Source organism: Paenibacillus sp. CB74, from assembly GCF_055687625.1.
On record NZ_CM146009.1, the window covers coordinates 6,227,259 to 6,457,944 of the forward strand.

Annotated in this window: 191 protein-coding genes, 13 tRNA genes, 4 rRNA genes, 4 pseudogenes and 2 riboswitches (2 of these 214 only partly in view); of the genes and pseudogenes, 175 read left to right on the forward strand and 37 right to left on the reverse strand. The window is 46.4% G+C overall.

What is annotated here, in order from left to right; translation table 11 throughout:
- The 32 genes and pseudogenes from rplV to ACX9NY_RS27480 all read left to right on the forward strand — a co-directional run.
- Nucleotides 1-310, forward strand: partial view of a 50S ribosomal protein L22 gene (rplV, locus tag ACX9NY_RS27325; RefSeq protein WP_024633583.1) — the 3' portion only. 23 nt of this gene lie to the left of the window's left edge; the window shows 310 of its 333 coding nt (coding positions 24-333); its start codon lies off the left edge, out of view; it ends in the stop codon at nt 308-310.
- Between the two features lie 15 nt (nt 311-325).
- On the forward strand, nt 326-991 hold the full coding sequence (rpsC, locus tag ACX9NY_RS27330) for a 30S ribosomal protein S3 (protein WP_339237997.1): 666 nt from the start codon (nt 326-328) through the stop codon (nt 989-991).
- Nucleotides 992-993: 2 nt separating this feature from the next.
- Nucleotides 994-1,428: a 50S ribosomal protein L16 gene (gene rplP / locus ACX9NY_RS27335; RefSeq protein WP_017692082.1), complete on the forward strand. Its 435-nt coding sequence runs from the start codon at nt 994-996 to the stop codon at nt 1,426-1,428.
- Nucleotides 1,418-1,615 carry a 50S ribosomal protein L29 gene (gene rpmC / locus ACX9NY_RS27340; RefSeq protein WP_017692083.1) on the forward strand — a complete coding sequence of 66 codons (198 nt, stop codon included), beginning with the start codon at nt 1,418-1,420 and terminating at the stop codon, nt 1,613-1,615. The genes rplP and rpmC overlap by 11 nt, the downstream gene beginning before the upstream one ends.
- A gap of 48 nt (nt 1,616-1,663) precedes the next feature.
- Nucleotides 1,664-1,930 (forward strand): 30S ribosomal protein S17, encoded by a 267-nt coding sequence (gene rpsQ / locus ACX9NY_RS27345; RefSeq protein WP_017692084.1) that lies wholly within the window; start codon nt 1,664-1,666, stop codon nt 1,928-1,930.
- A 34-nt stretch (nt 1,931-1,964) separates the two neighbouring features.
- A complete protein-coding gene (rplN, locus tag ACX9NY_RS27350) occupies nt 1,965-2,333 on the forward strand; it encodes a 50S ribosomal protein L14 (RefSeq protein WP_017692085.1) in 369 nt (122 codons plus the stop codon).
- Nucleotides 2,334-2,373: 40 nt separating this feature from the next.
- Nucleotides 2,374-2,727: a 50S ribosomal protein L24 gene (gene rplX / locus ACX9NY_RS27355; RefSeq protein WP_017692086.1), complete on the forward strand. Its 354-nt coding sequence runs from the start codon at nt 2,374-2,376 to the stop codon at nt 2,725-2,727.
- Nucleotides 2,728-2,759: 32 nt separating this feature from the next.
- Nucleotides 2,760-3,302: a 50S ribosomal protein L5 gene (gene rplE / locus ACX9NY_RS27360; protein ID WP_253441169.1), complete on the forward strand. Its 543-nt coding sequence runs from the start codon at nt 2,760-2,762 to the stop codon at nt 3,300-3,302.
- A gap of 73 nt (nt 3,303-3,375) precedes the next feature.
- Nucleotides 3,376-3,561, forward strand: a complete 186-nt coding sequence (locus ACX9NY_RS27365; RefSeq protein ID WP_013312154.1) for a type Z 30S ribosomal protein S14 — start codon at nt 3,376-3,378, stop codon at nt 3,559-3,561.
- A 32-nt stretch (nt 3,562-3,593) separates the two neighbouring features.
- Entirely contained in the window at nt 3,594-3,992 is a 399-nt protein-coding gene (gene rpsH, locus ACX9NY_RS27370) for a 30S ribosomal protein S8 (protein ID WP_017692088.1), read from the forward strand.
- Between the two features lie 30 nt (nt 3,993-4,022).
- Entirely contained in the window at nt 4,023-4,565 is a 543-nt protein-coding gene (rplF, locus tag ACX9NY_RS27375; RefSeq protein ID WP_017692089.1) for a 50S ribosomal protein L6, read from the forward strand.
- A gap of 117 nt (nt 4,566-4,682) precedes the next feature.
- On the forward strand, nt 4,683-5,051 hold the full coding sequence (gene rplR / locus ACX9NY_RS27380; protein ID WP_017692090.1) for a 50S ribosomal protein L18: 369 nt from the start codon (nt 4,683-4,685) through the stop codon (nt 5,049-5,051).
- 27 nt (nt 5,052-5,078) lie between these two features.
- A complete protein-coding gene (gene rpsE / locus ACX9NY_RS27385; protein WP_017692091.1) occupies nt 5,079-5,576 on the forward strand; it encodes a 30S ribosomal protein S5 in 498 nt (165 codons plus the stop codon).
- 13 nt (nt 5,577-5,589) lie between these two features.
- Nucleotides 5,590-5,775 (forward strand): 50S ribosomal protein L30, encoded by a 186-nt coding sequence (gene rpmD / locus ACX9NY_RS27390; RefSeq protein ID WP_017692092.1) that lies wholly within the window; start codon nt 5,590-5,592, stop codon nt 5,773-5,775.
- 43 nt (nt 5,776-5,818) lie between these two features.
- Nucleotides 5,819-6,259 (forward strand): 50S ribosomal protein L15, encoded by a 441-nt coding sequence (gene rplO, locus ACX9NY_RS27395; RefSeq protein ID WP_091020538.1) that lies wholly within the window; start codon nt 5,819-5,821, stop codon nt 6,257-6,259.
- A complete protein-coding gene (secY, locus tag ACX9NY_RS27400; protein WP_339257564.1) occupies nt 6,259-7,557 on the forward strand; it encodes a preprotein translocase subunit SecY in 1,299 nt (432 codons plus the stop codon). The genes rplO and secY overlap by 1 nt, the downstream gene beginning before the upstream one ends.
- Nucleotides 7,558-7,647: 90 nt before the next feature.
- Nucleotides 7,648-8,292 (forward strand): adenylate kinase, encoded by a 645-nt coding sequence (locus ACX9NY_RS27405; RefSeq protein WP_339237992.1) that lies wholly within the window; start codon nt 7,648-7,650, stop codon nt 8,290-8,292.
- A gap of 3 nt (nt 8,293-8,295) precedes the next feature.
- Nucleotides 8,296-9,048 carry a type I methionyl aminopeptidase gene (gene map, locus ACX9NY_RS27410; protein ID WP_036607191.1) on the forward strand — a complete coding sequence of 251 codons (753 nt, stop codon included), beginning with the start codon at nt 8,296-8,298 and terminating at the stop codon, nt 9,046-9,048.
- A gap of 10 nt (nt 9,049-9,058) precedes the next feature.
- Nucleotides 9,059-9,367: a KOW domain-containing RNA-binding protein gene (locus ACX9NY_RS27415; protein ID WP_091039171.1), complete on the forward strand. Its 309-nt coding sequence runs from the start codon at nt 9,059-9,061 to the stop codon at nt 9,365-9,367.
- Between the two features lie 3 nt (nt 9,368-9,370).
- Nucleotides 9,371-9,586 (forward strand): translation initiation factor IF-1, encoded by a 216-nt coding sequence (gene infA, locus ACX9NY_RS27420; protein WP_017692098.1) that lies wholly within the window; start codon nt 9,371-9,373, stop codon nt 9,584-9,586.
- A gap of 152 nt (nt 9,587-9,738) precedes the next feature.
- Nucleotides 9,739-9,852: a 50S ribosomal protein L36 gene (gene rpmJ, locus ACX9NY_RS27425; protein WP_003333770.1), complete on the forward strand. Its 114-nt coding sequence runs from the start codon at nt 9,739-9,741 to the stop codon at nt 9,850-9,852.
- Nucleotides 9,853-9,872: 20 nt separating this feature from the next.
- A complete protein-coding gene (rpsM, locus tag ACX9NY_RS27430) occupies nt 9,873-10,241 on the forward strand; it encodes a 30S ribosomal protein S13 (RefSeq protein WP_062329455.1) in 369 nt (122 codons plus the stop codon).
- A 19-nt stretch (nt 10,242-10,260) separates the two neighbouring features.
- Entirely contained in the window at nt 10,261-10,656 is a 396-nt protein-coding gene (gene rpsK, locus ACX9NY_RS27435) for a 30S ribosomal protein S11 (protein WP_017692100.1), read from the forward strand.
- Between the two features lie 136 nt (nt 10,657-10,792).
- The gene (locus ACX9NY_RS27440; protein ID WP_017692101.1) at nt 10,793-11,737 is read left to right on the forward strand and encodes a DNA-directed RNA polymerase subunit alpha; all 945 of its coding nucleotides are present in this window, start codon (nt 10,793-10,795) and stop codon (nt 11,735-11,737) included.
- 34 nt (nt 11,738-11,771) lie between these two features.
- Nucleotides 11,772-12,137, forward strand: coding sequence for a 50S ribosomal protein L17 (gene rplQ, locus ACX9NY_RS27445; protein WP_017692102.1), 366 nt, complete (start codon nt 11,772-11,774; stop codon nt 12,135-12,137).
- A gap of 159 nt (nt 12,138-12,296) precedes the next feature.
- A complete protein-coding gene (truA, locus tag ACX9NY_RS27450) occupies nt 12,297-13,070 on the forward strand; it encodes a tRNA pseudouridine(38-40) synthase TruA (protein ID WP_339237989.1) in 774 nt (257 codons plus the stop codon).
- A gap of 205 nt (nt 13,071-13,275) precedes the next feature.
- Nucleotides 13,276-13,713 carry a 50S ribosomal protein L13 gene (gene rplM, locus ACX9NY_RS27455; protein WP_024633564.1) on the forward strand — a complete coding sequence of 146 codons (438 nt, stop codon included), beginning with the start codon at nt 13,276-13,278 and terminating at the stop codon, nt 13,711-13,713.
- 19 nt (nt 13,714-13,732) lie between these two features.
- Nucleotides 13,733-14,125: a 30S ribosomal protein S9 gene (rpsI, locus tag ACX9NY_RS27460; RefSeq protein ID WP_017692105.1), complete on the forward strand. Its 393-nt coding sequence runs from the start codon at nt 13,733-13,735 to the stop codon at nt 14,123-14,125.
- Nucleotides 14,126-14,916: 791 nt separating this feature from the next.
- Nucleotides 14,917-15,609: a phosphoadenylyl-sulfate reductase gene (locus tag ACX9NY_RS27465; protein WP_339237987.1), complete on the forward strand. Its 693-nt coding sequence runs from the start codon at nt 14,917-14,919 to the stop codon at nt 15,607-15,609.
- A gap of 193 nt (nt 15,610-15,802) precedes the next feature.
- Nucleotides 15,803-15,964, forward strand: a pseudogene (sat, locus tag ACX9NY_RS27470) (sulfate adenylyltransferase); the annotation flags it as partial.
- Between the two features lie 68 nt (nt 15,965-16,032).
- Nucleotides 16,033-16,788, forward strand: a complete 756-nt coding sequence (gene cwlD / locus ACX9NY_RS27475) for an N-acetylmuramoyl-L-alanine amidase CwlD (RefSeq protein WP_472476190.1) — start codon at nt 16,033-16,035, stop codon at nt 16,786-16,788.
- 79 nt (nt 16,789-16,867) lie between these two features.
- Nucleotides 16,868-17,968 (forward strand): Mrp/NBP35 family ATP-binding protein, encoded by a 1,101-nt coding sequence (locus ACX9NY_RS27480; protein WP_472476192.1) that lies wholly within the window; start codon nt 16,868-16,870, stop codon nt 17,966-17,968.
- Nucleotides 17,969-18,057: 89 nt separating this feature from the next.
- Here the strand turns inward: ACX9NY_RS27480 and gerD are convergent, their stop codons facing one another.
- The gene (gene gerD / locus ACX9NY_RS27485; RefSeq protein WP_339237981.1) at nt 18,058-18,810 is read right to left on the reverse strand and encodes a spore germination lipoprotein GerD; all 753 of its coding nucleotides are present in this window, start codon (nt 18,808-18,810) and stop codon (nt 18,058-18,060) included.
- Between the two features lie 125 nt (nt 18,811-18,935).
- Between gerD and ACX9NY_RS27490 the strand changes: the two genes are divergently transcribed.
- Nucleotides 18,936-19,550, forward strand: a complete 615-nt coding sequence (locus tag ACX9NY_RS27490; RefSeq protein WP_472476194.1) for a KinB-signaling pathway activation protein — start codon at nt 18,936-18,938, stop codon at nt 19,548-19,550.
- Between the two features lie 116 nt (nt 19,551-19,666).
- Here the strand turns inward: ACX9NY_RS27490 and pdaB are convergent, their stop codons facing one another.
- Nucleotides 19,667-20,443 carry a polysaccharide deacetylase family sporulation protein PdaB gene (pdaB, locus tag ACX9NY_RS27495; protein WP_472476196.1) on the reverse strand — a complete coding sequence of 259 codons (777 nt, stop codon included), beginning with the start codon at nt 20,441-20,443 and terminating at the stop codon, nt 19,667-19,669.
- 122 nt (nt 20,444-20,565) lie between these two features.
- On the opposite strand from pdaB, the gene ACX9NY_RS27500 reads away from it, so the two are divergent.
- The 19 genes from ACX9NY_RS27500 (at nt 20,566) to ACX9NY_RS27590 (ending at nt 28,351) form a co-directional block, all read left to right on the forward strand.
- Nucleotides 20,566-21,183, forward strand: coding sequence for a stage II sporulation protein M (locus ACX9NY_RS27500; RefSeq protein ID WP_472476197.1), 618 nt, complete (start codon nt 20,566-20,568; stop codon nt 21,181-21,183).
- Between the two features lie 155 nt (nt 21,184-21,338).
- The gene (locus ACX9NY_RS27505; RefSeq protein ID WP_017692114.1) at nt 21,339-21,569 is read left to right on the forward strand and encodes a hypothetical protein; all 231 of its coding nucleotides are present in this window, start codon (nt 21,339-21,341) and stop codon (nt 21,567-21,569) included.
- A gap of 478 nt (nt 21,570-22,047) precedes the next feature.
- Nucleotides 22,048-23,599, forward strand: a 16S ribosomal RNA gene (locus tag ACX9NY_RS27510).
- A gap of 106 nt (nt 23,600-23,705) precedes the next feature.
- A 5S ribosomal RNA gene (gene rrf / locus ACX9NY_RS27515) occupies nt 23,706-23,822 on the forward strand.
- A gap of 38 nt (nt 23,823-23,860) precedes the next feature.
- A tRNA-Ile gene (locus ACX9NY_RS27520) sits at nt 23,861-23,937 on the forward strand.
- Nucleotides 23,938-23,960: 23 nt separating this feature from the next.
- Nucleotides 23,961-24,036 (forward strand) — tRNA-Ala (locus ACX9NY_RS27525).
- Nucleotides 24,037-24,240: 204 nt separating this feature from the next.
- Nucleotides 24,241-27,165, forward strand: a 23S ribosomal RNA gene (locus ACX9NY_RS27530).
- 76 nt (nt 27,166-27,241) lie between these two features.
- A 5S ribosomal RNA gene (gene rrf / locus ACX9NY_RS27535) occupies nt 27,242-27,358 on the forward strand.
- The 16S, 23S and 5S rRNA genes sit together here with 13 tRNA genes alongside, the layout of an rRNA operon.
- A gap of 84 nt (nt 27,359-27,442) precedes the next feature.
- Nucleotides 27,443-27,518: transfer RNA gene (locus ACX9NY_RS27540), tRNA-Asn, on the forward strand.
- 3 nt (nt 27,519-27,521) lie between these two features.
- Nucleotides 27,522-27,594 (forward strand) — tRNA-Thr (locus ACX9NY_RS27545).
- 10 nt (nt 27,595-27,604) lie between these two features.
- Nucleotides 27,605-27,676 (forward strand) — tRNA-Glu (locus tag ACX9NY_RS27550).
- Between the two features lie 7 nt (nt 27,677-27,683).
- Nucleotides 27,684-27,759 (forward strand) — tRNA-Val (locus ACX9NY_RS27555).
- A gap of 9 nt (nt 27,760-27,768) precedes the next feature.
- A tRNA-Gln gene (locus ACX9NY_RS27560) sits at nt 27,769-27,843 on the forward strand.
- Nucleotides 27,844-27,849: 6 nt separating this feature from the next.
- A tRNA-Lys gene (locus tag ACX9NY_RS27565) sits at nt 27,850-27,925 on the forward strand.
- A 6-nt stretch (nt 27,926-27,931) separates the two neighbouring features.
- Nucleotides 27,932-28,012, forward strand: a tRNA-Leu gene (locus ACX9NY_RS27570).
- A 10-nt stretch (nt 28,013-28,022) separates the two neighbouring features.
- A tRNA-Gly gene (locus tag ACX9NY_RS27575) sits at nt 28,023-28,097 on the forward strand.
- Nucleotides 28,098-28,103: 6 nt separating this feature from the next.
- Nucleotides 28,104-28,180, forward strand: a tRNA-Arg gene (locus tag ACX9NY_RS27580).
- Nucleotides 28,181-28,196: 16 nt separating this feature from the next.
- A tRNA-Pro gene (locus ACX9NY_RS27585) sits at nt 28,197-28,270 on the forward strand.
- 10 nt (nt 28,271-28,280) lie between these two features.
- Nucleotides 28,281-28,351, forward strand: a tRNA-Gly gene (locus tag ACX9NY_RS27590).
- A 207-nt stretch (nt 28,352-28,558) separates the two neighbouring features.
- Here the strand turns inward: ACX9NY_RS27590 and ACX9NY_RS27595 are convergent.
- On the reverse strand, nt 28,559-28,876 hold the full coding sequence (locus tag ACX9NY_RS27595) for a WGxxGxxG family protein (protein ID WP_472476200.1): 318 nt from the start codon (nt 28,874-28,876) through the stop codon (nt 28,559-28,561).
- Nucleotides 28,877-29,454: 578 nt separating this feature from the next.
- Between ACX9NY_RS27595 and ppc the strand changes: the two genes are divergently transcribed.
- The 8 genes from ppc (at nt 29,455) to ACX9NY_RS27635 (ending at nt 41,266) form a co-directional block, all read left to right on the forward strand.
- On the forward strand, nt 29,455-32,247 hold the full coding sequence (gene ppc, locus ACX9NY_RS27600) for a phosphoenolpyruvate carboxylase (RefSeq protein ID WP_472476202.1): 2,793 nt from the start codon (nt 29,455-29,457) through the stop codon (nt 32,245-32,247).
- Between the two features lie 260 nt (nt 32,248-32,507).
- The gene (gene sigW, locus ACX9NY_RS27605; protein ID WP_264933311.1) at nt 32,508-33,074 is read left to right on the forward strand and encodes an RNA polymerase sigma factor SigW; all 567 of its coding nucleotides are present in this window, start codon (nt 32,508-32,510) and stop codon (nt 33,072-33,074) included.
- 136 nt (nt 33,075-33,210) lie between these two features.
- A complete protein-coding gene (locus ACX9NY_RS27610; RefSeq protein WP_339237968.1) occupies nt 33,211-33,825 on the forward strand; it encodes a zf-HC2 domain-containing protein in 615 nt (204 codons plus the stop codon).
- Nucleotides 33,826-34,139: 314 nt separating this feature from the next.
- Nucleotides 34,140-34,976, forward strand: coding sequence for a diadenylate cyclase CdaA (gene cdaA / locus ACX9NY_RS27615; protein ID WP_017692119.1), 837 nt, complete (start codon nt 34,140-34,142; stop codon nt 34,974-34,976).
- Nucleotides 34,969-36,462 (forward strand): CdaR family protein, encoded by a 1,494-nt coding sequence (locus tag ACX9NY_RS27620; protein WP_472476205.1) that lies wholly within the window; start codon nt 34,969-34,971, stop codon nt 36,460-36,462. The genes cdaA and ACX9NY_RS27620 overlap by 8 nt, the downstream gene beginning before the upstream one ends.
- Nucleotides 36,463-36,534: 72 nt before the next feature.
- A complete protein-coding gene (gene glmM / locus ACX9NY_RS27625; protein WP_339237964.1) occupies nt 36,535-37,875 on the forward strand; it encodes a phosphoglucosamine mutase in 1,341 nt (446 codons plus the stop codon).
- A gap of 880 nt (nt 37,876-38,755) precedes the next feature.
- A complete protein-coding gene (gene glmS / locus ACX9NY_RS27630; protein WP_342571125.1) occupies nt 38,756-40,588 on the forward strand; it encodes a glutamine--fructose-6-phosphate transaminase (isomerizing) in 1,833 nt (610 codons plus the stop codon).
- A gap of 165 nt (nt 40,589-40,753) precedes the next feature.
- Nucleotides 40,754-41,266, forward strand: coding sequence for a cysteine hydrolase family protein (locus ACX9NY_RS27635; protein ID WP_472479424.1), 513 nt, complete (start codon nt 40,754-40,756; stop codon nt 41,264-41,266).
- 204 nt (nt 41,267-41,470) lie between these two features.
- Here ACX9NY_RS27635 and ACX9NY_RS27640 read toward each other — a convergent pair whose 3' ends face one another.
- Nucleotides 41,471-42,121 (reverse strand): nitroreductase family protein, encoded by a 651-nt coding sequence (locus ACX9NY_RS27640; protein ID WP_472476207.1) that lies wholly within the window; start codon nt 42,119-42,121, stop codon nt 41,471-41,473.
- A 129-nt stretch (nt 42,122-42,250) separates the two neighbouring features.
- Between ACX9NY_RS27640 and ACX9NY_RS27645 the strand changes: the two genes are divergently transcribed.
- Complete coding sequence (locus ACX9NY_RS27645) at nt 42,251-42,616, forward strand: MerR family transcriptional regulator (protein ID WP_472476209.1); 366 nt, start codon at nt 42,251-42,253, stop codon at nt 42,614-42,616.
- Nucleotides 42,617-42,659: 43 nt separating this feature from the next.
- Here the strand turns inward: ACX9NY_RS27645 and ACX9NY_RS27650 are convergent, their stop codons facing one another.
- Nucleotides 42,660-43,334: a VOC family protein gene (locus tag ACX9NY_RS27650; protein WP_472476211.1), complete on the reverse strand. Its 675-nt coding sequence runs from the start codon at nt 43,332-43,334 to the stop codon at nt 42,660-42,662.
- A gap of 25 nt (nt 43,335-43,359) precedes the next feature.
- On the reverse strand, nt 43,360-44,223 hold the full coding sequence (locus ACX9NY_RS27655; protein ID WP_339257548.1) for a LysR family transcriptional regulator: 864 nt from the start codon (nt 44,221-44,223) through the stop codon (nt 43,360-43,362).
- Nucleotides 44,224-44,408: 185 nt separating this feature from the next.
- On the opposite strand from ACX9NY_RS27655, the gene ACX9NY_RS27660 reads away from it, so the two are divergent.
- A complete protein-coding gene (locus ACX9NY_RS27660) occupies nt 44,409-45,593 on the forward strand; it encodes an MFS transporter (protein WP_472476213.1) in 1,185 nt (394 codons plus the stop codon).
- Between the two features lie 39 nt (nt 45,594-45,632).
- Here ACX9NY_RS27660 and ACX9NY_RS27665 read toward each other — a convergent pair whose 3' ends face one another.
- Nucleotides 45,633-46,664: a helix-turn-helix transcriptional regulator gene (locus ACX9NY_RS27665; RefSeq protein WP_472476215.1), complete on the reverse strand. Its 1,032-nt coding sequence runs from the start codon at nt 46,662-46,664 to the stop codon at nt 45,633-45,635.
- 87 nt (nt 46,665-46,751) lie between these two features.
- Here ACX9NY_RS27665 and ACX9NY_RS27670 point away from each other — a divergent pair, with 87 nt between their 5' ends.
- Nucleotides 46,752-47,195: a VOC family protein gene (locus tag ACX9NY_RS27670; RefSeq protein ID WP_472476216.1), complete on the forward strand. Its 444-nt coding sequence runs from the start codon at nt 46,752-46,754 to the stop codon at nt 47,193-47,195.
- Nucleotides 47,196-47,334: 139 nt separating this feature from the next.
- Here the strand turns inward: ACX9NY_RS27670 and ACX9NY_RS27675 are convergent, their stop codons facing one another.
- Entirely contained in the window at nt 47,335-47,811 is a 477-nt protein-coding gene (locus ACX9NY_RS27675) for a DMT family transporter (RefSeq protein WP_339237946.1), read from the reverse strand.
- A gap of 12 nt (nt 47,812-47,823) precedes the next feature.
- Nucleotides 47,824-48,258: a DMT family transporter gene (locus tag ACX9NY_RS27680; RefSeq protein WP_339237944.1), complete on the reverse strand. Its 435-nt coding sequence runs from the start codon at nt 48,256-48,258 to the stop codon at nt 47,824-47,826.
- A 186-nt stretch (nt 48,259-48,444) separates the two neighbouring features.
- Here ACX9NY_RS27680 and ACX9NY_RS27685 point away from each other — a divergent pair, with 186 nt between their 5' ends.
- The 7 genes and pseudogenes from ACX9NY_RS27685 (at nt 48,445) to mmuM (ending at nt 57,604) form a co-directional block, all read left to right on the forward strand.
- A complete protein-coding gene (locus ACX9NY_RS27685; protein ID WP_339237943.1) occupies nt 48,445-49,281 on the forward strand; it encodes an AraC family transcriptional regulator in 837 nt (278 codons plus the stop codon).
- 440 nt (nt 49,282-49,721) lie between these two features.
- Entirely contained in the window at nt 49,722-50,642 is a 921-nt protein-coding gene (locus ACX9NY_RS27690) for a methyl-accepting chemotaxis protein (protein ID WP_339257540.1), read from the forward strand.
- 215 nt (nt 50,643-50,857) lie between these two features.
- Nucleotides 50,858-52,570, forward strand: a complete 1,713-nt coding sequence (locus ACX9NY_RS27695; protein ID WP_339237939.1) for a spore germination protein — start codon at nt 50,858-50,860, stop codon at nt 52,568-52,570.
- Between the two features lie 40 nt (nt 52,571-52,610).
- Nucleotides 52,611-53,711: a GerAB/ArcD/ProY family transporter gene (locus tag ACX9NY_RS27700; RefSeq protein ID WP_339237937.1), complete on the forward strand. Its 1,101-nt coding sequence runs from the start codon at nt 52,611-52,613 to the stop codon at nt 53,709-53,711.
- Nucleotides 53,708-54,910: a Ger(x)C family spore germination protein gene (locus ACX9NY_RS27705; protein ID WP_339237935.1), complete on the forward strand. Its 1,203-nt coding sequence runs from the start codon at nt 53,708-53,710 to the stop codon at nt 54,908-54,910. Before ACX9NY_RS27700 ends, ACX9NY_RS27705 begins: the two co-directional genes overlap by 4 nt.
- Nucleotides 54,911-54,980: 70 nt before the next feature.
- Nucleotides 54,981-55,083: riboswitch (SAM riboswitch) on the forward strand.
- 90 nt (nt 55,084-55,173) lie between these two features.
- Nucleotides 55,174-56,584: pseudogene (gene mmuP / locus ACX9NY_RS27710) on the forward strand (S-methylmethionine permease); the annotation flags it as partial.
- Nucleotides 56,564-57,604 (forward strand): homocysteine S-methyltransferase, encoded by a 1,041-nt coding sequence (gene mmuM, locus ACX9NY_RS27715; RefSeq protein WP_472479426.1) that lies wholly within the window; start codon nt 56,564-56,566, stop codon nt 57,602-57,604. The pseudogene mmuP and the gene mmuM, both read left to right, overlap by 21 nt.
- Nucleotides 57,605-57,705: 101 nt before the next feature.
- Here mmuM and ACX9NY_RS27720 read toward each other — a convergent pair whose 3' ends face one another.
- From ACX9NY_RS27720 to ACX9NY_RS27740, 5 genes are all read right to left on the reverse strand, one after another.
- On the reverse strand, nt 57,706-60,108 hold the full coding sequence (locus tag ACX9NY_RS27720; protein ID WP_472476220.1) for an ABC transporter permease: 2,403 nt from the start codon (nt 60,106-60,108) through the stop codon (nt 57,706-57,708).
- 3 nt (nt 60,109-60,111) lie between these two features.
- On the reverse strand, nt 60,112-60,870 hold the full coding sequence (locus ACX9NY_RS27725; RefSeq protein ID WP_339237927.1) for an ABC transporter ATP-binding protein: 759 nt from the start codon (nt 60,868-60,870) through the stop codon (nt 60,112-60,114).
- A gap of 146 nt (nt 60,871-61,016) precedes the next feature.
- Nucleotides 61,017-62,459 carry a sensor histidine kinase gene (locus ACX9NY_RS27730; RefSeq protein WP_472476222.1) on the reverse strand — a complete coding sequence of 481 codons (1,443 nt, stop codon included), beginning with the start codon at nt 62,457-62,459 and terminating at the stop codon, nt 61,017-61,019.
- Between the two features lie 20 nt (nt 62,460-62,479).
- A complete protein-coding gene (locus ACX9NY_RS27735) occupies nt 62,480-63,181 on the reverse strand; it encodes a response regulator transcription factor (RefSeq protein ID WP_339305501.1) in 702 nt (233 codons plus the stop codon).
- Nucleotides 63,182-63,407: 226 nt separating this feature from the next.
- Nucleotides 63,408-64,235 carry an AraC family transcriptional regulator gene (locus tag ACX9NY_RS27740; protein ID WP_339305503.1) on the reverse strand — a complete coding sequence of 276 codons (828 nt, stop codon included), beginning with the start codon at nt 64,233-64,235 and terminating at the stop codon, nt 63,408-63,410.
- 197 nt (nt 64,236-64,432) lie between these two features.
- On the opposite strand from ACX9NY_RS27740, the gene ACX9NY_RS27745 reads away from it, so the two are divergent.
- Together ACX9NY_RS27745 and ACX9NY_RS27750 are read left to right on the forward strand one after the other, a co-directional pair.
- Nucleotides 64,433-65,209 (forward strand): sugar phosphate isomerase/epimerase family protein, encoded by a 777-nt coding sequence (locus tag ACX9NY_RS27745; protein WP_472476225.1) that lies wholly within the window; start codon nt 64,433-64,435, stop codon nt 65,207-65,209.
- Between the two features lie 85 nt (nt 65,210-65,294).
- Complete coding sequence (locus tag ACX9NY_RS27750; RefSeq protein WP_472476227.1) at nt 65,295-66,314, forward strand: Gfo/Idh/MocA family protein; 1,020 nt, start codon at nt 65,295-65,297, stop codon at nt 66,312-66,314.
- A gap of 273 nt (nt 66,315-66,587) precedes the next feature.
- On the opposite strand, the gene ACX9NY_RS27755 is transcribed toward ACX9NY_RS27750, so the two are convergent.
- Together ACX9NY_RS27755 and ACX9NY_RS27760 are read right to left on the reverse strand one after the other, a co-directional pair.
- The gene (locus ACX9NY_RS27755) at nt 66,588-67,535 is read right to left on the reverse strand and encodes an aldo/keto reductase (RefSeq protein WP_472476229.1); all 948 of its coding nucleotides are present in this window, start codon (nt 67,533-67,535) and stop codon (nt 66,588-66,590) included.
- A 20-nt stretch (nt 67,536-67,555) separates the two neighbouring features.
- Nucleotides 67,556-68,560 carry a Gfo/Idh/MocA family protein gene (locus ACX9NY_RS27760; protein WP_253441067.1) on the reverse strand — a complete coding sequence of 335 codons (1,005 nt, stop codon included), beginning with the start codon at nt 68,558-68,560 and terminating at the stop codon, nt 67,556-67,558.
- Nucleotides 68,561-68,678: 118 nt separating this feature from the next.
- Between ACX9NY_RS27760 and ACX9NY_RS27765 the strand changes: the two genes are divergently transcribed.
- The 23 genes from ACX9NY_RS27765 (at nt 68,679) to ACX9NY_RS27875 (ending at nt 113,467) form a co-directional block, all read left to right on the forward strand.
- Entirely contained in the window at nt 68,679-69,518 is an 840-nt protein-coding gene (locus ACX9NY_RS27765) for an AraC family transcriptional regulator (protein WP_253441065.1), read from the forward strand.
- A 106-nt stretch (nt 69,519-69,624) separates the two neighbouring features.
- Nucleotides 69,625-70,029, forward strand: coding sequence for an RrF2 family transcriptional regulator (locus ACX9NY_RS27770; protein ID WP_472476232.1), 405 nt, complete (start codon nt 69,625-69,627; stop codon nt 70,027-70,029).
- A gap of 181 nt (nt 70,030-70,210) precedes the next feature.
- Nucleotides 70,211-70,660, forward strand: coding sequence for a nuclear transport factor 2 family protein (locus tag ACX9NY_RS27775; RefSeq protein WP_339237911.1), 450 nt, complete (start codon nt 70,211-70,213; stop codon nt 70,658-70,660).
- Between the two features lie 287 nt (nt 70,661-70,947).
- A complete protein-coding gene (gene loaP, locus ACX9NY_RS27780; protein WP_472476234.1) occupies nt 70,948-71,469 on the forward strand; it encodes an antiterminator LoaP in 522 nt (173 codons plus the stop codon).
- A gap of 297 nt (nt 71,470-71,766) precedes the next feature.
- Nucleotides 71,767-72,762: a 3-oxoacyl-ACP synthase III family protein gene (locus ACX9NY_RS27785; RefSeq protein ID WP_472476236.1), complete on the forward strand. Its 996-nt coding sequence runs from the start codon at nt 71,767-71,769 to the stop codon at nt 72,760-72,762.
- A gap of 16 nt (nt 72,763-72,778) precedes the next feature.
- On the forward strand, nt 72,779-73,495 hold the full coding sequence (locus ACX9NY_RS27790) for a thioesterase II family protein (protein ID WP_472476238.1): 717 nt from the start codon (nt 72,779-72,781) through the stop codon (nt 73,493-73,495).
- A gap of 26 nt (nt 73,496-73,521) precedes the next feature.
- On the forward strand, nt 73,522-74,391 hold the full coding sequence (locus tag ACX9NY_RS27795) for a phosphopantetheine-binding protein (RefSeq protein ID WP_472476240.1): 870 nt from the start codon (nt 73,522-73,524) through the stop codon (nt 74,389-74,391).
- A 4-nt stretch (nt 74,392-74,395) separates the two neighbouring features.
- Entirely contained in the window at nt 74,396-78,202 is a 3,807-nt protein-coding gene (locus tag ACX9NY_RS27800) for a type I polyketide synthase (RefSeq protein WP_472476242.1), read from the forward strand.
- A gap of 19 nt (nt 78,203-78,221) precedes the next feature.
- Nucleotides 78,222-85,928 (forward strand): SDR family NAD(P)-dependent oxidoreductase, encoded by a 7,707-nt coding sequence (locus tag ACX9NY_RS27805; RefSeq protein ID WP_472476244.1) that lies wholly within the window; start codon nt 78,222-78,224, stop codon nt 85,926-85,928.
- Between the two features lie 13 nt (nt 85,929-85,941).
- Nucleotides 85,942-89,970, forward strand: coding sequence for an SDR family NAD(P)-dependent oxidoreductase (locus tag ACX9NY_RS27810; protein WP_472476246.1), 4,029 nt, complete (start codon nt 85,942-85,944; stop codon nt 89,968-89,970).
- Nucleotides 89,971-89,984: 14 nt separating this feature from the next.
- Complete coding sequence (locus ACX9NY_RS27815) at nt 89,985-99,092, forward strand: SDR family NAD(P)-dependent oxidoreductase (protein WP_472476248.1); 9,108 nt, start codon at nt 89,985-89,987, stop codon at nt 99,090-99,092.
- A gap of 48 nt (nt 99,093-99,140) precedes the next feature.
- Nucleotides 99,141-99,986 (forward strand): 3-hydroxyacyl-CoA dehydrogenase family protein, encoded by an 846-nt coding sequence (locus ACX9NY_RS27820; RefSeq protein ID WP_472476250.1) that lies wholly within the window; start codon nt 99,141-99,143, stop codon nt 99,984-99,986.
- An 82-nt stretch (nt 99,987-100,068) separates the two neighbouring features.
- Nucleotides 100,069-100,311, forward strand: coding sequence for an acyl carrier protein (locus ACX9NY_RS27825; protein ID WP_076212934.1), 243 nt, complete (start codon nt 100,069-100,071; stop codon nt 100,309-100,311).
- 80 nt (nt 100,312-100,391) lie between these two features.
- Nucleotides 100,392-101,549: an acyl-CoA dehydrogenase family protein gene (locus ACX9NY_RS27830; RefSeq protein ID WP_472479428.1), complete on the forward strand. Its 1,158-nt coding sequence runs from the start codon at nt 100,392-100,394 to the stop codon at nt 101,547-101,549.
- On the forward strand, nt 101,546-102,571 hold the full coding sequence (locus ACX9NY_RS27835) for an HAD-IIIC family phosphatase (protein ID WP_472476253.1): 1,026 nt from the start codon (nt 101,546-101,548) through the stop codon (nt 102,569-102,571). The genes ACX9NY_RS27830 and ACX9NY_RS27835 overlap by 4 nt, the downstream gene beginning before the upstream one ends.
- A gap of 31 nt (nt 102,572-102,602) precedes the next feature.
- On the forward strand, nt 102,603-103,862 hold the full coding sequence (gene fabD, locus ACX9NY_RS27840) for an ACP S-malonyltransferase (RefSeq protein ID WP_472476255.1): 1,260 nt from the start codon (nt 102,603-102,605) through the stop codon (nt 103,860-103,862).
- An 82-nt stretch (nt 103,863-103,944) separates the two neighbouring features.
- Nucleotides 103,945-107,601: an amino acid adenylation domain-containing protein gene (locus ACX9NY_RS27845; RefSeq protein ID WP_472476257.1), complete on the forward strand. Its 3,657-nt coding sequence runs from the start codon at nt 103,945-103,947 to the stop codon at nt 107,599-107,601.
- Nucleotides 107,602-107,871, forward strand: coding sequence for an acyl carrier protein (locus tag ACX9NY_RS27850; protein ID WP_472476259.1), 270 nt, complete (start codon nt 107,602-107,604; stop codon nt 107,869-107,871). It abuts the gene before it with no gap.
- Entirely contained in the window at nt 107,858-108,331 is a 474-nt protein-coding gene (locus ACX9NY_RS27855) for a hypothetical protein (RefSeq protein WP_472476261.1), read from the forward strand. The genes ACX9NY_RS27850 and ACX9NY_RS27855 overlap by 14 nt, the downstream gene beginning before the upstream one ends.
- A gap of 11 nt (nt 108,332-108,342) precedes the next feature.
- A complete protein-coding gene (locus tag ACX9NY_RS27860) occupies nt 108,343-110,088 on the forward strand; it encodes an ABC transporter ATP-binding protein (protein WP_472476263.1) in 1,746 nt (581 codons plus the stop codon).
- Entirely contained in the window at nt 110,085-111,851 is a 1,767-nt protein-coding gene (locus ACX9NY_RS27865; RefSeq protein WP_472476265.1) for an ABC transporter ATP-binding protein, read from the forward strand. Before ACX9NY_RS27860 ends, ACX9NY_RS27865 begins: the two co-directional genes overlap by 4 nt.
- 33 nt (nt 111,852-111,884) lie before the next feature.
- A complete protein-coding gene (locus tag ACX9NY_RS27870) occupies nt 111,885-112,448 on the forward strand; it encodes a hypothetical protein (protein WP_472476267.1) in 564 nt (187 codons plus the stop codon).
- Nucleotides 112,445-113,467, forward strand: a complete 1,023-nt coding sequence (locus tag ACX9NY_RS27875; RefSeq protein ID WP_472476269.1) for a BtrH N-terminal domain-containing protein — start codon at nt 112,445-112,447, stop codon at nt 113,465-113,467. The genes ACX9NY_RS27870 and ACX9NY_RS27875 overlap by 4 nt, the downstream gene beginning before the upstream one ends.
- An 81-nt stretch (nt 113,468-113,548) precedes the next feature.
- On the opposite strand, the gene ACX9NY_RS27880 is transcribed toward ACX9NY_RS27875, so the two are convergent.
- Nucleotides 113,549-114,916 carry an MFS transporter gene (locus ACX9NY_RS27880; protein ID WP_472476271.1) on the reverse strand — a complete coding sequence of 456 codons (1,368 nt, stop codon included), beginning with the start codon at nt 114,914-114,916 and terminating at the stop codon, nt 113,549-113,551.
- Between the two features lie 205 nt (nt 114,917-115,121).
- On the opposite strand from ACX9NY_RS27880, the gene ACX9NY_RS27885 reads away from it, so the two are divergent.
- The 6 genes from ACX9NY_RS27885 to ACX9NY_RS27910 all read left to right on the forward strand — a co-directional run bounded on the left by ACX9NY_RS27885 (nt 115,122) and on the right by ACX9NY_RS27910 (nt 119,449).
- Complete coding sequence (locus ACX9NY_RS27885; protein WP_339237907.1) at nt 115,122-115,445, forward strand: ArsR/SmtB family transcription factor; 324 nt, start codon at nt 115,122-115,124, stop codon at nt 115,443-115,445.
- Nucleotides 115,446-115,696: 251 nt separating this feature from the next.
- A complete protein-coding gene (locus ACX9NY_RS27890) occupies nt 115,697-115,885 on the forward strand; it encodes a hypothetical protein (RefSeq protein ID WP_076253532.1) in 189 nt (62 codons plus the stop codon).
- Between the two features lie 83 nt (nt 115,886-115,968).
- Complete coding sequence (locus ACX9NY_RS27895) at nt 115,969-116,868, forward strand: helix-turn-helix transcriptional regulator (protein ID WP_472476273.1); 900 nt, start codon at nt 115,969-115,971, stop codon at nt 116,866-116,868.
- 98 nt (nt 116,869-116,966) lie between these two features.
- The gene (locus ACX9NY_RS27900; protein WP_472476275.1) at nt 116,967-117,965 is read left to right on the forward strand and encodes a hypothetical protein; all 999 of its coding nucleotides are present in this window, start codon (nt 116,967-116,969) and stop codon (nt 117,963-117,965) included.
- Between the two features lie 23 nt (nt 117,966-117,988).
- Nucleotides 117,989-119,011, forward strand: coding sequence for a hypothetical protein (locus ACX9NY_RS27905; protein WP_472476277.1), 1,023 nt, complete (start codon nt 117,989-117,991; stop codon nt 119,009-119,011).
- A 249-nt stretch (nt 119,012-119,260) separates the two neighbouring features.
- On the forward strand, nt 119,261-119,449 hold the full coding sequence (locus tag ACX9NY_RS27910; protein ID WP_339257504.1) for an aspartyl-phosphate phosphatase Spo0E family protein: 189 nt from the start codon (nt 119,261-119,263) through the stop codon (nt 119,447-119,449).
- A gap of 64 nt (nt 119,450-119,513) precedes the next feature.
- Here the strand turns inward: ACX9NY_RS27910 and ACX9NY_RS27915 are convergent, their stop codons facing one another.
- Nucleotides 119,514-120,392, reverse strand: a complete 879-nt coding sequence (locus ACX9NY_RS27915) for a carbohydrate ABC transporter permease (RefSeq protein WP_017692164.1) — start codon at nt 120,390-120,392, stop codon at nt 119,514-119,516.
- 34 nt (nt 120,393-120,426) lie between these two features.
- Nucleotides 120,427-121,347: an ABC transporter permease gene (locus ACX9NY_RS27920; protein WP_124118238.1), complete on the reverse strand. Its 921-nt coding sequence runs from the start codon at nt 121,345-121,347 to the stop codon at nt 120,427-120,429.
- Nucleotides 121,348-121,665: 318 nt separating this feature from the next.
- Between ACX9NY_RS27920 and ACX9NY_RS27925 the strand changes: the two genes are divergently transcribed.
- The 4 genes and pseudogenes from ACX9NY_RS27925 (at nt 121,666) to ACX9NY_RS27940 (ending at nt 126,766) form a co-directional block, all read left to right on the forward strand.
- Nucleotides 121,666-123,426 (forward strand): sensor histidine kinase, encoded by a 1,761-nt coding sequence (locus ACX9NY_RS27925; protein WP_339237901.1) that lies wholly within the window; start codon nt 121,666-121,668, stop codon nt 123,424-123,426.
- Nucleotides 123,413-123,688, forward strand: a pseudogene (locus tag ACX9NY_RS27930) (response regulator); the annotation flags it as partial. The gene ACX9NY_RS27925 and the pseudogene ACX9NY_RS27930, both read left to right, overlap by 14 nt.
- A 945-nt stretch (nt 123,689-124,633) precedes the next feature.
- Nucleotides 124,634-124,993: a helix-turn-helix transcriptional regulator gene (locus ACX9NY_RS27935; RefSeq protein ID WP_445252612.1), complete on the forward strand. Its 360-nt coding sequence runs from the start codon at nt 124,634-124,636 to the stop codon at nt 124,991-124,993.
- A 120-nt stretch (nt 124,994-125,113) separates the two neighbouring features.
- Nucleotides 125,114-126,766, forward strand: coding sequence for an extracellular solute-binding protein (locus ACX9NY_RS27940; protein ID WP_472476280.1), 1,653 nt, complete (start codon nt 125,114-125,116; stop codon nt 126,764-126,766).
- Nucleotides 126,767-126,833: 67 nt separating this feature from the next.
- Here ACX9NY_RS27940 and ACX9NY_RS27945 read toward each other — a convergent pair whose 3' ends face one another.
- The gene (locus tag ACX9NY_RS27945) at nt 126,834-127,076 is read right to left on the reverse strand and encodes a DUF7662 domain-containing protein (RefSeq protein WP_339237895.1); all 243 of its coding nucleotides are present in this window, start codon (nt 127,074-127,076) and stop codon (nt 126,834-126,836) included.
- Between the two features lie 331 nt (nt 127,077-127,407).
- On the opposite strand from ACX9NY_RS27945, the gene ACX9NY_RS27950 reads away from it, so the two are divergent.
- From ACX9NY_RS27950 to ACX9NY_RS27960, 3 genes are all read left to right on the forward strand, one after another.
- Complete coding sequence (locus ACX9NY_RS27950; protein ID WP_472476282.1) at nt 127,408-129,123, forward strand: DUF6138 family protein; 1,716 nt, start codon at nt 127,408-127,410, stop codon at nt 129,121-129,123.
- Nucleotides 129,124-129,213: 90 nt separating this feature from the next.
- A complete protein-coding gene (locus ACX9NY_RS27955) occupies nt 129,214-130,266 on the forward strand; it encodes a hypothetical protein (RefSeq protein WP_472476284.1) in 1,053 nt (350 codons plus the stop codon).
- A gap of 2 nt (nt 130,267-130,268) precedes the next feature.
- Nucleotides 130,269-130,658, forward strand: coding sequence for a hypothetical protein (locus ACX9NY_RS27960; RefSeq protein WP_472476286.1), 390 nt, complete (start codon nt 130,269-130,271; stop codon nt 130,656-130,658).
- Between the two features lie 136 nt (nt 130,659-130,794).
- On the opposite strand, the gene ACX9NY_RS27965 is transcribed toward ACX9NY_RS27960, so the two are convergent.
- Together ACX9NY_RS27965 and ACX9NY_RS27970 are read right to left on the reverse strand one after the other, a co-directional pair.
- Nucleotides 130,795-131,904 carry a stalk domain-containing protein gene (locus tag ACX9NY_RS27965; protein WP_472476288.1) on the reverse strand — a complete coding sequence of 370 codons (1,110 nt, stop codon included), beginning with the start codon at nt 131,902-131,904 and terminating at the stop codon, nt 130,795-130,797.
- Nucleotides 131,905-132,104: 200 nt separating this feature from the next.
- Nucleotides 132,105-132,311: a hypothetical protein gene (locus ACX9NY_RS27970; protein ID WP_091019193.1), complete on the reverse strand. Its 207-nt coding sequence runs from the start codon at nt 132,309-132,311 to the stop codon at nt 132,105-132,107.
- Nucleotides 132,312-132,646: 335 nt separating this feature from the next.
- On the opposite strand from ACX9NY_RS27970, the gene ACX9NY_RS27975 reads away from it, so the two are divergent.
- The 10 genes from ACX9NY_RS27975 (at nt 132,647) to ACX9NY_RS28020 (ending at nt 143,409) form a co-directional block, all read left to right on the forward strand.
- Nucleotides 132,647-134,269: a copper amine oxidase N-terminal domain-containing protein gene (locus ACX9NY_RS27975; RefSeq protein ID WP_472479430.1), complete on the forward strand. Its 1,623-nt coding sequence runs from the start codon at nt 132,647-132,649 to the stop codon at nt 134,267-134,269.
- Between the two features lie 191 nt (nt 134,270-134,460).
- Nucleotides 134,461-134,910: a disulfide oxidoreductase gene (locus ACX9NY_RS27980; protein WP_472476290.1), complete on the forward strand. Its 450-nt coding sequence runs from the start codon at nt 134,461-134,463 to the stop codon at nt 134,908-134,910.
- Nucleotides 134,911-134,929: 19 nt separating this feature from the next.
- On the forward strand, nt 134,930-135,373 hold the full coding sequence (locus ACX9NY_RS27985; protein ID WP_472476292.1) for a FixH family protein: 444 nt from the start codon (nt 134,930-134,932) through the stop codon (nt 135,371-135,373).
- A gap of 92 nt (nt 135,374-135,465) precedes the next feature.
- A complete protein-coding gene (locus ACX9NY_RS27990; protein ID WP_339237876.1) occupies nt 135,466-136,446 on the forward strand; it encodes a LacI family DNA-binding transcriptional regulator in 981 nt (326 codons plus the stop codon).
- Nucleotides 136,447-136,606: 160 nt separating this feature from the next.
- Nucleotides 136,607-137,935: an ABC transporter substrate-binding protein gene (locus ACX9NY_RS27995; RefSeq protein ID WP_472476294.1), complete on the forward strand. Its 1,329-nt coding sequence runs from the start codon at nt 136,607-136,609 to the stop codon at nt 137,933-137,935.
- A gap of 152 nt (nt 137,936-138,087) precedes the next feature.
- Complete coding sequence (locus ACX9NY_RS28000) at nt 138,088-138,972, forward strand: carbohydrate ABC transporter permease (protein ID WP_091019202.1); 885 nt, start codon at nt 138,088-138,090, stop codon at nt 138,970-138,972.
- On the forward strand, nt 138,969-139,799 hold the full coding sequence (locus ACX9NY_RS28005; protein ID WP_397384290.1) for a carbohydrate ABC transporter permease: 831 nt from the start codon (nt 138,969-138,971) through the stop codon (nt 139,797-139,799). The genes ACX9NY_RS28000 and ACX9NY_RS28005 overlap by 4 nt, the downstream gene beginning before the upstream one ends.
- 42 nt (nt 139,800-139,841) lie before the next feature.
- Nucleotides 139,842-141,404: a glycoside hydrolase family 32 protein gene (locus tag ACX9NY_RS28010; protein WP_472476296.1), complete on the forward strand. Its 1,563-nt coding sequence runs from the start codon at nt 139,842-139,844 to the stop codon at nt 141,402-141,404.
- Between the two features lie 80 nt (nt 141,405-141,484).
- Nucleotides 141,485-142,981, forward strand: coding sequence for an alpha/beta hydrolase family protein (locus ACX9NY_RS28015; RefSeq protein ID WP_472476298.1), 1,497 nt, complete (start codon nt 141,485-141,487; stop codon nt 142,979-142,981).
- Between the two features lie 26 nt (nt 142,982-143,007).
- Complete coding sequence (locus ACX9NY_RS28020; RefSeq protein ID WP_472476300.1) at nt 143,008-143,409, forward strand: MerR family transcriptional regulator; 402 nt, start codon at nt 143,008-143,010, stop codon at nt 143,407-143,409.
- Nucleotides 143,410-143,499: 90 nt separating this feature from the next.
- On the opposite strand, the gene ACX9NY_RS28025 is transcribed toward ACX9NY_RS28020, so the two are convergent.
- From ACX9NY_RS28025 to ACX9NY_RS28040, 4 genes are all read right to left on the reverse strand, one after another.
- Nucleotides 143,500-144,177, reverse strand: coding sequence for a M14 family metallopeptidase (locus ACX9NY_RS28025; protein WP_339257480.1), 678 nt, complete (start codon nt 144,175-144,177; stop codon nt 143,500-143,502).
- A 96-nt stretch (nt 144,178-144,273) separates the two neighbouring features.
- A complete protein-coding gene (locus tag ACX9NY_RS28030) occupies nt 144,274-145,242 on the reverse strand; it encodes an ABC transporter ATP-binding protein (protein WP_339243212.1) in 969 nt (322 codons plus the stop codon).
- 22 nt (nt 145,243-145,264) lie between these two features.
- Nucleotides 145,265-146,065 (reverse strand): ABC transporter permease, encoded by an 801-nt coding sequence (locus tag ACX9NY_RS28035; protein ID WP_472476302.1) that lies wholly within the window; start codon nt 146,063-146,065, stop codon nt 145,265-145,267.
- Nucleotides 146,062-146,838, reverse strand: coding sequence for an ABC transporter permease (locus tag ACX9NY_RS28040; protein WP_339237861.1), 777 nt, complete (start codon nt 146,836-146,838; stop codon nt 146,062-146,064). Before ACX9NY_RS28040 ends, ACX9NY_RS28035 begins: the two co-directional genes overlap by 4 nt.
- Before the next feature lie 305 nt (nt 146,839-147,143).
- On the opposite strand from ACX9NY_RS28040, the gene ACX9NY_RS28045 reads away from it, so the two are divergent.
- From ACX9NY_RS28045 to ACX9NY_RS28090, 10 genes are all read left to right on the forward strand, one after another.
- Nucleotides 147,144-147,989 carry a DegV family protein gene (locus tag ACX9NY_RS28045; protein WP_339257478.1) on the forward strand — a complete coding sequence of 282 codons (846 nt, stop codon included), beginning with the start codon at nt 147,144-147,146 and terminating at the stop codon, nt 147,987-147,989.
- 213 nt (nt 147,990-148,202) lie between these two features.
- Nucleotides 148,203-148,868 (forward strand): response regulator transcription factor, encoded by a 666-nt coding sequence (locus tag ACX9NY_RS28050; protein WP_445252984.1) that lies wholly within the window; start codon nt 148,203-148,205, stop codon nt 148,866-148,868.
- Nucleotides 148,865-149,797 (forward strand): sensor histidine kinase, encoded by a 933-nt coding sequence (locus ACX9NY_RS28055; protein ID WP_472476305.1) that lies wholly within the window; start codon nt 148,865-148,867, stop codon nt 149,795-149,797. Before ACX9NY_RS28050 ends, ACX9NY_RS28055 begins: the two co-directional genes overlap by 4 nt.
- 126 nt (nt 149,798-149,923) lie before the next feature.
- Nucleotides 149,924-150,847, forward strand: coding sequence for an ABC transporter ATP-binding protein (locus tag ACX9NY_RS28060; protein ID WP_339237853.1), 924 nt, complete (start codon nt 149,924-149,926; stop codon nt 150,845-150,847).
- Nucleotides 150,840-151,538: an ABC transporter permease gene (locus tag ACX9NY_RS28065; protein WP_472476307.1), complete on the forward strand. Its 699-nt coding sequence runs from the start codon at nt 150,840-150,842 to the stop codon at nt 151,536-151,538. Before ACX9NY_RS28060 ends, ACX9NY_RS28065 begins: the two co-directional genes overlap by 8 nt.
- 105 nt (nt 151,539-151,643) lie before the next feature.
- Nucleotides 151,644-152,456: a bifunctional hydroxymethylpyrimidine kinase/phosphomethylpyrimidine kinase gene (thiD, locus tag ACX9NY_RS28070; RefSeq protein WP_278298228.1), complete on the forward strand. Its 813-nt coding sequence runs from the start codon at nt 151,644-151,646 to the stop codon at nt 152,454-152,456.
- Nucleotides 152,457-152,707: 251 nt separating this feature from the next.
- Nucleotides 152,708-153,388 (forward strand): response regulator transcription factor, encoded by a 681-nt coding sequence (locus ACX9NY_RS28075; RefSeq protein WP_472476309.1) that lies wholly within the window; start codon nt 152,708-152,710, stop codon nt 153,386-153,388.
- Nucleotides 153,385-155,133, forward strand: coding sequence for a sensor histidine kinase (locus ACX9NY_RS28080; protein WP_339237846.1), 1,749 nt, complete (start codon nt 153,385-153,387; stop codon nt 155,131-155,133). The genes ACX9NY_RS28075 and ACX9NY_RS28080 overlap by 4 nt, the downstream gene beginning before the upstream one ends.
- A gap of 21 nt (nt 155,134-155,154) precedes the next feature.
- Nucleotides 155,155-155,700, forward strand: a complete 546-nt coding sequence (gene pssA, locus ACX9NY_RS28085) for a CDP-diacylglycerol--serine O-phosphatidyltransferase (RefSeq protein ID WP_253441014.1) — start codon at nt 155,155-155,157, stop codon at nt 155,698-155,700.
- 13 nt (nt 155,701-155,713) lie between these two features.
- Nucleotides 155,714-156,199 carry a DedA family protein gene (locus ACX9NY_RS28090; protein WP_339237841.1) on the forward strand — a complete coding sequence of 162 codons (486 nt, stop codon included), beginning with the start codon at nt 155,714-155,716 and terminating at the stop codon, nt 156,197-156,199.
- A 306-nt stretch (nt 156,200-156,505) separates the two neighbouring features.
- Here ACX9NY_RS28090 and ACX9NY_RS28095 read toward each other — a convergent pair.
- Nucleotides 156,506-156,922 (reverse strand): annotated as a pseudogene (locus ACX9NY_RS28095) (transcriptional regulator); the annotation flags it as partial.
- A 351-nt stretch (nt 156,923-157,273) separates the two neighbouring features.
- Entirely contained in the window at nt 157,274-158,464 is a 1,191-nt protein-coding gene (locus ACX9NY_RS28100; RefSeq protein ID WP_339305591.1) for a cation:proton antiporter, read from the reverse strand.
- A gap of 375 nt (nt 158,465-158,839) precedes the next feature.
- Here ACX9NY_RS28100 and ACX9NY_RS28105 point away from each other — a divergent pair, with 375 nt between their 5' ends.
- The 6 genes from ACX9NY_RS28105 to ACX9NY_RS28130 all read left to right on the forward strand — a co-directional run bounded on the left by ACX9NY_RS28105 (nt 158,840) and on the right by ACX9NY_RS28130 (nt 162,441).
- Nucleotides 158,840-159,412 (forward strand): DUF420 domain-containing protein, encoded by a 573-nt coding sequence (locus tag ACX9NY_RS28105; protein ID WP_017692198.1) that lies wholly within the window; start codon nt 158,840-158,842, stop codon nt 159,410-159,412.
- Nucleotides 159,413-159,475: 63 nt separating this feature from the next.
- Nucleotides 159,476-160,219, forward strand: coding sequence for a 2,3-diphosphoglycerate-dependent phosphoglycerate mutase (gpmA, locus tag ACX9NY_RS28110; RefSeq protein ID WP_339237835.1), 744 nt, complete (start codon nt 159,476-159,478; stop codon nt 160,217-160,219).
- A gap of 154 nt (nt 160,220-160,373) precedes the next feature.
- Nucleotides 160,374-160,544, forward strand: coding sequence for a hypothetical protein (locus ACX9NY_RS28115; RefSeq protein ID WP_339237833.1), 171 nt, complete (start codon nt 160,374-160,376; stop codon nt 160,542-160,544).
- A 181-nt stretch (nt 160,545-160,725) separates the two neighbouring features.
- Nucleotides 160,726-161,634 (forward strand): aldo/keto reductase, encoded by a 909-nt coding sequence (locus ACX9NY_RS28120; protein WP_342571087.1) that lies wholly within the window; start codon nt 160,726-160,728, stop codon nt 161,632-161,634.
- Nucleotides 161,635-161,720: 86 nt separating this feature from the next.
- A complete protein-coding gene (locus ACX9NY_RS28125; protein ID WP_017692202.1) occupies nt 161,721-162,047 on the forward strand; it encodes a thioredoxin family protein in 327 nt (108 codons plus the stop codon).
- Nucleotides 162,048-162,258: 211 nt separating this feature from the next.
- Entirely contained in the window at nt 162,259-162,441 is a 183-nt protein-coding gene (locus tag ACX9NY_RS28130; RefSeq protein ID WP_472476314.1) for a hypothetical protein, read from the forward strand.
- A gap of 284 nt (nt 162,442-162,725) precedes the next feature.
- Here the strand turns inward: ACX9NY_RS28130 and bacA are convergent, their stop codons facing one another.
- Nucleotides 162,726-163,535, reverse strand: a complete 810-nt coding sequence (bacA, locus tag ACX9NY_RS28135) for an undecaprenyl-diphosphate phosphatase (protein WP_421894780.1) — start codon at nt 163,533-163,535, stop codon at nt 162,726-162,728.
- Nucleotides 163,536-163,749: 214 nt separating this feature from the next.
- Between bacA and ACX9NY_RS28140 the strand changes: the two genes are divergently transcribed.
- The 25 genes from ACX9NY_RS28140 to ACX9NY_RS28260 all read left to right on the forward strand — a co-directional run bounded on the left by ACX9NY_RS28140 (nt 163,750) and on the right by ACX9NY_RS28260 (nt 196,545).
- A complete protein-coding gene (locus ACX9NY_RS28140; protein WP_472476316.1) occupies nt 163,750-164,382 on the forward strand; it encodes a TetR/AcrR family transcriptional regulator in 633 nt (210 codons plus the stop codon).
- Nucleotides 164,383-164,540: 158 nt separating this feature from the next.
- On the forward strand, nt 164,541-165,392 hold the full coding sequence (locus ACX9NY_RS28145; RefSeq protein WP_472476318.1) for a substrate-binding periplasmic protein: 852 nt from the start codon (nt 164,541-164,543) through the stop codon (nt 165,390-165,392).
- A 32-nt stretch (nt 165,393-165,424) separates the two neighbouring features.
- Nucleotides 165,425-166,069 (forward strand): amino acid ABC transporter permease, encoded by a 645-nt coding sequence (locus ACX9NY_RS28150; RefSeq protein WP_253441002.1) that lies wholly within the window; start codon nt 165,425-165,427, stop codon nt 166,067-166,069.
- 16 nt (nt 166,070-166,085) lie between these two features.
- Complete coding sequence (locus ACX9NY_RS28155; protein WP_339257462.1) at nt 166,086-166,832, forward strand: amino acid ABC transporter ATP-binding protein; 747 nt, start codon at nt 166,086-166,088, stop codon at nt 166,830-166,832.
- 278 nt (nt 166,833-167,110) lie between these two features.
- Nucleotides 167,111-167,533: an OsmC family protein gene (locus tag ACX9NY_RS28160; RefSeq protein ID WP_017692209.1), complete on the forward strand. Its 423-nt coding sequence runs from the start codon at nt 167,111-167,113 to the stop codon at nt 167,531-167,533.
- Between the two features lie 284 nt (nt 167,534-167,817).
- Nucleotides 167,818-169,608: a sensor histidine kinase gene (locus tag ACX9NY_RS28165; protein WP_339257457.1), complete on the forward strand. Its 1,791-nt coding sequence runs from the start codon at nt 167,818-167,820 to the stop codon at nt 169,606-169,608.
- Nucleotides 169,601-171,199: a response regulator gene (locus ACX9NY_RS28170; RefSeq protein WP_472476321.1), complete on the forward strand. Its 1,599-nt coding sequence runs from the start codon at nt 169,601-169,603 to the stop codon at nt 171,197-171,199. The genes ACX9NY_RS28165 and ACX9NY_RS28170 overlap by 8 nt, the downstream gene beginning before the upstream one ends.
- 174 nt (nt 171,200-171,373) lie before the next feature.
- The gene (locus ACX9NY_RS28175) at nt 171,374-174,283 is read left to right on the forward strand and encodes a glycoside hydrolase family 2 protein (protein ID WP_472476323.1); all 2,910 of its coding nucleotides are present in this window, start codon (nt 171,374-171,376) and stop codon (nt 174,281-174,283) included.
- Nucleotides 174,284-174,560: 277 nt separating this feature from the next.
- A complete protein-coding gene (locus ACX9NY_RS28180) occupies nt 174,561-175,544 on the forward strand; it encodes an ABC transporter permease (RefSeq protein ID WP_339257451.1) in 984 nt (327 codons plus the stop codon).
- A 15-nt stretch (nt 175,545-175,559) separates the two neighbouring features.
- A complete protein-coding gene (locus tag ACX9NY_RS28185) occupies nt 175,560-176,462 on the forward strand; it encodes a carbohydrate ABC transporter permease (RefSeq protein WP_278298248.1) in 903 nt (300 codons plus the stop codon).
- A 187-nt stretch (nt 176,463-176,649) separates the two neighbouring features.
- Nucleotides 176,650-178,338 carry an ABC transporter substrate-binding protein gene (locus ACX9NY_RS28190; RefSeq protein ID WP_339237809.1) on the forward strand — a complete coding sequence of 563 codons (1,689 nt, stop codon included), beginning with the start codon at nt 176,650-176,652 and terminating at the stop codon, nt 178,336-178,338.
- Between the two features lie 375 nt (nt 178,339-178,713).
- A complete protein-coding gene (locus ACX9NY_RS28195; protein ID WP_339237807.1) occupies nt 178,714-180,417 on the forward strand; it encodes an ABC transporter substrate-binding protein in 1,704 nt (567 codons plus the stop codon).
- 323 nt (nt 180,418-180,740) lie between these two features.
- A complete protein-coding gene (locus ACX9NY_RS28200) occupies nt 180,741-182,438 on the forward strand; it encodes an ABC transporter substrate-binding protein (protein ID WP_445252588.1) in 1,698 nt (565 codons plus the stop codon).
- Nucleotides 182,439-182,628: 190 nt separating this feature from the next.
- Nucleotides 182,629-185,013 carry a glycoside hydrolase family 95 protein gene (locus ACX9NY_RS28205; protein ID WP_472476326.1) on the forward strand — a complete coding sequence of 795 codons (2,385 nt, stop codon included), beginning with the start codon at nt 182,629-182,631 and terminating at the stop codon, nt 185,011-185,013.
- 16 nt (nt 185,014-185,029) lie between these two features.
- Nucleotides 185,030-186,376: a GH1 family beta-glucosidase gene (locus tag ACX9NY_RS28210; protein ID WP_339257447.1), complete on the forward strand. Its 1,347-nt coding sequence runs from the start codon at nt 185,030-185,032 to the stop codon at nt 186,374-186,376.
- Nucleotides 186,377-186,749: 373 nt separating this feature from the next.
- Nucleotides 186,750-187,013, forward strand: coding sequence for a hypothetical protein (locus ACX9NY_RS28215; protein WP_091038518.1), 264 nt, complete (start codon nt 186,750-186,752; stop codon nt 187,011-187,013).
- 318 nt (nt 187,014-187,331) lie between these two features.
- Nucleotides 187,332-188,306 carry a ubiquinol oxidase subunit II gene (gene cyoA / locus ACX9NY_RS28220; protein WP_472476329.1) on the forward strand — a complete coding sequence of 325 codons (975 nt, stop codon included), beginning with the start codon at nt 187,332-187,334 and terminating at the stop codon, nt 188,304-188,306.
- Between the two features lie 21 nt (nt 188,307-188,327).
- Nucleotides 188,328-190,298: a cbb3-type cytochrome c oxidase subunit I gene (locus ACX9NY_RS28225; RefSeq protein WP_339305609.1), complete on the forward strand. Its 1,971-nt coding sequence runs from the start codon at nt 188,328-188,330 to the stop codon at nt 190,296-190,298.
- Nucleotides 190,299-190,919 carry a cytochrome o ubiquinol oxidase subunit III gene (gene cyoC, locus ACX9NY_RS28230; RefSeq protein ID WP_278298254.1) on the forward strand — a complete coding sequence of 207 codons (621 nt, stop codon included), beginning with the start codon at nt 190,299-190,301 and terminating at the stop codon, nt 190,917-190,919.
- Nucleotides 190,920-191,249: a cytochrome o ubiquinol oxidase subunit IV gene (gene cyoD, locus ACX9NY_RS28235; RefSeq protein ID WP_091019256.1), complete on the forward strand. Its 330-nt coding sequence runs from the start codon at nt 190,920-190,922 to the stop codon at nt 191,247-191,249. It begins immediately after the preceding gene.
- 214 nt (nt 191,250-191,463) lie between these two features.
- On the forward strand, nt 191,464-192,303 hold the full coding sequence (gene kduI, locus ACX9NY_RS28240; RefSeq protein WP_036606918.1) for a 5-dehydro-4-deoxy-D-glucuronate isomerase: 840 nt from the start codon (nt 191,464-191,466) through the stop codon (nt 192,301-192,303).
- Nucleotides 192,304-192,524: 221 nt separating this feature from the next.
- Nucleotides 192,525-193,283 (forward strand): DeoR/GlpR family DNA-binding transcription regulator, encoded by a 759-nt coding sequence (locus ACX9NY_RS28245; protein ID WP_339237797.1) that lies wholly within the window; start codon nt 192,525-192,527, stop codon nt 193,281-193,283.
- A gap of 77 nt (nt 193,284-193,360) precedes the next feature.
- Nucleotides 193,361-194,113, forward strand: coding sequence for a 2-dehydro-3-deoxy-D-gluconate 5-dehydrogenase KduD (gene kduD / locus ACX9NY_RS28250; protein WP_339237795.1), 753 nt, complete (start codon nt 193,361-193,363; stop codon nt 194,111-194,113).
- Between the two features lie 37 nt (nt 194,114-194,150).
- Nucleotides 194,151-194,996, forward strand: coding sequence for a sugar phosphate isomerase/epimerase family protein (locus ACX9NY_RS28255; RefSeq protein WP_339237793.1), 846 nt, complete (start codon nt 194,151-194,153; stop codon nt 194,994-194,996).
- Nucleotides 194,997-195,237: 241 nt separating this feature from the next.
- Complete coding sequence (locus ACX9NY_RS28260; RefSeq protein ID WP_339257438.1) at nt 195,238-196,545, forward strand: homocysteine synthase; 1,308 nt, start codon at nt 195,238-195,240, stop codon at nt 196,543-196,545.
- Nucleotides 196,546-196,737: 192 nt separating this feature from the next.
- Here ACX9NY_RS28260 and ACX9NY_RS28265 read toward each other — a convergent pair whose 3' ends face one another.
- Entirely contained in the window at nt 196,738-196,890 is a 153-nt protein-coding gene (locus ACX9NY_RS28265; protein WP_472476334.1) for a hypothetical protein, read from the reverse strand.
- Between the two features lie 82 nt (nt 196,891-196,972).
- Between ACX9NY_RS28265 and ACX9NY_RS28270 the strand changes: the two genes are divergently transcribed.
- Together ACX9NY_RS28270 and ACX9NY_RS28275 are read left to right on the forward strand one after the other, a co-directional pair.
- Complete coding sequence (locus ACX9NY_RS28270; protein WP_472476336.1) at nt 196,973-198,988, forward strand: heavy metal translocating P-type ATPase; 2,016 nt, start codon at nt 196,973-196,975, stop codon at nt 198,986-198,988.
- Between the two features lie 142 nt (nt 198,989-199,130).
- Nucleotides 199,131-199,940 (forward strand): alpha/beta fold hydrolase, encoded by an 810-nt coding sequence (locus ACX9NY_RS28275; RefSeq protein WP_472476338.1) that lies wholly within the window; start codon nt 199,131-199,133, stop codon nt 199,938-199,940.
- Between the two features lie 164 nt (nt 199,941-200,104).
- Here the strand turns inward: ACX9NY_RS28275 and ACX9NY_RS28280 are convergent, their stop codons facing one another.
- On the reverse strand, nt 200,105-200,836 hold the full coding sequence (locus tag ACX9NY_RS28280; protein WP_253440965.1) for a ZIP family metal transporter: 732 nt from the start codon (nt 200,834-200,836) through the stop codon (nt 200,105-200,107).
- A 256-nt stretch (nt 200,837-201,092) separates the two neighbouring features.
- Between ACX9NY_RS28280 and trxB the strand changes: the two genes are divergently transcribed.
- From trxB to ACX9NY_RS28295, 3 genes are all read left to right on the forward strand, one after another.
- Complete coding sequence (gene trxB, locus ACX9NY_RS28285; protein WP_105601888.1) at nt 201,093-202,034, forward strand: thioredoxin-disulfide reductase; 942 nt, start codon at nt 201,093-201,095, stop codon at nt 202,032-202,034.
- Between the two features lie 70 nt (nt 202,035-202,104).
- Nucleotides 202,105-202,335, forward strand: coding sequence for a glutaredoxin family protein (locus ACX9NY_RS28290; protein ID WP_339237784.1), 231 nt, complete (start codon nt 202,105-202,107; stop codon nt 202,333-202,335).
- Between the two features lie 774 nt (nt 202,336-203,109).
- A complete protein-coding gene (locus tag ACX9NY_RS28295; RefSeq protein WP_342571076.1) occupies nt 203,110-203,745 on the forward strand; it encodes a hypothetical protein in 636 nt (211 codons plus the stop codon).
- Between the two features lie 350 nt (nt 203,746-204,095).
- Here ACX9NY_RS28295 and ACX9NY_RS28300 read toward each other — a convergent pair whose 3' ends face one another.
- Together ACX9NY_RS28300 and ACX9NY_RS28305 are read right to left on the reverse strand one after the other, a co-directional pair.
- Complete coding sequence (locus tag ACX9NY_RS28300) at nt 204,096-204,293, reverse strand: hypothetical protein (RefSeq protein WP_342571075.1); 198 nt, start codon at nt 204,291-204,293, stop codon at nt 204,096-204,098.
- 147 nt (nt 204,294-204,440) lie between these two features.
- Nucleotides 204,441-205,607, reverse strand: coding sequence for an ROK family transcriptional regulator (locus ACX9NY_RS28305; protein ID WP_339237778.1), 1,167 nt, complete (start codon nt 205,605-205,607; stop codon nt 204,441-204,443).
- Between the two features lie 198 nt (nt 205,608-205,805).
- Here ACX9NY_RS28305 and xylA point away from each other — a divergent pair, with 198 nt between their 5' ends.
- From xylA to ACX9NY_RS28350, 9 genes are all read left to right on the forward strand, one after another.
- Nucleotides 205,806-207,122 (forward strand): xylose isomerase, encoded by a 1,317-nt coding sequence (xylA, locus tag ACX9NY_RS28310; protein ID WP_253440956.1) that lies wholly within the window; start codon nt 205,806-205,808, stop codon nt 207,120-207,122.
- A 432-nt stretch (nt 207,123-207,554) separates the two neighbouring features.
- On the forward strand, nt 207,555-209,048 hold the full coding sequence (gene xylB / locus ACX9NY_RS28315; protein WP_339237774.1) for a xylulokinase: 1,494 nt from the start codon (nt 207,555-207,557) through the stop codon (nt 209,046-209,048).
- A 62-nt stretch (nt 209,049-209,110) separates the two neighbouring features.
- The gene (locus ACX9NY_RS28320) at nt 209,111-209,983 is read left to right on the forward strand and encodes a glycosyltransferase family 2 protein (protein WP_339237772.1); all 873 of its coding nucleotides are present in this window, start codon (nt 209,111-209,113) and stop codon (nt 209,981-209,983) included.
- A gap of 1,109 nt (nt 209,984-211,092) precedes the next feature.
- Nucleotides 211,093-212,163, forward strand: a complete 1,071-nt coding sequence (locus ACX9NY_RS28325; protein WP_445252847.1) for a glycosyltransferase — start codon at nt 211,093-211,095, stop codon at nt 212,161-212,163.
- 248 nt (nt 212,164-212,411) lie between these two features.
- A complete protein-coding gene (locus ACX9NY_RS28330) occupies nt 212,412-213,038 on the forward strand; it encodes a bifunctional 4-hydroxy-2-oxoglutarate aldolase/2-dehydro-3-deoxy-phosphogluconate aldolase (protein ID WP_339237768.1) in 627 nt (208 codons plus the stop codon).
- 166 nt (nt 213,039-213,204) lie between these two features.
- A complete protein-coding gene (locus tag ACX9NY_RS28335) occupies nt 213,205-214,131 on the forward strand; it encodes an alpha/beta hydrolase (protein ID WP_472476343.1) in 927 nt (308 codons plus the stop codon).
- 224 nt (nt 214,132-214,355) lie between these two features.
- Nucleotides 214,356-216,743 carry an S-layer homology domain-containing protein gene (locus ACX9NY_RS28340; RefSeq protein WP_472476344.1) on the forward strand — a complete coding sequence of 796 codons (2,388 nt, stop codon included), beginning with the start codon at nt 214,356-214,358 and terminating at the stop codon, nt 216,741-216,743.
- Nucleotides 216,744-216,941: 198 nt separating this feature from the next.
- Nucleotides 216,942-218,069 (forward strand): transglutaminase domain-containing protein, encoded by a 1,128-nt coding sequence (locus ACX9NY_RS28345; RefSeq protein ID WP_339237762.1) that lies wholly within the window; start codon nt 216,942-216,944, stop codon nt 218,067-218,069.
- A gap of 163 nt (nt 218,070-218,232) precedes the next feature.
- A complete protein-coding gene (locus ACX9NY_RS28350) occupies nt 218,233-222,756 on the forward strand; it encodes a collagen binding domain-containing protein (RefSeq protein WP_472476346.1) in 4,524 nt (1,507 codons plus the stop codon).
- A gap of 140 nt (nt 222,757-222,896) precedes the next feature.
- Here the strand turns inward: ACX9NY_RS28350 and ACX9NY_RS28355 are convergent, their stop codons facing one another.
- From ACX9NY_RS28355 to ACX9NY_RS28365, 3 genes are all read right to left on the reverse strand, one after another.
- Nucleotides 222,897-223,538: a class D sortase gene (locus ACX9NY_RS28355; RefSeq protein WP_472476348.1), complete on the reverse strand. Its 642-nt coding sequence runs from the start codon at nt 223,536-223,538 to the stop codon at nt 222,897-222,899.
- A 232-nt stretch (nt 223,539-223,770) separates the two neighbouring features.
- Complete coding sequence (locus ACX9NY_RS28360) at nt 223,771-225,249, reverse strand: amino acid permease (RefSeq protein ID WP_472476350.1); 1,479 nt, start codon at nt 225,247-225,249, stop codon at nt 223,771-223,773.
- Nucleotides 225,250-225,365: 116 nt separating this feature from the next.
- Nucleotides 225,366-225,581, reverse strand: a riboswitch (Lysine riboswitch).
- Nucleotides 225,582-225,728: 147 nt separating this feature from the next.
- Nucleotides 225,729-226,871 carry a virulence factor gene (locus tag ACX9NY_RS28365; RefSeq protein WP_472476352.1) on the reverse strand — a complete coding sequence of 381 codons (1,143 nt, stop codon included), beginning with the start codon at nt 226,869-226,871 and terminating at the stop codon, nt 225,729-225,731.
- A 242-nt stretch (nt 226,872-227,113) separates the two neighbouring features.
- Between ACX9NY_RS28365 and ACX9NY_RS28370 the strand changes: the two genes are divergently transcribed.
- Nucleotides 227,114-227,533, forward strand: coding sequence for a hypothetical protein (locus ACX9NY_RS28370; RefSeq protein WP_472476354.1), 420 nt, complete (start codon nt 227,114-227,116; stop codon nt 227,531-227,533).
- Nucleotides 227,534-227,581: 48 nt separating this feature from the next.
- Here ACX9NY_RS28370 and ACX9NY_RS28375 read toward each other — a convergent pair whose 3' ends face one another.
- Entirely contained in the window at nt 227,582-228,280 is a 699-nt protein-coding gene (locus ACX9NY_RS28375; RefSeq protein WP_472476356.1) for a response regulator transcription factor, read from the reverse strand.
- Nucleotides 228,281-228,625: 345 nt separating this feature from the next.
- Here ACX9NY_RS28375 and ACX9NY_RS28380 point away from each other — a divergent pair, with 345 nt between their 5' ends.
- On the forward strand, nt 228,626-230,686 hold the 5' portion of the coding sequence (locus ACX9NY_RS28380; protein ID WP_472476358.1) for an ATP-binding protein. Its footprint extends 786 nt past the window's final position; 2,061 of the gene's 2,847 nt are visible here — the first part of the coding sequence; it begins with the start codon at nt 228,626-228,628; its stop codon lies off the right edge, out of view.

A 230,686-nucleotide genomic window follows, 5' to 3' on the forward strand; every position in this document is an offset into this window, starting at 1 on the left:
GTTTATCCGGATTGCTCCTCGTAAAGTTCAACTCGTTGTTGACTTGATTCGCGGCAAGCAAGTAGGTGAGGCGGTTGCCATTCTCCGTCACACTCCGAAATCCGCTTCTCCAATCGTTGAGAAGTTGCTTAACTCCGCTATTGCGAATGCGGAACATAACTATTCTTTGGATGTTAACAACTTGGTTATCTCGCAAGCTTACGTGAACCAAGGACCGACAATGAAACGTTTCCGCCCTCGTGCAATGGGACGTGCAAGTCGTATTAACAAACGTACTAGCCACATTACTTTGGTGGTATCTGAGAAGTAGAAGGAGGGGAAATGTGTGGGCCAAAAGGTAAATCCAGTCGGACTCCGTGTCGGAATTATCCGTGACTGGGAATCTAAGTGGTATGCAGGCAAAGACTTCGGTGATCTTTTGATGGAAGACGTGAAAATTCGTGAATTCCTGAAAAATAAATTGAAAGACTCCGCTTTATCTCGTGTAGAAATTGAGAGAGCGGCTAACCGCGTAAACGTAACGATTCACACTGCTAAACCAGGTATGGTAATTGGTAAAGGTGGTTCGGAAGTTGAAAATCTTCGTAATCAAATTACGAAAATTGCTGGCGGTAAAAAAGTACACATCAACATTTCTGAAATTAAAAACCAAGACTTGGACGCTATTCTTGTAGCTGAAAGCATTGCACAACAATTGGAACGTCGCGTTTCTTTCCGTCGTGCTCTGAAACAAGCGATTCAAAGAACTATGCGCTCCGGTGCTAAAGGTATCAAAACTCAAGTAGGCGGACGTCTTGGCGGTGCTGAGATCGCACGTTCTGAAGGCTACAGCGAAGGAACTGTTCCACTGCACACACTGCGTGCTGACATTGACTATGGTACAGCAGAGGCTCATACTACTTACGGACGTATTGGCGTAAAAGTATGGATCTATCGTGGAGAGGTTCTTCCTACGGCTAAGAAACAAGCTGCTAAGGAAGGAGGCAACTAATCATGTTGGTACCAAAACGCGTAAAACACCGTAAGCAACAACGTGGACATATGAAAGGCCAAGCTAAAGGCGGAACGACTCTGAACTTTGGCGAATACGGTCTGCAAGCTACGGAACCGGCTTGGATTACGAACCGTCAGATCGAAGCGGCTCGTATTGCAATGACTCGTTACATCAAACGTGGTGGTAAAGTTTGGATCAAAATCTTCCCAGACAAACCAATCACTCAAAAGCCTCTCGAGGTTCGGATGGGTAGCGGTAAAGGTAACGTAGAAAAATGGGTTGCAGTAGTGAAACCAGGTAAGATCATGTTTGAACTTGCTGGTGTACCGGAGGAAATTGCACGCGAAGCAATGCGTCTTGCCGCTCACAAACTGCCAATCAAAACGAAGTTCGTGAAACGTGAAGAATTGGGTGGTGAAGCAAATGAAAGCTAGTGAATTTCGCAACCTAACCTCTGCTGAAATCGAGCAAAAGATTGCCGGATTTAAAGAAGAACTCTTTAACCTCCGCTTTCAATTAGCTACCGGTCAGCTGGATAACCCGACTCGCATCCGTGATGTGCGGAAAGAAATAGCTCGTGCTAAAACCATTATCCGTGAGAGAGAATTGGGAATCGGTTAATTAGGGATAGGATGGACAATCCGTCCGTAATCAGGAAGGAGGCCAACAATGAGCGAAGAACGTAACGCACGTAAAGTGCAAACTGGTAAAGTGGTCAGCGATAAAATGGACAAAACAATTGTTGTTGCTGTAGAAACTTACAAAAAACACAACTTGTACCATAAGCGCATTAAGGTTACTAAAAAATTCAAAGCACATGACGAAGAAAACACTGCGAAAATCGGTGACACGGTGAAAATCATGGAGACTCGTCCGCTTTCGAAAGATAAACGCTGGAGACTTACTGAAATCGTAGAAAAAGCGGTTATCATCTAATGCTCAGCAGCACTGCTGAAAGGAGGAATACTAAATGATTCAACCATTTACACGTTTGACTGTGGCTGACAACTCCGGTGCGAAGGAACTGATGTGTATCCGCGTACTCGGCGGTACGGGACGTCGTACAGCTCAAATCGGTGATCTGATCGTTTGTTCTGTTAAACAAGCAACACCAGGCGGCGTTGTCAAAAAAGGTGATGTAGTTAGAGCGGTTGTCGTTCGTACGAAACGTTCTGTACGTCGTAAAGACGGTTCCTACATCGGTTTTGATGAAAATGCAGCGGTTGTTGTAAAAGACGACAGAAGCCCACGTGGAACACGTATTTTCGGACCAGTTGCTCGCGAACTTCGCGATAAAGACTTCATGAAAATCGTTTCCTTGGCTCCAGAAGTAATCTAAAGCTTTAATCTCGTGATGTTAGAAACAGGAGGTGTACGAAATGCCAAGAGTGAAAAAAGTTCTGGAATCCCATAACAACAAACTTCACGTTAAAAAGGAAGATACGGTTATGGTGATCAGCGGTAAAGACAAAGGTAAAAAAGGCCGTGTCATCGCTGCTTATCCTCGTGAGAACCGCGTCCTTGTGGAAGGTGTTAACATGGTGAAAAAACACCAGAAGCCTAACCAGCAAAACCCGCAAGGCGGCATTATCGAGAAGGAAGCTCCGATTCACGTTTCCAACGTAATGCACATCGATCCGAAGAGCGGAAAAGTAACCCGTGTAGGTTACAAAGTTTTGGATAACGGAAAGAAAGTGCGCGTTGCTAAACGTTCCGGAGAAATTATCGACTAATTGAACCGAATGAGAAAGGAGGGCTATGATTCATGGCATCAAGAATGAAAGAACGTTACCTGCAAGAAATCGCTCCTGCTTTGATGCAGAAGTTTAACTATACAACGGTAATGCAAGTGCCGAAAATCGAGAAAATCGTTATCAACATGGGTGTGGGCGACGCTGTCCAAAACTCCAAAGTGTTGGATTCCGCAGTAAACGATTTGCAACTGATCGCAGGTCAAAAACCTGTAATCACTCGTGCAAAAAAATCAATCGCAGGATTCAAACTGCGTGAGAATATGCCTATCGGTGTGAAAGTAACATTGCGCGGCGAGCGTATGTACTTCTTCCTCGATAAACTGTTCAACGTTACGCTTCCTCGTGTCCGCGACTTCCGCGGTGTATCGAGCAAAGCTTTCGACGGACGTGGTAACTACACACTGGGTCTGAAAGAGCAATTGATCTTCCCAGAGATCGAGTATGATAAAGTTGATAAAGTCCGCGGTATGGATATTGTCATCGTAACAACGGCGAAAACAGACGAAGAGTCCCGCGAATTGCTCACGCAAATGGGAATGCCTTTCGTTAAGTAATGTTGGCATAACGTTTCCGGGTGTCTGGAAAGACTCCCTTTTCTCCGAAATTATTTAGGAGGTGTCAGGCTAAGTGGCAAAAACTTCGATGAAAGTTAAACAACAACGTACACCAAAGTTTAAAGTACGTGCATATACACGCTGTGAGCGTTGCGGACGTCCACATTCGGTCCTGCAAAAGTTCAAAATTTGCAGAATTTGCTTCCGTGAATTAGCTTATAAAGGCCAGATCCCTGGCGTGAAAAAAGCAAGCTGGTAAAAAGTCCTGAACGGGAAGGAGGTTAACTCACAATGACTATGTCTGATCCAATTGCAGATATGCTTACTCGTATTCGTAACGCGAACACTGTTCGTCACGAAACGGTAGAAATGCCTGCTTCGACAATGAAAAAACAAATCGCCGATATCCTGAAGCGTGAAGGTTTCATCCGTGATGCTGAAGTTATCGATGATAACAAACAAGGGATTATCCGTGTTTTCCTGAAATACGGTCAAAATAACGAGCGCGTTATCACTGGTCTGAAAAGAATCAGTAAACCTGGTCTTCGTGTTTACACGAAAAGCAATGAAGTACCTCGTGTACTTGGTGGCCTGGGAATCGCGATCATCTCGACATCCAAAGGTATCATGACGGACAAAGAAGCTCGTCAATCGAAATCCGGCGGAGAAGTCGTTTGCTACGTTTGGTAATATAACGTCACAAGATAGGAGGTGCAACATATGTCTCGTATTGGTCGCAAACCAATCACAGTACCAAGTGGTGTAGACATCACCCTGGACAACACCGTTATTACGGTAAAAGGACCAAAAGGAACTTTGACTCGTGAGCTTCATAAAGACATGAAGGTTACAGTTGAAAATAACGAAATCACAGTTGTGCGTCCTTCCGATAACAAAACTCACCGTTCTTTGCACGGCACAACGCGCAGCGTTGTAAACAATATGGTGAGCGGCGTTACTGAAGGATTCGCGAAATCTCTGGAATTGGTTGGGGTCGGATATCGTGCAAGCAAATCCGGAGATAAAATCGTTCTGAACGTTGGTTACTCTCACCCGGTTGAAATTACACCGGAAGCGGGAATTGAATTCGAAGTACCTTCGAATACAAAAATCATCGTTCGCGGAATCGACAAAGAGCGTGTAGGTGCTTACGCTGCTAAAATCCGTTCCGTACGTGAACCTGAGCCATACAAAGGTAAAGGTATTAAATATGAAGGCGAGCGTATCATCCGTAAGGAAGGTAAAGCCGGTAAGAAGAAATAAGATTTCTCTTACCGCCTTTGCGCGGCTTTCGGCTTGCTTGCTTCGTGTGTTTCTAATATACCCCGTGGCTTCTGCTTTGAAGCCAGCGAGGTAACCTGAAAGGAGTGAATCTTTGAGATGATTACGAAACCAGATAAAAATAAGGCTCGTCTGAAAAGACACCTTCGTGTTCGTAAGAAAATCCAAGGAACGGCAGCACGTCCTCGTTTGAACGTATTCCGTTCTGGTAAACATATGTATGCTCAAATCATCGATGATGTTGCTGGTGTAACAATCGCTTCCGCGTCTACCGTAGACAAAGAATTGAGCACTGACATCAAAAATGGTGCATCTGTTGAATCAGCTCGTAAAGTTGGCGAACTCGTTGCTAAACGTGCGAAAGACAAAGGTGTTTCCAACATCGTATTTGACCGTAGCGGATATCTGTACCATGGTCGTATCGCAGCTTTGGCTGAAGCGGCTCGTGAAGCAGGACTTGAGTTTTAAGATATTTTTCAAAAGGAGGTTAACGACTTGCGTGTAGATCCGAATACTTTGGAACTGACTGAAAGAGTTGTAAATATTAATCGCGTAGCTAAAGTAGTAAAAGGCGGACGCCGTTTCAGCTTTAGCGCACTGGTTGTAGTCGGCGACGGCAACGGCTGGGTTGGAGCTGGTATCGGTAAAGCGGGCGAAGTACCTGATGCAATTCGCAAAGGTATTGAAGACGCTAAGAAAAACCTTGTACACGTTCCACTCGTAGGAACATCGATTCCTCACTTGGTAACAGGTAAGTTCGGCGCAGGACGCGTGCTGTTGAAACCAGCATCTGAAGGTACTGGTGTTATCGCTGGTGGTCCTGTACGTGCGGTTCTCGAACTTGCTGGTGTAGGTGACATTTTGACAAAATCTCTGGGTTCTTCGAATTCCATGAACATGGTCAATGCGACTTTGGAAGGTTTGTCCCGTTTGAAGCGTGCTGAAGACGTGGCTAAACTGCGCGGAAAATCCGTCGAAGAGCTTCTGGGTTAAGGAGGGAATTCTCATGGCTAAATTAGAAATTACCCTCGTCCGCAGTTTGATCGGACGTCCGGAGACGCAAAGAACAACTGTGAAAACATTGGGTTTGCGCAAAATCAATAGCAAAGTGGTTCAAAACGATAATCCTGCCATCCGTGGTATGATTAACAAAGTAAGCCACTTGGTTGCTGTTAAAGAAGTAGAAGCTTAAAAACGGGTTAATCCCACAAATCTTTAAGGAGGTGCAACGAACGATGAAGTTACATGAGCTTTCACCATCTCCTGGATCCCGCAAAGAACGTAAACGTGTTGGTCGCGGTCCAAGTAGTGGTACAGGTAAAACATCAGGTCGCGGTCACAAAGGACAAAATTCTCGTTCTGGCGGTGGAGTTCGTCCAGGCTTCGAAGGTGGACAAAATCCATTGTATCGTCGCTTGCCAAAACGTGGTTTTGTAAACCCAACTCGCAAAGAATATGCAGTTGTGAATACTGAAGACCTGAACAGTTTTGCAGCGGGTACTGAAGTAACTCCAGAATTCTTGATGACGAATGGCGTAGTTAAAAACGCTAAATCCGGAATCAAAATTCTGGGTAACGGTGATGTCACTGTGAAGCTGACTGTTAAAGCTAACAAGTTTTCTCAATCTGCTATTGAGAAAATTGAAGCTGCTGGCGGTACAACTGAGGTGATTTAATGTTCAAGACCCTAAAGAATATCTGGCGGGTTGAAGATCTGCGCAAAAGGGTATTATTTACCCTTTTTGTACTGATCATTTACCGCATCGGCTCCTTTGTCCCCGTGCCGGGAGTTAACAAAGATGTGTTCGAAGCGACAAATTCTGCGGGTAAAGAAGTTTTTGGACTTCTCAATACGTTCTCGGGTGGAGCGCTCTTCCAGTTCTCGATATTTGCGCTCGGGATCGTGCCTTACATCACTGCGTCTATCATAGTACAGTTGCTTTCCATGGACGTTATTCCTAAATTAGCGGAGTGGGCAAAGCAAGGTGAACAAGGTAAGAAGAAATCTGCACAGTTGACCCGTTATTTAACCATCGGGCTGGCATTGATTCAAGCGTTTGGTACGTCGATCGGATTCAACCGCTTGTACAATACAGAGATGGTGCCTAACGCTACATTTGCAGATTATATCTTGATCGCGATTGTACTTACGGCCGGTACTTCATTCCTGATGTGGCTTGGTGAGCAAATCACCGAGAAGGGCATAGGAAACGGAATTTCGATCTTGATCTTTGCAGGTATCCTATCTACGGTGCCTAATATTATCAAACAAACGATCGAATCTGACTTCATCCAACCTGACCAACTGTTTATGAATATTCTTAAAGGTGTAATCATCGCAATTGTTATTGTGCTGATCATCATAGGGGTCATTTACATTCAGCAGGCGATTCGGAAAATTCCTGTACAGTACGCTAAACGTGTCGTAGGTAACAAAATGTACGGTGGACAGAATACACATATCCCGCTGAAAATTAATGCAGCAGGTGTTATCCCTGTCATCTTTGCTTCATCGCTGTTGATGTTCCCAACGATCATCGCCAACTTCTGGGCAGATCGCATCTGGGCACAGTGGATCGGACAGAATCTGACTACACACAAACCTCTGGGTATGTTACTGTATGTTGTGATGATCTTCGGTTTCACATTCTTCTATACTTTTGTACAGATGAATCCACAGCAGATGGCTGATAATATGAAAAAGAACGGCGGTTACATCCCAGGCATTCGCCCGGGTAAAGCAACCGAGAAATATCTGACCCGTGTCATGACTCGTTTGACAATGGCCGGAGCCATCTTCTTGGCAGTCATTTCCGTTCTGCCTGTATTCTTAGGGGCACTTTCTGGTTTGCCTCAATCTGCGCAAATTGGAGGAACATCCCTCCTGATCGTTATCGGTGTTGCGCTGGATACGATGAAGCAAATCGAAAGCCAATTGATCAAACGCCACTACAAAGGTTTTATCAATAAATAGGCAATAGGTACCGGTCGAGTGAAGATTTACTTGCCGGCACCTATTGTGCTGTTTGTTGATGTAGGGTAGTCTTGGAGGGAGTGACATAACGTGAACATCCTATTCATGGGCCCTCCTGGGGCAGGAAAAGGAACACAAGCAGACGTCATCGTGAAAGAGTTCGGTATTCCCCATATTTCAACAGGCGATGCATTTCGTCTAGCGATCAAACAGGGAACTCCCATTGGCCTGAAAGCCAAGGAATATATGGATCAAGGATTGCTTGTACCAGATGATGTAACCATTGGCATCGTTGAAGAACGTTTGCAGCAGCCTGACTGCAGAGAAGGTTTCCTCTTGGACGGATTTCCAAGAACCCTGTCACAAGCAGAAGCGCTCGATGGCATTCTGGACCGATTGAACTCAGGTCTCGATCATGTAATCAACCTGAAAGTGGATCGCAACAAATTACTCGCTCGTTTGACGGGTCGTCGGATTTGTAAAAACTGTGGTTCCACTTATCATGTGGTATTCAATCCGCCTAAGCAGGAAGGTATTTGTGATAAATGCGCTGGTGAGTTGTATCAACGCTCTGATGATAATGAAGAGAGTGTAGGTACACGACTGGACGAGTATATCAACAAAACAGCACCACTCCTCACGTTCTATGAGACTAAAGGTCTTCTTCGTCAAGTGAACGGAGAACAGGATATCGATCAAGTTTCTCAAGAAATCGTGTCCTTACTGAGAGGTTAATTGATGATCATTGGTAAGTCCGAAACGGAACTGGGCTTGATGAGGGAAGCAGGGAGAATTGTTGCGGAAACGCATCGTCTCTTGGCAGAGCATATCGCTCCCGGTATTACGACTGGTGAACTTGACCATATGGCTGATCAATATATCCGCAGTCAAGGAGCTGTGCCGTCTTTCAAAGGTTATAACGGTTTCCCTGCCAGTGTGTGCGCTTCAGTAAATGAAGAGTTGGTACATGGATTTCCCGGCAAACGCAAGTTGAACGAGGGCGATATCGTTACGTTTGACATTGGCGCGCAGTACCAGGGGTATCATGGAGATTCCGCCTGGACTTATCCGGTCGGCCGTATTTCCGAAGAAGCCCGTCGTCTTCTGGACGTTACCGAGGCTTCGTTATACGCAGGTCTGGCGCTGGTAAAACCGGACGTTCGCTTGTTTACAATATCTCATGCGATTCAGAAATATATTGAAGATGAAGGGTTCTCAGTTGTTCGTGAATATGTCGGTCACGGCATAGGCGCAGATCTGCACGAAGAACCACAGATTCCGAACTATGGTCTTCCCGATCGGGGACCACGGCTCAAAGCGGGCATGGTGCTGGCCATAGAGCCGATGGTTAACGTAGGAAGACGGTATGTGAAAACGTTGGAAGATAACTGGACTGTCGTCACGGTTGATGGAAAGTTATGTGCCCACTTTGAACACACCGTAGCAGTTACACCAGATGGTATGGAAATTTTCACGAAACTGAATGCGTAGGTGATGAGGCATGAACAGTCAGTCTAATCCGCAGCTCGGTCAACTTGTGAAGATCCGTAAAGGCCGCAATGCGGACCAAGCCGCAGTAATTGTTGCTATAGCGGACAGTAAGTTCGTATATATCGCGGATGGAGACAAACGTAAGTTTGATCAACCCAAGAAGAAGAATCTTCTTCATCTTGAACTCCAGCCCATGATTAGCAGCGAGGTTGTGAACAGTTTAAACGAGAGTGGTCGGGTGACAAATGGAAAGCTCCGCTATGCGGTCCATTCATTTCTGGAATCCACCAACATTCAAGCTGAAGAGAAAGGAGACTGACTAATGGCCAAGGAAGATGTCATTGAAGTGGAAGGTACGGTTCTTGAACCGCTACCGAATGCAACATTCAAGGTTGAGCTTGAGAACGGTCATCAAATTCTCGCTCACGTTTCCGGAAAACTACGGATGCACTTTATTCGTATCCTGACTGGAGACAAAGTAGTTGTTCAGTTGTCGCCTTATGATTTAACAAAAGGTCGCATAACTTACCGTAAATAGTAGTAGACAGTTGCAATGAACTGTGAAGCTTATGAAGCGGGTTTTGCCCGGCAAAACTTGCGAAAGCTTCGAAGCCGGTTTTACAATAGTAGAACAAGGTCAATGCTTACGAAGAGGGTTTTGCTTAGCAAAACTTTGAGGAGGTAATTCACATGAAGGTAAGACCTTCGGTCAAGCCGATTTGCGAAAAATGCAAAGTCATTCGCCGCAAAGGGAATGTTATGGTTATCTGTGAAAATCCGAAACACAAACAAAAACAAGGTTAAAGAAGGGGGTGTAGCGTAAAATGGCACGTATAGCTGGTGTGGATTTGCCACGTGATAAGCGCGTTGAGATCGCCTTGACTTATATTTTCGGAATCGGTAAAACGACTTCCCAGAAAATTCTGAGCACAACAGGCATCAATCCGGACACTCGTGTTCGTGATTTGACGGAAGATGAAGTCAGCAAATTGCGTGAAAGTATCGATAAAGAGGTCAAAGTAGAAGGTGACCTGCGTCGAGAAATCTCTTTGAATATTAAACGTTTGACGGAGATCGGTTGTTACCGTGGAGTTCGTCATCGTCGTGGTCTGCCTGTTCGTGGACAACGTACGAAAACGAATGCTCGTACTCGTAAAGGTCCTCGTCGTACAGTAGCGAACAAGAAGAAATAATAAGGGGGGATAAGAGAAAATGGCTAAACCGAAAAAAGTCGTACGTACTAAACGTCGTGACCGTAAGAATATTGAATCTGGCGTGGCACATATCCGTTCCACTTTCAATAACACTATCGTTACTATTACGGATCCTCACGGAAATGCAATTTCGTGGGCAAGCTCCGGCGGTCTCGGATTCAGAGGTTCCCGTAAATCGACTCCGTTTGCTGCACAAATGGCTGCTGAGACTGCTGCCAAAGCTGCAATGGAACATGGGATGAAAGCCGTTGAGGTTATGGTTAAAGGACCAGGCGCAGGCCGTGAAGCAGCGATCCGCTCTTTGCAAGCTGCTGGTCTTGAAGTTAACCTGATCAAAGACGTAACTCCAGTCCCGCATAACGGATGCCGTCCTCCAAAACGTCGTCGTGTCTAATGAGATTTGCCCCTGCGTGTGGTATATTTCCGGCACAATCTGCTAATAATGGTTGTTTAGGCATACTACTACATGTTTTCGCAAGAGAAGGTAAATGTTTCATAGAGGACCGACGTTTTGAAGGAGGGGTATTGCAGTGATTGAAATCGAAAAGCCGAAAATTGAGACGGTAGACGTCAACGATGATGGCACCTATGGGAAATTCGTAGTAGAACCGCTTGAGCGCGGATATGGTACGACGCTTGGAAACTCGCTTCGCCGAATCTTGCTCTCGTCACTGCCGGGTGCGGCAGTGTCTTCGGTTCAAATCGATGGCGTTCTGCATGAATTTGCTACAGTTCCTGGCGTAATGGAAGATGTTACGGAGGTTATTCTTAACCTGAAAGCTTTGTCGCTTAAGATTCATTCGGATGAGGAGAAAGTGCTCGAGATTGATGCTGAAGGCGAAGGAGCAATTACGGCTGGAGATATCCGTGCTGACTCCGATGTGGAAATCCTTAACCCGGATTTGCACATCGCTACGCTCGGACCAGGTTCGAGACTTCACATGCGTATTTTTGCCAATCGCGGTCGCGGCTACGTCCAGGCAGATCGGAATAAACGCGATGACCAGCCGATCGGCGTCATCCCAGTCGATTCCATCTTCACCCCGATCAGTCGCGTTAACTACGCTGTGGAAAATACGCGTGTCGGTCAAGTGACCAACTATGACAAGCTCACGTTGGAAGTTTGGACTGATGGAAGTATTCGTCCTGAAGAGGCTGTAAGCCTTGGCGCTAAAATTTTGACTGAGCATTTGATGCTCTTCGTGGGTCTTACAGACGAAGCGAAAGATGCAGAGATCATGGTCGAAAAAGAAGAAGACAAAAAAGAAAAAGTACTCGAAATGACGATCGAAGAGCTGGATCTCTCTGTTCGTTCCTACAACTGCCTCAAACGTGCCGGTATTAATACCGTGCAAGAGCTGACTACGAAAACGGAAGAAGACATGATGAAAGTCCGTAACCTCGGACGCAAGTCTTTGGAAGAAGTTCAAGAGAAGCTTGAGGAACTTGGTTTGGGACTCCGTACAGAAGAATAGACAGCCGAGTGCTTGAAGTGAAGGAGGGAAAACAATGGCATACCAAAAGTTGGGCCGTAATTCCAGCGCACGTAAAGCTTTGTTCCGTGACCTGGTAACCGACCTGTTCTTATACGAACGCATTCAGACAACTGAAGCGAAAGCAAAAGAGGTTCGCTCTATTGCTGAAAAACTGATCACTAAAGCGAAAAAGGGAGATCTTCATGCCCGTCGCCAAGTGGCAGCTTATGTTCGCCGCGAAACTATCGATGGTGAGCAAGATGCAATCCAAAAACTGTTTAGCGAATTGTCCGGTCGTTACGCTGAGCGTCCAGGTGGATACACTCGTATCTTGAAACTGGGACCTCGTCGTGGTGACGCAGCGCCAATGGTTTACTTGGAACTGGTAGACCGCGCGTAAAACAGATGAGATGAGGAAAGGGGACAGAATCAACGATTCTGGATTAACCCTTTTTTTCTCTTCATTTCGGAATTCGTGCTGTAATAGAAGCTCCGCAAGGGGCTTCTTTTGCTGTTCGGGATAGGGATATGTATAGTATGGAACAAAGGTGTGGTATTAATGCGGAACTTATGTATGACGTTAACTTATGATGGCACTGCCTATTACGGCTTTCAAGTACAGCCGGGTGGGAATACCATTCAGGATCATCTTGAAGATGCGATTCGTGCTTTAACCGGTGAGAAGGTTAAAATTACAGGTTCAGGCCGAACAGATGCAGGCGTTCACGCTCGCAGACAGATCTTCAATTTTCCTACGGAATCCCAGATCCCGATTGAACGTTGGTGTATTGCGCTCAACTCCAGATTACCCTCCGATATTGTCGTTATTGATGCGATTGAAGTTTCGGCTGATTTTCATTCTCGCTATGCAGCGAAAAAGAAAACATATCGTTACACAGTCAATGCGAATCAGTTTCCGGATGTATTCAACAGAAGACTGCAGTATCATCATCATGCGAAGCTTGATATTACGGCAATGCAGGAGGCCTTACGACATTTCATAGGGACCTATGATTATACCTCTTTTGCTTCACGCAAGTCTCAGAAAGAGAATCATGTCCGTTCGGTATACGAAGCATGGATTGAAGTGGACCGATCAATGTGCAGAGACCATCCGCGTGATCAGGGTGTCATTCACATTTATGTGAGTGGTAACGGCTTTTTGCAGCATATGGTTCGAATCATTGTAGGTACACTGCTGGAGATCGGAGAGGGCAAACGGAAAGCCTCTGATGTACCGAATATGATTGCTGCATGTAATCGATCTGCTGCAGGACCTACTGCAGTTAGCTGCGGTTTAATGCTCTGGGATCTTGAATATACAAAAGATTAAAATTGGTGAGTGAAAAGCTTAATTAACACTTGCGATTTAATCGCCTATCATGTAATATAAAAGTTGTGTTTTCTTAATGGCTTTCCCACAGCCCCAATTAAGAGGTTCACATCAAATTTACAATCCATCAACACCTAAAGTTATAACTTAACGAACGAAGATAAATGAAAATGATGATTTTGAACATTTTAAGGAGGAACTTTTCATGCGTACTACGTACATGGCGAAGCCTAACGAAGTTGAGCGCCAATGGCACATCATTGATGCTGAAGGCAAAACCCTCGGACGTTTGGCGAGCGAAGCAGCTGCTTTGATTCGCGGCAAACACAAGCCACAATTCACTCCACATGTGGACACTGGCGATTTCGTTGTTATCATCAATGCTGAGAAAATCGTATTGACTGGTAAGAAAATGCAAGGTAAAAAATACTACCGTCACTCGATGCACCCAGGTGGTTTGAAAGTAACTACTGCTGAAGAGATGGTTAAAAACAAACCTGAGCGTATGTTGGAATTGGCTGTTCGCGGTATGCTTCCTAAAACTCGCATGGGCGAGAAAATGAAGTTGAGACTTAAAGCGTACAGAGGCACTGAGCATCCACATGCAGCACAAAAACCAGAAGTTTACGAACTTCGCGGTTAATTAAAAGGAGGACAGTTTCATGGCACAAGTACAATACTATGGGACAGGTCGTCGTAAACATTCGGTAGCACGTGTTCGCCTTGTACCGGGTGAAGGACGCATTGTCATCAATAAACGTGATATTAATGAATACTTCGGTTTGGAAACACTCAAACTGATCGTAAAACAACCACTGAACTTGACAGAAACGCTCAACAACTATGACGTTCTTGTTATTGCTCATGGTGGCGGAATCTCCGGTCAAGCCGGCGCAATCCGTCATGGTATCTCCCGCGCTCTGCTCAAAGCAGATCCGGAATACCGTGCATCCCTGAAAAAAGCAGGATTCCTGACTCGTGACCCACGTATGAAAGAGCGTAAAAAATACGGTCTTAAAGCGGCTCGTCGCGCACCTCAGTTCTCCAAACGTTAATATTAAAAGCCTTTGGCCTCGGTCAAAGGCTTTTTTATATCTTCATGAAGATTTCGCATAATATATATATAATTCCGCTTATGCCATAACACTTATATGTGTCCGCATGACTGTTCATTGTCGCATCATATGTGTTAAATATCTTCATTAATGTTCCTTAATACAGTTTTTTCATATCTGAGTTAATACTTCTTATTAAACCTCACTACACCTCATAAATCGTTTATCATGATACGCTATGCTCATTCCCATCGTTTCCCACACGCTCTAAAACAGCTCTTTATAAAATCATCTATTAGGGCTCAAGCCTGCTTTATTGAATGTATTCGGTTTGCTCTTCAAAATTTATTCTTCACTTTAAATTTCATCAGTTTTTCTTATGGAAACCATAAAAGTCTCTCACATATCATATGATATATGTTGTCACGCTGAACTCCTTATAACTTCTTCTTCTCTTTATTTCATGTTAATCGATGATTGATAATCTGATGCTTTTCCTGGTGATATAAACTGTTAAAACTCAGCACCAGCAAAGCATTTCTAGGCTTTGAAATATATTCTAACCAGCCCAATGACTTGGGCCAAGTTCACTTTTTTATCTCATGAACAGAGAAAAGGATAAATTGAACCAAATTATTTGCGATAGCAACGATCAAAAAGAGAAAAAATGATCTATTTTGCCATATGGCAGGCATTGACATCCGCAATGAAAGATTTATACTAAACATAATTCATATTAGATTAGTCGGCTTTAACGTGTATTGAAATGCAGAATGGGGGAAAATACGCAGATGAACTTATTGGAGAAAGAAGAATTAGCACGCACGAAGGCAGAGGAACTGGAGCTTGCCAGTCCAGAGGATATTATTCGGTATGCTATTGAAACATTTCCTAATATCACTTTTGCATGTAGCTTTGGTGCGGAAGATGTTGTACTTGTAGATATGTTGCAGAAGATCAGCCCATCGACAGATATTTTTTATTTGGATACTGATTTCCACTTCAAAGAAACATACGAAACACGGGATAAGATGCAAGAGAATTACAACCTTGAATTTGTACGCGTGTCACCTAAGATTACTCCGGAAGAACAGGCAGCTCAACACGGTGAAGAATTGTGGAAGTCTGATCCAAATGCGTGCTGTAACATTCGCAAAGTTGAACCGTTAACACGAATTCTTTCTCAGTATGATGCATGGATTACAGGTATTCGTAGAGATCAAGCACCAACTCGTGCAAACTCCAAGAAGGTTGAATATGATACTAAATTTGGCCTGATGAAGTTTAATCCGATTGCGCATTGGACCACAGAGGATGTATGGCAATATATTCGTGATAATAACGTTGTGTATAATCCTCTTCATGATCAGAACTACCCGAGTATTGGCTGTGAGCATTGCACACGTCAGGTTATGCCTGGTGAGGACCCTCGTGCTGGACGTTGGTCTGGTAATGATAAAACGGAATGTGGCCTTCATAAATAATAGATACACAAGGAACTGACAAGATGACATCAATTCTGTCACATGGAGGTACGCTGGTTCAGCGTATCGTACAAGGAAAAGAACGGGAGCAATTGTTGGAAGACAGTAGTCGGCTTTCAGACACGTAATCCGGTCCAGCGGGAATCATGAGTACATTCAAAAGAGCGTATGGAGATTGTAGACGCACTAGACATCCAGTAAAACTTGTCCACATGATAAAGAGCACCTCATGACGCTTTCCGGCATCAAAGTACGCGGGTTGCTCCGAGACGGTCAGTGCCCTCCTCCTGAATTTACACGTACTGAGGTAGCTGAGGTGCTGATTGAAGGAATGGCGGAGCAAGTCCCGTCCTAGCGGTATAATTGTCCATCTTGTCCCATATAGATGATTAGAGTCATTTATAGGGACGAGGTGGTTTTTTTATGCGTAAAAATATGGGGAAACACTTTGTAGTCTGGATTAGGTTAAAAACAATCAAAAGGGCCATGCTGAGCCTCTGTCTGCTGGCCATGTTAGTGGCGGTGATGTCTTATGAGCTGCCTTCTGCCAAGACGTCAGGCTACTGGAGTTTACCAATGGCAGGAAAAGTCATTGCTATTGATGCAGGGCACGGAGGTCCAGATGGAGGAGCGGTAAGTAAGCAGGGGGTTATTGAAAAAGATATTAACCTGTCTATCGCCTTGTATGTGAGAGATTATTTGCAGCAGGCAGGGGCCTTGGTGGTTATGACACGAGAGATAGACACGGATTTGGCAGAAGCGGACACCAAGGGGTACTCCAAACGCAAGACGGAAGATCTGAAACAAAGAGTACGGCGGATAGAGGATAAGCAAGCAGATCTCTTTATTAGCATTCACATGAACAGTGTCCCATCCAACCGATGGAGTGGAGCGCAGGTTTTCTATACACCTAACCATCCGGATAACGAAGGTTTGGCTAATCTGCTTCAACAAGAGATGGTTCGTAATCTGGAGAATACAGATCGGATCGCCAAAACGGTAAACACGGTTTACCTGTTACAAGCTCTGAAGATTCCTTCAGCACTGGTAGAAGTGGGCTTCCTTTCTCATCCGGAAGAGGCACGTATGCTTGCTGATGAAGCTTATCAACGCAAGGTAGCTGCATCGATCTATAATGGGATTCTCAGATATTCCTCAGGAGAACGGCCTAAAAGTTAGTCAGAATAAGAAAGGTAATGATATAATTGGTTCAGCATACCTAATTACATGCCAATAGATAAAGCTGAGGTGCTGTCTGATGTTATCAAAAGAACAGATACTTGAACTATTACAGCCATTACAAGAACCACAATTGGGAGTAAGTCTGACCGAACTGGAATGGGTTCGAGATATTATGGTGAAAGAAAATCATGTGGCTCTGACCATAGTGACACTGGAAAATCGACCTGAGGATTCAACAGCCTTGAGTGATGCAGCACGTAATTTGTTGTCCCAGCACGGACTGAGGGATGTACATATTCGCGTACGTGCAGCTTCTGAGCATGATCGTGAGAGCCTGAATATGGGGCAACCTGATAATGAGCCGGATCGGGACGAAGTGCTCGTAAAAGGTCACGCAGCGGGCCTGGATGGACATGAGTTGTTAAGTCCTGAATCAGGGGTTCGTTTTATTGCAGTGGCCAGTGGTAAAGGTGGCGTTGGTAAATCAACGGTGACCGTTAATCTCGCTGCAGCGTTGGCACGTCAAGGCAAGAAAGTAGGCTTGATTGATGCGGATATCTACGGCTTCAGTGTACCTGACATGATGGGGATTGAAGAATATCCGGTCGTTGAAGATGGCATTATCCAACCGGTTGAACGTTTCGGAGTCAAAGTGATGTCCATGGGCTTCTTTATTCGGGAGAACAATCCAGTGATCTGGCGAGGGCCCATGCTCGGCCGGATGTTGCGTCAATTCTTCACTGATGTCCAGTGGGGCGAGTTGGATTATATGTTACTGGATTTGCCACCAGGTACGGGAGATGTGGCTTTGGATGTGCATCAGTTGTTGCCACAGAGCAAGGAAATTATTGTGACCACGCCACATGCAACAGCAGCTTTTGTCGCTGCACGTGCGGGTGCAATGGCCATTCAGACCGATCATGAGTTGCTTGGTGTGGTTGAGAACATGGCTTATTATGAATGTGGCCGTTGCGGCGAGAAGGATTATGTCTTTGGACGTGGAGGCGGGGGAAGACTTGCGGAAAGTCTGCACACAAGCTTGCTTGCCCAGATTCCACTAGGCACGCCGGATAATCATCCTTCTGAGCCTGATTTCTCACCTTCCGTTTACAAAGCAGATTCTCGTATAGGGGTCATCTACGATGAAGTGGCCCGGTCCATTGAATCCCAGTTTTAAGGGTTGGGTGTTATAAATACAAGTAAAGCCTGCGTCCACTTGGATGCAGGCTTTTCAGTATCTGTGGTGCGCAATTAAACACCTACTGTTTAAGAACCTCCGCTGCCCGAATCTCCACTGCTTCCACCATCTCCGCCATCACTACCACCTTGGCCCTGACCGTCTTGCTGTCCGCCTTGCTCTTCCCCCTGTTTTCCGCCACTTTCCACTTTCGGTTGCAACTCTTCCTGTACAACTTTCTTGAGCAAAGTGAGTACTTCCATGCGGAACAATGGGTTTTGCATCACTTCCTGCATGACAGTCATCGTCTGTTTACGGTAATCTGGAGTCTTTGTCATATCCATGAACATTTTGGATACCTCAGGTGACTTCATGATGTCTTCAACAGACTTTTGATATGTGGGATCTTTAATCAATTGCATATGAAGTTGTTTACTTTGTGCGTTGATCACCTTGGCAAATTCCCCCGCAAACTGCGGATCAGTCATGATCTTTTCGAATTCCTTCTTATATTCGGGAGCTGTGATGGTATCTTTTACTGCAATACGTATTTGTTCCGAAGATTGCACAGGCATTAACATTTTCATACCAATGGATCCCGAAGCACCACCTGAACCGCCACCTTCTTCCGAACTGCTGTTTCCGCTGGATGAGCTCTGACCTGTAAGAGCTTCCTCCACTGCTTTCTTGCCTTCGTCACTTTTCAAAATATCTACAACCATTGTTTTCATCTCTTTATAACTGCCCTGAGGAGGCGAAGAACTCTGATCTGAACCGCAGCCGGCAAGCATGACGGATAGCCCCAGTACGACACAGCATAGCTGCCACAAAGGCCGTTTCATGTGTACAATCCCTCCTTGATTAGATACTGGATGTAGTATGTGATGGGAAAGGGTGAAATATGTTGAGCAATGATGGTTTTTTGCTGAGAAGGTTGGTAAAATAAACACTCGGGGGTGGAAAACATTTGAATTTACGTAAATGGTTTTTCCTGTTTTGGACAGCCTTGCTTATTGGGGCAGCGGGAGCATTAGGTACAGGATTGATTATGATGCTGGTGAACGGGGAGAAAACAAATGGATTAAATGATTTTCTTCTGTATCTTTTGATCCTATTTGGATCAGGGGTTATGATCAGCGTGTATTCACAAATGGGTTTCTTTGCATATCTGATATTGAATTACATGGGTAAAGGTGTATTTCCTAAGCGTAGTTGGCAGATCGTGCAGATTGTACTAACGGTTCTAGCGCTGCTTGACGTCATGTTTTTACGCCTGTTTGTTGGCGGAGACCGGGAGCGCATGTCGGATATTGTGTTGGGTATCATTATTTTGGCGGCTGCAATTGTTACCGCTTACGTTAAAGTAAAGCTGACTCATCTCTCCGCGCTTGTACCTACACTGTTCTTCATGATTGCGGTCACCATAGTGGAGACGATTGGCGTATTGCGTATTGATGTGAATGCGGCAACCATATTTATTGTGGTACCCTTGCTCTTATGTAATGCATACCAAATGCTGATATTGCATAGGCTTGTGGATGTAGCAGCGAAGCCCAGCGTAAGTGGAAAGGCAGAACAGTAGAATGAAAGTCGAGCATAAATTTCGTTTAGTATAAAACATACCAAAAAGAGCTAACCTGGTTAGCTCTTTTCAACTTTTAAGCTCGTATAGAGTCTGTAGATCCGGCAATCTGCCAATTACTGACCACTGGCTTGATCACGAACTTCCTTACCTTCCACACTGGAATGGTTAAGCAATTCAGATACAGTTACGAATTCATAGCCCTGATTTTTTAATTTGTCGATAAGGACAGGAAGTGCCTCATGAGTCTGTTTAGAAGAATCGCTTGCATGCAGCAGTACGATGTCCCCTGGATGTGCTTTGCTTACTACGCGATCAACAATGGTCTGTACGCCGGGGTTTTTCCAATCCAAAGAGTCGGTATCCCACTGAACAACCTGATAATTCAGACTATTGGCTACCTGAAGCACTCGCTTGTCAAAGTCCCCGTTGGGCAGACGCAGTAATTTCGGTTCTTTTCCCGTTAAATCGGTTAAAATGCTATGAGCTGTCGAAATTTCTTTGCGAATTTCTTCCTCGGTCAGGCTGCTGTAGTTCTCATGTCTGTGACCATGGCTGCCAATTTCATATCCTGCCTCTTTGATGGCAGTAACAATTTCGGGGTGTGTCTTGCTCCAGGGGGAGGAAAGGAAAAAGGTTGCCTTCTGCACTTTATTCTCCTGAAGAACTTTCAGAATCGGCTCTGTCCGTTTATCTCCCCAGCTAATGTCAAAGGTAAGTGCAATTACCTTCTTCTCGGTTGGAACGCTGTAGACGGCTGATGGTGCTTCCTCCGAGAATACGGAGACATTGCCTCTCTCCAGATAAATAATACCGATCGCAAAGATGGCAGCAACGAGGACAATCAGGTACCGTTTAATCTTTTTGCCGCTAAATACATAGAACGAGTTCATTTCAATAAGCGCCCCTCTCCCATAAGAAATGCTTGTTTACTCTCCAATGTATGCTCGTACTCCCCAGTTATTCGTAACGGCACCTTGTTTGTCCAACATTTTAGATTCTACAGGAGGTTATTATGTTAAAATTCAGTACATTTCTTAGAGATCTTGGTTCCATCCGCAGTGCATTAATCTGGTCCGTGGTATTGTTTGTTGTTGGAATAGGGGCAGGATGGGTCAGCACAGGGCCACTGGAAGAACTGTTGTTGAATCAAATCGGAGGATTACGTGAAGTTAGTGAGCGGCTGGAGCAGGGGGGGAATGTGCAGTGGAACTTCTTCCTGTTTATCTTTTTTAATAATGCAATCAAAAGTGTGCTCGTCATCTACGCTGGTATATTTTTCGGTATTCTGCCGGTCATCTTCCTGCTAATCAATGGGATGGTCCTTGGATTTGTAGTGCACACCACCATGAATTATGGAGCAACTTTCTATGATATTGTGGTTAAAGGCCTGCTTCCGCATGGCATTATTGAGATTCCCGTCATTATTATTGCTTGCGCATTCGGACTGAAGTTTGGTGGTCTGGTTATTAAAAGTCTTGTAGAACTTGGAAGTGACAAACGAAATACGTTGGGTACCCGGTGGAGAGCATTCATGAATAGGACGTTAACGGCATCCTTCTGGGTTGTTATCTTGCTTCTTGTTGCAGCAATCATTGAAAGCACACTTACCTATACTCTGGTGAGGGGTTAAAATTTTGTGATGGTTGGCATTCATAAATTCTCAGAAAGTTGACCATAACAATAAAACGGGTTCCAGCAGCACTCACAAAAGCGAATGCACGGGGTGCTGCATGGAACTTGTGAAAGTGTGTGATAAAGAGGCTATGCACAAAAAGGAGAACTCTAATGCTGGGTATGCTGTTTAACGAGAAGGAATGCAAGGAACTAGACTATGTGCTGCGTAAAGAATTAGATGAGATGCTTTTTGATCTGAGTGATAATCGTCTTGACCAAGAGATTAAATACGCCATTGCGAGCCGATATAAGACTGTGTTCCGCATGTATGCACGATTTGCCCCGCCAAAAGAGTTGTCCAAGTATGCAAGAGGTGGGAAGCTGAAAAAGTCGAAGCCTTAATGCTGCAGCTAGTCATATATTCGATTCACAGTAATTGAAGTGAGGTGCGGCTCTTAATAGCGGGGGCTGTACCTCTGAACCGTGAAAGTGTGAAATTGTTGAGGGGATCATACTTTTTGTCGAAAAAGGGTTGACCTTTCTAAATTCATATGGTAAATTAATTTTCGTTCCTTTTTTAGGAGCGGTTCGCCAAAACAAGCATGAAAATGAAACGATTGAAAATAATCGAAAAATAATGCTTGCAAAGAGAACTTAAACATGATATATTATAAAAGTCGCCGCTGAAACGACGACAACAGGAAAAACAGCACTAAATTGAATGTTTGATCTTTGAAAACTGAACAACGAGTGAGTAAACATTCTGCTTGCAGAATGAATGCGAAAGTTTGAAACAAGCTTTGGCTTGGATCGACTGGAGCACAATTGAGATTTTTAATCTCGTCAGATTCAAAATGAGCTTATCGCTCTTTTCAATACTTTATTGGAGAGTTTGATCCTGGCTCAGGACGAACGCTGGCGGCATGCCTAATACATGCAAGTCGAGCGGACTTGATGAGAAGCTTGCTTCTCTGATGGTTAGCGGCGGACGGGTGAGTAACACGTAGGCAACCTGCCCTCAAGTTTGGGACAACTACCGGAAACGGTAGCTAATACCGAATAGTTGTTTCCTTCGCCTGAAGGAAACTGGAAAGACGGAGCAATCTGTCACTTGGGGATGGGCCTGCGGCGCATTAGCTAGTTGGTGGGGTAACGGCTCACCAAGGCGACGATGCGTAGCCGACCTGAGAGGGTGATCGGCCACACTGGGACTGAGACACGGCCCAGACTCCTACGGGAGGCAGCAGTAGGGAATCTTCCGCAATGGGCGAAAGCCTGACGGAGCAATGCCGCGTGAGTGATGAAGGTTTTCGGATCGTAAAGCTCTGTTGCCAGGGAAGAACGCTTGGGAGAGTAACTGCTCTCAAGGTGACGGTACCTGAGAAGAAAGCCCCGGCTAACTACGTGCCAGCAGCCGCGGTAATACGTAGGGGGCAAGCGTTGTCCGGAATTATTGGGCGTAAAGCGCGCGCAGGCGGTCATTTAAGTCTGGTGTTTAATCCCGGGGCTCAACCCCGGATCGCACTGGAAACTGGGTGGCTTGAGTGCAGAAGAGGAGAGTGGAATTCCACGTGTAGCGGTGAAATGCGTAGATATGTGGAGGAACACCAGTGGCGAAGGCGACTCTCTGGGCTGTAACTGACGCTGAGGCGCGAAAGCGTGGGGAGCAAACAGGATTAGATACCCTGGTAGTCCACGCCGTAAACGATGAGTGCTAGGTGTTAGGGGTTTCGATACCCTTGGTGCCGAAGTTAACACATTAAGCACTCCGCCTGGGGAGTACGGTCGCAAGACTGAAACTCAAAGGAATTGACGGGGACCCGCACAAGCAGTGGAGTATGTGGTTTAATTCGAAGCAACGCGAAGAACCTTACCAGGTCTTGACATCCCTCTGATCGATGCAGAGATGTATCTTTCCTTCGGGACAGAGGAGACAGGTGGTGCATGGTTGTCGTCAGCTCGTGTCGTGAGATGTTGGGTTAAGTCCCGCAACGAGCGCAACCCTTGATCTTAGTTGCCAGCATTTCGGATGGGCACTCTAAGGTGACTGCCGGTGACAAACCGGAGGAAGGTGGGGATGACGTCAAATCATCATGCCCCTTATGACCTGGGCTACACACGTACTACAATGGCCGGTACAACGGGCTGTGAAGCCGCGAGGTGGAACGAATCCTAAAAAGCCGGTCTCAGTTCGGATTGCAGGCTGCAACTCGCCTGCATGAAGTCGGAATTGCTAGTAATCGCGGATCAGCATGCCGCGGTGAATACGTTCCCGGGTCTTGTACACACCGCCCGTCACACCACGAGAGTTTATAACACCCGAAGTCGGTGGGGTAACCGCAAGGAGCCAGCCGCCGAAGGTGGGATAGATGATTGGGGTGAAGTCGTAACAAGGTAGCCGTATCGGAAGGTGCGGCTGGATCACCTCCTTTCTATGGAGAATCGTTTCCTGTAACGGAAACATTCAAATACAAAATCTAGCCAGGTCGGCTAGTTACTCACTCGTTGCTCAGTTTTGAGAGCTCAAACTCTCAAACGTTTGGTGGCGATAGCGAAGGGGTTCCACACGTTCCCATCCCGAACACGACCGTTAAGCCCTTCAGCGTCAATGGTACTTGGACCGCAGGGTCCTGGGAGAGTAGAACGCCGCCAAGCGTAACCCATTCTGGGTTCAAAAAAAGTATATATAATGTGGGCCCTTAGCTCAGTTGGTTAGAGCGCACCTCTGATAAGGGTGAGGCCGGTGGTTCGAGTCCACCAGGGCCCACCATCTATACCTTTAAAACTTTATATGGGGCCATAGCTCAGCTGGGAGAGCGCCTGCCTTGCAAGCAGGAGGTCAGCGGTTCGATCCCGCTTGGCTCCACCAAAAAATGTTTTACAAGTTTGTTCTTTGAAAACTAGATATCGAAACGAAAGTAAATGCGAATTAGAACATTCCTTTTTAGCTGAACTTGTGTTAAACAAGTTTCGATAAAAACGGTAGATTGCTGGAGCGAGTGATCGAAATGGAGCGACTTTTGGATTTGCGCAAGCAAACCAAGCGGAGCGACAGCTCGAACACGAGCGCAATGGTTAAGCTACTAAGAGCACACGGAGGATGCCTAGGCGCTAGGAGCCGATGAAGGACGTGGCGAACAACGAAACTGCCTCGGGGAGCTGTAAGCAAGCTTTGATCCGGGGGTGTCCGAATGGGGAAACCCAGCTGGGGTAATTTCCAGTTACTCACAACTGAATACATAGGTTGTGTAGAGGCATACCAGGGGAACTGAAACATCTAAGTACCCTGAGGAAGAGAAAACAATAGTGATTCCGTCAGTAGCGGCGAGCGAACGCGGAGAAGCCCAAACCAGAGAGCTTGCTCTTTGGGGTTGTGGGACGTCTCACATGGAGTTACAAAGGAACCGGTTAAGCGAAGAGGTCTGGAAAGGCCCGCCAAAGAAGGTAAAAGCCCTGTAATTGAAAGTCTGTTCCCTCCGAGACGGATCCCGAGTAGTGCGGGGCACGTGAAACCCCGTATGAATCCGGCAGGACCATCTGCCAAGGCTAAATACTTCCTAGCGACCGATAGTGAAGCAGTACCGTGAGGGAAAGGTGAAAAGCACCCCGGAAGGGGAGTGAAATAGAACCTGAAACCGTGTGCTTACAAAAAGTCAGAGCCCGTTTTAGGGGTGATGGCGTGCCTTTTGTAGAATGAACCGGCGAGTTACGTTCCCGTGCAAGGTTAAGGTGAAGAGCCGGAGCCGCAGCGAAAGCGAGTCTGAATAGGGCGATGTAGTACGTGGACGTAGACCCGAAACCGGGTGATCTACCCCTGTCCAGGGTGAAGGTGCGGTAACACGCACTGGAGGCCCGAACCCACGCACGTTGAAAAGTGCGGGGATGAGGTGGGGGTAGCGGAGAAATTCCAATCGAACTCGGAGATAGCTGGTTCTCCCCGAAATAGCTTTAGGGCTAGCCTCGGAAAACAGAGTCGTGGAGGTAGAGCACTGATTGGGTGCGGGGCCCGCAAGGGTTACCAAGCTCAGTCAAACTCCGAATGCCATAGACTTACTTCCGGGAGTCAGACAGTGAGTGCTAAGATCCATTGTCAAAAGGGAAACAGCCCAGACCATCAGCTAAGGTCCCCAAGTGTGTGTTAAGTGGGAAAGGATGTGGAGTTGCACAGACAACCAGGATGTTGGCTTAGAAGCAGCCACCATTGAAAGAGTGCGTAATAGCTCACTGGTCGAGTGACTCTGCGCCGAAAATGTAACGGGGCTAAACACACCACCGAAGCTATGGCTTGATGCTTGCATCAGGGGTAGGGGAGCGTTGTATAAGGGTTGAAGGTGTACCGTAAGGAGCGCTGGACATTATACAAGTGAGAATGCCGGTATGAGTAACGAAAAGATCAGTGAGAATCTGATCCGCCGAAAGCCTAAGGGTTCCTGAGGAAGGCTCGTCCGCTCAGGGTAAGTCGGGACCTAAGGCGAGGCCGAAAGGCGTAGTCGAAGGACAACAGGTCGAAATTCCTGTACCACCGTAAGCCGTTATGAGCAATGGGGGGACGCAGTAGAGTAGTGACGCGGACTGATGGATGTCCGTCTAAGCAGTAAGGCTGATGTGTAGGCAAATCCGCACATCGTAAGGCTGAGCTGTGATGGGGAGCGAAAATTGTAGTAGCGAAGGTCATGATCTCACACTGCCAAGAAAAGCCTCTAGCCAGGTGAAGGTGCCCGTACCGCAAACCGACACAGGTAGGCGAGAAGAGTATTCTAAGGCGCGCGGAAGAACTCTCGTTAAGGAACTCGGCAAAATGACCCCGTAACTTCGGGAGAAGGGGTGCCCCGGTAGTGTGAATAGCACGAGGGGGCCGCAGTGAAAAGGCCCAAGCGACTGTTTAGCAAAAACACAGGTCTGTGCGAAGCCGTAAGGCGAAGTATACGGGCTGACGCCTGCCCGGTGCTGGAAGGTTAAGGGGAGTGGTTAGGAGCAATCCGAAGCTGTGAACCGAAGCCCCAGTAAACGGCGGCCGTAACTATAACGGTCCTAAGGTAGCGAAATTCCTTGTCAGGTAAATTCTGACCCGCACGAATGGCGTAACGACTTGGGCGCTGTCTCAACGAGAGATCCGGTGAAATTTTAATACCTGTGAAGATGCAGGTTACCCGCGACAAGACGGAAAGACCCCATGGAGCTTTACTGCAGCTTGATATTGAATTTGGGTACGATCTGTACAGGATAGGTGGGAGCCTTTGAAGCGTGAGCGCCAGCTTGCGTGGAGGCAACGTTGGGATACCACCCTGATCGTATCTAGGTTCTAACCTGGTACCGTAATCCGGTGCGGGGACAGTGTCAGGTGGGCAGTTTGACTGGGGCGGTCGCCTCCTAAAGAGTAACGGAGGCGCCCAAAGGTTCCCTCAGAATGGTTGGAAATCATTCGAAGAGTGCAAAGGCATAAGGGAGCTTGACTGCGAGACCTACAAGTCGAGCAGGGACGAAAGTCGGGCTTAGTGATCCGGTGGTACCGCATGGAAGGGCCATCGCTCAACGGATAAAAGCTACCCTGGGGATAACAGGCTTATCTCCCCCAAGAGTCCACATCGACGGGGAGGTTTGGCACCTCGATGTCGGCTCATCGCATCCTGGGGCTGAAGTAGGTCCCAAGGGTTGGGCTGTTCGCCCATTAAAGCGGTACGCGAGCTGGGTTCAGAACGTCGTGAGACAGTTCGGTCCCTATCTGTCGTGGGCGTAGGAAATTTGAGAGGAGCTGTCCTTAGTACGAGAGGACCGGGATGGACGTACCGCTGGTGTACCAGTTGTTCCGCCAGGAGCACCGCTGGGTAGCTATGTACGGACGGGATAAACGCTGAAAGCATCTAAGCGTGAAGCCCCCCTCAAGATGAGATTTCCCAGTATGTAAGACCCCTTGAAGACGACGAGGTAGATAGGCTGGGGGTGGAAGTGCAGCAATGCATGGAGCTGACCAGTACTAATCGGTCGAGGGCTTATCCAAATATGCAAGTTGTAATTCGCATGTTTCGTTTCGAATCTAGTTTTCAGAGAACGATCTCTGAAATGTAAGCTATGCGTTTGGTGGCGATGGCGGAGGGGTTCCACACGTACCCATCCCGAACACGACCGTTAAGCCCTCTAGCGCCGATGGTACTTGGACCGCAGGGTCCTGGGAGAGTAGGACGCCGCCAAGCGAACTCTTTCATCATACATAGAAAGCAGGCTCTGCATGTGGACGTTGTACGATGAATTGCATTTGCCCTGCAAATGCATATTATTCCCTGATAGCTCAGTTGGTAGAGCACTCGACTGTTAATCGAGTTGTCACAGGTTCGAGCCCTGTTCGGGGAGCCATTTGCTCTCATAGCTCAGTAGGTAGAGTGCATCCATGGTAAGGATGAGGTCACCGGTTCGATCCCGGTTGAGAGCTTTGGAAATGGGGCCCGTTGGTCAAGGGGTTAAGACACCTCCCTTTCACGGAGGTAACAGGGGTTCGAATCCCCTACGGGTCATATAGATGGAGGCTTAGCTCAGCTGGGAGAGCATCTGCCTTACAAGCAGAGGGTCGGGGGTTCGATCCCCTCAGCCTCCACCATCTAATTATTGGGGATTAGCCAAGCGGTAAGGCAACGGACTTTGACTCCGTCATGCATAGGTTCAAATCCTATATCCCCAGCCATTTTATGAGTCATTAGCTCAGTTGGTAGAGCACCTGACTTTTAATCAGGGTGTCGAAGGTTCGAGCCCTTCATGACTCACCATTATATGCGCGTGTGGCGGAATTGGCAGACGCACTAGACTTAGGATCTAGCGTCTTTGACGTGGGGGTTCAAGTCCCTCCACGCGCATCCTTTATTTGCGGAAGTGGCTCAGCGGTAGAGCATCGCCTTGCCAAGGCGAGGGTCGCGGGTTCGATTCCCGTCTTCCGCTCCAATATTTGCGCCCTTAGCTCAGCTGGATAGAGCGTTTGACTACGAATCAAAAGGCCGGGAGTTCGAATCTCTCAGGGCGCGCCATTATTTTCATTAATATCGGGATGTAGCTCAGCTTGGTAGAGCACCTGGTTTGGGACCAGGGGGTCGCATGTTCAAATCGTGTCATCCCGATTGTTATTATGCGGGTGTAGTTCAATGGTAGAACTTTAGCCTTCCAAGCTAATAGCGTGGGTTCGATTCCCATCACCCGCTTACATTATTTAAAAAAAACTCTCCGCATATGTGGAGGGTTTTTTATTTTTTTATGCGCGAAGAAGCAGTTATATTATGTAGCTTTACAGGTGTATTATAAAGAGCCAAAACGACCTCTGTATGCTAAATAGGGTCGCTTGGCTCTTTTGTTTACTATTTGGGAAGAAGATGCTTTTAGAGCATCAGTTAGACTGGGATTTGGGCCAATTAGCGCTCGTTGTGATCGGTTACTCTTCTACGCATACCTGCTAAACCGAGGAGTCCCAGCAGACCGAGCCAGCCCCAATCCATGCCATTATCCCGATTGGTTGTTGCGGCGTTAGCACGAACACTGTTCGTACGATAGTCACCATTGTTGCGGTAGTTCCCATCCATGTTCATGTTCATGTAGTTGCTGTCCTGATAAGACTGGACACGTGAACCGTTGGTGTCCATTCCTTTGGTCATATGATTATCAGCAGCAGCAGGACCAGCTAAAGAGGCGACGAGAAGCACAGAAGCAATAATCGTTGTAGCTTTTTTCATTAAGTTGAGTCCTCCTTTTTTTTAGAGCTACAGATTAATCTGCCCAAGAGGACAAGAAAACTATGTAGGAATGATCTGTAAAGTTATCCCTTAATTACAGTATGTTAGGGTGAAATACATAAGAAACTTTTCTAAAAAGCAGACTGTACTATGAAGAAAATTATATTTACATCTTTAATTTATTGCGTCACTGTGGTAAAGTATACAAAAGCTTGCTTTGCCGGTCATGTTTCTTTGTATGAACCTGGTTACAAATAATGAAATTATGCGGTTTTACCTTATAACATGTACGGTTACTCATATCTAAATTAATTGTATATTTATGAGTTTTTAGGTATAGGTATGAGACTTTAGTTTTATCTAAAGTATGTGAAAAAGGTATCATGCGACAGCATATGACCATTAATTGAAGCAGAACAAGAAAATGAATAAAAAAGCGTGTTTTTGTGCTGTAAATCGGGGATAATCCCCATTTTTTCTAGTAGAAAAATGAAGATTTTCGTACCATTTTATTGTATGATGTTATGAAGGTGTCAAATTTGCGTGTACGAATGGAACGATCAGATGGGAGGATAAGCATGACTGAAACTACGGTAACCGCCAGCAAAAGCCAATCCAACAACCTGCTTCGGCGAGACGTGCGGTTCCTGGGCAATATACTCGGAGAAGTTCTTGTCCATCAAGGCGGCACGGAGCTTCTAGATATCGTTGAGAAGATTCGGGAAACGAGCAAATCGTTGCGTGCAGAATTTCTGCCAGAACTCTATGCAGAGTTCAAAACGATGATCCAGGAATTAGACTCGGACAATCGTCATCAGGTTATTCGGGCATTCGCTATTTATTTTCAATTAGTTAATATTGCTGAACAAAACCATCGGATCCGGCGTAAACGGGATTATGAACGTTCTGCAGGGGACGCTGTGCAGCCAGGATCGATTGAGAAAGCAGTACAGGATCTTAAGGAACGTGGATTGTCTCATACAGAGGTGGAAGAGATTCTCGACGATTTGTCGCTGGAACTCGTTATGACAGCTCACCCAACCGAAGCCATGCGCCGGGTTATTCTGGACATCCACAAACGGATATCCGAAGATGTCATGCTACTTGATAATCCTACGCTGACGTTGCGTGAACGTGAACAGTTGCGTGAGAAACTGCTGAATGAGGTTATTACACTCTGGCAGACAGATGAACTTCGCGACCGCAAACCGACTGTACTCGATGAAGTGCGGAACGGGATGTACTACTTTCATGAAACGTTGTTCCACGTACTTCCGGATGTATATCAGGAGCTGGAACGCTGCCTGAACAAATTTTACCCTGACCATGACTGGCATGTGCCGACGTATTTGCGGTTCGGTTCCTGGATCGGTGGAGACCGGGATGGAAATCCTTCGGTAACTTCAGATGTAACATGGCAGACGTTGTTGATGCAGCGCAAGCTCGCTTTGCGTGAATACCAACGGATTATGATTGAACTTATGGGCCATCTCAGCTTCAGCACGAACATCATCCACGTATCGGATGAGCTGGTGCAGTCGATTGAGCAGGACCGTAGTTGTGTAACGTTGAAAAAAGTGGATATGTGGCGGAATGAAAAAGAGCCATACCGCATCAAATTGGCCTATATGATTGCCAAGTTGAACAATGTATTGGATGAGAACAAATTAGGTCAGGCTGACCGTTATCATAGCGCTCAGGATTTGATTGATGATCTGATGATTATTGATCGAAGTCTGCGCCATCATTTTGCCGATTACGTAGCGGATACAACTATTCGCAAAATGATTCGTCAAGTTGAGTTGTTTGGTTTCCATACCGCAGCATTGGATGTGCGTCAGCACAGTCAGGAACATGAAAATGCGATGTCGGAGATTTTGGCGAAAATGAACATTGTAGAAGATTATGCGCGTCTGACTGAAGACGGTAAAATCGATCTGCTTGCTCGTTTGCTGGATGATCCGCGTCCGCTTACTTCTCCTTATCACCAATACACGGAGGGAACCAAAGAGTGTCTGGATGTTTTTCGTACCATTAAGCGTGCCCAGAACGAATTTGGGACCGGCTGTATCACAAGTTACCTGATCAGTATGACACAGGGCGCAAGTGACTTGCTGGAGGTTATGGTATTTGCCAAGGAAGTAGGCTTATTCACCAAAGGAAACAATGGTGAGGTTGTATCTACACTTCAAGCGGTACCGCTGTTTGAAACGATTGATGACCTTCATGCGGCTTCGGACATTATGCAGAAGCTATTTAACCTTCCTGTATACCGTGCAAGCGTAAAAGGACGGAATGAACTACATGAAATCATGCTAGGTTATTCCGACAGTAACAAGGATGGCGGAGTGGTTACAGCCAACTGGGAACTGCGTGTAGCAATGAATGCGATCACGGCTGTAGGTAATGAACACGGTGTTAAGTTGAAGTTCTTCCATGGACGTGGCGGAGCTCTTGGACGTGGCGGCATGCCACTCAATCGCAGTATTCTTGCTCAACCACCACATACCATTGGTGGAGGCATCAAGATTACAGAGCAGGGAGAGGTTATTTCTTCTCGTTACTCCCTTCAGGGAATTGCATACCGTAGTCTGGAGCAGGCAACTTCTGCACTGATTACAGCAGCACTGAATGGTCTTGAGCCGCAAGAATCAGAATCCGAGCGTCATTGGGACAGCATCATCAAAGAGATTTCACAAGTATCTTTGACGAAATATCAGGATTTGATTTTCCGTGATCCGGACTTCTTTACCTTCTTCAAGGAATCCACACCGCTTCCAGAGGTGGGTGAACTGAATATTGGTTCACGTCCGTCCAAACGGAAAGGTAGCGACAAGTTCGAAGATCTGAGAGCAATTCCTTGGGTATTTGCTTGGACGCAAAGTCGTTATCTGCTTCCAGCATGGTATGCGGCAGGAACAGGGCTACAAAGTTTCTATCAGGATAAAGAGGAAAATCTGGTTGTCCTAAAAGAAATGTATGCAAGCTTCCCATTCTTCCGCACGCTGATTGATACGGTTCAGATGGCTGTAGCGAAGGCAGATCTGGTAATTGCCAAAGAGTACTCAGCCATGACTTCCAACAAGGAAGCACGGGATCGCATATATGGACAAATCGAATCTGAATTCAAGCTTACAAAAGAGCTTATTCTGAAAATTACCGGAGAAGCTGAAATTCTGGATGATGTACCAGTTATTCAAGAATCCATTCGTCTTCGTAACCCTTATGTTGATCCGTTGTCCTACATGCAGGTCCAGCTTCTGAGTGAGCTCAGAGATATGCGTGAACGTGGTGAGGACGATACGGAACTGCTCAGAGAAGTGTTGCTGACAATCAATGGCATCGCTGCAGGGCTGCGTAATACAGGTTGAGGATTTAACTGCTGCATCTGAAAAATTATATGTAACAAAGTACCCATTATGTTGTTGAATAATAGCTCCATTCTCTACTCTACGGAGTGAGAGATGAAACGGGACTCCTGAGGGAGTTCCCGTTTTTACTGTTTTTGGCGGATATTTGTCATACAGTCTTGATTTTTGACCAAAGTTGATTTACGATTTGATTGGTGAATTACAAGTGTGGACGGGTATCAGAAGACGGAAGACCCATCAGCATGTCTGGGGGAATAAGGGTGGACAATTTGGAGAATAGGCTTGTGAGACTGGTGCTTAAAGGCGACCAGAGAGCCTTCGCAGAAATCGTTGAACTATATAAGGACAAGCTGTTTCATTTGGCATATCGGATGCTGAACAATCGTCATGAAGCTGAGGACGTTGTGCAGGAGACGTTTTTGCGTGTGTTTCGCAATATGGAGAAGTATGATCCGAACCAGAAGTTCTCAACCTGGATCTACCGGATCGCGACCAATCTGTGTATTGACCGACTGCGCAGAAAGAAACCTTCATACTCTTTGGATGCTGAACTGAATGATCAGGAAGGATCGGATGGTTATGCGATGCTTCCGAGTGATGATCGTACACCAGAGAGTGAGGCACTGCTGTCAGAGACGCAAACGCTCATTCGTGAAGCCATTGACAGTTTGCCAGCCAAGTATAAGTCCGTTATGATTCTAAGGTATTTACAGGACTTGTCGTTACAGGAAATCAGTGACGTGACAGGTATGCCCGTAACAACGATCAAGACACGCGTTCATCGGGGCCGTGATTTTCTACGGAAAAAATTGGAATACAAGTTATAAATGTTATACGCCTTGAAATATGGGCAAAATTATTTGAAACATATCCGAAACGGATGCGTATGTAATGTATGCAAGTCTTATGCGTGCTTTTTAATGGCTCATGGACTAAGTGATTTAAGAAAGGATTGGCTCTCATATGGATTGCAACTCGGCCGTCTCTTTAATGCATGAATGTTTGGATGAGTCGTTGTCCCCGGCCCAGAAGGTTGAATTAAAAAGTCACCTGGTGATCTGTCCGGATTGTCGCATGCGCTTTAAAGAGTTGGAACAGACGGAAATGCTACTCTTTGCCATGAAACACTATTCACCGTCTGCCTCTGATGAGCTGACCAATCGAATTATGAATGCTCTGCCCCAGCCCAAGAGACAGCAAATATGGCTCAAATGGGTCAAAGGACATCCCGCGCTGACGGCGGCAGCCTTCTTTTTGGTCGTGATGCTCTTTAGCGCCTTGAATTTCTGGAATCAGAATAACGAAATGGTTGTTAAGGGAAATAATCTGGACCAGATCGTGATTCAGGGTAACACGGTTATTGTTCCTGAAGGTAAGTCAATTGCTGGCGATCTTACGATAGAAAATGGAACCGCACAAGTATATGGTGATGTGAACGGCAATCTGACGGTTATCGACGGACAACTGTTTCAGGCTTCAACGGCGCATATTTCGGGTCAGGTGAAAAGTATTGATCAAGCGCTGGACTGGGTCTGGTACAAAATAACCAATATGGTAAATGAAGTGGCTTATCGCTAGAACAGGGTAAAATCTTCAATGGTATATACCAAGCAGGGTACCTCCAGATTGCATGGGGTACTCTTTTTTTATACGTAAACTTTGTAATTCATGGTAAATGTGATGTTTATGTGCAGTTTGAGACTGCCGTAACTTGCAACCTGAACGTTAACGTTATAACCTAGATACTAAAGAGAACATACTACTACATATAGATAAGCATTTTGTATATATCGAATGATGCAAAAATGCGCAGACAAAGGATTATATAAAATCCTAATGGGTTAATATGAGATCAGGGTTTACTCATCAATGGGGATAGCGGGGGCTGGCTTATGAATTATTTTGCTGACTTAACGTGGACAGAGTCCATTAAGGACGTTATCGATATATTGATCGTTACCTATATTATGTACAAACTGATTTTGCTTGTGCGGGGTACACGTGCTGTTCAGCTCCTGAAAGGAATTCTGTTCCTTGTGCTGATCTGGGCATTAAGTACGTGGCTAAACCTGTATACGCTCAAATGGTTAATGAACCAAATGTTTACGTTTGGTGTCGTTGCGGTGTTCATTATCTTTCAGCCGGAACTGCGTCGTGGTCTGGAGCAATTGGGACGAGGTAAGCTATTTGGTCGTTCAGCGGCAGCGAGTGATGAAGAGTTAACGGTGTTAATTGGTGAGATTATTAAGTCTGTTAATTATCTGTCACGGCGTAAAATCGGCGCATTGGTCGTATTTGAACGTGAAACGGGTCTGAACGATTACACAGAATCGGGTATTAAGATGCACTCTCTGGTCAGCTCGGAGCTGATGATTAACATCTTTATTCCAAATACACCGCTCCATGATGGAGCCGTCATTATACAAGGGAAACAGATTTCGGCGGCAGCTTGTTATTTGCCATTATCAGAGAATCCGTTTATCAGTAAAGAATTGGGGACACGCCATCGTGCAGCCATCGGGATCACCGAAGTTGCAGATGCGATCTGTTTGGTTGTCTCCGAGGAGACCGGACAAGTATCACTGGCGATGAACGGACAGGTCGTTCGTGATATTAAGGAAGAATCACTGATTGCCAAACTGTATGAGGAGTTGCGCCCTACATCCAATCTGAAAAAGAATGGTTGGACAACCTTCTGGAAACGGAAGGGAGGACGTAACAATGGATAAGTGGTTTAACAATAATAACTTTGCCAAAATACTTGCGCTTGCGGTGAGTCTGCTGCTCTGGTTCATGATTCATCTGGATGAAGTACCAACCACCCCTACGATTACAACAGGCACAACCAACAAGGTTGTGGAACGTACGGTGCCTGTTCAACCTTATGGATTAGACAGCAACAGCTATGTGCTTACTTCATTAAGTACGGATGAGGTCCGGTTGGAGATTAAAGGACAGCGCTCGATGCTCACATCGATCTTTACCAATGACGATTACAAGGTACTGGTGGATCTGAGCCAAGTGAAAGATGGGTCGAATACACTGCCGCTTGTACCTGATTTGCCATCCGGGGTGGAAGTAGTCAGTATGGAGCCTTCCATGGTTACCGTGAATGTAGAAAAATTGGGCACCAAATCCTTCAATGTGAATATTGTACCCGAAGGGGAACCATCCGCCGGATACAGCGCTGGGACGCCCGTGATTGAACCTTCGACGCCGGTCAAGGTAACTCTGCCCGAAGGGCAACTCGAGGCAGTAGCGAAGGTCCAGGGCAGTCTGAGCGTAAAAGATGCCAAGGAAGATGTCATACAAAAAAAAGTGAAACTTCAAGCATATGATGCTGAAGGTAAGGTCCTTGAAAACGCGATAATAACGCCTCAAACGGTTGAAGTCCGAGTTCCGGTCAGTCAGCCCTATACATCTATACCCTTAAGAATCAAATATTCGGGACAGCTACCAGAAGGCCTGGTTCTCTCCACAGTAGAGCCTAGCGTGAAAGAAGTCTCGGTTTATGGATCTGAGGATGCGCTTGCGGGTATACAGTCCTACGACCAAGTAACCCTTGATCTTACCCAGTTTGATCAGTCGGGTACATCGACAGTTAACGTGGACTTGACGCCGCCTTCCGGTTTTGAGAAAATCGAGCCTAGTTCGATTCAGCTCAAGGTAACCATATCACCATTTGACGAGGCAGAGGAGACAACGAAAGTCTTTCCGAACGTCCCCATCACACTTACCGGTGCGGGAAATGGACTGGAAGGGACGCTGGTTACGCCTCGAAGCGGCGGTCTGAACCTTACACTCACAGGCTCACCAAGCATGCTTGAGGGTCTGAGTAGTGAGGATATCAAGTTGACAGGTGATCTTGCTGGACTTGCGATTGGAACGCATGAGATCAAGCTTGAAGCCGACCTGCCCCGTTATGCCAAACTGGATGAATCGTCCAATGCTCTGAGTGCAACGGTCAAAATTAGCGAAAAGGCTGAAGACACAACGACTACTCCTAGCGAAGAGCCGACTGACGAGGGAACGGTAGCACCTGACCCTTCACCAGCCGAGGTCGAAAATGGGGGAACTGAGCCTGTTCCTGATGAAGAAGAAACGGAATCGAATACGGATACTCAGGATCAGGGCCAACAGGGGAACACAAACAGTCGAGGTAATTTAAATAATAATAACAGCGGTACTGGCAGTAAAAGTGGCACGAATCCGTAAACGTTCTAATTTTAAAATTCTCAAAAAATAATATTAGTGCTCGTATATGATGCGAATAGAAGGAGTTAAATCATGGGGAAATATTTTGGTACAGACGGTGTAAGAGGAGTTGCCAATAAAGAGTTAACGGCAGAGCTTGCTTACAGCATTGGACGTTGTGGTGGTTACGTGCTTGCAGGTGGTGTGGAAAGACCAAAAGTGGTTATTGGCATGGATACTCGTATCTCGGGATTGATGTTGGAATCCGCACTGGTTGCAGGTCTGTTGTCCATTGGCGCTGATGTAATTCGTCTGGGCGTTGTATCCACTCCGGGAGTAGCATATATTGCACGTTTGCTGAAAGCTGACGCAGGTGTGATGATCTCGGCTTCCCACAATCCCGTAGAGGATAACGGTATCAAGTTCTTTGGGGGAGATGGCTTCAAGCTGTCCGATGAGACAGAGAACCGGATTGAAGAGCTGATGGATGCGGAGACAGATCAATTGCCACGACCAGTGGGTGGCGGTCTAGGTACAGTAACGATGGATGAGGAATCCCGTTATCGTTACCTCGACTTCCTGAAAACGACGGTTAATGAGTCGTTCTCTGGTCTTAAAATTGTTTTGGACTGTGCGAACGGAGCAGCTTATGAGCTGGCACCGAAATTATTCAGTGAACTTGGTGCAGAAGTCATTGCCATTGGCGCTGAGCCAAACGGCCTGAATATTAATGAGCAATGTGGCTCAACGCATCCAGAGAACCTGAAACAGGAAGTGCTCAAACATAAAGCGGATCTGGGTCTTGCTTTTGACGGGGATGCAGATCGTCTGATTGCTATTGATGAGACTGGCGCTGAGGTGGATGGAGACTTCATTCTGTGTATCTGTGGTGATGCCATGAATCGTGCAGGCAAGTTGAAGGACAGCACCGTTGTATCAACGGTTATGAGTAACATCGGATTCTACAAAGCAACAGAGAAACTTGCACTGAAAACAGCTAAAACTGCAGTAGGTGACCGTTATGTGATGGAGGAAATGCGTCGCGGCGGTTACAACCTGGGCGGAGAGCAATCTGGCCATGTTATTTTCCTGGATTACAATACAACGGGAGATGGCATGCTGACTGCGATTCAACTCGTGGATACGCTCAAGGCTTCCGGTAAAAAACTGAGTGAGCTCAAAGCGCTAATGACCCAGTACCCACAAGTATTGGTGAATGTGCGTGTTGAAGATAAGAGCAAATATGAGGGCAATTCTGCAATTGAGCAAGCTATTGCTACAGTAGAACAACAACTTGGCGATAATGGACGTGTGCTCGTTCGTGCTTCTGGAACAGAATCTCTGATCCGTGTTATGGCGGAAGGACCAGACAAAGACGAACTTGAACAATTTGTGTCTCAAATCGCAGATGTAGTTCAAAAAGAACTGGTATAGGATTGGTACGTGTTCAAAAAGTCTGGTTTTCAGTACGGAGAAGATGGAATGAAGATAGAAATGGAGTAGCGGAGCGTAGGCAAACTACGTGAGTAACCACAATGTTTCCAAAGGAAACATACTTCGTAAGCCTCCCGCTTATTTCGGCTGAATTTCAACTTCGATGCTGATAATGCCATTAGGCATGATTCGTAATCAAAAGCGGACTTTTTGAATTTCCTCTATTCATGAATATTCCTGCGTCCCGGCCTGATGAGACCATAGGTCCGATTATCCGGTCGGGATTGTGGGTAAATATGCTGAAATTGTCACAGGTACTTTGCTCCATTGCAAAATGGACCTGACGTGCATATAATGAGTGGAGTCGTCATTCAGACACAGAAAGTGAGGAACGTAAGGTTACAGTTACACAAGCGCCAGAGCTTGGAGTTGCGCGGGATGATGTTGATCAGGATTTCTTCTAGGTTGAAGAACGGCTGATTAAGATCAACGGCAATCAAGCTGACGAGGTGGAGGTGTTCGGATTGTTCGGCGGGGACCTCCCGGTGAAGCACCAGAGCCGTAAACCGGATTGCGGAAAATGGATAGGTGACTGTCCACACAACGCGCCGGTGCAGGTGCAAGAGTCATACTAAAATTCAAATGAATGTGCGTGAAGAGCGTAAACAGTACGCGGACGGGAAAATGATGTACATTCATGATTGCATTCATAACAGCTTATGATGACAGCGGGGCGACACGAGATCGCTCTGATCATTGATAATTGAATAAGTACCAAGTATTCATGAAACGCTAGGCAATCACTCATTTTTCCGATATGCCGCCTCTGCCTGTTTCTCTTCGTGACACAGTATTCATATACAAACGGAGGAAATAAACTATGTGCGGTATTGTTGGATATATTGGTAATAAGAACACTCAATCGGTATTGGTCGAAGGATTGAAGAAACTCGAGTATCGTGGTTATGATTCTGCAGGTATTGCGGTATTCACACCAGAAGGTCTGCAAATCACGAAAGCTCTGGGTCGCCTTGCGAACCTTGAAGCCAAGCTGGATGGTGCACCACTGGTAGGTAATGCCGGAATCGGACACACACGTTGGGCTACTCATGGTAAACCATCGGATGAGAACTCTCATCCACACACAGATGGAAGTCAGAAGTTCTCTGTTGTGCATAACGGTATTATTGAGAACTACCTGGATCTGAAGGACGAATTGATGGCTCAAGGTCATACGTTCACTTCCGAGACAGATACTGAGGTTATCTCTCACCTGATCGCACGTGAATACAATGGTGATATCGTTAAAACAGTACAAAAAGTGATTACGTTGTTGCGTGGCGCATTTGCACTGGGTGTGTTGACTGAGCATGAGCCTGAGAAACTCGTAGCTGTGCGTCAAGCAAGTCCATTGATTATCGGTATTGGTGAAGGCGAGAACTTCATTGGTTCCGACATCCCGGCAATTCTGGAACATACACGTAACGTGTACATTCTTAATGATGGTGAAATGGCTGTATTGACACATGATGCTGTCGAATTGATGACGATTGAAGGCAACTTTATTTCTCGGGAAATGATTCGTGTCGATTGGGATGCTGTAACCGCAGAAAAAGGCGGATTCGAGCACTTCATGCTGAAAGAAATTCATGAGCAACCAAAAGCATATCGTGATACAATGCTGGGTCGCATCGATAATGAAGGCAAAAAAGTTCAACTTCCTGAGTTGAAAATGACTGAAGAACAAATTAAAAATATCCGTAACGTTCAAATCATTGCATGTGGTACAGCGTACCATGCAGGTCTGGTTGGACGTACAGTGATTGAGCAATTGGTGCGTATTCCGGTTGAAACAGATGTGGCTTCCGAGTACCGTTACCGTTCCCCAATCGTGCACAAAGATACACTCGTAATCGTAGTGAGCCAATCTGGTGAAACTGCCGATACGCTTGCTGCATTGCGTGAAGCACAATCGAATGGTGCACATGTACTTGCAATCACAAACGTCGTGGGCAGCTCCATTGCACGTGATGCAGATGATGTTATCGCAACATTGGCAGGTCCTGAAATTGCTGTAGCTTCTACCAAAGCGTATACTTCACAGTTGATCGCGTTCAACTTGCTTGGTCTGTACCTTGCACAAGTTCGTGGTACTCAAACTGCTGAAGAGATTGCACACACGCTGGCAGCGATGCAAGCATTGCCTGAGCAAGTGGAATCCATGTTGGAACAAGCGGATGCAATCAAAGGATATGCAGAGCAAATCTCCAAACATGAACATCTCTTCTTCATCGGCCGTGGTCTTGACTATGCAGTAGCTCAAGAAGGATCGTTGAAACTGAAAGAGATCTCTTACATTCACTCCGAAGCTTATGCTGCAGGTGAGTTGAAACACGGTACGCTTGCATTGATCGAAGACGGTATCCCTGTTATTGCCCTGGCAACGCAGGAGAACGTACTTGAGAAAACAGTGAGCAATATCAAAGAAGTGAAAGCACGTGGCGCGGATGTACTGGCGATTACGTACGAAGAGCACGTAGCACCATTGCTGAAATCCGTAGACCAAGCGTTTGCGATTCCTAAGACGCTGCCACTCTTGAGCCCGGCTCTGTCTGTAGTTGCGCTGCAATTGCTGGCATACTACGCTTCCCTGGCACTGGGTCACGATGTGGATAAACCACGTAACTTGGCGAAAAGCGTAACGGTTGAGTAAGGTTGATTCTGAATTTATTTTTTAAAAGTAAATAGGTATTTAAAAAGATGATATGACCTGGTCATATCATCTTTTTTTGTTATCCAGTATACTGATTATAGGAATTTTCATCATCAATAGATCTATGTTGAATGAACATATTGCAAACGAAGAGAGGTTAAAATGATGGAGACATGTGCGGATGTGTTGATCGTGGTCGATCTACAAAATGGCGTTTGTTATGATGGAAATCATTTGTATGATTTGAATAATTTACTGAATAGGGTGAATAGAAGAATTGCTTTGTATAGAGAAATACATAAACCGATTATATTTGTTCAACACTGTGATGAAACATTAGTGCCAGGAGAAGAACCATGGGCAATACATGCCGATCTTGATGTTCAAGAGCAAGATTTTTTTGTGCAGAAAATGCATGCGAATTCGTTCTACGAAACAAATCTGAAAAGTCTATTGGACCAATTAGTTGTAAGTCGTATCGAGTTCTGTGGCGCCCAAACAGAATACTGTATGGATGCTACAATAAAATATGCTCATGGATTGGGATACGACAACTATATGATACAGAATGGCACTTCCACTTTGGATAATCCATGGATGTCTGGAAAAGAAACCATTTCTTTTTATGAAAACATATGGAACCATAGATTCTTGAAATGGATAGAAGGTGGATCGTAGAACAACGGATCGTACAAAACTCGCCACATAAAATTTTTAAATAAGACCAAATCTCTGTATCACATTAACATAAAATTGAAGGCATATAGAAGAGGTCTTAATGACATAAAATATGGTCATAGGACCTCTTTTTTATTTAAATACAAGTACGCGTTTTCTATATTAACAGTGGTCTAGATAAGAAGGAATGTGTAAAGCTATGGGTTACGCCCAACTCGTAGTCGTTTCAACCGGGAGACGATAGGAAGGATAGCCATCTTTGGCTGCTTTACCTATGGAAATCAACATCACGGGCTGGAAACGCTCTTTATCCAGGCCGAAGGCCTCAGCAATCTGGGCTTTATCATAACCGGCCATAGGATTCGTATCATAGCCATGAGCACGGGCAACGAGCATGAGTTGCATGGATATGAGGCCTGAGTCAATGAGGTTCATATCACGCAGTTCGGATGGAGTTATGTTTGCATAATAAGGTTGTACCTGCTGCATCTGCATATCCATGATGTCTTGTGGCATATATCCAAGTTCCACCGATTTGCTGAAAATCTCCTCCATGTACTCCACATTGTTAGCGTCGTAAAATACGGCAATGACAGCGGAAGACGTTAGTGCCTGTGTCTGGTTAAAAGAGGCCAGTGGTGCAAGCTTTTCTTTGCCTTCAGCACTGTCGATGACAAGAAAACGCCACGGTTGCATGTTAATCGCCGAGGGGGCACGTGAAGCTTTCGCCAATATTTCGGTCATCTCCTCGCGGCTGATTTTCACTTCAGGGTCGTAAGCTTTAACGGAATGGCGCTCCAAGACGATGGTATCAAAATCATTGGTTTTGTTGAATTGGCCGGTAATTGTATTCATATCGATCTCTCCTCATATCTATATTGGTGAGATTAGGATATCGGTGGTTATATCTGCATCCGTCTCACTATGAGGATTGTAAACTATGAAGTATACTTTATAGCAAGAAGAAGAAACGGGGCGATTTAGATGAAGATTAGTGAAGTAGCGAACAGTGTAAACCTTCCGATTTCCACGATTCGGTACTATGAGAAAATAGGTATTATCACGGATGAACATGTGCTTAGAGATCAAAATAACTATCGGAAATATGCGCAGAGCATTATTCAGCATCTGGATGTGGTGAAACAATGTGTGGCTGTAGGCTTTACGATTCATGAGATCCAATCGATGATCTCTAAAAATGGGTTTTCAAGTAAAGATCAGGCAAGCATCATCCAAGCGAGAATATCAGAAATTGAAGAGGTGCAAAAAAAATTAGAGAATTCCAAACAAACTCTGTACGAGCTTCTTAAATCGGATATCACGTGTGAGGATGGATTTGGTAAGTACTGAGCGGGACGTACCTCTTGAGCTTCTCAGTCAGTATATTTTTACATCATATTGAAACAATAGAGTACCGACCCTTTTGTAAATGTAGATTACCGGGCTTGCCAGCTTCCACCTTCACCTCAGTGGCAAATACACCGGGCATCCGCCCGTCTGGGAACCAGGGCATCTTTTTATCAATCACAATAAACATACCTTCTGCATCACCCGTGGGGGAGAATTTCTTCCCATCTCCCGCAAAGGGATTAAGGTGATAATGCTCATTCAATGTGCTCATCGTCTCAGGAACATCATCCACAGGCAGACCGATTTCACTAATACATATCAGATGCTTCGCTTCGAAAGCTTCATCGACTGCATTATCGAGTGAGTGGTGAGCGATGAATTCCATCAAGTTGCCGCTTGGGTCATAGAAATAGAAGGCTGTTGCATCCCAGTAGGGGAAATAAAATTGATCTTGTCCATTCTTGGAAAGCAACGGAATGTTACGGTTTTGGGCCCACTTTTTTGCATCAGCGAGTGTATTCGTTGGAATCGTAAACGCTATATGATAGTATGGATTCTCTTCCTCCGGTGCCTTCTTGAATGCAAGGACCGAGTCTCCTGCACGGAATGAAATGAATGTTGTATCATCCTCCACAAGCTCCAACTCCAGTAGTCTACCGTAAAACTCTCTCATGGCCTCGATCTGAGGTGTCAACAAACTAACTTCTCTTATTTTCAATTCAACAGCTCTCCTTCTAAACTCATCATTGATTGAAATACTCGATCGTTTTCTCAATAAATGCCTTAGCCGATTGCGTCAGGTAACGGTCGGACCGATGGATGATCTCAAAGTGTCGGTATGGTGGATCATCTGTAATTCGAATGCATCTTAGCGTGGGTTCATTCATGGCTTGGATCAGAGGATAAGGCAGCAGTGTTCCTCCAACATTGGCTTTGACCAGACTAATGATGGAGGTTGCCGAACTGGTCTCCATGATGGTATTAAGGCTAAAACCATATTTACGACAATAGTCATCGACTAATTCCCTGCCGGTAAATCCTTCGGGGAACATCACCGTTTGAATATCACGTAACTCCTGAATTTTAATCGTGCTGCGGTCAGCCCAATCGTGATTCTCGGAAACGACAAGTACATATTCTTCACTGCACAAAGGAATGCGTACAAGCCGATCATCAGGGGCAGATGTGATCTCTATACCGATGTCGACTTCATTCTCCAACACTTGATTCACGACATAGATCGAAGAAATAACCTTCAATTGCACTTTGGGGAACCGGGCATGAAAATCAACGAGCAATGGAGTGATACGGTAATCCAAATCGGATGGAAGAACACCGATAACCAATCGTCCCCGCTGATCATTGCGGAATTCTGCTAGCGCATCCTGGGTATTCTGTAAATGCCGAATCATCTGTACACAGTGCTCCAGAAATAGAGTACCTGCCTGGGTCATCACAATTTTTTTGCCGACACGGTCAAACAAAGGAACACCAAGTTCATCCTCCAACCCACGTATTTGTTGACTCAACGTAGGTTGAGATATGCCAAGTTTCTCAGCCGCCCGAGTAAAATGAAGCTCCTCGCACACGGTAATAAAGTTTTCCATCTGACGAATTTCGATGGGGAATCACCTCATATCATTGGTTTTAGTAATCATTTTAATAGAAATAATAGTATTGTTCAATCATTCTAATGATTCTATACTTAATCTTATACCACTCGAAGATCATGTCATTAATGATTTGGATCTTGGATGAGGGTAAGGATATTACTACCATGAGGTGATTCATAATGAAACTACTTTATATTGTATTGGCACTGATTCTGGCTTCACTAAACTTAAGACCATCCATTACCTCCATATCTCCTCTGATGAGTACCATACAGAATGATCTGGGTTTGAGTGGCATGACGGCCAGTTTGTTAACAACACTACCGGTATTATGTATGGGCATATTCGCTCCGTTCTCCGTAAGATTAAGTCGAAGGTGGGGGAACGAGGGTGCTATTGTACTGGCTTTAATTTTTATTGGAATAGGTACAGGATTACGATTGTTCGTGGGTGCAACTCCGTTGCTGATGTTTACTTCTTTTTTGTCCGGTGTAGGGATTGCATTGGCAGGGCCGCTGTTGTCCAGCTTCATTAAACAGTATTTTCCTAACCGAGTAGCAGCCATGGTCGGCATCTACTCTACTGCGATGGTGATGGGGGCCAGCATTAGTGTAGGATTATCCGTTCCGCTTCAGCATATGCTGGGTGGATCTTGGAGAGGGTCTTTGGCCACATGGACATTACTTGCAGTCATTGCATTGCCGATCTGGTTAAAGTTAGCCTGGTCTGCGCGTAAAGATCGACAATCCGGACAAACTCCGTCTGTCATTCATGCGCCACTACCAATGAAGAACAAGCGTGCATGGGTGCTGACCTTATTCTTCGGACTGATGGCAGCGATCTTCTATTCATTAACCGCTTGGCTTGCACCAGCGATTCAGGGTCTGGGATATAGCCAAGAGACTGCTGGCAACGTCCAAACGTTATTTACGTTAATATCACTGCCCTCAACGTTATTCATTCCCATGCTTGTACACCGATACCAAAGACGTGTGTTCTGGCTTGTTGGATGTACGTTGCTGGAATTGATAGGGGTCCTGATGCTGAATCTCTCTGTCAGTCCGTGGCTCGCGGCGATCCCGCTTGGGATTGGTGCAGGTGGGTTATTCCCGATTGCACTGATGCTGCCGATTGATGAGACAAGCAATGCTCAGGAAGCCAGCAGCTGGTCTGCCATGACGCAATCTGGTGGTTATATTCTTGGCGCACTTGGGCCGCTGGCAATTGGTTGGCTTCACGACCTGACAGGCAGCTTGGTGCAAGCATTCTATGGTTTGGCTATCATCATTGTACTGCAGATCATCGTGCAAATAGCTGTTGGCAATAAGAAGAGCACGGAAGTTGTTGGCCAGAAGCGGAGCTAAAAGTCATGTGAAGTAAAATGGGTGTAGAAAATATAGTCTTTATACATGATCTAACAAGTCCATATAATACTGTCGCAATGATTCCTTTAACGTGTCGGGTTCCATAATTCGAATGGATTTACCGAATCCTGCGAGGTATCTCACTATGAAATTAAGTTCATGAGGCTCATACGAACCTGCAAGAAGCATGTGTGCCTGTTCACTGCCCGATTCGTTGACGTGTATGATCTGCATGGAGGGAAAATGTTCTTGCCGGAAAAGTTCAACCCCGGCTTCGTCAATCCGACATTGAAATGGAATAGCATCTGGTGATGGTTTCCATAACAAATGGGTATCCTGTGCATGAAGCTCAATCACGTGAGCCAAAGGTCCAATGTCGGACACTTCGGCTGATATGATCCGGTCACAACGGAACACCCGGTACGCTTCTTTTTGCAGATCATAAGCCTGGCAATACCAGTAGCCTTTCCTCGCATAGAGTGCTATGGGTTGAATGGTGCGAATACTGGTGTTGGACGTGCGGGATGATGGATCTGATTGTTCAGACTCTGCAAGATTCGCAGGGGATGGCCTATGATCAGGGGATATCCGCTGATTAGCGTAAGTAACCTGAATCACTATATTCTGTACAGCAGCCATCAACAGAAACTCCAAATGTGCACTATCTCGGATCTGCTCCGTATGTCGGAAGGAAACCCGGTGTTGGATATTCTCAATATTTTGTCGTTGCTTGTCGGATAACGCACTCATAAATTTCTCATGAATGGTACGGAAAGAGACCTCAAAGGGTAAGCTGGAGAAGCTTCGGAGAGCCTGCATCGCAAAATAAAGGGCATGAAGCTCACCCGTATTGAACGAAATGGGAGGCAGCTGCATCTGTTGCAGCAGTCGATATCCGCCGTAGCGTCCATATTCGACATAGATGGGCGCACCTAACTCTTCCAATGAAGCGATATCTCTAATCGCGGTTCGTTTGGAAATCTGGAACTCCTGCATAAGATCTTGCAGGGTGAACTGTTGTTTTTGATTAATATAGCGCAGCATCTGGTTCATGCGTTCTGATTTTTTCATATCTAACCCTCTTAATGGTGCCATGGTATGGCACCTTTCGTTGTTATAGTGATAAGTGTAATTCAATAGGAACAAGGAGGCAATACCATGAACTTTGAAGTGGTACCATTTTTGTCGATGAACGGGGATGCGGCGGCAGCCATTGCTTTTTATGAGGAGTTTCTGGGCGCTAAAGTCATATTCAAAAAAAGTTATCAAGAGATGAAGGAGATGAACCCGGGCTTCGAGTACCCTGCTAGTCAAGATGAGTATATTACACATTCGGTACTTGAGATTGGGGTTAACAAAGTCATGATTGCGGAAGAAGCAATGGACACGGAGAGAGCATGGCAGCTAGGGAACAACACTTCATTATGTATCCAATCCAAGGATAAACATACGATTGATCAACTGTATCATTCTCTGATGCAACATGAGGGTGTGAAGGTACTGGTACCTTACGAACAAAATGAATTTAGTCCAGGTTATGGCATTGTGCGGGACCCGTTTGGCATTGCGATTCAGCTATGTGTGACGGTACATGATTTTTAACTTAAAAAACATCAAGAAAGAAGAGCCATGACATCATGTGCTCTTCTTTCTTCTATATCTATACAATGTCGTTTGAGCAACCAAAAGTTTGGGAAATCCAAATGTCACTGGATATCAAATATCGAGAATTACCGATCATTTATTTGCTAAGCGTTACCGCTTGAGCTTGGTCATTCTTTTCACTGAAAATCAGAGCTAATGCAGCGAGCATCAGGATAAGTGAGACAGCTCGCTGCCAAGAGAATGCAATGAATTCACCACCGAAAAGCCCCAGGGCGTCGATGATAAAACCGGCAACAATCTGACCTACAATCGCCGTAAGATTAGCAGGGGTCACGCCCAGTTTATTTACAGCCAATGTGGACAGGAATAAATATCCGAAACCAAGGAAAACCGCAGAAAGCTGTAATTTGGGCGCATGAAGTAAGTCGAGTACATGTCCACTGCCAAAAAAATTAATGAGTACAGCCAGAATCAGTGTACCTGACGCAAACGTGAAGAAAACCGTCTCCAGCAGACCGATATTTCGGCTAATCGTACCATTGATCGAGGACTGCGCACTAAGTACAGCTCCACCCACCAAAGTGACAACAACAATCAATAAACCAATACCCATCGTAATCCTCCTCTAGAATAAAGTAAGAGCTAGCGCACCCAGCATAAGTACCAAGGCGGCAATTCGTTTGCTTCCTACTGCTTTGCGATTGCTCCCCAGCCATCCGTAATGATCGATCAGAATACTGGTCACCATCTGCCCGACAACAATGGCAATCATGGAGATCCCTACACCCACAATGGGAACACCAATGACTAATGTAAGCAGATAGGTGACCCCAAGCAAACCACCAAGCAGGTTCCACTTTGGAAATTTGGTGATGGCAGCGAGGTTTCCTCTACCGAAGAAAATCAGCAGAATCAGTGAAATAATTGCCCCCATGAAGAAGTTATAGAAATCAGCTTCGAGTGTGCCGACTTGTTCTCCAAGTTTGCCATACAGTGCCCCTTCAAAGCTTAGAAGAGCTCCTGTTGCAATAGCGATGATATAAAAAATCAGTTTTTTCAATCTACCTCGACTCCTTGACATGGTATGGATAAAAAGGTGCATGACTCATCATAAGAAAATGGGGAAGGGAAGACAATAAAAGATCTTGCTTTATTTTTCTGAGAAATTATAGATCTTGCTGTGGTAAAAGGGGTATATTAATACATCTAGAAAATAATTCAGACACGAATGCAGGAGGAGACAGGAATGATCGATACAAGCAAAGAAGAATCCTCCAGATTGTTATATATAGGAAAAGTGCAGGGCAATCCCAATTGGAATTTTCCAAGTCACATGCATGAGGATATCAGTGAAATGGTGTATGTGTCCGATGGAGAAGGTGTTATTAAAATTAACGGATATCCATATACGGTCAAAAAAGGCGATCTGTTAATCTACAACCAAGGTGTAATTCATGAACAATGCACCTCTCCCAAATGTCCACTCAGTCTTTATTATTGTGGAATAGCGAATATCTATTCGGATGGAACGCAAACAGAGCATATCATTCCTGAACACGCGTCTCCGTATATCGAAACGAAGGAATACGCTAGAAGGATTGGCGATCTGTTCGAGTTCATGTATGAGGAATCCTCCAATCAAAAGACGGGCTATGACAAAATCTGTGAAGGACTGCTTGGCGTAATGCTTGCCATAGTTCAGCGGTTAGCTCAACCCAATGCCTCACAAAAACAAGATTCGGATCATCTCGCCGTAAGGATCAAGGAATTTCTCGATGATAACTATCTTCAGCACCTGAAGCTTCAGGACATCGCTGCGTACTTTCATATGAATCCTTATTACTTATCTCATGTGTTCAAGGACAAATATAATGATTCCCCAATTCGTTATATTGTCTATCGAAGAATGGGAGAAGCGAAGCGGCTGCTAACCTCATCGGATATGAAGGTAAGTGAAATTGCACATATTTTGGGTTACCAGAATGCTAATTATTTCACTATTTTGTTCACGAAGACGATGGGCGAGTCACCCACCCAATATAAGAAGAATGAAAAGGTGGAACGTGTTGATCTGGAGACTTGAACCCCGAGATGTAATGTTCCCTTGATGGCACATGGGAGGGGAATGAGTGATGGCAGTTAGTTTGTGTATGGAATGGCGCCGAGGGGCATGCTGATCGAACTGATCTCCTACCCTGCGGACATACAGTATCTAAGGGTAATAGCGGATAAGAAAAAAGAGAAAAATGCTTAGAAATACAGAAGTGTATCTATAATTACTTTGTGTTACGATACGTAAAAGTAGATACAGAGACATTTTACGGATGGATTAAGTCGTTGTCAGCGGATATAGTGCAGCAGTTTCTCTTATAAAAAAATAAATGACAACAGGTGATCCAAAATGCTGCAAATTGGGTATCAATAGTAGAGTCATTAGAACCTGATGGATACATATGTTGTTGTGATTGTTGTTTTGCTTAGTTAAAGGCTATCTATTATGGAATGAACTGTGGGGGTTATCAAGTGCCTATATTAGCTATGGAAAAGAAAGATGTTGTCACCGATGCACTAGTCATCAAGGCGATGGAGAAAAGTCTGGCTATTATTCGATTCGATCTGAATCGACGGGTAACTTATGTGAATGAAGTTTTTGCCCAGACCATGGGATATACGGTAGATGAAATGTATGGAATGAAGCATCAGCAACTATGCTTCGGCAATTTTGCAAATACCCCGGAATATGACGCTTTTTGGAATAGTATATTAAATGGTGTCAGCTACCAAGATAAGGTTGAACGCAAGGATGCAAAGGGGAATTCCGTATGGCTTGAAGCGACATATATGCCGGTGTACGATGAGATGAATCAGAAGATACTGGGTGTCTCCAAAATCGCCACTAACATCACCAACCGTCAGAACAACATTTCAGTCGTAGTGAATGAGCTGAAAACGATGTCACATGAGCTGAATGGGCAGGCAGATGTAGGCATTGAACGGAGCCAGGAATTAATGTCCAGTATCTCCTATATCTCAGAGGTGTCGGCCACTAACCGTGCGACACTGACTCATCTTCAGGAACAAGCCGGATCGATTCAGGGCGTGGTACGAACCATACGCGAGATTTCATCACAGACACAGTTGCTTGCATTAAATGCCGCCATTGAGGCTGCACATGCTGGGGAATACGGACGAGGATTCGATATTGTGGCGAAGGAAGTCAAGAAACTATCCGCAATGGTAGAGAGTTCGATCAATGAGATCCGTGATAGTGTGACTGGAATAACCAAGGAAATTGGTAATATTACAGGTGGCACCAAAAAAGTAGAGGAATACGTCGAGCGGAGCCAGCAGCAGATTGAAATTGCTTTGAATGACTTCATGGCAATCGCTGCATCGGCTCACTTGTTAGATGCCAAGGCAGAGCATGTAACCAGAATCGTATAAGAATATAATATTATTAATTGTTAGCGGTTCCTCACAGAGGAACCGTTTTTTGTCTTTGGGTAGATTACTACCCACACAATGAGATTACGGGTTTGTCCTTAACGCATTTTAGGTTAGAGGGTCCGCAAAAAAACGGGAATTATTGTGATCAAACGGGGACACAATACTTGGGAATACCTGCAGCTTCGCATGCAGAGAAATGTTGGGGTGGGAACATGTGGTCAACAATTCTATCCTACGTGCCAGAAGGGCCCATATGGATTCAGGCATTCCTGGTTTTCATTATTCCAATTGGCATTACCATGACTACGCGCTGGATCAATGCCGCCATTAAGCGCGGAAGCTTCTCTCGTTCTAAGAAACCTTCGATATCCTCGAAGGATATCTCTCCAGCAGCCAAAGGACAGGGTCAAGGAACCGAGACAGGCCATTATGCCAATATTAAGTTAACGGAGAAGTATAGTACCAATCTGATTAGCGTGAAAGAAAGCTTCGGACAAAATGCAGATGTGCATATTCGGGAATTTACGATTAGGGGAACGAATACACGGGCTGCGGTCATCTACACCGAAGGTCTGGTAGATCAGGACTTGGTAGATGATCACTTGATTTCCCCGTTAATGTTAGAGGGCGTTCCCCTACTTAAGCAGGAGGGGTTTCTTCATCCAGACAATGCACATTTGTTGTCGGCATACCTGAAGGATCAATTACTTCCTGTCAGCCTGGTTGAGGAGACTTCGTCTCTCCAAGAGCTCTCAATTGGCGTGCTTTTCGGAAAAAATGCACTGTTGGTTGATGGGTTGCCAGGTGCTTTATTAATTGGTGGCCACAAGATCAAAAGTCGAGGTGTGAATGAACCGCTGTCAGAGGGATTGATTCGTGGGCCACGGATTGGTTTTACAGAGCAATTAAGCGATAACACAGGCATTTTACGTCGTTACGGAAGTGATCAGAGTCTCTTTATTCAAAAGTTTGAAGTGGGTTCACGGATCAAAAAAGAATTGGCGATAGCCTATATTCAGGATATTGCCGATCCCAATCTCGTTACTGAAGTCTGTAAGCGAATCGAAGAGATGGATATGGATTCGATGCTGGAATCAGGCTATGTGGAGCAACTCATCGAAGACAGTACCCTAAGTCCTTTTCAACAGGTACTAAATACGGAGAGGCCTGACCGGGTAATGGGTGCTTTGCTGGAAGGTCGGGTAGCTATTTTGTTGGATGGAACGCCATTTGTACTTGTTGTACCCGTGACCTTTAGCATGCTGCTTCAATCTCCCGAAGATTATTATGAACGTTGGATTCCAGGAACCTTTTTACGTATGCTGCGTTTTGTAGCTGCGATGCTGGCATTGCTCGCTCCTGCACTCTATATTTCGTTTATTTCGTTCCACCCTGGTCTTATCCCGACCAAGCTGGTTCTGACGATTATTGAAACGCGGACAGGGGTACCGTTTCCTTCGATCATTGAAGTACTGATCATGGAAATTTCCATTGAAATTCTGAGAGAGGCAGGGATACGGCTGCCTAAACCGATTGCGCCAGCGATGGGTATCGTGGGAGGTCTGATTATTGGACAAGCAGCAGTACAAGCAGGAATCATAAGCCAATTCCTGGTTATTGTCGTTGCGGTTACGGCGATCTCTTCCTTTACCATTCCTGTCTATAGTGCAGGGCTAACTCTGCGAATTCTGAGATTTGCCGCAATGTTTAGTGCCGCAGTTCTTGGTTTGTATGGCGTGGTTATGTTCTTCTTGCTTGTGTGCACGCATCTGGCACGGCTCTCAAGCTTTGGCGTACCTTACGTAGCTCCGGCCGTCCCGTATCACATCAATGAATGGAAGGATTTCGTTATTCGTGCTCCGTTGAACATGATGAGAATGCGTCCCAAAATGACAAATCCGCTCGATGAGGATCGTAAAAAGTAATCAAATTTTCCATCTACAGAAGCTCTGGAGGTGAACTAAAGTGAATGGCTCCCCACAAAAGATAACCACGACACAGGCCGTTATAATTATTGTGAATTACATGCTTGGTGCCGGGATCCTGACGTTACCTCGAACGACCAGTAAGGCTGTCGGAACACCGGATGTCTGGATATCCATTATTCTGTCGGGACTGATTATTGCAGGTGTCGGCATTATTCTGGTTACCTTGTGTCGCAGATTTCCGGGGAAAACGGTATTCCAGTTCACCCGTGAAATTACGGGGAGCTGGATTGCTTACATATTGGGATTTGCCATGATTATGTATTTTATGGTGATTGCCGCATTCGAAATTAGAGTCATGGCTGAAGTAACAGGGATGTATCTGCTTGAACGTACGCCCACATGGGCGATTGTTATGGTCTTCATGTGGATCGGTATATATATGATCTCAGGCGGACTTGGTGTCATAATACGGGTGTTCGAGATTATTCTACCGATTACAATCATTATATTTGTCATTGAAATTCTGCTGAGTAATCAGCTATTTGAGATTGGAAATCTTAGACCAGTGCTCGGCGAAGGTCTTATGCCTGTTTTCAAAGGACTTAAGCCTTCTCTATTATCATATACGGGGTATGAGGTGATGCTAATCATGACTGCTTATATGAAAAATCCGAAGAAAAGCAATAAGGCGATGAGCTGGGGCATACTTATATCCACCATTATATATTTGATTACGGTTGTCATGGTTGTAGGTAGCCTGTCCCTGGATGGAATCAAAACTCGAACCTGGCCAACGCTGGATTTGGTGAGAAGCTTCGAGATACAGGGATTAATATTCGAACGATTTGAATCCTTATTGCTGGTCATCTGGATTATGCAGATTTTTTCGACTACCGCGATCACACATTACTGTGCTTCGGTGGGTATTCGTGATTTGTTCCGTTCAAAAAAAATGAAGGGGATTATGTATGGTCTGCTTCCATTCATTTATGTGACAGCCATGATGCCCAAAACGGTGGATGATACTTTTGCACTTGGAGATATGCTGGGTAATGCATCTGTGTTTTTATTTGGCATTCTTCCTATGGTGTTACTGTTGATAAGTCTGATTCGCAAAAAAGGAGGCAAACATGCATGATGCCATTCCGTATGCTCTTACGTTTAGCTTCTGCCTTTTGTATTCTATTGACGCTGTCCGGATGCTGGAGCAGTCGGGAAATAGAGGATCTAAGTCTCTATGTTGGTCTTGGAATCGATGTCGGCAAAGAGACGGAATTCGAGAAAGACATCGCTGCTCAAGGAGGCTCATATCCTAAGAAGAACTATGTAACTGCCACGGTGCAGATCGCTCCGGGCTTCTCCAACAGTCAATCGAGCCAGCAATCCGGTTCTCCTTCTTCCGGCAAAACATCCTATGCCAATGAACAGCTCAGTGGAGATTCCATGTTGCAAATCTTCCGTCAGTTTGCGTTAAGGCGGGATCGACCACTTATTGGACATCATCTGAAAGTTATCGTCGTTTCCAAGGATATTGCCAAAAAATATGGTTTGGACCAATTGCTTGATTTTGTACTACGGGATAATGATATTCGACCGAACTGCCTGGTGCTAATCAGTCATCATTCTGCATTAGATGTGTTGACTTCACAGGACCCGTCTCGGATTCCGGCATTTTATCTCACAGGAATTACGAACAATTCGTACTTGTCCAACAAAATATTGGATCCTGTATTATTGTCTAAGTTAGATGCACAGATGCAGTCCGGTTCCAGCTTTCTGCTGCAAAATGTGTTGAATTCCCATGGAGAGGACAAGTTCTCTGGAGGTAGCATTTTTGATGGAAAAACAACGAAATTCATTGGAGAACTTAGTCAAACAGATCTTGAGGGTTTGTCATGGCTCAATTCCAAAAAAAAAGGAGGTGTCTTAAAAACACATAACAAGCAAGGATTCACCGTGGTATATGAAATCAAGAAGAAAAAGGTGAAAATTATTCCCAAGGTGGTCGGCAATGATATTTCATTCCATGTGAAGACTGAATCCGAAGGCTGGCTGATGGAGGATTGGCGCGCTCCCGAGGAAGAGGAAAAAGGTGAATATCTAAGAGAATTGGAAAAGGATTTTGCTGAGCTGGCCGAACAACAGATTCGTCAGGTGTTGTACAAACTTCAGCATACTTATAAAGTCGATGTAGCGGATTTTCGGGACAGCTTGCGTATTAAACATCCAAAGACATGGAAGAAAGTCAAAGGTGATTGGGATAAAATTTTCAGTACCGTGCCGATCACGTATGAGGTAAAGACCACCATTACCAATCCAGGGTCTTCCACAGAATAGCGAGATGTGCCATTTATGATATAAATATTGACACATTCATAATCAATCGCTATATTTATAAAAAATCATTTTCTTATCCAGAGAGGTGGAGGGACTGGCCCTTAGAAACCTCAGCAACAGATCTGAAGGATACTGTGCTAATTCCAGCGGGTGAACAGCCTGATAGATAGGAGCGTTTGTTTTTATTTGTCAGTAACGGCGCACTCTTTAGGAAGAGTGGGTCTTTTTTGTTTTTCTGGATGAAGAAGTAGGGAGCAGCAGGTATGGAGAACAACAACGACAAAGGGCATTTTCAGCGGAAAATGCAGGCACGGCATGTGGTCATGCTCTCTCTGGGTGGCGTCATTGGAACGGGATTATTCCTGAGCTCGGGTTATACGATTCAGCAGGCGGGACCACTGGGAACTATTCTTTCCTACTTGATTGGAGCGATCGTAGTATATCTGGTGATGCTCTGTCTTGGTGAACTGTCTGTTCATATGCCAGAGACGGGAGCATTCCATAGTTATGCGGCAAGATATATTGGACCAGCAACAGGCTATACGGTGGCTTGGTTGTACTGGTTAACCTGGACTGTTGCGCTTGGCTCCGAATTCACTGCCGCCGGTCTGCTGATGCAGCGTTGGTTCCCATCGGTAAATGTATGGATATGGAGCGCACTTTTTGCACTAATGATCTTTTTGTTCAATGCTTTAACGGTAAAACTTTTTGCGGAATCCGAGTTCTGGTTCTCATCTGTCAAAGTAGTTACCATCGTAATCTTCATTATTATCGGTGGTGCAGCCATGTTTGGGTTCATTCCCATGGCGGATGCTGAACCGGCTCCATTTCTATCGAATATTACCGCATCCGGGTGGTTCCCTCATGGGGCTACAGCGATATTGATGACTATGCTTGCTGTAAATTTTGCATTCTCAGGCACTGAGTTAATCGGTATTGCCGCCGGGGAGACGGAGAATCCAGAAAAGACGATTCCCAAAGCTATTCATACCACACTGTGGCGTTTGGTTATTTTCTTCATCGGAACGATTGTGATCTTGTCGGCCTTGCTGCCCATGTCGGACGCCAGTGTATTGGAAAGTCCTTTTGTAGCGGTAATGGAGCGGGTGGGTGTACCCTACGCTGCAGATATTATGAACTTTGTTATTCTGACGGCGATTCTCTCTGCTGCCAATTCGGGCCTCTATGCATCTTCACGGATGCTCTGGTCTCTGGCTGACAAAAGAACGATCTCTCCGTGGTTTGCCAAATTGACCAAGCGCGGGGTACCGCTGAATGCACTTCTGATCAGTATGGTGGGTGGTGCACTGGCTCTGCTGTCCAGCATTATTGCGCCAGGTACGGTGTATATTACGCTGGTCTCCATATCAGGTCTGGCTGTCGTTGCCGTATGGATGAGCATCAGCGCTTCCCAGTACATGTTCCGCAGACAGTATATCCGGGAAGGACATGCGGTCAAAGATCTGGTCTACCGAACACCACTGTATCCGGTGGTACCGATTGTTTCGTTTACATTATGCCTGGCTTCATGCATAGGTATTGCCTTCGACCCGACACAGCGAATTGCGCTATATTGTGGGATTCCATTTATCGCAGTATGTTACGCAGCTTATTATTTGACAGAACGTGTGAATAAGAAAAGAGGACAAGTACATGACACAAACACAACCGACTAACCCCATAGAACAGATCCTGCGTGAACATCCGGTCATGATTCTGGATGGAGCGCTGGCGACGGAACTCGAACAGCATGGATGTGATCTGGATGATCCATTATGGTCTGCTCGTGTGTTGCTTGAGAATCCGGATGTTATTGTTCAGGTCCATACGGATTATTTTCGAGCAGGAGCCGACTGTGCGATTACATCCAGTTATCAGGCGACAGTGGATGGCTTCCGCAAGAGAGGCATCGGCGAGCAAGCAGCGTTGGACCTGATTCGCAAGACGGTGGAACTGGCTGCACAGGCGAGAGATGACGTATGGGCAGAAGTGCAGGAAGACGGAGTTGATAATACGGAAGCCAAACTGGATGGTGACCTGGTCCTCGGAGCAGCACAACAAACGTCTGATGTCTTGGAGACCGGGGGCTTGGCACGGCCACGACCGTTGGTTGCTGCATCCGTTGGACCCTACGGCGCTTATCTAGCTGATGGATCGGAGTACATCGGTCACTACGGTGTATCAGATGAAACGCTGGCTGCATTCCATCGTCCGCGGATGGCCGCGTTGATTGAAGCAGGTGCTGATATTTTGGCTTTTGAGACCATACCATCCTTGCAGGAAGCACAGGTGCTGGTTGATGTGCTGAAGGAGTTTCCTCATGCCTATGCCTGGCTATCCTTTTCATTAAAAGATGGGACAAGCATCAGCGAAGGTACGCCGCTTGAGACATGTGCACGATTGTTTGGTTCCGAGCCGCAGATTGCTGCGATTGGCCTGAACTGTGCTCCCATGGAAGTGGTGACGGAAGCGGTGAGTATTCTCAGCCGTGCCAGTGATAAACCTGTTATTGTGTATCCGAACTCGGGAGAAGTATACGATGCTGCAACGAAGACGTGGAGTGGGCAGGGTACCTGTGGCAGTATGAGTGATGCTTCGGAACAGTGGGTTGCTGCGGGCGCACGGATTATTGGCGGTTGTTGCCGTACTACGCCACATCAGATTGACGAGCTTGCGAAGAAGTGGCGGAGCTGAAGTATATTTAGCCGATCCAGATCTGCGTGGAAAAGCCCTTTCTTATCTTATAAAGGATAGGAAAGGGCTTCTTTTGCATGAGCATACCTTCTTGCTACACTTTATTCCACGACAAGAATACGCGGCGATGCCTGACGAATCACCTTGGACGATACCCAGGATCCTAGAGCTGCGGCAACAATACTCAGACAAGCAAAGAGTATAATGCCTCCCCAGTTCAGAATGAGAGGAATCTGTACGATACCGTATCCGGATAGGACTTTTTCAAGTAACAGGGGGAGAAGGTATACGCCTACAATGACTCCAAGCATTGAACCAATCAGAGCTACTGCAACTACTCCGGCAGCAATGGAGAACCGGATTTTTCCAGATGTCATTCCAATCGACTTATATATGCCATATGTCTTGCTCTCTTTGCGAATGCTGATCCGGCAGGTGCTGAAAATAATAATGAATGTAACCAAAATGAACAGCAGACCCATTAGAGCCATGGGGTACACCAGAATGCTTGCAGCTTCTGCATAAACAGAATCCAGCAGCGTTTTTTGCGTGACGATGGAAGCAGAGTCTTTGAAACGCTCATTCAATTGGTTAGCAATGACATCCGCCTGTGAAGGATCGTTGACATTGATAAACGCGACATCTACATCTCTGTAATTCGGATTTACGCTTCGAACCGCTTGAGCTGTGATTCTTCCGGATACCGACAAGTCGGAGATGGCCTGATAGATGCCCGAAATCATAAACGTTCGCTTTTCTCCTTCAATGTAGAGATCCATGAGATCTCCTATATCCTTGTTAAACATCTTGGCAACACTAACTCCGATTGAAATTTCATTTTCGAGTGTCGGATTGTCTCCTCTCAACGTCTCAAAACCAAGATCCTGATAGCTTCCATCCAATACTCTTAGATAAAGACTGGTAGACTGGCTGGCCACATCGGTTGGATCATCTGGAAGGATAACTCCGGTGATGTTCCCTTGCCAGCCCACATTTTTGATGCGAGGGTCTTCTTCCAATACGTTCTGCAGCTCTGCTCTCGGAAACGTAGTTTTGTTTACAACGACTGCGGCAATGTTAGCATTGTCATAACCCCATTTGGCCGCCGTCTGATAGATTCCGGTAATGCTGGTCAGTACAACATACCCGAGAACAAGTACGGAAGCAGCCATCGTGGTTAGCAACAACATCAGAACCGAGCTTTTGCTGTTTTTGATCAGATTGCGTATACCGATGACAAAAGAGACGGGCAATTGTCCAAACAAGGCCTGGTTTGCGAGCGGTGAATTCATTCGTTGCGCCATGCGTACATTGTCGCTCTCCGACATACCGTACCGAATGGCCTGTACAGGCTCAATCATGCGAGCCTTTCTGGCGTATAACACGACGAATGAAATAACCAAGACGAGTAACAGCAGCCCTACAACAATAGCAACTCCAATGCCCTCAATTGGAAGATCACCCTGGCCAGTCCGGAGGGACGATACGGAGATGTTGATGATGAATTTGGAGACGATTACGCTAAGTACCAGCCCGGGAAGAACGGCGATGATGGACAGCAGGGCATATTGAATGACGTAAGTACCAATGGTGCCCCGGGAAGTGAGTCCCAGCGATTTAAGGATACCTATCGTTTTGTAGTTGGCCAGAATCGCATCGGATATGGTGAAGCCAATCGTAATGAGGGCAATAATCATCATGACGGCCCCTAAAAATATCATAATGAACCCGACGATCTGATTGATGATCAGATAAAAGGAGGAGATACTTTCAAATTCCATTTTGGTTTCCATAAATGGACCACCCGTCTCGCTTGTATAACGATCCCAGTAGCTGGAGTTCGTACTGTAATCATCAAAATGGATGCCCATCATGTGAATATCTTTTCCCGCAACCGTACTAAAATCATTTTGGTAATCCGTACTGTTCATCCAAATTCTTGCCGTATTGGTGAACGGTGCTCCATAAGGAACATCCACAACAATAGCTGAAACTGCGAGGTCAAGTGTGATCGATCCGGTTTTGAATTGAATGGTATCACCGACAGCAATGTTATAGGCATTCGCCATGGAAGTTGGGATCCATACGCTTCCTTGTTCAGGAGCCGAATGCTGTGTACCACTTGCAAATACAAGTTCATCTACACTCCATGGCGGAGGCGGGGTATTCATCATGTACAGATACAGGTTAGGGATGTCAGTGCCGCCAAAAGTGATGCCCGACAAGATGCGGTAAGTTAGCAAAGGTGAGACTTGAACACCGTTCTGGGCAGCCCACCAGTCATGTACAGTTTGGGGATCGTCCAGCCCTTTGTCGAACGTCAAGATCTGATGGGAACCGTTGGTTCGACTATGCATCTCGTTGAACTGGTTACCCGTATTGGCCAGGATAATGACTGATGTGGACACGAGTAGGGTAGACAGAAAAATAAGCAGGGTGATGAACAAGTTTTGAATTTTATTTCTGCTCAGATACGACAAACTAAGTTTAAACATGACTGCCATAGGTTACTCCTTCCCCGTAACCAAAGCGAAGATGATCGCTTCACGATCCTGAATTTGATGTTCGTCATAGGTGTCAAACTCAAGGATTCCGCCTATCTTGCCGTCCTGAATATAGATCAGACGATCTGCCCGGCAGGCTGCCTTAATATCATGCGTAACCATAACTACGGACTGTCCTTTTCGATGAATATCCGTAAGGATATCCAGAACGGCGGTGCCGTGTTCCAGGTTCAAACTTCCGGTCGGTTCATCCGCAAAGATGATATCCGGCGAATTGATCAAAGCTCGTGCAATGGCTGCTCGTTGCTGCTGTCCTCCAGACGTCTGGGAGGGGAGGCGGTTACGCTGTCCATCAATATCCATGACATTCATCAGCTCAGTAGCCCTGGATTGGATGTCTTTCTTTTTGTTTCCAGCGATATATCCCGGTAAAGCAATGTTCTCTTTGATGGAAAGGTCCGGGATCAAGTTTATACTTTGATAAATATAACCGATTCGGCGCGTGCGGAAGTCTGACATTTCTCGTTCACCATAAGCGTCGATCCGCTGGTCACGAAAATAAACCTCACCAGCTGTAATCTGATCCAGTCCGCTAAGCAGATATAAGAGGGTTGATTTGCCAGAGCCAGAGTTACCCATGATGACCGTGAATTCCCCTTCATAGATATCGAGATCGACATTACGGATGGCATGATGTTGCTCACTTCCGCTGTTGTACGTCTTGCACAGATTCTGTGCACGGATAATCGCTTTCTTAGGCAAGTCGAATCACTCCCGAGTGCAGTATAGGATTCATTCTAGCGGAGGGATGTTGAGGAAGCCTTATCAAATTATGAATAAAGTATTACTGACTTCCAAGTTGAAGCTGAAATTAAAGGCATTTGGTAAAATAGCCACGCCAGTGTGGCTCAGCAGATCGGCAGATAGAATCGGAAGGTCGTACCTTCTCCTTCTTTGCTAGTGAAGGAAATACGGCCTCCGTGTGCTTCAATAATGCTTTGGCAGATGGAAAGTCCCAGTCCCGTACCTTCCTGCACACGTTGGTCTGCATGACTCGCTTGTCCTCTGAAATAACGCTGGAAAACAAACGGCATATCCTGCACACGTATGCCCTGACCCGAATCGGCGATGGTCACTTTCAAGTACCCGGATTCCAGTTCCGTGGCTATACGTATCGTGTCTCCGGGAGCTGTATGCTTGAGAGCATTGGCGACAAGATTGGAGATCACCTGTTCAATTCGGATAGGGTCGATTGCGACCAACACATTGGGGATATGGTTGGAATGAGGTCCGTCGTAGATCAGACCTTTCGTAACAACAACATGTTTAATAGGCTTCAACATAGCTTCAAGGACAGGACCAATGTACATTTCACGAGGTTCCACAGAGATCTGCCCTAGTTCCTGAAGTGCATGAACCAGTAGGTCTTCCACAAGTCGGGCCGTTTTATCCGTATGTGTCCGCATCACTCTCATATATTCCATCAGCGTTTCCTGATCGTTACATAGCCCTTCCTCAATAGCTTCTATGTATGCTTTTATCGTGGTAATCGGTGTTTTAATATCATGAGATATATTAGTGATGAGTTCCTTTTGTGCTTGTTCCTGCTGGATGCGCAACTCGTTCATATGTTTGATTTCTGTGCGCATCAAATCCAACATGGCGTAAAGGCCGCCCATTTCGTCTGTCCTGTTGTACTGGATCTGATCATCATAATTCCCTTTGATGATGGATTCCGCATGGAGCTTCAAATGATGAATGGGAGAGAGGAGCAGCTTGTCCAGAATTCTTTTCATCCAAAATAAAAATAAGCCCAGGATCAGTGACAGGAGTAATAGTACGCTAATCCATATAACCGGAAAAGTCATCGGTTTCTGAACCGTAACCATAGCTTGGGGGATGGAAAAGATAGCATTGCCGATCTGACTTCCCACGGGACCGTCCATCACGGGAAACGCGATATCAAGTGATTCACTATCGTCCACAGTCTGCGCGGCATGATGCAGATCATAATGAAGGGAAGAACGCAAATTAACCTGGGTTCCTTCAGAGGTGGGATCGGAGGACAGAGCTACGGTTCCATCCAGGTTCACATAGGTAAGCAGAATCCCGCTTTCTCTGGCAATGGAACATATGTCTTCTCGGGTAGTTTGTTTGTCCAGATGTTGATGATTTTGCTCCAGAGCGAACAGAGTTGGATTAATCTTGAGCCGAACCTGATTTATGGACGGATTGGATTGTTCCGAATTTCGGTTTTGGAATAGTATTAACGCCAGTGCGAGGATACTTATAATAATCAGAAGGCTAAGTGTTGTTAACAGCCAGCGTCTGAACCAGGTGTTTAATGACATGTGGATGTCTCCAATCTCCATTATTCATAAATGAACTTGTAACCGACACCCCATACTGTCTTTAGAACAGTTGGATGTGAGGGGTCTTCCTCGATTTTTTCCCGCAGTCTGCGAATGTACACGGTTACGGTGTTTTCATCACCATAGGTTGCATAACCCCAGATGGCGTCAAGCAACTGGGCTTTGGAGAATACCTGATTTTTATGGCTTGCCAGATAATGAAGTAACTCGAATTCCTTGGCAGACAGAGACACTTCCAATCCGTTCAATGTAACTTTGTAGGCTTTTTTATCGATCACAAGATTTCCAAGGCGCAGTAGATCCGTTCTGTCCAGGTCTGAGGTCATGCTGTCGTAACGTCTAAAGTGGGCATTAATTCGTGCAAGTAATTCACTTAGGGAGAAGGGTTTGGTCATATAGTCATCTGCGCCAAAACCAAGACCAAGTACCTTATCCGTATCACTGCCTCGGGCACTTAGAATGAGGATGGGGATATTATTGCGCCGTCGAATCTCGCGGCACACCTCGATCCCGTCCATGTCCGGAAGCATAATGTCCAGAATGATGTAATCTGGTTGAATAAGCTCCATAATCTGAAGCCCGTCTTGTCCAGTGGCTGCCACAACAGCTTCATATTGATTTTTGGTCAAATAATCTCGCAAAATACGTGAGATATCCGGTTCATCCTCGATGATGAGGACTTTGCGCGGGTGGGTTAGCATATGTATCGCTCCAGTATGATAGATGTGAAATGAATGGATATGTATAAATTTGTGAAATAAATGTCCTATATAATTGTACAGTCTTGTTCTGTAGGAGTCACATAAATATTGAAGTGAACAACATTCTTATTAATCAAGAGACTACAAGTAGCTGTTTACAAGTTTCGTCTTATCAAAATAACCCATGAACCTGCTTGAAGGGTCATGGGTTTCTGATACTAATACGTCATACACGTTCTAGATCGATAGGCTCGTGTTGTCTGGATTTGAGATACTCCGCCGGAGACACACCGAAGTGCGCCCGGAATACCCGGTGGAAATAGGAGTAGCTCGCAAATCCGCAGGATTCGGCAATATGCTCCAGGGTCATTTCGCTGTATTTCATGCGTTCCAACGCCGCATTCAGACGGATCTCAATCGCGTATTGAATCATGGTCTGATTGTAATGTTCCTTGAATAAACGGACTGCACGGGACAGGCTGAGTCCGGCATAACGTGCTGCTTCCTCAAGCTTGAACGTAACTGTGGCATGCTCCTCAATATAACGTTTTAACTTCAGCGCAGAGGAAACCGCCCGATCGGTCTGAATATTCTCTTTGATTGCCCGGTCAATATATAGACATAATCCGCGCAGTAACGCATCCTTTAGCTCCGCATTTTCCTCAAGAGGTCCGCGGCGTTTCTCAAGCAACATATTTCTCCACAGGCTGATGAGCTTATCATCAAGTCCAATCCGGCTCACAGTAGAACGTTGCTGCCTTTTCCACCAGTTCTCGATCCAACTGCCCTCGCAGAACAGATAATAATCTCCGCTGGACAAGCGTCCTTCCTTATGTGGTTCATCCACCACGAGATGATAGTCGTCGCCAGGTTTGAGCAGCAGCAGATCCCCGCTGGTCATCCTGAATTCTTCATCCTGTACATACACTTTGCACGAACCTTCGGTCTGCAGACGGAACAGATAGGTTTGCAGCTCGCCCTTCATATTATGAGTGAACGCTTTATAGTGGTATGAGTAGTCACAGATCAGTACAGATGTCTCTAACGTATCCAAAGATAAAATCCCCCAATATGTACATCCTGCATGCAATCAAATGGGTACATTGAATAGATGCAAAATGATGGAAATAAAATTTGACCAGATAGTTCATGTTCTGACTATATTGTATATGTTCATTCTAGCCTGTTTTGCGTTAGGATGAAACCAGATAGAGCAATGAAAGCAAATTTGAGAACAGAGGTGTATCCTACATGAAAAAACTTAATATTGGTTTGCAATTGTTTACACTCCGTGATGAAACTGCAGCAGATTTTCGTGGTACGTTGCGTAAGGTAGCGGCCCTTGGATATGAAGGTGTGGAGTTTGCCGGATATGGTGATATTCCAGCTGAGGAAATGAAAGCGCTACTAGATGAACTTGGGCTGAAAGGCTTCAGCAGTCACGTTTCACTACATGCGATGCGTGAAGACTTGCAAAAACAAATTGATTACCTGAAAACAATTGGTGCACAATATATCATTTGTCCTTACCTGATGCCAGAGGATCGTCCTGAGAATGCAGAAGGCTGGACCAAGCTGTTCGCCGAATTGCAACAATATGGAACTGAAGCAGCGAAGCAAGGATTGATCTTCGGATACCATAACCATGATTTTGAATTCCATGGTCAGGTTGGCGATGCCAATGCCTTTGACGCCATGTTCGCTCAAACATCACCGGAAGCGGTAAAAGTGGAAATGGACGTATGTTGGGTACAATTTGCGGGACAAAATCCGATCGAGTATATTAATAAATATGCGGGTCGCTTGCCGCTGCTGCATCTGAAGGACTTCAGCAAAGATGAACAGGGCCAGATGAAAACGCTGGAACTGGGACAAGGTTCGGTTGACCTGCCAGCTGTTATTGAAGGCGCTACGAATGCAGGCGTGGAATGGCTGATCGTGGAACAAGACGTATGTCAGAATCCGCCGCTTGAGAGCGTATCCAATAGCTACAACTGGCTGAAACAGAACTATCTGAACCAATTTTAATCTAAGCTTTATGCTTAATCCAAGAGCGAATTGAATCGAATTATGAAAAATGCTGAATCTTATTTGTCAAAGGAGACTTATATACATGAGTAAAATTAAAGTTGCTGTATTCGGCTGTGGAGCCATTGCCCAGCGTAGACATATTCCGGAGTACGCTGCCAATGAGAACGTAGAACTTGTCGCTTTTGCCGATCCGATCGTGGAGCGTGCGGAAGAAATGGCCGAAACTTACGGAGGTAAAGCTTACTCCAGTTACGAAGAATTGCTTGCTAATGAAACGGTGGATGCAGTCAGTGTGTGTACGCCGAACTATCTGCATGCGCCAATGGCGATTGCTGCTGCCAATGCAGGCAAGCATGTATTGGTTGAGAAACCAATGGCAGTATCCACTGAAGAAGGCGAGCAAATGATTGAAGCTGCCAAGAAAAATGGCGTGTATCTGATGGTTGGACACAACCAGCGTCTGATGCCTCCTCATGTCAAAGCAAAAGAAATTCTCGACTCCGGCAAACTTGGTAAAGTCCTGAATTTCCGTACATCTTTTGGCCACCCGGGTCCGGAAGGATGGAGTGTGGACGGAGCGGATAGCTGGTTCTTCCGTAAAGAAGAAGCTATCATGGGCGCGATGGGCGACCTGGGCGTGCACAAATCCGACTTCATCCGTTACCTGCTGAACGATGAAGTATCTGAAGTGGCTGGTTTCATCAGCACACTGCACAAGGAAGGTACTCAAGTTGACGATAACGCAACTTGTTTGCTGCGTATGAAGAGCGGTGCGATCGGAACGCTGGTAGCAAGTTGGACGCAATACAGAGCTGGAGACAACAGTACCGTGCTGTGGTGTGAGAATGGCGTTATGAAGATCGGAACAGTGGAAGGCGATGAAGTGATCGTTGAGCTGACCAATGGCACAGTTGAGACGTACAAAGTTGGTGCCATGGCTACTAACGAGAAACAAGTGCCGAGTGGTGTAATTGACGCATTTGTAGAGTCCATTGTAACGCAAACACCTCCAGCGATTTCCGGGGAAGAGGGCTTACGTTCCCTGCAAGTGATCCTGGCAGCATTCGAATCCGAGAAAACAGGTCAGATCGTTAAACTTTAATCCATACGAATGACAGTGCAATTTCTAACATTCTATATGTCTTAATCCATGATATAAGGGACTTACCTTCAGAGATCTGTTCTGAGGTAAGTCCTTCTATATTTGTCTCCAACCGAGAGAGTGAAAGAGAACAGTATACAGTAATTGTGCAATAGGGTTTACAATATTGGATCGTTTTTTTTACACAACAGAAAAGGCTGATTATCCGCGCTATCGCGGATAATCAGCCTCTTAGAGTCATTATTTTAAAAATGATAGAATGTCTAGCTCTCTTTAGATGCCAGCAGGTACATCACTTCCCAGATCCAGCCATGCGATTTCAGCAGGAGTCAGCGTGATGCGGGACCCTTCGTCACAGGAGAGCAGTTCCGCCTGATTCTGAGCACCGATCAGGGCACAGGTTGGGAACGCCTGATTCAATACATAAGCGAGTGCAATCTGAATAGGTGATGTTTGCTTCGAATTAGCCAATTGTTCAGCCCGGCGTAACCGTTCCCAGTTGCCATCACTGTAGAATACACGCACCAGATCTTCGTTATCGCGAACTTCAGGTGTGAATCTTCCCGTGAAGAAACCACGCGCTTGGGAGGACCAGGATAGCAATGGCAGCTTGGTTTGCTCATGCCATGCCAGTGTCTCTGCATCTGCCGACACACAGCCTGCCCAGAAAGGTTCGTTTGCTTTGGCGAGACTGAGGTTCGGACTGCTGAATGTGAAGCCCTTCAAGCCATTTGCCGCAGCGTACGCATTGGCTTCCTCGAGACGCTGCCAGGTCCAGTTGGAGGCGCCAATTGCGCCGATTTTGCCGGAATCAATATGTTCGTTTAATGCTTCAAGAATAACACCGACAGGCATATTTGGGTCATCCCGGTGCAACGCATACATCTCTACATGATCTGTCTGAAGACGCTCCAGACTTTCCATCAAGTCACTGCGGATGGCATCAGCGTTCACGCGTGGTCCATTCTGGTCATGATGCGCGCCTTTGGTAAGAATGACGATCTGGTCACGGTTACCGCGTTCCTTCATATAACGACCAAGGACTTCTTCACTCTGTCCACCACAATAAATATGTGCTGTATCGACAGTGTTACCGCCAATCGACAGAAAAGCATCCATGTTCGTAGCTGCTTTATCGTAAGCACTATGCACGAAATAATCGGTTCCTTTAATCAATCTGGAGACGCGTTTACCTGCACCAGCAATTTCGATATATTCCATAAGTCAGTTCATCCTCTCAATTATAGTGTAATTCGTGTACGTTCTTCCGCTGAACGAAGGCAAGCTTCCAGCACTTTCATATTAGCTACTGCATCGGAAGGGGCGAAGCGCAGATCCTTGCCTTGAAGTACGGCACGTGCCATGTCATCTCCCTGCAGAGAGTAGTGGTTCACTTGCGGAACTTCAATCTCTTTGCGTTCACCGCCAGCCGTTACATAGAAGTTGGAACTGCGATCCTGACGACCGATAAAGGCCGATGGTACCTCAATGATGCCATCAGAACCTAGAACTTCGAGCGTGTTGCGGAAGGCTGCCCACATGCTGCTGTCAAACGTCACACCAACGTGATTATCGAATTCCAGCAATCCGGAAGCCATCATATCGACCTGATCATGCTGTGGGGAGAACATGCCAATAACGGTAACTGCGTTTGGTTCCTGACCAAGTAGCAGACGTGCTACGCTGATGGAATAACATCCGATATCATACAGTGCACCTCCACCCCACTCCTTCCGAAAGCGGACATTGCCGGATGCATTGGAGTTATTAAATGAAAATGTGCTGTGAATACCACGGATCTCACCGATCTCACCGCTGGCGATGATATCCCTGATCTGCTCATAACGTGGATGATGACGGTACATGAATGCTTCCGCGAGATGCACACCTGCATCTGCACAAGCTTGAACCATCTCCTGAGCTTCCTGCTCTGTCAGAGCCAGTGGTTTTTCGCACAAAATATGTTTGCCTGCTTCTGCAGCCCGGATCGTCCATTCCCGATGCAGATGATTCGGCAGTGGGATATATACGGCATCAATGGAATCGTCAGCGAGCAAAGCTTCATAACTGCCATAAGCCTTGTCGATCCCAAGTTGTTCGGCCGTTTGTTTGGCTTTATGTTCGTCTCGACTGGCAATCGCGGTTACTTCATTCAACTCGGATTGCTGCAAGCCAGGAATGACGGATTCCACAGCAATGCTAGCGCTACCAAGAATGCCCCAACGCAATTTTTGAACTGAATTCATGTGTTGTATCCTCCTGTGTATAAATGTATATTGTGATTATAATGAATAGACCAATGAATTAAAATGATAATATATTGAATTTAGTTAACACAATATTGTTGATCAAGGAGAACCGGCTATGATGAGACAAACCGTATTGCTTACCCTGCAGGATATTCCATATTTTTGTTATCCCGAATCCGTTGGACACTATATGGATCATCCCCAGCATTCCGTATTACGGGAGGCAGGTGTGCTGAACAATTTTAATATTCACTATGTTGCTTCGGGCAAGGGATATGTGGAAGTGGACGGGGTAGAGCATGAACTTCGTGCAGGTCAGGCCGTACTTTATTTCCCGCAGCAGCGACAACATTATTATAGTAGTGAAGATGATCCATGGGATGTACGATGGGTTCATTTTTACGGTGAACGTCTGCATGATTATATGATTGAACGGGGGTTACATCGTAATCTGTTATGGACATTGCGGCAGCGCAGCTCTTGGGAAGAGGCTCATCTGGCCTTGCTGACTGAAGCGGAACAGAATACCATGCTGCGTCCGGCTCAGCTATCCACATTGACCTATTCCGTACTCGCCGAGTTCGTGCAGCATGCGGTACCTTTGAAGAATACACGTACCACAAGTAAGGCGGAGAGTCGGGTACTTGCGCTTCTTCCACAGATGCAGCAAGAGGCTTGTCAACCTTTCCTGTTACAGGACTGGGCAGATCTTGCAGGTGTGAGTTCGTATTACTTTTGCAAGATGTTCAAGAGTGCTGTAGAGATGACACCTATGGAGTTTATCACTCGTTCACGACTACAGATGGCGAAGCAATGGTTACTGGAACGGCCCTCGGCCAACATTGGACAGATTGCAGAGGAAGCGGGATATCCCAATGCCAGTTATTTTAACCGCCAGTTTATGGCTCATGAGGGGATGACACCTACGGATTATCGCGGATTGTATCACAATTAACTCGTATCCTTTCGATGTTGTCAGCGCTTGAAGTGTAGTAGTTTGACAGAGAGCCCAATCAAGTCTATTATGGATAAATTAAATCCGTGTATAATGAGGTGCCCTCATGAAATATTCAAAAGCAACAAATTATGCTTTGCATACCATGCTTCATCTTGTAAGCACTGCCCCTGAGCAACTGGTTAGTGTTCACCAACTTGCAGAATTGCAGAAGGTATCACCAACCTACCTGTCTAAAATTTTGACCAAATTGGTTAAGGCGGGTATGATCGAATCCACATCCGGTGCCAATGGTGGTTATCGGCTTAGTCGTAAAAATCCTGATCCTTCTTTCCTGGAGATCATTCATGCGATTGAAGGTCAGGCATCCCTGTTCGAATGTTCCCAGAATCATAACGCAGGCTGTTTGATCCAGCAGGTAATGGTTCAGGCGGAAGAAGAGATGGAGAGTTTCCTGAACAATAAGAAAATGTCAGAACTCGCTTCCCAGATGAAAAGGGGCTTGAATTGATGGGATTAACTCGTCTACCATAGGTATATCCAGATCTTTCCTCAACCTCACAAGAGGTAAGGGAAGATTTTTTTGTATCGTTGTGCCTAATAGAAGTCGAATGGTACAATAAGGAAGGTATAGGTGCATACATAATTGATCCGATCTTATATCACATTTTACATCTCTGGAGGGACAACACATGAGCCAATCAACGATCACAGGACTGGAACAATTGCTTGCGCTGGAAAACATTCGGAACACCAAGGCGCGTTATTGCCGCTATATTGATACGAAACAATGGGACATCTTGGGTGATGTGTTTGCCCCCGATGCAGTGGCCGATTTTAGCACAGAAGGCAATCCAATCCCGGTATTAACAGGTCGCGACACCATCGTACAAGTATTCCGTGATCTGGTGGATGTTGCCGTAACCGTACATCATGTTCATAGCGCGGAAGTTGAATTCGTATCCGAGAATGAAGCGAAGGTTATCTCCCCAATGGAAGATTGGGTGACGTTCCCGGAGGGCAATGAGAACAAATCCTTCCACGGATTTGGGCACTACCACGAAACTTTTGTCAAAATCGACGGCCAATGGTACATCAAACATACAAGTCTGAAACGTCTCCGTCTGGACCTGTTTGAATAGGATAAGGATGAACAAAAACACTTACAGATGTTTGGTGCTGTAAGTGTTTTTTTGGTTACAGTGAAGACGAGTTGAATAGGAGACAAAATGTGAGTGTTTTATGTGAATTGTAAGGTTATTTTACATAAAATTGAATTAATAGCATTGACGTTCCAAAAGTCATGAGTTAAGATACTTACAACAAAACAATTACATTTTATTACACAAATTGAAACTTAGGGATTTAATTCTTTCATATCGATATGTATATTTCCGCTTGGCTAATTTGTTAATCAGAGGATGATGCCATGAACTGGTACGCATTGTTTGTACATACAGGAAGCGAAGAAGTCATTAGGAAATACCTACATATGTATCTAGGAACCTCCATCCGAGTTTTAATCCCCAAGAGAAAAGTTCCGGAGAAGAAATCAGGTATTTTTGAAGCCTGTACCAAAAAAGTCTTTCCTGGCTATGTATTGATTCAAGTCAACATGACCGCCGAAACATACCACTTAATCTGTTCTATTCCTCATATCATTAAAATGCTGGGAACCAATGCAAGCTGCACGCCAATCCCGGATCATGAAATGACCACATTGCTAAACCTCATCAATCCGGAAGATATTATCGATTATTCAACCGTATATATGGAAAATACGAAAGTTGTGGTGCTGGATGGTCCGTTGATGGGACACGAAGGCATCATTAAGAAGATTGACAAGCATACACGCAGAGCAAAGGTGTGGCTTCATCTAACAGGCAATGATGAACCTAAATTAGTTGATTTGGGTGTTGAAATTTTATATGCAGCACAAGAAAAACGATAAGGTACTCAGATATGTTATGGTCACTTACGACAACCAAAACCGGAGGAGCAGAATGAAGCTTAGGCACATTATGCAACCAAAGGAGTCATATGCATAAACGCTGAAATACACCCACGTGTATCGACAGGGCGAAGCTATGTACGTTGGAGCAGTCATCCCTACATTTTGTTGAATAAGGTATTTATGTGACAGTATAGCGCAAACAAGTGGCTGAACTGTTTTTTTGTTGTCTTCAGGAAATTTATTGTTTTCAGAGAGGGCTGCTTACCTTGGATTCAGGAAAGGAAGACGTGTTGCATGAGACAAATGACCATTCGGGGTATTGGCATGTATGTGCCGGAATCCGTGTTAACGAATCAGGGGCTGGAGGCCATGGACATTAACGCAAATGCGGGCTGGATCTACCATAATCTTGGAATTCGTGAACGAAGAATTGCGCACGAGCATGAGTACACCAGCGATTTGGGCTTGAAAGCTGCGAGACAAGCTATAGAACAGGCTGCGATTGATGTCGAAGATATAGACATGATTATTATGGCGACCTTCACACCGGATCGCTTAATACCTCATCCGTCCGCTATCGTGAAGGAAAAGCTCGGAGCAGACCAAGCCATTTGTCTGGATCTCCGTGCGGGCTGTGCCGGATTCAGCTATGGATTAATGAATGCGTTTTATACGTTTCAGGCTGAAGAAGATATAAGCAATATTTTGGTCATCGGCGCAGATACCTATTCGAAAGTAACGGATTGGCAGGATCGAGCAGCGTGTTCCAGTGTAGGGGATGGAGCAGGGGCATTTGTTTTACAGGAACTAGATGAGCATGACGCCTATCACAGCGTTTTTCTGAACGGAATTATGCATCACGAGAATATGGAAGATATCAGTTACGGAACACTGCCTGTTCATTATGGACAGATTTCTGACGGATCTGTTTCCGTATACACATCCAATGGCCGATATTTATACGAACAATTGGTCAGGGGTATCCCGCGGCTCGTGAACCGTCTTTTGCGCAAAGTAAAATGGAATATAGGAGAAGTGGATCTGTTCATCTTCCCACAAACAAACAGTAATCTGATTAGAGAACTGGCCGTTGCCTTGGGTATCCCGCAAGAAAAGGCCTATATGACGATGGAGAAATACGGGTACACCTCTAACGCCTGCTTGCCAATTGCAGTGGCCGAGGCTGTGAATCAAGGCACACTGAAAACGGGTGATCGGGTCGTGTTGGTTGGGGCTGGAGCTGGAACGTATTATTGCGCTACAGCGATCAGATGGGGAGAAATCGTGTAAGTGGAGAGGAGATTATATGGCCAAGATGCGATTATATTGTGTTCCTTATGCAGGAGGGTCAGCATCAATATATAACAAATGGAAAAAAGGGTTATCCGAATCTATCGTGCTGACTCCTGTTGAACTTGCAGGACGAGGATTGAAATTCTCCAAGCCGCTCTATGAAAGTATTCAGCAGAGTGTAGATGATGTATTTGAGTATATAGCTCGCGATTTGCCAGATGAGGAGCCATATGCCCTATTTGGACATAGTCTAGGAAGTCTGATTATTTATGAACTGTATAACAAAATGCATGAAGAGCAGTTTAGGAAACCGATACACATGTTTTTTTCTGGGCGAGAAACACCGGATTATAAAAAAGAACAGGTCTATTACCATTTACCCGAAGGACAGTTCATAGACCGCATTAAGGAAATGGGCGGTACACCGGATGAGTTCTTTGAGAACCAGCAACTGATGGATATGTTTATCCCCGTATTACGTAAGGATCTGGAGATGAATGAGACGTATACTTATGAGGAGAAGCCTTATAAGCTGCAATGTGATATTACGATACTGAACGGAGCAGAGGATGAAGGCTATATTCTGGATTGTGCAGAACGCTGGAGAGGTTATACGGAACAAGGAAGTGCCGCCCGGATATACAAAGGGGGGCATTTTTATTTATTTGAAGGCAGTATGCATCGGGTTACAAGCACGATCAATCAGACATTAACAAGTTATATGGAGTAGAATCCTATACCGAGGTGAGGTGTCCAATGAATCAACGGCAGATTACATCAATTGAACAGCTGGAAGCAACCATACTGGACGTATTTCATGTTGTACTGGGAGCTGATGCGGGAGTCACAACCACAATTAATTTTTTTGACTTAGGGAGCGATTCATTGCTTCTTGCCCAGATCTATAATCAACTTGAAAAATTATATCCGGCTCAGATCACGTTAACCAATATGTTTGCCTATCCCACGATCTCGAGACTTGCCAAATTCATCGCAGACCAGGAAGGCATGGAACTGGAAGCATATCCTGTTCCTTTGGATTATATGCAGCATGCAGGACAGGCTCTTCAAGACCATCGATATGAATTCCGGATCGAGAAGGAGCGCTTCAATGAAATTAGAAACTTGTCCAAAAATGCAGGCTGCACGCCTGTAGAATGGTTGTGGTCTTTGTTTGCATATCTGTTGACGGAGATTGGCAATCAGCCGCAACTTACGGTCTATACCCTGATTTATCGCATGAACCATATCAGTTCCATCTCACTGGATGTGCAAGAGGTGCAGGATTTCAATGAGTTATTTGAAGTAGCCAAACAAACTTTACATTCAGCAGACGAACAGCCTGGCCATCATATTCAGGATTTGGTGAGAACAGGGATGAAATCGCAACATGACGCCATCCGTCCGCTATTCTACGAGGCCGATTATGTCAGTGGGGGCAGGGGGGCGCTGGAGGAACTGTTTGATGTCATCTGTGAAATTCAAAATGAAAAACGAAATATGGTGGTAACGCTGTATTGTAAACCCCGAATGAATACCGTTCAATGGAATCTTTTTTTCAGAACCTATGATCAAATGCTTGCCAAAGTGATTGAAAGTCTCCGCCCAGCGGCTGAAAGGGGATAAAACAATGAAAAACAAACTGATGGATTTCAGTGAACTGGGTATTCGTGACACAACTCAGGCGGAGTCGTCTAGTCAGCTTCCACCAATGGCAACTCCAGCTACCACCCGTCCGGGTGATATCGCGATCGTTGGGCTCAGTGTTCGTATGCCCTTGGCAGATGATGCGGAGCAGTTCTGGGATAACCTGCTGCATGGTCTGGATTGTACTAGGGATCTGCCGGAGCAGCGACGCCAGGATGCCGATAATTACATCTCACGTAAAATGAACCCTGGTGAAGACAGCAAATACTTGGATGGCTCTTATCTGGAACATATTGATACCTTTGATTATCCTTTTTTTCGATTTACACCGAAAGAAGCCAGTTTGATGAACCCGGCTCAACGTATCTTTATGGAGACGGCATGGGCCGCTTTTGAAGATGGAGGATATACCAGTGAGAAGCTGGCGGGAAGCAATACAGGAGTATACGTTGGACTGGTGTCCGATCTGGAAGGTTATCGGTATAAAGAGATGATTCATGATGTGGAGCCACAGTCTCTGCCGATCTCGGTCACAGGCAATTTATCCTGTATTTTACCCAGCCGTTTATCCTACCTACTTGATCTGAGAGGACCGAGTATGGTGGTGGATACAGCCTGTTCTTCATCTTTGGTTGCAGTTCATCATGCCTGTAATGCCATTCGTTTGGGTGAGTGTGACATGGCGCTGGCAGGAGGCGTAAAACTCAACGTGCTTCCGCTGGACAAGGACTACTATCGAATGGGCATTGAATCATCAAATGGCATGACACGCCCCTTTGATGATAGCTCAGATGGTTCCGGAATAGGCGAAGGTGCGGCGGTCATTATGCTGAAAACACTTCAGGATGCCATCAAGGACAAGGACCAGGTGTATGCGGTCATTAAGGGCAGTGCCATTAACCAGGACGGAAACTCGATGGGGATTACAGCGCCGAACGCCAGAGCCCAGAGTGAGGTCATTGTGAAGGCGTGGAAAGCGGCGGGGGTCGATCCGGAAAGTATCGCTTATATTGAAACCCATGGAACCGGGACGGTCTTGGGAGATCCGATTGAAATCGATGGCATTAAGGGAGCCTTTGAGCAATACACCGATAAGAGGCAATTTTGTGCCATCGGTTCGGTGAAGTCCAATATTGGACATTTGTATGAGAGTGCCGGGATTACCGGACTTGTGAAATCCGTATTGTCCTTGAAAAAAGGGATTTTACCTGCGGTGCAGCATTTCGATCGCCCGAATCGCAATATTGATTTTAGTGGCACACCTGTGTATGTAAATACACGTAACCGGATCTGGCCTGCTGCGGGTGAACCTGTGCGAATGGGAGTCAGTGCATTTGGTTTCAGCGGTACCAATTGTCATCTTATTCTGGAGCAGGCGGGTGCAGTGGAAACGAGCAGCGAGACTGAGATGCGGGAATACCTTTTCCCTCTTTCAGCCAAGACGCTTCAAGCCCTGCAACAATATATATCCAAATATACGAAATATCTGAAAACAACCGATCACTCGTTAGCCGATATATGTTACACGGCAGGCACATCCCGGACGCATTATGAACACCGTCTGGTACAGATTGCTTCAAGCAAAGAGGAGTTGCTCGCGCAACTAATTGAACTTGAAGAGGGCGGAGTGGATTCCATTCGAGAGCAGTCAGTCCCGGAGTCCAGTCAGCTGCATTTAACCGCTCATTGTGAAACCTATCTTGGGGGTGGGGAGGTAAGCTGGCCAAGCCTGTATTCAGGTGAGGATGTTCGTCGCATCAGCATCCCGACGTATCCATTTGAAGCTCATCGCTGCTGGATTGAGCTATCTGCTCCTCCTTCCCTAGCCAAGACGGATGCGATCGCTATGGAGAACATACACCATTATGAGTTGGGTTGGGTTCCTGAACCGGAACGTAATTCCGCTCGGAAGTTATCAGAAGGTCATATCGTTATTTTTAGGGACGATAAAAGAGAGGGAAAAAGAGAAGATCTATCTCTTCGTAAGGCACTACAGCAGCAGGGGCATGAGGTTATTGAAGTGTTTAATGGACCTTCGTTCCTTCAAGTATCTTCCGAGGAGTATGTCATTTCAGACCAGCGTGAGAGCATGGAACAATTGTGGGCTCATCTGGATGAATTGACAATTAACCGGATTATCTATATTCAACAGGATCAGTCCTTTCATCCATTTTTCTATCTTCTTCAGGAAATGATAGGTGCCCAATCGCTTGAGCCTGTTGACCTGGTGTTGTTGACGAATCCAATCCACTCGATAACGGGAACCGAAGAACATGTATTTCCTCAGGCTGCCCTGATGTTTGGGCTGGGTCTGGCAGGACGCAAAGAAGATTCACGTCTGCAATGCCGTTCCATCCAAGTGGATGCGGAGACCTCGCTCCAGGATATTGTGGCCGAACTGGATCACGAAAGTGATGATTATGGTGTAGCTTATCGTGCAGGTGCGCGGTACATTCAGCAGTTTGGAGCGCTGGACCCGATTGCGTATCCTAAATGGAACTACAACATTCGCAAAGACGGATTATATCTCATTACTGGCGGACTGGGCGGTATTGGGCTGGAGCTTGGACTACAACTCGCGGAGCGATACCCGGGAATTACACTCGCACTGGTGAACAGAACCTCGCTTCCCGCACGAGAAGAATGGGATAGCATTGTAGCTGCATCATCCAACGACGTGTCAGCTCGGAAAATCGAAGCTGTACAACACATGGAGGCTGCCGGAGCGACAGTTCTTCCTTACCAAGCAGATATTTCAGACGAAGCTTCCATGCGAGTGATTCTGAGTGAACTTCGTCAGCAATATGGTCGTATTGCAGGTGTCATTCATGGAGCGGGGGTTGCTGTAGGTGGAGATCATCCGCTTAAGGACAGAACGATAGAAGAAGCTGAACAAGTATTACGCCCTAAAGTGCAAGGAACCCAGATCGTGGATCAACTCACCAGAGAGGACAATCCAGACTTTTTTGTGATGTTTTCATCCATTGCAACGATATTTAGCGGGCCGGGCCAGGCTGATTATGTAGCTGCCAATGCGTACCAGGATGCTTATGCAACCTATCGCAACCAAGAGATGGACGGAACAATGACGGTCAACTGGTCAACCTGGAAAGAAACAGGCGCAGCTGCCGCAACTGGCTACGGCGTAGACACCCTTTTCAAAGCCATGACCAATAAAGAGGCTCTGACCTGGCTGGATCAGGTGGAAGGACGACAGATCGAACGTGTATTAATAGGACAGATGTCAACAGACCGTGGCATGTTGAAGATGATTCGGAACTATCCGTTTAGACTTTCTCCTGAAGTGGAGAGCTGGATTGATTCACGTCTACAGAGAGCCTCATCACCGAAGGCGCCAGCGCCAGTGACCCCGCAAAGTGTGTCCCGACAGGATACCGTGCTGAATGGTGCGGATAACGGAGAATACACGCCATGGGAGAGACAGGTTGCAGATGTGTGCCAGGCTATTCTGGGCTTTCATGAAATTGATATCCATGACAGTTTCTTCGAACTCGGAGCTGACTCGATTCTGGTGAAACAAATGTATGCACAACTTGACCGTCAGTACCCGGGAGTACTCGTTGTCGCAGATCTGTTCGAACATCCGTCTGTGCACCGATTGGGTGGATATCTGGCTGATAAAACAGGCCATTCACAGGAGAAGAAACAAGCAGAGGAGCCAGTAGGTGCTTCAATTGCGCTGGACGAGGAGGTCCATTCTCTTTTTGATCAGTTGGAAGATGGCAAGATCAGCATGGAGGATATGCTCAAAGGATTAAAACATATCTGATATGTAAGGGGACGATACATTGGAACAGTTGCTTAAATATATTATTGAGAATACGTCTGGTGGCAAAATCGACAAAAAAACGGCGATTGATATGATTACGCTGTTGAAACAGCAGAAAAAGAATACTCGTGAAGATATTGCCATCATCGGCATATCTGCACATATGCCCATGGCTGATCATGTGGAGGAGTTCTGGAACAATATTGAGAACAAAGTGAATTCCATTGTGGAATTTCCTGAAGCAAGACAAGAGGATGTTCTGAAATATGTACGTTTCAAACAGCAGGATGAAGACGGGTTGAGCTTCATTAAAGGCTCTTATCTGGACGAAGTGGACAAGTTTGATTATCGCTACTTTAAGCTGACACCCAAAGAAGCAGCCCTGATGAGTCCTGATCAGAGAATTTTTCTCCAGACGGCATGGGAAGCAGTGGAAGATGCAGGTTATGGAGGCTCGAAGTTATCGGGTAGCAACACGGGATTGTATGTAGGATATTACAGCAGCACCCGAGATAATTATGCCAATATTATTGCCGATGTAGAACCGGAATCCATCTCGATCTCAGTAACGGGCAATGTGACGGCGGTACTGGCGGGGAGAATATCCTATCTGCTGAATTTGAAAGGACCCAGCATGGTGGTGGATACAGCATGTTCATCATCACTTGTTGCCGTCCATATGGCCTGTCAGTCGATCCGAAGTGGAGAGTGTGATGCAGCCATAGCCGGTGGGGTGAAGGTGAATACGCTGCCTGTTTTTAATAAATATGAACAATTTGGCATTGAGTCCTCGGACGGGGAGACGCGGACATTTGATGATGCCTCTGATGGGGCAGGTGTGGGTGAAGGTGTGGCAGCCATTCTTTTGAAACCGTTAAGTCGGGCCATTGAAGATGGAGATCATATCTACGCCGTCATTAAGGGAACTGCTGCCAATCAGGATGGAACCTCCATTGGGTTGACTGCACCGAATCCGCGTGCCCAATCCGAAGCGATCGTGAAGGCATGGGAAGAAGCGGGGATTGACCCTGAGACCATCCGTTATATTGAAGCCCATGGTACAGCGACGGAGCTGGGAGACCCGATTGAGATTAAAGGAATTACCAATGCGTTTGAACAGTTTACCTCTAAAAAACAATTTTGCGCGATTGGTTCTGTGAAATCCAATATCGGTCATTTATATGAATGTGCAGGTGTGACAGGGCTGCTCAAAGCAGTGATGGCCTTGAAACATCAGAAGCTGCCGCCGTCTCTTCATTTCGCCAAACCCAACCGCAACATTCGGTTTGAGCAGACACCCGTGTATGTGAATACACAACTCCGACCCTGGGAGGCGGAAGAGGGCGTCCCGCGCAGATGTGGTGTCAGTGCTTTTGGATTCAGCGGAACCAACTGTCATGTCGTGCTTGAGGAAGCTCCAGCCATTACTGCTCAAGACCCGGGAGAGGATCAGGCTTCAGGCAAGCATCTCTTTGTGTGTTCGGCTCAGACGGAAGAGGCGCTTATTCGATTGCTCCAACGGTATGAGCGTTTCTTGAGGGAGAATCGTGAAGTTCCTGTTGCGAATGTCTGTTATACGGCAGCTACAGGTCGTGGGCATTATGAACATCGTCTATCCCTTCTTGTGGAAGACACGGCTCAACTGATTCACCTGTTGGAACAACCGTGGACCCAATTGAAGACACAAGAAGGAGTCTATACCGGTGCTCCTGCGCCTAAACCTACTGGAGCCGAGCGAATGTCCTCGGAAGAACGTGAACGCACCAGACGTCAATCGTCTCAGGCACAGGAACGGATCAAAGAACTTGCTGCCAGTCCTCTTGTATGGGATGAATCAGCACTTCAGGAGCTGGCTTTACTCTATGCCGAAGGTGCAGCGATGGATTGGGGACAGCTATATCAAAAGAGACAGGTACGGAGGTTGAGTTTACCTACGTATCCGTTTGAGCCCAGCCGATGCTGGATTGATATTCAAGACCCGACTGCTGTGTCGTTAAAAGACTATTTCCATACGGTGCGCTGGATAGAGGACGAGGGGGATACGACTTTGCATACCTCGGCCCCTTCCTCTTCAGGCACGATCATGCTGATCGGTAATGGTACCGAATTGGAACAGGAACTGTCGGCAGAACTGGAGAGCGAATGCAAGCGGGTCGTCTATGTGAGACCGGGTAACCAGTTCCGGCAAATATCGGAGAATCAATATGAAGTCGGCGGAAATAATCCGGCGGCTTATACTGAGCTACTAGATTTGTTCACAGACGGAGAAATTACCGAAATCATCTATTTATCCATGATGGGCAATTCATTATATCCTGAAGATTTGGCAGCTATTGAAGCCAGACAACAGGAAGCTTTCTACTCACCGGTCTATCTGATTCAGGCGCTTATGAGAAAAGGCTTTGCTGAAGAGATTCATCTGAACCTGATTGCTGAGTACGCTGGACAAGTCACAGGAAGAGAAGAGAGGATTACCCCTCATAATGCACTCTTAATGGGACTTGGTAAAGTGATTCAGCAGGAGTATGGACATATTCGGAGCAAGTTTATAGATGTGGATCAGTCCATATCTGCGAAGGATATCCTCAAGGAAAGACATATACACGGTGAAACTTATGCTGTTTCGTATCGTGAAGGCCAGCGCTATACGGAGACCTTTACAGAGATGGATCTGAATGAACATGAGAGCGTACCTTTCAAGGTGCGTCCAGGCGGTTTATATCTCGTGACAGGTGGTACAAGCGGTATTGGTCTGGAAGCAGCACGCTTTCTGGCTTCTTCGGAGCAAGTGAAGCTGGCGATTGTTGGTCGGACACTTCTTCCGGCAAGGGAAGAATGGGAAGACATATTGGAAACAGGCCAAGATTCCCGTGGTACCAAGATGCAAGGCATCCTTGAACTGGAAGCATTGGGCGCAACCGTTCATTATTACAGTGCCGATCTGGCCGATGTTGCGGGCATGACGGAAGTGATTCAGGATATCACCCAACGCTACGGGAACATACATGGTATTATTCATGGAGCAGGTATTCCTGGAGACGGATTTATATATCGGAAGAGCGATGAGGAATTCCAGACGATTCTTGGACCCAAGGTGAAGGGAACCTGGACTCTGGAGAAACTGACGCGAGATCAGGACATGGACTTTATGGTATTGTTCTCCTCCGGGATATCTGTCATCGGTGAAATTGGACAAGGTGATTATACGGCTGCCAATTGTTATTTGGATTCCTTCGCGGCATGGAGGACGGGGCAGGGTCGCAGAACACTCTCCATTGATTGGGTATCGTGGAAAGAGACCGGAATGTCCGTGGAATTTGGTATCAATGTGGATGGCATGTTCAAGACCATTCCTACCACGGATGGTATCGCAGCGATGGAAGCAGCCATGAGCAGACGACTCTCACGAGTATTCATCGGTGCGATGAATTATGGAAGCAAACATCTCGCTGCACTTGGGCAGTTCCCATTCCGGTTATCGGATAAGCTCGAAGCTGGAGTGAAGCGGAGTAAGGAAATCGCTGACCAGGGAGCATCGAATCGTTCCAACCGGATCGTACCACAGGAGAAGCATACGGGGCCCGTAGATCTTTCCGGGAATGAAGGGGGGCTCTATTCGGAAACCGAGCAGCAGGTTGCGCGCATATACAGTGAGATACTGGGTTATCAGGAGATCAATATCTATGATAATTTCTTCGATCTCGGGGGCAATTCCATCATGCTGATCCGTATGCATGAGAGGCTTAACGAGGAGTTTCCCGGTAAAGTGAAGATTGCTCATTTATTTGCACATACGTCTATCCATAAGCTGGCACTTCATGTGAACCAGGGTAACAGCACGGCTGTAAAAACAAAAGTTGCTGCTCCTCTGGAGCAAAAGAAACCAATCGTTGAACAGGATGACGCCATCGCCATTATCGGGATTGCTGCGGAAATGCCAATGGCGGATACGGCAGAGCAGTATTGGGACAACATCTTGAACGGTGTGGACTGTACAACAGATTTTCCAGAGGGACGCAAAAAAGACATGGATGCCTATCATCAATGGATGAATGCCAAGCTGGGTTCGGACAAAGAAGTACAGTACCTCCAGGGTGCATTTCTGGATGATATTGACCAGTTTGATTATAAGTATTTCCGCTTGTCTCCGAAGGAGGCAGGATTAACAGACCCGATTCAGCGGTTGTTCATGAAGACATCATGGCATGCGGTAGAGGATGCAGGTTACGGTGGACGCATCGAAGGAACCAACACAGGTGTCTATATGGGCTTTGCCAGTAGTTTGAATGACTCCTATCTCAAAATGATCTGTGATCTCGATCCCTATCAATATCCGATGTCCATCGTAGGAAATATCACAGCGATGATGCCGACTCGTATTGCCTATCCACTGGATCTCAAGGGGCCTACGATGGTCATCGACACGGCATGTTCCGCATCCCTTGTCGCTACCCATCTGGCCTGCCGGGCCATTCGTAATGGTGATTGTGAGATGGCGATTGTCGCGGGTGCACGGATCAGCCTAAGTCCGTTGGATCACGATTATTTGAAAGTGGGCATTGAATCTTCGGATGGATTAACCAAACCATTTGATCAGGAAGCAGATGGTTCGGGACTTGGTGAAGGCGGAGCCGCCGTTGTATTGAAGTCACTAAGCAAGGCAATTGCAGATAAAGACAATATTTATGCGGTGATCAAAGGAAGTGCCATTAATCAGGACGGAGCTTCGATTGGCATTACGGCTCCGAATCCTGAAGCACAGACGGATGTCATTGTGAAGGCATGGCAGGATGCCGGCATTGATCCTTCAACCATTGGTTACGTGGAGACGCATGGCACTGCGACGAAGCTCGGCGATCCAATTGAGATGGATGGACTTACCACAGCACTGCGCCGATATACAGACAAGCATCAGTTTGTTGCTATAGGCTCGGTCAAGTCCAATATAGGCCATCTGTTTGAAGCAGCTGGTGTGGGCAGTCTGGTTAAAGCGGCTATGGCCTTGAAGCACCGGGTATTACCACCTACGCTTCATTTTGATAAGCCCAACTCATCCATTTCATTCCAGGATTCGCCGTTGTATGTCAATACGAAGTCGAGACCATGGGACGGGAATGGCGAGCCGCTTCGCTGCGGAGTCAGTGCCTTTGGATTTAGCGGAACCAACTGCCATCTGGTACTGGAAGAGCCGCCTGTGATCCAGGAACGGAAGATTACCAGAGATGTGGAGGTGTTCACGCTAAGTGCCAAGAGCCGCAAGTCATTACTTGCGCTGGTTGATAACTATATCCGTTTTATCTCGGAACGTCAGCAGGATCTTTCGCTCAAAAACATATGTTATACCGCGAATACGGGCCGCTGGCATCATGTATATCGGATCGCCTTTGGAGTAACGGACACATCCGATCTGCTCATGAAACTGCGGCTACTCGCTACATCAGGTCTCGAATCCGCAGGTGAGCATCAGCTCTATTATGGCGTGCATAAAGTAGTCACAGAGAAGATCGAAGGGAAAGACCACGAATTGACTGGACAGGAGAAGTCCCTCTTGAAACAGGAGGGCAGAAATTGTCTATCCCGATACATGGAGTCTTCAGACCCGGGATTATTACATGAATTATGCAGACTGTACACAACAGGCAGTGACGTGGACTGGAGCCTGATGTATAGGGAAGAGGAAATTCGTAAAATCAGTCTTCCATTGTATCCATACGATAATACACGCTGCTGGGTGGATCTTCCCGAGCAGTCTTCAGTGTACGCAAAAGCGAGCACCAGAACGGTACCGGAAGCCTATGAGCTTGTTTGGCAACAGAAGGAGATAGCGAAAGAGGATTCCGATCAGCCGATCGAAGCGAGCAAAGGTACTACACTGATACTGCTGGATGGGTCCAAATATGCAGCTGAGATAGCGTCACGTATGGAACAGTCGGGGATGCAGGTATATACCGTACTTCAGGCAGATGTTCTGCGATCTGACCCGAACAGTCGAAATGTGGAACAAGTGGAAGTCTATGAACGTGTGCTGCAACAGGTTGGTCTAGAACAACTTTCAAGAATTGTGTATCTGAACGGTGTTGGCTCTGATGAACATTCAGCAAGCGAATCCAGTGACATGGAATCATTAGAGTCGGTGCTAAATGAACGTGTGTATGGCTTCTTCCGGTTTATTCGTGCGTTGTTGTCCAGTTCTCTGAGTCAGCCAATCGAGTTAGTTCTGATATCCCGTGAGGTCAATTGCATTACCGGTTCGGAGCGGATGAAGCCTCATCTGGCTTCTGCCTTTGGAATGGGCAGAGTATTAGGCAAGGAAAACATACAGGTTCATTGTCGTTGTATTGACATCGACGAGAGTCTCTCTGTGGAGCTGTTGCTGCATGAGATCGGTACGACATCTTCCTATTATGAGGTAGCTTATCGTAATGAAACACGATATGTTCAGCAGTTCAGAGCATTGAATGAATCAGCACCTGCTGAAGATGACTTGGTTTTTGACAACGATGGTGTGTACATCATTACAGGGGGTACCGGTGGAATTGGCTTGGAAACCGCGCGATATTTGGCTTCCGATGCTCCAGTGAACCTTGCATTAATCAGCCGTACACCGATGCCCGCACGTGAGGAATGGGATGCCATTGTTGCAGAACAATCCAGGCTCAAAGTGATTCATCAAATTACAGTTATTCGTGAACTGGAGAGCCGGGGACATCACGTTAGTTGCCATGCTGCAGATGTGTCGGATCTGGATGCCATGCGTTTACTTCTGGATCAGCTTCGGGCTACGTTCGGGAAAATTAAAGGGATTGTTCATGGCGCAGGGGTTGGAAGCTCGGAAATGATCACAAACCGTTCTCAGGCGGGATTTACCGAGGTGTTCTCTCCAAAAGTACACGGTACTTGGGTATTGGATCAACTTACTGAACAGGATGATCTCGATTTTATGGTGCTCTATTCATCGATCGCTTCTGTATTTAGCGCCCCAGGACAGGCGGATTACATTGCCGCCAATGCCTACCTGGATGCATATGCCGACTACAGATCAATGTTGGGCAAGCGCACATTGACTGTGCAATGGTCTACCTGGAAGGAGACAGGGATGTCAGCGGAGCACGGGTTTGCAGTGGATACATTATTCAAAGCCATGCCAACAGAGCAAGCGATGAATCAATTGTCTCTGGTAATGCGGCAATCTTCCGTCCGCCGAGTGCTCATTGGAGAGATTCATTATGAGGGTCAGTTGATATCCGCATTGGACAAAAGTCCGTTTGATCTCTCATCCTCCATTCGTGTGCAATTAGAGCAACGTATGAAGCAGCTGGCAGGCAAGCGTCCTCGGGTATCCTCGTCAGAGGGTCATGATGGAGAAATGGTATTGACAGGTAAATCAGATGCATCCTATTCTCCGACTGAAAAAGCACTTGCTTCCATCTGTCGAACGATGCTTGGGTTTCATCAGATTAATGTAGGGGACAGTTTCTTCGAAATGGGTGCTGATTCCATCGTGCTTATGCAGGTTCAAGCGCGGATTGATCAGCAATTTCCTGGTCTGACCAAAGTTACGGATTTGTTTGCGAACTCCAATATTACCAGGTTGGCTCGTTTTATGGATGAGAAGTCCACTTCGAAGCCACAAGACATGGAGCAGGATTTGAAGCGTGTAATTGACCAGATGGAAAGTGGCGACGTTACGCTGCAGCAGGCGTTGAATAACCTGATTAACCTGTAAAGGAGGAACTGTGGTGGAGAGTGTATACAAGTTTGTCATGGAACATCTGCAAGACGGAAGCTTGGACAAAACAGTAGCTGTGCAGCTGCTCAAAAAGCTCAAAGCAGAAGAGGATGCTAATACAGCATTCGGGTCAACCAACGCTGTCAAAGATATTGCCATTGTGGGCATGGCTTTGAAATTGCCCCAGGCTGATTCTCCCGAAGAATTCTGGGACAACATCGTCAGTGGTACGGACAGCATTCGTTCCTTTCCTGAATCCAGAGTGCCTGACATCCATTCATATCTGCAATATTTGGGCATGTCGCCAGACGAAATTCAATTTAATGAAAATGCCTATCTGGATGAGATTGATAAATTTGATTATGCCTATTTTAAAATGTCACCCAAAGAAGCCAGTCTTACGGACCCCAATCACAGACTGTTTCTGGAAACAGCATGGAAAGCGATCGAAGACGCAGGGTACGGGGGCGGAAAACTGTTGGGCAGTCGTACCGGCGTATATTTGGGCCTATCCAATAATATTCGGGATTTGTACTCACGTTTTATCTATGATGCGGAACCGGAATCCTTTGCGTACTCGCTAGTGGGTAATCTGGCTTCTGTAGCGGCTGGGCGATTATCCTTCTTACTGGATTTAAAAGGGCCGAGCATGGTGGTGGATACGTCTTGTTCATCCTCTCTGGTGGCCATTACACTGGCTTGTCAGGCGATCAAGGAGGGGCAATGTGATCAGGCGCTCGTCGGAGGAATCAAGATTAATCTGGTTCCATTAAAGAGTGATCATATCAAAATCGGGATTGAGTCGACAGATTGGAGAACCAAAGCGTTTGATGACGATTCGGATGGATCGGGTATTGGTGAAGGCGCAGGGGTGGTGATGCTCAAACCACTGGATAAAGCGTTGGAAGACCGTGATCAGATCTACGCTGTTATCAAAGGGTATGGCGTAAATCAGGACGGTAAATCCATTAGTATCGCTGCACCGAACCCGGAGGCACAGACCGAAGCAATTCTTCAAGCCTGGGCGGATGCGGGTATCGATCCCGAGACAGTCTCTTATATTGAGACACATGGCAGTGGCACCATGCTGGGTGATCCGCTGGAGGTACAAGGGATTGAGCAGGCATTCCGCCGTCACACGGGTAAAAGTCAATTCTGCGGAATCGGCTCGGTCAAAACCAATATTGGCCACCTCTCGGAGGCGGCGGGTGTCGTGGGATTGATCAAATCGGCTTTGTCACTGCAACACAAACAGATCCCTGCCTCCAAACATTTTCACAGACCGAATCGGGCCATCGATTTTGCGGCTTCCCCGGTCTATGTGAATGCCCGATTGCGGGAATGGGATACCCATGCAACACCACGACGTAGCGGTGTCAGTGCATTTGGAATCAGTGGAACCAATTGCCACATTGTACTGGAAGAAGCGCCGAACACTACGATTAAAGAACCGGATATACGTGGTAATCATCTTCTAACCGTATCGGCCAAAACGAAGGAAGCTCTCCAGAAGCTGATTAAGGAATATGCCAACCTGCTCTCTCAAGTTGAATCTCGGGATGTACCTTCTCTGTGTTATACCGCCAACACAGGGAGAGGGCACTACTCGTACCGTTTACTTGTCACCGGGCAGGATGCGGAAGAGCTCTTTCTTCACTTAAATGAAGCTGGACAAATGATCGGATTAGATGGGGATTTGAGCAAAAGTACAGGATTCAATGGACATCAAAGTCCAGGGATGTATTACGGTTATCACAAGGTTAGCAGCGATCAAAATCGTCCGGAATCATCAGCTGCAGGTGGTGAAGATGGCCACACGGGCCATCGGACGATGAGTTTGAATCCGGAACTGGCGAAGATGGGCAAAGGTCAGCAGGTCGATCAGGACATCCTGAATCAAATTGGAATGCAGTATATACAAGGTGCAGAACTGAACTGGGAGCTTCTATATACAGGGGACGGGCTACGTAAAACAAGTCTGCCAACCTATCCATTTACCCGGACTCGCTGCTGGTTTGAAGTTCCTGAGACGGCTCGTACCGCCGCTACCGCAGATTGCAGCAATGAAGTCTCTGAAGAAACGACGCCAGCCCGATTCTATCGGATGAACTGGAGGAGAGCGGATCTAACTGAGCCTGAACCGATTCAAGGAACAGGTGCAGTTTTGATTTTGAAGGACGAGGGTAATCGGGGAAGTGTATTGATTGAACGTCTTAAGCAGTCGGGGCGCCAAGTGATTGAGGTCGGATATGGAGAATCTTTCAAGCACGAACCGGACGGATCGTTTACGTTGAATGGGTCCGAAAGCAACTTTACGGAGCTGTTTGCAGCGCTGGGGGATACATCCATCAGTGACATTATACATCTCTTTGCAGTGCCGACTTCTGCGGAGATTCGTACACTTCAGGACTTGGAACATAGTCAGCAAAAAGGCGTATATAGCCTGTTTTATCTGATTCGTGCGCTCATTGAACATGGAAGTGACAACGCACTGAATATGATGCTGGTCTCTGAACAGGTCTACGAAGTTACAACGGGTGAGAGCCGACTCTCTCCTGAAGCGGCCTCGTTATATGGTTTGGGTAAAGTACTCGCCTTGGAATATCCGCATATTACCTGTCGAAGCATTGATCTGGACGAGAGCACAGGTGCAGATGAACTGCTTCAGGAAATGGGTTCCCAAGATCAGAGTTATACCTCTGCCTACCGTAATGGGATTCGATACATCGAGGAATTGGGTGAAGTTCAAGCCGATGAGTTGAGGGATTCCCCTGTCCATATCCAAAAGGATGGTGTGTACGTCATTACCGGGGGAACAGGTGGGATTGGTCAGGAAATGGCAAAATTCTTCGCTTCCCAAGCAGAGGTCAAGCTTGTGCTAATTGGGCGTACCCCAGTTCCTGCAAGATCGGAATGGGAAACACTTCTTAACAACCCGGAGCTTGAATCCAAGATGGCAGCTCGTCTCCGTAATTTCCTGGCGATTGAACAGCAGGGTTCAGAAGTATCCTGTTATGCAGCCGACGTATCAGATTATGCAGCAATGCAGGATGTACTGGCCGATGTCAGGGAGAAGTATGGGGCTATCACGGGCGTGATCCACGGTGCAGGGGTGCCGGCGGTTGGATATTTGATACGCAAAACGCAGGAAACGTTTGATGAAGTCCTTTATCCAAAAGTGCAAGGGGCCTGGATACTGGACCAATTGACTCGGCAGGATGAGCTTGATTTCCTGGTCTTTTTCTCTTCCGGTCTGTCTCTGTCAAGTGAAGTTGGGCAAGGGGATTATTCAGCGGCTAATGCCTATCTGGATGCCTTGTCTTACTCACGCAGCAAAAGTGGTCTGAAGACCTTGTCTATCAATTGGTCTTCATGGAAAGAAGCGGGCATGTCTGTGGATTATGGTTTTAATGTAGACGCCATTACGAAAGCCCTTCCGACCGAACAGGCAACGGCCGGATTTTTTGCAGCATTGAACAAAGAGGTGCCGCGTGTGTTGATCGGGGAATTTACATACCATCCACGGTTTGCCAAAGCACTGTTGACCAAGTTTCCATTCCGATTCTCCGAAGAGATGACAAACAGGCTGAAAGAAGCCGAGAAGTTGGAAGAGTCGCGTCAGGTGGCTCCTGCTGCAGCTAAACGAAACAAATCGGTGAATGCACATGTTGAGCTCAAAGGGAAAGACGGCGAGGATTACAACAGCATCGAACGGCAGATTGCAGGCATGTATAACGAAGTACTCGGTTTTAAAGAGCTGGATATCCACGACAGCTTTTTTGATCTGGGCGGAGATTCGATTTTGTTAAATCGATTATTTTCTCTGCTCGAAGATGCTTATCCAGGCAAAATGAAGCTGATCCATCTGTTTTCGTACACCAGTGTACATGCGTTATCCCAATTTGTCATGACCAAGTTGGAAATAAAACCGGCTGCTGAGCCAGCCCAATCGGTGGATGATTTTGAACAACTGTTTAAAGACATTGAAGCCGGTAGTCTGAGCATTGACGATGCAGTCAAGAGCTTCGAGGATCGTTGAGGAAGGAGAACCCGATGAACCAAACAAGCCAGATGCTGAGAATCATTATTGAGAATGCAGCCGCGGGCAAAATTGATAAACAGGTTGCTGCCCAGCTGCTCAAAGGATTGAAATCGGAGGGGAAGCGGAGCGACTCGGAGGGAATTGCCATTGTAGGCATATCAGCCATGCTTCCGTCTGCGGACAATATTGGGGAGTTTTGGGACAACATCCGTGATCGTTGTGATTCCATTGCCAATTTTCCGGACTCTCGTCGTCAAAATATAGATGCCTATCTCCGATATGCAGGATATGGAGAGGACATCCAATACAGTGATGGTTCCTATCTAAAGGATATCGACCAATTTGATTACAAATTATTTCGGATTCCGCCTCGGGACGCCGCGCTGATGGACCCTTTTCAGAGACTATTCCTGCGAACAGCCTGGAGTGCACTCGAAGATGCGGGATATGGCGGGAAAAGTCTGGCTGGCAGCCGGACAGGCGTATACCTAGGATTCGCCAGTAACATTAAGGACAGCTATCTGAGAATGATCCAGGACATTGATATTCAATTAACTTCCGATGCAGCTGTGGGCAATATTTCTGCCATGATGCCTGCACGAATCTCTTATCTTCTGGATCTAAAAGGGCCTTCGATGGTGGTGGACACCGCCTGTTCATCCTCATTGGTGGCCGTGCATCTCGCCTGCCAGTCCATTCGGAATGGTGACTGTGATATGGCACTTGCCGGTGGATTGCGTGTGAACCTGATGCCACTGGATACAGAGTATTACCGCGGGGGTCTTGAAGCATCGGATGGACGAACAAGAGCCTTTGACCATTCATCGGATGGGGCTGGAATCAGCGAAGGGGTTGCTACGGTATTACTGAAGCCGTTGAGTAAAGCGCTCAAGGACAAAGACCAGATCTATGCGGTCATCAAAGGAAGTGCTATTAATCAGGACGGAGCTTCCATCGGGATCACCGCTCCCAATCCGGAGGCCCAGGCTGATGTGATATCCAGAGCGTGGGATCAGGCGGGAATTCACCCCGAGACCCTGTCCTATATTGAAACACATGGGACGGGCACAAAGCTGGGAGATCCTTTGGAACTTGAAGGCTTGGAGCTTGCTTTTCAGAAGTATACGGATAAAAAGCAGTTTTGTCCGATTGGTACTGTGAAATCGAATATGGGTCATCCCTATGAAGCAGCAGGTCTGGTCAGTCTGATCAAGGCAGCACTGGTAATCAAAAATCGCGAAATCCCGCCGTCTCTTCATTTTGACAGACCCAATGGACAGATCGATTTCAAGACATCACCTGTGTATGTTAACACAAGACTCCGCAAATGGGAGGGGAAAGAGTCCCCGATGCGCTGTGCGGTCAGCAGTTTTGGCTTTAGCGGGACGAACTGTCATCTGGTGCTGGAAGAAGCACCGGTTGCCACGGTTGTTGACGCTTCTTATGCGAAGGCAGGTCTGGTCGTGTTGTCCGCCAAGTCTGAGTCAGCTCTGCGGGAGCTGGTCACAACATATAGCCGATTTGTACAGGACAAACCGCCCACATGCCATCTCCAGGACCTGTGTTATACCGCCAGTGTTGGCCGAGGACACTACAACTTCAGATTGGCTATAGTGGCAGAGAATCTCGCTGATCTGGGCTTGAAGCTGCAAGTGCTATCCTTGGCAGAAACGTGGAATGAACCTGAGTCGTGGTTCAGCTATGGGGAGCACAAGATTGTACCTGCCAGCAAATCACAGCTTGAACCTGGTGACATAACTGAAGCGTCACGAAAGAAGCTTGATCGAGAGGTACAGGAGCTTACACAAGGGGTTAACCTCTCCGAGTGGGATGATGAAGCAGGGGTGACCGAACTTGGTTCGTTATACGTACAAGGGGCCGATGTGGATTGGGTGGAATTGTACAAAGGTACGCATGTGCGACGTGTCAGCTTACCCGTGTACCCTTTTGAATCCCATCGCTGCTGGATTGATCTTCCTGATGAACTGGTTTCGAATCGTATTGACAGAGGCGCGACAGTGTCTTCACAACACACAGAAGAATTTCACTATACGATGCAGTGGAGAGCAGCTGAGCGGAAACGCACAGGCAGCGGGATCTCCGTTATGCCGGAAACAGTATTGTTGATTGAAGGCAAGTATGGTGCAGGTGACTCCGTAGCTCGTGTGTTAGAACGTACCGGGGTGAAGGTAATCCGGGCAGCACTGGGTTCTGCTTATGCAGACTTAATCGATAATCGATATACGCTTGGTGACCAGGAAGCGGATTACGACCGTCTCTTCGCAAGCCTTCAAGGCAAATCGGTGGATCACATTATACATGTTGGCTGTTCTCTGGATACCCCGCAGCCGGGGATTCAAAGTCTGTATGAATTGCAGCGCAGTCAGCGCCGAGGTACGTACAGTGTGTACTATTTGGTGCGTGCCCTGATGAGAAGTGACTTTGCCGAGATTGCTGGTATTACACTGATTGCATTAAATGCACACCATATTACGGGAGAAGAATCCGCTCAGCGGCCGGAACATGCGCCATTCCTGAGTCTAAGCAAGGTACTAAACCGTGAACATCCGTCCATCTCTTTCCGATCCTTTGACGTAGATGCAGATACCACTGCAGAGGATTGGATCGAGGAAGCATTGGGGACAGAAGAGCAGGGGGACTACCTGATAGCTTACCGTAATGGACAACGTTACGTTGAAGAATTTACGCGTGTGCAGGTTGCAGGAGATGCCCCATTAGTTGTACGCCCTCAGGGCGTGTACCTGATTACAGGTGGCGGCGGTGGTATTGGTTTGGAAACAGCGCGTTTCCTGGCTTCCAAGGCTCCCGTGCGTCTGGCTCTGATCAATCGCACCCCGATACCGGATCGTGTACATTGGGACAACCTGATGAATCAGCCCGGTCAAGCCAAGCTTCGCCGTTTCATTACAGCCGTTATGGAGCTGGAGGCCGCAGGTTCGGAAGTCTCCTGGTACAGTGCGGATGTGGCTGACCGGGAAGCGATGGATCGGGTGATTCGGGATATGCGTACACGTTATGGTGCTATTCATGGAATCATTCATGGGGCGGGCGTCGGTGGAGATCAACTTCTGGTGGATCGGAGTGAGGAACGGTTCAGTGAAGTGCTGGCATCCAAAATATATGGTACCTGGAATCTGGACGAACTGACCCACAGTGATGATCTGGATTTCTTTGTGATGTATTCATCTGTAGCGACGATGTTCAGTGGTGTAACACAAGCAGACTACGTGGCGGCAAATGCCTACCTGGATGCCTTCGCTGATGAGCGTACCCTAAGAGGAAAACGCACACTCACCGTGAATTGGACCACATGGAAAGAGACGGGCATGTCGGTGGATGCTGGTTTCACCGCAGATACCATTTTCAAAACGGTCCTTACGGCACAGGCCATACAGGGCTTGGAACAAGCCATGAACTCCTCCATTCGCAGGGTGCTGATCGGGCAACTGAACTTCAGTGGCGGTGGCGTGCGTTTGCTGGATAAAATGCAGGTTCGATTGTCCACAGAACTTAGTGGCAGAGTGGCTGAATATCTGCAAAGTGCTGCTTCCAAAACGAGGTCGACCAAGAAGGTTGGCAGTACTTCAAGCGGTGAAGTGAAATTATCAGGCAAGAGTGAGGGTGGATATACCGCTACTGAACGGCATGTTGCCAGCGTATGCAAAGAAGTTCTGGGATTTGACGAGATCGATATCTATGAGAACTTCTTCGAGCTTGGTGCTGATTCCATTCTGCTGCTGAAAATCCACGCAGGACTTTCCAAAAGATACCCTGGCGTCCTTGCCGTAACGGACTTGTTTGAATTTTCGACGATTCACAAGCTGGCGGAATATATTTTCAAGGAACATGGTGAATCGGAAGAAGAGACGGTTGCTGTACTGAGCGACATGGATGCTTCTGCAACCAGCGAAGAACAGACATCACCCGAAACTGAGAAGCAAGCAGAAATGTGTGCTCAAGATGAGCAGCATTCACGACAGACTGCTTCCGGACCATTGTCTGGGGATCTAGCCATTGTGGGGATGGCTCTGAATGTAGCTTCCACAACCGATGTATCCGAATTCTGGGAGCATATTCAAGGCAAGGTGGATCATATCCGTCCTCTCCCAGAACGACGACAACAAGATCTGGACTGGTACTTGCAAAATACAAGGTTGGACCTCCCGGAACTGGATTCCAAAGCGGGAGCTTTTATAGAAGACATTGACTTATTCGATTATTCATTCTTTAAATTATCACCGAAAGAAGCGAGTCTGACAGACCCGAATCAGCGTCTCTTCCTGGAGACCGTGTGGAGGGCCATTGAGGATGCGGGTTACGGCGGCGGGAAACTGGCCGGTTCGGATACCGGTGTCTATTTGGGGTATTCAACAAACACAGTTGATATGTACTCTCGTTTCATATATGAGACGGATTTGGGCGCTCTTCCGGATGCCGTGGTGGGTAACACACCATCGATCATTCCTGCTCGCATATCGTATTTGCTGAACTTGAAAGGGCCGAGCATGTTGGTGGATACGGCCTGTTCTTCGTCCCTTACAGCGGTGCACATTGCTTCGCGTGCCCTGCTAAGCGGAGAGTGCAGCATGGCCGCAGTAGGTGGAATCAAAATCTCAACCATGCCGATCACCAAAAAGAACGAAAACATGCTCCAGGGTCTGGAGTCTGGTGACGGAAAGACAAGAGCATTTGATGATGATTCTGATGGTGCCGGGCTTGGTGAAGGCATCGGAGTAGTCATGCTAAAAAGGCTGGAGGATGCGTTGAGGGATGGGGATCAGGTATACGCCGTACTCAAAGGCACTGCGATGAATCAGGATGGCAGTTCAGCCGGCATTACGGCTCCGAATCCAGCGGCTCAACAGGAAGTTATTACTAAAGCCTGGAGACAGGCAGGTATTCATCCCGAGACGATCACGTACATGGAAACGCATGGCACAGGAACCGCGCTGGGTGATCCAATTGAAATTAAAGGCATCCAAAATGCGTTCCGACAATTCACAGATCGACGTCAATTCTGTGCGGTCGGTTCCATTAAAACCAACCTGGGTCATACCTCTGAGGCAGCCGGTATGATCAGCCTGATCAAGGCGGCACTTGCCGTCAGGCATGGTGTGATTCCACCGAATCTTCATTTTAACCGTCCTAACCGAAATATTGATTTTCATGCTTCGCCTGTATATGTGAATACACGATTACGACCGTGGAAGGTGAAGGACGGACCTCGACGCTGTGGTGTCAGTGCATTTGGCATCAGCGGAACGAATTGTCATGTCATCCTGGAAGAACCACCAGTGATTACACCTGTATCTGCACCAGCACGTCCTCATTTGCTGGTATTGTCTGCTCGATCCGAAGAGGCACTTCAGCGGTTGGTTGCTGAATATGTTCGTCTGCTGGATCGGAACAACCAATATGAACTTCTAGATATGTGCAGTACTGCAAGCACAGGACGGGGACATTACCCGTTCCGGTTGTCACTTATGGTACGGGATACGGAAGGGTTGCTGAATACCTTGAGACAGCTGGAGAACAGATCATTCCAATCCATTGCACTGCCGGGAGTTGAGTTCGGTGAACACCGGACTGTTCCCAAGAGTAAGAAGGATCGGACAGCTGGTGAAATGACCGAATCGGAAAAAATGGGTCTTAGCCAATTAATGCGTTCGGCCATTCAGAGCTTTGTACAGAATGGAGGCGAGTCGGAGTATTTGTTAAAGCAGATTGCCCATCTGTATGTACAGGGAGCAGATGCGGACTGGGAAGAACTGTACGCAGGTGAACATGCTCGCAAAGTCAGCTTGCCTGCGTATCCGCTGGAACGGAAGCGCTGCTGGATCCATATTCCCGAACGTCCACAGCTGCGTGAGGTCTCTATAGAAGAGGCCGAGGCCCCACTGCATTATGCGGCTATGTGGAAAGAAATGAATCGAATATCGACTGGTCAGCATGGAGGCAATACAGAACCGGTTGTGATGTTGATGGATAGAAGTGGTATCGCCTCATCTGTTGCCGAGAAACTGGAAGCGGAGGGCCGGCTCGTAATCAAGGTTTACCGCGGAGATTCCTATACCAATCAAGCCAATGCTGAATTTACCATTCGATCATGTGAAGAAGATTATGAACGGTTCATTCGAGCGGTAGAGCCTTATAAAATCTCGCAGCTTTTTCATTTCTTCGCACTGGATCAACATGGAGATGAAGGTACCGTGGGGGAATTGGAAGAATCGCTTGATCGCGGCGTGTATAGCCTGTTTTATTTGTCCAAAGCGATGTCAAAGGTTCATTTCAAACGACCAGTCGATCTGGTACTGGTGACATCTTGTACACAAAGCGTTACGGGCAGTGAACTGTACATTCGTCCAGAACACGCACCTATGGTGGGGCTTGGCAAGACCATCTGTCATGAGATGAATCAATTCCGCTGTCGAAGCATTGATATCGATGTCGAGACACCGATGGAGCAATGGTTACAGGAAATTCGGGAGCCTGACATCTTATATCTTGCCGCTTACCGTAAGGGGCGTCGATATGTCCAGGAGCTGGGTGAGATTCCGATGTCCGTATTGCCCGAACGACCGATTCACATGCGCGAAGGTGGTGTGTATCTCATCACTGGAGGCACAGGCGGGATTGGACTGGAGACAGCGAGTGCATTATCTTTAGCGCCGGAGAAAATCAAACTTGTGCTGATGAATCGTTCACCGTTTCCAGAACGGGCAACATGGGAAGAGGTGCTGTCCTCAGGTGAGGAAACCAAGTTAACCGCTCAAATCCAGCGGATCAAAGAGATGGAAGCTCGGGGCACAGAAGTACATCTGTACAGTGTAGATATTGCTGACCCCCTTCAGCTCGCATCGGTGCTAAGCAAGATCAGACAACAGCACGGTCCGGTGTCTGGTATTATTCACGGCGCTGGTGTTGCCGGAGAAGGTTTCCTGATGAACAAAGACCGTGAAGCCTTTGAACGTGTCATGCGCCCTAAAGTGTTGGGGACATGGAGCTTGGATCAATTGACACGTGCAGATCAACCGGACTTCTTTGTCATGTTCTCCACAGCTACAACATTTTTTAGTGAACCTGGACAAGGGGACTATACTGCCGCCAATGCTTATATGGATTCGTTTGCGGCTCATCGCAGGCAAGCGGGTCTGTCCACCCTTGCCGTGAATTGGACGGCGTGGAAGGAAACCGGCATGGCCCGGGATTTTCATGCCAATTCAGATGGTGGATTCAAGGCAATCACGACAGCGAGAGGTATCCAGGGGCTGCTAGAAGCCATGGGTAAGGATGTAACCCAGGTTCTGATCGGGGAGCTCAATCGGGAGGGAATCTACCAACATGTCTCTGATGACATGCCGCTCATGTTGTTCTCTTCTGACATTAGCGAGGCTATTGAAACCGGACGCAAGGGTGATGCCAGTTGTTCACAGGAAGAAGCGGGCGATATGAAGTTGTTGGGCAGGACAGACGAAGTTTATTCCGTCATTGAGAGCGCCTTAGGTCGATTATGGAGTAAGGCGCTTGGGGTCAATGAACTCAGTATTTACGATGATTTCTATGAGATGGGTGGAGATTCCATTCTGGGCCTCAAGATCGCCAATGGTCTCACCAAAGAGTTGTCGATCCTTGTGAATACAGCAGAAATCCTGATGTATCCAACGATTGCGGAATCGGCTGCTTATCTGGAAGAGTCCTATGGTCTATCCATAAGCGGAGATTCCGAGGGAGCACTACCTGTGTTGACACGTGTGGAGCCCCAACCTTATTACCCGGTTTCTTCTGCTCAGAAGAGATTCGTCGTTCTAGACCGGCTGGAGGGTCAAAATACTAATGCAAACATACCAAGAGCCTCCATCATGGAGGGAGATTTTGAGCATGGGGCATTTGAACAGATCATTCGCAAGCTGATTCAACGTCATGAATCGTTCCGGACTTCATTTGAATTTCTGGATGGAATTCCTTATCAGAAGGTTTGGGATCAGGTCGATTTCAATGTGGGTTACTCAGAGTCCACTCGGGAACAACTTACCGAGAAGCTCCTTGGTTTCGTGAAACCTTTTGAACTCGATCAGGCGCCGTTATTCCGTTTCGAAGTGGTTAAGCTGGCTGATCGTGTACACGCCGTATTTTTTGACATGCACCACATTATTACGGATGGCATGTCGATGGACATCATTATGCAGGAGATCATTGATCTGTATGAAGGGCGTGAGCTGAAACCACTCACCATCCAGTACAAAGATTATGCGGTGTGGCATAATGCCTTGCTCTCTTCCGGTGCTCTGCTCAAACAGGAAGAGTATTGGCTGAACCTGTACAAGGATTCCATCCCGCACCTCAAATTGCCTACCGATTATCCTCGTCCTTTGGCCAATGAATTCGAAGGAGATCAGGTCGTGTTTATTGGTAATGAAACCTTGACTATGGATCTGGAACGCATGGCTGCCAAGACAGGAACGACCTTGTTTATGTTGCTGCTTGCAGCGTACAACGTGTTGCTGGCCAAATATGCAGATCAGGATGATATCGTTGTGGGCTCTCCCATTGCGGGCAGATCACACGCCGATCTGGAGGATGTTGTGGGTGTTTTTATTAACATCATCACGATCCGTACCAAGCCACAATCGGAAAAAACGTTCCTGGAGCTGCTGACCGAGGTAAGAGAAGCTGCACTGAAGTCTTATGAGAATCAACAATTTCAGTTCGAAGATCTGGTGCGGAAGCTTAACCTGAACAGAGACAGACACCGTAATCCTTTATTTGATGCGATGTTTGCTCTTCAGAATGTAGGTACAGTGGACGTTACAGTGGGCAAATTCAACACGACGCCATATGAGTTTGGAGCAGCGGAGAGCCGTTATGACGTGTACCTCGAGATTATTGAGAAACATGACAAGCTGCGATTTAATCTGGAGTATCGGACCAAACTCTTCAAGCGGGAAACGGCAGAGAAGATGCTTCACGATTATGTAGCGCTGCTGCAACAGTTATTGCTTCATCCGGGGCAGAAGCTGGGCGAAATTGAACTGGAAAGCAGCAAGCATATGCTGGTTTCTTACGATCCAGCCGCAGAAGATCTTGATTTTAATTTCTGATCAGGGAGAGGGAGTGCTACTCCCCCACAAACAGGAGGAACAGGGACAATGAAGAAGATCGGGGTAATTGGAGCAGGGGTGATGGGCCGCGGTGTGGCCCAGAGTTTTGCACAGACAGGTCATGAGGTTATCTTGGTGGACATCAAGGATGAAGTGCTGGAGATTGCCGGAGAAGAGATCTATAACAATATTCGAATGCTGAAGCTATTCAAGAAAGTGGAGGGACTGGAAGACCCGGAGATCATCATGGAGCGCATTCATATGACGACGGAACTGGAGATGCTTCGTGAAGCGGATATCATCGTTGAAAATGTAAACGAACAGTGGGACATCAAAAGGCAAGTGTACGGCCGGATCGATCCGATCTGTCAGGAGGCATGCATATTTCTAGTGAACACTTCGTGTATATCCATTACCAAAATTGCGGCATTAACCAGCCGGCCTGATCGGGTCATCGGTACTCATTTTATGAATCCAGTTCCCTTGAAATCAGCTGTTGAAGTGATCAAGGGGATGCATACCTCGGAACGTACCATTGAAGAAGTAACTGAACTATTGTCATCAATCGGTAAAGAGACGATTCTGGTGAACGACTATCCCGGATTTGTCTCCAACCGGATTTCCCATCTGTTTATGAATGAAGCTGCGTTTGTTCTTCAGGATCAGGTGGCTACAGCACGTGAAGTAGATGATATTTTTGTCAAATGTTATGGGCACACGATGGGGCCTTTGGAGACTGCGGATTTAATCGGCTTGGATACCGTTGTGGATTCGCTTGATGTGCTGTATGAGAGCTACCAGGACCCAAAATTCCGTTGTTGTCCTTTACTGAGAAAGATGGTGCACGCCGGACAGACGGGAAGAAAATCAGGGGAAGGGTTCTATAGTTACTAATCAATGGCATGAATAGTTCATGGCATAAACAAGCTGTTTGCTTATTCAAAACCATTTTAATGAGAGAAAGGGAGTTATACACATGGAAGAAGTTAAAGGTAGAGTTCGCAAGTTTTTGGGTCGTTTTTTCAAAAAGCATGAGCTTCAGGACGATGAGGACATCTTTGCCCTTGGTTTTGTGAATTCGTTGTTTGCGATGCAGCTCGTTATGTTTCTGGAGAAGGAATTCTCCATTCGGGTCGATAATAAAGATCTGGATTTGCAGAACTTCAAGTCCATTAATGCCATCGTTGAGCTGATTGAGAGCAAGACGGTCAGTTCCTAAGAAGTCACCGATTCTCATCCCAATATAGTGTGAAGAATGTGCATTCATCCAGTCCATTATAGGAGGTTAACGTATTGAAAATGGAATTGAGCGAACAGCAGCTCCAATGCAAGCAGGATGCTGCATCATTTACCGATCAATATATCGTTCCGTACGCAGGCTTGCACGATAGGGAAGAACGGCTTCATCCAGAGGTGATCGATTCGCTGAAATCCTCAGGTTATCTGGGTTCCATGATTCCTCGTGAGTATGGGGGTATGGGGCTTGATCCAATATCGGTTGGAGTGCTGAATGAGGAGATCGGAAGAGGATGTTCATCCGTGCGAAGTCTGCTTACGGTTCACGGTATGGTTGCCATAGCCATTCAGAAGTTTGGTTCTGAAGAGATGCGGTCCTATTGGTTGCCACGTCTGGCCTCGGGTGAAATCATTGGAGCCTTTGGTCTGAGCGAACCGGGAGTTGGTAGTGATGCCAAAAGCATCGAGACCGTAGCTGAGTCCAATGGCGAAGGATATCTGCTGAACGGGAAGAAAAAGTGGATCACAATGGGTCAGCTTGCTGACCTATTTCTCGTCTTTGCCCAGGTGAAGGGTAAACCAACCGCGTTCCTTGTGGAACGGAACAACCCGGGATTGAAGATAGAGCCGATTAACGGGATGTTGGGGGTTAGAGGTTCGATGCTGGCGGAACTGCATCTGGAGCAGGTTTACGTTGAATCCGATCGTATGGTGGGGAGCCCAGGTACAGGTATCTCTATGGTGGCCTTGCATTGTTTGGATTATGGTCGCTACACCGTGGCTTGGGGTTGTGTTGGACTGGGACAAGCCTGTCTAGAGGCTTCGCTGAGTTATGCGGGTAGCCACCGTCAGTTCGGAGCCCTCCTGCAGGAAAATCAGTTAATTCAGAAAATGCTTACTGAGATTATTGTGGATGTGAGAGCGGCACGGCTTTTATGTTATCAATCTGGCTATCTGAAAGAAGTGATGGATCCGGATTCCATTATGGAAACCTGGACGGCTAAGTACTACGCGGCAGACATGGTTAACAAGGTAGCACACCGTGCGGTACAGATTCATGGAGCCAAGGGTTGCAGTGCGGAGTATCCGGTGGAGCGCTTCTACCGGGATGCCCGTGTGAATGAGATTATTGAGGGTACCACACAAATGCATGAGATGGTTATTGCTTCATACGCTGCGAGTACTCATGAATCCGTACAAGAGGAGGCTGTCCTGTCATGAAAAAAATTAAATGTGTGATCTGGGATCTGGACCATACCATCTGGAACGGAATTTTGCTGGAGGATGAAGAGGTCACGCTGAAAGAAAATATTGTGGAGGTCATCCGTACGCTGGATGAACGGGGAATTCTGCAATCGGTTGCCAGCCGTAACGATCATGAACTGGCGATGGCCAAATTGGAGCAATTCGGTCTGCGTGAATATTTCATCTATCCGCAAATCAATTGGAATGCCAAATCCCGATCGGTAAAAACCATTGTGGAGTCCATCAATATTGGAATGGACACGATAGCCTTTGTCGATGATCAGCCTTTCGAACGTGAGGAAGTATTATTCACTCATCCCGACGTACTCTGTATTGATGCGATGGCCTATCTTGACTTGACGGAAATGGAAGAGATGAAGCCACGTTTCATTACTGAGGATTCTGCCTTACGCAGAAAGATGTACATGAATGATATTGCTCGTAATGAGAAGGAGGAGGAATTCGAAGGTACTCAGGATGAATTTCTGGCCTCTCTTGGCATGATCTTCACGATCTCTGAAGTGAAGGAAGGGGATCTGCAACGTGCGGAAGAGCTGACGGTTAGAACACATCAACTGAATGCCACAGGCTATACCTATTCTTATGAGGAGCTCGATCAATTCCGGTACTCTCCACGTCACAAACTGCTTATAGCCGGACTGGAAGACAAGTACGGTACGTACGGAAAAATAGGCCTCGCTCTACTCGAATTAAATGACGAAGTGTGGACACTGAAACTGCTACTGGTGTCCTGCCGCGTCATGTCTAGAGGAGCAGGCACATTGCTGCTGCATCATGTAATGCGTATGGCCAAGGAAGCAAATGTCCGTTTGCAGGCCGAATTTGTATCAACAGATCGCAATCGTACGATGATGATCACTTACAAATTTGCCGGATTCCGTGAGATTGAGCAGAACGGAGATTTTTATTTGTTTGAGAGCGATCTAAGCATGATTCAGGATCAGCCTGCGTATGTGTCCATGGAAGTTATCGCGTAAAACCCAATCTAAGAGGCGAGGTGTATAATCAATGGAAAAAATAGCATTTCTGTTTCCAGGGCAAGGTTCTCAATATGTAGGGATGATGAAAAACTTCTATGATCAGTACGAGATTGCGCGACAAACGTATGAAGAAGCCAACCATATACTGGGCTTTGATTTGGCCAAAATGAGTTTTGAAGGCAGCCTGTTTGATCTGAACAAACCTTCCAATATGCAGCCAGCGCTGTTGACAGCGAGTGTGGTTGCCTATCGTGTCTACATGGAGGAGATCGGGATCAACCCGCAATTCTGCGCAGGCCACAGCCTGGGTGAATACGCAGCGCTAACGTGCTCCGGTGCCATGACATTTGGAGATGCTGTGCGGATCACCAAGCGACGCGGGGAATTGACGGAGCTTATCGCAGATGAAGCAGATGGAGCTATGACCATCATTGATGGTGCGGATGAGGAGATGATCCGCAGAGCTTGTGAGCAAGTGTCAACCGATACGGCATGGTCTGCGATTTCCTGTTACAATGCTTCGAGTCAGTACGCCATTTCCGGTCATCAGGATTCGATTGAACAAGTGGAATCCATCTTGCTGGATCAAGATGCCCAGACAACCCCATTGATGATGAGTGCGCCGTTTCATAGTCGCTTGATGGAGCCTGCCGGCGAACAGCTTGGGGTGGGACTGGCCGGTTATCGTTTCCATCCATTCAAGTGGCCTGTCGTATCCAATGTAACCGCCACTCCGTACACCGAAGCTGGGCGAATTACGGGACTGCTCCAAAGGCAGTTGTCCCAGCCGGTAAAGTGGGCACAGACGATGCAATATCTTAAGAAGCATGGAGTTACGCTAACGATTGAACTCGGACCCAAAAATGTCCTGAGTGGACTGGTAGAATTGGATAAGCTCGGTATGAAATCTTTTGCCTACGGACAGAAGGAGGATCGCAAAGCACTGAAAGAGTTGCTGGATCAGGCCGTAGTATCCAGACCCAGACCAACGGTAGTAACCAAATGTATGGCCGCGGCTGTAGCTACACCTAATCGAAATTGGGATCAGGAGCAATACCAGAAAGGAGTCGTTGAGCCCTATAAACAAATTCAACAGCTTCAAGAGGAGCTTGAAGCGGCGGATCAGGCACCCACTACGGAGCAGATGAAATTGTCCCTGGAATGGCTGGGGACCATTTTCGAAACCAAACAAGTAGAGCAGGAAGAGCGAGATGACTGGTTCCACCAGATCCTGGACGAGACGGGACAGTATTATCTGTGGAGTGACCACAAAGTTCCTACGGCATAACCAAGCACGTGTACAACAACAACCGGCATGCAGGTGAGATCACACTTGTTGTGCCGGTTTACTATGTATTCGGGGTGAGATCATGGATATCCATCTGCTTAATGTTATGATGTCGAGTGATAAATTTAAGGAAGAACGAGCGTATTGGCAGAAACAACTAGATGGCGATATTCATATAGGAACTCTGTTTGATAGAATTCAGCAACCTTCAATCCAGACAAGGGAACCTAACGTACAGGTTCTTTACTTATCCTTTCCAGATGAACTGTCCGCAAGATTGATCCGCATGAGTGGGGGATCAAATTTGGCGTTGTATATATTGCTTTTATCGGGATTTCAACACCTGTTGTATCGTTACTATGGACAGCCGGATATGTTGCTAGGTATGCCCTTGACTCCCGAGCAAGTCGAAGACTTTCGGAGTGCCCACTTGCTCGCAATTCGTGGAAAAGTAGATGAGACAGCATCGTTCAGACAACTGGTATTGCATACCAAGGCTGAAGTCATGTCAGCCCGAACGTACTGGCATTTTCCTTACGATAAGATGGCAGAGAAGCTGGGGCGGCTTCCCGAAGAGTGCGCGTTGAAGACGGTTTTGTATATGAAGGGAATTCATGAGGAGCCTATTCTGGATGAAAGAACCCAGTGTTCACTCGGGTTTGACCGGGTAGATCAACGACTTTACATGACCCTCCGTTATGGTGCAATCCCCCTTGAACCCAGTCAACCTGATCGTTTGTGTTCTCACTACATACGATTGCTGGAACAGACAACAGCCCTACCAGACCAACCTCTATCCATGAGTCAGATCCTTTCTTTGGAAGAGGAGAACGAAATCATGGAACGGTGGAACAGGAGTCCACGTTTATCCTTGCCGAAGACACATTCTGTCTGTGCTCAATTTCTTGAACAAGTGAAGAAAGCACCCGAACAGACTGCGGTTATAGAGGGGGAACGCCAGATTTCGTATCATTCTCTGGAGGAGCAATCCAATCAGCTTGCCCGTCTCCTGATTGCTTCCGGGGTAACTGCGGAAAGTTCAGTACCCGTTATGATGGCAGGTTCCATAGAGTTAATCATTACGATCCTGGCGGTGTTCAAAGCGGGAGGAACCTATATCCCTCTTCATCCTGAATATCCCCTTGAGCGTGTCCGCCATATTTTAATGGCATCGAATGCCCGTATTTTACTTACGGGATTGTTGGAAAGGTATGTACATCAGGCTCTGGAGGAGATGACATTGGCCATGTCTTCGGGCTTAGGCATAGCAATGATGAAGTTGGATGACGCCCCATGGAGAGCAGAAGATGGAAGTGGTTTAAGGATCGTACCCAATATGAATGGACTGGCCTACATTCTGTATACATCCGGATCCACGGGTGAGCCCAAAGGGGTCGGAGTAGAGCAACGAAATCTGAGTGGATACGTGAACGCTTTTCAGGCCGAGTTTCAACTCAATGCAACAGACAGAGTGCTTCAACAAGCGGCAAGTACCTTTGATACTTATATGGAAGAAGTGTTCCCAGCATTAACTGCCGGGGCAACACTAGTTGTGGTTCAACGGGAACAACTGCTGGATATCCACGGACTGGTGCAGTTGCTGGACAGACACAAGGTCACCCTAGTCAGCACTACACCTCATATCCTGAGGGAACTTAACCGGATGCCCAATCTTGCGAGTGTTCGCACCATTATCAGTGGTGGGGATATATTGAAGATGGCGGATATTGGACATCTGCTCACCTATACGAATGTATACAATACGTACGGCCCCACCGAGACGACGGTATGTGCACTCTACGAGAAGCTGTCATCAGAGACTGTTGATCCGATTCCAGTGGGGCGCCCTATTCAAGGTTACTTTGTACACATTGGAGATCGTCATGGACGAATGTTGCCCGTAGGCGTACCCGGAGAAATATGTATTTCAGGCAACGGGGTGTCTCGAGGATATATAGGATTGCAGGAATTGACGGACCAAAAGTTTATCGAGTCACCTTTCGTTGAAGGAGAGCGGATGTTTCGCACAGGGGATATAGGCATGTGGACAGCGGAAGGCCGCGTGTTGTTTCTGGGAAGAATGGACAAGCAGGTTAAGGTCAGGGGCCATCGGATTGAATTGGCAGAAGTAGAGCGACATCTGAACCGTTACGGTCCAATTGGTGAATGTGTTGTACTGACAACCGGAGTAGAAGGTGAGAAGGTGCTCACCGCTTATATCGTGGCCGATACGGAGCTGTATGTCATGGATATTCGCCAATATCTGATATCTTTGTTGCCCGAGTATATGCTGCCTTCAAAATATATTCAAATATCACATATGCCTCGGACGATTCACGGGAAGATCGACACACAAGAGTTATTGAACCAGAAGCAGTCTTTACATTTTGGAATGAATTATGCACCACCTGAAACTGAGCTGCAACATCAATTGGTAAATGTCTGGTGTACATTACTGGAAATGGACCAGATTGGTATTGACGACGACTTCTTTCAGCTTGGCGGGCATTCCCTGCTTGTAATCCGAATGGAGGTTGAACTGGAGAATCTCGGTATTCGGGTCCTGCCTTCCATTTTGTACGACAATCCTACGATAAGGATGCTTGCAACGGTTCTGGAAGAGAATCCAGAGCTTGGAGATTCATATGCAAGTGAAAATCACGGGCAGGTATCTGGCATTGTAAAGGTAAACAAGACGTCATCCTCAATGGATATGGAGCATTCCAGGTTAGCGCGCTCTGATGGATATCATCCATTTAACGATGTCTTTTTTAAATTATGTTTCTATAACTCTTTATTTCCCATTGTATTGCAACAGAAAAAAAGCATATTACCGTTTTTCATCCATCATGTGGACGAGTATCTATGGTCTGAGAAGAAACAGTTTCTTGTGAATGGTTTCGTCTCTTGCCGCAAGGATACAGACATTCTGGACGATCTGGGCGTTGGCTATGAAATGGTGAAAATCAGCGAAGACATTATACAGGATGTCAGTCGAGCGGTTCTGGATGCCAGACCGGTTATTGTATGGGTTGACGTCTATTACACATCCATACGCAATGATACGTATCTCAAAAAGCATATTCCACATACCTGGCTTGTATACGGTGCTGATCCGATTAACCAGACATTTACCGTGATGGAGCATAAGCATCATGACAACTTGTCTTATGAAGAACGAACGGTTAGTTATCAGGATCTGTCGGATAGCTATCATGGCTATATCGAGCATTTTAATATGGAAAACCACACCTTCTATACGTTCTGCAATAAGCATTATCCGGTGATACATCAAAGAGATGCCAGTGCGAAACAGTTGGAGGATTACTGGAAGATCTATGTGGATCATATTGAAGAGCAAAAGGAACGGGTGGAGAAGAGTCTGGCAAGACTGAGGGAGAGTGTGCCGCAGTTTGAGGCCGTTGTTCAGGATCAACATGTGGTGTCTTCCATAGCGGAGGATTGGGTCATTTCGCTTCATAAATTGATCAGTGCCAAAAAGGCCGAGGTGTATCGTTGTGCCAATCTAACCGGCGCGGATTCCAGACTGACACATATTCGTGAGCGTATTGTCATGGGGTGGAGTGACATTCGAGCAGTTCTGGCCAAGTATGTGCTTACTTCTTCATATAAGCCAACATCGTTTCATAAACTCCCTGAGATATACAGAAATATAAGTGTGCTTGAACGGGAGTATTACGATGAGTTGGTTAAATCTCACATGATGGGGAGGATCTGAATGAGTGAAATCATTACATTGGAGACTCAAATAATACAGGTCATCGACAAGGTTATGGAGTATGGAACGGATATTCAGATGCATCAAGCCTGGGGGGAACTTGGTACGAATTCACTCGATTACATTAAAATTGTGGTGGAGATGGAGAAAGCATTCAACATTGAAATAGACGATGACCGATTGGCATATGTGCAAACGGATACGATTGGCGATTTCAGGGATTACCTGGTCAGCCTCATTGAAGGAGATTCGGAACATGAGCCGGACTAAACGAATAGGACAGATCTGGTTCAGGCTTTCTATTCAATTACCCGTGGCTGCACTTGTCATTATTGGTTTAACTGTGACCGCATTAGTGACGTTAGCCATGCAATTCCATACGACCTCCTACCTGCGCAGTGAAACGGCAACGGCAACTGCAGTGTCTGAATCTCAGCAAGGGGAGGATGTCAAAGTACACATTATAGCTGAATTTACAGAACAGCCTATTAAGGGGTTTCAGAAGGGCGACGCCTTGATCTGGTATACAGAGGAACAAGGTAAACGTTACGCTGCCCAGATCCTTGAGGTTAACCAAGATCCCGCATCAGCGACCACTCGCATTACAGCTGAAGGTGTATGGAATGAGGAGCTGGCGGAGCGGATGAAGTTATCCCATACAACAGAGTTCCCGATTGTTACCGAGGTACAATCCCAGAGCCAGACCGTACTTGAGAGCTGGATATCCTAGAGGAGGATGGCATGGAGAATATTTCACTGAGCAAACGAATCCGTACATTCGCCAAACCCTACCGAATCAGCTTGGTTACCATGTTGTTCTGCGAGCTAATCATGGTGGTGGTGGATCTGATTGGACCGCTTATTTTTGCCATCTTGATCGACGAAGTATTCTATCACCGTAATCTTCATTTCTTCGGCTATGTTATTTTGACTTATATTGCTTTGTATGTAGGTGTAAGGGCTCTAAGTTGGATCATTAAATCCATCTGGATTTATCTGAATGTTAAATTTCTGTTTGATATTCGAAAAAGTTTATTTGATCGCATTCTTCATTTTAAAGCATCTTATTTTCAAAAAGCCCAGACCGGTGATCTGGTCACACGTCTAACAAGAGATACGGATTCTGTCATGCAGTTAATAGAGTTGATTATTTTTCAGATGGCTGCTCCGTTCACGAAATTGCTGGTTTCATTTGTTTTTTTATTTTATCTCAATCCGTATATCGCCTTGGCCATGATGGTGCTGGTTCCGGTTTCGGTCTGGGTATCCCAGTATTTTAATCGTAAGATGACCAAGCAGCAGACCATTTTGCGTGGGAAATATGGTCAATTTGTCAGCTGGATGCTGGAGATGCTGCAAGGCATGAGGGATATTCGTTTGTTGGGTAGTGGCAGACGGGTCACCACACTGTTCACGGGACAGAGCGCAGACGTTATTCGTCTGGATAATCAGACAGAAGTCATGAAATGGATGTCGACCCGCTCTAATGCATTTATTTTTTTGTTGTCGGATCTATGTATCTACGCGATTGCTGGTGTGCTTATTGTTCAAGGCCAGCTTACGGCAGGAGCCTTTGTTGCCATTATGTCGTATCTGACCAAGAATAATCAATCGATGATGATGATATACGAGGCAGTTGTGAATCTGCCCAAGCTGACGGTCCAGTCCCGCAAAGTCTTTGATCTACTGGATGAAGAGACGGAAAGAAGCGGTGGTCAATCGGAAGTTGATATGGAGGATGGGGAAACGTCACTCGAGCAAGTGAGGTTTCGGTATGAGGAGCAGGGTCCCTATGTGCTTGACGGTCTCACCTTGGAAATTGGTGCTCATGAATCTGTTGCGCTTGTAGGAAAGAGCGGGTCTGGCAAAACAACGATTGTGAACATGCTGCTCGGTTTCTATGCCCCGGAGGAGGGACAGATTCGAATTGGCGGAAGGCATATCGATGAATATTCTCTCTCTCGACTGCGCAAGAGAGTAGGCATTGTGCAGCAGGAAGCCATTCTGTTCCATGAAACCATCCGTTACAATCTGATGCTTGGTAGCGCCCATGCGAACGATGATCAATTGCTGGAGGCATGTGATCAGGCCTATATTGGGGACTTTATTCGTTCTCTTCCTCAGGGTCTGGACACCGTCATTGGGGCAGGGGGAATGGAGTTCTCCGGTGGACAAAAGCAACGTCTGTCTATTGCCCGCATTTTTCTGAAGCAACCCAAATTGATTATATTCGACGAAGCCACTTCCGCTTTGGACTATGAAGCTGAACAAGCAGTCCAGCATTCCTGGCAGCAATTAAGCAAGGATCGGGCTTCGATTGTCATCGCCCATCGCTTATCCTCCATCCTGAATGCTGATCGGGTTGCCGTTGTACATCAGGGACGCATTGTGGCTACAGGCACACATGGATATCTGCTGGAGAATAGTGAGCACTACCGTGAGTTATTTGCAGAAGACTTCATCCGGAAGGAGGGACTGATGTCGTGACGAAGACACCCTCGACTTCCCGGTATGCACTCTTTAAACAGATTAAGCCGTTTATCAAAAATGCGAACCGTCAAATCTTCATTCTAGGTACGCTGAAATTGGCCTTGACTGCTATTGCGCTCATGATCCCTTATCTGTACAAGCTGCTCATTGATCATGTCATGGTTGGACGGGAGCTTAACATGTTGCCCTATATCCTTGCCGGATACCTGGGCTTATTTGCGTTGGAGACAACCGCTCTGGGTTTACAAACGCTGTTCAGTAACCGGTTATTAGGTCGGACCAAGCTCGACTTACAGCTGAATATGTGGAAAAGATTAGTGCGAATGAAACCGACTCTATATGAGCGCTATAGTGCAGGAGATCTGAAGAATAGACTGGACGGAGACGTCACACTGGTCAAAGACTTTATCTTTTTGCATCTGATTGATTATACGTTCAAATGGATCAGCGTAGGGGCGTATGTGGTTATTCTGTTATCGCTGAATTGGAAGATGGCTTTGCTGGGTTTTGTTATGCTTCCCATTTCCTTTGTCATCAGTTCCCGATTGGGAAAAAGGGCCAAAGTACTGGTCTCCGAATTCCGTCAGACTACCGGAGAATATGAGACATGGATATCGAACAGCTTCAGACACTGGAAGGAAATCAAGGCACTGAATATGCAACGCAAGGAATCCATCAAGTTTGTTGGATATTGGAAACGTTTTGGCAAAATCAAATTCCGACATCTGGCATATACGTATGCCAATGAGCTGTACTACACCTTTCAGGATGACTTTATTAATAAGATGAATCTTTATTTTATCGGCGGGCTGCTCATTTTTCAGGGAGAATTAACAATCGGGGGACTGCTTGTTTTTCTGACATATTATCAACAGATGATTAACAACATTAATGAAATTAATGCCTCCAATGTTCAACTTCATGATGTGACACCTTCCATTGAACGGATCGTTGAATTGCTGGAACTTCCCGTTGTGTCACAGAGAAAGCTCGGACTACAGCCAGAGTTCCAAGGGCATCTCGAATTCAAGAATGTCTCCTTTCGTTATCAGGAGAATCAAAGTGATGTCTTGCATGAGATTAATCTGAACATCCAGCCTGGTGATTACACAGCGATCGTAGGCAGAAGTGGTTCGGGTAAGAGCACGTTAATCAAACTTATTCTAGGGCAGAATGAGACACAGCAAGGGGCTATTCTCGTTGACGGACAGCCCATTGGTGACTTGGGATCAGAATACCTTTATCAACATATTGGGGTGGTTATGCAGGAGAATGCCTTGTTCAGTATGTCCATCCTGGATAATCTCAGACTCGTACAGCCACGGGCTACAGAAGAAGAGATACGAGAGGTTTGCCGCATGGCTTTGCTGGATGATTTCATTGAAGAATTGCCTGACAAGTATAATACGGTTCTGGGTGAGTCAAGTATTAAGCTGTCCGGAGGCCAGAAGCAACGGTTGGCGCTTGCCAGGGTGCTGTTAACAAGACCCCGACTGCTTATTCTGGATGAAGCCACATCTGCACTGGATAATGACTCGGAACGCAAAATAAATGAGGTGATCCGCAGGATCGCACAGGATATAACGGTGCTTGTGATCGCGCATCGTTATTCAGCTATTCAGGATGCCAAGCAAGTGATTGTGCTCGATCAGGGAGAGATTGTTGCTACGGGCACTCATCTTGAACTGGCTGGGCGGCATGAGGTGTATGACACGTTGTTCAGGGATCAGAGGCAAGGAATCGGGACAACGGCCACCTAAAGTGAAAAGAATGATTTATAGGAGGTTAATGACATGACCATCTATTGTCCACTACCTTTGGAAGAGCACTATAACAACAATGGGTTTAGCTATCTTGCTACAAACCAGATTGGGAATTTCACGACCTTTGGTTCCTCATACCCGGGTGATGAACTCCCTGATCAGGAGAACGTCCAATGGCAGGATATTCCGTTTCATTTTCCTCTACCCAGACAGGCATTTAATAATATAGAACTGGATAGCCAGCGGATTCCAGTACCATTGGATCTATATTCGACATTATATATTCTGGGTGCGGCAGATAATGGTTCATACCATGAATTCATTAGTTTTGAACGAGCTGGAGAGCGAATGGGGAGAGCATCATTGGATCTGACCAACTGGACTGCGACGACTCCACATTATAATGAAGAGATTATGTTTCAGTGTAGTGGGACGTGTACACAAAAGGGGACCTTGCTGACATCCAAACAGCCTATTATTTGGTTTCAGCAGATTACGCTGGAAGAACCCATTTCATTTGATAAGATTCTAATGCCAGACAATCCATGCATGCATATTTTTGCACTAACCCTAGGGAAGGAGTGGAATATATGAATATTCAGCCAAGAGAAGCACATACAGAAGGTGAAGATTGTTTTACCCTATGTGTAAGTAGCATTCTCAACTATAAAGAAATCACGAATTTCCTGGCGGTATGGAAGCAATGCGGAATGATGTACCATGAAGACCCGGAGAGAGGCACCCCGAAACTTGTCCCTACGTATATGACTGTTGAAAATGAGTTTCAACGCATTCATCATATTGATCTGAACATCGTCAGAAAAAATGAACAGACCGAGGTAATAAAGGAAATCATGACGTTACTTCAGCAAAAAGAAGCAGTTATTGTATGGGTTGATGTATTTTACATGCAGTATAATTCACTCTATCAATTACTTCATTCGTCGCATTGCATTGTCTTGTCCGACTATGCAGACGGGCAGTTTGAGTTTATCGATGATTTTTATCATTTGAAAGGCAATATGGATGAACAGACGTTATTTGAAGCGCTTGATCTAGGTCAGACGCCTTTAATTCGTGAGGGCACGCGTTATCGTTATGCTACATTGGATGTTGGAAATGCTGTCCAACAGGTGAAAGAAAGAGAGTTCTATAACATGCTTCATCAAAATCATGAAATCATGGATGGGAAATCGGAGCAGCTGATCAAGCAGGTTGAGTGGTACGAACTGGTTAATCCGCAAGTAGGCCTGCCTGCCATTGAAAGGTATATAGACTCTACACGTCAGCATATGAAAGATTCATCCGCATTGACCGAGGAATACCTGGACAATATGTATGGCGACTTGGCGAGCATAAGTAATAACAGATATTTGTATGGCCATTTCCTAAGAGAAGGAATACCGTTTAATCCTGATATTGATCAACTGGTGGAAACGTACGAATATGCTGCGCAACGATGGAATCTTGCTGCTAATATGACATTGAAGAGTCAGTACCTGGATATGGATAGTCGTCATAAGATGTTAAATCGGGTTCTGGGTAAAATCGGAGAAATTATAGGTGTAGAACAAGAGGCTCATGACATGGTCAAACATTTTGTTGCGAGTTAGGATGTCAGTCAGTATATTTTACGCAAAAAGGCCCGTGAAGCGAATATCGCTTTACGGGTCTTTTTTATGACTTGTATCATATTAGGCAGCTGCCTTTTTCCGTGACTGCATTCTAAGATACACCTGAGAGAAAATAACGGATGCCAGTGCGACCACGGTCATACCCCAGAAAATATTGGTGTACGCCGAGGAGAGTGGCAAGTTCTGCATCGCCGTTAAGGCTACGCCAGTAACTGCAACGCTGAAAGCACCGCTGAAGAACTGACTGAGTTGGAACAGTCCCATACCTGCGCCCACCTGATCCATGGTCAGGTTACCAGACAATTCATTGGACACGCTGGTGGTCAGGGATGAGAAACCAACGCTGAGCAGGACATACACAGCCATAATGGCGTAGATGTTATTGTCTGCAAATAAGGCGAACAAGCTGGCAGCGGCCAGGAGCAACCATGGTGCAAACTTCAGTAATAATGTATTGCCGTGGCGGTCAATCATTCGACCGATTCGATTGGACAACAGCATGGACACGACTGCGCCCGGGAAGATGACAAGTCCGGATTGAGCAGGGGTCAGTCCATATAGATGCGCCAGAATTTGCGGCAGCAGGAACAGCGTTGAGAAGTTATTGATATACGATACAATACCCAGCGAGCTGAGCATCATATATTTCTTGTTTTTGAACAAAGCAGGCTGAACAAATGGATCTGCCGCGCGCCGAATTCGGAGCCAGAACAGAAGCAGTGCCGCTGCACCGATAACAAGCGTGAACCACTGACGTGAAGTCAGGAATAACAATACACCGGTAGTACCGATCGCAAGAAGCACGGCACCCAGCAGGTCGAATGAACCTTTTTGCGGGGTTTCCCGAGGAAGCAGTTTAAAGAATACAGGAATCAAGAATAACGTTAGTCCCGTAACGATAAACAGATCATGCCATCCCAGAAATTGAGTAATACTTCCCCCAATGACGGGACCAAGTCCAAGCCCCAGTGAACTGGCGGACATGATGACAGCCATCGATTTACCCCGGCGATCATTGGGAATGTATCGTGTAATCAGTACAATGGCGAGACCCGGAACAGAAGCAGCACCCGCAGCCTGAATCAGACGTGCAATAAGCAAAATGATGAAATGATTACTGAAGAACCCGAGAACGGATGCTGCACCAAGTAACGTAAGCCCGGTTGTGAATAATGTACGAATGGGTATGAAATCCGATAGACGTGAGAACGTAATCGAGGAGATGGCAAATACAATGGAATACCCTGTAACAATCCATGAGGAAGCGACGGAAGTAAGCATGAATTCGGCTGCAATTTTGGGCAGCGCCAGATTAAACATCATTGTATTCATAACAACGAGTACAACGGTGAAGCCAAGCAAGCCTACAATTAATCCTTCCTGTATTCCGGTCCGTTCCCCTGATGATGCGGTTGCGGTGTTGTTCATAAAAACCTCCTAAAGTGATGTGTATTTCGCAACATTTCAGAAACGGTGTGTAACATTTGCAAAATGTAGTATGATGTCAATCCCGTGCCTAACAGCAGGGGTTACATAACGAAATCATTAAAGTTCGATTGGTGTCGAACATTAGAAATATATCATGGATCTGTGTTAGAATACAATGCATAGTCTGAAAAAAGGAGACTACCGTATGAAAATTTTACATCATCCACAGGTGTCAGATATTGAACTTTCCTCCGTACTGTATGCGCTGAGTGACCCGACTCGCCTTGGGATTGTTGCGGAAGCAGCCAGAAGCGGGGAGCAGCCGTGCAGCCATTTTCATGCACCTGTTGTGAAGTCAACGATGTCACACCACATTCGAACTCTGCGGGAAGCCGGAGTTATTCGGGTCAGAGTGCAAGGCACCCAGCATTTTCTCACCCTGCGGTCCGATGATTTGGAAATGCGCTTTCCAGGACTCCTGCAACCATTATTGCAGGCCGCAGCTCAGTCGAGCACAGATCTTTCCTAAATGTTGTCCTTTCTTCAGGTCGAAGAGGGGACATTTTTTATTTTCTAATACGGGATGTTCAAAAAAGTAAACGATTCAGCACCGAGAAGGTGAACGCAAGATTCGATGTCGAGTTCGCTTCTTGGGCTACTTCGTGATCAATTGGGGACTTTTTGAACAACCTTTAAAACTGATGCGACATTCTGTGTCGTACCATGCCCTATATAATAACGGTGAACACACAAACCATATTGAAAAGAGGTTCACAACCATTGGCAAAAACCAAAAGAGGACGCGTCTTGTGGAGTCTTCCTTCCAGGGGCCGGGGAACATGCCCGGTATGTAGCAGTACCCGAATAAAATTGTTGTATACGCAAACAAAAACAGACGGTACAAGTCTGAAAGTATGCAAGAAATGCTCCAAAGCAGTGCAATCCAGAGTGGATAAGGCACACGTCTGACATATCAGGCCTGTTCTTCGGAACAGGCCATGTCTTTTGATATAATAAGTGAAATAGGATCGGAAAAGATCGGGGGCGGGAAGATGAGTAATATGCATCGGATTCACTGGTTTGACGAACAGATTCGGGGAGGACGTTTTCCGAATAGCAGCTGGCTTGCCCGTGAATTTGAAATCTCCCGTCGTCAGGCTCAGCGTGATATTGAATATATGGCAAGTTCCTTGCGAGCCCCTTTGGTGTATATGGCAAAATATCGGGGCTATTGTTATGAGGATCAGACTTTTCGATTGCCCCATTTGTATATGACAGAAGAAGAGCAACGTGTGTTGAAATATCTGGCGCATCGATATCGACATTACGATTATGATCAAGCAGACGCGGTGAAACGTGTAGCACATTTGCTGGAGCGTTTTACGTTGGAGGAACAACAGATGGGAAGTAGCGAGCTTCCGGTGTTTTCGGCGCAACCGAAGCAACTGCAATTCTTTGAATTATTGTCCCATGCCATAACTGACTTGCGCAGAGTACATATTCATTACAGGGATCATGATGGAGAACGGCAGTTTTCCTTGTGCCCATTAAAGATGATATCCCAGTTTAACGCCGATTACGTGGTGGGTTATGAAGCAGACCCCGTGCAGCAAGTGGCCATTCGATTGGAAGGCATTGTTCATGTATCAATATCGGATGAGAGATTTGAGTATAGATCAGACGCCTTGCTAGGTGGATGGGAAGAATCATTGCCTGTACGTAAACCGTTTGTAGCTGAGATTCGTTTGAAGGAAGTGCAGCAAATGGAGATGTGGCAGGGGTATCGTATTCGGGCAAGCCACGATCGGATTTATTCGGTTGAATTTTATGACACGGACGCTTTCTTGCAGCATTTGTTTATTAGCGAATGGGAAGAGCTTTTGTCTCCTGGGTGGCTTAGACGCAAGCTTCAGCAAAGCGCAGAAGGGTTGATCCACAGGCTTGGAACATAGAGTGAGTCTGTAAACAGGCAACAAACGAGCAGATGCAGAGCAAGCTGCTGTTTCTCGTAAATACATCAGGCAAACCACCATGGAGAGGAGCTTTTTCTTTGGCTGAAGTCGTGTTAAATAACCTCATCATGAAGCGGGAGTCCAAATCATACGTGGATAGTCTGCATGCGATACTAACCCATACGGTCCAGTTTCAAGGTTCCAAATATGTACTTGCCGGATATACAGGCATGGCTTTCAAGCTGGCGGTGCATCGCCGACTACTTCCCATGTCGGTTACAGCGTATGGACAATGGGGGGAAGCACATCGTCCCGGAGTTGATAACCTGGGGATATTCACGATCTGGGATGGGGGACGTACACGTCATTCCACGTTTGGTTATTACCAGCAGGATGCAGTGAATTGGGTGAGACGCAGTATTGATGAAGGTACTGGTGTGATCTACTGGATTCCTGAGTTCGGTGTTATTTCTGGATATGATGACCGTGACCGCATCTTTTATGTGCAAGACGGATGGAGCAAGGAACCGCAGATTTTGTTGTATGACAATTTCGGTTTAAACTTTACCGGATTTTGGTATTGTCAGGTATTTGGTGGTCAGGTCCGCATTTCTGAACAACAGATGCTGCTGGAATCCCTGCGACTGGCGATAGAGGATTGGGATATTCCCTATCGTCTGTTACCTGATCAGAATATTGCTTCAGGTAGAAAGGCATATGAGGTGTGGGTGCTGGCTTTACGGAGTGGGGATTTTGATGAGTCGGGTGCGGGTTATATTTTGGAATCCTTCTGCCATTCGCGAACCGAAATAAGAATGTATCTGCAGGATGTTCGAGGGATATGGAACGAACTGGATCAGGCTTATAGATGTTATGAACAGCTTGGGACGTTAATTGACCAAATGAAAGGATATATGGTTCAGCAGGAGAATAGACGTGTCTTGAGACCAGATATCACAGAAGATCTAGCACAGTTACTAGTGAAGGCGAAAGCATTAGAAGAGCAGGCTATTGATTATTTTCGATTGATATCCAGGAAGTATCCTGACCGTAAAAGGTCTACTATACCACGGTGGGGAGCACATTCAGCACGATAGATGAGAGAGGAAGGGAGTGAAGGATGATGGCGACAAAAGTAGTATTGCAGGACTGGATTCGCTTCCCGCAAGCCCCAACCTCTGCTGATGCACACCTATCATGGAATGGTGTGGGTTCGTATACAGATGCGATGTACCGTATTTTATTGCACACACAGTGGATGGATTTCCCGCGCCACATGATTGCAGGTATGACGGCAAGTGCATTCCGATTAGTGGTGGATCGGCGTCTGACCGCAGAATCAATCTCGGCATACAACTGGATGGCAGAGAACTTTGTGGCGGCTGATTTTCTTGGCGTAACTACGGGACAGCATGGTGGATTGTCATTTGAACCGACTTTTCCGCTCTATCAGAAGCAGGCCGTATTGGACATCAAGGCGTCCATTGACCGGGGGGTAGGTGCGATTCTCTGGCATGATCAATTTGTCATTGCTGCCGGATATGATGATGCGGAGCAGGTGCTATTCATCTGTGAAAGTAAAGGCAATGAAATCATTCGTCTTTCTTATGATTCATTTGGCAGGAACAGTACGCCATACTGGTACTATCAGGTGCTGGAATCTCATGAATCTGTGGATCTATGGGAAGTTTGCAAGGAATCATTAATTCAGGCCGTATACAAATGGGAAACCCATGACTACATGCTGCCCTCCCAGGATTATGCCTGTGGAGCGGCTGCGTATACGGTTATGGCTACTACTTTGCAGGCTGGAGCATATGATACAGAACAAGCGGCGACTGTACTGCGCTATTATGCCAGATCAAGACTGGACATTGCCTCTTATGTTGCAGGGCTGGCGTACCTATCAGATCGGATGGTTCATGTCATGCATGAGTATGCATTGCTCGCAGAACTGTATTCGGAAATTGTTGATGTAGTTAATGATTCAATCTCATGGAATACGAAGGAACCGAAATGTGTGCAGAACGTGATTGAGCTTATCCGAGAGGCACGAGTGACCGAACAACGTGCCATTGATGCCATTAAACGTGCCTTTCCAGAGACGATACACAATCGCTTTGATGACGTAGGTTTAAGATGAATGAAGCATGATAGCTAACATATTGAAAAGCTCAGCTGAATAAAACCGGAGAGGCGACAGCCGATCCGGTTTATTTGATTTGAACAGATGTGTAACATCAGTTTGTGTGAACCCCGCAATAATAAATTTCACAAGAAAAAATAACCAAAATTTTAATTTTGGGGTAATCCAAACCCCCTATTGTTCCGAATATTATATTAGATGGTCTTTTTTGGATGATGATATTCAAGGATAACAGGGGGCGGGAGTATGGTACATAATCCGGAAACCATTCAGGAATGTATCGAACATGCACGGCAAAGGCTCTACCAGATTGCTGATCAATATGCGGAACTGTGGCATCCGGAGGTTATTCGCCAATCCATGGTGCTGGATGAATTAATTAATGAATATAACAACGCTATTCGCGGCAGAAAAATCTCAAAACAACTGAAATAATGAGCTTATAGAGTGCACTTATACAACGGAGAAGAATCCCATGATGGGATTCCGTGTGTTTGCCTTACTCTTTTACCGCCCCGAGCACAATTCCCTTTACGAAGAAACGCTGCAAGAACGGATACACGAGCAGAATCGGCAGAGCGCCAATAAAGATCTGAGCCGCATTCACCGTACGCTGAGACATGTTCTGGAGCTGCGTTGCATCCACGTTCATGTTGGAGAAATCCTGCTGTACGATTATGGTCTGCATTAACGTGGCGAGTGGATATTTGGAAGCATCATTCATATAGATCAGCCCGTCGAACCAGGAATTCCACTGACCTACCATGGTGAATAAAGAGATCGTCGCAATCGCGGGCATGGAGACTGGCAGATAGATTTTGAACAGGGTCGTGATATGATTGGCCCCATCGATGAATGCAGCTTCTTCCAGTTCTTTCGGTACGTTGCGGAAAAAGTTCATCATCAGAATCAGGTTCCAAACAGCGACCGCTCCCGGCAAAATGAGAGCCCACATCGTATTAATCAGTCCAAGCTTCTGAATCAAAATATAGGACGGAATCAATCCCCCGCTGAACAGCATCGTGAAGATGAAAAACCATGCATATAACGAGCGCCCCTTGAAGTGCAGACTTTCCTTGGATAATGGATAAGCCGTCAGGAAGACAAGTGTCATACTGAGCAGTGTGCCCAGAACCGTACGCTGGACTGAGATCCAGAGTGCACTGAGAAAGTTACTGTTACCAAATGTTTTGGTGTACGCGTCCACCGTAAAATCAATCGGCCAAAGTGTTACCAGATTGGCGGATGCTGCCGCCTTACCACTGAAGGAAACGGCCAGAATATGGACCAGCGGCAGGATGCACAGGATCGAGACGGCCGCGATGAATATCAGGTTAAAACCATTGAATATACGGTACCCGGTTGTTTTGTGATACACCTTGATTCCCCCTTAATGCATTATGCTAACCCTTTTAGAAAATACGATAATTGGCAATTTTGTACGCCATTCGGTACGCGGAGATGACCAGGAACATCGCGACAAATGATTTGAATAGTCCAACAGCGGTCGCAAAGCTCATTTTGCCATTCAGAATCCCCATCCGGTAGACAAAGGTATCAATAATATCGCCTTTCTCATACACCAGCGGATTGTACAGGTTAAAGATCTGGTCAAAACCTGCATTCAGGATATTGCCCAGTGATAACGTACCTACCACGATAATCATCGGCACAAGTGCAGGCAGGGTAATATGTAATGTCTGTCTGAGCCGCGTTGCTCCATCTACCTCAGAAGCCTCATACAATGCGGGATTAATGCCTGCAAGTGCTGCCAGAAATACAATCGTGCCGAATCCAAATTCCTTCCATACATCACTGACCACCACCGTTACACGGAACCAGTCGCCATCCCCCAGAAAGAAAATTGGTTCAACACCAGCCGCCGCCAGCACCTGGTTTACCAGTCCACCTTCCGGTGATAACATATCGAGCAGAATGCCGCCCAGGACTACCCAGGATAGGAAATGGGGCAGATACACCAAGGTCTGTGAGAAACGTTTGAACGTGGAGTTCCGAACCTCATTCAGTAAAATGGCAAATACAACAGGGGCGATAAGTCCGGCCACAATTTTCATTGAAGCGATCAGTACCGTGTTCCAGATGACCTGAACGCTGTCGGGATATTCGAACATGAACCGGAAGTTGTCCCAGCCCACCCATTTGGAGCCAGTGAACCCCAGCCAGGGTTTAAAATCCTGAAAAGCAATAATAATGCCGCCCATGGGCACATAGGCGAACAGCAATGTGAGCAGTACAGCAGGCAGCAGCATCAGATGCAGCGGCCACGTGCGTTTGAAATTCCAGCGGGTACGTTTGCGTGGATGAGGTGTCATTTTTCGTCCCGGCGTATGGGTTGTTAACGGTTGTTCGATAGCCATCAGGGTCCCTCCTTTATCTCGTCCAACCCTGGAAACATGAGGCGAGCAAGCCTCTGCACAGAGTGGAGCAACTGAATTATAGCAACGGAAAAGGGCGGACTATAGAACAACATTTCAATGCGGATGTTGAAATATTAACTTGTTGATGGAAACAGGGGATTACAAGTTGCAGGAAAGCGTGCGAATATAAAATCAACTAGAAATGTAAGGGTTTTCAATATAAAATAGGACTTCGGTATAGAAGGACTTCAAATTCAGGGACAGGGTGAAACGATGAAATTCACAGTATTTGCGAAGACGGTCATTCTCTTAATCTGCCTGCTTGTACCCATTCTGCTGCTCTATACGTACGCGAACCAGGCAAATGTGGATATGGTCGTCGAAGAGAAACAGCAATCGAGTCTGAACCAGTTCAATTATTTCAGTTCTCAGGTAGATAAAAATATCGAGCAGCTTTCGCTGTATGGCCTGACGTTGCTGCGAGATCCGAGTATTCTGCATTACCGCTACATGACGGACTCAACCAGCCAATATGAGAAAAACAGCATCTATCTGGATATTCTCGACAAATTATCGTTGTACCAGTCCACCAGCCGTTGGAAGAACGATATTACCATTGTGCTGCCACAAGCGGAACTTGTGTTATCTACCATGTCCAGCCGGACGGTCTACGATGAGAAAATGTTGACGTTTCCGCAACCTGGTCAATGGCAGCTGGAGAAGGGGAGTTTCACCTACTTTTTCACGGATAACTACGAGTGGAATGAAAAACCGGTGAACGCAGGCGTGCGAACGGTGATGGAGATTGATTTTGACCCGATGAACATCGTTGCCATGTTGGATGATTTTAAAGAAACGCAGGGCGGAGATCCTTTCTTGCTCGTACCAGGTAACGATCCATTGCTGAACCGTACGGCAGACCCCGAACTGGTCGAAGCGATCATGCGAGATATCCCCTTTAACGGACCGGAGAGGGAAGGTAATCATCAGCTGGAGGTGGGCGACAAACAGTATCTGGTCAGTTACGTGCACTCCAAACAACTGCAAGCAGTGTACGTGAACCCGGTGGTATTGGATGATCTGCTGAACCCGATGGATAAGAGCCGAAATATGTTTATTACCTCCATTCTGTTACTGCTCGTGCTGAGTATCGGGGCTGCACTGCTTTTGTATCGAAAAGTTCAGGTGCCCATCCATCGTTTGATGAGAGGGTTGCAACAGATTCGCAAAGGCCAGCTGTCCACACGTATTCCGGTCGATCACTCCCGTGATGAATTCGCGTACCTGACCCAGAGCTTCAACCATATGGCAGAGCAGATTCAGGAACTGATCGAGAAGGTATACGAGGAACGTATCCGCTCACGGGAAGCCACACTGAAACATCTGCAATCACAGATCAATCCACATTTTCTGTACAACTGCCTGTTTTATATCAAAAATATGACCCAGCTTGGCAACCGGGAAGCGGTGATTGCCATGTCGCTAAGTCTGGGAGATTACTATCGCTACATTACGCGAGGCGAGAATGACATGACGACAGTGGAGGAAGAGATCCGGCTATTAGACCATTATCTGTCCATCCAGCAGATGCGGACCAACCGGCTGACCTACGAGATTGCCGTACCGCAGCACTTGATGCAGCTCCATATTCCGCGGCTGCTCATTCAACCCATCGTAGAAAATGCGGTGATCCACGGCATTGAGCCGATGGAGGGCAGTGGGCATGTCGTCGTAACGGGGATGGCGGTACCCGAACATATTGAGGGGCGGAAATATACAAGATATAGCCTGTTTGTAGACAATGACGGTGTCACGCTGACAGCGGAAGAGATTGCGGAATTGGAACGGGAGATCAATGAACCGATGGGCGAGGAGATTGGAACAGGCACGTGGAATGTGCACCAGCGTCTCGTTACGCGTTATGGGCTGTCGTCTGGTCTTCATTTTGGAGCGATTCCCTACGGTGGACTTAGTGTAGAAATTCGATGGTTTGAGGAGGAACAACCGCATGATGAATCTGATGGTCGTGGATGATGAACATTCCGCAGTAGAGTCGATCGCTGTCTCCATACCGTGGAGAGAACACGGGATTGGTCAGGTATTCAAAGCTTATTCAGTCAAAGAGGCACTGGAACATATGGCAACACATCAGGTCCATATTATTATCACGGATATCCGCATGCCGGGTATGTCCGGTCTGGATCTGGTCAGTCACATTCGGCAAAAGTGGGAACAGACCAAATGTATTATTTTATCGGGGCATGCTTCCTTCGATTATGCGAAGCAGGCGCTCAAACATGGGACAGTCAGTTACTTGCTTAAACCGGTCCGTGATGAGGAACTGATCGAATCCGTGCAGCAGGCCGCCGTGCAGATTCGCCTGGAAGGTGAGAAACAAATGCTGCATCAGCGGGCCATGTATTCGGTAAGGGAGCATCTGCCCGAGAAGCGGGCGGAGCTGATGAAGGATGTACTGTTAGGGCATAAATTTGCGGATGCTGAACTCGAAGGCAAGTTGGGGCAATTGGAGATCGGGTTCCGGCCACAGGATAAAATGCAGCTGCTGCTCATCCGGTATGATGACCATCAACCCACACATAGAGCATTTCGACTGATGAAGTACGCCATCTCCAATGTGGTGGAAGAGATCTACGGCAGTACCTATCATCTCTGCCATACGGATGACGCCTATGATGATCTGGTCTTTATGGCCAGTCCCAAACAAACCCAAGCCGAACCGGAAATGCTAATGGGCCGACTTGGAGAACGGTTGCTTCACAGTGTGAGGCAGTATCTGAACGCGACCATTTCCCTGTCCGTTAGTCGTATGGGGCGTTTTCCAGATCAGGTGCCTCAGCTATATCATCAAGCCGTCAGTGCACTTCGCAAGCAAGCCGATGCGGGCAAAGGATTACATCTGAATCCGGCAGCGGGAACCAATGGAGCCACGTTGAAGTCACTTGCGGCGCTGTATGAACCGCCAGGTCTGACGGCGCTGCTGGAAGCGGGGCGCATGGAGGATGCACACCGCAAGATTGATCAGATCTTTGCTGAACTGTCGAACAGTGTGTTCCCGGAACATGTGTATGTGGCTTTTCATTATCTGGCGGCGGCTTTCTCCTATATGGCTCATCGGGAAGGAAGGCAGTTAGCCGAAGTGCTTGGCGAGCAGTACCAGCAGTTGCTCAAGGATGGTTATGGCATCTCACTGCGTAGTCTGGAAACGTGGACTCGGTCTGTGATGCAGCAGTGGGCTGAGAGCACCAGCGATGCGGGTCAGGATGCCGGATCAACGCTGATTCGGCAGGTGCAGCAATGGATTGATCATCATCTGGGCGAGGATCTGTCGTTGCAGGTCATTGCCGGAGAGGTGCATCTGCACCCGGTATATCTGTCCAAAATGTACAAACAATCCACAGGCGAAGGCATTAGTGATTACATCATCCGTTCCAGAATGGAACGTGCGGTTCATTTGCTTAAGCATACGGCGATGAAGATCTATGAAGTCGGTCAGGAAGTGGGGTACAACAACACGCCTTATTTCATTCAGGTGTTCCGCAAACATTATGGACTGACCCCGCAGGATTTTCGGAACGGTTAACAAATCGATATGAACATTGAAATTGTGATATATGTTTGCCTCCCCGGCTGCACTATCCTTTTCATGTAAGGTGCATTTGGCACATAAGGGTATCCAAGTTACCTGAGGAGGGGTTAGTTCATGTATAGAAAAATGATGACGGCATTACTCGCAATAACGATGGTTGCTGTAACGGCATGTAGTTCGGGGGCCAAGGAAGAACCGGCCAAGGAAGCTGCTGCACCACTTGCTCTGCAAGACGGGAAGTATGAACCTGAGGTACAGATGAGTTATCTACGAGCCTGGAATGATGATACGAAATTCAAGAATGGGGAAACCGCACAGAACAATGTGCATACGAAATGGGCCAAGGAACGACTCGGCATCGATCTGACCACACCGTGGGCTGTATCGGTAACGAATGATGCATTTTACACGAAATTGCGCCTGTCCCTGTCGGCTAACGAAGAACTGCCGGATATTGTATCCATTCGGGGAGACTACAATCTGGTGCGGGAATTAATTGAGTCCGGCAAATTTGCGAATGCAGGCGAGTTGTTTGACAAGTATGCTTCGGACACATGGAAACAGGCATCCGAATCGGCACCGGAAGAATGGTATCCGTACATGTATGAGGGCGAGCGTTACGGTATTCCAATCTTCGATTATGCCTACAATGGTGATTCGGTCATGTTTATCCGGGAAGACTGGCTGAAGAAGCTGGGACTGGAAGAACCGAAAACGATCGATGAGCTGGTTACGGTCATGGATGCTTTTACGAATCAGGACCCGGATGGAAACGGTAAGAAAGATACGTATGGTCTGACGGTGGGCATGAAAAATGCGCTGAATACCTGGATGACGGAATCCGGCTGGATCTTCGGCATGTACAACACGATGCCTGGACAGTGGAATGATGCTGGAGACGGAACACTGCAATATGGTTCCATTCAGCCAGGCGTGAAGGAAGGCCTCGCGACAATGAAGGATTGGTTGTCCAAAGGTTACCTGCCCAAAGAAGCTGGCGTGTATGACGAGATCAAGGCAGCAGAACTGTTTACCGCAGGTAAAGCAGGCATTATCGTTGGACCACACTGGATGCCAAATTGGCCGATTGATGATGTGAAGAAAAATGTGGATGGTGCCACGTACAAAGCCATTGCATTACCTACTGGGCCAACAGGTGAGAGCCACCAACATGGATCTGGTGCAAGCAATGGCGTTGTGTTGATTAACAAAGACATGGCGAACCCGGAGATTTTCTTCACATATCAGAATTATCTGTTCGACAATTTTGCCAACCCGGAAGTAGGCAGCGAGTTCGAGCATGGCTTCGCGCAAGGATATGACTATGACATCGTGGATGGCAAAGTCGTTGGTGAAGCTGAAGTGAAGGATGGCGTATCACCACTCAAATATACGATTACGTATGATGGTGCCCGAATTCCGAATCTGATGATGGATACGCTGGCGGAACTTGCGAAGGGCAAAGAGCCAGAGACTCCTTTTGAGAAAAATACGAAGATTGCCAACAAACCTGAAGTATTTGCGGCCGCTGAAGTGGTCGTTGCGAATAAAGATAATGCGATCAAGAACAAATTCACGGGAGCTCCAACCGAGACGATGAAAATGAAGAAGGACGCAATCGACAAGCTGGAGAAGGATACGTTCAGCAAGATCATCTATGGCCAGGTGGGCATTGAGGAATTTGATGCGTTTGTGACGAAGTGGAAATCCATGGGCGGCGATGATATTACCGCCGAAGTGAATGAGTGGTATAAGACAGTTAATTAATATTCAAAGCAGGTTAGAACTGATGAATTCATCAGTCTAACCTGCTTTTTGGTATGTCTCAGATATATTATGACTCGCAGCGGACAAAGGTAACGTTTTTGCCTAAAATCACATTATCCACCTTCCATCCGGCATTTAACCAGGATAGCGCCTGTGTATGATTCATGGCATTATTCACCCACCATTGCTCGCGATTATAGGCTGTCGGGGGTAACTTAAATCCGAGAATTTCCTCAAGCTCTGCATATGTAAGGGTGATTGCAACCTGATTCAAATAGTTTTCCAAAGGGAAGTATTTGCTGTAGCTCATTTCGTCTGACCTCCTGAAAAGGAATATCATGATTATACAACGTGGGCATGATGATAGCGAGGGCATACCGAGAGCCTACATAGATGTGAAAGGCATCCGTAGATCTCTTTGACTAGGGCATGTCTTAAATACCACTTATGGTTATCTTTCACCACCTTTTCTCCCCCTGCTGCCTTATTGTTCCCCATGTACTTGAGAGAGTAAAATAATAGGTAGTATACGAACAACAATACGTATTTATAACAGAGATGCCCCGGATTGGTCCGGGATTCATAGAGGTTCAAGTTTGGTTGATGAACATCATTAGATGCATGGGAAGGCAGGAGATTCGATGAGTACACTTTATGACCAGGCAATGGAAGAGATGATAACGACAATTCATGAATGGTTTGATGAACAGGAACAGCGGGATGACTTGGAAAGTGTTGTGAAGCGAACTACGCTGCAAATGGGCATTTTCAATGATATTTTGCTGGATTATAGACCTGGACGGACTACAGTAGACAGTGTGGATCTGGGTTTGGATGATGGTCTGAAATCGAAGCAGGCAGGAGCCTTTACCGAGGAACAGGTTCGTAACGAGATTGGACCTAGGCTAGTAGAGGTTGTTCAGGGAAGACTGGACAAGCTGGCCGATTCCCCGTTGATTGACTATCGATTTACCTTCCGTGGTAAATTCCCTACAACAGAAGGAAAGCTGCAACTGACTTTGCTGGAATATATCAATGAAGAGAAAAAGCAGCAGTTGCTTGAGCGTATTCATACATACATTGATCAGAAGCTGGAGAATGGTGCATATCCAACAAAGCCGTTGGAATCCTTCTTTTTGACGCGTCATCTGCTTGACCCTAAACTGTTTCCTGAACTGGATGTGGCATGGATTCTCAGGCAGTATGACCGGATTCAAGAGTTGAATCAGGGTCGCCCGGAGGCGCTTGCCGAACATCGTGGTGATATTACTCGTGCGTTGAAGGCATGGGCGGAGAGTCAGTTCTTGCCACAGTATTATGATGTGCAGTCTTCTGCATATCGTACCAATGAATATTCGCTTAAGCCAGGAGCGACGTTGGAATGGGATGTTGAATCACAGACAGACCAATCGTCGGATAAGAAGCAGAAGGCGCAAGTAGCCGGGACTCAACCGATAGATCTACTGTTATACGCGGCGGTGATGATTCTACGATTTGAGCCGAATTATAGCAAAGCCGAAGGTCAGACTTACCTGGAACTCGCGAAGCAACTCGGCAGCAGACGTGCGGCACTGATGATGACGGAAGGCAGCGGGACGTATGCGAAAGAGGATATTCATGTGAAAACGGAAGAAGTGGAATGCAAAGCAAATGATGTATTCGCTCTGATGACCATTCACATTCGGAAGGAAGATCCTGGTGCCTATCAGCAGGCACTTACCTTTATCACTCATTTGTTGAAGCAGGGCTTTCCAAAAAGTTATAAGATCAAGCTCAAGTCCAGTGTAAAACAATATTTGCCGATCAAAGGACTCGCCAAGTCGGATACGCACCGATTCTTTGCCAATGCATTGAAGTACCCGGAGCTATATTCACTCCTGGAAGAGTATGCGCGTGAGGCTATCCAGGAGTTTGAGTTTTACGAGGATACCGAGGGAGAGAAAAATGGTATGCCAGGCAGTTATGCAACCTTTGGACTGGGTCTTGTGGATGAGCGGTATTTCCCGCTGATTGAATATTACATGGGCGAAGTGGATGATGAGCATCAGTTAATTCAGGATAAGTTCATTGCGGCATTTGTGGAACAACAGGGTGTAACGGCTCAGTCCATACCTGCGTTAGTCGCCAGCTTGCGTCGTTCAACGGATAGTCTGAAGCTGAAGATTCAGCCTGAGCTGGAGAATGATGAAATACTCGAACGGTTGGTTAGGCAGATTCAAGGACTTGAGCATTACGAAGTGGAACGTGTACTTTACCCAATCTTCGGCAAGGTGGAGAAGCTCACAACGCTCGCTCGCAAAGCGGAAGGAAGACGGAAGGAATTATTGCTGAAACTGTTGCAGGCCGCAGGCAAATAAAAATGTAAACAGGGCAAGGAAGATTGTACTGGGCCAGACAGTGGAGCATTTTAGCGAATTGAAAGTGCATTAGGAGAGGCGGGGGAAGTTGTGGAAGCTTTGAGTCGAGACATGTGGCAGGAGTTGAATGCCCAGGACAAAGAGGCTTGGATGCGTAAGCTGATTCATCAGTTACCGGAAGGTATGGTATATGAGGGTCTCGAGACATTTGAACGATTCGGTCAGCGAATCCAGACAGGTGTGTTTACGCATGAAGAGGAGAGGTTTGTATTTGTGCCTGGGAACCGCATAACCCTCGGCTGGGATCGTTGGCAATATGGAATGAACGAAGAGACCTCAGCCGACCTGCATGAAACGGTCAGTGAGTATGGTGTGGAGGACGTGGATTCGTTTCTGGCGAGTCAGATGTCACCTGTCAGAACGGTTAACATTGCGCCCATGCTCGTGGAATGTGAGAACATTTCGCTGGGCTGGATTGAAGTGTCCGAGGAGGAAGCCTTCGCGCAGGAAGATTCTGATTTTCCGGCAGCACTGGAGCAGTTTAAACAGTCGGAGATCCGTGAAAATGAATTGCATCAACAATTCCGTCTGATTCGCCAAAGTGAAGATGAAGTGCGAATCCTGTGGTTCAACGAGGGAATAGAACTGGAAGACGTCGTGAGAGAGGAAGCAGCGGCGGGCTTTGGTCTGCTGACTGAAGACGAATGGGAGTATATCTATGGTGGCGGTTGTCGCACGTTATTCCCTTGGGGAGACAGCTTCGACTATACGATGAGATTGAGGCATTTTGGAAGTGTGGAAGGCATGGATGAAACTGTGGATGGATCGGCAGAGACGGCCTCTTCACGAGTTGAAAAAAAGGATGATCGTGCTTATGATCTGGAACTGCCGAATTTCTTTGGCATAAAGTTTGCTGGTGATCCCTACAAATATGAGCTTACGCTCGATTCGGCTGGGGATGTGATGCCCAAAGGCGGAGACGGCGGGAGTCTGATATGTGGTGGTACAGGGCCTCTGGTTGGTTTCTTGCCTGCTGCTGCGGTCTATTATCGAGACGTTAATGCCAGTGAACTCGACTGGGAGGATTTGATGGATGCGATGGTGTATCGCAGGGTTGTTCGTTTAACGGAATTGGTACTTTAATTATGATGAAACGTATCTATCAAGCTGTTGCTCCATATACGGATGAGGAAATTCAGATCATCATGGAGCGGCAGTTGTTGGAAGAGTTATTATATCTGCCCTTATCCGTTGGCATGTTTCATCAGGACTGGAGGGTCGCACAGAATATATGTCTTCGGGTGGCAGATCATCCGAATGCCAATGTCAGAGCCAATGTAGTCATGGGTTTGGCTCATACGGCACGTACCAAAGGAAAATTAGAAAAACGGCTAGTAAAGCCTGTTGTGCTGAAGGAACTTAGGGAGAATAGTGCATTTAGGGGAACCATCCTAGACGCCATCGAAGATATCAATATGTTCATGAATTGGAGACTAGGGAGAAAGCATTTGGAGAAAGGAGAGCACGATGTTTAAAAGATATTTCCTCACATACATTGCGACACATAAAGGGCAAGGATAAAATACACATCAAATCAGCCCCAGCTCATAGAGTGGGACCAAAATGATGTGTGTTTATATTTCCTATTTCGATCTAAGGATCGCGCATCAATTATTTCACTTTTTGTACGGTTACCGCCATCTGCTCCAGTTGAGTGTGAGTCAATTGGTTATTCGGTGAGCTGAGGGTTACATAACGATCATCCAGCTTGAACGTGAGCATATCCGTTTGGTCTGGTGTATACCATTTGGCGGATACGCCATTAGGCAGTTTTACCGTTTTGCCATCATAGCTGAACGAGTAGTCTTTAGGAGATACCGTGACATTCATGCGATTAAAAACAAAGTTTACACCATCGCCGCCTGCACCTACGCTTTTGAACGTGTCTCCGGCAACCATATGTTGTGGGGCATAAGCTGTTGTAAACCCGTCAAACTTCGCAAATGCTTTGCGAATGTTATCCAATTGTTGCTTGCTGTAGTTCACATCAGCGAATGCAGTGATCCCCTGATCATTGTTGCCAGTTGTCTTTTGAACAGAGACAGCGACTTGTTGCAACTGAGCTTGACTCAACTTATGATCCGGCGAGCTAAGGGTAACGTAGCGATCATCCAGTTGGAACGTGAGCATGCCCGTTTGGTCTGGTGTGTACCATTTGGCGATAACGCCATTGGACAGTTTCACGTCTTTGCTCGTATAACCGTCCGAATAATCTCTTGGAGATACATCCACTTTCATATGGTTGAAAACAAAGCTGACGCCGTCGCCACCTGCCCCTACACTTTTAAACGTGTCACCTGCAATCATCTGCTGAGGAGCATAAGCTGTCTCGAACCCATCGAATTGTGCAAAAGCCTTTTGAATTGCCTCTTTTTGTGCTGCGCTATACGTTACATTCGTCAAGGCCGAAGGATTGCTCGTGGCTTGGCCGATAATGACCTGACCTTTTTTGCCGTCATAGGATACAGGCACATGCAGCGCATCGGCAAGCGCACGTACAGGCAGATAAGTAGAGTTGTTATAGGTAATTGGAGCCAGTTTTTTGCCATTGCCATCGGTTGGTGAGTAAGCCGCGCCATCTACATTGAAGCTGATTCCATGGTTAAGGTATGCTGAGATCTTCTCCAGCTGCGTTCCGGCAAATACGCCCGTTGCTCCTGTTAATGTCATGCCCAGTACCATCATCGTTGCTACGGATTTCTTCATGTTTTTTTTCATCATATATCTCTCCTTCAAGTTGGGGGTTGGTTTAATTTGATGGGCTCGCTGTCCCTTATGGCTTTATATTAAACCCCGAACATATCCAGAATAATTCTGAATTATCTCCAACTTGTAAACATGTGTGTATATACGGAGGATGTAGAACGAAAACGGAAGCTGCTAGGCATGTTTGAACGTATTCTTTGCTGAATCGAAACATTTTAGTTGAAGAGATAGAGGACTAGTCCGCCAAAACCAAGTACAATCGCACCAACGTATACATAGGAAAGTTTACTGAGGTTTTGCTTTGTGCGTCGATCATATTCGGGGTTGCTGGTCTGATTGGCTTTGGAATTACCGATAATCAGGGTAGCAATACCCCCAAACAAGGCGATACCGACAATTAAAACATAAGGCAACCAGGTCATGAATGGACCTCCTTCGCGAATAAGTTGATATGTCTTCATTGTACTTCAGGATAACCTTTGATGTAAGCTTTAATTGAGAAATATAGGGAAATAAAGTATCTGTCTTACAGTATGTAGGTAGTCTAGGATCGGAAAGATCACTATAATTTTAGTTTTTTTTAATTCAAAAAAACCTTGATACATCAGGCATCTACAGCTTTCTTCACTGAAGGCTGTAATTTTTTTTGCCCACAGAGTGATCCAGAATAGAAAACCCTGCGTTACACCCTATGAAGACGACGACGAGGAAAGAAATTATACACAAAACATAATCGAGGAGTGAACACGTAATGAAAATGAAGATGAAGAAGTTTATCGCACCTGTACTTAGCTTGACACTGTTGATGCCGGGGATCGCTGGAGCAGCATCCGCTCCACAGACACCAATGACAATGATGAAAGCTTCCGTGAATACACCTGCGGCTGACTTGAGAGCAAACTTGGACCACCTGCTGTCCGAACACTTTGCACTCGCAGTAACGGCAATGGCCAAAGCATATGACGGAGCAAAAGATGCAGATGCAGCCTACAAAGCACTCGACCAGAATGCACTGGATATGCAGCCAGCAATCGCTTCCCTATATGGTGAGGCAGGTGCCAAAGAATTCGAACGTATCTTCCGTGCTCATAACAAATACACCGATGATTTGGTGAAAGCAACCAAAATGGGTAACCAGGCTGGGATCAAACAAGCACAGGCAAACATCAACGGTTTCGTGGATGAGTTCTCCACGTTCCTGAGCACAGCTACCGAAGGTAAATTGCCAAAAGCAGCAGCCAAACAAGCTCTGCAAGTACATGAAGATCTCGTGCAAAAAGTATTTGATGAGTATGTAGCTGGAGATTACGCTGATGCATACAAGGCTTACCGTGAAGGGTTCAAAGAAATGTTCGACGTAAGTAAGGCACTTTCCACAGCAATTACTACACAATTGCCTGAGAAATTCGAAAATAGCAAAGCAGATACAAAAGCAGCTGATCTGAGATCTGCACTCAACCATTTGGCTTCCGAGCACTTTGCGCTTTCGGCTCTGCAAATGCAAGAGGAATATGATGGACGTACAGCCGCTTCCAACGCACTGATTACAGCTGAAGCTGGAAACACAGCTGACTTCAAAGCAGCGATTGCTTCCGTTTACGGTAACGATGGTGCCAATGCTTTCGAGAAAATTTGGGTAACCAATCACGTTAATGCGCAAAGCGATTATGTAAAAGCTGTGAAAAACAACGATGCTGCGGCTCGTGCAGCAGTAGAGAAACGTATTGACGGATTTACAACAGAATTCGCAGCATTCCTGGATTCCGCAACAGCTGGTAATCTGCCAAAAGCAGCAGGACAACAAGCGCTGACAACACATGAAAATCAAGTGCAAAACGTATTGAATCAATATGCAGCAGGCAATTATGATGCTTCTTATACAACTAATCGTGAAGGCTTCAAAGTGATGTTTGGTGTAGGTCAAGCCTTGGGTAACGCAATTGTGACTCAATTTAACGACAAATTCCAAGAGCCAGCAACACCTGCACCAGCGCCAGAAATGACAACGGTGTGGATGCAACTGAACAGCAAAATGCTGAAAATTAACGACAAAACAACCAACATGGATACCACACCAGTGCTTTGGAAAAACACAACATACATTCCATTGCGTTTCTTGAGTGAAGGTATTGGCGCAACAGTGAAATGGGACAAAAAAGCACAACAAGTAACGGTAATGGCTGGCGATGATACCCTTGAATTCTGGGTGAACAACAACGTTATGGAAGTGAACGGCGTGAAGAAAAACGTGGGTGCAACGGTATTCGTAAACAAAGATGGACGTACGCAAGTACCTCTGCGTTTCATTGCTGAACTTCTGAACTGGGATGTAAAATGGGCACAAAAAGATGGTTCTATTACACTGACTAAATCCATGTAATACAACGTTTTTTATAACAGAATCAACCAATAAGAGCTGCCCCATACGGCAGCTTTTTTTGGTTTCACCCATAAGTTCAAATATTTGGTATAATCATCGAGAATGACCTACATAACAGCTGGAATAGCCGATGAAGTCCAGAATGAGGTATGATAATTTGGCATAAGCAAAATGAAGAGGGGGACAGAGGAATGAGTACATCATCAAAATCGGAGCGTCCAGCGAAAAATGTGGATACCCGGTTATTTGTTGCTTGGGCGGTATCGGTTATTGCAACAGGGGGGAGTCTCTATTTTAGTGAGATCAAGGGCTATCTTCCATGTGATCTGTGTTGGTATCAGCGTATATTCATGTATCCACTAACCATCTTGCTGGGCATTGCCTACTTTAAGGATGACGTGGGCATCACGAAATACGTACTCCCACTTAGTTTCGTCGGTGGCGGCATTTCGTTATATCATGTAACGATCCAGCGTATTTTTTCGGCTACAGGTAATGCCGTAGCGTGTGGCAAGGTTCCATGTTATACCGACTATTTGAACTGGTTTGGTTTCATCACCATTCCATTACTGGCACTGATCGCCTTTATTATCATCATTGTGATGCTGTGGGGTATCAGCAAAACACCCAAATCTTCTTGATAAGAAAGGATAGATGGTGATGAGCGGACAAGCTCGTTGGTTCATGCCCTTTTTGGTGCTAATGTTTTTGGTCGCTGGCTGCTCATATGAGGAACAGGCTGCTTCCGGGGAGATGCCAGAGATGGTCCGGGTGAAACTTGACGTTCCGGAGAAAACTACTCTTCATAAACCAACACGGTTGCAGGTGAAGCTTACACAGGGAGATACACCGTTAAGTCATGCCGACAATGTGCAATTCCAGATCTGGAATGAGCTTGATGATCCGCCTTCTGTATCTCCGGAGCAAGGTATGATGACAGCTGAAGAACTGGAGAATCAAGGGGCTATTACTGCCAATGAGACAGAGGAAGGGCTGTATGAAATCCAGCATACCTTTGAAGAACCAGGTACGTATGTGGTACAGGTCCATGTTACGCACGGAGCAATGCATAGCATGCCGAGAGCAAGAATTGTGGCGGAATGAAGCAGCGGGCGGATACCAAGGGTTTGGTTCAGGGTGAGTAATAGGTTTATAATGTTAAAGGTATGAAGAATGTTGTAGGAAAAGAGGCTGTTATGGCAACTATTCATGATGTTGCACTCAGGGCAGGAGTTTCTGTAACTACCGTCTCGCGTGTATTAAACAACCGGGGATATATCAGTCAGAAGACTCGGGATAAAGTGTATCAAACCATGGACGAACTGAACTATCGCCCCAACGAAATTGCCCGTTCTCTTCTGCGTAAGCAATCCAATGTTATAGGCTTGATTATTCCCGATGTATCTCATCCGTTTTTTGGAGAACTGGCTAACTATGTTGAGTACCATGCATACCAGAATGGATTTAAAATTATGTTATGCAACTCCCACATGGACCCTTCCAAAGAGCGTGAATATGTGGAAATGCTCAAGGGTAATCGCGTGGATGGCATTATTATGGGAAGTCATACACTGGAAGTCGATGAGTATATGAACCTGCATTCCCCAATCGTGACCTTTGATCGTAAGATCGGTGAAGACATCCCTTTTATCTCATCTGATAACTATCAGGGAGGGGTTATGGCTGCTGAATTGCTACTCTCGAAGAACAGACGGCATTTGGCACATATTTGCGGTAATTTGGAATTGCAAATGCTCTCCAATCGCCGGACGACAGGTTTCGTTGATACATTGCAGGCTCATGGAGTCAAGCCGGTCATGATTCATGAAACCGATCTGAATGTGTTTGATCAGCATCAGTATACGGAATTGGTGGATAAGCTACTTGCACAACACCCGGAGGTGGATGGGCTGTTTGTAACGAGTGATCTGATGGCGGTGCATGCGCTGAAGCAGATCGTGTTAGGTGGGCGCAAGGTACCTGATGAGATCGCTATTGTAGGTTATGATGACAGTCGTGCGGCAGGGTATACGGTGCCTGGCATAACAACGATTAGGCAGCCGGTGGAGGCTATGGCTAAGCTGGCGATTGATCTGATTCGGCGTCAGATCGCGGAAGAGAAGATCGGAATGGAACATATTTTGCCAGTAACCTTAGTGGAGAGAGAGACGACCTGATACAGGTCGTTTTTTCCTGTTTGTCCTTTTGCCTCGAAAAAATCAAGGCGCAATATTTTTTTTAAATGGCATGTCAAACGATTGACATGTCAAACCTTTGACATTATAATTCGATTTGTAAGCGTTTCCTTTTAAACTACTGATCGGGGGCCATAACAAGATGAAAAGAGAACAGAGATGGATGATGAAATTATCGGTATTGTCTTTGATTATGATGCTTGTATTGTCAGCATGTGGAAGTAAAGCAGCGACGGAGTCCAACTCCTCCTCTGAGGGGAGCAGCAGTGAGAGTGTCAAAATCACCTTGCTCAATTCCAAGTCGGAAATTAACAGTCAGCTGGAGCAAGCGGCTAAAGACTTCCATGCCGAAAATCCAAATGTCACACTAGAAATTGTACCTGTAGGCAGTGGACAGTCTCCGTTTGAAAAAGCGTCTGCTTTGTATGCTTCCGGCAGTCCTACAACGATGATGATGCTGGATACAGGGGATGTCGAGAAATTCAAGGATCGTGTTCTGGATCTCACATCCGAGTCTTGGATGAAGGACGCTGTGGAGAATAGCACAGCGGCTACGACGTTTGATGGCAAAAATTATGCCTTCCCGTTCTCTATTGAAGGATATGGATTCATCTATAACCAGAATGTTTTGGATCAGGCAGTAGGTGGAACATTTGATCCAAAGTCTGTACAGACCACTGCACAACTTGATGAGCTGTTCCAAAAGATCGCTGCTACTGGAAAATCACCTTTAATTGTATCTCCGATGGATTGGTCGCTTGGTGCGCATTATCTGGGGCTTGCATATGGTGGGCAGTCGCCGGACCGTGCGAAGGTGGATCAATTCATAACTGATCTGAAGGCAGGTCAAGTGGACCTTGCTTCCAACGCCGTGTTTAATGGCTTGTTAGATACATTTGATCTGATGAAAACCTACAATATTGACAAGGCTTCTCCCCTGTCCGGAACTTATGAACGTGGACCTGAGGTGCTTGGCAAGGGTGAGGTTGGCATCTGGTTCCAGGGCAACTGGGCATGGCCGCAAATTTCAAGCTTTGATACAGCAGATGGAAAATACGGCTTCCTGCCAGTACCTGTGAGCAATAATGCAGATGATTTCGGTAATACTCAAATCTCTGCTGCCGTATCCAAACGAATATTGTTGGATAAGGAAAAGAGCACACCAGCACAACAGGAAGCTGCGAAGAAATTTTTGGAGTGGATTGTTTATAACGAAAAGGGTCAGGATTTCCTGGTGAATCAAGCCAGTATTATTCCGGCATTCAGCAACATTACACTGGAGCCGACCGATCCGCTTGGCAAGTCCATTAGTGAATACATCAAGGCAGGCAAAATCGAGGAATCAATGAGTACACTCCCTGCGGATCACTGGTCCAAACTGGGTGCGTCCATGCAGAAATACTTGGCTGACGTCATTGACCGTGCCGGACTTGCGAGCGAAATTCAGGCATACTGGAGCAACGTGAAATAAAGGATAAAGGAATTAATTTTAGCCCTGAGCAGCACATAGAGAGAGACTTGCGGTAAGCCGGAGATGATGAATGTACAACTTGCACACGAGGTCTGTTCGTTGTTTCCGGTATAACCGTTAGGCTAATTATTTGGATAGAGTGGAGGTTGACAATGCTGACCGAAAAAGGATTATGGACACGTCTGCGAACCCGCCTGATCTTTACTGGCCCGACATTATTTGCGTTTGCTACAGTAATGATTATTCCATTTCTGTATGGTATTTATTTGACGTTTACGAACTGGGATGGCATTGCCATCGATCAAAACTTTGTTGGCTGGGATAATTATATTGGTGTGTTCAAGGACACCGTGTTCTGGAAATCATTCGGGATGACGCTGGAGTACGTATTTATTACCGTTGTGCTCACCAATGCGGTTGCTTTCCTGCTCGCTTACGCGGTAACCCGGGGAATGAAGGCGCAGGGCTGGTTTCGGGCCGGATTTTTCCTGCCGAATCTGGTGGGTGGAATCGTGCTTGGTTTCATCTGGCAGTTTATTTTTAATCAGGTACTCGTCTTTGCAGGACAAAAAATGAACCTCACTCTGTTTTCCACCTCCTGGCTGGCTGACCCGGACAAAGCGTTCTGGGCACTCATTGTGGTGACTGTTTGGCAGTATGCCGGCTATATGATGGTTATCTACATTGCAGGACTGATGAATGTGCCGAAGGATGTTATGGAAGCAGCCAGCATAGATGGGGCAAGTAATCGCAAAATGCTGGCGCGCATTGTATTGCCGCTGATGGTTCCTTCGTTTATTGTCTGCATCTTTTTGTCACTGCAACGGGGTTTCATGGTGTATGATCTGAACGTCTCCCTGACCAGTGGCGGGCCCTTCAAGAGCACCGAGATGGTATCCATGCATGTCTATGAGCAGGCCTTTCTTGCTCGTGACTACGGATTGGGGCAGGCAGAAGCCTTTGTGCTGTTTATCCTTGTAGCCGCCATTACACTGCTCCAGGTTTATTTCAGCAAAAAACTGGAGGTCGAGGCATGATGGCTGGACAATCGCGCATTCTTAACTGGATCAAGTTTAGTGCATTAATCGTTGTAATGATTTTGTTTGTATTTCCGTTTGTACTTCTCATCGTCAATTCGTTCAAGGCTAACCAGGCAATTACTTCCGATCCGCTAGGGTTACCAAGCTCCTTTCAATTCGATAATTATGTCAATGCGTTTGACAAAATGGGATATGTATCCGCCTTCAGCAATTCGTTGCTCATAACCATTGCAGGTGTATTACTGATTGCTCTTTTTGCGGCGATGACAGCCCATTACTTTGTTCGTCACAATAGCAAGGTGAACCAGTATCTCTTTTTCCTGATGGTAGCTGCGATGATTATTCCGTTTCAGGCTATTATGATTCCGCTGGTTAAAATATACGGCTCGCTCAGCCTGCTGGATAACAAGTGGTCGCTGATCTACATGTATATTGGCTTTGGCAGTCCGCTCGCCGTATTTATCTATCATGGCTTTATCAAAAGTATTCCCCTGGAGCTTGAAGAGGCGGCTCTAATGGATGGCTGCGGCAGAGTGCAAACCTTTTTTCGCATCGTACTGCCGGTGTTACTGCCAACAACCGTAACGATTAGCGTGCTGAATGTATTGTGGATATGGAATGATTTTCTGCTGCCTTCCCTGGTGCTGACTTCATCCGAGCAGCGTACGCTGCCGCTGTCCACGTTTTATTTTTATGGGACATACACAGTCGATTACGGTCCATTGATGGCTGGTCTGGTCTTGACCTTGCTGCCAGTACTGATCGTGTATCTGTTTGCGCAGAAGTACATTATTCAGGGGGTCATGCAAGGGGCTATCAAATAAGTTCAGTTGGGTGATATAGAGAGAGACAGGAGTGAAGGACATATGAACCAGGAACGATACGAGAAACAGGAAATAGACACAAGGCAAGAGACAGACCTTGGACTGACGAGTGCTTCGGCTCACACGAAGGAGAGTTATACACTCGCCCGGGCCAACGCATATATCAAGGAACATCGGCATCAGGTTGATCCAACCTATCGAATGGCCTATCATTTGATGCCGGAAGTGGGCTGGATGAATGATCCCAACGGCTTCATATACTTCGGTGGGATGTATCATATGTTCTATCAGCATTATCCCTACGAGCCGGTATGGGGGCCGATGCATTGGGGCCATGCGGTGAGCCGTGATTTGGTTACGTGGTCTTATCTACCTGTTGCACTGGCACCCGATCAGAGCTACGACAGTGGAGGCTGTTTCTCTGGAAGTGCAATCGTGCAGGATGGCAAGTTGGTGCTGATGTACACGGGGCATGTGGTGACTGGACCCGACAAGGATAACGATTACTTGCAGACACAGAATATCGCTGTCTCGGAGAATGGAATTGATTTTGTCAAAAGCGCAATGAATCCGGTCATTCGGCTGGATCAAATCCCAGAGCATACCAGTCCCAAGGACTTCCGTGATCCGAAAGTGTTTGAACGAAACGGTGTGTACTATTGTGTCCTTGGATCGAATGATGCTGCGGGCAAAGGTGTCATTCTGTTATACCGTTCAGTGGACTTGCAGGATTGGAGTTATGTTAACATTATGGCCCAGAGTGACGGGGCGCTTGGCGACAATTGGGAATGTCCCGATCTGTTCACACTGGATGGCCGAGATGTGCTGATCATGTCTCCGCAACGTATGCCTGCTCAGGGAGATAACTATCGCAACTTGCATTCAACCGTTTATATGATGGGAACGCTGGATGAAGACCAAGGTGTACTGAAATACGAGGAGTACGTTCCGCTGGACTGTGGCTTCGACTTTTACGCACCTCAGACGATGGAGGATGCACAGGGACGACGAATCATGGTGGCCTGGATGGATACGTGGGAAACGGAAATTCCGACACAAAAGTCTCATGCCTGGGCTGGAGCGATGACTCTGCCGAGACAGCTAATTCGTAGGGGAGACCGATTGTTATTCCAGCCGCTTCCCGAACTTATACAGTACAGGTCGGATGGCAACGAACAGTACGGTATACAACTAAATGGTGATGAACATGATCTTGATCTTGGAATCAGCGGAGACCGTTACGAAATACATGCTGTATTCGAAGCGGAACAGGCACGACAATTCGGATTGAAGCTGCGCACGGGTGAGGATGAAGAAACCGTGATTTCCTATGATGTGCAGCAGCGTCGTCTATGCTTAAATCGCGAGCGAGCCGGACAAGGGCCGGGGGGAGAACGTGCTGCGACCGTGGAACTGCTTGACGGGAAACTGGAGCTTCATATTTTTATGGATGTCAGCTCCATTGAGGTGTTCATTCAGCAGGGAGAGCAGGTAATGACAGGGCGGATATATCCTGGGCCGAACTCAACAGGTATTAAGGCTTTCGCGTCCGGAACGTGTACATTGACCGAACTTCGCAAATGGGATATACGAATTCCTCGATAAATTGTTTCTAAAATTCAGCCTTGACCTTGAAGTATACTTCAAGGTTTATTCTGGTTTCATCAACAATGTTTGGAGGATGAATGATGAAACTAATGGAATGGATACTGGTACTTGTAACGATTGGCGCAGCGTTGTGTATACCTATGTACTCAAAGCGTCGGAAACTTGCGGCAGGAATGTCGGCTGCCTTGATATTAGCATTGCTGCTTCACGGTATCTTAGATTCGTTTCGTGTGATGCTGCTGCCAACGTATCTTGTTGCAGGCATAATCTTCATCGTATTAATCATTAAGGTAGTGAGAGAGTATCGTAACAGAGTCACTGGACATTTTGCAGAGAAGCAGAAACCGAGATGGCGTTCTTGGCTTCAACTCACGCTGGTTGCGATGCTGGCGCTGGTCTCCGGCGCTGGCTCAGGACTGCTCACTTGGTATTTTCCAGCATTTAAGATACCTGATCCTACGGGGAAGTTTGCGATCGGTACTTTTTCGCAACAATTGGTGGATGAAACCCGTGAAGAGACGTTTACACCCGAAAGTGGGGACAAACGGGAACTGATGATTAACGTGTGGTATCCAGTGAAACCGGAGGATGCAAAGGGAATAACTCCAGAATCTTACCCGTCTGAACTTGGAGAAGCCATCAGTCTGGTATTTGGGATCCCGCCCAAGGTGTTCAGCTACCTTGATACTATTCCGACACATGTGGTTAAAGGCGCAGCCATATCAGACGCAAGCCCTTCTTATCCGGTGGTGCTGTTCTCTCCCGGTGTCCGTTCTGCCCGTTTCCAGAGCATGACTGCTGTCGAGGAACTGGTCAGCCATGGCTATATTGTTGTAGGTATGGATCATCCGTATACCTCAGCTCGCGTTACCTTCTCCGATGGGCGTAAAGTGTCTTATGAAGCCGGACCTGAATTTGCAACGTCAGAAGAACTGTATCAATATAATGTGGAGGGAGTAGGCATTCGTGCAGCGGATGCACGATTTGTACTCGACACGCTTGAACAGTGGAATCTGAATGATCCCAATCAGGTGTTGGAAGGCAAGCTTGACCTGAATCATACAGGCATTATGGGGCACTCTTATGGTGGGGCTACAACAGCCGAAGCACTCGCACAGGATGAACGTTTACGTGCAGGACTCAGTTTGGAAGGCGGCTTCTGGGGCAGCGTCTCCAAGACGGCATTAAAACAACCCTTTATGTACATCATGTCTGGCGAAACGGCTAAAAGCTTCGATCCGAATGCTACATCCAAAGATAACGTGTTCTACCCTGAGTTTGAGCCGGATCTGGACCATGTGATGACAAGCAGTCTGAATGATACCTATTATCTGACGGTGGAGAATTTCTTCCATCAAAGCTTTACGGATATTTCATTAATTTCACCGAAAATGTTTGCCAGAGGCATGACGCCAGAACATAATGTGGATATAACCAGATCCTATGCGCTCGCATTCTTTGACCGGTATCTCAAAGGGGAGGAGCAGCCGTTATTGCAAGGCCCTGCATCTCCATTTCCTGAGGTTACTTACGATGCCAAATATACCAAGATACGCAACGAACAAGCACAATAAGTCTGCAGAAGGGTGGAGGGGTAGGCATGGAAACCATGACAAGAGGAATGTTGGCCAAGCGTACCGGTGTGAGTATGGCAACCCTCCGTTACTACGAGGATAGTGGGATTCTGCCTGCTCCCCGTCGTTCCTCCAACGGATACCGGGTGTATACCGAGGATTATCTGGTCAAAATTAAGTTCATTAAGGATGCCCAGTTGCTGGGTTACTCCTTAAAGGAGATACAAGAGACCCTGCAACTGCTTAGCCAGGAAGACATGGAAAAGGATACGTTAAAAACACTCGTCCGTGACCGAATCGCTGATATTCAGAAGCATATTGAGCATCTGGAAGAGATGCAGATTCATCTGGCTAGACTGTTGCATACACCAGAGGACGATATCGACAATTATATTCAATCGTTCAGGGTGCACAAGAAAGAGTTATAAACTGTAAAACCTCGGACAAAGAGCGCCTTAAGATGTACTTCGGGCACGCTCTGTTCGAGGTTTATTTTATCTCTATCTTAATGGTCTTAATCATGACATGCCCGCTTCACGCAGAAAATGGTGCACAATCTCCGTCTGATACTTGATACGGGTCGCGCGCTTCAGACTCCAGCAGGTCTCCACGGTAACAGAACGGGCTTGTAGTACTCTTGAAGCCGCTGTACGTGCAGATCCCGGCAATTCATGCTGCTTCAGGTTAAAATGACGATCACGAATGGCAATCGACCGATTCATCCGTTCAATAACTTTCCTGCAAGCTGGAATGGTGCGACTGCCGGGATTGGTGATCAACGTCTGTCCAAGCACTCGGGAACTCAGTTGAGACAGGCCATTGGCTTCATGCAGATCAAGCCACCAATCGGCCCGATGTTCACGCGCCAAACGAAAAACTGCCGCAGCGAGCGGATGCTTGGCCTTGCCTGACATACGGCGTGGAAACGTACGATTCAGATCTGGCTTGCCTCTGATTTTCTTGGCGTAGGCTTGCTGGTTCACACGTGGCACGATAATTAACAGCCCTCGCCGAATGCTGTGGCGACCAGTCGCACAATCATCTGCGAGTTTTTGCGCAGCAGCCATGCTCGCCGTTTCGTTCCCGTGAACCCCGGATGTAATAAACATTACCGGTCCAGGCATCATGCCACGTACGATGAAATAGGGAGTGGCGTGTACACTGGATGCTGCCAGGACATGTTTGGTCACAAGCATGACGCTTCACCTCCATTAGTACAGTACGCTATGTCCCTCTTTCATGTAACGGCGTGAGAACAGGTCTTCATCCTATTTTCTCACAAAATGGGCCAACTAATACACCCGGTGGATGATATCTTCGAAGTCGGGTTCCTTCATCTCCACATCTTCAATCTCACCCCATTGTTCAAGTTGCTTCAGAATGTCCATCGTTCTCCATTCCTTCCGGTTAACTTCCACAGTGACAATCTGCCCTTCCACTGCTGTGATCTGAATGGCGGACGGTATGGTATCAGGCATAAGAAATGAACCCCGATACGTAACTCGGATAAGTGTCGGCAGACCGATAGTGTCACGCAGAGAAGGGATCGAGCCGTCATATGTAAGCTGACCATGGTTGATCACCATGACCCGGCTGCATAACTGTTCGATGTCGTCCATGTCATGGGTGGTCAGCAAAATCGTTTTGCCAAACTCCTCATTTAATGTACGTAGAAATTGGCGTATGTTCCGTTTGGCGTTCACATCCAGTCCAATCGTGGGTTCATCGAGAAAAAGCAGTTCGGGATCATGCAGCATGGAAGCTGCGAGATCCGCACGCATGCGTTGTCCAAGCGAGAGCTTGCGGACAGGCGTGGCCCAGAACGATTCAAGGTCCAGCAGCTCGGCGAACTGGGACAGCCGTTTCTTTTTGTCTTCGGTCCGGACGCCGTACATCTCGGCCAGAATATCATATGAATCTTTCACAGGCAGATCCCACCAGAGCTGGCTGCGCTGGCCAAATACAACGCCGAGTCTACCCACGGTTCTGCGCCTGTCCAGATGCGGGTTCATACCGTCAAGCCTTACCTCGCCCGAGGTGGGGTGCAGGATACCTGTCAGCATTTTGATCGTTGTAGATTTGCCGGCCCCGTTTGGACCGATGTAACCTACAAACTCACCTGGGCCGATATCAAAACTGATATCGCATACTGCTTCCTTGGACACAGTCTCACGTGAAAATAATGTACGTAATCCGGAGAAACGTCCTTCGCGAATAACAGGAGTTTTGAATTCCTTTTGCAGATGTCGTGCTGTGATCATGTTCATAATTCTTTTCGCCTCCTTAGCTACCTGTACTTTGATATTTGGTCAAGCCGAATTGCCAGAAACGCAGACTTGCAGCCAAGCTCAGTAAGGCAACCGCCGCAACAACAATAAGAATCCACGCTCCTCCTTCACCCCGCAGTAGATAGAGTGATGGGATATAGTTGACGAACCCTACGGGAATCACCGTTAGCAGAATGCCAGACATCCATTTGGGATATAACGTTAGCGGATATTGGGCAGCCGTTCGTGCTGCATCTTCAGTAATCGTCTGTAATTCCTCGATGCGTGTGGTCCAGAATCCGAGTGTGGCAGTCGCGAGTCCGATAGAAAAGAGAATGACTGCTCCCGTCAGAATAATGAGCAGGGAGAAGGGAATGGCGATCCAGCCGATCTGTCCGCTGTGCATCATGCCTGTCAAAGACCAGCAGAGAATGAATCCGCCTTGTAGGACTTCTCCAGCCATGATGCGGAAGTTTTGCGGCAGCAGTGCCAGCAATATGGGCATGGGACGTGTTAACAGTTGATCAAGCTCACCATTAACCAGATATTTTTCCAGATGATGCACCTCATTGCCGAATGTCCGATACAGTGTTTTGGATAACGTCATGATCGCAAAGAGATAACCGATCTCATGGAGGGACCAGCCCTTAATTGCACCGAATCGGTGCAGTACAAGAGCAACCATCAGGAACTCGGAGATCTGAATTAAAGCGGCCAGTACGGACGCCATGATGAAATTGAACTTGTATTGCATCCGGCTGCGGATGCTTGTTCGAATGAGCATTTTATATAAATGGAACCAGGAAGTTCGCTTCATCCGCCCTGCACCTCCACTTTACGACGTAACACTTGGGTGATCACAAGACAAATCAACGTCATAAAGACGCACCAAAGCAAGGTTCCCCATAACAAGGAGCCATCTTCGAAACCAAGATAGATTCGGGTAGGTACATAGAGAAGGAATGGGTAGGGGGATATCCAGGCAAGTTGTTCAAGCCAGTTCGGCAGCCATTCCAGCGGAATGAAAAAACCAGCCAGCAGATTCATCATCGCGTGATTGCCCCAGTGAAGCCAGGAGGACTCTGTGGTCCACATCGACGTGACACCAATGATGTAGTTCATACAGATGGACAAGTATGCGGCGCCGGCAAGACCAAGTGCAGCATAACCAAGTGTTGAAACGTCTGAGGGCCAATGCAGGGAAAAGACAATGGAGAAGAGCAGGTAGATTGGAATACTTTTGTACACGAACTGGTAGGCAATCTGCCCCCATTCGCGCGCCATCAGGTGGGTGAACAGATGAACAGGCCTCATCAGATCCAGTGCAATCTGCCCTGTCCTGACGGATAGGGGAATCCCCAATCCATTCGTGAGAAAACCCGAGATCCAGAGAGAAGATTGCGTGAATGCAATGTAACTGATCATCCCCTGTGTCCCGTATTCCCCGAGCGTATGGTCGGCCCCGATGCCGATCCAGAGGCAGGCATACATGTAACCAAACATGGCGCTTGCCAAGTTATGTACCATGTGTGCCCCGCGGTATTGCAGATTCCGGGAGTAGGCTTTGGAAGCCAGAGTGAAATAAAGCATGTGACACCTCCGATAAGTGGATTGAACGGCGTTTCCGTTCACTTCAGTCAAGGCGAAAAAGAGAGAAGGACAACAGCATACCAATTTATTCCTTCACAGGCAAGACATTTTTTTAGCTAATAATGGGATTAATAGGGGCGTTCATGATTGCGCCACAAGACAACGGTCTGTCCAGTCATTTATAATTGAGGGGCAGTATCGCAAACGTTTACAATGTAAAATATTCAAATTTTAAATAAACCGCCGGGCTTGTGCCTGACGATTGAGGATACAGAACGAACAATCCGGCAAGAGAGAAGGATGTCATGAAGAAAATTGCATGGGTCACCGATAGTACCAGTACACTGGATCCCGTTTTTGCGGAGCAAAATCATATCTACATCGTACCGCTGCGCATCGTATTTGGAGAGGAATGTTACCGGGAAACCGATGACATTACATCTGAAATGTTCTATGAGAAACTTGCGGAGGCTTCACGTGCGAGCAGTTCGCAGCCACCTATTGGCGAGTTCATTGAACTGTATGAATCGCTCAAAGACAAGTACGATGAGATTATTACGATTCATTGCTCTACAGCGCTTAGCGGAACGCTGCATACGTCCATGCAGGCTGCAGAGATTGCAGGAGTGACGGTGACCGCAATTGATTCAAAGGCAGGTGCCTATCCTCTTCGTGAGATGGTTATGAAAGGATTAGAATGGCAGAAGCAGGGATGTTCGGCTTCCGAGATCAAAGTAAATATTGAACAAATGATTGATAACATGTCCTTTTACCTCATACCAGCGAGCCTTCAGCATCTTCATCGCAGTGGCCGGGTATCCGGCACACAGCTGATCATCAGTCAACTGCTCAAGATCCATCTGCTGCTACGATTTGAAGAGGGCAAAGTAGTTGTGAATGAGAAGATTCGCACGTTCAAGCGAACGAAAGATCGCATGTTGGATATGCTTAAGCTGGATATGGAGAAAGTAAAGCATGTATGCATTATGCATGCGAACAATCAGGAAGAAGCCGTCACGATCAAGAAGCAGATTGCCAATCTGCTCCCCAAACTAAAGACCGAAATCATGCCGTTCATCCCTGTGGTGAGTATCCATGCAGGTGCAGGAACCATTGGACTATGCTGGATACACAGCGAGAACGGATATTGAGATTAAACGAACAAGCATTCATCTATAAACGCTCATAGACCTGGCAGGAAAACACACTTTATATCGAAGTGTACTTCCTGTCAGGTTTTTTCGTATGTCATTGCCAATTCAACCAAACTGTGAGGTAATATAGGAAAAAATGTTCATGTTGGAGGGAAACACGTGTCAAGTCACCGCTTGTTGTTTGTTGAAGATGATCGTTCCATTAGTGAAATGGTCGGACCTTATCTGAAAAAAGAGGGCTACGACGTCACGTATGCATATGACGGCTTAGAAGCAGAACGCCAGTTCAGCCAGTCACAACCTGGATATGATCTGGTTATTCTGGACCTGATGCTCCCTCGCAAGAGTGGGATGGATGTACTGCAAACCATTCGGGCAGTGAGTTTGGTGCCTGTGCTCATTCTGTCTGCGAAGGATGGGGAGGTGGATAAAGCGCTCGGTCTGGGCTTCGGCGCAGATGATTACTTGAGCAAACCTTTCTCGTTAATCGAACTGACCGCCCGCATTAAAGCTGCCATTCGTCGCGCCAATTATACCGCTCAGCCTGTGGCAGAAGTGGCTAAAGATCAGCGTATTCACATTGGAGGACTTGTTGTCGACATGGAGACGTACGAGGTGGAGCGTGAAGGTACACCCGTCAAGCTAACCTCCAAGGAGTTTGGCATTCTGAAGCTATTGGTCACCCATCCGGGCAAAGTGTTCACCAAGGCCCAGATCTACGCCTCGGTCTGGGATGATCATTACTATGGGGACGAAAATATCATTAACGTACATATGCGTCGTCTGCGTGAGAAACTGGAGGCTGATCCTTCAGATCCCCAGTATATCAAGACACTCTGGGGCATCGGATATAAGCTGGAGGCGGAGCAGACATGACACTGATTTTTGCTATCACAACAGGTATTCTAGCCATTATGGTCATTGGATTGTGGATGAGATTGCGGAAACGCAGCCAACACCTGTCCTATATTCATGAGAAAATATCCGCAATTCTGGATCAAGGCACCTTTGAGCGTTTGCTTGTATTCAACAGTGATGAGCAGGTTAGCCAGCTTCTGAAAGACATGAACCAGCTGTTGGACCATGCGCATCGCGCTAAGGCCGGTTATACGAATCAGGAGAAGGAAATGCGCAATATGCTTTCCAACATTTCACATGACCTGAAAACGCCGCTCACAGTTGTGCTGGGTTACAGTGAGACCTTGCTGCACAGTTCATCACTGACCGATCAGGAACGGAAGATTATGACGGAGAAAATCCAGGATAAGGCGCAGGAAGTTTTGCGTTTGATCCATTCCTTTTTTGACTTGGCGAAGCTGGAATCCGGAGACACGGAGCTGGTGCTTAGTCGGGTGAATATAAGCGAATTAAGCCGCGTGAAGATGCTCTCCTTTTATGAAATGTTGACGAAGCTCGGGTTGCACGTTCAGTTGGAGATACCTGAGGGGGATATCTTCGTGCAAGCGAATGAAGAAGCTCTGGACCGAGTGTTGGATAATCTGATTACCAATGGGATGAAATATGGAGCAGAGGGTAAGGTGTTGGGTCTATCAATTGAACGATCGACAGATGGACATGTTACGCTGCAGATCTGGGATCAAGGCAAGGGGATTCCGGAAAGTGAGCATAATCGTGTGTTCGAACGCATGTATACGCTGGAGGATTCCCGTAATCGACTCTATCAGGGCAGCGGTCTTGGTCTAACGATCACGAAGCGGTTAGTTGAGCGGATGGGTGGAAGCATTCATTTACATAGTGTGCCACATCAACGGACTGTATTTTCAGTGACCTTCAAGGCTTGGTAGAGCTGTTTTTGGTGTTATCGGGCAAGCTTAAGGTTTTTGTAAGATTTGATTAATAAAAAAGCAGACTTTTCTCTTTACAATACAGATATAGGAACCCGGACAGGGGACGTAAAGGAGAACAAGACGATGAATTATATCGCACGAACGATAGATGTGACCAAAGTATATGAAGGGGCAGAGGTTGTATCCAACGTCAATATGAGTATTAAGCAAGGTGAGATCTATGGGTTTCTCGGTCCGAATGGTGCAGGGAAAACAACCATCATGAAGATGCTGACCAATCTCGTCAAACCCACCTCAGGGGAGATTGAATTGTTTGGGGAGAAGCTTACGCCGACCTCCTATGAAGTGCTGAAGCGAATGGGGAGCATTATTGAATATCCTTTTTTCTATGATAGACTGTCTGCTCGCGAGAATCTGGAGCTTCACTGTGAATACATGGGATTCTACAACAAAAAGATCATCGACAACACGATGGAGATGGTAGGGTTGAAGGATACGGGCAAGAAATCGGTCAAGGACTTCTCCCTGGGCATGAAGCAGAGGCTCGGACTGGCTCGTGCACTCATAACCACACCTGAACTGCTCATTCTGGATGAACCGATCAACGGATTGGACCCTGTAGGGATCCGGGAAATGCGAGATTTGTTCAAGCGCCTTAGCAACGAGTATCGCATCACCCTGTTGGTCTCAAGTCACATCCTTGGCGAGATAGAGCAGATTGCCGACACGGTTGGTGTCATTCGCGGTGGTCGCTTGGTCGAAGAAGTATCAATGGAGAGCATTCGGGGAAGTCAAAATGAGTACATTGAGCTACAGGCGGTAGATATCCGCAAAGCGACCTATGTCATTGAACATCAACTTGGTTTGAGTAATTATAAATTGGTCGATGACCACACGGTACGCATTTATGATCCGGGAATCATTCCTTCGGAACTAAACACCAAGCTGATCCAGTATGACATTGAGATCGAATCCTTATCCAAACGGGCTCATTCCCTTGAGGAACACTTCATGAAGCTTGTGAAAGGGGATGATGACGTTGCTTAAACTGATCAGGCTTGAGATGCGGAAGCACCGCTTTTCGCGGAATTTTGCAGCTGCAGGTATTGCCAATGTGGGCATTCTTCTTTTTCTGATTATGATAGGATTTGTGGATATTGGAGCAGACGATTATGCCTATGCCGATTATCAGATGGCCTTTATGATTATTGATACGTTTGTGAGGGCAACCTTTATCGTGTTCGCAGGAGCTTTATTATCCAAGCTGGTGATCAGTGAGTATCGAAATAAAACGATGAATGTGATGTTCACCTATCCAATCCAGCGTCATAAAATCATTGCAGCCAAATTGATTATCGTGTTTCTTTTCACCTTTGTGATGATTATGGTTACAGAACTGTTGATGGGCTCACTGCTGTTGATTGCTAATCAATTCTACGCTTTCATTCCTGGCTCGTTGACATATCAGGATACGTTGGGATTTCTGTTGAAGTATGGTATTAGTTCCTTATCGGCAGCCAGCATGGCACTCATTCCCTTATTCTTTGGTATGCGTAAGCATTCAGTTACAACTACAATGACCTCTTCCCTTCTGCTGGTGTTGATTGTCTGCTCCGGATTTAACGGGTCGGAGTATTCCATTCATTCACTGATTATTATCCCTCTGACCCTTGGAGCTGTAGGGATATGGATTGCTTCGTTGTCCATGTTTCGTCTGGAGACCAAAGATGTGAACTGAATCATCCTGAAAACCATGCTCCGTGTGGCTTCAGATGCCATTGACATCCGCTCGTACAAGGGATAGGATAATGTCAACTGAGACACGAAGGAGAATGCAACGATCATGACGATTCCAAAAACATTAACAATAGCTGGTTCGGACACGAGCGGCGGTGCAGGGATTCAAGCTGATTTGAAAACTTTCCAGGAGCTGGGTGTGTATGGTATGACCGTACTGACTACAGTTGTGGCGATGGAGCCCGATACATGGGATCACCAGGTCTTTCCTGTGGAATTAAATGTGGTTGAAGCCCAGCTTCGCACGGTTCTGGACGGCATCGGTTTTGATGCCATGAAGACAGGCATGCTCGGTTCTGTAGATATTATTGAATTGGTGGCAAAACATATTCGCCGCAGTGGCCTGCCACAGATCGTTATTGATCCCGTGATGGTCTGCAAAGGTACAGATGAAGTGCTGCAACCTGAAAATACGGAAGCGATGATCGAATTCCTGTTGCCAGGTGCGGATCTGGTTACACCTAATCTGTTCGAAGCATCTCAACTGGCGAAAAGTGGACCGATTCGTTCCAAGGAACAGATGGAAGCAGCAGCAGCAACCATTCATGCCCATGGCTCGAAACATGTTCTGATCAAGGACAGAGGTGTAATTAGCCCGGGTAAAGCAATGGATCTACTCTATGATGGAACCAACTACGAATGGTTTGAAGCCGATGTTGTCGGCTCTGGATATACGCATGGTGCGGGCTGCACTACGTCTGCGGCGATTACCGCAGGCTTGGCTCGTGGTCTTTCAGTGAAAGAGGCTGTTCGTGAAGGTAAAGCCTTCGTGACTAAAGCGATTGCCGGCGGATTCCCGTTGAATCGTTTTGTTGGTCCTACACTGCATGTGGCACACCGTCTGGAGCAACAACGCTAAGTGTTACCTGTGAGCGCGCAGTAGCGCTTCAATTCTGGATAACACACGTCGATTTCATCCAAGTAGCTGTCAATGAGCAAGAGCTTGCTCGTTGACGGCTTCTTTTTTGTGCGAATTTTGATAAAAATTAGTAACTTTTGGCTTATATTAATCGTATATATCATGGAGTTCATTCCAAAACATGTCTGGACACATGAACGACACATGGAATAGGTATGTTATCATCAGAAATCTAAAAAGGAGAGTCGGCCATGATCAGAACAGTGCTTCTGGTGGAAGATGAAAGCCGCATTCGTGAGATTGTGGCCGATTATTTCATAAAAGAACATTGGAACGTTATAGAAGCAGAACATGGAGTACACGCATTGGAACTGTTGGCTCTGCATGAGGTGGATCTGGTCATTTTGGATGTTTTGATGCCGGAAATGGATGGATGGACGTTATGTGAGCATATTCGATCCCAATCCACCGTACCTATTATCATGCTGACTGCACGGTCCGAGGATGACGATAAAATTCATGGATTTCAGCTGGGCGTAGACGATTACGTCACCAAGCCGTTTAGCCCACGTGTGCTGGTTGCACGTGCAGAGACATTAATGAAGCGTGTTGAAGGCGCAGTTGGACGAGAGCAAGGTGTCATTCGCTTCGGACAGGTAACGCTTGATCCATGGGCTCGGCGGCTGGAGAAGGACGGAATTGAAGTCGAGCTTGCGCCAAAGGAATATGACCTGTTGCTTTATTTGGTGCGAAATGCAGGAATTGTGTTGTCCCGAGATGCCATTTTGAATCGGATCTGGGGATTTGATTTTGAAGGAGACTCACGTGTTGTGGATACTCATATCAAGAAGCTGCGCGGCAAATTAGGTGATGAAGCCAAGTGTATCCGGACGGTGATTGGCACCGGATATCGTTTCGAGGCAGAAGCATGAGAAGAAATGGCGTAACGATGAAGCTTTTCCTGGTCATGGCAGGATGTCTGGTTCTTCTATATGGAACAACGGTATTTGCCCAGTTGGTCTGGTTCCCGGACTTCTATCAGCATCAGAAGGTCAGCAGTATGAAGAAAAAGCTGTCCAAGTTCGAACAGCAATACTCCAATGGCCATTGGAGTGATCTGCAGCTAGCCAAGGAAACCGGTAAGTTCATGCGTCAGAATCAGTCACATCTGGTGATTCTGACCAATACCGGAAGACTGGTTAATGACCCGTTCCATATTACGTTGTTACAGCAGGATGGGAGTCACGTGAAGGTGTCCTTGTCCTTGTTTATCAATAGTGAGAATGCTGGCTGGATTACATCTCATCTGAAATATGGGCAGGAACTCACGGTGAAAGGCCCAGCCAGCGGGTCCATGGTCTATCCATACAAAATCCAGGATGCCACTTCTGCTGCATGGGGAACAGAAAGCTTTCAGGAATCCATTGAACCGGTAAAGGAATGGTCAGGCGTACTGACCGAGGTGGTTCTTCCTAATCTGGCAACATGGAGTCAGAGGCAGGGATTGTTGGTGCAGGCACTGGATAGCCGGTTCCCTTTGTCTACGGAAGACCAACTTGCGTTGGCCAATGGCAAAATGCTCAATGAAGAATGGATGGATAGCTGGAGTGGTGTTCGCAATGTCATCACTATTGCTCCAGTGCATCGTTCTGGACCTGAGCAGCAACTGATTTTCTCACTCACCTCTCTACAGGAGATGAGGGAAGCAAATGAGGCAACACGTTTGTTCTATGCATATTTTGGCATTGGGGCATTTATATTGATTCTGTTGCTGGCGTTGCTCCTGTCCCGAATTGTAACGAAGCCGCTCTTGGCCTTGAACCATGTTGCCAAGAAAATGTCTACGCTGGATTTCACGGTGAAATCACCCATCCGGCGTAACGATGAAATCGGCAGTCTGTCTAACAGCCTTAATGCTTTATCGGGGACATTGGGTCAGACACTCGAAGAGCTGAGGCAGGCCAACACACAGATGCGTACGGATATGGAAATGAAGCAGCAGATTGAACAGCGTCAGCGCAAGTTTTTTGCCGATGCATCCCATGAACTCAAGACACCAATCAGCATTATTAAGGGATATTCCGAAGGGCTGAAGGACGGCGTGAGTGAGAGCAAGCGGGAGCGCTACATTGAGATCATTGCCGATGAGGCGATCAAGATGGAAACGATGGTTGAAGAGATGCTGGATCTGGTGCGACTGGAATCCTCAGCGGTTCAATTGAATACGGATGCTGTTGCACTAGCTGACATGATTGAAGATATCGCCGGCCGTCTGGGTCCGCAACTGAAGGATAAAGGTTTGGATGTGGTGCTTGTATCCACAACAGAACAGACGGTTGAAGGTGACCGCAGCAAGCTGGAGCAAGTTATTTTCAATATCATGATGAATGCTATACGTCATGCGATACCGCATACCGATATAACTATTGAGATCAGCAGGCGTGAAGGTTTTGTCCATATTTCCATTGAGAACAAGGGCGAGCACATTGCTGAAGCTGAGCGTCAGTATATATGGGAGAGGTTCTATCGGGTCGAGCGCTCACGTAATCGCAAAATGGGGGGAACCGGGCTCGGTCTGGCCATTGCGAAGCAGATTCTCGATCTGCATGGGTGCAATTATGGAGTGGAGAATACACCGGATGGAGTCCGTTTTTATATTATTTTTCCTAAAGCCTAGTACGAAAGGGAGTCAACTCTTATGAAGTCTTTACCATCGATTTTAACCTTGGGGAATCTGAGTTCAGGCATGCTGGCAGTCATTATGGCTATTCATGGTGAATTTGCCCTGGCTGTGATGATGATATGGGTAGCGATGTTCTTTGATCTGTTTGACGGCTATGCAGCCCGCAAATTGCACTGTGAGGGTGAGTTCGGGAAAGCCCTGGACTCGCTTGCGGATGTAGTTTCATTCGGAACAGCCCCTGTGCTGATTCTGTACCTGAACTCCATGAATGAAGTGAGTGTGCTGGGAATGGCACTGACCGCATTGTTTCCGGTTTGCGGTGCATTGCGCTTGGCCCGTTATAACTGTCAGAAGACAGCAAGTAGCGGTTTTGTCGGGATGCCGATTACATTTGCCGGAGGTCTGATGTCCTTTTTCGCCCTCTGGAGTCCTTATTTCACACACGGTGTAGCCTATCTTGTCATTATTGTATTATCCGGTCTCATGGTGAGCCAAATCCGATTCCCGTCTCTAAAACAAGTGCTAGCCTCACATGAGAAGGATATTGTGGAACCGAAATAAGGAGCGAGTCAGTATGGAATTTGCAAAAGAATTTATTGGTCAATATGGTTATTTCGCAATATACGGACTACTGGCTCTTGGCGTTATCGGGATGCCGATTCCGGATGAGGTGATGATGACCTTTGTCGGTTATCTCGCCTCCATCTCGGTATTGAATTACTCGGTATCCATCGCCGTCAGTTTCGGTGGCGCATTTACCGGAGGGCTGCTCAGCTATACGATTGGTAAGAAGGCCGGCCGACCACTGATTGAAAAATACGGCAAGTGGGTCGGCGTGAATGCCAAACGATTTGGCAGGGTGGAGTCATGGTTTCTCAAATATGGGTATTGGTCCATCATCCTGGGTTATTTCATTCCAGGCATACGTCATCTGATGTGCTGTTTCTCCGGGATTAGTCGTATGGCGATTGGCAGATATGTAGTGGTATCCAGCATCGGCGCATTTGTATGGTGTGCTGTCTTTATTTCAATTGGTTTTTATGTTGGCGTGTTAACTTAAAATGGGACAGCCTGCTGTTAGAACGGGCATAGATGGAAGACCTCTTGAGTGTAAGGTGGTCTTTTTTTGTTTTCTGTGTAGGATGGGAGGCCTCTTCTAAGTAATTTAATCAACTTCAAGTAACTTACTTCTCGGAACTGTAGACTATCCCATAAGCTATTGCAGGCAGTTCAAGTTCAGAGCTAATCCAGCTATTTCTCTGATTAATTCTTCGTATACTCCTCCGTGTAACTCTTCGTGTAATAGTTCGTGTAAATCTCAATGTAACTGCATGTAACTCGGTAGTAAAGCAAGGATCTGACGCCCCAGCACTAGCTGCTGGCACCGTTTCGGTTCATCCTTAATGGAGAGATACGCGATCGGCAGAAAAATCCAATCATCCAACGTCAGCAGACAATGTCGCCAGCATAAATCTTTGAAACGCCGTACATCCAGATCACGAGCATGTGGCCCGTAACCTTGAATCTCAATCCCCCCTTTGATACCGTTTCCTGGCAGGTAAGCAAGATCCAGATACCGATAGCCGTTATGAAAATCACGAACCTCCCATTCGGGTTGCAGATGGTTAAAGTTTTTCATCACTGGAAACCAAACGGAACGCAAAAATTCCAATGTGCTATGTTCCAGTCCATTTTCTATTCTGGAAAGCACTCGGGGGTTCGTCTCCTTCTCCAAAAGGGAGTGCATCCAAACTTCATAAGCCTCGTCAAAATCAATGCTCATCGTCTTTCATCTCCTCTAAAAATAAAATAAATTAAAACGAACGTGAATAGTGCTTCAAGTCGTTATGTGAAAATACAAAAAGCCGCTCTGACCCTCTCCAACCTTCATGTCGAAGGGGAAGAATAGATCAAAGCGGCGTGTGCTTCACGACCGATATATTGCTTTTCTAAATCAAGTATAGCTTCAAATACGGAATGATTTCAATACCTTTCAACTAGACCGTATCTCAGCCCTTAGTCTGAAAGCCAAATCGGATCTGATAAGTGCTACACTTTGAACGTGTAAGAACGTGTCTTAATGTACGAGCGAACTTTAAATTTTTAAGGTTAAGTTTTGGCCTGCGACGTTCCCTTACCCATTCAAATATGATTCTTCAATTCCTTTTTCGACTCGCTTTTCACCCTTTTTGCGAGCAAAGGTAATTTTGAGCAGAGGAGGCGTAACCAATGTGGTCACGATAACCATGATCACGACGCTGGTAAAGTACTCCGAATCAAGCAATCCGGAAGCAAGGCCCGTTGACGCGATAATGAGTGCAACCTCTCCTCTAGAGATCATTCCTGATCCAATAGCCAAGGATGACGTACGATCAAATCCGGTAAGACGTGCACCGGCTCCTCCACCAAGAAGTTTGGTTAATATGGCAATTATACTGATGACAACAATAAACCAAATCTGTGAACCCACCCCGTCAAAGGTCACATTTAAGCCGATACTGACAAAGAACACCGGAACAAAAATTCCGTAGGCGATTGGTTCAAGTTTGGTTTCAACTTCATGTTTGAAGTTGGTTTGAGAGATCGCAATACCTGCTGCAAAAGCACCAATAATTCCTGCAACACCCATCCACTCCGCAAAGTAGGAAAATCCGAAACAAATGATCAGTCCCGCAGTAATAACGGTTTCCGTTACCTTCAATGGTGCCATCCACTTCATGATGCGTGGAACAAGGAACCAGCTGGCAGCGATAATGATAACAAAGAATAATAACTTCTTACCAATGAGTAGAGAGATCGAAGTATCTCCACCGCCTGTACCTAGCAAGCTCATCATAACAGCGAGAATGACAACGACCAGGACATCATCGACGACAGCTGCACCAAGGATTGTTGTCCCCTCACGTGAGCTGAGTTGATCCATGTCTTTTAGTGTCTGAACCGAAATGCTTACAGACGTTGCACAGAACAACAGTCCAAAGAACAGAGCATGCGTTTGCGACATTCCGAAAGCAATGGCAGAACCATAACCTCCAATGAAGGGTAAAATGATACCACCTACAGCAACAGCAAACGCTGCTTTCCAGTTTTTCTTCAATTGTTCCAGATCAGTTTCAAGTCCGGCAATAAACATCAGAAGAAGTACCCCGATCTCGGCCATATAATGGACGAAATCACTCTGTTGAACCCAACCAAGCAGCGCAGGTCCGAGGATGACACCGACGATCAGTTTCCCTAAAACAGAAGGTTGACCGAGTCTAACGGACAAATCACCCGCAAGTTTGGTGAAGATCAAAATAAGTGCAAGAACCAAAACAAATTCCATAAGTGTGCTCCTCTCCAGCAGTTGCGTTTTATAGGATTACCAGCCCAAGGGCTATCCATTCTCAGCTTCAAAAACAAAAAGACACAGAAAGGCATTAGGAAAAGTGCCGTTCTGTGCCTGAAAAAGACAAAGAGGGGCCCTTGGTGACAGGCTCCTCCAGTTTCAACGCGTATGTGATTAATTGCATTAATTATACCACAAATAAAGGCATGGGTAAATGGGAGCTGCTGTGGATTTGATTGAAAACAGCCGCAAAGGGGCATTTTATAGGGGAGTGCAACGGTTTTTGTTCAGAGTGTTGTCACTTAACAGCCCGGAATTGCCGAGATATAATGATATAGAACATAGAAGTTAGGATATGAGGAGGATTTTGCATTGGGCAAAAATAACAAAGGGGAGCCGAACATTCCATCCCCGACGAGCAATAAAAATTTCGCAGGCATCATTATTACCATTTCCATTCTCGCTAATGTCATTATTTTATTATTGTTCTTCGCACCGTCCATTGGATACAAAGGTGATGTGACCTTTGATATTACGGTGTTGCCACGGTTTAATGCCGTGTTTAACAGCTTTACCTTCATCTTCCTGCTCGCAGCGCTTATTGCTATTATCAAGCGGAATGTGAAGTTGCACAAACGATTTATTCTTGCTGCATTCTCAACAACACTTTTATTCCTCGTGACCTATCTGACGTTTCACTACCTCTCACCAGAGACGTCCAAATATGGCGGCGAGGGCATCATTCGTTCCATCTATTTCTTCATTCTGATTACCCATAGTATACTGGCAGCCCTGATCGTTCCGTTGGCGTTGTTCACACTTGTGTGGGGCTGGACGAATCAATTGAAGAAACACCGCAAAATTGCACGTTGGACGATGCCAATCTGGCTGTACGTCAGTTCCACGGGCGTCGTTGTATACCTGATGATGGCACCGTATTATTAATGTAATTAAGCATATCTTGCTCATCTTGAGGGTAATGTTTCCATGGAAGGAGGGTTCACGGTTATGTACAGAGTTGTTTTAATTCGTCATGGACAGAGCATGTGGAATGTAGAGAATCGTTTTACGGGTTGGACGGATGTCGATCTCACAACAGATGGTTACGGAGAAGCTCGTAAAGCTGGGAAGATCATGAAGGAGCAAGGGTTTGATTTTGATTATGCCTATGCCTCCGTCTTGAAACGTTCCATCCGTACACTGGATATTGCGCTCGATGAGATGGACCTTATGTGGATTCCCATTACGAAGACCTGGAAGCTGAATGAACGTCATTATGGTGCGCTGCAAGGACTGAATAAACAGCAGACTGCGTTGAAGTATGGGGAAGACCAAGTGAAGGAATGGAGACGCTCCGTTAACGTATCTCCCCCTGCATTGGATGAGACCGATGAACGATATGTACAGGATCTGGACAAGTACAAGCGGCTCGGGTGCACCATCCCCGTTACAGAGAACCTGATGGATACATCCAAGCGTGTGCTGGAGTACTGGAATGCGGAGATTAAACCGATGGTATCTGCGGGCAAAAGAGTGCTGATCTCTGCGCACGGTAACACGCTTCGTTCACTCGTCATGCATCTGGACCAATTGTCCGAGGCAGACGTGGTGGCGCTCAATATCCCGACAGGCATTCCGCTTGTCTATGAATTGGACGAAAACCTGCATCCCCTCGGACACTTTTATCTGACCGCGGATGGTTCAACCTACAAACATGAAGAAATGACCCATATGGCAACACCGTCCGATTAAGCGGACGGCAAATGTGGCGTGAAAGATGATCTCTGAACGATTCGGAGGTCATCTTTTTTTGTGTGATCAAGCCTGTACTTCGTTTCGTTTTGCTCCCAAAGGGTAATTGTCAAACAAGACACGATGTACATTTATCCTGAAGGAGGAGAAGCACATGTCTAAAAGAAGAGGAATACTTATGACGGCGATCGGCGCAGGTGTGACTTATCTGATGAGGAACAAACAAGCAAGAGATAAGCTGTTCAGCACGGTCTCGGGTATGATGAAAAGCTCCAATTCGTCCAATGGAACAAGTCAATCCAGACCACGCGTGGAAGTGAAATAGATTTTGATCGTTCGTTTTTCGTTTGAATGAACATGATGATCATGAGAAACCTGGAGATGAAGTCATTCCAGGTTTTTTTGTGCAATCTGAGAGCAACCCCTTGCTTTCATCTATAATGCGATTTTTACCAGCAAGAATGATACAATGGATACTTGCAGAACGTATGGAGGGAGATGCACGTATGAAGAAAAATCGTCTGGGTACATCCGAACTGATGGTGTCGGAGATTGGGCTGGGATGTATGTCACTTGGAACCGAAATGGAACCCGCAATGGGCCTGATTCATGAGGCTTTGGATCATGGGGTCAACCTGTTGGATACAGCCGATCTTTACGACGCAGGACGTAATGAAGAGATTGTAGGACAAGCTATTAAGGGGCGCCGGGACCAAGTCGTTGTGGCGACCAAAGTAGGAAATCGTCGTCTGCCCGGCAAAGAGGGCTGGTCTTGGGACCCATCCAAAGCCTACATTAAGCAGGCTGTACATGAAAGCTTGAAGCGGTTGCAGACCGATTACATTGATTTGTACCAGCTGCATGGCGGCACATTGGACGATCCCATCGAAGAGACAATCGAAGCGTTTGAGGAACTGAAGAAGGAAGGACTTATCCGATATTACGGAATTTCCTCCATTCGTCCTAATGTGATTCGGGAGTATGTAAAGAGGGCATCCATCGTCAGTGTGATGAACCAGTACAGTGTTGCTGACCGCAGAGCGGAAGAAGAGGTGCTGCCTTTATTGGAACAAAAGGGAATCAGTGTAATTGCCCGTGGGCCCGTAGCTAGCGGTGTGCTCGCCGATTCCGGATCTGCCAAGGCAGACAAAGGTTATCTGGACTATACGCCAGAGCAACTATATACCATTCGGCAAGGGTTAAGTCGTCTTGTTACGGACCAACGCAGCATGGCTCAGACGGCTATTCGGTATGCGTTATCCCATCCTGCGGTTGCAGCCGTTGTCCCTGGTGCTAGCTCGAGAGACCAGTTGCTGCACAATATTGCCGCTTCGAATTCGCCTGCACTTACCACCGTAGAAATTCAGCAAATACGTGAGCTTAGTCCCGCTAATCTATACAAGCAGCATCGCTAACGCCATTAAGCCTATTTTCAATTGTAACTATACAAGGTACAATGAAGATCAGCCATTAAAAGCAACATATAAGGGAGAGAAGACATATGGAAAGAATTCAAAGTGAACAGCAATATTTGGATACAATCAACTCTGATGGTTTTACCGTCATTAAATTTGATACAACCTGGTGTCCAGACTGCAAAAACCTGGATCGTTTTATCGGGGATGTTATCGACCAACATACGGACAAAACCTTCTATGCCCTAGATGCAGAAAAGTTCCAGCCGTTTGCTGAAGAAAATGGTGTACGCGGTATTCCAAGCCTGCTTGTCTTCCAAAACGGCAAGAAAATCGCACATCTGCATAGCAAATGGGCTAAAACACCTGCTCAAATCTCCGAGTATCTGGAGACGCTTGAATCCAAAGTTTAAGCGTATGAAGGCAAAAGCAGCTTGTTAATTAACTTAACTACGGAGACCTCTTCTTGTCCAGCGACAGGAAGGGGTTTTTCTGCTTCATTCCAGCACGCAAAATGTGTATTCGAATAAGTGAAGTTGAGGACTAGCGCTTGTTTAGAATTTGTTCAGTGCTCCCATGTATACTGTGAGAACAAACTGAATATTTGGAGTGAACAAGATCCGTATGAAAAATGAAATTTTTGAGGAAATGCACCAATTAAGCCACAATGATGACCGAAGATACCGATTGTTGATGATCGGAGTCAAGCAATTGCTGCAGCAACAAAAGGAGAATAGATATAATCTGCGTGAAAGATTAAAATATCGGAAGAAACACCGGAGCATTCAAGTGAAAGAGTGGTCCTAAGCCAGACTGTTTTTGGAGAAGTGAACATGAATCTGAATGTCCAAGATACATAGTGAACCTAGTCAGCATCACCAATGGTCCCACCCAACCAAAAAGGAAGTCACGAAGAGCAAGACTTCATCTAAGTACAGCTATTCCTGTTTCTAAGCAGCCCAAAAATCATAGATCAACGGAATCGTGAATGAACAGAAGCATAACATATAGCATAAATATGGCGGCCTCGTTCCAAATGGAATGTGAGGCCGCCATTGATTTTGCCTGTCTTAATTCATTGCAATGTAAGGTTACATTAAAATAATAAAGAACACGGCTGCCAAGACGAAGCGATACACGGCAAAGACGGTCAGGCTCAATTTTTTCAAAATGGACAGGAACGTCTTGATCGCAAGCATGGCGACGATGAAAGCAGCGATGAATCCTATCGCAAAGATCGGGAAATCACTGCCGTTCAGGTGATCAATACTTTTGTACAGGTCATATCCCGTAGCGCCAATCATAATTGGCACAGACACGAGGAATGTGAACTCCGCAGCGGCTACGCGGCTTACCCCTGCAAAGAGACCGCCTGAGATCGTTGATCCGGAACGGGAGAAGCCTGGCCACAATGCCAAGATCTGAAATATACCCACTGCGAATGCCTGTTTGTAAGAAATATCATCGACATCATGGGTAGTAATGCGTTCACTCTTACGGCTCCAGCGTTCGGCCACGATCATCAATATACCACCTATAACGAGGCTGTACAGCACTGTCTCCGGACCAAACAAATGTGCCTTGATCCAGTCGCGGAATACAAGTCCGATGACTACGGCAGGAACCATCGCCAGGAAGATATGTCCCAGATTGAGGCGGCGGGAGTAAGGTCTGCTGCCTCCGGTGAAGCGGAACATATCAATGAACTTGTTCCAATACAGTACAACAACAGCAAGTACAGCTCCGAGTTGAACAACCACCTCAAACGTTTTGACTGACTCGTTGTCCTCCGATAAACCCAGCAAGTGGGCAGTCAGAATCATGTGTCCAGTGGAGGACACGGGCAAAAACTCAGTCAAACCTTCGATGATGCCCATAATAATGGATGATATAATGTCCAATTCTCTTCCTCCTTGATATGCAGGTGACAGCACAGGCTGTCCTGCTTGACCATGCCTGTTCATTTGAACAAGGCTATCACCTATTATGATCACAAATGCACTCAACTTCAACTTATGCTTGTAATCATTTGTTTAAAACTATATTGACAAAAACCTAGTTATCCCATAGGATATACATTAACTGACTGACTCATCAATCGGGAGGGTTACAGGAATGACCAAAATCAACGGTTTGGAACCCGGTGAAGAACGGCGGGACCAAATAATACGCATAGCAATGGAGCGTTTTGCAACCCAAGGTTACCATCAGACGAAAATTTCCGATATCGTCCGTGAGGCTGGTGTGGCGCAAGGGACGTTTTACTGGCATTTCAAAAGCAAAGAAGCCATTGCTTCGGAAATTATATTAACGGGCAAGGAGGAATTGCTTGAGGCGATTGGACAAGGATACCGCAAGGATGCCGGATCGGTAGAAGATATGGTGAAAGCATCGGAGAGGCTATTCACTGACCTGTTCATGTTCGCCGCACAGAATCGATATTTTATGGAACTGTTGCTTAAAGGCATCGTGACCGAAGAAGCCGTACAACGTCTGGTCGAGGAGACACGAAATGCCGTCGAGACTGCGTTCCGTCACAATATGGAACGTGCCATCGAACTCGGCATGTTGCCTCAGGGCATGGATGTACCGCTGCGAGCAGCGCTGTTGGTAAGCATGATCGAAGGCATGATATCGCGCTGGTTGTTCGGTTCGGATGAGTTGCACAGCAAGTTCTCCGCCATGACAGCTTCTTCGTTGGCAGCTGAGGCAGCAAGCTTTGAATTTTACGGACTATTGGGTACATAAGCATGTGCAAAGTCCGCAGCTTTAATTTTCAACGAGAGACCAGAGATTCACATGATTACACAACTAGCAGGGAATAATGGGTACAACTGCTGTTTGATCACAATAACGTAACCAAATGTACACCCAGATCAATACACGAATGAGAGGAAGTTAACGTAATGAACAAAACATATGGATCGAAAACGCGTAAAGGCTGGTCTTTGACAGCGATTCTGCTGATGACTGTGTTGGTACTTAGTGCTTGTGGAAGTAAGGCAACAGACAATGGGGGCACGAATGATGCACAGGCAAGCAATGAACTGGAGCAGATCAAGTCTGCTGGCGTGATTAAAGTGGGCATGATGGGCACATACGCACCATACAACTTCCTGAACGATAAGAAAGAAATGGACGGTTATGATGCAGATATCGCACGTGAGGTTGCGAAGCGTCTTGGGGTTAAGGTTGAATTTGTATCACAGGAGTTCTCCGGTCTGACACCAAGTCTGCAAGCGAAGAAGCTGGATGCCATTATCAGCCAGATGACCATTACCGATGATCGTAAGAAAGTTCTCGATTTCAGTGATCCGTATATTACGAACCAAGTGAAAATCATTGTAAAAGAAGACAATAACGATATTACCAAGCTGGAAGATTTCAAAGGAAAAACAATTGGCGTAGGTCTGGGTACAAATGATGAGACGTATCTGCGTAATGAAGTGTTGCCTAAAGTGGGAGACTTCACGATTAAAACATATGACGATGTCATCTCTTCACTGAAAGACCTGAATGCTGGACGGATTGACGCCACAATCAACAACATGTACGCACTGAAACCGATTGTTGATGCCAACGGATTAAAGATCAAAGCTGTAGGCGAAGCAATCAAGAGTGACCAAGCAGGTATCGCTGTTCGCAAAGACAATCCGGAACTCGTTGCAGCATTGAATGACGCGCTCAAAGGCATGAAAGATGATGGCACATATAACACCATCTTCAAAAAATGGTTTGGTGAAGAGCCTGCGCAATAATGAACTGGCAAGGCGAAGGGGAGATTTAACCCATGGAACTGGTATTTGAGAATATCCCCTTCTTTCTGAAGGGGGCTTACTATACGTTATACGTAACGGTGATCTCGATGTTTTTTGCATTCATCATCGGATTACTTGTTGCTATTGCTCGTCTAAAGGGACCGATGTGGCTTAGGCTGATCGCAAGGTTTTATGTATCCATCATGCGGGGAACCCCGCTGCTGGTGCAATTATTCGTCATTTATTACGGATTGGTCGATTATGGAGTGACCCTGGGGTCCCTTACAGCTGCTTGTTTGGGACTAAGTCTGAATGCAGGTGCGTTTCTGTCGGAGACGTTCCGTGGAGCGATTCAGGCTGTACCGAAAGGACAGATGGAAGCTGCATACGCAACCGGAATGACCCCGGCTCAAGCAATGAGACGCATTATCTTCCCGCAAGCTGTGCGCATCGCCATCCCGCCGATGGGGAACACGTTTATTGGCATGTTGAAGGAAACATCACTTGTGGCTGCGATTGGTGTTACTGAGTTGCTGCGCTCGGCACAACTGCTGGTATCACAATATGCGGTGAATATGCCGTTTTATCTGGCGATCGGTGTGATCTACTGGATTATGAGTATCGGCTTCTCGGCCATTTTGGAACAAGTGGAGCGCCGGTTAGCCCGCGCTTACTGATGGGAGGAGAGAACCGATGATTACAACAACCGGACTTACCAAACGTTTTGGACAAAATGAAGTGCTCACGAACATCGATCTTCATGTCGATGCCAAAGATATTGTTGTATTGCTCGGTCCGAGTGGTTCAGGCAAAAGTACCTTGCTGCGCTGCCTAAATGGACTGGAAGAACTGTCTGGAGGACAGATTGAAGTGAACGGTGTTGTGGTCAACAGTGCTGATTCGCTGCGTGTACAGCGTGCCCGGGTATTGGAGATTCGCCGCCAGACCGGCATGGTATTCCAGCAGTTCAATTTGTATCCGCACAAGACGGTGCTGGGCAATGTCATGGAAGGTCTTGTGACGGTGAAAAAAATCAAGCGTGACGAAGCGGCCGAACGTGGCCGGATTCTTCTGGATCGCGTGGGCCTGTCGGACAAGCAGGATGCATATCCATCCCGATTGTCCGGTGGACAACAGCAGCGGGTCGCCATTGCACGTGCACTTGCGATGGAGCCTGAAGTGATGCTGTTTGATGAGCCAACTTCTGCCCTTGATCCCGAACTTGTCGGAGAGGTGCTTTCCGTTATGAAGGAGCTGGCAGAGGAAGGCATGACGATGCTGGTCGTGACGCATGAATTGAAGTTTGCCCGTAATGTGGCGAACAAAATCGTCTTTATGGCGGATGGATCGATCGTGGAAGAAGCAAGTCCACAGGCCTTTTTTGAACATCCGACGCAAGAACGCACCCGCCGTTTCTTGCAACAAATTACTGAATTTTGATGAAGATAACAGCGATCGGAAGAACGAACGTATCCTAAGCGGGTATTTAAGGTCGTGAACGATATCAGTTCAACTAAACTTTTTGCACAAGAACGGAGAGGACAGAAGAAACCTGGAGAAGCGGAGCGTGCGCCTTTATCCCCTGATTTTCTCCTTGAAGAAGGGAATCAAAAAAATCTGGGGATAACAGCGATCGGAAGGTTATTCTGTCATCGGAGTGGAAAGTGCAAACCTTTTTCGCTTGAACTTAACCTATTTTAAGAAAGAAGGATAACATCATGAATGTAACAACCGTATGGAAAGGCAAACGCGCATTTACTTCCGAAGGACCGTCTGGCTACGCGGTTGGCATGGATGCCACTGCTGCTTATGGTGGTGACAGCAAGGGTGCAACCCCGATGGAATTGTTACTGGCGGGTCTCGGCGGCTGTATGGGAATCGATATTACGATGATTCTGGACGCATTCCTGGACAAAATTGAGTCGATTGAGATTGAAGCGCAGGGGACACGCAGCGAAGAGATGCCGAAAGGCTTCACATCCATTGATCTGATCTTCAAAGTCGATGGGGATATCCCGGATTACCGTATCTGGAAAGCCATCCAAATGGCTGAGGAAAAATATTGTGCAGTTTCCGCTTCACTGAACGCCGACATTCATCCGAAGCTGATCCTGAACGGCGTTAGCACACCTCGTCCTTAACAGCACGCGCATAAAATTTATACTGAGCAGGCACTTCCAATCGTGGGAGTGCCTATTTGGCTTTTTTAACCTACCAACGAAATAATGTGGTAAGCTCGGCCGACCGCATAAGAAGCCATATTAACATGAGAAACTATGCTGGCTTGTTGCCCGGCAACAGATATATCCATTGTGATGACAATCCGAATTCTGGCGGTTATGTGGTATGATTAATTTAGAGGACAGAACATCCTGATCCTGCTCTTTATATGTAAGCGCTTATACAGATGACGGAAGGTGCAGACATGTTTAAAAGGCTAATACGAACCACCAATAATCTCAAATTAAAGCATAAATTGCTCATTTCCTATGTACTGGTTGTCATGATTCCGGTATTGATTGTTGGTCTTGCTGTGACAAGTTATTTTCGCCAGCAAGCCCTGGACAATGCGATAGGACAGACAATCATCAATGTGGACAAGATCAAGAGCCAGACGGCGACGATGCTGCGTGTACCAACGGATATATCCAATCTTTTAATGTTTAATGCGGATCTCAAGGAGATCGTGAATAAACGGTACAAGAGCGTTGTGGAGCTAACCTCGGCTTATCTTGCGTACAAAGACTTTCAGGAGTACAGGCGTTTGTACCGTGAGATCGCCGGCATTCGTTTTTACTCAACTAACCCAACATTGATCAACAACCTCGAATTCATCCCGGTAGACAAGCAGACGGAAGAGAGCTACTGGTACCAACAGGCATTGAAAACAACCAGCATCGGGTGGTTCTACATTCCGGACAAGGAAGATAATCCTGTACACAAGCTCAGCTTGGTACGCAAAGTACCTTTTGCCGAATATCGGACCGAGGGCGTATTGATGATTGTCATCAATCAGGATGAACTGAATGGATTGCTCCGTCAGGAACAGTTTGAGACGATGATTACGGACGAGCAGGGGTATGTGGTTGCAGCAAAGAATACCGAACTGGTAGGGAAAACGCTGGACGAGCTTGATTTTGGCGTTGATCTGCAGAATCAGGCAAAGGGAACCATTGAAGCAGATTTCCGGGGGGAGCCCTCCAACATTGTTATTGATGAGTTGGGTCCTGGATCGAGCATGAACAGTCTGAAGGTTATTTCGGTTTTTGCCACCAAAAATATCGTCAAAGACGCGAACACCGTCAGCATGATTGGCATGATTTTCATTATACTTGTGCTCGTTATCGCCCTATTATTCGTATATATCATCTCGTTCCTCACTTCCAACCGATTACTCCGGCTGAGTAAACACCTCAACAAGCTGGCATTAGGTGATCTGAATGTGACTTCGCGGATTGATGGAAACGATGAGATTGGACAATTGTCACGACAGTTCAACTATATGGTGAAAAGTATCAATGAACTCATGACGCAGGTAGTAGAAGCGACAGAACAGAACAATCAATTGGAAATCGCCCAAAAAGAGATTAAACTGAAAATGATGGCGAGCCAGATCAATCCACATTTCTTGTTTAATGCACTGGAGTCCATTCGGATGAAAGCGCATATTAAGGGAGAAGCGGAGATTGCCAACATCGTCAGACTGCTGGGCAAGCTGATGCGCAAGAGTCTGGAGATTGGCAGTGGAAAAACAACCTTCCGGGCTGAACTAGAAATGGTACGTTCCTATTTGGAAATTCAGAAATTCCGTTACGGCGACCGTCTTGCATTCCAGATCGACATTGATCCCGAGGTGGAGAAGATGTACATTCCGCCTCTCATTATTCAACCTTTGGTTGAGAATGCGATTGTCCATGGTCTGGAGAACAAAGAGGGCACAGTCCGTGTTCATATAAGTATTCGTTTAGTAGAGAACATTGTGCAGATCCGTGTGGATGACAATGGTGCAGGCATAACGCCAGAACGACTGGCTGAGGTGATGCAGTTTATCTGTGGGCCGGAGGAACAGGAGAAGAGTCGGATCGGCATGCGTAATGTACATCAACGCTTAACATTGACGTACGGGGAGCCATATGGATTGCAGATGAAGAGTGTATATGGGGAAGGAACAGAGGTTTCTTTCACCTTGCCAGCAGGAGGGGACCAACATGTATAAAGTGTTTTTGGTGGATGACGAACCGAGCATACGTGAGGGACTGACTACCATTATCGATTGGGAAAAATATGGATTCCAGGTCATCGCTACAGCTGCAAGCGGGCGTGAGGCTATCTCCCGGTTTGAGGAATTGGAGCCTGATCTGACGATTATTGATATTCGCATGCCCGGTATGACTGGGCTGGATGTGATTGAAGAAGTGCGCCGGAATCATCCGGATTCGCACTTTTTGATATTGAGCGGTTATGCCGATTTTGATTATGCCAAGAAAGCCATCAGTTTTGGTGTGGATGGTTATCTGCTCAAACCGGTGGATGAAGATGAGATCATCAGTGAACTGGAGCGGATTGCTACGATCCTGACCCGTGAACGGGAGACAATGGCACGTCAAGCTGGTGAAGATACTGTCTATCTGGAGCACCAGATTGAGGCGTTGCTCTTTGACAGTTTGGAAGGTGCGGGCAGCATGGAAGAAGATAGCCTGGGGCTGCACTGGCCTAACTATCAGATTATTCTGCTTGAGATGCATGCGGCCCCCGATCTGCAACGAGGAAGTGTTATGAAACGCAAACTGATTGAAGCATTTGACCAGAAAGACCGGGGCATCGTCTTCTCGTTCCATTCCGGTCTGGGGTTGTTAAGCAAGGAAACAATCACATCCGAGTCATCTGCAAGAATTCTTTATGATGAGCTGGAAGGACTTCTGGGAGAATGGGAGGTCCACATGTATGGTGCTGCGGGTGAACCCGTACATTTCACTTCTGAAATTGCGCGTTCATTCACGCAGGCGAATCGTACACTCGGTGAACGCTTCTTGTTCACAGAGAAGCGCATCATGCTGTGGACTGAAGGTAGCGAAGGCAAAGGCGTTGCTAAGCCAGGAGCTGAAGCTGTGGATGGAACACATGAGCCCGTTGAGGACGAACTCGGTGACAAGCTGTATTATGCGTTAGACATCCGTAGCAGTGAGTCCGTTATGCGGGTACTGGGTGAGATGGAAGAGCGCTTGGTCCCATATCACCGAACAGAGCAAGCGATCAAAACGGCCTTCTCACAAGTGTTCTCCCTAGCGTTCAACAAGCTTGCAGCTACGAATAAACATATGCACTCCATTATGCAGGAACATTCGGTTCTGATTAATGAAGTCTATCATCAATTTACGATGTCGGATCTCAAAGTCATGGCATTGGAACATTTTAATCGCCTTATTCAACGTATGGGTGGGGGGAGCAAGGATACTGTATTGAAACAGATGATTGAATTTATCCAACGTAACCCTGGCGAAAATCTCAAGCTGGAGGTCCTTGCTGAAGTGTTTAACTATAACAGCAGTTACTTGGGGAAGTTGTTCAAGAATCATACTGGAGAGTATTTCAATGCATTCCTGGACAAGGTTCGTATGGAAAAGGCCAAGGAATTGCTGGATGAAGGATTGAAGGTCCATCAGGTCGCGGCGAGAGTCGGGTATGCGAATGTGGACTACTTCCACAGTAAATTCAAGAAATATGTTGGGGAATCTCCTTCTGCTTACAAACAGGCGAGAACCCAATCTTCGTCCAAAGCATCAATGGCTGACCTAAACGAGGAATGAGTACGAAGTAATGGGCCTTGCCCCTGCTTATAAAGTAAAACGTTTTCGACATCACTGACATGTTCCAGCTTCATCATATTGTCCATGCACTTCCCATGATAAGCAATGGTCACGGAGGGCACCACATCATAGACTGAGTTTACAAGAACTCAGTTGAAGGGATGGTTATACGATATGAATTTGTCTGATATAGCTAAGGCACGTCATACATTGAACTTCAATGGAACATGGCAGTTTCGATTGGATCTGGAGCCCGATGAACATGTTGCACAAAAGATACTACCGCCTTCACAGTGTGAAAATACATCATGGGAGACCATTCAGATTCCCGGTTCATGGGAAGAGCAGGGATACGGAGAAGAGCCTGAATACGAAAGGCTCGATACCTGGACCAAAATACGTGAGTATGAAGGCTCGGCCTGGTATGCTCAAGATGTTCATATTCCATCAGATGACCCTAGCTGCCAGTATGTATTTCGACTGGAAGGGGTTCGCTGGACAACGGATCTCTGGATGAATGGGCATTATGCCGGGCAGCAGGATAGTCTGGTGAATCAACAAAAGTGGAATGTCACCTCTCTGGTGAAGCAGGGAGAAGTGAATCGGGTGGAGATGCGCGTGGATAATACGATGAAACTTCCGCTGGCCGGAAGCCATATACATTCATTGCATACAGCTACAGCCTGGGGTGGAATTACCGGTGGGGTTTATCTGGACTGTCTGCCTCCATGTCGACTAGAGACGTTACGCATTCAACCCGATGCTGAACATGGGACCATTCTGGTGGGCTGTACTGTAAGCGCTCCCGCAAGTAAAGCGGATAGAGCTGTTCAATTACATGTGGATATCCAGCATCCTGATGGCACGTGGCTTGATCGATATAGTTCTCATGTGAAGCTGGAAGCTCGACCGCCAACTGATCCAAGCTCAGTAGGTTCAACTGAGTGCCAAGCTGTAATTGATCATTGGCGATTGGAACTTGGGGCAGAGAAGTCTGTCGCCAGATGGTCGGATGAATCTCCCAAAATGTATAAAGCCGTGTTCCGTCTGTTTGATGGTGAACGGGAACTGGATCAGGTAGAGCAGACATTTGGTGTACGTTCTCTGGTTGCAGATGGTAAGCAGCTCAAATTGAATGGAACGCCTGTCTATTTACGCGGCTATGTGGATTGCTGCATCTTTCCACTCACAGGTTATCCCGTCTGGGACAAGGCACATTACATTCGCCAGTTTCGAGTCGCCAGATCGTATGGCTTCAATCATGTCCGGCTGCATGGGTGGAGCGCGCCGGAGCCTTTCTGGGATGCGGCTGATGAAGAGGGCATGCTGGTGCAGGCAGAGCTGCCCCATTGGTCTCGATTCTTTGAAAAGTCAGATCAGTCAGCGCCGGCTGAAGTGTTGACCTATCTGACACAGGAACTGGACGGGTTGCTCCTGTCATTACACAGACATCCTTCATTTGTCATGTTCTCCATGGGGAATGAACTTATCGGTGCGAATGGCCATCCGGAACTTATTGCATGGGTCTCCAGGGCAAAAGAGATGGACCCAACCCGTTTATATACGGATAATACAGGTTTTGGACAGCTTCCAGCGCAAGGGCGGGAAGGGGATTATTATATTCAGTCGTTGAACTGGCATCCCCCGCTGGAGTCTGCATATTCTGCTGTACCAGATACAACACTGGACTATCATGCCGTTACCAGACTTGCAGAGCATCCGGTAATTGGACATGAACATGCACAATACACCATGTATGTGCGGCCTCAGGAAAGAGACAAATATACGGGCGTTCTGCGTCCCTCCTGGTTGCTACCCATTGAGGAATCGCTTACTCGCAAAGGAATGATGGCAGATCTGGAGCATTTTCAACAAGCCAGCGGTACACATCTGGTACGATCCTTAAAAGAAGCCATGGAGCGGATCAGACGAACACCGGATGCTGCGGGCGTGCAATTGCTGGATATCCGTGATTTTCCGGGTCAGGGACATGCTACGACGGGTATTCTGGATGTATTCTGGGACGACAAAGGCATTACAACACCTGAAGAATTCATGCAATTCAACTCCGATGTGGTCGTGTTGCTAAGCTGCAAGGAGCGTACATTTTACGCTGGAGAATCCATTGATGTGGATGTTCGCATATCTCACTATGGTAAAGTTCCACTTGAAAATGTATCCATACATTGGAAGTTGATTAGCGATGAAGTGGTACATACCGAAGGGGAATGGAGAACCGGAGATATTCAATGTGGGTCCGTCATTTCAATGGGAAGCATTGTTGCTACTGCGCCTCGTGAGGGGGCGGCAGCGTTTCGGATTGAAGCAGAGCTGCGGTCAGGTGATTCGGACATTCATGCAACCAATGTATGGCATGGCTGGTCGTTTCCTTTGTATCAGTCCCATCCGGGTTCGAATCGGATCTGGAATACAGTTGTAGAGTTGCAGCCATTCCTAGGTGAAGCGCATAATGATCGCGTAGATCACATCGATGGATTCCGGTTGTTGAAACATGGAAAGATCGACTTGGTTATCGCTCAGTCCTTAACACCCAATGTTGTTGATTATGTAGTCAACGGTGGAACTGTTTGGCTACAGCCAATCGCAGAAGGGCTATATGATTCAGTGGAGACCAAATATTTGCCTGTATTCTGGAATTACCTTATGTTCGCTACACAGCCTGGTGCAACGATGGGCATGTATTTGAGAGATCAGGTACCACTGCTGGGCTCTTTCCCTCATGATGGAGCTTCCGACTGGCATTGGTATCATCTTGTAAATGGTACACCAGCGATATGTTTGGATACTTTGCCAGGAGTGGAGCCGCTGATCGAGGTGGTGGACCACTTCCATCGGGCCAAACGACTTGCTTATGCATTTGAGGCAACTATAGGGAAGGGCAAGATTCTGGTGTCCTCACTTCCTTTTACTAACCTGTCGTTAATGAAGCGTCCGGAAGCCTCCTATTTATTTCAGGAAATACTTGCGTATCTGCATGGAGATCACTTTCAACCGGAAAGCTCCATATCAGTTGCACAATTGCTCGGGATCGCCAAACTGCAGACCATTCAATTTACATTGTAGACACGGGGACCTTCAAGGGTCCCTTTTGCGTGCCTTTATGTTGAAGTAAACGATTACTATAAAACGTTTTCGAATATTACATATAAAACTTAATTTTACCTTTATATTGCTTTTAATGCATTTGAAAGTAGAATTTATCACTGATTTTAACGAAATAATGTCTGATTATATATGCCTATATCTAATTTTTATATGATTTTCTCTAAAATCCAGATGGTATTTTGAAAACGCTCTATCGAGTATGATTATTCTATAAAACAGAGGAGGGGGAACGGAGATGGAAACGCTAACAAAAAAATCCGCTTCCGCGAACAGAAGCAGTGACCCCAAACCGCCTTTAAAGAATCGGCGGAACGGAATTTGGGACAGAATGAAACAGCAGAAATATCTCTATCTCATGTCATTGCCATTCGTAGCTTGGGTTTTCGTATTTAACTATCTGCCACTATGGGGATGGACGATGGCTTTCCAAAATTATAAACCTGCCAGATCGTTTGGTGATCAAGAGTGGGTTGGTTTTAAACACTTTGTAGAGCTGTTCAGTGATGAACGTTTCTATCTGGTACTTCGGAATACGCTTGCAATGAGCTTGATGGGACTAGTTGTCGGTTTTATCGTACCGATCTTCTTCGCTATTCTCCTGAATGAAATGAGAGGTATGTTCTTCAAACGTGCCGTGCAGACAGTATCCTATCTGCCTCACTTTGTATCCTGGGTCGTTGTAGCCGGGATCATTACCAAGATGCTCTCCACCGATGGAGGGATTATCAATGACATTTTGGTAGGCCTGAACATTATTGACCAGCCGATCCAATTCATGGCCAAGGGGAACTTGTTCTGGTACATTGTAACCGCTTCAGATATGTGGAAAGAAACCGGTTGGAATGCCATCATCTATCTTGCGGCAATTACCGGTATTGACCAAGAGTTATATGAAGCTTCCCGTGTAGATGGAGCGAACCGCTGGAGACAAATGTGGCACATCACGCTGCCTGGCATTCGGACCACGATTTCCGTACTTTTCATCATGTCGATTGGACATCTTATCAGTATCGGTTTCGAGAAGCAGTTCTTGCTCGGCAACAGTCTGGTCACAGACTACTCGGAAGTCCTTGATCTATACGCGCTCAATTATGGTTTGAATATGGGACGATTCTCATATGGTACAGCCATAGGTATATTCAACTCCGTTGTCAGTATCATCCTTCTGTTTACTGCGAACGGCTTGTTCAAAAAATTCACCAAAGAAAGCATCATGTAGGGAGGGGACGACATTATGGCGAACAAAGCATTCAATGCTACTCGGGGCGATAAACTGTTCGATATATTCAACATCCTCGCGATGACCATGGTGCTGATCGTAACACTATATCCATTCCTTAACGTACTAGCCATCTCACTCAATAACTCGACAGATACAGTACGTGGCGGGATTTACTTGTGGCCTCGCGAATTCACATTACAGAATTACAAAACGATCTTCCAATATGATGGATTGTTACAAGGTTTGCAGATATCCATCCTGCGTACACTTGTAGGTACTGTGCTCGGATTGATCAGTTCCTCCATGATCGCTTTTACACTGAGCAGACCTGACTTTGGACTTCGTAAATTTGTTTCTACAACACTTGCACTCACGATGTATTTCTCCGGTGGTCTGATTCCGGTATACATCCTGATGCGTGACCTGAACCTGATCGGTACATTCTGGGTATATGTATTGCCAGGCATGATCAGTGCATTTAACGTCTTCATTATCCGTTCATTCATTGATGGTCTGCCGTATGCATTGCAGGAATCCGCGAAGCTGGACGGTGCGAATGACTTTACGATCTATTACAGAATCATCCTGCCACTGTGTAAACCGGTACTTGCAACCATCGCATTGTTCCTGGCTGTAGGTCAATGGAATGCATGGTTCGATACGTACCTGTATAATGGTTCGAAGGCACATCTGACCACGCTCCAATATGAGCTGATGAAAGTACTGCAAAGTACGCAGCAAGGCTCAGGTGCTGGACGGAATGCCAATGACATGGCACAACAGATGACACAGATTTCACCTGAATCAATCAAGATGGCGATTACGATCGTTGTAACGGTTCCAATCCTGATTGTATATCCGTTCCTACAGAAGTACTTTGTTGGCGGTATGACATTGGGCGCAGTAAAAGCATAAGCAAGCTTGTATAGGCTGCCACATAGAGTGGCCGTACATCTACAAATGAAGCATCAGGATACCCGAAGCGCAGCCATTTGGTCTGCGCTTCACCGTATAGGGCTGCGGTGTGGTATTCATGAAGCTATAGACAGGGACAAAAAAGTCCCGGACAAAACAGACATATGAAACAGGGAGGATTACCATTATGGCAAGTTCCAAAATGAAGATTGCACTGGCACCAGTGCTTGCAATGTCTTTACTCGCAGGTTGTGGTGGAGGAAGCGGCGGTGATACGTCGTTCAAGGATACCAGCGCAGAGACAACTCCACTTACTTTCGATTTCTTCAGTGTTGATCCCAGTCCGAACTGGAATGGCATGAAGGATGAAGTGGGTAAAGTCCTTACAGAAAAAACAGGGGTAACGCTTAACGGTGAATTTGCCGTTAGTGGTGGTCAGGATAAGATCTCCTTAATGGCGGCGAGCGGAGACTATCCGGATATCGTGTCACCCAAAGGAGAACTTAGCAAACTGGTGGATGCCGGAGCAATGCTTGATCTGACAGATCTGATCGACCAATATGCTCCCAATCTCAAGAAGCTGTATGGTAATTACATGGACCGGTTGAAATACAGTAATGAGGATCAGGCTATTTATGTGCTGCCGACGTATTATGCGGTAGACCAGAAATACTTTGATGCAGGTGGTGGATTTGGAATTCAGCACCGTGTACTGAAAGAACTCGGATATCCGGAAGTGCGTACACTTCAGGATTACGAGAATGTTTTGAAGGCGTACAAAGAGAAACACCCTACGATTGATGGTCAGCCAACCATCCCGTTAACACTGGATGCGGATGATTGGAGAATCATGATTACCGTAACGAACCCGGCATTCCAGGCAACGGGTGCACCGGATGATGGTGAATATTACATCGATCCAGAAACGTACGAAGCAATGCTGCATTACAAACGTCCAGAGGAAAAAGAGTACTTCCGCTGGTTGAACCATATGTATAACACAGGATTGCTGGATCAGGACAGCTTCATCCAGAAAACAGACCAATACAAATCCAAAATTGCAAGTGGGCGTGTTCTTGGTGTTATTGACCAGGATTGGGGATATTCCGATGCAGAGAATGCTTTGAAATCCGCGGGCAAGTCTGAAGCGACGTATTCACACTTCCCGGTTACCCTCTCCGAGGATATCAAGGATCAAACCTTCCAAGACCCTGGTTTTGTATCCGGTTGGGGTGTAGGGATTACAACGACCAATCCGGATCCGGTTCGTACGATCAAATTCTTCGATTATCTGGCTTCTGAAGAAGGGCAAGTATTGATGAACTGGGGAATTGAAGGTAAACAGTATGAAGTGAAGGACGGCAAACGTGTCATTCCTGCCGACATTCAGGACCAAAAAACGAATAATGCAGCTGTGTTCCAGAAAGAGACGGGTATAGGACTGTACACCAATATCTCTGGGCACTATGGAGATGGTGTGAAGGATTCAACGGACAATTACTACACTACGAATTTCCCTGAACAGATCGTGGCGGCATATTCCGATGCTGAGAAAGAAACACTTAAAGCTTACGGAGCTACAACTTGGAAAGATATGTTCCCTAGTGAAGACGAGTTCCCAATCAAACCATGGGGAGCAGCATACAATCTGCCAACACCAGGGGACTCCAACTACAACGTCATCTTTAAGAAAACCCAGGATATCATCCGGAAACGTATTCCAGAAGCCATTTTGAGTACTCCTGAGCAGTTCGATGCCATCTATGATGGCATGATTACAGAAGTGAACCAAGCAGGAGCAGAGGACATGGAAAAACAATATACAGAACTCGTTCAAAACCGTGTTCAGTTGTGGAGCGGTGAAGAGGCTAAATAAACAATAAGCAAGACAGATTTAAAAAGAGAAAGAACCCGTGTTATACGGGTTCTTTTTTTATCTAAAACGTTTTCTAAAAAACGTTTTCAATTTTATAAATTCACTATTGACAAGGACTTTAAGAGGCATTATTATTCAATTATGAAAGCACTTACATTTGCTTGTACATCATGTGATATGTAGCCTGATTGCAGGGGTGAAAATTCCCTAAGGGGAAGGAAGTAAGGTAGTGTAGGGCAGTTTTTCATTTTTCAGAAAACGCTTCTAATGTTATAAGAACAAGAAAATGACATTCGTTTCATCTGGTCACGGTATGTGCAGGTCAGCCTGTTATACAAATATACAGCTTCATTATATCCATAAGGGGGATTACACATGAAGGGCAAAACACCAAAAACATTCGCAATGCTTCTGTTAGCCAGTGCTCTTGCAATTACAGCAGGATGCAGCAGCAATGGAGGAGGAAGTAACGCTTCAGAAAAGCCGGTTGATTCCGGAGACACCACCAGTCCAGTAACCTTTACATTCTTTGGTGCAGATGCAAGTCCGAACTGGAACAACATGAAGGATGCTGTCGGTCAAGAGATTACCAAGGCAACGGGAGTTACAATTGAGGCTGAGTATGATGTGAATAATGGTGGAGATCAAAAGATTCCTTTGATGGCTGCGAGTGGTGATTACCCTGATATTATCTATCCTAAAGGCAACTTGTCGAAGCTTGTGGATGCAGGCGCGATGCTGGACCTGACCGATCTGATTGAGGAGCATGCTCCCAATTTGAAAAAAATCTATGGTGATCAGATGAACCGTCTGAAATATAGCTTGGAAGATCAAGCGATCTATACGATTCCGACCAATATGGGTGTAGATAACGTTGCATTTGACGCTACGGGCGGATTCGAGATTCAACAAAGAGTATTAAAAGAGCTTGGCTACCCTGAAGTGAAAACGCTTGAGGATTATGAAAACGTACTGAGAACGTATTATGAAAAACATCCAACGATTGATGGTCAACCGACTATTCCGTTGACATTAAACGCAGATGACTGGAAGATCATGATCACGGTAACGAACCCTGCATTCCAAGCTACGGGTGGACCGGATGATGGTGAGTATTATATCAATCCTGAGACCTATGAAGCCGTTCTCCACTACAAACGTCCTGAGGAAAAGGAATATTTCCGTTGGTTGAACAAAATGTACAATGAAGGTCTGCTGGACAAAGACACATTTGTTCAAAAAGATGACCAATATAAATCCAAAATTGCCAGTGGCCGCGTACTTGGTCTGATCGACCAGGAATGGAACTATGGTGAGGCGGAAAATGCTTTGAAATCGTCCAACGGTGGCGATAAAACATATGCTCACTTCTCCGTGTCCCTGAACAAGGACATTGTGGACCATACATTCCAGCCGACAGGTTTTGACGGTTACGGCATTGGAATTACAACTTCAGCCAAAGATCCGGTGCGCATTATCAAATTCATGGATTGGCTTGCATCTGATGAAGGTCAAGTCCTGAGAAACTGGGGCGTTGAAGGCAAGCACTACCAAGTAGAGAATGGCAAACGCGTTATCCCGGCAGAAGTACAAGATCGCAAAACCAATGATAACTCTGCCTTCACGAAAGAGTCTGGCGTGGGTATGTACAATATATTCAGTGCGAGATACGGAGATGGCGTGAAAGATGCTACGGATAACTATTACACAACCAACTTCCCTGAGCAGATTCAGGCTGGATACACTGCAGCAGAGAAAGAGACATTGAAAGCTTATGGTATTACAACTTGGAAAGATTTCTACCCTTCCGAAGATGATCTGAAATTGAAAGATTGGGGCGCAGCATATAACATGCCTGTACCTTCTGACACGGATTACAATGTAACGTTCCAAAAAACACAGGATATCGTACGCAAACGTATTCCAGAGGCGATCCTTGCCAAACCTGAAAACTTCGACAGCGTATACGATGGTCTCTTGGCTGAACTTGATAAAGCAGGTGCAGTGGAGATGGAAAAACAATATACGGTATGGATTAAAAATCGGGTATCCCTCTGGACTGGTAAAGACGTGAAATAAGGTTGAAAACCAAGCATTAAAGTGAAGGATTTTCATAGCGAAAAAAGCCCTTGAGAAAGGGCTTTTTTTATTGTTGACGTAAGCGGATGGATAGCCTATAATCTATCATGTAAGCACTTTCAGTAAGCGTTTTATAGTATGTTTCGAAAACGTTTTATGTCTGTTATAAGAACAATGTTGTAAAATAGTTGCTGCTGACAATTATCTTTGAAAATCAGGCTTTTACAGCATAAGTCGTAAGCGCATTCAAAAAAAGTGGTATCCTCAGGCATAAAGCCTGTTATACAGATAAAACCTTCATAAATAATAGGGGGAACTAGACAATGAGAGGCAAGATGAAAGGTAATACACCCAAGACGTTTGCAATGTTGATGCTCGCAAGTGCAATGCTGGTCACAGCTGGATGCGGGAATTCGGGAACAAAAGAAACTACGGAGTCCAGTGGAACTGAACCAATTACAGTGACGTTCTTCGGTGCAGATCCAAGCCCGACCTGGAACAAGATGCAAGATGCAGTCGGTAAAGAGATTACTAAACAAACAGGCGTTACGATTGAAGCTGAGTATGATGTGAACAACGGTGGCGATCAGAAGATTGCACTTATGGCGGCCAGCGGTGATTACCCTGACCTCATCTTCCCTAAAGGTAACTTGTCTAAGCTTGTGGATGCAGGTGCAATGCTGGATTTGACCGATCTGATTGAAGAGCATGCTCCGAACCTGAAAAAAATCTATGGCGACCAGATGAACCGTCTGAAATATAACACGGAAGATCAGTCGATATATACGATCCCAACAAACATGGGTGTAGATAATGTTGTATTTGATGCAGGTGGCGGATTCGAAATTCAACAAAGAGTATTGAAAGAGCTTGGATACCCTGAAGTGAAGACACTTGAGGATTATGAGAATGTACTAAAAGCCTATTATGAAAAACATCCAACCATTGATGGTCAACCAACCATTCCGTTGACATTGAATGCAGATGACTGGAAGATCATGATCACGGTAACGAACCCGGCCTTCCAGGCAACAGGTGCCCCTGATGATGGTGAATACTACATTAACCCTGAAACGTATGAAGCGATGCTTCACTACAAGCGTCCAGAAGAGAAAGAGTACTTCCGTTGGTTGAACAAAATGTATAATGAAGGACTGTTGGACAAGGATACATTTGTTCAAAAGGATGATCAATATAAGTCCAAAATTGCCAGTGGCCGTGTACTCGGTCTGATCGATCAAGAGTGGAACTATCAAGAAGCTGAAAATGCACTCAAATCAGCAGGCAAGGACGATGCCACATATGCTCACTTCTCCGTGTCTTTGAACAAGGATATTGTAGATCATACGTTCCAACCAACCGGATTTGACGGTTACGGCATCGGGATCACAACTTCGGCCAAAGATCCGGTACGTATCATCAAATTCTTGGATTGGCTTGCTTCTGATGAAGGACAAGTGTTGAGAAACTGGGGTATTGAAGGCCAACACTATAACGTCGAAAATGGCAAACGTGTGATTCCTGACGAGATTCAGGATCGCAAAACCAATGACAACTCGAATTTCAGCAAAGAAACAGGCATTGGGATGTATAGTGCCTTTAGTGCAAGATACGGCGATGGTGTGAAAGATTCTACGGATAACTATTATACAACGAACTTCCCTGAGCAGATTCAAGCGGGTTATACTGCAGCCGAGAAGGAAACGTTGAAAGCCTACGGTATTACAACATGGAAAGATTTCTATCCTTCCGAAGATGATCTGAAGCTCAAGGAATGGGGAGCAGCATACAACATGTCTGTACCTTCAGGTACAGATTATGAAGTAACGTTCCGAAAAACACAGGATATCGTTCGTAAACGTATTCCGGAGGCTGTTCTGACTTCACCAGCAAACTTTGACGCAACCTATGATGCTTTCCTGGATGAATTGGACAAAGCAGGTGCAGTGGAGATGGAGAAACAATATACCGTTTGGGTGAAAGACCGTGTCTCCCTTTGGACAGGAAAAGATATAAAATAACATGGATTGTCCTCAACCCATGCTGAAACAAAAGAAGGCCCCTTCATAGGGGCCTTTTTTATGTGGAGGAGGTGTGATGATTTACATTGACGCAAATTTGGAAATCACATATAATCTCCTTAATGTAAGCACTTACCGAAAACGTTTTATGACATAAATACTTCGATAGCTAATTGAGGAAAAGGAGTTAATGATGTCCCTACACAATAACCTAACTAAAATCAACCGTTTATGGTATCGACAACCGGCAAAACGCTGGGAAGAAGCACTACCCATCGGAAATGGCCGTCTTGGAGGCATGGTGTATGGCGGCGCAGCGGATGAACGAATTCAGCTCAATGAAGATACATTATGGTCAGGATTTCCGCGGGATACGATTCAATACAGCAGTCAGCGGTATTTGAAGCAGACGCGTGAGTTAATCATGTCTGGACAGTATGGTGAAGCTGAGGATTTGTTGAACCGAGAGATGCTCGGCCGTGACGTGGAGGCTTACCAGCCAATGGGGCATTTTCTGTTACACCATGAGGGTCTGGACGATCTTTCGTATGAAGCATTTGAGCGTGAACTTGATCTGGAGTCGGGTATTGCTACCACGACGTATTCACGGGAAGGAATTCGTTATGTACGTGAAGTGTATTCCAGTGCTTCGGATAATCTGATGGTTTGCACATGGACTACGGATCGAAAGGCTGCTTTGAATGCCAGCGTTACGCTAGACAGTCCCCACCCTTATTGCGTTGAGACCTCAGGAGATGCACTCACGATGTTTAGCCGTTGCCCGAGTCACGTGGAATCCAATTATTTTAGAGATCACCCGGAATCCGTCCTGTATGAAGAAGATCGGGGAACCGCATATGCAGTACGTGTAGCAGTTACGGCAACAGGGGAGCACGCAAAGGTCTCCAACCTGGAAGGCAAGTTGCACATTCAGGGTGCTGATCAGGTTGTTTTCTATCTGGCAGCGGCTACGTCCTTTGAAAGTTACGATGTGTTGCCTGTGAAGGATAACCGGTTGCTCGAAAAGGAATGCGTGGATATGATCTCCAAAGCGATCACACATGGTGCGGAAGTGCTTCGGGAAAGACATGTACAAGATCATCGCGCATTGTTTAACAGAGTCTCTATTGATTTAGGTGCATCGGTTAACGCAGAATTGCCTACGGATGAGCGGCTACAGGCCTATCAGGCAGGGGAACAAGACCCCGGGTTAGAAGCACTTTATTTCCAATATGGAAGATATCTGTTAATGGCTAGTTCGCGGCCGGGCAGCCAGCCTGCCAATCTGCAGGGAATCTGGAACCATCAGGTAGAACCGCCGTGGCATAGTGACTATACCATCAACATCAACACGGAGATGAATTACTGGCCGGCAGAAGTCTGCAATCTGAGTGAATGTCATGAGCCGCTGTTTGATATGTTGACCGATCTCAGTGATACAGGACGCAGAACGGCGCGTATTCTGTATGGAGCCCGTGGATGGGCTGCTCATCATAATGTAGATATCTGGAGAACCTCTACGCCGACAGGTGGAGATGCAAGCTGGGCTTTTTGGCCGATGGGCGGTGTGTGGCTTACCTCGCATCTATGGGAGCACTATCAATTTACCGGTAATCAACGTTTTCTTGAGGAACGTGCCTACCCCATCATGAAGGAAGCGGCGTTGTTCTGTCTCGACTGGCTGGTGGAAGGACCTGAGGGATATCTGGTTACAATTCCATCCACTTCACCAGAGAACAAGTTTCTGACAGAAGCTGGAGAGGCACGCAGTATATCCATGGCTTCAACGATGGATATGACTTTGATTCGTGAATTGTTTAGCCGTTGTATTGAAGCCTCGAAGCAGCTAAATATAGATGAATCGTTGGCAAGCGAGTGGAGTGAGGCGCTGGACAAACTCTATCCATTCCGTATCGGAAGTGAAGGACAATTGCTGGAGTGGTTTAAGGATTTTGCCGAATCCGAGCCAGGGCATCGTCACGTCTCTCACCTGTATGGACTGTATCCCGGGGAGCAGATCAATCGAGTGCATTCACCAGAACTGGTGGAAGCAGCACGAATATCGCTGGAACGTCGTATCTCACAAGGTGGTGGGCATACAGGATGGAGCTGTGCATGGTTGATCAATCTGTATGCACGACTGCTGGATAGCAGCCATGCACATCAGTTTGTGCGCACGTTACTGGCCCGATCCACACATCCGAATCTGTTCGATGACCATCCACCATTCCAGATCGATGGTAACTTTGGAGGTACGGCTGGAATCGCCGAGATGTTATTACAGAGCCACTTGAACGAGTTACATTTGCTACCGGCACTGCCTGAACTCTGGACTCAAGGTCGTGTTGAAGGGCTTCGTGCTAGAGGTGGTTATACGGTAGCAATTACGTGGACGGACAACAAGCTTGCGTCAGCGGTTATCAAAGCAGATCGAAGTGATTCACTAACCCTTCGCAGTACTTATCCGCTACGTGTGGAAGGAAATGAACAAGCGAAGGCAGAGCTTACGCCCCAGGGCGATTATGTAACTATTTTAACAATGACCGCAGGACAGACGATCCGCGTGTCATCATGAGACGGAGGAGCTAACCATGACCATTTTTCAATTTCCACAAGATTTTCGATGGGGGACAGCAACAGCTTCCTATCAAATAGAAGGAGCTGCACAGGAAGGTGGACGCGGGGTATCCATCTGGGATACATTTGCTCGCACACCTGGCAAAGTATTTAACGGAGACAATGGGGATGTCGCATGTGACAGTTACCACCGGTATGAGGAAGACATCGAACTGATGAAGAAACTCGGGATTAATACGTACCGGTTCTCCATTGCATGGCCGCGCATTATTCCTGACGGAGATGGAGAGATCAATCGGGAAGGACTGGACTTCTACCATCGCTTCGTGGATGCATTGATAGAGGCGGGTATTGAACCGTTCCTCACCCTGTATCACTGGGACCTTCCACAAACGCTGGAGGATGACGGTGGCTGGGGCAACCGCAGAACTGTAGACGCTTTTGTGAAATATGCCGAGGTGATTTTCAAGGAATTCTCGGGCAAGATCAACTTTTGGCTAACGTTTAATGAACCCTGGTGTATCGCATTCCTGTCGAACCTTCTTGGGATTCATGCGCCAGGAAACAAAGACCTGCAAACATCAATTAATGTAGCACATGGATTGCTGGTTGCTCATGGTAAAGCCGTTCAATCGTTCCGTCGCCTGGGGACAACCGGTCAGATTGGTATCGCTCCGAACGTGTGCTGGGCTGAGCCGTATAGCAAATCTCCTGAAGACCAGGCAGCGTGTGATCGATCCATTGCGCTCAATACCGATTGGTTCCTAGACCCGATCTACAAAGGCACGTATCCGCAGTTTATGGTGGACTGGTTCGCAGAAGCAGGAGCTACGGTGCCAATCCAGGAAGGCGATATGGAGATTATCTCGCAACCAATCGATCTGCTCGGCATTAACTATTACACGATGGGAATTAATCGCTTCAATCCGGAAGCGGGTGTTCTTCAATCGGAAGAAGTGGATATGGGCTTGACCAAGACAGATATCGGCTGGCCGGTGGAATCACGCGGTTTGTATGAATTCATGCATTACTTGCAAAAGTACGGCAATGTGGATGTATATATCACGGAGAATGGTGCCTGTATTAATGATGATTTGGAGAATGGCAAAATTAACGATGATCGCCGGATTTCCTATTATGAGCAGCATTTGGCCCAAATCCACCGCATCATTAATGACGGTATTAACCTGAAAGGGTACATGGCATGGTCATTAATGGACAATTTCGAATGGGCAGAAGGCTACCGGATGCGCTTCGGTCTCGTTCATGTCGATTATCGTTCACTTGTAAGAACACCGAAGGAGAGTTATTACTGGTATCAGAATGTCATTAAGAATAATTGGCTGGAGACAAGGAACTAAGGGGGGCCCCAATAAATGCAAAAGTATTTTTAAGGGGAAATCAGGTTTGCATTATACATGGATACCTTATTAATGAAGAAAAAGACGGTAACATTGGAGTATTCCAATGCACCGTCTTTTTTGTATTTTTACAGTTATCAAAGAGTAGTTCATAAAGGTTTCATAAGGTCAAGTAGAGTTCCTGTTATGAAAAGACGATTTTTGGGTTATAAGAAGTATGAGTAAAATGAATAATGTTTTGTCAACAGTTGAAAATAAAATAAAGTGTCCAAATTGCGAATAAAATTTGAACATTTGTTGACTAAAATTCATACTGATGTGGTATATTGGTATAAGGAAAGCACTTACAAAAAGGGAAAAGGAAGTGTTTACTATGGCATCGAAGACAGCAATGGTCAGCCAATTGGAGCGCAAAGACAAAAATATGCGGCGCGCCGTCTTGACGATGACAGTTCTGGCATGGGTCGCACTCATTACGGGAGTGGTCATGTGTCTGATCAATTTGAATGATTTTAATGATCGTAATCTTGGCTTGATGGTCGGTATTGGATTCCTTGTAGGTAGTGTGTTTATTTACGTAATTGCCAAAGCAATTGGCCTTGTTCATACACGCCGGGAAGACGAAGGCGCCGATTGATTATAATCCTGCGTTAATTCGTTCATAATAAGACTGGATAAGTACCCGGAATCCAGTCAATAAAGCCCTTTGCGGATTCGTTGACACTGATCAACGGGACTGCAAAGGGTTTTATTTTGTGACTTGATGTGTAAAGATTACAATGTACAAATATCAACCATGCAAGCGATTTGTGAGAAAAAATTCACACATTTAAGGTGTAAAATCGACAAATTTGTTAACAAGAACAAAAAAGTTGTTCATTTCTGATATCTTTAGTAGGAAGAGAGTAGTATACTGATTTTTCAGTATGAGCGAATTTAAGGAGAGGGGATCAAAATGAACAAGAAACCTAGGTCGCTAATCCGGATTATCATTCCGGTTGTCCTGACGTTGGTTACAATTGCATTGATTGTCTGGCCAATGCTGGCAGGCGGACAATACGTTGTTCTGGATCCGAAGGGGCCAATTGGCGCTTCGCAGAGAGATTTGATTGTCATCTCGACAATTTTGTGTGCTGTCATCATTGTGCCAGTACTCATTTTGTCTGCCGTAATCGTATGGCGTTACCGCGATAAGCCGGATAACAAAGCTGCTTATGAGCCTAACTGGTCTCATAGTACGAAGGCGGAGGCAATCTGGTGGACGGTTCCAATTATTATTATTGGACTGCTTGCCATTGTTACTATTCGTTACACGTATGATCTGGAGCCTTCGAAGCCGTTGGCTCACGAGAAAGCACCAATTACCATCCAAGTGTCTTCACTGGATTGGAAATGGTTGTTTATGTATCCTGAGCAAGGGATTGCAACGGTCAACACGCTGAATATTCCGGCAGACCGGCCCGTGAAATTTGAACTCACTGCGGATTCACCGATGAACTCATTCTGGATTCCGCAACTTGGAGGACAGATTTATACGATGTCGGGTATGGCGATGACCTTGTATCTGCAAGCAGATCATGAAGGCAAGTACTGGGGTTCAGGCGCTAACTTCACAGGTGAGCATTTTGGAGAAATGCGTTTTGATGTGAATGCTACATCGGACGAAGATTTTGACAAGTGGGTCGCTGAAGTGAAACAGAATTCTCAGGAATTGACTACAGAGGGTTACGCTGCACTGGCTGAACCAGGAACAAGCAATGTAGCTTATTATTCTGCCTTCCCAGAAGGATTGTTCCAAAATATTGTGACCAAGTATGTTGTCGATGGTCAAAGTGCTCACAGTAAGCATGGAAGTTCAAGTGAAGCTTCTGGAGCCATTCAAAGTCAAACAGATGTGTCCAATCAAGATAAGGACAAGAGTGCTAACTAAAGATTCGAAAGGAGGCCCCCAATGTTAGAGAGACTTAAAGAGTTCGCATCGGAGTTTTTCGTAACTGGCGACCCGCTGATCTATGGAGCAGACGTGGCCATCGGTATTACGATGATAACTATCGTAGCGGTGCTGACTTATTTCAAAAAATGGGGCTGGCTCTGGCGTAACTGGTTAACTACCGTCGATCATAAAAAGATCGGTATTATGTATATCATTGCTTCCATTATCATGTTGTTCCGTGGTGGTGTGGATGCATTGATGATGCGTCTGCAGCTGGCTATGCCTAACATGGATTTCTTACATCCTGAACATTATAATCAGGTCTTTACAACTCACGGCACGATCATGATCCTGTTCATGGCGATGCCATTCATGTTTGGTTTATTTAACGTTATCGTGCCATTACAGATCGGAGCAAGGGACGTTGCCTTCCCGTTTCTGAATGCATTAAGCTTCTGGTTATTCTTCCTGGGAGCAATGCTGTTTAACCTGTCCTTCGTTATCGGTGGTTCACCGGATGCAGGATGGCTGAGTTATCCACCTCTATCGGAGCTGTCACACAGTCCGGGGGTCGGACAGAACTTCTATATATGGGGTATACAGATATCGGGTATCGGTTCCCTGGCTACCGGTATCAACTTCCTGGTTACCATCATTAAAATGCGTGCGCCAGGTATGAGATGGATGAAAATGCCGATGTTCACATGGTCGGTATTCTCCACATGTATCATTATCTTGTTTGCTTTCCCGATCTTGACTGTGACACTTGCATTGCTATTCCTCGACAGGTTTGCCGGGGCGCATTTCTTCACACTTGATCTGGGCGGTAACCCAATGATGTATATCAACTTGATCTGGATGTGGGGTCACCCTGAGGTATACATTGTCGTCTTGCCGGCATTCGGTGTGTTCTCTGAGATTGTAAGTACCTTCTCGCGGAAAAAACTGTTTGGTTACAAGTCAATGGTATTTGCAATGTTAATCATCAGCTTCCTGTCCTTCTTCACATGGGCGCATCACTTCTTCACGATGGGTTCAGGAGCGGACGTGAATGCATTCTTCGCCGTAACTACGATGTTGATTGCTATTCCAACAGGGGTTAAGATATTTAACTGGCTGTTTACCATGTATCGAGGAAGGATTCGCATGGCGACTCCGATGATGTGGACACTTGCCTTTATCCCGTGCTTTATTGTCGGGGGTATGACAGGCGTTCTGTTATCCGTTGCTCCTGCTGACTTCCAGTTCCACAACAGTTACTTCCTGATTGCCCACTTCCACCAAGTATTGATCGGTGGCGTTGTCTTCGGATACTTCGCTGGTCTGTATTACTGGTGGCCTAAAATGTTCGGTTTCCAACTCGAAGAGAAACTGGGCAAATGGGCATTCTGGACTTGGAATATTGGTTTCTATGTCTGCTTCATGCCGCAGTACGCTGTCGGTCTGATGGGTATGACACGTCGTCTGAGCACATACGGCTGGGATACTGGCTGGTGGGAACTGAACTTCGTATCCACAATCGGGGCATTCCTGATGGGTGTCGGATTCTTGTTCCAAGTTGCACAAATTGCAGACGGTATTCGCAAATACAAAACACTTAAAGCTTCCGGCGATCCATGGGATGGTCGTACGCTCGAGTGGTCGATTCCTTCACCAGCTCCAGAGTACAACTTCGCTGTTACACCGCGCGGAGATGATATTGATGAGTGGTGGGAAGAGAAAGAACGTCGTGCGAAAGGCATTCATCCGCCTGAGCCTGTATATGAACCAATTCATATGCCGAAGAATTCTTCGATTCCGTTCATTATGTCTGTCTTCTGGTTTGTAGCCGGCTTTGGCTTCGTATTCGGATGGCTGTGGATGGCGATTCTCGGACTTGCTGGCGTAGGCATCTGTATGATCGCCCGTTCATTCTCTTACGATACGGATTATTACATTCCGGTCGACGAAATTAAGCGTACCGAAGCGTCGTTAAGGGGGTCGGTATAGATGGCTCAAGCAGCCGCTAAGCACGGTGAGAATCATGCGCATGGTCATGACCATGGCCACCATGATCCACAGGAAATGAAAATTCTCGGATTCTGGTTCTTCCTGATTTCCGACGTTATCTTGTTCTCCGTATTGTTCGCAACCTTCATTGTGTTGCGTGACAATACGGCGGGCGGACCGATTTTGTCCGAACTGATCAAAATGCCTGGCGTTATCGCTGAGACATTTATCTTGCTCACGAGTTCATTTACGAGCGGACTTGCCGTTCTGGCAATGAACCAGGGTAAAGTGAAACAATTGATTAACTGGCTGATTGTTACAGCTGTTCTGGGTGCAAGCTTTATCGCCCTGGAGGTTTATGAGTTTATTGAGATGGTTCACGAAGGCTTTAGTTACACGACGAGTGCAGCTTCGGGTGCATTCTTCACCCTCGTGGGTACTCACGGACTTCACGTATCGCTTGGTCTGATCTGGATGATCGGACTCATGTTCCAACTGAAAAAACGTGGGATTACCGACGTTACTCGTGGTAAGATCAACGTTATCAGCTTGTACTGGCACTTCTTGGACGTCGTATGGATCTTCCTCCTGTCGATCGTCTATCTCATGGGGGTGATGTAGATGGCAGAGCACAACTCACATGATTCCCACGGCCATGAACAACATGGCTCACTGAAGTCTTATGTCATCGGCTTCATTCTGTCCGTCGTACTGACAATCATTCCACTTGTGGTGGTTCTGAACGACATGATGGGCAAAACAGGAACACTCATTGTGATTCTGGGTACAGCAGCACTTCAGTTTGTGGTTCAACTCTTCTTCTTCATGCATATTCGTGAAACAGAAAAACCACGCTGGAATGTAATGGCACTTATATTCGGATTGCTGATTATGATGACCATCGTAATTGGTTCGATCTGGATCATGCTTAACAACGCTGTTGCACATTAATATGTGAATCAAAGAAGATCTCCCGGTCTGTGATACAGACTGGGGAGATCTTTTTTTGTTCTTATTAAGAAATAAACATCGTTAATTATTAATGAAATAAATCATTTTAAAAATAAAGGTACACAAAAGATACATAATGAACTAAAATGAACTTATATGAACATGTTCAAACTCAATCCCAACTAATTTAAATGACGAAAGGAATGGATTAATAATGGAAAATCGTTATGCTGCACATCCCAATGAAGTGAAAACGTATGATACATCTCGCCTGCGTGAGGAATTTTTGATGGAGCAACTCTTTGCTACCGATGAATTGGTAACGGTATATTCTCATGTGGATCGTTATATTGTGGGAACGGCTGTACCTGAGAGCAAAGACATTACCCTTGAAGTGAACCTGAAGGATATCGGAACGAACTTTTTCCTGGAGCGCCGTGAAATCGGTATCATTAATGTAGGTGGTCATGGAACAGTAACAGCGGATGGCCAAGGTTATGAGATTGGAGCAAAGGAATGTCTCTATATCGGTAGAGGTGTGAAGGAAGTTGTGTTCACGAGCAGTGACAAGGCTCAACCTGCACAATTCTATTTTGTATCCACACCGGCTCACCATACCTATCCAACAGTAAAAGCAACACAAGAGCAGGCTCAGCCGAATCATCTGGGCAGCATCGAAACTTCCAATGAGCGTACGATCTATCGTTACATTCACCAAGGAGAAGGTGGAATTCAGAGTTGTCAGTTGGTAATGGGTATTACCGAACTCGACAAGGGTAACATGTGGAATACCATGCCTGCACATACCCATAACCGCCGTTCCGAAGTATACTTGTACTGGAATCTGCCTGAGGATGGCGTTGTATTCCACATGATGGGTGAGCCAAACGAAACGCGGCATCTGGTTGTACGCGACCGTCAGGCGATCATCTCCCCAAGCTGGTCCATTCACAGTGGTGTGGGTACGAGCAATTACACCTTCTGTTGGGCGATGGCTGGTGAGAACCAGACGTTCGAAGATATGGACGGCGTAGCGATGAAAGACCTGAAATAATAAATTACAGATGTCTGAGTTAAATTGACAGGGTAGACACTATAACGGAGGGGACAGAAAGGACCAGAAGAAGCGAAGCGTGCGCCTTTATCACCAGATTTCTCCCTTTAAATAAGGGATCAAAGGAAATATGGGGATAAGAGTGATCGGAAGGTTTTCTGTACCCGAAGTGTAAGTGTGAAACTGCCATTTGACTCAGGTGGTATAGGAAGTTGATTAGGATGAATCCATTGAAAAGACATGAAAAAATTATGGAGGCTCTGCTGGAGCGCCAGGAAGTAACCGTCAGTGATCTGAGTGAGCTGTTGCAGGTGACTGGGAAAACAGTGCGAGAGGATCTCGACAAGTTGGAAAGTATGGGTCTGCTCGTACGTGTTCATGGTGGTGCTATGCTGGCTCAGAATGACCAGTATGGCATCTTGAACAGCCGGGGAGTTACCGAGAAGCATCAATCGGAGAAAACGGAGATTGCTGAACGGGCCCTTGCTTACATTCGACCTGGCGATATCGTTGCTCTTGATGGTGGAAGCACCACGCTCGAGATGGCTAAACGTCTCGACAATCAGCCGCTGACGGTGGTGACCAACGACTTGTTCATTATTGCTGAGCTTACCAAGAAGGAGCAAGTGCGACTGGTTGTGCCTGGCGGGGCTCGTGTACGGAATATGCTCGTGGGGGATGACACGGCTGCATTTATCTCCGGTCTTAACATTCATAAAGCCTTTATATCCACGACAGCACTTCATCCGGAATTTGGATTATCCATATACACGGGAGATCTGGTTCCTTTGAAAAAAGCAATGATATCTGCCTCCCAGCAGGTATATGGCGTTGTGGATCATTATAAATTCGGACAATTCGCACTGCGAACTTTCGCCCAGTGTTCGGAACTGGACTATATTATCAGTGATCATCGTTTGGATGAAGAGACAGTTGCCTTATACGAGCAGAGCGGTGTCACAGTGGATTATCAAAGTTAACCTCATTCATGATTCATGGGATTAAAGAACGGACAGATCGATGAATTGCATATCAAAACCATGCGGAGGAATCATTCATGAACCCATTTGATTTAAGCGGACAAGTTGCAATGGTAACAGGTACCTCGGGAGGACTTGGACAAGGGATGGCCATTGGTTTGGCGGAAGCAGGCGCTGATGTGGTGCTGGTCTCTTATTCCAAACCTGCCGAAACGGCAAGTGCCATTGAAGCACTCGGACGCAAAGCTTATGTGATTGAAGCGGATTTAAGTCGTGAAGATGAGTTGGCGGCTGTGTTCGAACAGGCGCTTGCGTTCCAAGGCAGAATTGATATTCTCGTCAACAATGCGGGAATCATTCGCCGCACACCTGCGGCTGATCATGCAGGGAAGGACTGGCATGATGTCATTGGTCTGAACCTGAACACGGTATTTTTCCTAAGCCAATTGGCTGGCAGACATATGATTGAACGCGGAAGCGGCAAAATCATTAATATTGCATCCATGTTGTCCTATCAAGGTGGGATTAACGTGCCAGGGTACACAGCCAGCAAACATGGTGTTGCCGGTTTAACCAAAGCACTCGCCAACGAATGGGCAGGGAAGGGAATCCAGATTAACGGTATCGCACCTGGTTATATGGAAACCGATAATACTACTCAGATCCGTGCGGACGAGAATCGTTACCGGGATATTACAGCCCGTATTCCTGCGGGGCGTTGGGGAACACCGGAAGATCTAAAAGGCCCGGTTGTCTTTCTGGCATCTGCCGCTTCGGATTATCTGAATGGTCATGTGCTGAATGTCGATGGTGGCTGGATGGCACGTTAATCGCTTGATCATCGGATTAGCATAAGGAGGCAGTGAGATGAAACTTGGTATTCTGGCACATACATTTGGTAAACAGCCTACAGCACAGCTCGCGCAGACCATTGCAGATAACGGATTCAACTCTGTACAGCTGGCACTTGCCAAAGCATTATCCGATGTGGACTCATCGAATGGCAAGCTGAGCCCCGGTCTGGCGAATGAGATTGGAGATCAATTTGCACAGCGCGGAGTGAAGATTGCGGTACTGGGCTGTTATATTAATCCGATTGACCCTGATCCGGTAAGCCGCCGTGCGGATATTGATCGATTCAAGGAACATCTGCGTTATGCCCGGGATTTCGGTTGCAGCATGGTCGCAACGGAGACCGGAAGCTTGGACACCTATCAGGATACGCATCCGGATGGATATGAAGAGAAGGCGTGGAGTGTGCTGAAAGAAACGGTTGAGGAGTTGGCCGAGGAAGCGGAGAAATGGGGCGTGCATGCAGCGATTGAGCCTGTGTCCACACATACCCTTCATACTCATGAACATATGACACGTTTGTTTGAAGAGATTCCTTCATCCAATCTGGGAATGCTGTTCGACCCGTGTAATCTGATCAAACAACCACATGCAGCAGATCAAGGAGCTTTCTTGCGCGAGGTGATGGAATCGCTATATCAGCGCATGATTGTGATCCATGCCAAGGATGTCGCCTTCGATGCACAGGGAGAGAAGTTTAATCCGGTACCTGGGGCAGGCATACTGGATTACCCGTTATTTTTTGAATTGCTAAAAACGTATAAGCCGCATATCGATATTTCACTTGAAGGTGTAACTGCGGAGCAAGCTGTGCCTGCGGCCAAACATTTGCGTGAAGTATGGGATGCAGTTCGAGTCTAAAAGACAGCCGGTTTGAAAAGTGATGCAGCGCATCTTCATCAGCAGCCGAAAAACCTTTGCGAGGGCAAAGGTTTTTTTGGTATAGAAATGATAATGTATATATTTAATATTTCTCATCGGAAAAATCGGAAATAAGTCTTTTCAAATGCGACATCTTGTGAGAGAATATGGAAAACATACACCACCATGTCAAGACATCATGAACTTATAGAACGTATATATCAAGGGAGGATTCAGATTTATGTCAAACGAACGTGAGCTTTCATTTGAAACATTGGCAATTCATGCAGGTCAGGAGATTGATCCAACTACCAACGCACGAGCAGTTCCCTTGTATCAGACAACATCCTATGGCTTCAAGGACACTGAGCATGCAGCTAATCTGTTTGGTTTGAAAGAGTTTGGCAACATCTATACCCGTCTGATGAATCCAACCACTGACGTATTTGAGCAACGGATTGCTGCGTTGGAAGGCGGAGCTGGGGCGCTGGCTACTGCTTCTGGTCAAGCAGCCATTACGTTTTCGCTTCTGAATATTGCCGGTGCAGGCGATGAGATCGTGTCTTCGGCGAGTTTGTATGGAGGTACATACAATCTGTTCTCGACAACTTTGCCGAAACTGGGTCTGGACGTGAAATTTGTGGATTCCAGTGATCCTGAGAATTTCCGGGCAGCGATTACGGAGAAAACGAAAGCATTGTATGCCGAAACGATCGGTAATCCAAAGGGGAATGTACTGGATATTGAAGCGGTGGCAGCGATCGCTCATGAACATGGCATTCCTTTGATCGTGGATAATACGTTCCCAAGCCCGTACCTTCTTCGTCCAATCGAACATGGAGCAGATATTGTCGTTCACTCTGCAACGAAATTCATTGGCGGTCATGGTACATCCATTGGTGGCGTTATCGTGGATAGCGGAAAATTTGACTGGAAAGCAAGCGGCAAGTTCCCTGGTTTGACGGAGCCGGACGCCAGTTATAACGGTGTTGTATATACGGAAGCAGTTGGACCGATTGCTTATATTATTAAAGCTCGTGTACAACTTCTCCGTGACTTGGGTGCAACGATCTCTCCATTTAACTCCTGGTTGTTGCTGCAGGGACTGGAGACATTACATCTGCGCGTAGAGCGCCATAGTAGCAACGCCCTTGCGGTTGCGGAATTCCTAGAGAAACATGAGGATGTGTCCTGGGTAAGTTATGCGGGTCTGCCAAGCCACGATTCTTACGAGCTTGCCCAGAAGTATCTGCCAAGAGGGCAGGGCGCCATTCTGACCTTTGGAATCAAAGGTGGTGCGGAAGCGGGTCGTAAATTGATTGAAAATGTTAAACTGTTCTCTCACCTTGCAAACGTGGGCGATTCCAAGTCACTGATCATTCACCCGGCAAGTACGACTCACGCGCAGTTGACTGAAGATGAACAAACTGCCGCAGGGGTTAATCCGGAGTTGATTCGTCTGTCTATTGGCACAGAGAACATTCAAGACATTATTCATGATCTGGAGCAAGCGATCAAAGCAAGTCAGGGAGCAGGTGTAGGCGCATAAATGGTATTGGGTGGATGTGAAACATTCACTTAAGCGATATGCTATAAAATTGGTCAAACGCCTATCAATAGATGCTTTAAGCCGCTGTCTTTATGGACAGCGGTTTTTTGTCTTTTTGAATATGCATGTAGGAGTAAAAGTAATCGTCCGAAAAATACCCATTTACAAATGAGGATCACAGGCATATACTGATTAAAAGTTGTATTGGGTAAAAATAATTGCATAAGCACAAAAATGATTATCATTCTCATTCGAGATGATTGCAAAACCATTCACAAAACCATGCTGCTGCGGGATTCCCGCAGCAGCATGTGTCATTTTTAGGGCATTAACAATGGCTCTCATTCTCAATACAACTTCATTTCTGGGAGCGGAATAGGCAGACTCGTCATCCGCAAATCTAACATTCGAAAGGATTGTGATTTATATGCAAGCGATACATCAACCTCTACACAGACAGAAACAAACAGAACAACGCTCGTCCCAAACACCTGGCCCCAATCGCGGCAAAAAGCCTGATTTTCGAGCCATGGTACAGAATAAAGAGATGCAATCTGCATTGGGCAGCGGGCTTTTAATGCTGATTGCCTGGGGAACTGCACCGTATTTTGGTACCTTATCCATCATGCTCTACATTGTGGCGTATGCCGTGGGGGGGTGGACCAAGGCGAAGGAAGGCATCGAGACACTGGTCAAGGACCGTGATCTTGATGTAAATCTGCTGATGATTGCCGCATCTCTTGGGGCAGCAGCTATTGGTTACTGGAATGAAGGCGCGATGCTGATCTTTATTTTTGCACTCAGTGGTGCGTTGGAAAGTTATGCGACAGAGCGCAGTCATAAGGATATCTCATCGTTGCTCGCGCTGAAGCCGGAGACAGCACTGCGTATTGAGGATGGGCAGATGAACCTTGTGGCTATTGATGATCTCCAGCCAGGTGATCTGCTGTTGGTGAAACCGGGAGAACTCATACCAGCAGATGGGGTCGTGTACCGGGGGAGTTCTTTTATCAATCAATCGTCCATCACCGGAGAATCCCTACCTGTGGACAAAGTTGCGGGGGATGAGGTCTATGCAGGTACGGTAAACGGGGAGGGCGCCTTATACGTGGAGGTCACCAAATCGGCTGAAGGGTCACTGTTCGGAAAAATCATTAAAATGGTGGAAGAAGCGCAGGCAGAAGTGCCGGATTCCCAGCGTTTTATGGAGCGGTTTGAAGGGATATACGCACGCATTGTTGTAGGGGTGACTTTACTTGTGATTGCAGGAACTCCACTGCTGCTTGGCTGGACATGGAACGAGGCATTTTATAAAGCGATGGTATTTCTGGTTGTTGCATCACCTTGTGCATTGGTGTCTTCGATCATGCCTGTCATGTTGTCCGCGATGTCCAGCAGTGCGCGCCGTGGCATTCTCTTCAAGGGTGGTGCCCATATGGAGAATATGGCACGCACGCAGGTCGTTGCTTTTGACAAAACAGGTACATTGACCATGGGCACCCCGCAAGTTACAGATATTATTACAGCTGAAAATATAGATCGCGCCCAGCTGTTAGCTGCGGTAGCAGCGATTGAGAACATCTCCATGCACCCCTTGGCTCGTGCGATCGTAGATCAGGCGAACAAGGAGAACCTTACACTTCAGGAAGCGGAGCATGTACAGGCGCTAACAGGCTGGGGTATCGAAGGAACGGTAAACGATGTGCTCTGGCGTATTGGCAAAACAAATGTAATGGAATCGATGCAGTCAGAGAAGATGAAGGATGATAACGTTGATGGTTCAGATAAACAAGGTGTTAACCGTGTGAAGGTATCTACAGCGTGGAACGAAGTACGCTCCCGTCTTGAGGGGGAGGGAAAAACGGTATCCGTTGTTATCGCTGATGGTGAAATGGCTGGGCTGATCGCCATGCGGGATACGGTACGCCCTCAGGCAGCAGCTGCAGTGAGAAGGCTTGAAGCGATGGGGGTTAAAGTTGCGATGTTAACAGGCGATCGAGCGAGATCGGCCTCTGTAATTGCCCATGAAACGGGAGTAAGTATGGTTTATGCAGACTTGCTGCCGGAAGATAAAGTGAAGCAGGTCCAAGCGCTCCGCAACCAATATGGTCCTGTGCTGATGGTAGGGGATGGGGTTAATGATGCACCTGCACTTGCGGCGGCAACGGTCGGTATGGGGATGGGATTGTCTGGCAGTGGAACTGCACTGGAGGTAGCGGATGCAGTGCTGATGAACGACAATATCGAAGAGATCGCTTGGGTGATTGGGCAGGCACGCCGAGCACAGCGTACGGTGAAGCAAAATATGTGTTTTGCCATCACCGTTATTCTGGCCTTAATTGCAGGTAACTTCCTCCAAGACGTCGCATTGCCTCTGGGTGTGGTAGGTCATGAAGGCAGTACAATTCTGGTTATCCTGAATGGACTTAGGCTGCTACGTTAATCGGATTTGGAGATGAAAATGATTCATTGGTTTTGCTGGTTGTATACGACTGGTTGAACGGCTCACGTTTGAACCTTGGGTCAACGGGTAATGATTCGAAGAGAAAGTTGCAATCATTCGAGGACAAAGGGAGCTGTGAAATATGGGACGTTATGTACAAGTGGAACCGAATGTAAAAGTATATGTTGAAGATATCGGTGAAGGAACTCCGGTTGTCTTTTTGCACGGCTGGCCTGTTAATTATAAAATGTTTGAATATCAATTGAACGTACTTCCGAACCATGGCATTCGTGCCATTGCGATAGATTTTAGAGGATACGGCTTATCAGATAAGCCTTCCACCGGATATGATTATGATCGGATGGCAGACGATGTTCGTGCTGTTATCGATGATCTGGAGCTGAAAGACGTGGTACTCGCAGGGTTCTCCATGGGTGGAGCGATTGCAGTACATTACATGGCCAGACATAAGGGACATGGTGTCTCCAAGCTGGCCTTGTTATCTGCGGCAGCCCCTGTGTTCACACAGCGCGAAGGTTATCCGTATGGATTGACTCCAGAGCAGCTGAACGAGCAGATCATTGAACCGATTTTTGCAGATCGTCCGAAGTTGCTGGAGACATTTGGCGGCATGTTCTTCGCGAAAGAACACAGCCATCCATTCATGGATTGGTTCCACGCGCTTGGTATGGAGGCTTCATCTTATGGTACCATTCGCAGTGCAATTGCCCTGCGGGATGAGGATCTACGAGGTGACCTGAGTTCCATTCAGGTGCCGACGGCCATTTTGCACGGGAAAAAGGATGAGATCTGTCCGTTCGAATTCGCAGAGCAGATGCATAAAGGCATCGCTTCGTCTCAATTGATTGCTTTTGAAGAGAGTGGTCATGGTGCTTTCTATGATGAATTGGAAAAATTCAATTCGGAATTGATTCGTTTCATTCAATCCTGATCAGAAGAGGGCATCATGCTCCTTACAACCTATCCCATTAATTTCATGGAATCTTCATTTGTGGCTAAAAAAAGAACCCGGTCGACAGCTTTAGGTGCTGTTCGCTCTGGTTCTTTTTTCTGTACTGTAAGAGTCTTAAACAAGGGTAAGTATACATTCTTCAATTAAAACAGTTCGGTCAGACCGATCATCGTGATGAGTCCGAGTAAAAACGAGATAGTTGCCACTCGTGCATTGCCGTCGCCGTGACTTTCGGGAATGAGTTCTTTATAGACAATGAACATCATCGCACCGGCTGCAAATGCCAGACCATAAGGGACGAGACCGGATACGAGACTGCTTAATGTGTAACCAATCATCGCTGTAATAATCTCTACTGCTCCGGTGAGGGTGGCAATGCCCAGTGCTTTGAAGCGGCCAATATTCTGGTTCACTAGAAAGAGGGCGACCAGGAATCCCTCCGGCGCATTCTGCAATCCGATGGAGAAGGCAATAAGATTGCCCAGGTTCTCATCCGAGCTTGCGTAGCTGACACCAACCGATAACCCCTCTGGCAGATTATGCATGGTAATCGCTGCAATAATCATGAAGGCTTTGGCTTCAATTTTGAAAGGCATTTTCTCGGGATTCTCCAGATCGACGTGTGGAATCTTCATCTCGAGCACCAGTAGCACCAGGCTACCAAGCATAATACCAAATGCGAGTACAAAGAGATTCGATTGGCCGAGCGCTTCCGGAATGAGATTATAAACCGAGGCTGAGGTCATAATACCTGCAGCGTAGGCCAGCAAGATATCACGCAGACGGTGCGATATTTTGCGCATAAATAGAATCGGTACGGCCCCTAGGCCGGTAGACATGGCTGATATAATACTGCCAATCAGTGCATCGTTCATGCTTCCATTTTCCCTCCTGATGAAGACTTCTTCATAATCGCTGCCGAGCATTGACACCGTACATAAAAGAGATCATAATGAACAACAGATTAGAATGATTATAAATTAGAATTCCGTTTCTGCATAGGATTATTGTCATTACGCAGGCAGGTCTTGTGGACATGATCTAGGCTTTTCGTTCTAGTGTATGCAAAAGCAACAGCTTTTGATGCCGGAGGGACTAACCTTTTTGCAGAACCCGGGGGAGGAACTATACATGTATAAATCAATTATTATTGGAACAGGCCCTGCAGGGCTGACAGCAGCGATCTACCTGGCACGTGCCAACTTGAACCCGCTCGTTATTGAAGGTCCACAACCTGGTGGCCAACTGACAACAACAACGGAAGTGGAGAACTTCCCAGGTTTCCCTGATGGCATCATGGGTCCTGAACTGATGGACAACATGCGTAAACAAGCAGAACGTTTCGGTGCTGAATTCCGTACAGGCTGGGTGAACAACATCGACATGAGCGAGCGTCCGTTCAAGATTCAAGTTGAAGGTATGGGTGAACTCGTATCCGAAACATTGATCCTGTCTACAGGTGCATCTGCTAAATACCTGGGTATCCCTGGTGAAGAAACGAATGTGGGGCGCGGTGTCAGCACATGTGCAACATGTGATGGATTCTTCTTCCGTAACAAAGAGATCATCGTCATCGGCGGTGGTGACTCTGCCCTTGAGGAAGCAAGCTTCCTGTCCCGTTTCGGTTCCAAAGTAACGCTGGTACACCGTCGTGAAGAACTGCGTGGCTCCAAAATTATGCAGGATCGTGCACGCAGCAACGAAAAAGTAGAAATGGCTTTGAATCGTACACCACTTGAAGTCCTTGCTGGTGACAACGGCGTAACAGGTCTGAAAGTATTGAACAACGAAACAGGTGTAGAAGAAGTGATTCCGGCAAGCGGCGTATTCGTAGCTATCGGTCACACACCAAACACTGGTTTCCTTGGCGGACAGATCACTACGGACGAACATGGATATATCCTGACTACACCAGGTACATCCGAGACAAACATCCCAGGCGTATTCGCATGTGGTGACGTGCAGGATACACGTTACAAACAAGCAATCACAGCTGCAGGTAGCGGATGTATGGCTGCTATGGACACCGAGAAATACATTGAAAGCTTGGAGCACAGCGCAGTTGTTCTGTAATAGAATGAGCTGATTCCACTGATTTCAACCAAACGATAGAATAATATAAACCATATGAGGTGAATTAAACATGGAAAACGTAATTGTATATACATCAACGAACTGCCCGAACTGCAAATCCGTAAAAACATTCCTGGCTGACAAAGGGATCTCTTATGAAGAGCGCAACATCGAAACTAGCGATGAATTTGCACAACAAGTGTGGGACATGGGTGTACGTGCCGTGCCATTGACTGTCATTGGTGAACACCGCATTCTGGGTATGAACAAAACGCAATTTGCCAAAGTATTGGACGCTTAAATTACGCTGATCATCTGGAACATGATGTGTTGAAGAACGTTTCAATTCATATGCAATTCCGGTTTTCGCGAGCCGTTAGGATATAGAAAGAACCGTACCCCGGAGGGTACGGTTTTTTGTGCGTTTTCTTTGAATGGATCGGATGGTCGTAAACATCATTCAGAATTGTCCGATACACAGAAGTACGAAATCATTTTTCTAAGACGCAGAGCATAATTGAGGTGAACAAGCAGCATGATTATAAGATTAAGAGCAGCATTTTCGATTCTGGTAACAGTCGAGTTAGAGATATCCACGCTCACATACTAGTTAAAACAACTGGAATTAAGGCCAGTATTATTATAACCGATATTACTATTTTTTTTGTTCGGGATTTGATCATTAGTTTTCGCGAAGTATACCATTCTCCAAAATTATAAAATCTAGAATGAATAAGAAAAGTTATCAAACAATTAATTACAAAGAATATCAAAATATAGTCTTTTGGATTAACACCCATCCTAGGATAAACTTGCAGTTCTATACCCCATAGTAAGGTTATACCAATAAAATAAAGAATAGAACAAAGTATAAAATCAAACAGGAAACCAAATGTCTTTTTAAGCATATTAAAGCTCCTCTCTTATCTAGTGGTAAATACAATATTAATTTCCAACTAACAATCATTTTATAGTAAAAAGGTAAAAAAAATCAAATAAGCTTCCACTATATGGTTTTTTATTGTATAATATTAGGACGTCGACGTAAAAATTATAAATTTGGAGGATCAAATTAATGAAAAAAGCTATTATATTATTATTAACATTAGTATTAACAATATTACCTGTATTATCTGTGAGTGCCGAATCTAACGCTCAGGAATTAGATAGTCAGGCAATCGCTGAAAGGTTTGATGAAATAAATTCAAAATATGAACTTAATGAGAAATTCAGTGAGGAAGATGCGGAGTTTGTTAAAAAGTACGCTATACCAGCTCAGCCTTCACAATCTTCACAATCTGAAGTATCTATAAATAGTTTTTGGGATGGTAATACTAAGTTCACTCTAGCTGGTTATGGTAAAGTAGGCCAAAACAGTTATGTAAAGACTGTTGGATTTATTGAAGTTCAGTTAGGTTTAGTAAGTGGAAATATGAACTTTAGTATGACTTCTAACGATGTAAATAAAATCTATCATAGTACGTTTACTAACGAAGTTAAAATTGCTGCTTATGGAGTAGTAGGAAGCGATGGTATAGGTCTAACATTAGATAGAACTTATACAAATACTTTAAATAATGCTAACTACAATAAATATCTTGATACTGATTCTTATCTAGCTAATATGGCTTATTATCAAGTTAGTGCTTCAGTTAAAGTTAAAGATACTGGTTTGACTACTTTTGTACCGATAACTATGACTAAAGAGTAAGAGAATTCAATGAATGATTGTTTAGACTGTACAATTCATGATACCTACTATTAAGGAAAAACAATTTGATATGCTTTGAGCATTGGCAACCATATGTTTTGAACATATGGTTGTTTTATATATCATTTATGTATCCTTAACTTAGGAAATCCTCTTTTCGTAATGGGAAAATCCAGGATATTCCTTTATATGATGGAAGAAAGATTTCTCGATTTGTCATAATCCAGCATCTATGTTAAGAATGGGAAAATAGAAGCAAAAAAAACCTTGCGCCCGTAATTCAGAGTACATGATCACGTGTACGATTGAATTACTGCGAAAGGAATTTTGCATAAAATCAAATGATTACTCTAGAAAAAAATACTCATGAAAGTCTGAAACACAACATATACCAGCACTCCTGACAGCATGTACATGAAACCAGCCTTCCTTTTGCTCTGGAACAATCGGAGTATGCCAAGGCTGAACAGGGGCGCAAGCACAATCAGGAACAGGAGGACGGTGACAAATACTGGCGCCGAGATATCTGAAGTATCCACGTAGGTCACGCTTCTTTTCACTCCGTTTCGTTATCGGAATTAACACAGCTATATCGACACAGCCATGACAAAAATCACATAACCCCATTATACATCTGGATTTCTTTAACAAAAAGGGAGGAAATGGGGCGAAATGATGTCAATTTTCATCTGTTATTAGACTGAAACTCTTATTTTACCTAAAAATTGGGATATTGCAGAGTAAGCGGCACCAACACGGGTGGAACGGCTGCCCAGAGCTGCCCATTCAATCTGCAAACTGCGACGGTGATAAGGTAATGTACGTTCCTCCACAACCTGTTTTAACGCGGTTTCTATCCAGGGACCTGCTTCAGAGAGCGGACCACCAATGATAATACGTTCCGGGTTGAAACTGTTGACAATATTGGTAATGCCAATCCCCAATTTGCGTCCAATCGTGTCGTATAATTTCTGAACAGTTTTGTGGCCTTGCTCCGCATAATGGATCAGCTCACGTGTGGTATGAGCAGGTAATTTCAGCTGATGATCCGGGTGTTCATAGGCTTTTTCCGAAGCGTATAACTCCCAACAACCACGATTTCCACAGGAACAAGGCAGACCTTCCGCTTCAATGGACATGTGGCCTGTTTCCCCTGCGTAACCCCACGCGCCTTTGTATAATTCACCATCTACCATGATGCCTGAACCAATCCCCATGCCTGCACTGATATAGATCATGTGACGGACACCGATGCCTGCACCAAAATTCAACTCTCCATGAGCGCCAGCATTGGCTTCATTATCGATGGTGACAGGCAGTTCAAATTCTTCTTCAAGCATGGAGCGCAGCGCTACCTTTTCCCACCCCAAGTTGGGTGCAAACAGGACTGTTCCTGCCTCATCGACCATGCCGGGCACTCCGATACCGATGCCTATGACACCGTGAGGGGAAGCAGGAGCTGCTTCAATGAGCTGTTTTGCTGCCAACTTCAATTGCTCCAATACAGAGGACACGTCATGATGTTCCAATGTCACTGCGTATTCTGTAATGATGTGTCCTTCCAGATCTGTGAGCACGCCTTTTAAATGGGTCACACTGAGTTCCAGGCCGACTGCATAGCCGGATGTCCCCCGAAACAGCAACATAAGTGGTTTGCGTCCGCCACTGGATTCCCCAGGGCCAATCTCTTGCACCAGATCATCACTAATCAGATCAGCAACCAGGTTGGATACCGTTGCTTTGTTCAGCCCGGTAACCTCGGACACTCGCGCGCGAGAAAGAGGGGCATGGCGCCGGATCGTATCGAGCACGATCGACTTGTTTATTTTTTTGACCAGCATCTGGTCTCCGGTTATTTTCATATCGTTAAGGCACTCCTATTCTTCTGATCAAAGGGTTCTGACCCACATCCGAAACAAGTTATTCGACTATTATAGCGTAAACAAGCGTGTAAAAAACAATTTTATTTTACTTTGTTTAACCAATAGACAAAGTAAATTCGATGTGTTAGGATAACGGTGTAAACGATTTCTTAAAACTATTGAGGAGGCATTTTACACATGGCCTATTTTGAATCCGTTAATAAAATTTCATTCGAAGGTAAAGATTCCAAGAATCCTTTTGCTTTTAAACATTATAATCCAGAAGAAGTGGTAGCCGGCAAATCGATGGAAGAACATTTCCGTTTCGGTATGGCTTATTGGCATACATTAACTGCAGGCGGAAGTGACCCGTTTGGTGCAGAGACAGCTGTTCGTTCGTGGGATAAATACTCGGGTCTGGACCTCGCGAAAGTACGCGTGGAAGCGGCATTTGAATTTTTGGAAAAAATGAATCTCCCGTTCTTCTGTTTCCACGATGTGGACATTGCACCAGAAGGCAACAACCTGCGCGAGTTCTACAGCAACATTGATACAATCGTTGATCTGATTGAAGATCATATGAAATCCAGCGGCAAAAAACTGCTCTGGAACACGGCGAACATGTTCTCGAACCCACGCTTCATGTTTGGTGCAGCTTCGACTTGTAACGCAGACGTGTATGCTCATGCTGCGGCACAGATCAAGAAAGGTCTGGAAGTGGGTAAACGTCTGGGCGCTGAAAACTATGTATTCTGGGGCGGACGTGAAGGTTACGACACATTGCTGAATACAGACATGCAACTGGAGCAAGACAACATTGCTCGCATGTTCCACATGGCTGTAGACTACGCGAAGGAAATTGGTTTTGACGCACAATTCCTGATCGAGCCTAAACCGAAAGAGCCAACGAAACACCAATATGACTATGATGCAGCAACTTCCATTGCTTTCTTGCAAAAATACGGTTTGGACAAACACTTCAAACTCAACCTGGAAGCGAACCATGCTACGCTGGCTGGTCACACATTTGATCACGAAATCCGCGTTGCTCGTACCAACGGTATGCTCGGTTCCCTTGATGCGAACCAAGGTGATATGCTGATCGGTTGGGATACAGATGAGTTCCCAGTTGATATGTACGATGCGACACTGACGATGTATGAAGTATTGAAAAACGGCGGTATTGGCCGCGGCGGTGTGAACTTTGACGCGAAAGTACGTCGTGGTTCCTTCGAAGCAGACGATCTGTTCCTGGCACACATCGCAGGTATGGATACGTATGCCAAAGGTCTGAAAGTAGCTGCAAAACTGATCGAAGATCGCGTATTCGATGACTTCATCGAAAAACGTTACAGCAGCTTCAGCGAAGGCATTGGTGCAGATGTGGTTGCAGGTAAAGCAACACTTGCTTCCCTTGCTGAGTATGCACTCAACAATGAAAACCCACGCAAAAACCAATCCGGACGTCAGGAATTGCTGAGAGCACAACTGAACCAGTACATTCTGGCTGATTAATAGTGGATTAGGCAGGGTTGGTCACGTCGACCACCGATGGTTATTCAACTCATATGTGTTGGACATCAGTGTCCAAACTAGCCTATGCACAAGATTAGCTTGTACCATGGAACGCCTGAACAAGCATGACATTCGGACCGTCCCCGACTTTCCCTTGGGAAGACGGGGGCGGTTTTTTGGTTAAACAAACAATGAGGTTTTTAAATTGCTGATATAAATGTTCTTCTAAAATGGTACATGCAGAACGAAGTGAGCAGAAAGGACCCGAGGAAGCAAAGCGTTCGCATTTATCCCCGGATTTCTCCCTTGCCAAAGGGATTAAAGAAAATCTGGGGGTAACGGCGATCTAAGGGTTTTCTGATCACGAAGTGACCACATGAGCATCAAGGGTTTCATTTATACAATCCTGTTACAAACGAGAGGAGTTAACCTATGAGTTACGTAATTGGTGTCGATCTGGGAACCAGTGCGGTTAAAACCGTGTTGGTCAATCGTGAAGGAAAAGTGGCATTTGAAGCATCGGAGGCATACCCGTTGTACCAGCCCAAGGCTGGATACAGTGAACAAAATCCCGAAGATTGGGTAGAGCAGACGATTGTTTCCCTGCGCAAATTGCTCGAAGTATCTGGCGTGCAGCCTTCGGAAATTGAAGGTTTGAGCTTCTCCGGACAGATGCATGGACTGGTTTTGGTGGATGCCGAAGGTAAACCACTGCGGAATGCAATCTTGTGGAATGATACACGCACAACGGCTCAGTGCCGCCGGATTGAAAAAGTGCTGGATGGCAAGCTGTTAAGCATTGCCCGGAACCGCGCCCTTGAAGGTTTTACCTTGCCAAAAATTCTGTGGGTTCAGGAGAACGAGCCTGAATTGTTACAGCAAGCATCCTTATTCCTGTTACCCAAAGACTATGTGCGTTATCGCCTGACAGGGGATTATGCCATGGATTATTCCGATGCAGCAGGTACCTTGCTGCTGGACGTTGCGGGCAAGCAGTGGAGCAATGAGATTGCAGAAGCATTCAAGCTGCCGATCTCCCTATGTCCACGTCTAGTGGAATCGTTTGAGGAAGTGGGTACCCTGTTGCCGGAGATTGCGGATCAAACAGGTCTGGCAGCTGCGACGAAAGTATACGCAGGTGGCGCGGACAATGCATGCGGTGCCATTGGCGCAGGCATTCTGAGTGAAGGACAGACGATGTGCAGCATCGGAACGTCCGGGGTGGTGCTTTCCTACGAAGAGCGTAAAGATCTCGATTTCGAAGGCAAAGTACACTTTTTCAATCATGGGGAGAAAGATGCCTTCTATATTATGGGGGTAACACTTGCCGCAGGATATAGCTTGTCCTGGTTCAAGGATACGTTTGCAGCGGACAAATCCTTTGATGTGCTCTTACAGGGCATTGATCAGATTCCGGCCGGCAGCAACGGATTATTGTTCACACCTTATATCGTTGGGGAGCGTACACCTCATCCAGATGCGAATATCCGGGGCAGCTTCATCGGTATGGATGCCGGGCACAAGCTGGAGCACTTTGGACGTGCGGTGATGGAGGGCATCACCTTCTCGCTGCGTGAATCCATTGATATTTTGCGCGGCGCAGGTAAAACCGTTAATGAAGTCATCTCTATTGGGGGTGGTGCCAAAAATGAAGCCTGGTTGCAAATGCAGGCAGATGTCTTCAACGCCACAATTGTGAAGTTGGAGAGCGAACAGGGTCCGGCTATGGGGGCAGCAATGCTGGCTGCCTATGGATGTGGCTGGTTCTCGTCTTTGCAGGAATGTGCAACGGCGTTTATTCGTCCGGCGAAGTCCTATGAGCCGAACCCGGAAACGGTTGCTGTCTATGATGGATTGTTCGCACTGTACCAGGAAGTCTATGGACAGACACGTAGTCTCAATGATCGTTTGGCTGAATACCGTTAATTCATCACATGAAACATGTATATCATACATGCAGAAGCATCCGCACAGGCGGGTGCTTTTTTTTGTCGTTCAACAAGATTAACCCCGTGAAAGGTTTCCTTGTCCTGCATATCCGCATTCCGGCTCTGCATAGATTGAGAATAGAGGATTGTGATCTGTCCAGACATCGGGTGTCCGGCGATTTTAATAGGAAGAAGCTTGAGCATGGGGGTGAAGCTTTGGATGAACATGAGGTACATGGAAGACCACATATTACCTTGTCGATGATCGTTCGTAATGAGGAGAATCGTTATCTCAAGCAGGCTTTGGAGACACATCGTGCCTGGATTGATCGTGCAGTAATCATTGATGATGGAAGCACGGATGGAACGGTGGCGATGTGCCGGGAACTTCTGGACGGTATTCCACTTGTATTGGTGGAGAACGCTTCTTCACGTTTTGCAGACGAAGTAAGCTTGAGGAAACAACAATGGGAAGAAACAGTGGCGACCGATCCGGAATGGATTTTGAATCTGGATGCGGATGAGATTCTAACCAGTGATTTTGGGGCTGTACGCGATCTGCTGCTTCGTGGCAACGAGGATGCGATTTATTTCAGATTGTTTGATATGTGGAGTGATACGCATTACCGGGAAGATGAGTTCTGGCAAGCCCATGCCTACTATCGGCCGTTCCTGATTCGTTATCATCCGGGGATGAGCTATGAATGGAAGGAAACACCCCAGCATTGTGGGCGTTTTCCGTTAACGATCCAGCATTGGAGTTATGGATGTCATGCTCCCCGGGTGAAGCATTATGGATGGGCGCGGGAAGAAGACCGCATCCGCAAATATGAGCGCTATCAAGCATTGGACCCTGAAGCAAGATACGGTTGGAAGGAACAGTACGAATCGATATTGGATCAAGAGCCACGACTGTTGGCATGGGTCGAATAAGGAGAGGGGGAGTGAGCACGTTGAGCAAGAAAGACCCGTTACACCAATCGCAAGAGGAATCCAAACCTCCAATAGAGCCGAATTCCCAAGAAAATGAGGAACAGAAAGAGAAGCAACATCAAAACCAACATGAAAGCCATGTAGAGAGCCAAATAAAGAGCCAAATAAATAGCCAGAGTAATCATCGACCGTCCAGGCGTTCTGTTATATCGAAGGAAACCCGTGAACCGGAAAATCTTGAAACGCTTGTCCAGGAAAGAATACTGATTGCCAGCCCGGTTCGTCAGACAACTCCGGTGCTGCGTGAATTTTTGGATTCTCTGCATGCACTGGAACGAACAACAGTGAAGACGGATTATCTGTTTGTTGACGATAACGAGGAAGAAGCTGCGTCGAATATATTACGTGAATTTGTGCTCCAGCATGAAGGGACGGTTATTCAGGCAGATGAACATAGCAGTGATAGTCCTGACAACAAAGGGTTGTACACCAAGGATGAGGGAGGCCACTATTGGCAGGATGAACAGATTTGGCGTGTAGCTGGTCTGAAAAACCGCATTTTGAATTATGCACGCGACAACGAGTACGATGCTGTTTTCTTGATAGACTCTGATCTGGTGCTGCATCCGCGGACATTGGAACAACTCGTATCGAGCGGCAAAGACATCGTGTCCAATATCTTTTGGACCCGGTGGCAGCCGGGGGCCAGGGAAATGCCTCAGGTATGGCTGCAAGATGAGTATGCTTTGTATCGTCGAGGCGGCAAATCTTCAGCCGGAAATGAAGCGGAAGACGAGGGCGCGCAAACGACTGCTTTTCTGAATCAACTGCGGATACCAGGTTGTTACGAAGTTGGAGGGTTGGGGGCATGTACGCTCATTCGCAAAAATGTTCTGGCCGCCGGGGTTTCCTATGACCAGATTCCGAATGTATCCTTCTGGGGCGAAGATCGTCATTTCTGTATCCGTGCGCAGGCACTTGGTTTTCGCCTTTTCGTTGATACGCATCTCCCTGCGTACCACATCTACCGTTTGTCCGAACTGCCGGGGGTAGCTGCCTTTAACCGCAGAGCCAGACGTGGGGAAGAGACGATCAGCATTACGCTCTGTATGATTGTGAAAAATGAAGAAGCATCCCTCGCCAGATGTCTGGACTCGGTCAACGGCATTACCGATGAGATTGTGATCGTTGATACCGGTTCAACGGATCGTACCCGTCAGATCGCTTCCAGATATACGGATCGTATCGTTGATTTTGAATGGGTGGATGACTTTGCAGCAGCACGCAACTTTGCCTTCGATCAGGCGAAGAGCGAATATATTCTGTGGCTGGATGCCGACGATGTATTTGAAGCGGAAGATCGGGCGAAGCTTATTGCCTTGAAACGTTCGCTGGACCCGGCTGTTGATAGTGTCACAATGGATTACAATCTGTCATTTACGGCAGAAGGCAAAGTATCCTACAGTCTGCGCCGGAATCGCCTGGTGCGTCGAGATCGGCAATTTCGCTGGATTGGCGCGGTGCATGAATATCTGGCTGTAGCAGGCAATCTGCTGCATAGTGACATAGCGGTTACCCACAAGAAAGATAAGGAGTATACCGATCGGAATCTGCGTATCTATCGCAAGAGGGAACAGACCGGAGAGGAATTCTCACCGCGTGACTTATACTATTTTGGCAATGAACTGAAGGACCATGGACAGCATGAGGATGCGGTGAAGTACTATGAAAAGTTTCTGGACACCGGGCTGGGTTGGGTGGAAGACCAGATTGCGGCTTGCCAGAAAATTGCGGATTGTGAAGCTGCACTTAAACGATCAGAACAGGAAGTAACAGCGTTGTTCCGATCATTCGCCTATGATCTGCCAAGAGCCGAGATTTGCTGTCGATTGGGTGGTTATTTTGCCGACCGTGAAGATTATCGCAAAGCCCTGTTCTGGTATGAACAAGCGACTCGTGCAGTACGTCCTGATGATCCTATGGTGGTGCTAAATGAAGCAGCCTGGACCTGGATGCCGCATCTGCAACTATGTGTCTGTTATGACCGGATGGGTAACCGTGCCAAGGCCCGGGAACATAATGATATCGCACTCGCCTATCATCCAACACATCCGAGCATGTTATATAACGATCGTTACTTTAAAGATCTGGAGAAGGATAACGTATTGGAGAAGGCTTAGCATGAAGGTCTCAATGATGCCTCTTTCGTGGAATTCAATGGGTGAATCATCCCCATGTCCATGGAGAGGTTTTTTTACGTAGCAATGCAATGACTCCATAGTATCGATTGAATACGGATTCACTTTGGAAATGGATTAATGTATTTCATCCAGGGGAGGATATGCTTTACAATAATGAATAACGGAAAAGCAGTGAACATGATTACCTGTCTTCGGCTGCCGAATTGATGAAATAAGGGGAACTGGATATGAATCTGACGGAAGTACTATTGGAGTCGAGGCTGGTCGCGATTGTGCGCGGTATTAGCCGTGAAGCGGCAGTAACAGCTGGACAAGGCATGACGAGTGGTGGAATTCGACTGATGGAAGTCACGCTGAACACACCTGGAGCACATGATATTATTGCAGACTGGCGTGAGCGGCATGAAGGAAAGGCTTATGTCGGAGCTGGTACGGTACTGAATGTGCAGATGGCGAAGGAAGCGGTCGCTGCAGGAGCACAGTTTCTGGTGTCCCCCAATGTCGATCTGTCTGTCATTGAATATGCTGTAGAACATGGTGTCGAGATCTGGCCTGGAGCCATGACACCAACGGAGATTGTCGCAGCCCATGAGGCGGGAGCACGTGTTGTGAAGCTGTTTCCGATGGCGAGCCTGGGCATACCGTATCTGCGGGAGATTAAAGCTCCGCTGAACCATATCCCGCTGTTGGCAACAGGCGGCGCTACACTGGAGAATATTGCTGACTATTATGCAGCAGGTGCTGCTGCCGTAGGTCTGGGAAGTGCACTTTTACCACGTGAAGCCCTTGTAGCAGGAGATCATGAGCAGATTGCAGCATGTGCACGGAGATTTGTGGAAGCAGCTGAAGTTTAGACTTCAGCGAAAGATGAGGGATATGTCCATTTGGGTATATATTAAGGTAGCTTTAGATCAATTGCTGGATTATTCGTTATCATAAGAACCGATGTCGTTTAACGTGCCGTTCATTCTAGTGTCGTATGATGGATGTATGCCAGAATTCGGAGAGGAGAGATGCCCTGTGAAAGCTAAAACAATGATTGGCGGCATGCTGGCCGTTGCTGCAGTAACGGCAGGTGGATTATGGAAGGCGGCGGTAAAGAGCCAGACACCCAAGAAGATTCCGATCACACTGACACCTCCAATGCCATTTGAGGATGTGACCTTTGACAGTGGGGGAGGTCGGGTGCATGGGTGGTTCATCCCGGCCAGAGCTGATATTCCGAAACCATGGCCTCTCGTGATTATTGCACATGGCTGGGGCTCCAATCGCTCTCGTGTTCTACGTTATGCGAGGCCGATCTGGGAAGCAGGATATGCCCTGTTTATGTATGATGTCCGCAGTCATGGGGCCAGTGATCCGGTTCGTGCTGCATCTGCCTATCTGTTCCGGGATGATCTGCTGGCGGCATTGCAGTATACGTCTGCACGGCCAGAGATTGATGCATCTGCTATCGGTGTGCTTGGACATTCACTGGGTGGACTGGGTACGATTCTTGCAGTGACGGAAGGCATTCCGGTATCAGCAGTAATTACGGATTCCATGCCATCGCAATTTGAGGTTATTGTCAGTTCGGAGCTGAGACGCCGACGTCTGCCTCTGTTTCCCCTGGCCCAGTTAATTCCGAGAATCTGGTTCTGGCGACTGGGTGAATCTCTGAAATCCTATCGTCAGCGCGATCCGGTGATGATGCTGAATGAACGGCGCAGAGGGATGCAACTCCCGTTGCTCATGGTGCACTCCAAGGGAGATAATTTTATTCCTCCGAGTGAGCTTGAATATTTTATGTCCAAAGCCGATCCGCCTGTGGAACATCTATGGGTTAATAGCGGAGGCCACAGTTGTTCCGAGGAAGATCCTGCCTTCTGGGATACCGTTATTCCATTTCTGAAAACCCATGTTCATGGTCAGGCGAAGTTGAATGATTCGTCTATAGCGAGTAGTTAACGGGATAGAACAGCCTACATAAGCGTGCAGGCTAACAGAGAAAACGCCAACGTGGTTGGCGTTTTTTTGCTGTTATGAGCAATATGCAGAAATTCACAATTGTAAAATTGACGGGTAAAGACGATTAAAAAGGAAGCTTATGGTATCATAGAGTAGACTGGCAATATTCATGCGAGGTTATTTGTTATGCTTCTTTGTATGAAATTGAAGGGAGAGGTCCAGATTTGAGTTTGAATTGGAAGTTCAATGTACGTATCAAAATGTTCGCAACCAAAGCAACAACTGCAGCGATGGCAACACTGCTGCTTGCTTCGCAAACACCAGGTTTTGCAGGCAGCGCATCAGCCGCGCAAGCAGAGCAGGTGAACGAAGCAACAACGGGGGAAAATGAACAACTAGACGCAACCAGCAATGACGTGCCAGAGGGAGCGAAAATCTCATCCAGGCAAGCCAGTGAAAATATACTTAGATTATTTCCATTGTTAAAAAAAGCAACGATCTCATCTGCACGATTCGATTCACCTAATTCCTATCCACCGCCAGACTACAAGGCATGGGAGATTGGATTCCAGATTACACAAGGCAATCATACATCGGGATTCAGTGGGACTGTACATGCAGGCACAGGGGAAGTGTTAAGTGTACATCTACCATCGGATATTCTGGATAAACATGTCTCGGGATCGGATGTTAAGCTAACGAAAGCTGAAGCCGAAGAGAAGGCCGTGGCACTGTTGTATCAAGCGATTCCAGGCTTGAAGGATACGGAGTATGCTCCGCTAGGAGATCTGTATTCTTCCATCGAACAAGAGTCTTTGTTTGGCAGAACAGAATATCGATATGCTTACCAGTTAAAACATGACGGATTGTTATCTGACGCAGAGACAGTCTACATCAATGTGGATGAAAGTGGTTTGGTGACAGGTTACTCACGAGGTACTACCGCTGCTAAATATCCTTCATCGAAACCGACAGCTTCGGAAGAGAAGGCCAGACAGCAGTTTGAAGAACAGTTTGATGTAGAGCTGGCTTATATCTCCAAAGATCGGTCGTCTTCCAAACAGGGTCAGCAGTATTACCTTGGATATACACCGAAGAATATCAGCATTGTCCCGATTGAAGCCAATACGTTGGAACGGATTAATACATTAACAGGCAAAGCAGTGGACGAGGATTCTTTACAGCAGGATACGAAGTTGCAAGGGGACGTGACGCCTTTTGTTCCAAGCAATGGTACAAGATTAAATGTACAGCAGGCCGCCAATCGGGTGGTAACGAACTTTGATATTCCCAAAGGTTACAAGCTAGAGCATAGCCAGTTAAGCAAAGGTTTTTTTGCAAGTCCGAACAATCAGGTATGGAGTCTGAGCTGGAGCGATCGAAGTGCCAATACGTCCTATATGTTCATGCGGGATATTTCAGCACAGGTGGATGCAGTGACTGGGCAGATCTACAGCTATACGATGATGCAACGCATTGGACCAGAGCAGGAAAAGCAGACTGAAGAGAAAACAGGCAAATTAATTACCCGAAAGCAGGCTGAGAAACTGGCGATGAACACGGTGATTGCGTTAGTTCCAGATGCAACGGAGCAATTTAGATTGGCTAACGTTATTGAGGTAGACGATGCTCGTACGTTTATGTTCCAACGCTATCTGAATGAAATTCCGGTGAAAGATGATACAGCACAAGTTCAGGTGTTGAACGATGGAACCGTGAACGAGTTCTATACACGCATTGCAGCAACGCCTGAACAATTGCCAGCAGATGATAAGCCAGCCATCAGTTATGAAGAGGCCAAGGCGCTCTATCTGGAGGAGTTCAAGCTGGTCCTCGCATATTCCCGTTATGGCGGGTATGGTCTGAATAATGGTCAAGTTATTCCGGTGGGAGTTAACCTTGCTTATATGCCAACCCGGGATGAGAACTCCATCTATGGCACTTATGAAGTACTGGATGCTAACACGGGAGAGTGGAAGCTTCAATACGGGGAGACAGGTGCTGCAAGCAAGACAGAACCTACGGATATCTCAGGCCATGTGGCCGAAGATGCGCTTCGCAATATGACACAGCATGGCGTGTTGCTAGCGGATGAGCAGGGACGTGTATTCCCGGATCGGGTGATCACCCGAGGAGACTGGTTTAACTATTTGGCAAGAGCGATTAACCCGAATATGGATCTGTATTATAGTGGGGACGGAGATGACAAGCTATACGCTGATGTGACCCCTGACAGCCCTTATTATAAGGCAATCAAGGTGTTAATCGATCAACGCTGGCTTGCCGGAGCGGACCCAGAACAGAATCTGAACCCGCAAGAAGAGATGACCCGTGAAGAATTGGCGGTGCTGCTTGTACGCATACTGCGCTATGAGAAGCTGGCCGGATTCTACACATTGCCATCGGATCTTCCCAATATCGCAGATGCCAGTGCCATTTCGAGTAAAGGGGCGGTTTCCCTGAGTTTGAAGCTGGGATTACTTCCTTCGATCGAGGGACGTTTCATGCCTGCACGCAAAGTGACGGTAGCTGAAGCTTCACAGGTATTGGAACGACTTGCCAAACTTCAAGGCAAGACCGATACGTTTATGAGTGGCAATCGTCTGTATTAGACGAGGAATCACACATATTACGCCCGTCCGAATCATAGGATGAAGATAACGGGTACTCGTGATTCAACGAATTGAAGATCAAAGGGACCTTCCATAGAAGGTCTCTTTTGATTTGCTTTTACAAAACTAGAATGACGCCAGAGCCTTTTGTGATACAATAAGGCGTGAGAACTTTGCAAAGAAGGGTGGGTTCCTTTCATGGGTAAGAACGGGAAACGAATTATCACCGTACTGCTGGCAGGCTGTCTGATTGCTGTAGCGTTACCACGTACGGTTGATCTGGATCAACTGTACGCTGCATCAGGGACATCGGATATATCCACGGCAACGGATTTGCGCCAGACCTTGCTTACCGCAATGTCACAGCGGACGGAGGAACTTGTTTTTACATACAAAGGCAATGTGAAAGGCCTCAAAAAACAATTACAAACCTCCATCGATGAGGCAATGAAGAGTGACCCCTATATCCAATATACCGTTAAAAGTTACGCATTTAATTATAAAGGCTCCAATGTATCGGCCGAAGTACATGTGACGCTTTCCTACCGGGAGACCAAGGAACAGACCGATTATGTGAATCGTAAAGTCACGAATGTGTTGAAAGAAATCATCAAACCCGGCATGACGGATCATGAGAAGGTCAAGGTCATCCATGACTGGATTGTACTTAACCTGTCCTACGATACTTCGCTCAAGAAATATACGGCCTACGACGGGCTTGTTACAGGCAGTACCGTCTGTCAGGGATACTCATTGCTGGCTTATCGAATGCTGGAGCGAGTAGGCATCGATAACCGGATTGTGGAAGGTACAGCAGGCGGGCAGCTTCATGCCTGGAATATCGTGAACCTGGACGGCAAGTGGTATCACATGGACACCACCTGGGATGATCCTACTCCTGACCGGAAAGGTAAGGTAAGCCACAGCTATTATTTGCTGAGTGATGATGAGATGGCACGTGACCATATCTGGACAGGCAAAAGCAAGTACCCTGCTGCGCCAGCCCCATATCGAGAAGCTTTATTAAAGCTCGTGAAGGCCGGAGATAGCAAAAAGGCCGCTTATCAGAAGCTGTACCATGCTCTGGACTATTCCCTGTATGATGAACAGGATGCCGTTAAAGGTCATGCTGCGCTGAAGACCAAGGTTCAAGGTACACTGAAGGAAGGCGGAACCTCGCTCACGTTCAGGTACAAGGGTACGGAGGCTGGACTGATCGAAGATTTACAGGATTTGTACCAGCTTGGTATGAAATCGATATCTTATTATGTGTCCAAAATGGAAGGTACCACAGATCTACGTGTCAAAATTAACTGGACGTTATAAACATCGTTATAAGCAGGATGCTCCGCTTGAGGAGTGTCCTTTTTTGCGTTCAATTTGTGTTCAACGACAAGTGTTTTTGTGTTGTCTATTTTTTGTATATGTCGCTTTGCTATTCTATTCTTCGGCGCATGCCAACATTACGTACGAGGAGGATATGCAAAAAATGAGGAAAAAAGTGAGCATAGTGATCATTGCTCTGTTGCTGGTCACACAAATGATGCAGGGTTGGATATTAACACCAACGATGCATGCTCAGGATGAATTAACTAATTTGCCAGCCAGTGCAATCAGTGATACAGCGGTAGAAGATGGTTCGGCAGGTTCGGGAGAAGTGAAAGAAGATCCTGCCATTCCGGAAGAAGATAAGGATGTCAGTACTCCGGAAGATCAGGAGGATAATACGATGCATCTGCTTGGTGCAGCTGCAGGTCCGGTAATTACAGAGCAATTAATTACGAGTGTGCAGATGTACAATCAGGCACCGCAAGATAATGGAAATGGAACGATTGATATCAAAGGCGATAAAATTGAGGATATTCGTCCACGCATTCAGGATGAGGTGGCTGTCGTCTTTACATGGGGGCTTGCAAATGACACCCACAACTACAGCGATGGTTCCACGTTTACCTTCAACTTGCCGGATAAATTCATCATTGGATCACAGCTTAAGGGCGATCTGGATGGCGGTGTTGGGGAGTATGTGGTGAATCCAGATGGCACAATCATCTTTACCTTTAACGAACTGATCGAGCATGCGCAGTTGGAAGGCAACTTCTACGTGTGGATTAAGTTTGATGAGAGCAAGATGGAAGATGGATTGAAACAACAGATAGACTTTAGCTCTGTGGGGCAGGGCATCATTAATGTGCATTTTGCCAACACAGCCGTAGATAAATTGAAGAAATCGGGAAGCGCAAACAAAGACAATTTCAACTCGGATGAAATTAAATGGACTGTAGATTTTAACCAAGGCGAGAAGGCTTTGAAAAATGCGTTTCTTACAGATACATTGCCAACAAACCTTGAACTCAAGGGCAATATCGAAATTCGTGAATTGGAAGTGCAATTGAATGGATCTGTAAAAGAAGGTCCAATAGTTCAAACGGAACCACAGTTTCCAATTGTATTGGGAGACACGGATAAGGCCTATCGTGTAACCTATACGACAAGTGTTAAAGCACCAACCACTGCTCCGTTCACCAATGTGGAGTTTCAAAACCAGGTTGCGCTTACAACGGATCAGAGCGAGCATAACGAGACGGATATTGGCCGAGTTCGTGTGAGTTTTAACGAGCCTTTGAACAAGTCCGGCCAAGATAGTGCGTATGATCCGGTGACACAGACAATCACATGGAAAGTGCAATATAACTACAATCAGCAAGAAATCATGCAAGCGAATGCATGGATTGAAGACCGTTTTGATACGGCCAAACAGCAACTGATCAACAATTCCGTCAACGTATACCAGGTGGATATTAATGCGAGCGGAGCGGCTTCGAACAGAACGCTGGTGAATCCGAATGAATACACACTTGAAGCGGTGGGTACAGGGTTCGATGATGGCTTCAGATTACATTTTAAGAACGACATTAACAAGGCCTATGAGATCGAATATGATACACAATCCATTCATCGTGTTTATACGAATGACACCATTACGAACACAGTGAACATGTATGATGGCACTTCCAAAACAGGCCGGAAAGACATTCGGGAAGTCATTTTTGCCAAAAGCGTAAAAAGTGAAAACTTCAACACCAAAGAAATCGAATGGCAGATAGTTTTGAACCGTGATTTGCAGGACATGACGGATATCGTCATTACCGACAATTACGAAGGCAGACACATGAAGCTGATTCCGGGTAGTCTTCAAGTGAGTGGGGTTAACAAAGACGACTTCGAATTGACTCCAGACCCGGCTGATCCAACGTATGAAAAAGGATTCTCTGTTCGCCTAAAGGACGGCGTTACCATTAACACGGAACATGTCATTACCTATACGACAAGCTTTGATCCGACGGCAGGTATGCCAACGGATAATGAATATCGCAACTCGGCCAAGGTCGATTGGAAAGAGTCCAATGTAGCACAGACTGCGATTACCAAGTCGGCTATGGTCAAACCGCAAGAGTACACCATTCAAAATGGTAACAAAAAGGGCGAATACAGCGCCAAAGACAAAACGATCACGTGGACAATTGATGTAAACTACAACTTGTTTGATATTCAGGAGGCTATCCTTAAGGATGCCTACACGGGTAACCAATCTTTTGTAGACGGTTCATTAAAAGTTCATGAGTTAGAGTTACAGGGAGCCAATAATGTTACTGCTGTAGGTAGCGAGGTTCCGCTCACACCTGGTCAATTCCAGCTGAACCCGGACGGTAAAGGTTTTACATTGGATCTGGGGAACATCGGCAAAGCAGCTTATCGCATTCAGTATCAAACGAGCCTGGATGGACCTTATTCCGTCGAAGGCACGTATGCCAACCAGGCTGTACTAACCGATGGTGAGGGCGGTGAAGAGCGCTTTAACAGATCAGCGAGCGTCACGCCAGCTCACGGTGGTGTGTATGTACAAAAAACAGGTCAACAGATCGGTACAACGGATAAAGCATCATGGACGGTAAATATCAATCCAAGTCAATCTTATGTTCCAGCGGGTACATCATTAACAGATACCTTGTCGGAGAATCAAATTTTATTGGCGGACTCCTTAAAATTATATGCAACGAACCTGCCTGCCAACAATTCAGGCAATGTATCCAACAAAGCTGGACTGGTTGATCCGGCAGATTATGAATTGACCGTTGAAGGTAATACATTTACCCTCACCTTCAATAAAGATATCCATACGGCATTCATTCTAGAATATCAGTCCTATATTAATGCCGATCATGGCGCCCGAATTGAGAATAAAGTTGAATTTGCAGGTCAGTCCTCCTCAGTGGTGGGAGAAGGCAATCAGGTGGGTATCAAAGTTTCATTGGCTGGAGCGGGTGGAGGAGCCTCTACTGGTCTGGGCAAGATTAGAATCCACAAAGTCAGTGATACTGGGCTTCCACTGGAAGGAGCCATATTCGCAATCTATAATGCGTCTGGAACTACGCTCCTGGAAACATTGAAACCAACGGACGAGAATGGTGTGGTTGAAAGCTCCAGAAACTATCGATTAAACAATCTAACCAACGGTATACCTTATAAGTTAAAAGAATTATCTGCACCGGCAGGATACATGGTTGATCCAGAGTATGGCTCTGCCTCAGGTAAAACGATTGAATTCAAGGATGCGGATATTGCCTTTGACATTGAAAATAAAAAGATTCGACAAGGCTTCGAATTAACTAAGGTAGATGCCATTGAATCATCCAAGAAGCTCCAGGGTGCAACCTTTGAATTGTACTTGAACAATGGCGCAACCCGAGAGAAAATAGACGAGTTGACGACAGGGGAAGATGGGAAAATCGCCAAAGGTGATCTCTTACCTGGGGATTATGAATTGGTAGAGGTTGTGGCACCCGAGTTTTATCAGTTGGATGCTACCCCGATTCCCTTCACCATCGTAGAGAATCAGACTCAGATTATTACACTGACGAAGTCGAATGCCATAGGGGCAGGTGGCAAACTTGTCGTTACCAAAGTCAATGCGAAGGATCAGTCCGTATTAAGTGGAATTGAATTCGAATTGCGTGATCACTCCAATGCGATCATCGATACGAAAGTAACGGATCTGAACGGGGTCATTGAATTCGATGGATTAACCTATGGTTCATATACATTGGTAGAGACCAAGGCAGAAGGTTTTGTCATTGAACAGCCGGAGACGCTTGTATCTATTATCCAACCGGAAACGCAATTGACTATTGAAAATAAAGAAAATAATCGTTCCGTGAAATTGATTAAAACCAATGCGGGTCGAACTCAGCATCTACAAGGTGCAGTGTTTGAATTACGGGCTCAAACTGCATTGATGGATGCAAATGGGAATTGGGAGTTCCACAAGGTAACAGGTCTGGATGAAGCCACACTGACAACCAATCAGCAAGGTGAAATTGTACTTAAAGACCTGGATGTCAATAAATATCAGTTGGTCGAAATAAAAGCACCTAACGGATATATCTTGGACACAACACCTGTACCATTTGAAATTACGAACATACAAACCGAAGCCATAGTTGTAGAAAAAACAAATCAGGCTATCCCGGTATCGGGCGGTGGATCGAGTGGACCTTATAATCCGGGGACACCTACTACGGGTGTAACACCAGATCCGGAGAAACCAGTAACACCGGGACCAGAAAAACCAGGAACGTCTGTCCCAGGTACAGTGGTTACTGGACCTACTGAACCTGGAGACGGAACCGAGCTTCCAACAGATGAAGATAACGGAGTAACTCCTCCTTCGCCTGGCGTCTCCAACGGTGACGACACTGCACCTCCAGCGGGGGATACAGATACAGCGGATGGGGATAGCGCATTGGCACCTTCTGCGGGAACGGATACAGATGGATCGCAGGGGACTGGGAATTCTGCATCACAGCAGACCGGAAACTCTGCATCACAGGGAATGCTGCCGAAGACAGGCGAAGAGAGCACATGGGCTTTCACTGTGGCAGGCATGATGCTCATGGCATTGGGTAGTGTGGGATACGTTTACTTCCGACGTAGACAACTGCTTCAGCGTTAGATCGCACGCAGCACGTAATACAGGAATAGATCATTTTCAGATAAAACAGATAAAAAACACCCTCTAGCTTCACAAGTGACCCAGAGTCACGGTGTGAATATACTAGAGGGTGTTTTATTTCTGCTGAACCTGAGGGAGGATCAAAATCCGGCAACCTCCGGATTCACCTCAATAGCTCTTACAATTAGCCGATGTGTTGGATTGACGAGTGGATCACAGGTAATCAAGGTAAGGACCTGTCCAAGTCCGGGATCTTCCAGCACAGATAAGTCATTTGGCTCCACAACAGATATTTGATCTACCTTATATTGAATAATTCTTCGATCTGCCAAAGTGACTTCCATTAAATCGCCAATCTGTAGTTCTCCCAAGCGATTGAACAGTCGTCCTTTTTTGTGCGCGCGATGAGCGGCAATGGCGGCATTACCTTTGTTCCCAATCTTAGTGGTTTCGACAAGATGGGTTGCAGCTACCTTCATGTTTGCTTCTGTGGCACCTTCCAGAATCGGTAAGTGGACATCAATCTTGTCAATCGATAGTACACCCAACGTATTCGACGATGTCTCTTGCACTGGTTCTGTATTTTCAGTAGTCGGCTCGGCGGAAGCTGTATCCTGTATGCCTTGTTCGAAGGCGTGATTCAGCTTGGACAAGCCGTCTTGCAATTGCTCCAGATCGTTCATCACACGGGTTTGCTGCCAGTCATAATACGTTTCCCGCAGGAAAGGAAAGCTGATGATCAGCATGCCCAGCAGAATGAGCAGGATAGAGAATTTTTTCATTATGCATCAACTCCCGTTGTTCAAGAAAAATAGTATACCTTTATCTATTTTTACTTACAGACCTATACAAAATATGGACAGGAGACGAAAGGACGAAGAGGTACAGGAAGGTTCGAAGGGGCCGTCACCAAAAAACCTCCCCGTATCGCTACAGAATGAAAACTGCAACGCCACGGGGAGGTTTTATGATATAAAGTCAATTGTATCTGTAGATGATAGTACGTTGGAGCTACTATTTGTTACTTGGTGCATCGGTAGGTGTGAAATCACATTCCTTCAGCGGCACCACTTTGGTTTTTTTGATCGATTTGTAACCAAGCCACAACACGAGGAACAGGGGGACGCTCAGATAGGCAACGATGGCTCCACTCCAGTCGATCTCGTCACCCGTAAATGCCTGATAGTTCTGTCCAATAATCACGATAATACACAGGACAAAGGCAAAGATCGGCCCAAACGGGAACCAACGTGCCCGGTAAGGCAGATCGCTTAGGTCCCTGCCTTGTGCAACGTATGCACGACGGAAGCGATAATGACTGATAGCGATACCTAGCCAAGTAATAAAACCACACATACCGGATGCATTCAGCAACCAGGTATACACTATGCCATCGCCGAACAGGGAGGCAAGAAATGCCAACATGCCAACGGCTGTGGTAAGCAGCAAGGCATTCATGGGAATGCCTTTTTTGTTCAGCTTACCGAGGAACCGAGGCGCTTTACCGTCTCGGGCAAGGGCATAGAGAACCCGGCTTGAAGCATACATGCCTGAGTTTCCGGCAGAGAGTACGGAAGTTAGAATAACGGCATTCATGACGGAAGCCGCAATGGCGAGTCCTGCTTTTTCAAACACCAGTGTGAACGGGCTGACCCCGATATTTTCCAGATCTCCTTTGAGCAGATTCGGATGAGTATACGGGATGATCAGACTGATCACGGTAATCGCCAAAATGTAAAAAATCAGAATGCGCCAGAATACCTGCCGAATGGCACGAGGTACATTTTCGCGCGGATTCTCACTTTCCCCGGCGGCTACTCCGATAAGCTCGGTACCCTGGAATGAGAATCCCGCAGCCATGAATACGCCTAACACGGCGAAGAATCCGCCATGAATGGGTGCATCACCGATGGTGAAGTTGCTGAAACCAACGGCTTCTCCGCCCATAATACCAAAGATCATAAGCACACCAACGGCCAGGAAGATAATAACGGTAGCTACCTTGATAATGGCGAACCAGTACTCGGACTCCCCATATCCTTTGACGGACAGGACATTCAAGGCAAAGATCAGCACGAGGAACAGTAAGCTCCATAACATGGACGAACTGTCGGGGAACCAGTATTTAATGAGCACTGTTGCGGCAGCAAGCTCTGCTGCGATGGTTACCGCCCAGTTATACCAGAAGTTCCAGCCCATGGCGAACCCGAGGGCGGGATCGACAAAACGTGCGGCATACGTATTAAATGAACCGGAGTCCGGCATAAAGGTAGCAAGCTCACCAAGGCTGGTCATGAGGAAATAGACCATGATGCCAACGGCCGCGTAGGCAATTAATGCCCCGCCAGGGCCTGCGGTTGAGATGGCGGTACCACTTGCGAGAAACAGCCCGGTCCCAATTGAGCCACCGAGAGCGATCATCGTCATATGGCGTGCGCGTAATCCTTTTTTCAGGGAAGGTCTGGTTGTTGTTGGGTTACTGCGGTCTTGCATGGAAACACTCCTTCATTCGATATACTGATGTTTGCGATAATTGCTTCCTAAACAAAAAGACCACAGGCATCAGCCTGCGGTCTTTAATATTTCAATGTCCGCACCATGTCCCAGATGATTAAGATAGCTCAACACAGAAGAATTCATACCTTTATACAAAGGAAATGTACTTCCGTGACAGTTCTGCGCCTTTCGACAGCAGCCCCAGCCCACCGGACCGTATAAGGAACGTCCAGTAAGCTTCGGCGGGTGCACCTTTCGGCTGATCTCATAAGCGGCTCCTTAGCGCCTCCTTCAGCGTACTGATCGCACCCGCGACCTCTACCTCACCATTCATGGATGAGGTGTATCTATTGTCTATGAAATTATGAACAACACAACTTAACACGGTGTGTTCAGTTTAGTAAACAGACAACCAGTATAACGCGCGTGCTTTTCCAGTGCAATAACAATTGTTGGATGTGAGGTTTGAGGGACGACTATTCCTCTTTTTTGTTGCGGCCGGCCATCTGTTGCCATACCGTTCCGGCAGCTTGTTCGCCGGATTCGATTCGTTCCAGAGCCATCTTGGCTTGCAGGCTGACTTCGAATTCGGGATCATCGGCTGCAACTCGCAATGCTTGCTCTGCTTCTTCTGTACCGACCTCATATAGAAAACGTGCAGCACGCCAGCGGACAAGTTTACTTTTATCCGATAATGTTGCTGTCATGGCTGGTGTGGCGGCAGGATCGCCGATATCAGACAAGGTATCCCCGGCCGTACGGCGTACCGCAGGTGAACTGTCCTGGAGCGCTTCATACAGCAGTTCCATTGCTTCCGGTGTACGAATGTCACCCAGGTATACCACGGCCAAACGCCGGATCTGCATTTTGTCATCATGCAGAGCTTGAGCTACAAGCGGCAATCTTTCTGCTGTAGGCTCCATGCCGTCCAAGGCAGCATAGCGAACATTCCAGTCACTGTTACGCAAGGCCTCTTCGAGTTCGGCACCATCCAGTTCGCGACGATGCTCAATAAATTCTTCGGAGTTGGTACCATGTTCAATCGCCTGTTGGATGACCTGCTCCAGTCGTTCTGGCGGATAGGCCGCTTCCAGCTCCTGCTCAACTTCGCGTGCGATGTCCGGCAATTCGCCGTAACGAACGCCGTAATCACTCAGTTTACGTTCTTTGATCATGGTTGCACTGGCAACTTCGGTAACGGCTTTGACAAAACGATCTGACAGCGAGATTCGTTCTTCTTTGGCTCCGGCCTTAACCCTGATTTGCATGGGTACCCCTCTAAAGAACTGAACGAATACCTGTGCTTCTCCGAAGTGTTCGCCAGATCCGTCCTCAGACTCAATCCAGTCCAGGTTGATGCCTTCCTGTCCGAGACGATTCTGGACTTCGCCCAGAATGACAGACCAGTCTGCGTTTCCTTTGCGATCAAGCGCCACGAAGTCGGTCGTGTGAAATACACTCTTCACGCCGGGAATATGAAGCATCTGGCGAATGAACGCCGGGGCGGATCGTTCGTTGTCCAGTGTATATGTTCTGCGAATTCCGTCCTCCAGACGTTCATCGAGATGCAGCATCATCGTATTTGGACTCGGTGTTGGTTCAATGGAAACAATATTCATCAGTGTAACCTCCTATAATACCAAATTCATCCTTAACCTCCCGTTAATTAAATCACACGGGTATTTCTCTATTTTACATCAATGTGTGGAATCTGCGAAATTATCCAGAAGCGATATGGGCATATCTGACACTTAGTGTGAAGAAGTGCGAAATTTGTTAACACTTCTTTCATGTTCACTCACAAACATTTTTAAACGAAAATTGGCACAATAATAGGAAGAAACAACTGGAGGTTATACTTATGGAACCCATTACTGTGCTCTCGGATGGTAAACGTCGTATTGCATATGAGAATATTATTCAATTGTTCAGGAACTGGATGGAGGACTCAACATCTGGTTCTGCGATAGAAACACATCGGGGAAGTTGGGAAAATGCCCGGTATTGTATTGTTGATTATCAGATTGCCGAAGAAGCGGTGTCAGCAGCAAATGCCATTCGGGCTTTTATGCCACAACTTCCATTACTGGTCATTACTGATTTCAAATCCCTCATTCGGAAGCGACACCTGCAACAGATTACAGGCACGGGTGAGATGAAGATGTTTCTCTGGAACGAGCAAGACCCGGATCATCTCATCAAGGAAATGGAGAGTTGGTTTCATTCATCGTCTGTCCACAAATCAGAAATAGCCATATCGCCCATCTTATCCATGAGATAAAAGAGGGATGTGGCTATAGATTTTTAACTTCAATTGTTACGATCGTGATTAGATCACATATTTATAGCCTGTTCCCCAAACCGTCTTAATATAACGTGGGTTCTTGGGGTCAGGCTCAATTTTTTTACGCAGACTTGAGATATGAACATCGATGGTACGATCCAGATAGGCGCGTTCGGAGCCTTTGATTCGATCCATCAGTTCATTGCGGGTGAACACTTTACCCGGATTTCGGTACAATTCCTTCATAATCTCAAACTCAATATGAGTGACCTCGATTTCAACACCATCCACAAACAGGGTTCTTCTGTACTCATTCACATTCACATGCCCATTAACCTCTGCCTGCTTGTCTTCCTTTGCCGGTTTATCCTGATAGGAAATGATTGATCTTCGCAGCAGTGCTTTAATCCGTGCATCCAACTCTTTCAAACTAAATGGTTTGCACAGAAAGTCATCCGCACCATTATGTAATGCGCGCAGTCGATCGTTCAGCATGGTGCTTGCCGAGATCATCAGAATAGGCACAGTGGAGTGCTGGCGAAAGGCTTCTACGAGATCATTTCCATCCATTTCAGGAAGCATGAGATCCGTTACAACAATATCCGGCTGGAATTGTGGAAACAGTTGAAGAGCCTCGCGGGCATGTTGAACCCGTTCAGTGATGTATCCTTCCTCTTCCAGAAAGAAAGCAATCATGTCGGCCAGATTTTTCTCATCCTCTATAAGAAGTACTTTGATCGTCATAGGGTCACACTCCTGGTGAAAATAATATGTTAAGAAACTACTAAAAAAACAAGGTGAATTGCGAATAAATGCCGCAAATTTTTTAATGTTTGTATTCCAAAATATAGGATGTATATGTAGAGAAGGAATAAACTTTTTTTATTGAGCTTCAATATCTTAGCATGAATGCAATTAGGTTGCCGATGACTCAGAATTTCCCAAATCTACACCAACTACTAATTACAGTATAATAGATCAGAACGAGTTAAGGGGAAAAAATGTAGATTGTATCCGCTTAAGTTTATAGGGGGAACCAACGTTGTTGTTGAAAACAGAAGAAAAAATGATTCATGAGGTTAACTGCTAATGGATCATATAAAGAAGATACAGATGCTGGATTGGGTGATCTCGAAGCTGCAGATTCCCTGGATTGGGACCTGCATACTAATTATGCTGGGCTCACTAAGCACTATTTTTCCACTGACGTTATTCTATGGTGTGCAAATTATGGTGGGCAGCGCAGCAGTACTCATTGCTCTTCGTTTGCATGGGGCTATCTATGGATTGGTCACCTTTACAGTCATCCATCTGTTGAATAACATCATTGCCGGCTTCGAGCCACGGAATTTAACCGTAATGATGGCGCATTTCATTGAATTGCTCTGGATGCTAGGTTGGCAGATTCGTTGGAAGAACGGAAGCCTAATCAAGGCAAATGCTGTCTTCTGGGTAGTGATGTTACTTCCGGTTATCTATTGCGGGCATTATGTGTTGGGCTTGGATATAGAAGATTTGAAGTATGAGTATATGTATATTGCCGTGATTGGCATGGTGAATGCTCTAATTGCAGGTATTGTGGTGGATTTCTGGATCACTATGGGTGAGCAAAGATTAAAACGCACGGGAACCATTCCACTCACAAGGATTGCGTTTAAATACGTAGTCGCCTTCGTGGTATTTGTTTCTCTCGTATTGTTATCCGCCGATAGCCAAAGACAGTTGAGTCAAATGAATGATGCCATATTACGTGAGATGAAATACGCATCGAGTGCGGTTGTACAGGATCTTGATGAAGAGTATGTTACATCCGAGAATATGGAACAAAATATGGCGCGTTATCATCATCTATTGGGTGTGAATGTGATACTGCTTGATCGGAATGATACAGTCATCGCTTCTGGTTTAGATACACTTCAGCCTGGTGGGTACCTGGACATGGACAGGTTCAATATTCTGAAGTCGAAGGATAACCTCATGCTGAAAAGTTCTGCTAATATCCATTACAGCGATGTATTGAATCATTGGAGACAAGCCATCTTTATCTACGAAGCAAAAATGAAAAATATAACACCTTATCGGGTATTTATTGTGACTGACTCGTCCAAGTATTACCCCCGAATTGAATCGATATATCTGACCACGCTGCAATCCCTGTTCATCATCATTGTGGCTTCTATGATTGTAGCGGCTCCTCTCAGTAGAAAAGTCGTTAGCCCACTGTTAAGACTGACCAGAATGACGGGTTCTCTGCCCAGAATATTGTTTCGAAACGGGAAGCTGGAGTGGCCCACCAGCCATGTAACCGAAGTACAGATCCTGATTGGTAATTTGCGTAAAATGGCCGATGTGCTGCTGGAACAATTCGAACAGATTCGTCATGACAAGTTAACGCTGGAGGACAGGGTCGTAGAACGCACCAAGGAACTCAAGAATAGTGAAGAGGTCAAACGTGCAATCATTGAATCCTCTATTGATGCCATTATCGCTGTGGACTCCAATGGACAGATCGTTGAGTTTAATCCAGAGGCTGAAAGAATGTTTGGGTTACGTCGGGAAGAAGTGATCCAACAGAAGGAAGCACCGTCTCTTTTCCAGGGGGCAAGCTGCATCGAGATCAAGAAATTGTTGGAGCGATTCGATTATGTTGAAGGTAAGAGATATACGATCGTAGATGAAATTTCAGGGATTCGCCGGGATGGTTCGGTCTTTCCGATTGAGTACAAAATTGTAGAAATTCAGCTTGGCAAGAATGAGACGTTATATAATTTGTTTATCAAGGATATTACGGAGCGGACCAGAGCAGAAGAAGATCGTGTGCGTCATGCTCTTGCGCTGGAGAAGCTGAACCTGGAGTTGTTCAATGAAAAGATTGCCATTCAGGAACAGCGAGATATCAGTGAGCAATTTATTGAATCCGTACGGGAAGGGCTCGTGATGTCAGATCGATCAGGGACCATAACCATCGTCAACCGCAGGATCGAAGAGATGTTTGGTTTGGGTGATTTTCTGGGCAGATCTATTGAAGATTTGGCGCAGGCGATTGATACGATGGTATTAACGGATAATTTCAATCTGCTAGAACAGACCAAAGCATTTCTGGATGGTGAAACAGCATTTATTGAGACTGAATTTATATTTAACAATGCG

Bases quoted from the DNA above. Each gene is read 5' to 3' on its own strand.
- ACX9NY_RS28255 (WP_339237793.1), top strand. From the start codon at position 194,151: ATGAAACTTGGTATTCTGGCACATACATTTGGTAAACAGCCTACAGCA.
- truA (WP_339237989.1), top strand. From the start codon at position 12,297: ATGCGGAACTTATGTATGACGTTAACTTATGATGGCACTGCCTATTAC.
- ACX9NY_RS28305 (WP_339237778.1), bottom strand. From the start codon at position 205,607: ATGAAAATAACCGGAGACCAGATGCTGGTCAAAAAAATAAACAAGTCG.
- ACX9NY_RS27665 (WP_472476215.1), bottom strand. From the start codon at position 46,664: ATGAAAAAATCAGAACGCATGAACCAGATGCTGCGCTATATTAATCAA.
- ACX9NY_RS27965 (WP_472476288.1), bottom strand. From the start codon at position 131,904: ATGATGAAAAAAAACATGAAGAAATCCGTAGCAACGATGATGGTACTG.
- ACX9NY_RS27675 (WP_339237946.1), bottom strand. From the start codon at position 47,811: ATGGGTATTGGTTTATTGATTGTTGTTGTCACTTTGGTGGGTGGAGCT.
- ACX9NY_RS27935 (WP_445252612.1), top strand. From the start codon at position 124,634: ATGCAGCAGTGGGCTGAGAGCACCAGCGATGCGGGTCAGGATGCCGGA.
- xylB (WP_339237774.1), top strand. From the start codon at position 207,555: ATGAGTTACGTAATTGGTGTCGATCTGGGAACCAGTGCGGTTAAAACC.
- ACX9NY_RS27500 (WP_472476197.1), top strand. From the start codon at position 20,566: ATGTTAAAATTCAGTACATTTCTTAGAGATCTTGGTTCCATCCGCAGT.
- ACX9NY_RS28060 (WP_339237853.1), top strand. From the start codon at position 149,924: ATGAATTATATCGCACGAACGATAGATGTGACCAAAGTATATGAAGGG.
- ACX9NY_RS28040 (WP_339237861.1), bottom strand. From the start codon at position 146,838: ATGCTTTATTTCACTCTGGCTTCCAAAGCCTACTCCCGGAATCTGCAA.
- ACX9NY_RS28330 (WP_339237768.1), top strand. From the start codon at position 212,412: ATGAATCTGACGGAAGTACTATTGGAGTCGAGGCTGGTCGCGATTGTG.
- ACX9NY_RS27635 (WP_472479424.1), top strand. From the start codon at position 40,754: ATGGAGACATGTGCGGATGTGTTGATCGTGGTCGATCTACAAAATGGC.
- rpsH (WP_017692088.1), top strand. From the start codon at position 3,594: ATGACTATGTCTGATCCAATTGCAGATATGCTTACTCGTATTCGTAAC.
- ACX9NY_RS27845 (WP_472476257.1), top strand. From the start codon at position 103,945: ATGGATATCCATCTGCTTAATGTTATGATGTCGAGTGATAAATTTAAG.
- ACX9NY_RS28360 (WP_472476350.1), bottom strand. From the start codon at position 225,249: ATGCAAGACCGCAGTAACCCAACAACAACCAGACCTTCCCTGAAAAAA.
- ACX9NY_RS27730 (WP_472476222.1), bottom strand. From the start codon at position 62,459: ATGTCATTAAACACCTGGTTCAGACGCTGGCTGTTAACAACACTTAGC.
- rplO (WP_091020538.1), top strand. From the start codon at position 5,819: ATGAAGTTACATGAGCTTTCACCATCTCCTGGATCCCGCAAAGAACGT.
- cyoA (WP_472476329.1), top strand. From the start codon at position 187,332: ATGAACAAGAAACCTAGGTCGCTAATCCGGATTATCATTCCGGTTGTC.
- ACX9NY_RS27860 (WP_472476263.1), top strand. From the start codon at position 108,343: ATGGAGAATATTTCACTGAGCAAACGAATCCGTACATTCGCCAAACCC.
- ACX9NY_RS27720 (WP_472476220.1), bottom strand. From the start codon at position 60,108: ATGGCAGTCATGTTTAAACTTAGTTTGTCGTATCTGAGCAGAAATAAA.
- ACX9NY_RS27670 (WP_472476216.1), top strand. From the start codon at position 46,752: ATGAACTTTGAAGTGGTACCATTTTTGTCGATGAACGGGGATGCGGCG.
- rplM (WP_024633564.1), top strand. From the start codon at position 13,276: ATGCGTACTACGTACATGGCGAAGCCTAACGAAGTTGAGCGCCAATGG.
- ACX9NY_RS27415 (WP_091039171.1), top strand. From the start codon at position 9,059: ATGAACAGTCAGTCTAATCCGCAGCTCGGTCAACTTGTGAAGATCCGT.
- rpmC (WP_017692083.1), top strand. From the start codon at position 1,418: ATGAAAGCTAGTGAATTTCGCAACCTAACCTCTGCTGAAATCGAGCAA.
- ACX9NY_RS28005 (WP_397384290.1), top strand. From the start codon at position 138,969: ATGATGGCTGGACAATCGCGCATTCTTAACTGGATCAAGTTTAGTGCA.
- ACX9NY_RS27770 (WP_472476232.1), top strand. From the start codon at position 69,625: ATGAAATATTCAAAAGCAACAAATTATGCTTTGCATACCATGCTTCAT.
- ACX9NY_RS28365 (WP_472476352.1), bottom strand. From the start codon at position 226,871: ATGAATATTGTTTCCATTGAACCAACACCGAGTCCAAATACGATGATG.
- pdaB (WP_472476196.1), bottom strand. From the start codon at position 20,443: ATGAACTCGTTCTATGTATTTAGCGGCAAAAAGATTAAACGGTACCTG.
- ACX9NY_RS28125 (WP_017692202.1), top strand. From the start codon at position 161,721: ATGGAAAGAATTCAAAGTGAACAGCAATATTTGGATACAATCAACTCT.
- ACX9NY_RS27755 (WP_472476229.1), bottom strand. From the start codon at position 67,535: ATGGAATATATCGAAATTGCTGGTGCAGGTAAACGCGTCTCCAGATTG.
- map (WP_036607191.1), top strand. From the start codon at position 8,296: ATGATCATTGGTAAGTCCGAAACGGAACTGGGCTTGATGAGGGAAGCA.
- ACX9NY_RS27685 (WP_339237943.1), top strand. From the start codon at position 48,445: ATGATCGATACAAGCAAAGAAGAATCCTCCAGATTGTTATATATAGGA.
- ACX9NY_RS28165 (WP_339257457.1), top strand. From the start codon at position 167,818: ATGTTTAAAAGGCTAATACGAACCACCAATAATCTCAAATTAAAGCAT.
- ACX9NY_RS28010 (WP_472476296.1), top strand. From the start codon at position 139,842: ATGAACCAGGAACGATACGAGAAACAGGAAATAGACACAAGGCAAGAG.
- ACX9NY_RS27820 (WP_472476250.1), top strand. From the start codon at position 99,141: ATGAAGAAGATCGGGGTAATTGGAGCAGGGGTGATGGGCCGCGGTGTG.
- ACX9NY_RS28260 (WP_339257438.1), top strand. From the start codon at position 195,238: ATGTCAAACGAACGTGAGCTTTCATTTGAAACATTGGCAATTCATGCA.
- gpmA (WP_339237835.1), top strand. From the start codon at position 159,476: ATGTACAGAGTTGTTTTAATTCGTCATGGACAGAGCATGTGGAATGTA.
- ACX9NY_RS27760 (WP_253441067.1), bottom strand. From the start codon at position 68,560: ATGAATTCAGTTCAAAAATTGCGTTGGGGCATTCTTGGTAGCGCTAGC.
- rplQ (WP_017692102.1), top strand. From the start codon at position 11,772: ATGGCATACCAAAAGTTGGGCCGTAATTCCAGCGCACGTAAAGCTTTG.
- ACX9NY_RS28035 (WP_472476302.1), bottom strand. From the start codon at position 146,065: ATGAAGCGAACTTCCTGGTTCCATTTATATAAAATGCTCATTCGAACA.
- ACX9NY_RS27995 (WP_472476294.1), top strand. From the start codon at position 136,607: ATGAAAAGAGAACAGAGATGGATGATGAAATTATCGGTATTGTCTTTG.
- ACX9NY_RS28140 (WP_472476316.1), top strand. From the start codon at position 163,750: ATGACCAAAATCAACGGTTTGGAACCCGGTGAAGAACGGCGGGACCAA.
- ACX9NY_RS28190 (WP_339237809.1), top strand. From the start codon at position 176,650: ATGGCAAGTTCCAAAATGAAGATTGCACTGGCACCAGTGCTTGCAATG.
- ACX9NY_RS27735 (WP_339305501.1), bottom strand. From the start codon at position 63,181: ATGCTAACCCACCCGCGCAAAGTCCTCATCATCGAGGATGAACCGGAT.
- ACX9NY_RS27835 (WP_472476253.1), top strand. From the start codon at position 101,546: ATGAAAAAAATTAAATGTGTGATCTGGGATCTGGACCATACCATCTGG.
- ACX9NY_RS27695 (WP_339237939.1), top strand. From the start codon at position 50,858: ATGTGGTCAACAATTCTATCCTACGTGCCAGAAGGGCCCATATGGATT.
- thiD (WP_278298228.1), top strand. From the start codon at position 151,644: ATGACGATTCCAAAAACATTAACAATAGCTGGTTCGGACACGAGCGGC.
- ACX9NY_RS28350 (WP_472476346.1), top strand. From the start codon at position 218,233: ATGAGGAAAAAAGTGAGCATAGTGATCATTGCTCTGTTGCTGGTCACA.
- ACX9NY_RS27745 (WP_472476225.1), top strand. From the start codon at position 64,433: ATGAAAAAACTTAATATTGGTTTGCAATTGTTTACACTCCGTGATGAA.
- ACX9NY_RS28275 (WP_472476338.1), top strand. From the start codon at position 199,131: ATGGGACGTTATGTACAAGTGGAACCGAATGTAAAAGTATATGTTGAA.
- ACX9NY_RS27645 (WP_472476209.1), top strand. From the start codon at position 42,251: ATGAAGATTAGTGAAGTAGCGAACAGTGTAAACCTTCCGATTTCCACG.
- ACX9NY_RS27620 (WP_472476205.1), top strand. From the start codon at position 34,969: ATGGATAAGTGGTTTAACAATAATAACTTTGCCAAAATACTTGCGCTT.
- glmM (WP_339237964.1), top strand. From the start codon at position 36,535: ATGGGGAAATATTTTGGTACAGACGGTGTAAGAGGAGTTGCCAATAAA.
- ACX9NY_RS27640 (WP_472476207.1), bottom strand. From the start codon at position 42,121: ATGAATACAATTACCGGCCAATTCAACAAAACCAATGATTTTGATACC.
- ACX9NY_RS28245 (WP_339237797.1), top strand. From the start codon at position 192,525: ATGAATCCATTGAAAAGACATGAAAAAATTATGGAGGCTCTGCTGGAG.
- ACX9NY_RS28355 (WP_472476348.1), bottom strand. From the start codon at position 223,538: ATGAAAAAATTCTCTATCCTGCTCATTCTGCTGGGCATGCTGATCATC.
- ACX9NY_RS27980 (WP_472476290.1), top strand. From the start codon at position 134,461: ATGAGTACATCATCAAAATCGGAGCGTCCAGCGAAAAATGTGGATACC.
- ACX9NY_RS28375 (WP_472476356.1), bottom strand. From the start codon at position 228,280: ATGACGATCAAAGTACTTCTTATAGAGGATGAGAAAAATCTGGCCGAC.
- ACX9NY_RS28025 (WP_339257480.1), bottom strand. From the start codon at position 144,177: ATGCTTGTGACCAAACATGTCCTGGCAGCATCCAGTGTACACGCCACT.
- ACX9NY_RS27655 (WP_339257548.1), bottom strand. From the start codon at position 44,223: ATGGAAAACTTTATTACCGTGTGCGAGGAGCTTCATTTTACTCGGGCG.
- trxB (WP_105601888.1), top strand. From the start codon at position 201,093: ATGTATAAATCAATTATTATTGGAACAGGCCCTGCAGGGCTGACAGCA.
- ACX9NY_RS27765 (WP_253441065.1), top strand. From the start codon at position 68,679: ATGATGAGACAAACCGTATTGCTTACCCTGCAGGATATTCCATATTTT.
- xylA (WP_253440956.1), top strand. From the start codon at position 205,806: ATGGCCTATTTTGAATCCGTTAATAAAATTTCATTCGAAGGTAAAGAT.
- ACX9NY_RS28170 (WP_472476321.1), top strand. From the start codon at position 169,601: ATGTATAAAGTGTTTTTGGTGGATGACGAACCGAGCATACGTGAGGGA.
- rpsQ (WP_017692084.1), top strand. From the start codon at position 1,664: ATGAGCGAAGAACGTAACGCACGTAAAGTGCAAACTGGTAAAGTGGTC.
- ACX9NY_RS28370 (WP_472476354.1), top strand. From the start codon at position 227,114: ATGGAACCCATTACTGTGCTCTCGGATGGTAAACGTCGTATTGCATAT.
- ACX9NY_RS27975 (WP_472479430.1), top strand. From the start codon at position 132,647: ATGAAGATGAAGAAGTTTATCGCACCTGTACTTAGCTTGACACTGTTG.
- ACX9NY_RS28325 (WP_445252847.1), top strand. From the start codon at position 211,093: ATGATTGTGAAAAATGAAGAAGCATCCCTCGCCAGATGTCTGGACTCG.
- ACX9NY_RS28015 (WP_472476298.1), top strand. From the start codon at position 141,485: ATGATGAAACTAATGGAATGGATACTGGTACTTGTAACGATTGGCGCA.
- ACX9NY_RS27855 (WP_472476261.1), top strand. From the start codon at position 107,858: ATGAGCCGGACTAAACGAATAGGACAGATCTGGTTCAGGCTTTCTATT.
- kduI (WP_036606918.1), top strand. From the start codon at position 191,464: ATGGAAAATCGTTATGCTGCACATCCCAATGAAGTGAAAACGTATGAT.
- ACX9NY_RS27705 (WP_339237935.1), top strand. From the start codon at position 53,708: ATGATGCCATTCCGTATGCTCTTACGTTTAGCTTCTGCCTTTTGTATT.
- ACX9NY_RS27825 (WP_076212934.1), top strand. From the start codon at position 100,069: ATGGAAGAAGTTAAAGGTAGAGTTCGCAAGTTTTTGGGTCGTTTTTTC.
- ACX9NY_RS27875 (WP_472476269.1), top strand. From the start codon at position 112,445: ATGAATATTCAGCCAAGAGAAGCACATACAGAAGGTGAAGATTGTTTT.
- fabD (WP_472476255.1), top strand. From the start codon at position 102,603: ATGGAAAAAATAGCATTTCTGTTTCCAGGGCAAGGTTCTCAATATGTA.
- ACX9NY_RS28175 (WP_472476323.1), top strand. From the start codon at position 171,374: ATGAATTTGTCTGATATAGCTAAGGCACGTCATACATTGAACTTCAAT.
- ACX9NY_RS28075 (WP_472476309.1), top strand. From the start codon at position 152,708: ATGATCAGAACAGTGCTTCTGGTGGAAGATGAAAGCCGCATTCGTGAG.
- ACX9NY_RS27595 (WP_472476200.1), bottom strand. From the start codon at position 28,876: ATGAAAAAAGCTACAACGATTATTGCTTCTGTGCTTCTCGTCGCCTCT.
- rplP (WP_017692082.1), top strand. From the start codon at position 994: ATGTTGGTACCAAAACGCGTAAAACACCGTAAGCAACAACGTGGACAT.
- kduD (WP_339237795.1), top strand. From the start codon at position 193,361: ATGAACCCATTTGATTTAAGCGGACAAGTTGCAATGGTAACAGGTACC.
- ACX9NY_RS28200 (WP_445252588.1), top strand. From the start codon at position 180,741: ATGAGAGGCAAGATGAAAGGTAATACACCCAAGACGTTTGCAATGTTG.
- ACX9NY_RS27895 (WP_472476273.1), top strand. From the start codon at position 115,969: ATGAGTAATATGCATCGGATTCACTGGTTTGACGAACAGATTCGGGGA.
- ACX9NY_RS28215 (WP_091038518.1), top strand. From the start codon at position 186,750: ATGGCATCGAAGACAGCAATGGTCAGCCAATTGGAGCGCAAAGACAAA.
- cwlD (WP_472476190.1), top strand. From the start codon at position 16,033: ATGCGTAAAAATATGGGGAAACACTTTGTAGTCTGGATTAGGTTAAAA.
- ACX9NY_RS27800 (WP_472476242.1), top strand. From the start codon at position 74,396: ATGAAAAACAAACTGATGGATTTCAGTGAACTGGGTATTCGTGACACA.
- rpsK (WP_017692100.1), top strand. From the start codon at position 10,261: ATGGCTAAACCGAAAAAAGTCGTACGTACTAAACGTCGTGACCGTAAG.
- ACX9NY_RS27970 (WP_091019193.1), bottom strand. From the start codon at position 132,311: ATGACCTGGTTGCCTTATGTTTTAATTGTCGGTATCGCCTTGTTTGGG.
- ACX9NY_RS28195 (WP_339237807.1), top strand. From the start codon at position 178,714: ATGAAGGGCAAAACACCAAAAACATTCGCAATGCTTCTGTTAGCCAGT.
- ACX9NY_RS28150 (WP_253441002.1), top strand. From the start codon at position 165,425: ATGGAACTGGTATTTGAGAATATCCCCTTCTTTCTGAAGGGGGCTTAC.
- rpmJ (WP_003333770.1), top strand. From the start codon at position 9,739: ATGAAGGTAAGACCTTCGGTCAAGCCGATTTGCGAAAAATGCAAAGTC.
- glmS (WP_342571125.1), top strand. From the start codon at position 38,756: ATGTGCGGTATTGTTGGATATATTGGTAATAAGAACACTCAATCGGTA.
- rplX (WP_017692086.1), top strand. From the start codon at position 2,374: ATGCCAAGAGTGAAAAAAGTTCTGGAATCCCATAACAACAAACTTCAC.
- ACX9NY_RS27950 (WP_472476282.1), top strand. From the start codon at position 127,408: ATGAGTACACTTTATGACCAGGCAATGGAAGAGATGATAACGACAATT.
- ACX9NY_RS27940 (WP_472476280.1), top strand. From the start codon at position 125,114: ATGTATAGAAAAATGATGACGGCATTACTCGCAATAACGATGGTTGCT.
- ACX9NY_RS27750 (WP_472476227.1), top strand. From the start codon at position 65,295: ATGAGTAAAATTAAAGTTGCTGTATTCGGCTGTGGAGCCATTGCCCAG.
- ppc (WP_472476202.1), top strand. From the start codon at position 29,455: ATGACTGAAACTACGGTAACCGCCAGCAAAAGCCAATCCAACAACCTG.
- ACX9NY_RS28280 (WP_253440965.1), bottom strand. From the start codon at position 200,836: ATGAACGATGCACTGATTGGCAGTATTATATCAGCCATGTCTACCGGC.
- ACX9NY_RS28045 (WP_339257478.1), top strand. From the start codon at position 147,144: ATGAAGAAAATTGCATGGGTCACCGATAGTACCAGTACACTGGATCCC.
- ACX9NY_RS27945 (WP_339237895.1), bottom strand. From the start codon at position 127,076: ATGAGCTACAGCAAATACTTCCCTTTGGAAAACTATTTGAATCAGGTT.
- ACX9NY_RS28020 (WP_472476300.1), top strand. From the start codon at position 143,008: ATGGAAACCATGACAAGAGGAATGTTGGCCAAGCGTACCGGTGTGAGT.
- rplR (WP_017692090.1), top strand. From the start codon at position 4,683: ATGATTACGAAACCAGATAAAAATAAGGCTCGTCTGAAAAGACACCTT.
- ACX9NY_RS28000 (WP_091019202.1), top strand. From the start codon at position 138,088: ATGCTGACCGAAAAAGGATTATGGACACGTCTGCGAACCCGCCTGATC.
- loaP (WP_472476234.1), top strand. From the start codon at position 70,948: ATGAACTGGTACGCATTGTTTGTACATACAGGAAGCGAAGAAGTCATT.
- ACX9NY_RS28145 (WP_472476318.1), top strand. From the start codon at position 164,541: ATGAACAAAACATATGGATCGAAAACGCGTAAAGGCTGGTCTTTGACA.
- ACX9NY_RS27795 (WP_472476240.1), top strand. From the start codon at position 73,522: ATGAATCAACGGCAGATTACATCAATTGAACAGCTGGAAGCAACCATA.
- ACX9NY_RS27465 (WP_339237987.1), top strand. From the start codon at position 14,917: ATGAACTTATTGGAGAAAGAAGAATTAGCACGCACGAAGGCAGAGGAA.
- ACX9NY_RS28120 (WP_342571087.1), top strand. From the start codon at position 160,726: ATGAAGAAAAATCGTCTGGGTACATCCGAACTGATGGTGTCGGAGATT.
- ACX9NY_RS28155 (WP_339257462.1), top strand. From the start codon at position 166,086: ATGATTACAACAACCGGACTTACCAAACGTTTTGGACAAAATGAAGTG.
- rplN (WP_017692085.1), top strand. From the start codon at position 1,965: ATGATTCAACCATTTACACGTTTGACTGTGGCTGACAACTCCGGTGCG.
- ACX9NY_RS27920 (WP_124118238.1), bottom strand. From the start codon at position 121,347: ATGACACCTCATCCACGCAAACGTACCCGCTGGAATTTCAAACGCACG.
- ACX9NY_RS27790 (WP_472476238.1), top strand. From the start codon at position 72,779: ATGGCCAAGATGCGATTATATTGTGTTCCTTATGCAGGAGGGTCAGCA.
- pssA (WP_253441014.1), top strand. From the start codon at position 155,155: ATGAAGTCTTTACCATCGATTTTAACCTTGGGGAATCTGAGTTCAGGC.
- gerD (WP_339237981.1), bottom strand. From the start codon at position 18,810: ATGAAACGGCCTTTGTGGCAGCTATGCTGTGTCGTACTGGGGCTATCC.
- ACX9NY_RS28090 (WP_339237841.1), top strand. From the start codon at position 155,714: ATGGAATTTGCAAAAGAATTTATTGGTCAATATGGTTATTTCGCAATA.
- ACX9NY_RS27960 (WP_472476286.1), top strand. From the start codon at position 130,269: ATGATGAAACGTATCTATCAAGCTGTTGCTCCATATACGGATGAGGAA.
- ACX9NY_RS28225 (WP_339305609.1), top strand. From the start codon at position 188,328: ATGTTAGAGAGACTTAAAGAGTTCGCATCGGAGTTTTTCGTAACTGGC.
- ACX9NY_RS28130 (WP_472476314.1), top strand. From the start codon at position 162,259: ATGAAAAATGAAATTTTTGAGGAAATGCACCAATTAAGCCACAATGAT.
- ACX9NY_RS27505 (WP_017692114.1), top strand. From the start codon at position 21,339: ATGCTGGGTATGCTGTTTAACGAGAAGGAATGCAAGGAACTAGACTAT.
- ACX9NY_RS28080 (WP_339237846.1), top strand. From the start codon at position 153,385: ATGAGAAGAAATGGCGTAACGATGAAGCTTTTCCTGGTCATGGCAGGA.
- ACX9NY_RS28270 (WP_472476336.1), top strand. From the start codon at position 196,973: ATGCAAGCGATACATCAACCTCTACACAGACAGAAACAAACAGAACAA.
- ACX9NY_RS28295 (WP_342571076.1), top strand. From the start codon at position 203,110: ATGAAAAAAGCTATTATATTATTATTAACATTAGTATTAACAATATTA.
- ACX9NY_RS27815 (WP_472476248.1), top strand. From the start codon at position 89,985: ATGAACCAAACAAGCCAGATGCTGAGAATCATTATTGAGAATGCAGCC.
- infA (WP_017692098.1), top strand. From the start codon at position 9,371: ATGGCCAAGGAAGATGTCATTGAAGTGGAAGGTACGGTTCTTGAACCG.
- cyoD (WP_091019256.1), top strand. From the start codon at position 190,920: ATGGCAGAGCACAACTCACATGATTCCCACGGCCATGAACAACATGGC.
- ACX9NY_RS28180 (WP_339257451.1), top strand. From the start codon at position 174,561: ATGGAAACGCTAACAAAAAAATCCGCTTCCGCGAACAGAAGCAGTGAC.
- ACX9NY_RS27925 (WP_339237901.1), top strand. From the start codon at position 121,666: ATGAAATTCACAGTATTTGCGAAGACGGTCATTCTCTTAATCTGCCTG.
- ACX9NY_RS27990 (WP_339237876.1), top strand. From the start codon at position 135,466: ATGGCAACTATTCATGATGTTGCACTCAGGGCAGGAGTTTCTGTAACT.
- ACX9NY_RS27905 (WP_472476277.1), top strand. From the start codon at position 117,989: ATGATGGCGACAAAAGTAGTATTGCAGGACTGGATTCGCTTCCCGCAA.
- ACX9NY_RS27985 (WP_472476292.1), top strand. From the start codon at position 134,930: ATGAGCGGACAAGCTCGTTGGTTCATGCCCTTTTTGGTGCTAATGTTT.
- ACX9NY_RS28115 (WP_339237833.1), top strand. From the start codon at position 160,374: ATGTCTAAAAGAAGAGGAATACTTATGACGGCGATCGGCGCAGGTGTG.
- ACX9NY_RS28185 (WP_278298248.1), top strand. From the start codon at position 175,560: ATGGCGAACAAAGCATTCAATGCTACTCGGGGCGATAAACTGTTCGAT.
- ACX9NY_RS28100 (WP_339305591.1), bottom strand. From the start codon at position 158,464: ATGGAATTTGTTTTGGTTCTTGCACTTATTTTGATCTTCACCAAACTT.
- ACX9NY_RS27830 (WP_472479428.1), top strand. From the start codon at position 100,392: ATGGAATTGAGCGAACAGCAGCTCCAATGCAAGCAGGATGCTGCATCA.
- ACX9NY_RS28265 (WP_472476334.1), bottom strand. From the start codon at position 196,890: ATGAGAGCCATTGTTAATGCCCTAAAAATGACACATGCTGCTGCGGGA.
- ACX9NY_RS27610 (WP_339237968.1), top strand. From the start codon at position 33,211: ATGGATTGCAACTCGGCCGTCTCTTTAATGCATGAATGTTTGGATGAG.
- ACX9NY_RS28050 (WP_445252984.1), top strand. From the start codon at position 148,203: ATGGTCGGACCTTATCTGAAAAAAGAGGGCTACGACGTCACGTATGCA.
- rpsM (WP_062329455.1), top strand. From the start codon at position 9,873: ATGGCACGTATAGCTGGTGTGGATTTGCCACGTGATAAGCGCGTTGAG.
- ACX9NY_RS28055 (WP_472476305.1), top strand. From the start codon at position 148,865: ATGACACTGATTTTTGCTATCACAACAGGTATTCTAGCCATTATGGTC.
- ACX9NY_RS28030 (WP_339243212.1), bottom strand. From the start codon at position 145,242: ATGATCACAGCACGACATCTGCAAAAGGAATTCAAAACTCCTGTTATT.
- ACX9NY_RS27880 (WP_472476271.1), bottom strand. From the start codon at position 114,916: ATGAACAACACCGCAACCGCATCATCAGGGGAACGGACCGGAATACAG.
- rpmD (WP_017692092.1), top strand. From the start codon at position 5,590: ATGGCTAAATTAGAAATTACCCTCGTCCGCAGTTTGATCGGACGTCCG.
- ACX9NY_RS28210 (WP_339257447.1), top strand. From the start codon at position 185,030: ATGACCATTTTTCAATTTCCACAAGATTTTCGATGGGGGACAGCAACA.
- ACX9NY_RS27910 (WP_339257504.1), top strand. From the start codon at position 119,261: ATGGTACATAATCCGGAAACCATTCAGGAATGTATCGAACATGCACGG.
- rpsI (WP_017692105.1), top strand. From the start codon at position 13,733: ATGGCACAAGTACAATACTATGGGACAGGTCGTCGTAAACATTCGGTA.
- ACX9NY_RS28345 (WP_339237762.1), top strand. From the start codon at position 216,942: ATGGGTAAGAACGGGAAACGAATTATCACCGTACTGCTGGCAGGCTGT.
- ACX9NY_RS27775 (WP_339237911.1), top strand. From the start codon at position 70,211: ATGAGCCAATCAACGATCACAGGACTGGAACAATTGCTTGCGCTGGAA.
- cyoC (WP_278298254.1), top strand. From the start codon at position 190,299: ATGGCTCAAGCAGCCGCTAAGCACGGTGAGAATCATGCGCATGGTCAT.
- mmuM (WP_472479426.1), top strand. From the start codon at position 56,564: ATGACACAAACACAACCGACTAACCCCATAGAACAGATCCTGCGTGAA.
- ACX9NY_RS27885 (WP_339237907.1), top strand. From the start codon at position 115,122: ATGAAAATTTTACATCATCCACAGGTGTCAGATATTGAACTTTCCTCC.
- ACX9NY_RS27785 (WP_472476236.1), top strand. From the start codon at position 71,767: ATGAGACAAATGACCATTCGGGGTATTGGCATGTATGTGCCGGAATCC.
- rplE (WP_253441169.1), top strand. From the start codon at position 2,760: ATGGCATCAAGAATGAAAGAACGTTACCTGCAAGAAATCGCTCCTGCT.
- ACX9NY_RS27480 (WP_472476192.1), top strand. From the start codon at position 16,868: ATGTTATCAAAAGAACAGATACTTGAACTATTACAGCCATTACAAGAA.
- secY (WP_339257564.1), top strand. From the start codon at position 6,259: ATGTTCAAGACCCTAAAGAATATCTGGCGGGTTGAAGATCTGCGCAAA.
- ACX9NY_RS27870 (WP_472476267.1), top strand. From the start codon at position 111,885: ATGACCATCTATTGTCCACTACCTTTGGAAGAGCACTATAACAACAAT.
- ACX9NY_RS28290 (WP_339237784.1), top strand. From the start codon at position 202,105: ATGGAAAACGTAATTGTATATACATCAACGAACTGCCCGAACTGCAAA.
- cdaA (WP_017692119.1), top strand. From the start codon at position 34,140: ATGAATTATTTTGCTGACTTAACGTGGACAGAGTCCATTAAGGACGTT.
- ACX9NY_RS27850 (WP_472476259.1), top strand. From the start codon at position 107,602: ATGAGTGAAATCATTACATTGGAGACTCAAATAATACAGGTCATCGAC.
- ACX9NY_RS27660 (WP_472476213.1), top strand. From the start codon at position 44,409: ATGAAACTACTTTATATTGTATTGGCACTGATTCTGGCTTCACTAAAC.
- ACX9NY_RS28205 (WP_472476326.1), top strand. From the start codon at position 182,629: ATGATGTCCCTACACAATAACCTAACTAAAATCAACCGTTTATGGTAT.
- ACX9NY_RS28160 (WP_017692209.1), top strand. From the start codon at position 167,111: ATGAATGTAACAACCGTATGGAAAGGCAAACGCGCATTTACTTCCGAA.
- rplF (WP_017692089.1), top strand. From the start codon at position 4,023: ATGTCTCGTATTGGTCGCAAACCAATCACAGTACCAAGTGGTGTAGAC.